This window comes from Nocardia sp. NPDC049220, from assembly GCF_040647855.1.
Taxonomy (GTDB): Bacteria; Actinomycetota; Actinomycetes; order Mycobacteriales; family Mycobacteriaceae; genus Nocardia.
The window spans coordinates 230,137-460,822 of sequence record NZ_JBEZDA010000002.1; the positions used below are offsets into that span (position 1 = coordinate 230,137).

Below are 230,686 nucleotides of genomic sequence, written 5' to 3' on the forward strand. Positions count from 1 at the left end.
GCGATGTGGTGTTCGGCGCGACGGTGTCCGGCCGCCCGGCGGAACTGTCCGGCGTGGAGTCCATGGTGGGCTTGTTCATCAACACGCTGCCGGTGCGCGTGCGGGTCGACGATCATCCGGCGGTCGGAGAGTTCCTGCAGCGGCTACAGCGTGACCAGGCCGATCTGCTCGACCACCACCATGTAGGTCTCACCGATATCCAGCGGATCGCAGGGGCCGGGGCGCAATTCGACACCTTGCTCATTTTCGAGTCGTACCCGATCGATCGGGATGCGATTGTCGCCGTCAGTTCCATCGACGGCATGTCGGTCACCGGGGTCGGTCTGCGGGACGACACCCACTACCCGCTGACGCTGCTGGTCACCGCAGAGTCGACGATCGAGCTGACATGGAAGTACCTGGACAGCCACTTCACGGCCGTCGAGGTGGAATCCATCGCCGCACGGATGCTTCGGGTGCTGGAGGCGCTGCTCGGCGATCCCGAGGCACAGGTCGTCGACATCGACATCATGCTGACCGGTGCCGAGCGGGATCGGATCCTGCTGAACTGGAATGACACCCGGCATCCGGTCGAACCCGAGCTGCTGTTGGACGGCTACCGCCGTACGGTGCGGGCGCATCCGGATCGGGTGGCCGTGGACTACGAGGGCTCCGCGCTGACCTACCGGGAGTTCGATGAGCGAGTCAACCGACTGGCTCGTCTGCTGATCTCGCGCGGTGTCGGCGCTGAGTCGCTGGTCGGGCTGGCGGTCCGGCGTTCGCTCGATTCGGTCGTCGGTATGTACGCGATCATCACCGCTGGCGGGGCGTATGTGCCCCTGGATCCAGATCATCCGGGCGAACGCATCGGGCACGTGCTGAACACCGCGCGACCGGTGTGCGTGGTTGCCGTGCGCGCGGACGCCGTGCCGGTACCGGACGGGATTCCGGTGCTGTACCTCGACACCGAGGAACTGGACGGCATCGACGGTGGTCCGATCCGAGCCGCGGAACTGCTACGGCCGGTGCGTCCGGACAACCCGGCATACGTGATCTTCACCTCGGGCTCCACCGGCCGCCCGAAGGGTGTTGTGGTTTCGCATGGCGCGATCCACAACCAGATCACCTGGATGCTCGCCGAGTATCCGGCCAGTACCGACGACGTGTACTTTCAGAAGACCGCCACCACCTTCGACGTATCGCTGTGGGGCTATTTCATGCCGCTGCGGGTGGGCGCGAAGCTCGTGGTAGCGACCCACGACGGCCACCGCGACCCGGCCTACCTCGCAGAAACCATCGCAGCACAACGCGTTACCGTCACCGACTTCGTCCCGTCGATGCTGGCGGTATTCGCGGCTCATACGGCGGCGGACGCCATCCCGACCCTGCGGCACGTATTCGCGATCGGCGAGGCGCTGCCCCCGGAGACCGTCGCCGCGCTGCGGACGATCTCTCCCGCGGCTGTGCACAATCTGTACGGTCCGACCGAGGGTGCGGTCTCCATCACATACTGGGCGGCGACCGGCGACGAGCGTTCCAGCGTGCCGATCGGAACGCCGCAGTGGAACAGCCAGGTCTACGTCCTGGATTCGCACTTGCGACCGGTGCCCGCCGGCGTTACCGGTGAGCTCTATCTGGCCGGCGACCAGTTGGCTCGCGGCTACGTCGCGCGCGCGGATCTGACCTCGGATCGGTTCGTGGCCAATCCATTCGGTACCGGGGAGCGGATGTACCGCACCGGCGATTTGGTGGTGTGGCGTGCGCGGGGAAGCTCCACTGCGACGGGATCGGCCGACGGCGCTGCGGAAAGCGGTGTCCTGGAATATCTGGGCCGGATCGACTTTCAGGTCAAGTTTCGAGGTCAACGGATCGAACTCGGTGACATCGAGTCGGCACTGTTGGCGCAGCCGTCCATCAGTCAGGCCGTCGTCCTGGTGGTGCCATCGGACCTCGGCGATCAGCTGGTGGCATACGCGGTGCCGTCACTCGGGGCGCGCATCGATCCTGCGCAGTTGCTGCCGGCGCTCGCTCGGACGCTGCCCGCGTATATGGTGCCGGCCACAGTCGTGGAGTTGGCCGCGTTCCCGCTCAACACCAGCGGCAAGCTGGATCGTAAGGCGTTGCCGCAGCCGACGTTCACCGGTAGGGAGTACCGGGCGCCCGCCACCCCGATCGAGGAAATCGTGGCCGGGGTGTTCGCCGACGTACTCGGCGTGGACCGGGTAGGCCTCGACGACGACTTCTTCGCCCTGGGCGGCAACTCACTGGTCGCCACCCAGGTCGCGGCCAGACTGAGTTCGGCGCTCGATGCGCGGGTGTCGGTGCGGACCCTGTTCGACGCACCGGTGGTCGCCGCACTGGCGGCGGGCATCGCGCCGGGTTCCGGTGACGCCGCGGATCGTCCACTGCTGACTCGGGCGGTACGGCCGGATTCGGTGCCGCTGTCGCTGGCGCAACAGCGCATGTGGGTACTCAATCAGGTCGATACGGATTCGCCGGCCTACAATCTGCCGTTCGCGATCCGGCTCGCCGGCACGCTCGACGTGATCGCGCTGCGGCAGGCGGTCGCGGATGTGCTGGAGCGGCACGAAACGCTGCGCACGCGGTTTCCGGCGCACGGCCTCGACGGGGTGCCGCGCCAGGAGATCCTGTCGGCGACCGAAGCACTGCCGGGCGGGCTGGAGGTCGATACGGTCACCGCCGACGATCGTGACCGGGTCATCGAACTCGTGTCCGCGGGGTTCGACGTCACCGAGCATCCGCCGGTGCGGATTCGGCTGTTCTCCGGCCCGACCGCGGACGAGCATCTGCTCGTTTTCATCGTGCATCACATTTCGGCGGACGGCGGTTCGCTGGCGCCGCTGGCGCGGGATCTGATGACCGCCTATCTCGCGCGAACCGCGGGCACCGCTCCGGGATGGACACCGCTGGCGGTGCAGTATGCCGATTTCGCGATCTGGCAGCGAGCGGTCATCGGTACCGATGACGACGAGAACTCCATCGCCACCGAACAATTGGCGTATTGGCGCCGACAACTGGCCGGTGTGTCCGAGGCCTCGCGGCTGCCACTGGACCACCCTCGTCCCACGGCACCGTCCATACGCGGTGCGTCGGCCAGCATCGTTGTGCCCGCGCAGGTGCATGCGGGCTTGTCCAGTATTGCGCGCGAGCACAATTCGTCGTTGTTCATGGTCGTGCACGCCGCGCTGTCAGCGCTGTTGGCTCGACTGTCCGGCAGCTCCGATATCGCGATCGGCACGCCGATCGCGGGCCGTGGCGCGGCCGCGCTGGATGATCTGGTCGGCATGTTCGTCAATACCCTGACATTGCGTACCGATGTCGATCACGCCGCCACGTTCGAGACGCTCGTCGAGCAGGTGCGCGAGACCGACCTCCTCGCCTTCGCCAATGCGGACGTTCCGTTCGAGCACGTCGTCGAGGCGGTTGTGCCCACCTCGGCCGGCGCGGGCAATCCGCTCTTCCAGGTGATGCTGTCGTTCCAGAACACCGAGCAGCCATCGCTCGAACTGCCCGGCCTGACCGTCTCGGCGTTGGATACCGGCGAGGTAGCGGCGAAGTTCGATCTGCAGGTGACTGTCGAACCACAGCACCGTGCGGACAGGACACTGGGCGAGCTGGTGGTCGTATTCACCTATGTCACCGCCCTTTTCGAGGAATCGACGGTACAGCGACTCGGTCGGCGGTTCGAGCGGATCCTCGCTGCGGTTGCCGCCGATCCGCGCGCTATCGTCGGCGCGATCGACCTGCTCGATGCCAGCGAACGTGACCGGACACTGGCCGCGCCGGTTCGGTCCGACGCGCCGGAGCCGGTCGAGCAGGTACACGTCACGACGTTGCCGCACCTGCTGGCCGCGGCGGTGGAAAGCAATCCCGATGGTGTCGCGGTGGTCTTCGCGGACGCAACCGAGCAACTGGCCGAATGGGAGTACGTCGACCTCGACGAGCGGTCGTCCCGACTGGCCCGGTTGCTGATCGACCGTGGCGTGGGCCCGGAGGATCTGGTCGCGATCGGTATCCCGCGGTCACTGGATTCGGTGCTCGCGGTGTGGGCGGTGGCCAAGACCGGCGCTGGATTCGTGCCGGTGGATCCCAACTATCCCGCCGAGCGGGTCACGCACATGATTGTGGATTCGCGTGTGGTGCTGGGACTGACGGTTACCGAGGTGTGCGCCGATCTGCCCGACGAGGTGGAGTGGCTTGCCATCGACGCCGACGATGTCGGTCGGCGGCTCGACGACTACTCGGCCGCATCGATCACCGACGCGGATCGGCGGCGGCCGCTGCGCGCCGAGCACCCGGCCTACGTCATCTACACATCCGGATCGACCGGCAAGCCCAAAGGCGTGATCGTCACGCAGGCCGGGTTGTCGAGCTTCTGTGACGAACAGCGGGAGCGCTACCGGGTGACGAGCAGTTCACGCACCTTGCATTTCGCGTCACCGTCGTTCGACGCATCGGTGCTGGAGTTGCTGCTGGCGATCGGCGGCGCCGCGACCATGGTGGTGGCCGCGCCGACCGTTTACGGCGGTGCGGAACTGGCCGCACTGTTGCGCCGGGAGCGAGTGACCCATGCCTTCATCACGCCCGCGGCGCTCGCGTCGGTCGACCCGGCGGGTCTGGACAAGCTTCGTGTCGTCGTCGCAGGTGGCGAAGCCTGCCCGCCGGATCTGGTGCAACGCTGGTCGGTTCTGATCGCAGGGCGTCGCAATCGCGAGTTCTACAACGGCTATGGTCCGACCGAGACCACGATCATGACCAATATCAGTGCGCCGCTGGTCGCGGGGGAGACCGTGACCATCGGCGGCCCGATCCGCGGTACCACCGAGTACGTGCTGGATGTGCGATTGTCTCCAGTGCCGGACCAGGCCGTCGGTGAGCTCTACATCACTGGGGCCCAGCTGGCACGGGGGTATCGAGAGCGGCCCGCGTTGACCGCCGCACGGTTCGTCGCGAACCCGTTCGACCTACGCGGAGGGCGGCTGTACCGGACCGGTGATCTGGTGCGCAGGACAGTCGCCGGCGAGTTGGAATATATGGGTCGCAACGACTTCCAGGTGAAGATTCGCGGGTTCCGCATCGAACTGGGTGAGATCGACGCCGTCCTCGCTGCTCACGATGCCGTCGACTTCGCCGTCACGATGGGGCGGGAGATCGCGAGTGGCGCGACAATTCTCGTTTCCTATGTACGCGCCGCCGACGGTGCGGTGATCGACACCGACGAGCTCATGGTGTTCGCCGGGCGCAGCCTGCCCGCACACATGGTGCCCACCACGATCATGGTGCTCGACGAGATCCCACTGACCCCGGTCGGCAAACTAGATCGCGCCGCGTTGCCTGCGCCGGTGCTGCACATGAGGGAGCACCGGGCGCCATCCGGGCCACGGGAAGAATTGGTCGCTCGCGTATTCACCGAATTGCTCGATCCGGCCGGCCCGGTCGGCGCCGACGACAACTTCTTCGAACTGGGCGGTAACTCGCTGATCGCCACTCGGCTCATGGCGCGAATCGGAGCGGCATTGGACACTCGGATCCCGGTGCGCCTGCTGTTCGAGGCGCCCACCGTGGCCGCGCTCGCGGCACGCTCGAGCGACAACGTGTCCGGTGCCGGCCGTCCGGCCTTGATCGCCGGTCCGAGACCAGAACGCATTCCACTGTCGCTCGGGCAGCAGGGAATGTGGTTCCTCAATCGGCTCGACACAGCGTCGGTGGCCTACAACGTGCCGATGGCGGTGCGGTTGAGCGGCGCGCTCGATACGGTGGCGCTGCGGGCGGCGATCGCGGATCTGGTGGCCCGCCACGAGATCCTGCGCACGGTGTATCCGCACGCGGAGGCGAGCGCGGATGACGCCAAGGCAGTTCCGGTGCAGGTGATCCTGCCGGTATCGCAGGCGACTCCGCAGGTACAGATCCGGCTCGTCGACCAGGCAGACGTGACGGACGCGGTCGTCGAACTGGCGAAGACGGCGTTCGATCTCACCCTCGAGGTGCCGATCCGGATCGCCCTGTTCGATCTCGGCGACTCCACGGCGAACCCGGATCACTTCGACGCCGGGCGCGAGTACGTGTTGGCGATGGTGGTGCACCATATTGCCGCTGACGGTTCGTCGATAGGCCCGTTGGTTCGGGATCTGATATCCGCGTATGCGGCACGCCTGGGCGGGCAGGCTCCGAATTGGACGCCGCTGGCGATGCAGTACGCCGACTACAGCGTCTGGCAGCGAAACGTGCTCGGTGCCGACGACGATCCGCATTCACTGGCGGCCGAGCAGATCGCCTACTGGCGGCAGGCGTTGGCAGGATTGCCGGACCAGCTCGACCTGCCGTCGGATCGGCCGCGTCCGCTGGTGCGTTCCTTCGCCGGTGGTCGGGTTCCAGTGCGCATCGATGCCGACATCCACAGTGCGCTGGCCGCGTTGGCGCGGGCCGAGGGCACGACGTTGTTCATGGTCGTGCACACGGCACTGGCTGTACTGCTGGCGCGGTTGTCCGGCACCCAGGACATCGCTATCGGTGGGCCGGTTGCCGGACGCGGCGAGGCGGCGCTGGACGACCTGATCGGTATGTTCATCAACACCCTGGTGTTCCGCACCCGGTACGACGCCGGCGCGACCTTCACAGAATTGCTCGCTCGCCAGCGGGAAGTCGATATCCAGGCCTTTGCCAACGCGGACGTGCCGTTCGAGCGGCTGGTCGAGGTGTTGAAGCCGACGCGGTCGACCGCGCGGCACCCGCTGTTCCAGGTGGCACTGTCGTTCCAGAATCTGGCAGCCGTCGCGCTGAAGTTGCCTGGACTGACCGTCGCCAGCCTGGACATCGGTACCGAGATATCCCAGTTCGATCTGCATTGGATGGTGGGCGACAGCTACGACGCGGCGGGCACACCGAGCGGCATCGGTGGAGTGGTCACTTACGCCACTGACATGTTCGAACACGACACGGTGCAAAAGTTCGTGGACCGATTCGTACACCTGCTCTCCGTGATTGCCGGTGATCCCGGTTCGCTGCTCGGCGACATCGATCTGACCGACGCGGTCGAACGGTCGCAGCTGCTGTCCGACGCGGTCGACACGGTTCACCCGGTGTCCGACGAATTCCTGCTGGCCGGCTACCGTCGTGCGGTCGCCGCGTCGCCAGCGGCGGTCGCGGTCGTGCATGAAGAGACGGCCTGGACATATCGTGAATTCGACGAGCGGGTCAACCGTCTGGCCCGGTACTTGATCGGGCAGGGCATCGGCCCCGAGTCCGTGGTAGCGCTGGCGATGGCGCGTTCGCCGGAGCTTGTGGCCGCGATGTACGCGGTGCTGACCGCGGGCGGCGCGTACCTACCCTTGGATCTCGACCATCCGGCGGGGCGCATCGCGTATGTGCTGGAGACGGCCGAGCCCGTGTGCGTGCTGACAGCGAAGGGCAACCCGGTTCCTGTTTCCGGGGTTCGAGTGATCGAAGTCGACTCACTGGATTTGTCGGAATATCCCGCCGATCCGGTCCACGCCGAGGAACTGCTCGCACTGCCGCATGCCGAACACCCAGCGTATGTGCTGTTCACTTCGGGGTCGACCGGCCGACCCAAGGGTGTGATGGTGTCGCACGGCGCGATAACCAACCAGATCGAATGGATGGCGGCGCAGTATTCGTTCGGGCCGGATGATGTCTACCTGCAAAAGACGGCGACTACGTTCGACGTGTCCCTGTGGGGCTTCTTCGTTCCGCTGTGGGTGGGTGCGCGACTGGTGCTCGCCGCTCCGGGCGGTCAGCGCGATCCCGGCTACATCGCCGACCTGATCGCCACCCACCGGGTGACGGTCACCGACTTCGTGCCCTCGGTGCTGCAGGTATTCCTGAGCGCCGCTCGGGCGGAGCAGTTGACTTCGTTGCGGGATGTCTTTGTCATCGGCGAGGCGTTGCCGCCCAGCACCGTCGCCGACTTCGCCGCGCTGTCGCGTGCCGGACTGCACAACCTGTACGGCCCTACCGAAGCGGCGGTGTCGGTGACCTATCGGCCCGCTTCCACCCGCGACCGCATGACGGTGCCGATCGGTGTGGCGCAATGGAATACGCGCACTTATGTTCTCGATTCACGGCTGCATCTCGTACCGGCCGGTGTCGTCGGCGAGTTGTATTTGGCCGGGAGGCAATTGGCGCGCGGCTACCTTCGGCGGCCGGACTTGACCGCCGATCGGTTCGTCACCGACCCGTATGGGCCACCCGGTGCACGGATGTATCGGACCGGTGATCTGGTGCGTCGTCGCGTCGACGGCGTGCTGGAGTACCTGGGACGGATCGACTTCCAGGCGAAGATCCGTGGTCACCGAATCGAGTTGGGTGAGATCGAGGCCGCGCTGCTGGACGACCCGTCCGTCGCCCAGGCGGTGGTCGTGGTGACGGCGTCGGATGTCGGTGACCAGTTGGCGGCCTATGTGGTGCCGACAACCGACCTGGCAGTCGATGCCCTCCGCGATTCGCTGGCGGAGGTGTTGCCGTCGTATATGGTGCCGTCGGCCATCATGGTGGTCGACGCTTTCCCAGTGAACGATAGCGGGAAGCTCAATCGCGCCGCGCTGCCGCGGCCGATCTTCCGGGCTCGCGATTTCGTCGCACCGGCAACCCCGACCGAGCGCGTCGTCGCCGAGGTGTTCGCCAACGTGCTCGCGGTTGCCCGGGCGGGTGCCGACGATGATTTCTTCGATCTCGGCGGCACGTCGCTGCTCGCGTTCACGCTGCAGCGTGCGCTGTCGGCCCGGCTCGGGATCGACGTCCAGATGGCGGCGTTGTTCACCGCTCCGACCGTGCGTGGCCTCGCCGCCCGGATCGACAATTCGGATGCGGCCGCGGCCGTGGTATCGGCCCGTGACGCCGCCACGATCGCCGCTGATGCCGTGCTAGAGCCGGAGATCGATGGTGCGGGTGCCGCGCCGGCGCACTCCGGCGCCCCGCTGGATGTACTGCTCACCGGTGCGACCGGATTCGTCGGCGCGCACTTGCTGCGAGAACTGCTGCGCAGCAGCCAGGCACGCGTATGGTGCCTGGTGCGCAGCGACAACGACGAGCAGGCGCGCACGCGAATTCGTGACACTCTGGTGAGGTATCGGATCTGGGACGAGGCCTACGACGCCCGTATCGTCGCTGTCGCCGGTGATTTGGCAGCGTTCCGCTTCGGGCTGGATGAACTCGGTTATGCACGGCTGGCCGAGCAGATCGAGGTGATCTATCACAACGGTGCTCGGGTCAACCACATCGAACCCTATGCGCGACTGCGCGCCGCCAATGTGGCGGGAACCCGCGAGGTGTTGGTGCTGGCGACCACAAATCGGATCAAGCCCGTGCATTTCGTCTCCACCGTCAATACCGTGATTCCGAACGCTCCCGCACCGGATTTCGGCGGTCCCGAGGACACCGAACTCCGCCTCGCCGAAGTGTCCGAGAACGGCTATGTGACCAGCAAGTGGGTCGCGGAGCAATTGGTCCGTCAGGCAGGCGAACGCGGTGTGCCGGTGAGCATTTACCGTCCCGGAATCGTGTGTGGTGATCCGCAGACCGGGGTGAACAGCGTCGACGACTCGTTCTGGAACATGATCCGAGCGGTCGCTGTCCTCGGACTCGCCCCCGACACCGGCGACGCGACGATGACGTTGGCGCCGGTGAACTACGTCGCCGGCGCCATCGTCGCGCTGGCTGCTCGGCCCGCGGTCGGTGCGGCATATCACCTGGTGAACACCCAGCCGGTGCTGGTCGGCGATATCTTCCAAGCCCTGCGCAGGCACGGGATCCCGGTCGCGATCGCGTCGGTCGAGGAGCTGGCGACCAGGCTGGCCGAGGAAGCCGCGACGCGCGATGCGGCCGGCGACGACTCCCTGGTGCGCGCAGCCCTGGTCAGCGGAAATTACGGTGGGGCTGCGATCACCGTCGATGACACCCATACTCGTACCGAACTGGCTGAACTCGAAATCCGCTGCCCGCGCATCGATACCGCGGTGTTGGACGCCTACGTCCGGTCCTTCATCGAGTCGGGCTTCTTCCCCGCCCCGAGCGAGGACCGCATACCGGAGGACCGCGTCGAGTGCGGGGTGAGCCAGCACGCTGAATGATCAGCAACCCCTCTGTTCGGAAGGAAAGTATGACCACACAAGCCGAGTCACGTCCCGCCGCCGCCTCGGGCACTATCGCCCTCGGTGGTGACCTCCCGGTCCATCGCTTGGGCTACGGCGCGATGCAGATCACCGGTCCTGGAGTGTGGGGTGACCCGAAGGATCCGGATGAGGCGGTGCGACTGCTACGTCGCGCCGTAGAGCTCGGTATCACTTTCATCGACACCGCGGATTCCTATGGTCCGTTCGTCAGCGAAACGCTCATCCGACAGGCACTGCACCCGTACGCCGAGGACCTGGTTATCGCGACCAAAGGCGGCCTGACCCGGCCCGGTCCCGGGGACTGGCTTCCCGTCGGTCGCCCCGAATACCTGCGCCAACAGCTCGAACTGAGCCTGCGTCATCTCGGCGTCGATCGCATCGATCTCTATCAGCTGCATCGGATCGACCCGAAGGTGCCGCTCGCCGACCAACTCGGTGAACTGGCGTTGCTGCAGGAAGAGGGCAAGATCCGCCACATCGGCGTCTCCGAAGTCAACCGTGCCCAGCTAGAGCAGGCTCGCAAGATCGTCGACATCGCCTCGGTGCAGAACCTGTACAACCTCGCCAATCGGAGTGCGGAAGACGTGCTCGACTACGCCGCGGCGAACGACATCGCGTTCATCCCGTGGTTCCCCATGGCCACTGGCGAACTCGCCCGTCCGGGTGGGCCCCTGGATACTTTCGCGCGCGACGACGCCAGCCCATCCCAGCTCGCGCTCGCCTGGCTGCTGCGTCGCTCTCCGGTCATCGTGCCCATCCCGGGTACCTCCAGCGTCGCGCATCTGGAGGAGAACACCGCCGCCGCCACCATCGAACTCACCGATGACGAATTCGATGCCCTGTCCGCGGTGAGTTCTCCCGCGCCGGAAAAGACCGGTGGCCGGCGGTTCCGACTGCCGAAACTGACCCGCGGCTGACGAAACGGCCGGTGCCTAGCCGAATTGGCAGGTTTCGGGGTGTTGCTACCGCTGCCGGTCGCGATGGGGAGGAAGTCGCCTTCGCGTCGGTGGGAGTCGACACCGACCGAACATCTCTCCAATTCGCAAGGACAACAACGGATTTCGATGCCTCCCACGCCGGGCATGGCGATAGAGTGCAGAAAATCGGAGATCGACGAGAGCGGGCGGATGCACGAATCACAGCTGGTGGGCAATGACGCCTCCTACTACTATTTCGCCCGCTCGGGTCGTCTCACCGACTGGCCGATGTGGTGGGTGTTCGACAACGAGAGCGGCACGTCGCCGGGTACGGCCGACATCGCCGAATACTTCGCCGAACGGGCCGGGCTGCTCGAACCGCTGCGCCGCCGAATTCACGACGTGCCCGGTGGGCTCGGTCATCCGTTCTGGGGTGTCGACGACAGTCCGATCGACGATCACCTCGTCATCCACCCGCCGGCGGACCTGGATTGGGCAGGGTGCCTCGACCAGATGGGGAGCATTCTGGCGCAACCGCTGGATGCTCGGGTCAGCGCCTGGCAGCTGCATGTGTTCCCCGAGGTATCCGGCGTCGCGACGCTGACCGGCACGGGCACCGTGGTGATGATGTATGTCAGTCATGCGCTGATGGCCGGTCCGGCCATGACGTCACTCTCGGAAGCCTTGTTCGCGCCTGCGCCTACGCCGGTGCGGATCGAGGGCCTCGGACCTGCCGCGAAGCGTCCGCCCCTGGGGCGCGCCGCGGTGGGAGGTGCGCTGCGTTGGCCGTTGCAGGTGCTGCGATTCAATGCGCGGGTCCGCGGCGAGAATCGGCGGCTCGCCCGCGACGGCGACGACAGTGCGCCGAGCACGTCGCCGCGCGGGCGAACCGTCTTCAACCAGCGAATCGGCCCGGGACGAGCGATACGGACAATCCCGTTGGAGTTACGTGTCGTCCGGGCACCGGGAATCACCGTGACTGCCGTCGGCCTGACGGCGGTCTCGCGCGCTATGGAGCGCTATCTCGAGAAACGGGGTGCGGCCTGCCCCGCGGATCTCGCGGCCTACATCACCATCGCGGTGCCCGAGGTGGTGGCGATGGGTGTCAATCGCGTGGGCGCCGATGTGGTGGATCTGTCCCCGAGCGAACTCGATCTCGCCGACCGCGCCCGGGCGGTCGACGCTACGCTGCGGGTACGCCGTCGCTCGGCCACGAGCCGCCGGGAACTCACCCGGCTCGAGCTTGCCGAGCTGCTGCCGAGCCGTATTTATCGGGCGAGATTCGGTGGGTTCCCGCCGGCCGACCCGGCCGCGCCGGTGCCCGCGCATACCACCTTGACCAGCATCAGATGCGAGCCGACCGCCGAATGGTCGTTGTCGGGCAAGCCGTTTCGGTTCGCGGGCATGCTGCCACCAGTTTTCCCGGACATCGTGCTGGCGCATTCGTTCGTCGGCGTGCGCGACAGTTTCACGGTATCCGTCGGGTGTGATCCGGAGGTCGTCGCGGACTTGGACGACTACTGCGAAATCTTGCGGGAATCGTTCCACGAGGTCGCCGCCGCCGTCGACACGACGACATGATGGGCTGTTCTGCTCGGGAACCCGACCGGCGTCACCGGGTGGGATTCGAACGCGGGGTTCTCCCGACGTTCCACCCCCGAGCAGCACAGTAGGGTGGAAACCATGAAGATTCTCCTCACGCTCGGTGTCGCGCTTCTGGTCCTTTTCGGAATCTCCAAACTGCGCCAGCGCGGTGACGCGGACATGTGGCATCAAGTCACCAGTCGCTGACATAGGGCCTCGGTTCGATTGGTAGAGGCGGCAGGAGGTAGAGGTTCGACCGCCCTGGGCTCTACCTTCCGCGAATCGCGGGTCTCCGACTCGATGACCATGACCGCCGGACGGCGCGGCTCACTGCCGTGGGAGCAGGGTCCCGAGCGGTCCCAAATCGATGTTGAGCTCCTCGGGGGTGAGCCCGAAGTGCTCCCGCAGTTCGTCCATCCGCTCCTCTAGCAGCATCAGGGTGGTGCCGATCCGCTCGACCTGCACGTCGCTCAAGTCGCCCTCGTCTACCCGGCGAATCGCCTGCCGTTCCATCAGTTGCCGTAGCAACTCCACCAAGGTCAGCACGAGCGTGACGAGTCCGCGCTCGACGGATTCCGGATCCGAGTCGATACGCGGTGGGATGCCGTCGAATTCAGTCATTTGCCGGTATCTCCAGTACCTCCCGTGCGGTGGACTCGAGCGGCGTAGAAGGAAGGGCGCTGACGGAGGAGATGAGGGCCCGCAGCGAGATCTGCACCATGTCGACGTCCGCGATGGAGAGTTTGATGTCGCCGGAGATGACAACCCCACCGGCCAGCACCCGATCCAGGAGATCGATGAGAGCGACGCGACGCTCGCCGTCGGCCTGCCTCACGGGACCATCCGTTCCACGCCGGCGAATGAATACGGCGGCCACGGCCCGGTGAGCTCGAGCCGGATACCAGGAAACTTTGTCCCGAGCTCCTCGACGGTCGCGCGGAAATCATCGGTGCCGTCGTCGTCCACCAGGTAGGTGCCGTTGAGCACCATCCAGTCCCGGTTGCCGCTCAGCGCCGGATCTGTCGCCGCCTGACGACGACCCGCGGCGGCCTGCCGGACCAGACGATCATGGATCTCCTCTGCGCGCGTGGCGGCGTCGCGTTCCACGGTCTCCTGCGCGGACAACTGCGCGCGGCGACGCAGCAGGTACGCCGTGCCCACCCCTTTGTCACTGCTCGCCGCTTGGGCCTCGGCCACCGCGGCGGTGAGGGTTTCCCGGTCGGCGTACCCTTTGACGCCCCATTCCGTGCGGCCGGTCACCAGGGCCAGCGCCGATTCGAAATCCGCTCGGTGCTCGGCGAGTAAGCTGTATACCCCGTTCTCGTCGAGGAATACGGTGGCCAGGCGCAGGGGAATGGTGGGCACCTGGCGCGCCAGGGTGGAGACCACAGTGTCGTGCGCCCGGGCGGTCGCCTCGAGCCACGCCAGATCTTCCAAGTTCTGGCGCAGCGCCTGTTCCCCGAAAACTTCCAACGGCACCGACCCGACAACCGCCGCCAAATCGTCCCCGACCACAGCGTGTACCGTCTCGCCCGCCACTCCGGTCAGGCTGCTGAGCACCTGCGCAACAGGTTCGGCACTGGTCACCGCGTACAGCCAGACCCCTTGGCCGTCAGTCACGATCCCGCTCTTCCACCGGTTCGTGGCGGTGTTCTACCGCGGCGCGGTGTTCTACCGCCGCGCGGCGGTCGCGTCCGCTCTCGAGTTCCGCGATCCGATCGCGCAGTTCACGGTTCTCTAGTTCGAGGTCATGATCCTGCCGTTCGAGCGTGCGGGCCTTACTGTTGAGCCAGGGATCGGTCTCCCACCAGTCGATGCCTACCGCCTTCGCCGTCTCGAGTGAGGCGATGACCAGGCGCAACTTGATCGTGAGAAGTTCGATGTCGAGCAGATTCACTTGGATGTCGCCCGCGATCACAAGGCCCTTGTCGAGGACCCGCTCGAGAATGTCACCAAGGTTCGTCGACTGGTGCCCGCCGCCGTACGGCTGCGGCGCCGCTGAACCACTCCCTACGACCGTCATCGTTGCCCACCTCTGCCGATGTCGGCGGTTCCGCGGGCGTAGCGCTTGGTTCTGCGGTAGGCCAACAGATCTCCATCCAGGTCGACCTCCACCTCGTAGAGCGCCAGCATGTCCGCGGACGAGGGGATCCGGCGGTCCTCGAGCACCTCGATCTCCACCGTCCAGCCGTCCTCGGTGGGCTCGACGGAGGTCGCTCCCTGCGCCTGCTTCGAGGTCAGTTCTACGAGTTGCTCAATTGCTGCTGCCGCAGCCTGTGCCGTAGTCAGAGCGGGTTCACCCGATTCGTGTTCGGTGTCGTCGGGGGTTGTGCCGCTCACGCCGCTCACTCCTTCCTGCCGGTTGGTTTCATGCCGCTGCGCGGCTGAATCATCCGATCGAGAACCTCCTGCTGCGCTTGTTTGCGTTCCTGCTCCGATAAGTGACCGGCTGCTGCGGCCTCGTCGATCGCCTCGAGTTCGCGCCGGATGGTCGCTGGATCATGCAGCCGCTGCTCGACCTGATCCTGGATCACTTCACCAAGCCAGATAACGCCCCGGACCGGTGCCAGCGGCAGGGTGAAGAGGGTCGAAAGCAAGCCCATGTGTCATCCCTCCGTTTTTTGCTTCGCTACGAAGTCGTAGGCCGCCATCGGGCCGAGCAGGCTCATCTCCACGCGGCCGTCCCACTCCTCCGCGAGTTGTGCCAACGTCTCTTCCAGATCCCGTTGCCGGGACAACTCAATGAGGACGGCGACATGGACTGCGTCTTCCTCATTCGTGGGCTCGCGTTTGTTGACAACAGGTTCGAGTGTTTCGAGTGCATCGATTACCTGCCGGGTGTCCTCGGCGCGCTTGGCTTCGATGGTCTGATTGATGATCTCGCCCAACTGCATACGAAGATCACGGGTGGCGTCTTCCGATTTGTCGCGAATCTTCTCGCGCAGCCTCGCCGCCTCGGAATTCTCGTCGAGGACCTCGCGCAGAATATTCTTTTCGACATACCGTCCCTTGATCACGAATTGGGCGCGCCCTTCGAGTTCCTCCAGCGCGGCGCGGAACTCGTCATGGTGGGCGTCGAGCAGCTCGTTCTCCACCTCGTCCAGGTCGGTCAGCACTGCTCCGAACCGCAGTGGCAACACCGGAGTGACCGCTGCCGCGCCGTCCACCAGCCGCGCGTGCGCGATCAGGTCATCGGGTGTACCGAGTGGCCGATCCACCGCGATCTCGCTGATCAACGCACCGACTTCGCCGTGCCGCACCACCTGGATGTCGCACGGGGGATCGCCGATACCGGAGGCGTGTTCCTCGGCTTGCACATCGGCGGGCACGATGCCGTAGACGTACACAGCATTTCGAACGCTTCCGCTTCCGGGGGCCTGCGTTGCTTGACGGGAAGACATCAATCCTCCTTGCGGCTCGAAGACCTGCCTGCGGCTTGGCGCCTGTCCTGGACGTCGGTGAGGAAGTCCGTGACTTTCTCGCCTGCGGCCTCGATAGCGCCCTTCGTCTTGTGTTTCGCCCCACCCTCGGCGATGTCGCCGACCAGGTCGGGCAGACCCTGTGGTTCGCTCTGGGAGATCTCGAGCCGGTTGACGGCCTCGGCGAAACGCAGATAGGTGTCGACGCTGGCCACCACGACCCGGGCGTCGATGGTCACCAGCTCGATACCGACCAAGGACACCCGCACGAACGCGTCGATGACCAGTCCCTTGTCGAGAATCGTGTCGATGACGTCAGCCAGACCGGAGGAATTCGGGCGGGCCATCGTCGCGTTGCCGCCGCCTGCGGGTTCGAGGGTCATGACTGTTCTCCTCTCCGGTCACTCGATCGACTTCCAGCTGTGGCGTGTCGCCTTTGCGCTGGTCGACCACCATTGGGCCCGGGTTCGTCCGGCGAGTCGGTTTCCTCCGCGTCCGGCGGTAGTTCGTCTTCGAGTTCGTCTTCGGCTTCCTCGTCGAACTCGTCTTCGGGTGCTTCTTCTTCAGGAGTTTCGTAGTCCTCCCCTTCGGCTTCAGCGTCTTCCTGTTCCTCACGGCGAGCGGTCTCGTCGTCCTTGACAACTTCTTTGTCGCGAATCTCGCCGTGCCAGCCTTCGATGTCGTCCGGATGCAGCACGCTCTCGGTCATCACGTGCCGCTGGAAATGCTTGAGTTCCAGGCGACACCGTCGGCCTGCCGCACGCCAGAGGTTGGCGGTCTTCTCGAAGAATCCCTGCGGGTGGTACTCGAGCACGACGATGATGCGGGTCAGGTCGGAGGTGAGTTCATGGAAGGTCACCGCGCCGTCGATGTAGCCTTTATTGCCCTTCGAGCGCCACACAATCCGCTCGAACGGCACCTGCTCGAGGATCGTCGACTCCCAGCTCCGCCGCGACCAGAACACCTTGCCGGTCCATTGCAACTTCTCGTCTGAGGACTGCTCTACCTGCTCGACCTTCTTCATGAACTTCGGGAACTCCGCGAACTGGGTCCACTCGTCGTAAGCGAGACGGATCGGCACACCGACGTCGATGTGCTCGACGATGTTGGTCAGCTTCAGCTTCTTGCCGCCGGAGCCCTTGCCCTTGCCGCCGCCCAGGGATTCCTTCACAGTCTGAAATTTCTCCCCGACGGTGTGCTTGACCTTGTCCATTCCGACGCCGAGGGCCGCCCTGAGTGGCGACTGGCCCTGCGCGAGTTTTTCGACTCCGGTGAGCGCCGACAGCAGATTCCCGCCGCTGCCTTCGGCGTACTCATGCAAGCGATCCGTCGTCTCGGACACCTTGCCCGAGAGCCCCGCGAGGGCACGCTCAGCCACTGTTCCGGCCAGGTTCTGCAGCGATTGCTGTAACTGTCCGGTGGGCGACGCCTCCTGGACCTTCTTCTGAGCCGTTCCGGTCGCGTCCTTGGTCCGACCCGCAGTATCGGTGGCGGTCTTCGCGATCTTGCCCGCGACGTCTCCGAGAGTTTTGGTTGCCATCGGAGTCATCTCCTCGTGCGCCGCACCGGCGCTTGGTCCGCAGTGTCGACGTCGGCGCGTAGACGGCGTCGACGGGACGATTTCCGCTCGTCGGAACCGGATGCCTTGGCCGGCGCTCGGGAGGTGGATTCACCGGCCCGCCGGCGAGCGCTGGACCCCGTCGGTCGCGCGCGGGAAGGCCGCCGAGGTGTTTCGGAGCCCTCGTCGCGGCTGCGCGCGGCTTCGGTGTCCTCGTCGTCCGGGTATTCGTCCGCCCGCTCCTCCTCGGCCGTTTCCCGCTTGTGGCCGTCGCCGGTCTCGTGGCGCTGGCGCCGTTCGGCAGGGCGCTTTTCCTCGACCGCTTCCGGGCCCTCTGCTTCCAAATCCTCCGCCGCCGAGTCCTCTGACTCCTCCGCCTCGGGCCCTAGGGCCTGTTGCTGCAAGCGGTTGCTGAACGCATCGATTCGGTTGCTCGCGGCGGTGACTGCCGCGTCTCGCGCTGCCCCCAGCAACTCTCCACGGACCGTCTCGGTGATTTTCGACAGTTCTGACGACGAGCTGATCAGCGAAACTCCTCGCTGGAGCAGCTCCTGCGGCCCGCCCGCGGACCGTCCGGACAATCCGGCACCTGCCAACGTCAACGCCAGTTTCATCTTGCGTGTTCGGCCGAGGAAATAGCCGATACCCACACCTATCGCTAGTCTTACTCCGCCTTTCATGATCACTCCCTGCTCGTCGTCGAGTGCGACTCGCTGAACCTGCAGGTCCGGTGGCCTCACGTGCTCTAAACGTGGGATAGACCACTTATGCACTCCCAAACCTCCCCGTCGGTATGTATTACCGAAGAGTTAGCTGGCTGCACGAAGAGTGGCCCGATCGCGATTGCCGGACGTGGCCGGGCAGCCCGGGCCGTGGCTATATGCCGTCGGAGATCCTGTCGCTCCGACCAATGGGTGCTCGTTCGGGCGCACCGAACCGCGACACCGGTCAAAGGGCGACTGCAGCAGCTTCCAGCTGGGCCAATGTCTCAGGGGACGGCCATTCACGGATCTCGTAGCGATGCGGTGACAGGTCGGGGACCGGCGTGAGGCCGATGAGGGTGGCGACAATGTGAAAAGGCACCTCGAAAAGTCGCTCCAGATCGCCGTCGTCGTCGGTTCGGCAGAAAGCGACATAGTCGGCCTCCGGGAGGAGATATTCGACGCCCTCACCCCAGACTGTGAGCGTGTACGGACCGTTGTCCCCGTTGCCGTACATGACCCCGCCGACGTAGGCGGGTTCGATGTCGTAGGGAGTGAACTCGTTCTCGCGCTCCACCATCTCGTTCAAGATCCTGGCCTGGGCGTCGTACTCGGTCACGGCAAGTCCGCACCGGGCGCGTTGCACCGCGGGGAGATGGCGGTATGCGGGTGAACGGTCGAGCGGGATCACCGTGCCGCCCTCGCCGACGGTGTAGCCCTGCGGTGAGATCGGGCGGACGGCGTCGGCGTATTGCTCTTCGACCACTTCGAATATCTGTTCGAGTTCGTCGCCGCCCGGCGCGACGATCAAGGTGTCGACGTCCGGCATGAACGCTACCGGCGGGCGGGCGCCGTCGCCGGAGCCGGCGAGCCAGCCGGGGACCAGGGGCCACGAGGCGAAGTAGTCGTCGCCGTTGTCGACGAAGTGCAGAATGCCGGGCTCGTAGAGGTTGGTGGAAACCGCCAGGGCTGCGAGGTTTTCGCGCGCGGCTGTGAACACATCGTCCACGGTGACACCCCACCTCTCCAGCGACCTGTGCGAGACGATCGATCGGGCATCGGGCAGATCGATCGCGACCATCTCGTCGACGAACGGGAAGGCAGGCCGCGCGATCAGTCGCACGCCGGGTTCGGAAGCGTCCAGGCCGAAGCTGTTGGGCCGCAGCACTGGTCGCAGTGCTTGCCGTGCGGAGGTCCAATCCGGCTCCGAGCCGCTCGCAGTGCGCAGGGCGCCGACGAACCGGCTGACGCGAGCCGCGCGCTCCGGCGGTGCGAGTTCGCGGGTCTCCCGAAATATGTTGTGCAGGTTGAGGACCAGATCACCGCTGCGTACCACGAACGCGTCTCGGTCGTACTCGATGTCGTTCTCGCCGAGCGCGGACAACTGCTGCGTGACGAGCGCGGCGAATGCGATAGTTTCGTCCTCGATATTCTCCACGCGGCCACCGTAACCGCGGTCGCCGACAGTCGCAGCGCGACAAGATCATCGCTCGAGCGGTCCGTGTCGGTCCAGGTGCAGATAGGTGTAGCCGGTGACGATCAAGCACACGACGGTGGCGGTGATCAGCATCGCCCAGCCGGCGACCAGCAAGCTCAGCAATCCGCCGAACAGGGCGCCGAGCGCGAAACTGGTAAAGAGCAGAAAATATCCGAGCCAGTCGGCGTAGTCGCCGCCACTGAGGTGGCGTTCGATGCCCTGGCCCAGTTTGACCAGGGTGCCGGTGACGTAACTCAGCGGCACCGACACCTCCCCGTTCCGCACGAATGACGTATTGAGCGCCCCGACTCCGAACGCGACGAACAAGATCGGCGCCAAGTCGATCCGTTCGGTGGTCGTACGAAACATCAGGATGTCGACGGCCGAAGCGAGTGCCAGGCACACGGTGGTGAGCAGGGTAGGGCCGTGCGGGTGCCCGGACCAGTAGCGCCGTCGACACCACGAGGCAACCACGACACCGGACAGGAAGGACACCAGCAGCGTGGCGGCCGCCACCGCCACGTCGGGCTCGTCGTGGAAGTGTCCGAGGATCGCCCGCTCGGTATTGCCCGTCATGAAGGTGACGAAGTAGCCAGCTGTGTGCGTGAACGCTGCCGCACCGATCAGGCCGGCGAGCGCGGCGAGCACCCAGGACAGCCTCGCATTCGCGTCGACGAGTTCCTTTCTGCGCACATCGTCCAGCTTCGGCACAGTTCAGGCTCCTTAACCGTCGGATTCGACCATTCAGTGATACAGGCTCATCCAGAGAATTCGGCTACGCACCGCCGGAGGTTGCCGCCTGCTCACCAGATCTCGTCCGGTGCTGTGCGCTCGGCCCGCGGTATGGTTTTTCGCGCGGCACCGCGGTGACGTCGAAGTGCAGGTTCCCATGGCCGGCCGGGGTGACCGATGATGCGGGGGTGGACTCTCTGCTCGACTTCCTGCTGACCGAGCCGGTGCCGACTGCCCCACTCGATGATGTCACCGCGGCGTGGACCCGACATCGAGTGGCCGCGAACCGGTTCGATGGGCCGGTCGATGTGGCGATCGCGGGTGGATTCGGCGCCGACCGGCTCGGCTTCGCCTTTCTGTCCGGATACCAGGCGGCGTTGCGGACGCTGATCCCGGAACTGTCGGCCGACGAACTGGTCGCGATGTGCGCGACCGAGGAAAGTGGCGGCCATCCCTCGGCGATCCACACTGTGCTCGCCGAGCGGGACGGCGCGTGGCTGGTGAACGACACGAAGTCGTTCGTGACGATGGGTGTCTTCGCCCAACGGCTGCTTGTGATCGCCTCCGTCGGTACGGCGCCGGACGGACGGAACCGGCTGCGCGCCACCATGGTCGACGCGCGCGAAGCGGGGGTGCGCGTGACGAACAACCCCGCACTCGCCTTCGCGCCGGAGATCCCGCACGCGTCTGTGCGGCTGACCGTCGTGCGGGCGCGGGTGCTACCCGGCGACGGATATCTGGACTACCTGAAGCCGTTTCGCACGATCGAGGACATCCACGTACTGGCGGCCACTATGGGCTGGCTGATGCGGGTGGCCCGTGTGTCGGGCTGGTCGCGGGCCGGTCGGCAGCGATTGCTCACCGTGTTGGCAGCAGTGCGTGGGTTGGACATCGATGCGCCGAATTCGCCGGGCGTGCACATCGCGCTCGGCGGGACCTTCGAATTGTTCGACGAAGTGCTGGCCGAGTTGAACCCGCTGTGGGAGTCGACCGACTTGACGACGCGACAGTGGTGGGAGCGCGACCGTCCGCTGCTCGCGACGGCGGGGCGGGTACGCGGTCAGCGATTGGTCGCTGCGTGGCGGTCGGTACTGCCGGAATCCGACCGGCCGGATAGTCCTTGACCTGGCCTGGAAATGGGGAGCGGGCCTCGGCGAAGGGGGGGAGTTAGCCGAGGCCCGCGTAGGGTCGGCCCGGGGGGGAGGGGCCGACGTGAACGATGCTACTCGATGATCCGGAATTGTGTGTGCGTGGGGACTGCCACTTTCCAAGTTTTTTCGGGTCGGTGCGCCGGGTCGACACCCGATAGCCAGAGCGACTGACCGGTGGTCGGTTTGCCATGTTTCCGACCGGTGGCCTGCTATTTGCCAAATGTGTTGTCGAGCAGCGAATTCCGTGCCACTGCCGTCGAATGAACTGCTACTGCGATCGGGGTCCACAGCACCCGACCAATTGCTGTGCATGGTGCACCACGATCGGACCTGTGGTGTTCGCGCGGGACGGCGGATCAATCCGCGCCGCGTGTCGCATACGTGGCATGTCGCGAGACGGCGAAACCTGTCGTACCCCGATGCGAACATGTGTTCGTGCCAATCGACTCGACCGAGCGTTCCACTTGTTCGGCCCGCCCCCGTTCGCGGAAAGTGGCCGCTGCTGGCACCGGTGCACCCCGAACAAATCGGATGAATTTGTCGGTGGGCGGAGCAATACTGACTCGAGCACCCGAGTATCGGCTGGTTACCCATCCAGCGAAGCGACGCCGGAGCCGTTTGGTGTCGTCCATTACCGATATCGAAACTTACGAACCCCAGGAGAGTCATGCCCGACGCAATAGTCGTCGAGGGTCTGGTCAAACGATACGGCCAGCTGATTGCCCTCGACGGACTCGACCTCGCGGTCCCGGAGGGGACTGTCACGGCACTACTCGGACCCAACGGTGCAGGTAAGACCACTGCCGTCCGGGTGCTCACCACGCTGTTGGTGCCGGACGCCGGACGCGCGACGGTCGCGGGAATCGACGTGCTGCGCGAACCCCAGGCATTGCGCTCACGAATCGGCGCGTCGGGTCAATACGCCGCAGTCGACGAATACCTCACCGGTTTCGAGAATTTGGAAATGGTGGGACGTCTGTATCACATGGGCGTGCAGCGCAGTAAAGAACGCGCACGGGAACTGCTCGAACGATTCCGACTCACCGATGCCGCGGATCGGCCGGTGAAGGGCTATTCCGGCGGTATGCGCCGCCGGCTCGACCTGGCGGGCGCGCTGGTCGCGAACCCACCGGTGCTGTTCCTCGATGAGCCGACCACCGGGCTGGATCCCCGTGCGCGCCTGGACCTCTGGGATGTGATCGAAGAGTTGGTCGCGGGCGGGACAACCCTGCTCCTCACCACGCAGTACATGGAGGAGGCCGACCGGCTCGCCGACTCCATAGCGGTGATCGATCATGGCAAGGTGATCGCCAAAGGCACCGCCGACGAACTCAAGACCCTCGTCGGTGGCGATCGTATCGAGCTGACCGTCGATCACGCCGACAATCTCGTGACCGCAGAGGCCGCGCTGAAGAGCTTGGCGGACGGCGAGATCCACCTCGAATCCGGGCTGCGCCGGATCACCGTTCCGGTCTCCAACGGATCGCAGGCGCTGGTCGAGGCGGTCGGCAAACTGGCCGAGCACAACGTCCAGATCCACGATGTCGGCTTGCGGCGCCCGTCGCTCGACGACGTCTTTCTCACCCTGACTGGACACGAGGCCGAGGCGTTGACCAATGGTGATGGCCGCGGCGCGAACGACAAACTGGAAGCAGTGAAAGGAATATCTCGATGACCACCGCGGCTCCGGTCCTGGAACGGCTCTCGCCTGGAGAACGACTGTCCATCGTGGTCAGCGATAGCCTGACCATCGCGAAACGCAATGTCATCAAGATCAAGCGGGTACCCGACGTCCTGATCTTCTCGACACTGTCGCCGATCATGTTCGTGCTGTTGTTCGCCTACATCTTCGGCGCGGCCATCGACGTGCCAGGGCTCTCCGGGGGCTACCGCGAGTTCCTCATCGCGGGCATCTTCGCGCAGACCGTGGTATTCGGCGCGACCTTCACCGGTGCGGGCCTTGCCGAGGACATGCAGAAGGGCATCATCGACCGATTCCGCTCGTTGCCGATGGCGTCATCGGCGGTACTGGTCGGTCGCACGCTCAGCGACGTGGTGATCAACGTGGTCAGCCTGACGGTGATGTCACTGACCGGTTTCGTCGTCGGCTGGCGGATTCGCGGCTCGTTCCTCGACGCTGTGTTGGCGTACGTGTTGCTGTTGCTGTTCGCCTACGCGGTGTCCTGGATCATGGCCGTGGTCGGTCTGCTGGTGCGGGCGCCCGAGGTCTTCAACAACGCCAGTTTCATGGTGGTCTTCCCGCTCACCTTCATTGCCAACACGTTCGTGCCCAGTGACAAGCTGCCCACCGTGCTGCGGGTGATCGCGGAGTGGAACCCGGTGTCCGCGCTCACCCAGGCGACCCGGGATCTGTTCGGCAACACCAGCCCGCTGGCTCCGCCCTCGGACACTTGGTCGATCCAGCATCCGGTAGCCACCTCACTGATCTGGGTGGTGGTGATCCTGGTGGTTTTCGTCCCGCTGGCTTTGCATCAGTACAAGAAGGCGGTCAGTCGCTGACCTTCTCTTTTCGGTGTCAGCGACTGTTCTCCGTGCCGGCTCCCGCCAAGGGGGTCGGCGCGGAGCCGTTTCGGGAGTATCCGATGCGGGGTGGCGCGGGGGCGGGTGCCGGCGGCTGTGGCCGCCGGGTACGCACCAACCAGGCCACGCCACCCGCCAGCGCGACGGCGGCAGCGACGATGAGCCGATTCCGCGAACGGGTAGAGACATGCAGGCGCCCCGAGGTCATTCGACCACTCTCGCACAACCCGATTGATCGCGCAGGAGGTCCAGCTCACAGCGTGGTACAGCCCAGTTCCTCGCCGTCGCCGTCGTCCGTGGCACGATGGGCGGCGTGACCTCACCGAATCAGACGTCCGTGGCTACTTTGCATACGAATCACGGCGATATCAAGATCTCGCTCTTCGGTAACCACGCACCCAAGACGGTCCGCAATTTCGTCGGGCTCGCCGATGGTTCGGCGCAGTACACCACCGCGAACGCCAGTGGCGGTCGCAGCGGTCCGTTCTACGACGGCGCGGTGTTCCACCGGGTGATGGATGGCTTCATGATTCAGGGGGGCGATCCGACCGGTACCGGTCGCGGCGGGCCAGGCTACGAGTTCGGTGACGAGTTCCACCCCGAACTGCGTTTCGACCGCGGTTACCTGCTGGCGATGGCCAATGCCGGGCCGGGCACCAACGGCTCACAATTCTTCATCACCGTCGGTCCGCAGAAGCACCTGAACCGCAAGCACACGATCTTCGGTGAAGTCGTCGACGTGGATTCGCGCAAGGTCGTCGACTCGATCGCGAGCACCAGGACCGATCGGAACGATCGTCCGCTCGAGCCCGTCGTCATCACCAAGATCACTATCGAATGAGACTATGAACCCCCAGCCACCCGCACCGACGTGCGTCCGCCACCCGAACCGTCCGACCGGTCTGGCCTGCACGCGCTGCGGGAGGCCTGCCTGTGCGGAATGTTTGCGTCCCGCCGCGGTAGGCCAACACTGCGTCGATTGCCTGCGCCAGGACCAGCGCGATGTAGTGCCGGTGCGCACTGTGGCAGGCGCACGGACGGCAGCGAAGCCGGTGCCGTATGTGACCTACGCCTTGATCGCCGTCAATGTGGCTGTCTTCGCAGTCACCGCGGCGCAGGCGAAGAGTCTGTTGGACAACCAACGCGGTTCTGCGTTGTTCCTGGATTGGGTGCTGTACGTCCCCGCTGTCGCGGAGGGCGAGTGGTGGCGGGTGCTCGGTTCCGGCTTCCTGCACTACGGTCCGATCCATCTGCTGCTCAATATGTTCGCGCTGTACGTGGTGGGGCGCGACGCCGAACTGGTGCTCGGGCGGCTGCGCTACCTCGCGGTGTATCTGGTCTCGCTGCTCGGCGGCTCGGCCGCGGTCATGGTGTTCGCGCAGAACACGGTGACAGCGGGTGCGTCCGGCGCGGTGTACGGATTGTTCGGTGCGATCACGGTCATTCTGATCAGGTTGCGGCAGAGCCCGAATCAAATGTTGATTCTCATCGGCATCAACGTGTTCATCAGCTTCTCCCTGCCAGGCATTTCGCTCTGGGGACATCTCGGCGGGCTGGCGGCCGGCACGATCGCGACGCTCGGCGTCCTGTTCCTGCCACAGTGGTTGCAGGCGAAGTCACCGGAAGCCGCCCGATTGATCGGGTGGGTGGCGGTGGCGTTCGTCGCGATTGTGGCCTTGTCGGTGGTGGGTGCGACCGCGCTGACGCTGGCTGTCTGACATCGGAATTCGTGCTTCACGTGAAACATCCGCGGCCGGAGAGGTCGCGATTCAGCGGGTCGTGTCCTCGGACAGGCGCAACGCCTCGACGAGGTCGTGGTACACGTTTTCGGGATTGGCGCCCAGATCCCAGCGGCCGAAGATCAGCAGTCGTTCGGTGCCCGCGCGCTCGACGTCGATCTCCAGCATCGGCACTTTTCGTCCGAGACGGCGGTAGCTGACTACGCGGGTGCGGATGATCTGGTCGCGGAAGTATTCGACGGGACCGGTCAACGTGCGGACCACCAGGCGGGGGTGTGCGCCCGGCTGCACTGACAGACGCGGTCGCTGTCGGAATCCGAGGCCGGCGAGGCCGAGTAGCCCGATCGCCGCCAGCCCGACGAGTAGCCGGCTGGCCGCGTCGCCGGTGAGTATCGCTGCCGCGGCCAGGATGACCCCTCCCACCGCCACGGCGACGAGGCCGGCGGCCGGGGTGGTCCAGATGTGCGGTTCGGGGTCCGGTGCTGGCGGATCCACCGGCTCAGGAGTCACATCGCTCCCCCATCACTCCTCGAGTTGTCCACAGGCTCATCCACAGGTGTGTATGAATGACACGTCTGTAATCCGCTGCGATCAGCGCCAACGCATCGTCATGATCAAGCCGACCACCATCAGACCGAATCCGATCAGGAAGTTCCACGCGTTGAGATCGTTCATCCAACCGATCTGTTCGGCGGCCAGATAGTAGACCAGCAACCAGACCAGCCCGGCGAGCATGAACCCGAGCATGATGGCGACATACCAGACCGGAGACGGCCCGGCCTTCACCTTCACCGGGATCCGGCTGGCGGGGTTGATCGTATAGTCGGCCTTCTTGCGGACCTTCGACTTGGGCATGACGTCCTCGTATTCGGCGTGCAGGTCGGTACCGGCAGGCGGATTCGGTTCGATCATCTGCCGAGCTCACTCGCCGCTGTGGACGAGGCTGCGGCGCCCTCCGGTGTGCCTCTAGGCTATCCCAACTGGTAATGGATGCGACGTCGTGCCGGGCGGGCACGTAATCTCGATCCCATGCGTGTTCTGGTCGTCGACAATTACGACAGCTTCGTCTTCAACCTTGTGCAGTACCTCGGCCAACTCGGTGTGGATGCCGTGGTCTGGCGCAACGACGACCCGCAGCTGTCCGATGTCGACGCCGTCGTGCGCGACTTCGACGGCATCCTGATCAGCCCGGGACCGGGCACCCCGGACCGGGCCGGCGCCAGCATCGCGCTGGTGCGCGCCTGTGCCGACAACAGTGTTCCACTGCTCGGCGTGTGCCTCGGCCACCAGGCGATCGGCGCGGCGTTCGGCGCCACCGTCACCAGGGCCCCCGAATTGCTGCACGGCAAGACGAGCTCGGTATTTCATATCGGTGCGGGCGTGTTGGCCGGTCTGCCCGACCCCTTCACCGCCACCCGGTACCACTCGCTCACCGTCGTCGAGGAGACGCTACCGGAGGAGATCGAGGTGCTCGGACGCACCGAGAGCGGGATCGTGATGGCCATGCGCCACCGCACCCTGCCGATCCACGGTGTGCAGTTCCATCCCGAATCGGTGCTGACCCAGGGTGGGCACCGGATGTTGGCGAACTGGCTCGACGTGTGCGGCGAGCGTCCTGCCGAGGGGCTGGTGCGGACGCTGGAGGCGGAGGTCGCCGCGCTGGTGCTGCAGTGACCCGTCCGTACGTGCTGCTGTCGGTGGCCGTGAGCGTCGACGGCTATATCGATGACGCGAGTCCCGAGCGGCTGCGACTGTCGGGCGCGGCGGACTTCGATCGAGTCGACCAGGTACGCGCGGACTCCGACGCGATTCTCGTCGGCGCGCAGACGCTGCGCAGCGATAACCCACGGCTGTTGGTGGACAGCGCGGAACGGAGAACCGCGCGGGTCTTGGCCGGCAAGCCGGAGTATCCGCTCAAGGTGACCGTCTCGGCGAGCGGTGATCTGGACTCCGACCTGAGGTTCTGGCACCACGGCGGCGGCAAACTCGTCTACACCACCGATGCGGGTGCGGCGAAGCTTGCCGGGCGGCTGGCTGGTCTGGCGGAGGTGGTAAGACTCGGCGACGATCTCGATTTCGACGTGTTACTCGACGACTTGGGCGCTCGTGGCGTCGCCCGCCTCATGGTGGAAGGCGGTACGCGCGTGCACACCGCCTTCCTGGCTGCGGGTCTGGCCGACGAACTGCATGTAGCGGTCGCTCCGATCCTGGTCGGCGACACGGCGGCGCCACGATTTCTGGCCGCCGCCGCCTACCCGGGGGCACCGCATCGCCGGATGCGGCTCGCGGATGTCACCCAGGTCGGTGACGTCGCGGTGCTGCGCTATCTGCCGAAGGCTGATACTGCCGGCCGGCGCACCGGGTGATCGGAGTGCGCGAAATCAGGAGGTTGTCGGGTGGGTGCTGAACACACGGAACGCGACGAGTGGTTCATGCGGCGGGCGATCGACCTCGCCCGCCGATGCCCGCCGAGTGCGACCGCGTTCTCGGTTGGCGCGGTCATCGTGGCCGAGGGTGTGGAGATCGCCTCCGGCTACTCCAGGGAGACCGACGAGAAGGTGCATGCGGAGGAGTCCGCTCTCGACAAACTTGCCGTGGACGACAACAGAATGTTCACGGCGACCCTCTACAGCACTCTCGAGCCTTGTTCGCAGCGCGGCACTCCGACCCGGCTGCCGTGCACCGATCGCATCGTGCGCGCGGGGATCCCTCGAGTTGTCATCGCCTGGCGGGAGCCCGCGACCTTCGTGACCGATTGTGTCGGTGTAGAGAAGCTGCGGCAGCACGGCGTCGAAGTGGTCGAACTCCGCGAACTGGCGGCGGCGGCGATGTCGATGAACCGCCACCTGGACCTGTCCTAGACCCTACGGCCGTCCGTAGACCGCGGTCACGAACTCACCGAGCTGGTTGTCGTCCAAGTGCCTGGCCAGATCGGATTCGCTGATCATGCCGACGAGGCGCTTGTTCTCGATCACCGGCATGCGCTTGATCCGGTGACTTTCCATCTCGTCGAGCACGAACTCTATATCCGCGTCGGCGTCGACCCAGCGTGGCGTCGACTCGCACATCTCGGCCACCATGGTGGTGGCCGGTGGCCGCCCCTGGGCAATGCACTTCACCACGATGTCGCGGTCGGTGACTATGCCGCACATCCGCTCGTTCTCATCCGAGATGACCAGTGATCCGACGCCGAGTTCGGCCATGACACGGGCGGCCTTCCCGACGGTCTCGTCCTTGGCGATCCACTGTGCGCCGGGTTTCATGATGTCCCTGGCGGTGGTCATGAGCTACCTCCTCGTGTTCAGCTGTGCTGATTAGGATGGAGCACGCTCATTCTTCCGCACTTCACACCGAATGGTCTGGTTTTCGCCATGCCGGACGCTGACGCGGAATCGACCAAAATTCACGGCGGGCCGAGTACCCCCACACCTAGCGCGACGGCGCCGCTCTTCTGGATCGAGCTTCCGGCGGACGGTTGTTGGCTGAGCACTCGACCCACGCTGCCCGCGTCGAACGTGCCCTGTGGGGACTGACTGATCTGGCTCGTGCTGCCCGTCCAGCCCTCCGAACGAAGTTTCTCCACCGCCTGCGAGACCGAGAGACCGATCAGCGACGGCATTTTCAGGTCGCCCGCGGACACCTGCACAACGACCGTGGAGCCTTTGTCCGCCGTGTTGCCGCCCGCGGGGCTGGACGCGACCACTTCACCTTTCGGCTTCGAGGACTGCACCTCATGGACGACGACCTTGAAGCCGTTGCCCTCGATGTTCGGCTGAGCCACGTCGATCATCTGCCCGACGACGTACGGAACGCGCACCGCCTCCGGACCGCTGCCGATCGTGACGACGACCTCCCAGTCGACGTCGGTCTTCGACCCCGGCGACGGATTCTGCTCGATCACCGTGTCCTTCTCCGCGGTGCTCGACGGTTTGCGATCGACGTTCGGGTTCAGCCGCAGCCCCTTGGCATTGAGTTCCTGTTCGGCTTGCTGCTGGGACAGGCCGGTCAGCTTCGGCACCTGAACCTGAGCGGGACCAGTGGAGACCTGCACCGTGACGGTGCTCTTCTTGTTGATCCGAGAGCCGCCGAGCGGCTGGGTGGCGATCACGTTGCCGGTCGCGACCTTGCTGTCGGCCTTCTGCTGGATCGCTACCGTGAACCCGAGCTTCTGCAACGCGTCCTGCGCCTGTTGGGAGGATCTGTTGGACAAGTCGGGAACGGCGACTTGGTCCGGTCGGCTGCCAGGGCCGATCAGCACCCAGAACAATCCCAACACCACCGCGATCGCCGCGGCGGCGCCGAGTGCGAGATAGGCGGTGCGGCGCTGGCTGGACGGATCTGCCCGCTCCTGCTCCGCGGTGTCGTCGTTGCGTTCGACGGTGCGGTAGTTGCGCGGCGGGGGCTCGTCCGAACCCATGATGGTGGTGCGGTCCTCGTCGGTCATCACCGTCGGAGCACTCGGCTTCTGGCCGCCGAGCACCCGAATCAAGTCGGCGCGCATCTCGGCCGCGGTCTGGTACCGGTTGGCCTGGTTCTTGCTCATCGCCTTGAGCACCACCGAGTCGAGTTCACGTGGCACCCCAGGGTGCACATGCGAGGGCAGCCGCGGGTCCTCCCGGACGTGCTGGTAGGCGACCGCGATCGGTGAGTCGCCGGTGAAAGGCGGCTCACCGGTAAGTATTTCGAACAGCACACAGCCGACCGAGTAGACGTCCGAACGGGCGTCCACGGTCTCGCCGCGGGCCTGCTCCGGCGAAAGATACTGTGCGGTGCCGATCACCGCGGCAGTCTGCGTCATCGGGTTGGAACTGTCGGCGATCGCGCGGGCGATGCCGAAGTCCATCACCTTCACCGCGCCTGCCCGGTTGATCATGATGTTCGCGGGCTTCATATCGCGGTGCACGATTCCGGCCTTGTGGCTGAAATCCAATGCGGCACAGACATCGGCGACGACCTCCATCGCGCGCCGCGGCGGTATCGGCCCCTTGCCGCGCACGATGTCGCGCAGCGTATCGCCGTCTACGTACTCCATCACGATGTACGGCAGCGGACCACCGTCCACCTCGGCCTCGCCGGTGTCGTACACCGCGACGATGGCCGGGTGATTGAGCGCGGCCGCATTCTGCGCCTCGCGCTTGAACCGGAGATAGAACGTGGGGTCACGCGCCAGGTCGGCGCGCAACACCTTGATCGCCACATCCCGGCTGAGCCGGAGATCTCGTGCCTTGTGTACCTCGGACATTCCGCCGAACCCGATGATCTCGCCCAGCTCGTAGCGGGAGGAGAGATTCTTCGGGGTCGTCATGGTTGTCCTTGCGAAGAAGTAGCGCGCGCGCTGCTGGTGGCCGAGGGACCTTGGGCACCGGGAAAATTAGGAAACGGTAATTCGAGGGTCGGAACGCGCGGCCGCGTAGACGTCGGCGCGGTCGTGGTCGGCTTCGTCGTGCTGGGTGCCGTAGTGGTGGTCGGCGTGGTCGTCGTCGGCTCCGGAGTTGTGGTCGTCGGCTCGGTGGTGGTCGGTTCCGGGACGGTCGTGATCACCGGCGGCAGTACCGGCTTGGGGGTGGTCGTGGTGACGATCGGCGCCGCCGGCTTGGGGCTCGTCGTGATCGTCGTGGTCGGTGACGGCGTCGTATTCGGATTGGTGTCACCGCCGAACAGCAGGAAGATCGTGACGGCGCCGAACAGTACGGCGCCTATACCGAGCCCGGCCAGCCACTTCTGTGACGCGGTGAAGCGTTTCTCGTCATCCGGGTGCCTGCCGTTGCCGCCGGTTTCCTGGCTCATCAGGGTCTGCGGAGCCGCGATGGAACCGGCATGGTTCGCCGCGCCGATCGCCCCGGCCGCGGGCGTCGAGTAACGCACCGTCGCGCCGTCGAAATCGTGCGGTGTGGAGGGGATCACGGAGGTGGGTCCGGGCGGCAGCACCCGGGTGGCTCCGGTCAGGGAGGCGCCGGGATGGCTGCCGCTGGGCGGCGGCGGGCGGCGGCCAGCGCGCACGGCCGCGATCGCGTCGGCGAACTCTCCGCCACGGGCGTAGCGGCGTCCCGGCTCCTTGGCCATGGTGATCTCGATCAACTCGCGGACGTTGCCCGGCAGATCGGCCGGCATCGGCGGTGGCGTCTCCCGGACATGCTTCATCGCGACGGTGAGCGCGCCGTCCCCGATGAACGGCCGCTGACCGGAGAGCGCCTCGTAACCGACCACCCCGAGCGAGTACACGTCGCTGGCCGCGGTGGCGTCCTCGCCGATCGCCTGTTCCGGCGCGATGTACTGGGCGGTGCCCATCACCATGCCGGTCTTGGTCACCGGAGAGGCGTCCACCGCCTTCGCGATGCCGAAGTCGGTGATCTTCACCTGGCCGGTCGGCGTTACCAGGATGTTGCCCGGCTTCACGTCGCGGTGCACAACGCCGGCGCGGTGCGCCACCTCCAACGCGCGTCCGGTCTGCTCCAGCATGTCCAGGCCCTGGGTCACCGACAACCTGCCCAGCCGGTTGAGCACCGTGTTCAGTGGCTCGCCCTGGACCAGCTCCATGACCAGGTAGGCGGTTTCGCTGCCCTGCGGATCGATGGTCTCGCCGTAGTCGTAGATACCGGCGATACCGGGGTGATTCAGCTGGGCGGTGGTCTTCGCCTCGGTGCGGAATCGATGCCGGAACGTCGGATCCGCGGAGAATTCCGACTTGAGCACCTTGACCGCGACCCGGCGGTCCAGCCTGGTGTCAAGGGCTTCCCAGACCTGGCCCATACCGCCGGTCGCGATCAGTCGTTGCAACCGGTACCGGTCGGCGATCATCGCACCGTTGTTCAGCATCGAGGTCCCCGTACCTTCACTCGCACATCCATATCGTTCAGCCCCCTCGAAGACCCGCGTCCAGGACCGCGCGACCCACCGGCGCGGCCACCGAACCACCGGTCGCGGCAAGCGCCCGATCCCCGCCGTTCTCCACGATTACCGCGATAGCGATCTTCGGGTTCTGCGCGGGGGCGAACGCGATGTACCAAGCATGCGGCGGCGTGTTGCGCGGGTTGGTTCCGTGCTCAGCGGTGCCGGTCTTGGACGCGATCTGATAGGGGGCCTGGCTACCTCCGGCGTTGCTCTCCGACGCGATCATCAGGTTGGTCAGGGTCGACGCTACCTCGGCACTGACCGCTTGGCCCACAGAGACCGGTTTGGTCTTGGACAGCTCGCTCAAATCCGGGCGTTGTAGCTGATCGACCAGGTAGGGCTCCATCCGGACGCCGCCGTTGGCAACGGTAGCCGCGATGACTGCGTTGTCCAGCGGGGTCAACGCGACATCTCGCTGTCCGATGCTGCTCTGCGCCAGCGCTGCGGGGTCGGAGATCGTGCCGACGGTGCTCTCCGCCACCGGCATCGGAATGCCGCGGTGCGGGCCGATGCCGAACGCGGCGGCCTCGTCCTTGAGGTTCGTGGCGCCCACTTTGATGCCGAGCTCGGCGAACGCGGTGTTGCACGACCGCCGGAACGCATCGAAGAGCGACGCGGTCGGGTTGGGACCGCAGGTCGATCCGTTGTAGTTCTCCAGTGTGGTGGTGGTGCCGGGCAGCGTGATGTTCGGCGCCGCGGTGAACTGGTCGTCGGGGGTCGCAGCACGGTTGGCCAGCGCGGCAGCCGTGACCACCACTTTGAATGTGGAGCCGGGCGGGTAGGTCTGTGAGATAGCGCGATTCAACATCGGATGGCGCGGATCCGAACTCAGGGTTTCCCACGCCTGGGTGCCGCTCGCGCCCTCGTGCCCGGAAAGCAGGTTCGGGTCGTAACTGGGCGTGGACACCATAGCGAGAATTTTGCCCGTGCTCGGCTCGATCGCCACCACCGAACCGGTGTAGCCCTTGCTGGTCATCTGGTCATAGGCGACCTGCTGCATCACCGGGTCGAGCGTGGTGAGCACGTTGCCGCCGCGCGGATCGCGTCCGGAGACCAAGTCGACGAGGCGGCTGCCGAACAGCTGGTTGTCGGACCCGTTCAGTACCGAGTCCTCGGCGCGCTCGAGACCTGTGCTGCCGTACTGCATCGAGTAGAAGCCGGTAGCCGGCGCGAACGCCTCGGCATCGGTCGGGTAGGTGCGCAGATACTTGTAACGGTCGTCGGTGGCCACCGAACTGGCCAGCACGGCGCCGCCGGCGGAGATCTGCCCACGCTGGCGGGAGTACTCGTCGAGCAGCACCCGCGAGTTGCGCGGGTCGTTGCGATAGTCGTCGGCCTTGATCACCTGGACGTAGGTGGCGTTCAAGAGCAGTGCGACGATCATCACCATCACCGCGACCGCGACCCGGCGTAGCGGAGTGTTCACGTCGCGGGCCCCACTTCCGGTCGTGCCGCGTCACGACGCAGCATCTCGGTCTGCGCGTCCGCGATCGGCGCGGGTTCTTTCTTGCGCACCGGCGCCGGCGCCCGTGCGGCGTCCGAGATCTTGATCAGCACCGCGAGCAATGCGTAATTTGCCAGCAGCGAGGAGCCGCCGTAGGACATGAAAGGGGTGGTGAGACCGGTCAACGGGATCAACTTCGTGACGCCGCCGACCACCACGAACAACTGGATCGCAATGGTGAACGACAGGCCGGCCGCGAGCAGTTTGCCGAAGCTGTCGCGGACCGCGAGTGCCGTGCGCAACCCACGCACCACGAACACCAGGAACACGACGAGCACCGCGGCGAGCCCGATCAGCCCGAGTTCTTCACCGATGGTGGTGACGATGAAGTCGGTCTTGGCGAAGGGCACCTGGTTGGGCCGTCCGCTGCCGAGCCCGGTCCCGGCGAGGCCGCCGGTGGCGAGACCGAACAGCGACTGCGAGATCTGGTAGCCGGTGTTGTTGTAGTCGTCGAACGGATTCAGCCAGGTTTCCACCCGGACCCGCACATGGCCGAACAGTTGGTAGGCGAAGACGAATCCGAGTGCCAGCAGCCCACCACCGATGATGAGCCAGCCGACTCGCTCCGTCGCGATGTAGAGCATCACCAGCACGGTGCTGAAGATCAGCAGCGACGTGCCGAGGTCCTTCTCGAACACCAGCACGCCGATGCAGACGATCCAGACCACCAGAATCGGGCCGAGATCGCGGGCGCGCGGAAATTCCATACCGAACACGTGCCGCCCGGCGGCGGTGAACAGATCGCGCTTGGCGACCAGTACCGATGCGAAGAAGATGATCAGCAGGATTTTCGCGAACTCACCGGGCTGCATGCTGAACCCGGGCAGGCGGATCCAGATCTTCGCGCCGTTGGTCTCCGAATACTTGTTCGGCAGGATCGCTGGAATCGCCAGTGCGACGAGACCGATCAGGCCGAGGGTGTAACTGTAGCGGGCCAACGTCCGGTAGTCGCGCAGCATGATCAGCAGGGCGATGAATCCGATCGTGCCCAGCGCGGTCCACAGGATCTGTTGGTTGGCGTCGGGGGAGGGCATCGCCCAGGAGTTGTAGGCGGCAGTCTGCTCGTCAGCGAGGTCGAGCCGGTGGATCAGCACGAGGCCGAGGCCGTTGAGCAGCGCGACGATCGGCAACAGCAGCGGATCGGCGAACGGTGCGAATCGCCGCACGGCCAGATGCGCACCGCCGAACAAGGCCATATACGCCAGACCGTACTTGGCGATCTCCCAGGTGACCGATTGCTCCTGACTGGCCTCGACCAGAAACAGCGACACCGTGGTGATCGCCGCCGCGGCGGCGAGCAGCAACAACTCCGCATTACGTCTGGTGCTCGGCGGCGGCGCCGGAGCGAATCCGCCCGGGGGACTGGGAAAGGCTCCAGCGGCCGGAGGTGCAGGGGCGGACATCAGTCCGTCACCCGGCAGTTCTCCCCCGCGATCTGGGGGTTCGGCAACGTGCTCGACGGCGAGACAGGAGCCTCCGACTTGGTCGGCGTCTTGATCTCGGTACCCCTGGTGTCATCCTGACCCGGTGCGGGCGCGGCGGTGGTCGGCGCAGGCTGCGCGGTAGTCGGTCCCGGCGCGGCGGCGGTCGGCGCGAGCGCACCAGTGGTCGGTGCGGGCGCTACCGGCTCGGGCGGCGGGATGACCCCCGGCTGCGGTACCAATGCCTTGCCCGGGCACGGTGGTAACAGTTCTCGCTGCGCGAGATAGGTCATCGAATCCTTGGCCTTGTCCAGCGAACCGGGCGGTAGCCCCTTGTCCACCTGGTCGCGGCCGGTCTGCTTGAGATCGCTGACCTGCAGCGGCTTACATGCGCCCGGCAGGTCAGCACCCTGGTCCACCAGGGTGAGTTCACCGTTTCTGGTCACGCAGCCGACCAAGTTCACGTCGTGGATCGAATAGCCGAGGATCGATCCGGGCAGTCCGCGCAGGATCACCACCGAACCGTCATCCGCACCGACGTAGTAGTTGCTGCGAATCATTTTGTAGCCGACCAGGAGTCCGGCGCAGACGGCGACGACCAACGCGACCGCCAGCAGGATCCAGCGCAGTCGGTGCGATTTCCCGTCTGCGGGGTTCTCCGGCGTGGCGGCGGCCCTGCGCGGCGCGGCGCGCGGCGGACGTAGCGCGGAGGCGCGGCCCGCCGCGGTGTTCGGTGGCGGGGTGTCCTCGTCGACGCCGGACGCGGCGCCGGCCACGATCGGATGGCTCTGGCCGTAATCCAAATCGATCACGTCGGCCACGACCACCGTGACGTTGTCCGGACCGCCGCTGCGCAACGCGAGCTCGATGAGCCGGTCGGCACACTCGTCGGTGTTGCCCTCGCGCATGGTGTTGGCGATGGTCTCGTCGCTGACCACATCGGAGAGGCCATCGGAGCACAGCAGGTAGCGGTCACCGGCGCGAGCCTCACGCATGATCAGCGTCGGCTCGATCTCGTTGCCGGTGAGGGCACGCATGATCAGCGAACGCTGCGGATGCGTGTGCGCCTGCTCGGGTGTGATCCTGCCCTCATCGACCAGCGATTGGACAAACGTGTCGTCCCGTGTGATCTGCGCGAGCTCGCCGCCGCGTAGCAGGTAGGCGCGCGAGTCACCGATATGCACGAGGCCGAGTTTTCTGCCCGCGAACAAGATTGCCGTGAGCGTGGTGCCCATGCCGTCGAGTTCGGGCTCTTCCTCGACCTGATCGGCGATCGCGGCGTTGCCCTCTCGGGTCGCCGCGTCGAGTTTGCCGAGCAGATCGTCGCCCGGTTCGTCGTCGTCGAGGTGTGCGAGCGCGGCGATCATCAGCTGGGATGCCACTTCTCCCGCGGCATGACCGCCCATGCCGTCGGCGAGTGCGAGCAGTCGCGCGCCCGCGTAGACGGAGTCTTCGTTGTTGCCTCTGACGAGACCACGGTCGCTGCGCGCTGCGTAGCGGAGAACAAGTGTCACGATCGCAGCTCGATCACTGTTTTACCGACACGGACCGGGGTGCCGAGCGGAACTCGGACGGCAGTGGTGACCTTGGCGCGATCGAGGTATGTGCCATTCGTCGAGCCGAGGTCTTCCACGTACCAGTCGTCACCACGCGGCGAGAGTCGCGCATGTCTGGTCGAGGCGTAATCATCAGTGAGCACCAGCGTGGAGTCGTCCGCACGACCGATCAGCACCGGTTGGGTGCCGAGCGATATGCGAGTGCCGGCGAGTGAACCTTGAGTCACCACAAGAAATTTGGCGCCCTTCTGGCCCCGGCTGAAGGAAGGCAGCACCACGGAACCGCGTGCGGCCCTGGGCTGAATCCGAATGCCGGATGCCGCGTAGATGTCGCTGCGTAACGTGCGCAGCACAGCCCACACGAACAACCACAACAGCAGAAGGAACCCCGCACGGGTTAGTTGCAGGATCAGTCCCTGCACGGCGCTCCACCTCCTGTTCGACCGTGTATGTCGGTGCCGTGAGTGCGGTTCGACCACCCCCACCAGCCTGCTGGTCTTGCCGGCCCCGGTTTCGGCGCCGCGCGTGTGTAGGCAGCATCATAGGGCCGTCGGTCGATTTCGATCACGATACGACCGACGAATCTTCGAGGGCAATGTCGTGACCTGCACCGCGAGCTTACGGGATCAGACGATACGGATCAGGATCTCGGAGTGCCCGGCACGGATGACGTCGCCGTCGGCGAGCTGCCAATCTTGCACGGGGGACCCGTTCACCAGGGTGCCGTTGGTCGAGCCCAGATCGGACAACATCGCGGTCTGGCCGTCCCAGCGCACCTCGATATGCCTGCGTGAAACACCGGTGTCGGGCAGCCGGAAGTGCGCGTCCTGACCGCGGCCGATGATGTTGCTGCCTTCCCGCAGCTGGTAAGTCCGGCCGCTACCGTCATCGAGCTGAAGGGTCGCGGAGTAGCCCGAACCGGCCTGCGGCGCGGGGCTGTAACCCTGGCTCGCGCCCCCCGCGTAGCCCTGTTGCGCGCCGTAACCCTGCTGCTGCGAATAGGCCTGGCCGTAGCCGCCTTGATCGTCTTGGCCGTAGCCGCCTTGATCGGCGTAGGCCTGGTCGCCATAGCCCGGGTCGGCGTAACCCGGCTGGCCGTAGCCCTGGCCTTGCTGGCCGTAACCCTGGTCGGCATACGCCTGCTCACCGTAGCCCTGGCCTTGCTGGCCGTAACCACGATCGCCGTAGCCTTGGTCGGCATACCCCTGCTGCTGGCCGTAGCCCGGGTCCGCGTAACCCTGCTGGCCGTAGCCCTGGTCGCCGTAACCTTGCTGGCCGTAACTGCGGTCCCCGTAACCCTGCTGGCCGTAGCCTTGCTCGCCGTAGCCCTGCTGGCCGTAGCCTTGGCCACCCTGCTGGTAGTCGTAACCGTTCTGGTAGTCGCCGTAGCCCTGCTGGGCGTCCGGCGCCTGGTAATCCGACCCGTACCCGCCGCCACGTCCGTAGTCGTCGCGGTACGCGCCGTTCTGCGGACCGCCGCGACCGGCAGGCGGTGGGGCGTACCCGCGGTTGCGTGGATCGGACTCCGCGGGCTCACGGCTCGGGTCGTAGCCTGAGTTCTGCGTCATGGGGCCAGCTCCTGGTTGCGGGTTTGCAGGTCGTTGTGGCGGTGATTCGGGGCCGCGAGCCACTGTGGCTCTGTGTCCGACGTCCGGATCGACGCGGCCACTTGCCCTGAACTGTCCGGTGTGCAGCGTAGGGGATGCCTCGAATACCACGCGTACTTCGCCGTAGGTCTGCCAGCCTTGCTCGCGGATGTAGTCCTCGAGATGTTTGGCGAATGCGCGGGTAGTGAGGTCGTGATCGGCATCCAGTTGCTGGTGATCCGAAGAGTTGATCGTGATCACATAACTGTTCGGCGCAAGCAGATGTCCACCGCCCAGATCCTGGACGTGATCGGCGGCTTCGCGTTGCAGCGCCGCCTCCACCTCCTGGGGTACGACATTGCCGCCGAACACTCTGGCGAATACGTCACCGACGGCGCCCTGCAGGCGACGCTCGAACCGTGAAACGATGCCCATCTCGGCCTCCTCTCGGTGAGCGTCCCTTTTCCTGACTCGTTACAACGACACGCGACTATGGCGTGTCGTTTATCGACCACGTTCATTGCATGATATCCACGATCGTCCACACCTGTAACTCTCGGCAGCAGCCCCGGGTTCCCGCGCTTGTCCAGCCCCCACGTCAGGGCTCTGAAATGGCAATTTCGTGTCGGGTGTGTGGGCGTGATACGGTCTCCCAGTCGCTCGGGCGAGTGGCGGAATGGCAGACGCGCTGGCTTCAGGTGCCAGTGTCCTTCGGGACGTGGGGGTTCAAGTCCCCCTTCGCCCACAGAGTAGTGCAGAAAGCCGCAGGTCAGCATGAATGTGCTGCCCTGCGGCTTTCCTTGTCGACATGGCTTGTCGATATGGGATCGCTGGGGTGGACGGGCCCGATTTGTCGCGGCGTGAGGAACCACCGCTTCAGTGTTGTCAGACACTTCAGTGTTGTCAGACACTTCGGCGCGTTCCAGAGATAAGGCAGCCGATGCCGCTCGCCTCCGCGACCGGGACTTCGAGCGTCGGCGTCGCGAATATCGTCGAAACCTGGGCCAACGACGTCGGTGGGTGAGTTGGACGGGGAGGTTGCCCTTTCGTACCGGTCGACCTGGCTGAGCAACCGAGGTGTTCGGCGAGGGCCTCGTGCAAGATCGCCACGTCGGAAACGGTATTCGCCGTCATGGCGCGGAAACTCTGTTGTGCTGCGCGAGTTCTTGATCTGACAACGATCCTCGGCGTTTCATGATCACCATTCACGGCTGTCGTCCCATCGCGGGCGCGCACCAGGAACCGGTCGGATGTGGCGCTGACCAACCCATGCGGTCAGGCCGACAAGATCAAATATCCTCGCGGACGACATCGGGCTAATAGGATCCGAAGTGTGGCCTTTCCAGTGTTGGGAACACTTGATAATGGGGTGCCTCGGAGCGAACGGCCGAATCCCATTGCCGCGAGTTCGCCGCCGGGTGTTGATTTATGGGTACCGCGAGATCGATGTGCATGGCATGGGTGAAGCTCGGCGATAATTTCAGCCTAGAGTTGAAAACTTTATTATTTACCCATCGTTTACATGCGAGCGTCGATTATGCTACGCCGAACGATATGGGCACTACGGCCGGCAATCGGTCGGGGGGTGGGAGGTCGTGCTGATGACGGGAGTCGAGACAGCGGCGCTGCTCGCCGCCGACGGCACACACCTCGAGTGCATGTTCATCGACCTCGAAGTAGCGGTCCCGGGCGGATCGGTCGGAGTCCTGGCAGACGACGATGGAGTTACGGTCGCGTTTCGCGCTGAACGCGGCACCGAGGCACCGCCGCCTCCGCCGATGAACTGGGCCGATTTCAGCGCTCAGCGACCCTGGCCGAACTATGGAACGGCGCTTTGATCAATGAGCCACCAAAGGGCGGCACATCGGTTGCGAGAAGCCGACTGGACTGGCAGGCTGACTGCTCAGCAGGCGACTTGGACGCACGACCTGCGGCTTGCTTGGCGGAGAGAGATATTGAATGAGCATTGATTTCGTCTTCTGGACGGGGGGAGTAGGGCGCTGTCCGCTGGGCTCGACCCGGGTAATAGCTATGACGTTGCCGCCGGCGCACCTTTCACTGAAGTGAAAGGAAAATGTCACGTGAACCTCGCCTCGGCAGATCTCCAGCAACTCGACTCGTCCGAAATGGGTGGCCGAGTCGTAGTCAGACAGGGATTGTCAGCAGGGATTAACGCGGTCGTGATCGAGGAAATTCACGTATCGAACACCGTCCACGCGGTAGAACTTCGACATACGGGTCGGCGTGCCCGGGTGCCCCGGCTACTGCCGTCGATAGTTGTGCACCGGGTGACGGAAGCGGCGACCGACGGTGCGGACAGTCCAATGGTCGCCCGTCGGAAAAAGGTGAGGTCGAGGGGTTCCGGCGTCGTCGACCATGTGTTGTGCGGAGGGATTGTGCTCGCAGTGGAGCGGAATGGTGCCTGCGACCCGCCGTCGTCGGTCGAGCACAACGTTGCGGACGGGCGGATAGTCGCGGATTTCCGTGGATCCTCGGGTCGGCTGCTCGGCATCGTGCCGACTTCTGCGAAGGGTGTGTGGCGGCGTCTGGGGGCCGAGGGGGGTCCCTTGCTCGAACGTCGTCGACAGGGTTGTCGTGCGTCATCGGGGACGGGATCAGCTGCACTCGTCGGTTCGGCTGCGGGACATCACGATTCGTCCAGGCGCAGAATAAACATGCGCCGCCTGCGCGACGATCCGTCGTTGAGTTTCACCGAGTTCGGCCGAAAGTTGTTGCGATTGTCGAATATCACAGAACTGAATCGCTCGACGGTCGACAGGCTGCCGAGACACTGCGCCCCTGTCGTATCCGAGTCGGCGACACAGAAGACACAGAACCGGCAACCGCTGGCCGACTCGTCGAGTCGCCGCCTCGCGGCCGACACCTGATCGCACGATATCGCTAGCTCACTGGGCCCGCGTCGCAACTCGCGACATCGGGCTCCTTGGACACCTCGAAATACCCTGGATGTGAAACGTGGACACAAGCACCGGCGATTCGTCCGACCGCATGATGGAGTACCTGAAAAAGGTCACCGTCGAGCTGCTCACAACTCGGGACGATCTGGCACAGTTGCGCGAACGGATCGACGAGCCGATTGCGATCGTGGGGATGAGTTGCCGCTACCCGGGTGGCGTCGAGTCACCGGATCAGTTGTGGGATCTGGTCGAGTCCGGTTCGGACGCTGTTGGCGCGTTTCCCGTGGATCGAGGCTGGGACCCGGAGGGGCTGTTCGATCCCGATCCGGACCGGTTCGGGAAGGTATACACCCAGGCCGGCGGCTTTCTGCGTGGCGCCGGTGATTTCGACGCGGGATTTTTCGGGATCGGTCCGCGGGAAGCGGCGGCGATGGATCCGCAACAGCGACTGTTGTTGGAGGCGTCGTGGGAAGCGTTGGAGGACGCGGGTATTGATCCGTCATCACTGCGCGGCAGTGACACGGGCGTCATCGCGGGGGTGATGTACGAGGACTACGAGCACACCGCCAGGGCGGCGGGACCGATCGCCGAGGGGTATGCGGGTATGGGCTCGGCGGGCAGTGTGGTGTCCGGCCGGGTGGCGTACACGCTGGGATTGGAGGGCCCGGCGGTAACGGTGGATACCGCGTGCTCATCGTCGTTGGTGGCGATTCATCTGGCCTGTCAGGCGCTGCGGCGCGGGGAGACATCACTCGTATTGGCGGGCGGTGTGACGGTGATGTCGACGCCGTTTCTATTTGTGGAATTCTCGCGACAGCGAGGTTTGTCGCGTGATGGGCGGTGTAAGTCGTTCTCCGCCGGCGCGGATGGTGTGGGGTGGGCCGAAGGTGTGGGCGTGCTCGTACTGGAGCGGCTGTCTGATGCGCGGCGGTTGGGGCACACCATTCTTGCTGTCGTGCGCGGTTCGGCGGTGAATCAGGATGGTGCGTCGAATGGACTTTCCGCGCCCAATGGTCCGTCACAGGAGCGGGTGATCGCATCGGCATTGGCGGCTGCCGGGCTTGCTCCTACCGATGTGGATGTCGTCGAGGCGCACGGGACGGGGACGCCGCTGGGTGATCCGATCGAGGCGCAGGCGTTGATCTCCGCGTACGGACAGGGCCGTGCGGAGCCATTGCGGATCGGGTCGCTGAAGTCGAACATCGGGCATTCGCAGGCCGCGGCGGGTGTGGGCGGTGTGATCAAGATGGTGCAGGCGTTGCGGCACGAATCCCTGCCCAAGACGTTGCATGTGGATGCGCCGTCGCCGCATGTGGATTGGTCGGCGGGTTCGGTGCGGTTGTTGACCGAGGCGCAGGCGTGGCCGGTAAGTGAGCGGGTGCGTCGAGCCGGGGTGTCGTCGTTCGGGATCAGCGGCACCAACGCGCACCTGATTCTCGAGGAAGCTCCGGCGGCCGCTGTCCCCTCGGTTGCGGAGACAACCGTCGGTGACGTTGTTCCCATCGCGGTGAATGCACTGCCCCTGGTGGTTTCGGCCAAGTCCGGCGAGGCGCTGCGTGCCCAGGCGAATCGATTGCGACAGTGGCTTGTCGACCATCCGGACGCGGATGTGTGGAGTGTGGCGTCAGCGCTGATCGACAGCAGGATGCTGCTGGACGCGCGCGGCGCGGTGGTGGGTCGTGATCGGGAAGAGTTGCTTGCCGGGTTGGCAGCTCTGGCGTCGGGGTCGGCGGTGCCGGGTGTGGTCGACGGTGTTGCCGGTTCAGGGAAGACAGCGTTCTTGTTCACAGGTCAGGGTGCGCAGCGTGTGGGCATGGGTGCCCAGCTGTATGCGGCGTTCCCGGTGTTCGCCGCGGCGTTGGACGAGGTGTGTGCGGAATTCGATCGTCATCTCGGTAGGTCGTTGCGGGAGGTGATGTTCGTTGATTCGGCAGGTGTGTTGGATCGGACGGAGTGGACGCAGCCTGCGCTGTTCGCGTTCGAGGTGGCGTTGTTCCGGCTCATGGAGTCGTTCGGGATCAGTCCGGATGTGGTGATCGGTCATTCGATCGGCGAGCTGGTCGCGGCGTATGTCGCGGGGGTGTGGTCGCTGTCGGATGTGTGTGTCTTGGTGGCCGCGCGTGGCCGGTTGATGGGGTCGTTGCCGGAGGGCGGCGCGATGTTGGCGGTCGCCGTATCGGAGGCCGAGGCGACGCGGGTGCTGGCCGGATATGGGGACCGTTTGTCGCTCGCGGCGGTGAACGGCCCGTTGTCGGTGGTGTTATCCGGCGACGTGGACGCCGTCGAGGAGGCACAGCAGCGGTTGTCCGGCCAGGGCGTCAAGACGACGCGCTTGCGGGTGAGTCACGCGTTCCATTCCGCGCGGATGGACCCTGTGCTGGCCGAATTTCGTGCCATCGCTCAACAGTTGACCTACCGGTCGCCCACCATGGCGGTGGTGTCGAATGTCTCCGGCGTTCTCGCAGGGGCCGAACTGACCGATTCGGGCTATTGGGTCGATCAGCTGCGCGGTGGGGTGCGGTTCTCGCCCGGCGTGGACGCGCTCGTCGCCGACGGGGTTCGCCGATTCATCGAGGTGGGCCCGGACGCGGTGTTGGCGGCCATGACGCGTCAGTGCCTGGCCGAACTCCCCGACGTCGAGCCGGATTCGATGGTGACGGCCGCTTCGCGGCGCTCGGCCGACGAGGTCGAGCAGTACATGATCATGATGGCGCAGGCACACGCTGCCGGTGTCGGCGTGGACTGGCGGCCGCTGTTCGCGGGCCGACCGCTGAGCCGGACGCCGTTGCCGACTTATGCGTTCCAGCGACAGCGGTACTGGTTGCAGCCGCTCGTCGCCGCCGGGGCTGCGGGGCCGTCGGATCATCCGATGCTGACCGGCGTCGTGTCGCTGGCGGGCAAGGACGAATGTCTGTTCACCGCACAGGTGTCGTTGCGCAGCCACCCGTGGTTGGCCGATCACGCCGTCTTCGGCTCGGTGATGTTGCCCGGGACCGGCTTCGTGGAGCTGGCGTTGAAGGCGGGTATGCGGCTGGGCGTCGAATGCGTCGAGGAACTGTTACTGGAAGCACCGCTGCTGCTCGAGTCGGACACCGTGGTCGATGTCCAGCTCGGTATCGAGCCCGCGGACGATGCGGGTCGACGCCGGTTCATGATCCACTCGCGTGCCGTTGCCGACGGGAATCCAGCGGCGGGCGAGTGGGTGGCGCACGCCAACGGCGTGCTGGCTCCGGCCACGGAGAGCATTCCCGCATGGGTCGAGTCGGGATGGCGCGGATCGGAAGCAGCTGAACAATGGCCGCCGGCCGGCGCCGAACCGCTGCCGAACGAGGGGCTCTACGACCAGTTGGCCGTGATGGGGTTCGGCTACGGTCCGGCATTCCAAGGGGTCACGTCGGTCTGGCGCGACGGCGACGATCTGCTCGCCGAGGTGTCCCTGGCGGACGAATCAGGGGCGCAGGCGGCGGCGTTCGGAATTCACCCCGCCTTGTTGGACGCTGTTTTCCACGCGGGGATCACCGAGCTCGCGCAGGATATGCCCGCGGGCCGACTGCCCTTGCCGTTCTCGTTCGGTGGGGTGCGGTTGTACCGCGCCGGAGCGTCGGCCGTCCGAGTGCGACTCGAACGTTCGGGCGTTGGACGGATACGAGTCGTCACCGTCGACGACGCCGGTGCGCCCGTGCTGAGCCTTGATTCGCTCGCCGTCCGCCCGGTAGGCGCCGAGGCACTGAACAGTGCGGCCGCGCGACATGCGTCGCTGACGGATATCGAATGGGTGACGGTGTCGTCGGGGCAGACCCTGCCGGAGTCGTCCGTCGCGGTGCTCGGCGCCGCTGACCTCGTGGGCGCCTACCGCCGCAGCCCTGGTCTCACCGCTCTGCTCGACGACGATACGATCCCGGATCTCGTCGTCTGGTCACCTGCGGGAGACGGTTCGGTCGACCAGGAGGTGACCGAGCGGACGCGCACATGGGTGCGATCGGCGCTGGAGTTGTTGCAGGCGTGGCAAACCCAGGAGCGGTTGAACGATTCACGATTGGTGGTGCTTACCCAGGGAGCCGTGGGCATGCCGGGCGAGTCGCCGGACCCGGCGGGGGCGGCGGTATGGGGGTTGGTGCGAAGTGCGCAGTTCGAGCACCCGGGTCGGTTCGTCCTACTCGACGCGGGGTTCGACGAGAACCTGACGGTCGATGTCATCGCCGCTGCGGTGGGTTCGGACGAGCCACAGGTGGCCGTGCGTGCCGACGGGCTACAGGCGCCGAGGTTGCGTCGGCAGGCGAAGTCGGCCGTGCGGGAAGGGGCCGCGTTCGGCGCTGGAGCGGTGTTGATCACCGGTGGCACCAGCGGTCTGGGGGCGGAGGTGGCACGTCACATCGTCGACACGCACGGGGTGCGGCGAGTGGTGTTGGTGTCGCGCCGAGGTGAACGTGCTGACGGTGCGGCCGAGTTGGTGAACGAGTTGACGGCATCCGGTGCGCGGGTGCGGGTGGCGGCATGCGACGTGAGCGATCGCGCGGCGGTGGCTGCCATGCTGGCGGAGTTACCCGCCGAGTTCGCCCCGAGTGCGCTGATCCATTCGGCGGGCGTGCTCGATGACGGGACTATCGAGACGTTGACCTCCGATCAGCTGGACCGAGTGTTGGCGTCGAAGGCGAACGCCGCGTGGCATCTCCACGAGTTGACCAGCGAATATAACCTCTCGGCATTTGTGCTGTTCTCGTCCATCGCGGGGGCGGTGGGAACTCCGGGCCAGGGCAATTACGCCGCGGCGAACGCGTTCCTGGACGCGCTGGCATGGCGGCGCCGGTCGGCGGGGCTGCCCGCGGTGTCGATCGCGTGGGGGTCGTGGAACCAGAGCAGCGGCATGACCAGCGGTCTGGGTAGTGCGGCGATGGCGCGGATGTCCCGACTCGGAGTGCGCCCGCTGGAGAATGTCGATGGCTGGGCGCTGTTCGATCGTGCGGTCGCCGCCGCGGCACCGGTCGTCGTCGCGACCGAGTTCGACACCGAGGCATTGGCGGTTCAAGCGCGCGCGGGTTCGCTGCCCCGGATGTTGCATTCGATTGTCACAGTGCCGGTCCGGCGGGCCAGAGACACGAGTGGGACGTTGGCGCGACGCCTGGCCGATGCGCCCGCCGACGATCGAGCGGCGATCGTGCTGGATGTCGTTCGTGAGCAGGTCGCCGGAGTTCTGGGGCACATCTCCGGCGACGCGATCGATCCCACCGCGCCGTTCACCGAGATCGGCTTCGATTCCCTTGCCGGCGTGGAGTTCCGCAACCGACTCGCGAAGGCGATCGGTGTGCCACTGCCGTCGACGCTTGTGTTCGACCACCCGACCGCGGCGGCGGTGGCCACGTTCGTGCGCTCGCGTGTCGGCGATGGGGGTGAAGCGGAACCGGGCCGCGCCGTCGCACGAGTGACGCGCCGCGGCCGTACCGACGAGCCGATCGCGATTGTGGGCATGAGCTGCCGGTATCCGGGCGGAATCACGTCGCCGACGGGTTTGTGGGACCTGGTGACATCGGGAACGGATGCGATCAGCGAGTTCCCGACCGATCGCGGCTGGGATCTGGCTCGGCTTTATGACCCCGATCCCGACCATTCCGGCACTTCTTACCTTCAGCAGGGCGGATTCCTTTCCGGGGTCGCCGATTTCGACGCGGGATTTTTCGGAATCGGTCCGCGTGAGGCGGCGGCGATGGATCCACAACAGCGGTTGCTGCTCGAGGCGTCGTGGGAGGCATTGGAGACCGCCGGCATCGATCCGACGTCATTGCGTGGCAGCGACACCGGTGTCTTCACCGGCGTTTCCTATCAGGATTACGAGCAGATCGCGAAGGCGGCGGGTCAGGTCGCCGAGGGATATGTCGGCACCGGTTCGGCGAGCAGTGTGGTGTCGGGGCGGGTGGCGTACACGTTGGGTTTGGAGGGCCCGGCGGTAACCGTGGACACGGCGTGTTCCTCGTCGTTGGTGGCGATCCATCTGGCCTGCCAGGCGCTCCGTCAAGGTGAAACCTCACTGGTGTTGGCCAGCGGAGTCCAGGTGATGTCGACGCCGTTCCTGTTCATCGAGTTCTCGCGGCAGCGCGGTTTGTCGCGGGATGGGCGGTGCAAGGCGTTCTCGGCGTCCGCGGATGGTGTGGGGTGGGCCGAGGGTGTGGGCGTTGTGGTGTTGGAGCGGTTGTCGGATGCGCGTCGGTTGGGTCATGACGTGTTGGCGGTGGTGCGTGGGTCGGCGGTGAATCAGGATGGCGCGTCGAATGGTTTGACGGCGCCGAATGGTCCGTCGCAGGAGCGGGTGATCACCGCGGCGTTGGCGGCGGCGGGGTTGGCGCCGTCGGATGTGGACGCGGTGGAGGCGCATGGAACGGGCACGCCGTTGGGTGACCCGATCGAAGCGCAGGCACTGATCGCTACCTATGGGCAGGGCCGCGCCGAACCGCTACGGATCGGGTCGCTGAAGTCCAATATCGGGCATTCGCAGGCCGCGTCGGGCATCGGCGGTGTGATCAAGATGGTGCAGGCGTTGCGGCATGAGATGCTGCCGAAGACGTTGCATGTGGATGCGCCGTCGCCGCATGTGGATTGGTCGGCGGGTTCGGTGCGGTTGCTGACCGAGGAACAGCCGTGGCCGGTGTCGGTGGACCGGATGCGTCGGGCCGGGGTGTCGTCGTTCGGGATCAGCGGTACCAACGCCCACCTCATCATCGAGGAAGCGCCGCATGGACCGGACCGCGCGGTGGAGCCGATCGCGGCGGACATTCCGCCGGTGGCATCCGGAATGGTGCCTTTGCTGATGTCGGCGAAATCCGAAACGGGACTGCGGGGACAGGCCGCTCGCCTGCGGGAATGGCTGTTGGCCCATCCGGCAGCGGAACCGGTGGATGTGGCCCACACGCTGTTGACGACGCGTGCCCGGTTGGATTGGCGTGCGGCGGTCGTGGGTGGCGAGCGCGATGCCGTGATAGCCGGCTTGGCGGATGTGGCCGAGGGCACGCCGTCGGCCGGTGTGGCCGAGGGCACGCGTGTCCGCGGGAAGATCGCTTTCCTGTTCACCGGTCAGGGGTCACAGCGCGTCGGAATGGGCGCCGGGCTGTATGCGGCATTCCCGGAATTCGCGACGGTGTTCGATCAGCTGTGTGCCGAGTTCGATCGGTTGCTTGCGCCGACGACACCGGGTGTCTCGTTGAAGGACATCGTGTTCGGTGACACAGGCGAGGATTTGCTACACCGGACCGAGTACACCCAACCCGCACTGTTCGCTTACGAAGCGGCATTGTTCCGTCTCGTCGAGTCGTTCGGGATCACTCCGGACGTGCTCATCGGCCATTCGATCGGCGAGTTGGTCGCCGCGTATGCGGCGGGACTATGGTCGGCGGCCGACGCATGCGCGCTGGTCGTGGCGCGCGGCCGGCTGATGGGCGCGTTGCCGACCACAGGCGCCATGCTCGCCGCCGCGATGCCGGAAGAACGGGCGGCCCGGGCCATCAGCGGGTTCGGTGAACGGCTGTCGATCGCCGCGGTCAACGGCCCGTCCTCGATCGTGGTTTCCGGTGCCGAGGACGCGGTCGCGGAGCTGGAAGTGTCGCTGGTCGCCGAGGGCATCAAGACGTCGCGGCTGCGGGTCAGTCACGCTTTCCACTCCGCCGCGATGGATTCCATCCTGCCGGAATTCGAGACCGTAGCCGCGGCCGTGACGTACGGCCGTGCCCTGGTGCCGGTGGTGTCGAATGTGTTCGGCGTCGTGGGCGGCGAGGCGTTCACCGACCCGATGTACTGGGTCGGTCATATACGCGACACCGTCCGTTTCGCGCACGGCGTCAAGGCCCTGACTGATCTGGGCGCCCGGCATTTCCTCGAGTTGGGCCCCGACGCCGTACTGACGGCGATGACCCGGCAGTGCCTGCCCGAGGATCTCGAGTCGAAGACAGTGGTGGCGGCTGCGGGCCGACGTGGTGCGGACGAGGTGACGCAATTCCTGACGTTGCTCGCGCACGCCTACAACGCCGGTGTCGACGTGGATTGGACGCCGCTGTTCGCGGGTCGGCGTCCGACACGAGTCGCATTGCCGACGTACGCGTTTCAGCATCAGCGGTACTGGTTGCAGCCGGCGCGTCAGGTAGCGGCCGGAAATGTGGATCATCCGGTCCTGCTGAACGCGGTGCCAGTGGCCGGCAAGGACGAGTGGCTGTTCACCGGGCGGCTGTCCGCTTCCGGGCATCCGTGGATCGCCGATCACGTGGTGTTCGGCACGCCGGTGGTGCCCGCCACGACCTACGTCGAACTGATGTCCACCATCGGTGCCCGGCTGGGTGAGCAGGTCGTGGCGGAGTTACTGCTGGAGGCCCCGCTCGCATTCGACGCTGACACGGTGGTCGATCTACAGGTCGGTGTCGAGGAACCCGATTCGCAGGGACGACGACGCTTCACGATTCACTCCAGGGCCGATCTGATCGACGATTCCGCGGCGTGGGTAAAGCACGCGGACGGAGTGCTGGCAGCAGTCGACGACACCGCGTCGTCCCCCTGGGTGGAGCCGGAGTGGCCGCCGGCCGGTGCGGAGCAGGTCGACGAGCAGGAGTTTTATCACCGGATAGCGGACCTGGGGCTCGAATACGGACCAGTGTTCCTCGGGGTGCGCGCGGTATGGCGGCGAGGTGAGGAGATGTTCGCCGAGGCGTCCCTGGATGAGGCGACAGCGGGACAGGCGAACGGTTTCGGAATTCATCCGGCCCTGCTCGACTCCTGCCTACACCCCGCACTCGACTTCGTCATGACGGACATCCCCGCGGGCAGGGTGCCGCTGCCGGTGTCGATTCGGGACGTGCGCTTGTGGCGTCGAGGTTCCGGGCCGGTTCGGTTGCGCACCACACTGTTGGGTGGCTTCGGGGCGCGCATCGACGTCGCGGACCAGAGCGGAGCACCGGTCGCGATGCTGGGTGCGGTCGTGGTGCATCCGGTCGAGCGCCGGACGGTCGAACGGTCGCGAACCGGTCGCGGATCGCTGTTGCCGTTCGGCCTGGAATGGGCTGCGCTGTCGTCTGCCACGCCGACGGACGCGGAGTCGCTGGCGGTGCTGGGATCCGCGGTGGTTCCGGGAATCGATCGGCGCTTCGTCGCCGTGAACGAGTTGGCAACGGCCGAGGATGTCGCGACGCTGGGCGTCTGGGCCGTGGACTCGGACGACGTGGACACAGTCGATGCCGACGCACGTGGTCAGGCCGATGACATCGCCGCCGTGGCCAGACGCGCGGTACGGGAGGCCCTGGGCGTGCTGCGCGCGTGGCTTGCGCAAGCGTCGCTCACGTCATCGCGATTGGTTGTGTTGACCAGCAACGGCGTCGGTTTGCCCGGCGAGTCCCCGGATCCGGTGGCCGCGGCCGTCGCGGGCTTGGTCCGCGGCGTGCAGTTGGAGCATCCGGGACGGATCGTGCTGCTCGACCACGATGGTGCGATCGATGCGGCGGCGATATCGATGGCGGTCGCCGCGAACGAGCCCCAGGTGGCGCTTCGTGGTGGCCGGGCCTGGGCGCCGCGACTGCGCCCGGAGCCCACGTCGTCCCGCGCGGACATGTCCTTCGGTGCTGGAACGGTCTTGGTGACCGGTGGCACCAGCGGGCTGGGCGCGCTGGTGGCTCGGCACCTTGTGACGGCGCACGGGGTGAACCGGCTTTTGCTGGTATCGCGGCGCGGTCGTGCCGCAGCGGGTGTCACGGAATTGGTCGCACAGTTGTCCGCGCAGGGTGCCGTGGTCGACGTGGCGGCATGTGACGTGGCGGACCGGGACGCGGTCGCGTCCCTGCTGGCCGGTATCGCGCCGGAGTTTCCGCTGTCCGGAATCGTCCACTCCGCGGGTGCGGTGGCGGACGGCACCGTCGAGACGTTGACCGTCGAGCAGGTGGATCGAGTGTTCGGCCCCAAGGTGGACGGCGCATGGCATCTGCACGAGTTGACGCGGGATTCGGATCTCGCTGCGTTCGTGGTGTTCTCGTCGGTCGCCGGCGTGGTGGGCTCGCCCGGTCAAAGCAATTACGCGGCGGCCAACGCATTCGTCGACGCTTTGATTCGGCGGCGACGGGAGTCGGGCCTGCCGGGTGTCGCGGTCGCCTGGGGACCGTGGAATGCGGGCAGTGGGATGACTGGCGACCTGGGTGAAGCCGGGCTCGAGCGGTTGCGCCGACTGGGTTTCCGTGCACTGGGCGAAGCCGAGGGCTTGGCACTATTCGATGCGGCCGCCGTATCGGATTCGGCGGTCGTGGTGGGAGCCGATTTCGACTTGGCCGGATTGGCGGGGCAGGGCGAGGCGGGATCGCTGCCGAAGGTATTGAGTTCACTGGTATCTGCCCCCGTGCGGGCAGGTGGGAATGGTGAGTTGGCGCGGCGGTTGGCCGCAGTGCCGACGCGGGAGCGTGCCACGGTGGCCTTGACGGTGGTGCGCGAGCAGGTGGCCGCGGTGCTGGGTCACGCGTCCGGTGCTGTGATCGACGTCGGAGTCCCGTTCTCGGAGTTGGGCTTCGATTCGCTGGCAGGCGTGGAATTCCGTAACCGGCTTGCCAAGGCCACCGGTGTGCCACTCCCATCGACGCTCGTCTTCGATCATCCCACCGCGCAGGCCGTGGCGACCTTCATCGTGTCCCGGATCGGCGACGCGCCCGAAACCGAACGCCCTCCGGCGAAGACCGTCCGCCGGGTGCGCGCCGACGAGCCCCTCGCGATCGTCGGAATGAGTTGCCGTTATCCCGGCGGAGTCGGATCGCCCGACGACCTGTGGGATTTGCTGGTGTCCGGTAAGGACGCGATCACCGCGTTCCCCTCGGACCGCGGCTGGGATCTCGAGAGGTTGTGCCACCCGGATCCGGACAAGCCCGGTACCACGTATGTCCGGGAAGGCGGATTCCTCACCGAAGCGGGTGCGTTCGATGCCGGATTCTTCGGTATCAGCCCCCGGGAGGCGACGGCGATGGATCCGCAGCAGAGGCTGATGCTCGAGGCCGCCTGGGAGGCTCTCGAAAACGCCGGGATCGATCCGGTGTCGCTGCGCGGCAGCGATACCGGTGTCTTCGTGGGCGCAACCCCGTCCGGCTATGTCGAGCGCGTGGTCGGTGAGCACGAGGGATTCCGGATGACCGGTAATTCCGACAGCGTGATCTCCGGGCGGGTCTCGTACGTATTCGGTCTGCAGGGGCCGGCCATGACCGTCGACACCGCGTGTTCCTCATCGCTGGTGGCGCTCCATGTCGCCGGTCAGGCGCTGCGAAGCGGTGAGACGTCGTTGGTGCTGGTCGGCGGGGTGGCGGTCTCCGGGAGCCCAGAGCTGTATGTGGACTTCGCGCGCCAGCGTGGCCTGGCCGCCGATGGACGGTGCAAGTCGTTCTCCGCCGCCGCCGACGGTGTGGGTTGGTCTGAGGGCGTGGGTGTGCTGGTTGTCGAGCGGTTGTCGGATGCGCGTCGGTTGGGTCATGACGTGTTGGCGGTGGTGCGTGGGTCGGCGGTGAATCAGGATGGCGCGTCGAATGGTTTGACGGCGCCGAATGGTCCGTCGCAGGAGCGGGTGATCACCGCGGCGTTGGCGGCGGCGGGGTTGGCGCCGTCGGATGTGGACGTGGTGGAGGCGCATGGGACGGGCACGCCGTTGGGTGACCCGATCGAGGCGCAGGCATTGCTGGCCACCTATGGGCAGGGCCGCGCGGAGCCGTTATGGATCGGCTCGGTGAAGTCCAATATCGGGCACGCGGTGGGCGCTTCGGGTGTGGGTGGTGTGATCAAGATGGTGCAGGCGTTGCGGCATGAGGTGTTGCCGAAGACGTTGCATGTGGATGCGCCGTCGCCGCATGTGGATTGGTCGGCGGGTTCGGTGCGGTTGTTGACCGAGGCGCAGGCGTGGCCCGCGGGTGAGCGGGTGCGTCGGGCCGGGGTGTCGTCCTTCGGGATCAGCGGTACCAACGCCCACATCATCATCGAGGAAGCGCCGACGCGGGCGATGGAGTCGCCGGCCGCGGTTGTCGATCCGGTCGGCGAGGAGAACGTGCTGGCCTGGCTGGTGTCCGGCAAGTCCGAGGCAGGCGTGCGAGCTCAGGCTGATCGATTGCTGGCGTGGTTGATCGATCATCCGGATGCCGATGCGCGCAGCGTCGCACACACGTTGGTCGATGCGCGTGCCCAATTGGATTGGCGTGGCGGGGTTGTCGGCCGGAGCCGGGCGGAGTTGCTGGCCGGCTTGACGAACTTGGCGTCGGGGTCGGTGCCGTCGGGTCCGCCGATGGTTGGCCGAACGGCGTTCGTGTTCACCGGTCAGGGTGCGCAGCGAGTAGGGATGGGGGCGCAGTTGTATCGGTCGTTCCCCATGTTTGCCGAGGCGTTGGACGAGGTGTGTGGCGAGTTCGATCGGTTGATCGGTGGTTCGTTGCGGGAGGTGATGTTCGCCGGCCCAGCGGAGGTGTTGGGTCGGACGGAATGGACGCAGCCCGCGCTGTTCGCCTTCGAGGTCGCGTTGTTCCGGTTGGTGGAGTCGTTCGGTGTCGGTCCGGATGTGGTGATCGGGCATTCGATCGGTGAGTTGGTCGCCGCGTACGTGGCGGGGGTGTGGTCGTTGCCGGATGCTTGTGCGTTGGTGGCGGCGCGGGGTCGGTTGATGGGTGCGTTGCCGGGAAGCGGGGCGATGCTAGCGGTCGCCGTGTCCGAGGAGCAGGCGATCGACGTCGTAGCGGGGTTCGGGGACCGGTTGTCGATCGCGGCGGTGAACGGTCCGGAGTCGGTGGTTATCTCCGGCGACATCGATGCCGTGGATGAGGTAGAGCGAGCACTGTCGGAGCAGGGCCGCAAGACAACCCGGTTGCGGGTCGGTCACGCATTCCATTCGGCCCTGATGGAGCCGATGCTCGCCGAGTTCCGTGTGGTCGCCGACACTGTGACCTATCGGGAACCGTTGCTGCCGATCGTGTCGAACGTGTCCGGTGTCGTCGGGAAGGCGTTCACCGATCCCGCGTACTGGGTTGGACAGGTGCGGGCCGCCGTCCGGTTCGCGCCCGGAATCCGGACGCTCGTCGATATGGGCGTGCGCCGGTTCCTCGAGATCGGGCCGGACGCGGTGCTTGCCGCGATGGCTCGCCAAACACTAGGCGACGACAGCGATGTCGCGGTCGGAATGCTTGTTGCCGCGGCGAGCCGTCGCGCGGTCGACGAAACGACTCAATTGGTCACGCTTCTGACGCAAGTACATGTCTCCGGTGTGGACGTCGACTGGGGTTCGTTGTTCGCTGGGAGCACGGTCCGTCGCGTTTCGTTGCCCACCTATGCGTTCCAGCACCAGCGGTACTGGCTGGCCGCGGTTGGGGGAATGGGAGATGTCCGAACGTCGGGCGTGGACGGCGTGGAGCATCCGCTGTTGGGTGCGGCGGTCTGGCTACCTGACTCCGAGGGCGTCGTGCTGACCGGGCGGTTGTCGTTGTCGACCCACCCGTGGTTGGCCGATCACGCGATCGGGGGGACGATATTGCTGCCGGGCACGGCATTCGTGGATTTGGCGCTGTCTGTCGGGGCGATGGTCGGCAGCCCACGACTGGCCGAATTGGTTGTCACCGCTGCGCTGGTCTTGCCGACGACGGGTGCCGTCGAGTTGCGGGTGATGGCAGCCGGACCCGATGACGCGGGCGCACGAGCCGTATCGGTGTATTCACGCCCGCGACGTGACGGCGATCCGGAGCAGGCGCAGTGGGTGCGCCATGCCACCGGGACCCTCGTCGCGTCGGCCACCGCACCTGCGCTCGACCGGGATTCGGTGAACTGGCCGCCTGCCGCGGCGGTGCCGGTGGAGATCGGAGATCTCTATACCGAACTGGCCGAACGTGGTTACGGCTACGGACCGCTGTTCCAGGGATTGACCGCGCTGTGGCGTCGGGACGGTGAGGTCTTCGCGGAGGTGACGTTGCCGGAGCAGGCGCAGTCGGCGGCAGACCGGTTCGGCGTGCACCCGGCGTTGTTGGATTCGGTATTGCACGCGATCGGCTTCGGCGGGCTGACCGAGCCGGCCGCGGCGGGCGCGATTCTGGTGCCCTATTCGTGGGAGAACGTGGTCCTGCACGCGGTCGGAGCCGCGTCCGTGCGGGTTCGGCTGACCGCAGCCGAACCAGAGTCGGGCGATCAGCGGATTACGTTGACACTCACCGACTCGCAGGGCTCACCGGTCGTCGAGGTCGGAGCGCTGACGCTGCGTCCGGTCCCGATCAGCGCCCTCGGGGCATCGGGACCACCGGCCTCTGGCACTGGCCTGCACCGACTGCGTTGGGTCGCGTTGCCCGCATCGGAGTCGAGGGACCTTGCCGCGCACGAGGATTGGTCGGTCACAGACCACGGCGAGGCAGTGACCGTCGGTGGCGACCGGGTGGCGGTGTTGCGACTCGCGGACGCGACAGTCGATGGGGATGTGCCGGCTGCGGTACACGGTCGACTCGCCGAGATCACAGCGCGGTTGCGCGAACTGCTGGCCGCGTATGAGCGGATCGTCGTGGTGACCAGACGTGCGGTCGCGGTGGACATCGGCGAGCCGGTGGACCTCGTCGGCGCGGCGGCGTGGGGACTGCTGCGTAGTGGTCAGAACGAGAATCCCGACCGGATCACAGTCGTCGACGTAGAGCGCTGGGACGCCTACCGCGATGGCGTCGCCGCCGTCCTCGCCAGCGCGGGCGAACCTCAGATCGCGCTGCGACACGGCGTGGCGTTCGCGCCGCGGCTGACGCGGGGCGCCGGCGACATCGTAGGGGCGAGTGATCTGTTGCACGCTCCGGCGTGGGCGTTGACCCAGCTCGGTAGGGGCACCTTGACCGGCGATAACCTCGCTCTGGTCGAGACGCCCACCCCGTCGGGGACGCTCGAGCCCGGCCAGGTACGAGTGGGACTGCGGGCGGCGGGTGTCAACTTCCGCGACGTGCTGATCGCGCTTGGCATGTATCCGGACCCCGACGCCGCCATCGGTGGTGAAGGCGCCGGCGTCGTGCTGGAGGTGGCGCCGGATGTCACCGAGTTCGTGCCCGGCGATCGGGTTTTCGGGTTTGTCGCCGAGATCGGTTCGGTGGTGGTCACCGACCGCAGGCTGTTGGTCCCGATGCCTCGAGCGTGGTCGTTCGCGCAAGCCGCGGCCGTGCCGATCGTGTTCGTCACCGCGTACTACAGCTTGGTCGACCTGGCGAACGCGCAGCCCGATGAAACACTGTTGCTGCACGCCGCCACCGGCGGCGTCGGCGTGGCGGCCGTGCAGCTGGCCAAACACCTGCGGCTGCGCCTGCTGGTGACCGCCAGCCGACCCAAATGGGATGTGCTGCGCGGCATGGGATTCGACGACGCGGTTATCGGTGACTCGCGGACGCTCGACTTCGAGCGGAAGTTCCTCGAACTCACCGACGGTCGCGGCGTCGATATCGTTCTCGATTCGCTGGCCGGTGAATTCGTGGACGCTTCGCTACGGCTGTTGCCGCGCGGTGGCCGTTTCCTAGAGATGGGATTGATCGATCGCCGTGATCCCCACGAGGTCGCCGAGCGGCACCCAGGCGTGCACTACCGAGGATTCCACCTCAGCGAGATCAGCCCCGACCGGGTGCACGAGATCCTGAGCGCCCTCGTCGCTCTGTTCGACGCAGGTGTGCTGGCACCGCCGCCGATCACCGGGTGGGATCTGCGACAGGCGCCCGAGGCATTCCGGTTCCTGGGGCAGGCTCTGCATATCGGCAAGAATGTGCTCGCTATTCCCACGCCGCCGCGACCCGACGGGACGATACTCATCACCGGCGGCACCGGCGGGTTGGGTGCGTTGATGGCTCGTCGTCTGGTCACCGAGCGGGGTGTGCGGCGGTTGCTGCTGGTCAGCAGGCGCGGCCTCGGGAGCGATGGCGCGGTTGATCTCGTGGCCGAACTGACCGGGCTCGGCGCGCACGTGGACGTGGCCGCATGTGACGTGGCCGATCGGGACGCGCTCGACCGGCTGCTATCGGACATCGCGGCAGAGCATCCGTTGACCGGCGTCGTGCATACCGCCGGCGTGCTGGCCGACGGCCTCCTGGCCGATATGACGCCGCAGCAACTCGCGACGGTGTTGCGCCCCAAGGTCGACGCCGCGTGGAATCTGCACGAGGCAACGAAGGACCTGGACCTGTCGATGTTCGTGCTGTACTCCTCGATTGCGGGGACGATCGGAAGTCCGGGCCAGGCCAACTACGCGGCGGCTAACGCGTTTCTCGATGCGCTGGCGCATCACCGGCACCGCAACGGGTTGTCCGCTCTGTCCATCGCCTGGGGGCCATGGCGCGGGACCAGTGGTATGACCAGCACGCTCACCGAAGCCGACTTCGCGCGGATGCGACGAGAAGGCCTGGTTCCGCTCGACGAGCACTATGGGATGTCGCTGCTCGACGCCGCATTGGACGTCGGCCTTCCGACGATGACCGGCGTGCGACTGGAGTCGGCTGTGCTCACCGCGCAGGCCGCCGCGGGGATGTTGCCCCGAGTGCTCAGTTCGCTGGTCACCGTCGGGGTTCGGCGGGTCGACAGTGCGGGATCGTTGGCACAGCGACTCATCGTCACGCCCGAACTCGACCGTGCGGACCTCGTCCTCACGGTTGTTCGGGAGCATGTCGCCGCCAGCCTCGGACACGAGTCCGGGGACCGGATCGATCCCGCCGCGCCGTTCACGGAGCTGGGTTTCGATTCGCTGGCGGGAGTCGAGTTCCGCAATCGGATAGCCAAGGCTACTGGGTTGGCGTTGCCGTCCACCCTCGTCTTCGACCACCCGACGACCCAGTCGCTGGCCGATTACCTCTGTTCCCGGTTGGCGGCGACCACAGACGCCGCGCCGACTGTGCGGCCCGACGAATCCGGCACCCGGGGCGGGCTCACGGATCTGGTCGTGGCCACGCACCGGCGCGGACAGGTCGGGGCCGCTATTCCGATGCTGATGGAGAGCGCCAAGCTTGCCGAGACGTTCGCCACCGATGACGAGTTGCCCGACCCGCCGGCGGCGATACCGCTGAGCCGGGGCGGGACCCGACCAGCGCTCGTCTGCGTGCCGTCGTTCATGGTGGGTACCGGCCCGCATCAGTTCGGCCGGTTGGCACGCGAGTTGGGCGGCGACCACACCATCACCGCGTTGCGACTGCCCGGTACGCGTCCTGGGGAGTTGCTGCCCGAATCATGGGATGCGCTGCTGGATGTCCTGGCCACGAGCGTGGAACGTGTTGCGGAACAGCAGCCGATCGTGCTTGTCGGCTATTCGGCGGGTGGGGCCATCGCCTATGCGTTGGCGCATCGTCTCGAAAAGAGCGGGCGTGGACTAGTGGGAGTGGTATTGCTTGACGCCTATTGCCCTGACGATGCCGAGCAGAACCGCCAAGTACTGGTGAGCGCGGTCGGCGCCGTCCTCGATCTCGGGGACGAGGCGACCGAGATCGGTGACCACGGTTTGGTCGCGATGGCGAAGTACGCGCAGATCTTCGATGAACGCCAGCCCGTGGCGATCGCTGCACCGACCTTCGATCTGCGAGCCGTGACGCCGTTGCCTGGTCTGGACCTCGCCGAGCCGGTGCCCACGTGGCTGCACACGGATAAGACGGTCGAGATCGACGCGGACCATTTTTCGATCATCGGCGCGGCGTCGTCCGTGGCGGCTCAGGAGATACGGCATTGGCTCGAAGAGTGCGCTGACGTCGAGTCCGGAGCGAATTCTCATCGCGGCGGCGAACGATGACGATTCGCGACGCCCGGGTCGACAAACCGCCGGTACTGCTGCGGTGGCGGCTGATTCGACTGCTGACATTCGTCAGCGCGACATCGCAGTGCTTGGCGTCGGATGAGGCGAGATAGAGGAAATTCGATGGTCGCATCAATAAATGAGATCGCTATTATCGGAATGTCGTGCAGGATGCCGGGCGCTTCCGATCTGGACAAGTATTGGCTGCTGCTGCGCGACGGTCGTGACGCGATCGGGTCCGCCCCCGCCGACCGGGCGGGGATCGACGAGACGGCTGGATTCCTCGATTCGGCATCGGAGTACGACGCCGATTTCTTCGGTGTGCCACCGACCGAGGCGCGGTCGATCGATCCACAGCAGCTGTTGGGACTCGAGCTGAGCTGGGAGGCGTTGGAAGACGCGGGCTATCGTGATCGAGACGGTGCGCGGGCGGGAGTCTTTCTGGGTAGCATCGGCACCGATTTCGCCGAAGTCGTGGCGGCGCAGGGTAAACCGGGTGTCGGACGGCATTCGTTGTGGGGGGTCGGTCGGGGAGTCGTTGCCAACCGGATCTCGAATCATTACGGATTCACCGGCCCGAGCATAGTCGTCGACAGTGGACAGTCGTCGTCGTTGGTCGCAGTGCATTTGGCGTGCGAATCGTTGCGCGGCGGGGAATGTGACGTGGCCCTCGCGGGCGGTCTGAATTTGATACTTTCGCCGTTGAGCGGCGAGCGTTACGAGCAGTTCGGTGCGCATTCGCCGTCAGGAAAGTGCTATACGTTCGACGAACGCGCGGATGGCACGGTTCGCGGTGAAGGTGGCGGCATCGTCGTGCTCAAACCGTTGGCGCGCGCGGTCGCCGATGGTGACCGGATCTACGCCGTGATCCGCGGGAGTGCGGTCAACAGCGGCAACGAGCGCCAAGTATTGAGTGCGCCCAGCGTAGCTGCGCAGACGAGTGTGATTCGTGCGGCGCTCGCGGCCGCGGATGTAGCACCCGCGTCGGTGCACTATGTGGAACTGCACGGTACCGGCACGCTCGCGGGTGATCCGGTGGAGGCGCAGGCTCTGGGCGAGGCCTACGGCGTCAGCCGGCGCGACGACACGCCGCTGGTTGTCGGTTCGGTCAAGACCAATATCGGACATCTGGAAGGCGCCGCGGGGATCGCGAGCCTGATCAAAACCGCGTTATGCCTGCGACATCGACAACTGGCACCGAGTCTGAACTTTCACACGCCCAATCCGCGGATCCCGCTCGAAGCGCTGGGATTGCGAGTGCAGACCGAGACGGAGCAGTGGTCTACCGCAGCGCTGCGACGGGCGGGGGTGTCGTCGTTCGGGATGGGTGGCACGAACGCGCATGTGATTCTGGAGGAAGCTCCCGCCGTAGTCGCGGGCGAAGCGAGCGCAACGTCGGACAGTTCGCGGCCGCTGGCGCTGGTGCTGTCCGGGCAGAGCCGGGAGGCATTGCGGGAGCAGGCTGTTCGGTTGCAGGACTGGTTGGCTGATCACCCGCGAGCCGGCATCGCCGACGTCGCGTATTCGCTCATCCATACCCGTACGCCGCTGGAGTGGCGAGGTGCGGTGGTCGGGCACGATGCCGAGGCGATGCGTGCCGGGCTGGCCACGCTGGTGGACCCGGCAGCGGAGGCGCTGACGGGTATGCCTTCCACGGTGCTGGGTCGGGCCCGCGCCCGCCGAGTGGTTTTCGTTTTTCCGGGGCAGGGGAGTCAATGGGTGGGGATGGGTGCGCAGTTGTTGGCGTCCGGGGGGGTGTTCGCGGAGTCGATCGCGGAATGTGAGGCGGCGTTGGCGCCGTTCGTGGACTGGTCGTTGACGGAGGTGTTGCGGGGGGAGACGGATGCGGCATCGCTGGATCGGGTCGATGTCGTGCAGCCGGTCTTGTTCGCGATGTTGGTGTCGCTGGCGCGCTTGTGGCGGGCTGGCGGGGTGGAACCGGCTGCGGTGGTGGGGCATTCGCAGGGAGAGATCGCGGCCGCGGTGGTGGCCGGCGGACTGTCGTTGGCAGACGGGGCGCGGGTGGTCGCGGTGCGTTCGCGAGCCGTCGCGGAGGTGCTGGCGGGTTCGGGAGGTATGGCGTCGGTCGGTCTGGCGGCGGACGTGGTGGCCGACCGGTTGGCGGTTTTCGGTGATCGCTTGTCGGTCGCCGCGGTGAATGGACCCGGGCAGACCGTGGTGTCGGGCGAATCCGCCGCGCTGGCCGCGTTTCTCGCCGGGTGCGCGGCCGACGGAGTATGGGCGAAACAGATTCCGGTCGACTATGCGTCGCATTCGGCGGCGGTGGAGCGGATCCGCGATCGAGTGCTGGACGACTTGGCGGCGATTCGGCCGAGACCAGGTTCGGTCCCGTTCTTTTCGACAGTGACCGCGCAGTTCGTGGACACCGTGGACTTGGATGCCGAATATTGGTATCGGGGGCTGCGGAAGCCGGTGCGGTTCGCTGAGGCGATCGAGGCGTTGATGCGGGCCGGGATGACCGCGTTCATCGAGACCAGCCCACACCCGGTGGTGTCCACGGCCATCGAAGTGACGGCGGACTCGATCGGCAAAGCCGATCAGGTGGCCGTCATCGGGACGCTGCGGCGTGGCCAGGGCGGTCTGCAACACTTCGCTGCGGCGTTGACGGGTGCCCATTGCCTCGGCGTCGACGTGACACCGGAGGTGTTGGCTGCGCCCGCCGGCCGCGTGGACCTGCCGACCTATGCGTTCCAACGGCGGCAGTGCTGGACACCGAGGGCCATCGTCGGCCGCGGTCCGCGCGATGTGCGACGCCTTGGGCTGATCCCGTCCGATCATCCGATCCTCGGTGCCGCCGTGCCGGTGGCCGGTCGAGATGAATGGCTCTTCACCGGTCGCCTCACCATGGATACTCACCCGTGGCTTGCCGACCACGCGATCTTCGGGTCGACGGCGGTCCCCGCCGCCGTCTGGCTCGATGCCGCGTTGAGTGTGGCTGCGCAACTGGGTGCCGGGTCGGTAGCGGAATTGCGGCTGTCCGCGTCCCTGCCGCTACGGGCCGCCGCCATGGACATCCAAGTGAGCGTCGCGGCATCGGACGACCACGCGCGACGCGCATTCACGATGCACGCCCGCCCTGACGGCGAAACCTCGCAGTGGCAGTCCATCGCGACAGGAATTCTCGCCGCGCACACCGACGAAGCCCCGTCCTGGTCGGATGGTGACTGGCCGCCTGCCGCGGCCGAGTCGGTGTCGGTCGGGGAACTGTACGACCGGCTGGCCGAGCGTGGCTTCGACTACGGTGTGGCGTTTCAGGGTGTCACGGCGGCCTGGCGACGTGGTCGCGACGTGTTCGCCGAAGTTTCGCTCGACGATAGCGTCGATGATCGAACCGAGGGGTTCGGCGTTCATCCGGCATTGCTGGACGCGATATTGCACACCCTTCTGGACCGGCTGGGTTCGACCGGCGGTGTGCCGGTGCCTTTGTCGTTCGGCGATATTCGACTGGACCGCGGCCGCGCGGAAGCGGCGCGGGTCCGAATCGACCAAGTGAGCGCGGACACCCATCGGGTGACAGCTGTCGCCGAAGACGGTCAGCCGATCCTGACGATCAAGCGACTGGTGGTCGAACTGGTCGAACCGGCCGAGTTCACGCCGACAGATCGGTCTGATCATGGTGGCCAGAACGGACTGCGCCGGTCACAGTCGGTCCAGCGCACTACTTCTGCGCCTCGTCGTCGTCGCGCTGTCGCGGCAGGTCCGCTGGCCTCCCGGTTGCTCGCGGCTCCCGAACACGAACGTGACGCGCTGGTGCTCGCGGTAGTGGCCGAGCAGGCCGCGGCGGTGCTTGGTCATGAATCGGCGCAGGCAATTCATCCGGATCGGCCGTTCACCGCGTTCGGGTTCGATTCGCTCAGCGGGCACCAGTTACGGAATCTGCTGGTGGCGGCGACCGGAGCGGAGTTGCCGACGACGCTGATATTCGACTATCCGACTCCGGTGGCGGCGGCACGTCTGGTGCGTTCGCGGCTGGAAGGTGTGCAACTCGAGGCTCGACGGGTGGCGCGTCGCACTCGTTCGGACGAGCCGATCGCGATCGTCGGCATCGGATGCCGTTTTCCCGGTGGCGTCGAATCGGCCGAGGATCTGTGGAACCTGGTCGCTGAGGGCAATGACGCGATTACTCCGTTTCCGTCCGACCGCGGTTGGGATCTGGCGCGGTTGTTCGATCCAGACCCGGACAAGCCGGGCACCGTCTACACCCGGGAAGGCGGATTCCTCTCCGACGCGGCGGCTTTCGACGCGGGATTTTTCGGCGTCGGCCCGCGGGAGGCGGCGGCGATGGATCCGCAGCAGCGGCTGATGTTGGAAGTCTCCTGGGAAGCGTTGGAGGACGCGGGGATCGACCCCACCGTGCTGCGCCACACCGACACGGGCGTGTATATCGGCGCCTGGGAGTCCGGCTACTCGCAGGGGGTGACCGGCTCGTACGAAGGCTTCCGTTTGACCGGAACGTCACAGAGCGTGATATCCGGCCGCGTCGCATACGTCTTCGGGCTGGAAGGGCCTGCGGTAACAGTCGACACCGCATGTTCGTCGTCGCTGGTCGCGCTGCATCTCGCCTGCCAAGCGCTGCGCCAGGGCGAGACGTCGCTGGCCCTGGCGGGTGGTGTCAGCGTGTCGGTGAACCCGAGCCTGTACGTCGACTTCGCTCGCCAGCGGGGGTTGGCGCCGGACGGACGCTCCAAGGCGTTCGCCGCTGCCGCCGATGGTGTGACGTGGTCGGAGGGGGTCGGGGTGCTGGTGGTCGAGCGGTTGTCGGATGCGCAACGCTTGGGCCACACCGTGTTGGCGGTGGTGCGTGGTAGCGCGATCAATCAGGACGGTGCCAGCAATGGTTTGACCGCACCGAACGGTCCCTCGCAGGAGCGAGTGATCATGGCCGCGCTGGCGGCTGCCGGGTTGGATCCTTCGGACGTGGACGCGGTCGAGGCACACGGCACCGGGACGACGTTGGGCGATCCGATCGAGGCGCAAGCACTGATCGCCACCTACGGGCAGGATCGCGAGCAGCCGCTGCGGATCGGGTCGGTGAAGTCGAACATCGGCCATGCGGTCACCGCAGCCGGTGTAGGTGGTGTGATCAAGATGGTTCAGGCGTTGCGGCACGAAATGCTGCCGAAGACGTTGCACGTGGATGCGCCGACACCGCATGTGGATTGGTCGTCGGGGTCGGTTCGGTTGCTGACCGAGGCCGAGCCGTGGCCAGCGGCTGACCGGGTACGCCGGGCGGGCATCTCGTCGTTCGGGATCAGCGGTACCAACGCGCACGTGATCGTCGAAGAAGCCCCGTCCAGCACAACTTTCGTGGACGACAGCGCTACCGGCGCGGACGCGCCCGTCGTGGCCACCGAGGTGGTCGCGCTGCTGATTTCAGCGAAGTCCGACGACGCGCTGCGCGCACAGGCCGATCGCTTGCGGCAGTGGCTGATCGACCGGCCCGACATCGATATGCGCAGCGCCGCGTACTCCTTGGCGCACGCCCGTGCGCACCTCGCTCATCGAGGAGCGGTCGTCGGCACCGACCGGGAGGAGTTGCTGGCCGGCCTGTCGGACCTCGTCGCCGAGTCGGGATCGTCTCGCGTTGTCGAGGGTCAGACCGTCGCTGGTAAGACGGCGTTCCTGTTCACCGGTCAAGGTGCGCAGCGGACCGGAATGGGTGCGGACCTGTATCAGGCGTTCCCGGTATTCGCGTCGGCCTTGGACGAGGTGTGTGACCAGTTCGATGCCCTGCTCGGTGGATCTTTGAAAGATCTGATGTTCGTCGATACCGACGGATCATTGGATCGGACCGAGTGGACGCAGCCGGCATTGTTCGCGTTCGAGGTCGCGTTGTTCCGCCTGCTGGAGTCGTTCGGCATGGCTCCTGATGTGGTGATCGGGCATTCGATCGGCGAATTGGCCGCAGCCTATGTGGCCGGCGTGTGGTCGTTGCCGGATGCGTGTGCGTTGGTAGCGGCGCGGGGTCGGCTGATGGGTGCGTTGCCGGCGGGCGGCGCGATGCTCGCTGTGGCGGTCGACGAACAGCGAGCGACGGATATCGCCGCCGAATTCGGTGATCGCGTATCGATCGCGGCGGTGAACGGGCCGTCCTCGACGGTGTTGTCCGGGGATGACGAGGTCATCGATCAGATCGACAACCGGCTCTCCGGTGCGGGGATCAAAACGAATCGTTTGCGGGTCAGCCATGCTTTCCATTCCGCGCGGATGGATCCGATGTTGGCCGAATTCCGTTCCGTGGCTGCCGGCATCATGTATGAGCAACCGAAACTGCCGATTGTGTCGAACGTGTCCGGAGAGCCGGCCGGGGACGCGGTGTGCGACCCGGAGTACTGGGTACAACAAGTGCGCGGCTGCGTCCGGTTCGCGCCCGGTGTGGATGTCCTCGTGAACGCGGGTGTGCGGCGGTTTGTCGAGGTGGGTCCGGATGCGGTGTTGACTGCGCTGGTTCGCGCGTGTTTGGTGCGGCATCCGGAAGTCGAGCCGCTGTCGTCGGTGGTGGCGGTATCACGGCGTTCGACTGGTGAGACGACGCAGTTGGTGACGTCCTTGGCACAGGCTCATGTGGCGGGTGTGCGGGTGGATTGGGGGCTGTTGTTCGCCGGTCGTGGGGTGCGTCGGGTTGGGTTGCCGACGTACGCGTTCCAGCACCAGCGGTATTGGCTGGCCGCCGAAGGCTCGGGCGACGTCCGGGCGTCGGGCCTGGAGGTCGCGGATCATCCACTGTTGGGTGCGGCGGTCTGGCTGCCGGACTCCGACGGGGTGGTGCTGACCGGGAGGCTGTCGTTGTCGAGCCACCCGTGGTTGGCCGACCATGTGGTCGGCGGCGCAGTCCTGGTGCCAGGGACGGCGTTCGTGGAGTTGGCATTGCATGTCGGGGCACTGGTCGGTAGTCCGCGACTGGCCGAACTGGTCGTGGCCAAGCCGTTGATCGTGCCGTCCGTGGGTGCCGTCGAGTTGCGGGTGATGGCGGCCGGACCCGATGATGCGGGTTCACGAGTCGTGTCGGTGTATTCGCGCCCGCAACACACTGGGGAACCGGATCGAGCGGAGTGGGTTCGCCATGCGACGGGAACTCTTGGCGCGCAGGTACCGTCGTCGTGGGCCGGGCTGACGGCGCTGACAGAGGACTGGCCGCCGGTCGAAGCGTCGCCGGTGCCCATCGGTGATGTCTACACGGAGTTGGCCGCGCGCGGTTACCGCTACGGACCAGTCTTCCAAGGGCTGACCGCGCTCTGGCGGCGCGGCGACGAGGTCTTCGCCGAGCTGGATCTGCCGGACCAGGCGCAGGTCTCGGCGGGCAGGTTCGGAGTGCACCCGGCATTGTTGGATGCGGCCTTGCACGCGGTCCTGCTCGGCGGATTGACCGACCCCGCCGCACCTGGCGAGATCCTGGTGCCCTATTCCTGGGAGAACGTCGACATCCACGCTGTCGGTGCCGCGTCGGCGCGGGTTCGGGTCGTGGCGGCGGAGCCCGGAACGGGAAGCCATCAGGTCATGCTGACGCTCCTCGACTCGCAGAACGCGCCGGTTGTCGAGGTCGCTACTGTGACCCTGCGTCCGGTCGCCCTCGGCACCCTCGGCGCCACCTCGCCTCCGAATAGCAAACTGCACCAACTGCGGTGGGTTCCGTTGACGGCGCCGAACCCGGGTGATCTCGTCACGGACGAGCAGTGGGTGCACACGGACGAGGACGAGACGGTCGTCGTCGACGGCACGTCGGTGGCCGTAGTGCGAGTCGCGGACGAGTCCGCGGATGAGGCCGTGCCGGGTGTGGTTCGCGGTCGGCTCGTCGGATTGGCGGCACGAGTGGGTGAACTCCTGGCGCTGCACGAGCGGATCGTCGTGGTGACCAGACTCGCGGTCGCGTTGGACTATGGCGACCCGGTGGATCTTGTGGGTGCGGCCGTGTGGGGTCTGCTGCGTAGCGGTCAGAATGAGAACCCCGGCCGGATCGTGCTCGTCGACGTGGACCGCTGGCAGGACTACCGCGCCGCTGTCGCTGCGGTGTTGGCCGTCGCGGACGAGCCTCAGGTGGCCGTGCGGCACGGTGTGGCACATGCGGCGCGTCTGAGCCCCGAAGTCGTCGACCTCGTGGGTGGGAGTGACCTGCTACGCGCTCCGGCGTGGGCGTTGACTCAGCTCGGCAAGGGCACTCTGACCGGTGACAACCTGGCCCTGATCGAGACGCCCACCGCGTTGGATGCGCTCGGGCCCGGTCAGGTTCGGGTGGGTGTGCGCGCGGCGGGCATGAACTTCCGTGACGTGCTGATCGCCTTGGGGATGTATCCGGACGTGGGCGCCACCATCGGCGCCGAGGGAGCGGGCGTGGTGCTGGAGGTGGCGCCCGATGTCACCGAGTTCGCTCCCGGTGACCGAGTCTTCGGATTCCTGTCGGATATCGCCTCGGTCGCGGTCGCGGACCGCAGGCTGCTGGCCCGGATGCCACGAGGTTGGTCGTTCGCGCAGGCCGCCGCGGTGCCGGTGGTGTATGTCACGGCGTACTACGGTCTGGTCGATTTGGCCGACGCGAAACCCGACGAGACGTTGCTGCTGCACGCGGCGACCGGTGGGGTGGGTGTGGCGGCTGTCCAGTTGGCGCGTCATCTGCGACTGCGCTTGCTGGTGACTGCGAGCCGACCCAAATGGGATGTGTTACGCGATATGGGATTCGATGATTCGGTCATCGCTGATTCGCGCACGCTGGAATTCGAGCGAAAGTTTCTGGAGGTCACCGACGGGCGCGGCGTCGACATCGTTCTCGATTCGCTGGCTGGTGAATTCGTGGATGCTTCATTGCGGTTGTTGGCCGGTGGCGGCCGCTTCCTCGAGATGGGATTGATCGATCGTCGCGACCCTGGCGAGGTCGCCGAGCAGCACCCTGGCGTGCAGTACCGGGGTTTCCATCTCAACGAGATCAGCTCCGACCGGTTGTGCGAGATTCTGCACATCCTCGTCGGCCTGTTCGATACCGGTGCGTTGGCGCTGCCCCCGGTCACCGCGTGGGATGTGCGCCACGCACCGGAGGCCTTCCGGTACCTCAGCCAGGCCCGGCACATCGGCAAGAACGTGCTCACCATGCCATCGCCATTGCGTTCGGACGGAACGGTTCTGATCACCGGTGGCACGAGTGGGCTGGGTGCGGTGGCGGCTCGACATTTCGTCGTCGAACTCGGTGCGCGGAGGTTGATATTGGCCAGCAGGCGCGGACTCGACGCCGACGGGGCCGCAGCTCTCGCGGCCGAATTGGTCGCGCTCGGTGCACATGTGGATGTTGTGGCGTGCGACGTGGCCGACCGGGAAGCGCTGGATGGGCTGCTGTCGGTTATTCCAGCACAGTATCCGTTGACCGGCGTCGTGCACGCGGCTGGCGTGTTGGCCGATGGTCTGCTCGCGGACCTGACGCCGGAGCAGTTCGAGACGGTGTTGCGGCCCAAGGTCGATGCCGCGTGGAATCTGCACGAGGCGACCAAGGATCTCGATCTGTCGATGTTCGTGCTGTATTCCTCGATCTCGGGCGTCCTCGGCTTCCCCGGACAGTCCAACTACGCGGCGGCGAATGCGTTTTTGGATGCTGTGGCCCACTACCGGCACCGTGCCGGGCTGCCCGCGACGTCGGTGGCGTGGGGTCCGTGGTCGGCGACGAGCGGCATGACCACCACCATCGCCGAAGCCGACTTCGCGCGCATGCGACGTTTGGGAATGGTTCCGCTCGAAGCGAACTATGCGATGTCGTTGCTGGACGCGGCCTTCGCCGCCGGTCACCCGACGAGTGCCGGTGTGCGACTCGATGTGGCCGCGCTTACCGCGGAGGCCGCTTCGGGGTCGCTGCACAGAGCGCTCAGCTCGTTGGTCGCGGTGGGGGCTCGCCGCGCCGGCAGCGTGGGATCGCTGGCCAACCGGCTCGCCGGCGCCCTCGAAGCCGACCGCCCGGACATAGTGCTCGCCGTCGTCCGGGATCACGTCGCTGCCAGTCTCGGGCACGAGTCCGGGGACATGATCGATCCGGCGGCGGCGTTCACGGAGTTGGGTTTCGATTCACTCACGGGTGTCGAGTTCCGTAACCGGTTGGGCAAGGCCACGGGTGTGCCGTTGCCGTCGACTTTGGTGTTCGACTATCCGACCGCGACCGCGGTGGCGAAACTGGTGCAGTCCAAAATCGAGCCGCAGGCGGCGGTTGAACCCACCAAAAAGGTGGTGCGCAGGATCAGGGCGGACGAACCTATCGCCATCGTCGGAATGAGCTGCCGGTTCCCCGGCGGTGTGACGTCGCCGGATGAACTCTGGAATCTTCTCGTCTCCGGGGTCGACGCGACCGGCGAGTTCCCGTCGGATCGCGGGTGGGATCTGGAACGGCTGTTCGACGACGATCCGGACACGCCTGGCACCGTCTATGCGCGTCGCGCCGGATTCCTCGACGACGCCGGCGAGTTCGACGCCGGCTTCTTCGGCATCGGTCCGCGGGAGGCGTCCGCGATGGATCCGCAGCAACGACTGTTGCTGGAAGCGTCCTGGGAGGCGCTGGAGAACGCGGGCATCGACCCCGTCTCGTTGCGCGGCAGCGACACCGGGGTATTCGCGGGCGCGTGCTACTCGGGCTATTTCGATCGGGTGACCGGTGATCTGGAGGGCTACCGGCTGACCGGCACCACGCACGCCGTGATCTCCGGTCGGGTGTCGTATGTCTTCGGCCTGGAGGGGCCCGCAGTCACCACCGATACCGCATGCTCGACGTCCCTGGTTACGCTGCATCAGGCTTGCCACGCGCTGCGCCAGGGCGAGACCTCGCTGGCGATGGCGAGCGGAGTGACGGTCGCCGCCAGCCCGTATCTGTCCGTCGACTTCGCGCGGCAGCGCGGTCTCGCATCGGACGGACGCTGCAAGTCTTTCTCGGCCGCGGCCGACGGTGTCGCATTCTCCGAGGGTGTCGGCGTGCTGGTGCTCGAGCGGCTCTCCGACGCCCAACGCCTGGGACACAACGTCTTGGCGCTGGTGCGTGGGTCGGCGGTGAATCAGGATGGCGCGAGCAACGGGTTGACCGCGCCGAATGGCCCGTCGCAGGAGCGGGTTATCGCGGCGGCACTGGCCAGTGCCGGGTTGGAGCCGGCGGACATCGATACGGTCGAGGCGCACGGAACCGGAACGACCTTGGGTGATCCGATCGAAGCACAGGCATTGATCAATGCCTACGGGAACGACCGGACCGAACCACTGCGGATCGGGTCGATCAAATCCAACATCGGCCATACCGTCGCCGCCGCCGGTGTCGGTGGTGTGATCAAGATGGTTCAGGCGATGCGGCATGAAATTCTGCCGAAGACACTGCATGTGGATGAACCGAGCCCGTATGTGGACTGGTCGGCGGGCACCGTCGAGCTGTTGACCGAGGCCCGACCGTGGCCACGCAACGGGCGAGTCCGTCGTGCCGGAGTGTCGTCGTTCGCCATCAGCGGTACCAACGCCCACGTCATCCTGGAGGAGGCGCCGGCCCGTCGAGTCCCGTCGTCTCCGCCCGCGGATCGCCACGACAACCCGGTCGCCGTGCCATGGATCGTATCGGCGAGTTCCGAGGCCGGTTTGCGAGCACAAGCGAGTCGACTGCGGCAGTGGGTGATCGACGAACCCGACGCGGACGTGTGGGATATCGCGCATTCCCTGGTGACCTTCCGTGCGCAACTGGATCGGCGTGGCGCGGTCGTCGGACACGACCGGGACGAGCTGCTGGCCGGTCTGGCCGAGCTGGCGGCGGGCTCGCCGAACACCGTCGAGGCGACGGTGGGTTCGGGCAAGGCGGCGTTTCTGTTCACCGGTCAAGGGGCACAACAGGCTGGGATGGGCGCGGGGCTGTACGCGGCCTTCGGCGTGTTCGCGGCGGCGTTCGACGAGGTGTGCGCACACATCGATCCGTTGCTGGCACGGTCGTTGAAGGATCTGGTGTTCGATCCGAGCAATGCGGACCTTGTCAGCCGCACGGAGTTCACGCAGCCCGCGTTGTTCGCGTTCGAGGTGGCGTTGTTCCGGCTGATCGAGTCGTTCGGTGTGGTGCCGGACATGCTGATCGGACATTCGATCGGCGAGCTGGCCGCCGCGTACGTGGCGGGTGTGTGGTCGTTGCCGGATGCGTGTGCCTTGGTGGTCGCGCGCGGACGGTCGATGGGGGCGCTGCCCGCCGGTGGAGCGATGCTGGCGGCAGGGGTGAGCGAGGATCGCGCGGCCACAGTGCTCGCCGAGTTCGACGGCCGGGTGTCGTTGGCGGCGGTGAACGGCCCGTCGTCGGTGGTGCTGTCCGGGGACGCGTCCGCGATCGCCGAGATCGAGGCCGAGCTCGCCGCGGCGGGAGTGAAGACCTCCCGGTTGCGGGTGAGTCATGCCTTCCATTCGGAGTTGATGGAACCGATGCTCGATGAGTTCCGCGGCGTGGCACAAGGATTGACCTATCACCCGCCGACCGTCCCGATCGTGTCGAATGTCTCGGGTGTCGTGGTCGGCGACGAGATGACCGATCCGGAGTATTGGGTTGCGCAGGTGCGTGGTTGTGTGCGGTTCGCGCCGGGAATCGACACCCTGGTCACCGCGGGTGTGCGTCGGTTCGTGGAGATTGGACCGGATGCCGTGCTGGCCGCGATGACGCGGCAGTGCCTCGCCGAGCACCCGGACGTCGAGGCCCGCTCGACGGTGGTCGCGACCACTCGTCGTGCGATCGACGAGCCGACTCAGTTCATCTCCGCGCTCGCGCGAGTCCACGTGGCGGGAGTGTCCATGGATTGGACGCCGTTGTTCGTGGGTCGCTCGGTGCAGCGGGTGTCGCTACCCACGTATGCCTTCCAACACCAATGGTATTGGTTGCCGCCGGTCGGCTCGCCGGACCTGTGGCAGTCGGGGCTGGACGACGCGGAACATCCGCTGCTCGCCGCGATGGTGCGACTGCCGGATTCCGCGGAGGTGGTGTTCACCGGCAGGTTGTCGCAGTCCGGACATGCCTGGCTGGCCGATCACACTATTGCCGGTGTGACCTTGTTGCCCGGTGCCGCCTTCGTGGAATTGGCGTTGCACGTGGGAACGATGGTGCAGTGCCCGCAACTGGCGGAATTGGTGATCGAGGCGCCGTTGTCGGTGCCGTCCACGGGGGCGGTCGAACTGCGTGTGGTGGCGAGCGGACCCGACGACACCAGCGCCCGGACGGTGTCGATCTACTCGCACGTACCCGGTGACGATTCCGAACAGTGGGTCCGGCACGCCGTCGCGACGGTCACCACTCGATCGGAAGCGTCCGCGGCGGGCGATCTCACCAGCTGGCCGCCGAATGGTGCCACGCCGATCGCCGTCGACGATGCCTACCCGGAGCTGGCCGTACAGGGTTACGAGTACGGACCGGCGTTCCAACGGTTGACCGCACTGTGGCAGGCCGATGGTGCGGTGTTCGCGGAGATCACGTTGCCGGAGTCCCTTCGATCGGAAGCCGCGCAATGCGGTCTGCACCCGGCCTTGCTGGACGCCGCACTGCACGCGGTGCTGCTCGGCGGGCTGCTTCCGGATACCCAGGTCGGTGCGATAGCGGTCCCGTACTCGTGGGAGAACGTGACGTTGTACGCGACCGGAGCGACCGCATTGCGGGTTCGCGCGGCGGTGACCGGCTCGGTGCCAGATGGGGATCGGATCACGGTCACCCTCGCCGACACCTCAGGTGTCGCTGTGGCCGAGGTGGGTGCGCTGACGCTGCGCCCACTGTCTGCCGATTCGCTCGGTTCGGCGCATTCCCGGCTCGACGACGTCGGCTATCACGTGGACTGGGTGGCGCTCCCCACGCCTTCGAGCGACCCGACCGTGGTCGACTCCTGGCGCGCGGCCGAGGACATCGAAACGGTCACGATCGCAGGCACGACCGCGACCGTATTGCGGATCGACGCGGCGACTTTCGTTCCCGCCGCCGATAGTCCGGATGACCGCGATCTCCCTGTGGTGGTGCGGGATTCACTGACCGCGCTGACGGCGCGGGTGCAGCGGTTGTTGCCGCGGACCGGGATGATCGTCGTGGTGACCCGGCAGGCGGTGGCAGTGCATCCTGGTGAGTCGGTCGACTCGGCCACTGCGGCGGCGTGGGGTTTGCTGCGGACAGCACAGAGCGAGCATCCGGATCGGATTCTCCTGGTCGATGTCGACGACTGGGCCGACTACCGGCATGCTGTCGCGCTGGCGTCGGGTTTCGAGGGCGAACCGCAGTTGGCGCTGCGGCGCGGCGCGGCACACGCGCCGCGGCTGACCCGCCATGATGCGGGCCTGCTCGGGTTCACGGGCTCCGATATGGCGCCGTGGACTTTGACGTTGCACGGTAAGGGCACGCTGACCGGCGACAACTTCGGGGTGAGCGGGGATCCGGGCGGGCTGAAGCCGTTGTCGTCGGGGCAGGTTCGGGTGAGTATGCGGGCGGTCGGTCTCAACTTCCGAGACGTGCTCGTCACGCTCGGTACCTACCCCGTTCCGAATGCCCGAATCGGCGGCGAGGGTTCCGGGGTTGTGCTCGAGGTCGCGCCCGATGTGACCGAATTCGCGCCGGGCGATCGAGTATTCGGCTTCGTGTCGGGTATCGGTTCGATTGCGGTGGTCGATCGCCGGCTACTCGCGCCGATTCCGCTGGGGTGGTCGTTCGCTCAGGCCGCCGCGGTGCCGGTGGTGTACGCGACCGCTTACTACAGCCTCGTGGATCTGGCCGCGGCCCAGCCCGGTGAGACATTGTTGCTGCATGCGGCCACCGGCGGAGTCGGTTTGGCGGCAGTTCAGCTTGCGCGGCATCTGGGTTTGCGGTTGTTGGTGACTGCGAGTGAGCCGAAGTGGAATGTATTGCGTGATCTCGGTTTCGACGATTCCGAGATCGGTGATTCACGGAGTCTGGATTTCGAGCGGAAGTTCGGTGCGGTCACCGGCGGTCGTGGTGTGGATATCGTGTTGGATTCGCTGGCTGGGGAATTCGTGGATGCCTCGCTGCGGCTGTTGCCCCGGGGTGGTCGGTTCGTCGAGATGGGAATGATCGATCGGCGTGATCCGGCCGAGGTGGCCACGGCGCATCCTGGGGTGGACTACCACAGCTTCATGTTGCTGGATGTGAATCCGGATCGGTTGCAGGAGATTTTGGCGGCGATGGTCGGGTTGTTCGACGCCGGCGCGGTGACCGCGTCTCCGGTCACCGCGTGGGATCTGCGGCAGGCGCCGGAGGCGTTCCGGTATCTGAGCCAGGCTCGCCACATCGGTAAGAACGTGCTCACCGTACCGACCCCGTTGCGTTCCGACGGTACGGTCCTGATCACCGGCGCCACCGGCGGCTTGGGTGCGGTGCTGGCGCGGCATCTGGTGGCCGTGCATGGTGTCCGCCGGTTGGTGTTGGCGAGTCGGCGTGGTTCGCAGGCGCCCGGCGCGGCCGACCTCGTCGACGAGTTGACCGCATTGGGTGCGCATGTGGATGTGGTCGCCTGTGATGCGGCCGATCGGAGGTCATTGGATGGGGTGTTGGCGGCGATACCGCCACAGCATCCACTGACCGGGGTTGTACATGCGGCGGGTGTTCTGGCCGACGGTGTGTTCGACACGATGACGCCGGAGCAGATCGCCACCGTCTTGCGGCCGAAGGTCGATGCGGCGTGGAATCTGCACGAGGCGACGAAGGATCTCGATCTGTCGGTGTTCGTGTTGTATTCGTCGATCGCGGGTGTGATCGGTAGCGCCGGGCAGGCGAATTACGCGGCGGCCAATGTTTTCCTCGATGCGTTGGCACACGACCGGATGGTGGCTGGTTTGCCCGCGACCTCACTGGCATGGGCGCCATGGCGTGCGAGCAGCGGCATGACGAGCGCCCTCGGCGCCGCCGACATCGCCCGATTGCGGCGGGAAGGTTTCCACGCGCTGAGTGACGACGAAGGCATGGCACTGTTCGACGCGGCAGTGACAGGCGGCAGGTCGACGTTTGTGGCTGCCCGGATCGACCGGACCGCCCTCGCCGAGGCCGGTCCCGATGAGCTGCGCGCGATCATGCGCGGCTTGGTCCGGCCGGCGCGCCGCCGCGTGAGCGAAGCGAAGAGCGAGCAGTCGACGCTCGCGGCGCGGCTGATCGGCCGCTCGGCAGTCGAGCAGGAACGCGTGCTCCTCGACGTGATCAGTGTCCAGGCAGCGGCCGTTCTCGGGTCCGAGGTCGAAGTGGCCGCTCCGGACAAGCCGTTCAGCGATATCGGGTTCGACTCGCTGGGTGTGATGGAGTTCCGCAACCGGTTGAAGTCGGCTGTCGGAGTGCAGGTGTCGGCGACCGCGATGTACGACTACCCGACACCGCTCGAGTTGGCTCGGCATCTGCACGACCAATTGGGCCTGGCCGTTCCCGCTGAGCCACCCGCCGCTGCCTCGGGGGCCGACGATCTCGCCCATCTGGAGGCGATGGTCGACCGTGTCCTCGCCGCCGCCGGCAACGACGACGTGACGGTCACCGCGCTACTCGGCATCGGTGACCGTCTTCGGTCCCATCTCGGCGACCGATGGCGGATCGACGAATACGACGACCTGGCGGCGCATTCCACCAGTGAGCTTTTTGATCTGATCGATGAGGAGTTTGGTCGACCATGAGCAACAACGAGGAACGGCTCACCCAGTATCTGCGCAAACTCACCGGCGACCTGCGCAGTGCCAATAGGCACATCCAGGAATTGGAAGAGCGTGCGCGGGAGCCGATTGCGATCGTGGGTATGGCGTGTCGGTATCCGGGTGGTGTGCGGTCGCCAGAGGATTTATGGGGGTTGGTCACCGATGGTGTGGATGCCGTGGGTGCGTATCCGTCGGATCGGGGCTGGGATCTGGAGCGGTTGTTCGATCCGGATCCGGATGTGGCGGGCACGATTTATACCCGCGAGGGTGGTTTTCTGGATTCGATCGGTGACTTCGATGCCGCGTTTTTCGGGATCGGACCGCGTGAAGCGGCGGCGATGGATCCGCAGCAGCGGTTGATGTTGGAGGCGTCGTGGGAGGCGTTGGAGGATGCCGGGATCGATCCGGTATCGCTGCGCGGCAGCGATACCGGGGTCTTCACCGGAGTCGTCCACCAGCACTACGGGCCGAAGGTCGGCTCCCCGGCCATCACCGCCGAAACCGAAGGGCACGCCTACCTCGGTGTCTCGAACGCTGTGTTGTCCGGCCGGGTGGCCTACAGTTTCGGCTTCAAAGGCCCGACGATGTCGGTGGATACGGCGTGTTCGTCGTCGTTGGTCGCTCTGCATCTGGCCTGTCAGGCGTTGCGGCAGGGTGATGTGGCGTTGGCGTTGGCGGGTGGGGTGACGGTGATGTCGGATCCGTCGTTGTTGATCGCGTTCGCGCGTCAGCGTGCGTTGTCGCCCGATGGCCGGTGTAAGGCGTTCGCGGCGGCCGCTGATGGGACCGGTTTTTCCGAGGGTCTCGGGGTGTTGGTGTTGGAGCGGTTGTCGGATGCGCGTCGGTTGGGTCATGACGTGTTGGCGGTGGTGCGTGGGTCGGCGGTGAATCAGGATGGCGCGTCGAATGGTTTGACGGCGCCGAATGGTCCGTCGCAGGAGCGGGTGATCACCGCGGCGTTGGCGGCGGCGGGGTTGGCGCCCTCGGATGTGGATGCGGTGGAGGCGCACGGAACGGGCACGATGCTCGGTGATCCGATCGAGGCGCGGGCGCTGATCGGTGTGTACGGGGAGCGGGGTGAGCGCGGCCCGCTGCGGCTGGGTTCGTTGAAGTCGAATGTGGGTCACACTTCGGCTGCGGCGGGTGTGGGTGGTGTGATCAAGATGGTGCAGGCGTTGCGGCATGAGGTGTTGCCGAAGACGTTGCATGTGGATGCGCCGTCGCCGCATGTGGATTGGTCGGCGGGTTCGGTGCGGTTGTTGACCGAGGCGCAGGCGTGGCCCGCGGGTGAGCGGGTGCGTCGGGCCGGGGTGTCGTCCTTCGGGGTGAGCGGGACCAATGCCCATGTGATTCTCGAGGAGGCGCCCGCCGACCCGGTCACCACGGCGGTCGAAGGCGACTCCGAGCGCCCCGACGCCGGCGAGGCGATGGCGGTACGGCCGAATATCGAGTCGGATGTCGTTCCATGGATCGTGTCGGCGAAATCGGAGCGGGCTCTGCGGGCGCAGGCGGATCGACTGCGGCACTGGTTGATCGGCAAGCCTGATCCGCAGGTGTGGGATGTCGCCGCCGCGCTCACGACGTCGCGGGCGCGGATGGACTGGCGCGGGGCGGTCGTGGGACGCGATCGGGAGGAACTGCTGGCCGGATTGGCGGCCCTCGCTGCGGACGAGTCGGCGCCGCGCGTTGTGCGTGGTTCGGCGAAGCCGGGGCGCACGGCATTCTTGTTCACTGGTCAGGGCGCACAGCGACCCGGCATGGGCAGGCAACTGTACGAGGTGTTCCCGGTGTTCGCGGCGGCACTGGACGAGGTGTGCGCTGCCTTCGACCCGCTGCTCGGGCGATCGCTGAAAGACCTGATGTTCGCCGACGACACCGACGACGCGGCATCGCTTCTGGCACGAACGGAGTTCACCCAGCCGGCGCTGTTCGCGTTCGAGGTGGCGGCGTACCGGCTGGTGGTGTCCCTGGGTCCGACGCCGGATGTGCTGCTGGGTCACTCCATTGGCGAACTGGTGGCGGCTTACCTCGCCGGCGTCTGGTCGCTGCCGGATGCGTGCGCGCTGGTGGCGGCCCGTGGGCGGTTGATGGGCGCACTGCCGGATGGCGGCGCGATGTTGGCGGCCGCAGTCGCCGAGGCCGAGGCAGCAGAACTGATTACGGGATACGGAACTCGGCTCTTGGTGGCCGCGGTCAACGGTCCCTCGTCGGTGGTGCTCTCCGGCGACGCGGAGGCCGTCGACGAGATCGAGCGGGTGCTCGCCGATCGGGGTCGTAAGACGAACCGGTTGCGGGTCAGCCATGCCTTCCATTCGGCACGGATGGATCCGATGTTGGCCGAATTTCGCTCGGTGGCAGCAGGTTTGAGTTATCGACTGCCAAATGTGCCGATCGTGTCCAATGTGACGGGCGAACTGGTCGAGCGTGAGCTGACCGATCCGTCGTACTGGGTACGTCAGGTCCGGCAGGCGGTGCGGTTCGCGCCAGGTGTTCAATCGCTCATCTCGTCCGGTGTACGCCGGTTCCTGGAAGTGGGCCCGGACGCCGTACTTGCTGCCATGACACGTCAATGCTTGGCCGAGGAACCGGATATCGAAACCCGGTCCGCGGTGGTCGCCGTCGCTCGGCGCGACGCGGAAGAGACGGTGCGATTCACCGAGTTCCTGACCGCGGCCGACGTCGCGGGACTCGAAGTACGATGGGAGAAGTGGTTCGCCGGCCGGCCGACGCACCGAGTCGCGTTGCCGACCTACGCATTCCAACGTGAGCGGTACTGGATGTCACCGTCCGATGGCGTCGGTGATGTCGGCCGGGCCGGTTTGATGTCGATCGATCACCCGATGCTCGGGGCCGCGATCGCGATGGCGAGCAAAGACGAGTGGCTGTTCACGGGAAGGCTCTCGACCACGTCGCAGACGTGGATCGCCGATCACACCGTGTTCGGCACGACGTTGCTGCCGGGAACGGGTTTCGTGGAACTGGCATTGGCGGTCGGCGCGCGCGTGGGTCTCGACACCCTCGACGAATTGGTCTTGGAAGCGCCGTTGTTGCTGGACGACCGGGCCGAGGTCGACGTGCAGATCAGCGTCGAAGCGCCCGAGGAAGATGGGCGGCGACGCTTCCTCGTCGCGTCCCGTCCGGTCGACGACGCCGGTGCGCCGGGGACCACTCATGCACGCGGCATCCTCGGCGCCGCTGTGACAATCGACGCGCCCGCGTTCGACGACGACCCGCCGACAGTGGACCCGACCCTCGGTGCCGCACTGTACGACCGGTTGGCGGCCCGCGGCCTCGATTACGGGCCGGCGTTCCACGGCGTGACCAGTGTGTGGCGGGACGGCGACGACGTGTTCGCCGACGTCCGGTTGCCCGCGGGGATCGGCGACGACGCCGCCGAGTTCGGCATCCATCCCGCGTTATTGGACGCTGCGCTGCATGCCGCCGTCGAGGAGTTGGGCGTCGATCTGCCCCCGGGACAGGTGCCGTTGCCGTTCTCGTTCAACGGCGTTCGTTTGTACCGTCGCGGTGCGGTGGCCGTACGGGTACGCCTGCGACGCAGTGGAGCCGACAGCGTAGTGCTCGAACTGGGCGACGAGGGCGGCTCTGTCGTGATGACCGTCGAGGCGCTGCGGGCGCGTCCGGTGAGCGGCAGCGTCTTGACCGCGAGCCGGTCGGCCGGCCGGCACGCGCTCTACGACATCCAATGGAGCGCTGTCGAATACAGCCCGCGAGCTGATGCCGAAAGCCAGCGGATCGCTGTCATCGGCTCGGCGCGCGGGTTCGACGTCGGCTACCCGGACCTGGCCGAGCTGGGCGAGGTCGCTGGGGTGGACCGTCCCGACGTGGTGGTGTGGTTCGCCGACGACGCGGCGTCCGACGAGGCAACGTCGGCGCACGCTGTGCGTCGACGGATACATGAGGTTCTCGCCGAGGTGCGCTCATGGCTGCGGCTTCCCGCGGCGGCGGATGCGCGACTGGTCGTGGTGACACGCAACGGCGTGGGTCTACCGGACGAGAATCCCGACCTGGCTGCCGCGGCCACCTGGGGTCTGCTGCGCAGCGCGCAATCGGAGAACCCAGGTCGGATCGTCCTGCTGGACGTCGACGGCGAGGTGCGTCCGGACCTGGTCGCGGCGGCCATCGAGGTAGACGAGGCACAGTTGGCGGTACGTGACGGCGTGTTGCTGGCGCCGCGACTGATCCGTCGCGACAAGTCCCCGACGGAGCCGAAGGTCACGTTCGGCTCGGGTTCGGTCTTGATCACCGGGGGAACGAGTGGATTGGGCGCCCTGGTGGCGCGGCATCTGGCCGCGACCAAAGGTGTCCGCGATCTGGTGCTGGTGTCTCGGCGCGGCGAACACGCCGCCGGTGTCGCCGATCTCGTCGCCGAACTGGCCGAACTCGGCGCCCGCACGCGGGTGCTGGCATGCGATGTGAGTGACCGTACCGCTGTGCGGACGATGCTCGATGCTCTTTCCGACGGTCCCGCACTGACCGGCGTGGTGCACGCGGCGGGGGTGTTGGCCGATGGCACCTTCGATTCGCTCACACCCGACCAGGTGGACCGGGTCCTCGCGCCGAAGGTCGACGCGGTGCTGAACCTGCACGAACTCACCGTCGAGTGCGAACTGTCCGCGTTCGTCCTGTTCTCCTCGATCGCGGGGATTCTCGGGTCGGCGGGGCAAGCCAACTACGCCGCGGCGAACTCGGTGCTCGACGCGGTGGCGCGGCGACGCGCGACCGCGGGACTGCCCGCGGTCTCGGTGGCTTGGGGGCCGTGGAGCCAAGACAGCGGAATGACGGGCGAATTGGGTGTGGCCGCGGTCGAGCGGCTTTCGCGCATGGGCTTGCGTCCGCTGGTCGAGGCCGACGGGCTCGCGTTGTTCGACCTCGCCGGTGGCGGCGACACACCGTTCGTCGCCGCGGTCGACCTCGACAGGTCGGCCTTGTCCGTCGCCGCCGGCGCCGGCGTGCTGCCCGGGCTGCTCCGGTCACTGGCGCCGTCCGCGCGCCGCGCCGATACCGGAGGCGGCGATCTTGCGCGACAGCTGGCGGCGGCGGCACCCGACAAACACGATGCGATCGTCCTGGGTTTCGTCCGGGCCCAGGTCGCCGCAGTGCTCGGTCATGCCTCGGGCGAGCAGATCGACGTCGAGAAGCCGTTCACGGAAATGGGTTTCGATTCCCTGGGCGCGGTGGAGTTTCGCAACCGACTCGCCAAGACCACCGGTCTGCGGCTGCCGTCGACACTGGCCTTCGACTACCCAACGGCGACTGCGATGGCGCGGTATGTGCGCTCGCGGATCGATGGGGAAAAGGCAGGCACCGTCCGTACGCGCCGTCGGATGCGGACTGACGAGCCGATCGCGATCGTCGGAATGGCCTGCCGGTATCCCGGCGGGGTGGATTCCGCGGACGCGCTGTGGGAGCTGGTACGGTCCGGAACCGACGCGATCACCGAGTTTCCCTCCGATCGCGGCTGGGACCTGGATCACCTGATCGATCCCGACCCCGACCATCCGGGTACCTCCTATGCCCGAGAAGGCGGATTCCTCCTGGATGCGGCCGAATTCGACGCGGGCTTCTTCGGTATCGGCCCACGCGAGGCCATCGCGATGGACCCGCAGCAACGGTTGCTGCTGGAGGTGTCGTGGGAGGCGCTCGAGCACGCGGGAATCGATCCGACGTCGTTGCGCAGCAGCGACACCGGCGTCTACACCGGCCTGATGTACCGGGACTACGAAGTGACGGCGCGACAAGCCGGGTCCGACGTCGAAGGGTATGTCGCCATCGGCTCGGCGGGCAGCGTGGTATCCGGCCGGGTGGCTTACGCGCTCGGACTGGAGGGGCCCGCGGTGACCGTGGACACGGCGTGCTCGTCGTCGCTGGTGGCGTTGCACCTGGCCTGCCAGGCGTTGCGGCAGGGTGAGAGCTCGCTGGCGCTGGTTGGTGGCGCGACGGTGATGGCGACGCCGCTGACCTTCGTGGAGTTCTCCCGGCAGCGCGGCCTGGCCCCAGACGGCAGATGCAAGCCGTTCTCCGCCGCCGCCGACGGCGTTGCCTGGTCCGAGGGTGCGGGCGTGCTGGTAGTGGAACGGCTGTCGGATGCGCGCCGGTTGGGCCACAACGTCCTCGCGGTGGTGCGCGGTAGTGCGATCAACCAGGACGGCGCGAGCAATGGCCTGACCGCACCGAACGGCCCCGCTCAGGAACGGGTGATCACGGCGGCGTTGGCCAATGCCGGACTCGAACCGGGGGAGGTCGATGCGGTGGAGGCGCACGGAACCGGAACGACTTTGGGCGATCCGATCGAGGCACAGGCACTGCTGGCCACCTACGGGCAGGATCGTGCGCAGCGGCCGCTAAAAGTCAGCGCGCTCAAATCGAATATCGGTCACACGCAGGCGGCTTCGGGTGTGGGCGGCGTGATCAAGATGGTGCAGGCGTTGCAGCACGAGACATTGCCGAAGACGTTGCATGTGGACGGGTTGTCGCCGCATGTGGACTGGTCGGCGGGGTCGGTGCAGGTGCTTACCGACGCCGAACCGTGGCCGGCGGGTGATCGGGTGCGACGCGCGGGCGTGTCGTCGTTCGGGATAAGCGGCACGAACGCGCATGTGATCCTGGAGGAAGCGCCGCCGGCGCCGCCTTCCCGTACCGAATCGGCACGGGAAGGCGACGATACGTCGGAGGGGTCCGACATCGACGTCCCCATGGTGCCCCTGGTGGTGTCGGCGAAGTCGGAGGAAGGGCTGCGCGGACAGGCGGCCCGCCTGCGGAATTGGCTGGTCGACCGTCCGGAGCTCGATGCGTGGGCGGTGGCGCGGTCGTTGCTGGATTCGCGGGCTTTGCTGGATCGGCGAGGTGTTGTTCTCGGGCGTGATCGGGAGGAGTTGCTTGCCGGCCTGGCCGCGTTGGCGTCGGGTTCGGCACTGCCCGGTGTGGTCGAGGGCATGATGAGTTCGGGTCGGACGGTGTTTTTGTTCACCGGTCAAGGTGCCCAACGCGCGGGGATGGGTGCGGGGTTGTACCGCGCCTTCCCGGTGTTCGCGGCAGCGTTGGACGAGGTGTGTGCGGAATTCGACAATCACCTCGGTGCGTCGGTGAAAGCAGTGATGTTCGCCGACTCCGGGGAGGCGCTCGACCGGACGGAGTGGACGCAGCCGGCATTGTTCGCGTTCGAGGTGGCGATGTTCCGGTTGATGGAGTCGTTCGGGCTCACACCGGATGTGGTGGCGGGCCACTCGATCGGAGAATTGGCGGCGGCGTTCGTGGCCGGAGTGTGGTCACTCGCGGACGCTTGCACGTTGGTTGCGGCGCGGGGCCGGCTGATGGGGGCGCTGCCGGAAGGCGGTGCGATGCTCGCGGTCGCTATCTCGGAGGTCGAGGCCTTGGAGCTGATCGCCGGGCACGGCGATCAGGTGTCACTCGCAGCGCTGAACGGGCCGGAGTCGGTGGTGCTCTCGGGGAACGAGGATGCCGTTCGACAGATCCAGCGGCGGCTTTCCGGTGCGGGCCGCAAGAGTACCTGGTTGCGAGTCTCACACGCGTTCCATTCGGCGTTGATGGAGCCGATGCTGGACGAGTTCCGTGCGGTGGCGGCGGGATTGACGTATCGCGAGCCATTGTTGCCGATCATGTCGAACGTCACCGGTGCGCAGGCCGGCGACGCCGTCCGTGATCCGGAGTACTGGGTGGCGCAGGTGCGTGGTTGCGTGCGGTTCGCTCCCGGTGTCGACACGCTGATCGACTCCGGTGTGCGCAGGTTCGTGGAGGTCGGTCCGGATGCCGTGCTGGCCGCGACGACGGTCGAGTGCTTGGTGGAGCGTCCGCAGCAGGAAACGAAGTCGGTGACAGTGATGGCGTCGTCGAGACGGTCGATCGACGAAGCGGCCGGATTCGTGACGTTTCTCGCGCAGGCACACGCGGTGGGCATGCCGGCGAACTTGCGGCGCTTGTTCGCCGGACGCGGTGTGCGACCGGTGCCGTTGCCCACCTATGCCTTCCAACGTCGGCGCTACTGGTTGCAACCGGCATTCGAGGTGGTCGCCGGCAGCTTCGGGCATCCGCTGCTGACGAACGTCGTGCCGCTGGCGGGTAAGGACGAGTGGTTGTTCACTGGACGGCTCTCGGTGCGGACGCAGCCCTGGACCGCCGATCACGTCGTGTTCGGGGCGGTTCTGTTGCCCGGAACGGCTTTCGCGGAGTTGGCGCTGGCCGCGGGCACGCGACTCGATGTCGAGGTCGTCGAGGAACTGTTACTGGAAGCTCCGCTCGTATTCGCCGGCAACACCGAAGTGGACCTGCAACTCAGCGTCGGCGCGGCCGACGGCGCGGGGCGGCGCACGTTCGCGATCCATTCGCGCGCTGTCGACATCGGCGCCTCGGACGCACAGCCGTGGGTGTTGCACGCGGGCGGTGTACTCAGCGCTGCCGACGGCAACGCGCCCGCCTGGGACGACGGGGCATGGCCGCCGATCGGGGCCGAGCCGGGCGATACCGCCCTCTACGAGCGACTGACGCAGTTGGGTTTCGAGTACGGGCCGGCGTTCCAGGGCGTGACCGCGGTGTGGCGACGTGGCAAGCAGATGTTCGCCGAAGTCTCCCTCGACGGAGCCGTGAATGGTTCGGCTTCCGCGTTCGGCATCCATCCCGCCCTGTTCGATGCCTGTCTGCATGTGGCGATCGACGAGCTGACCCATGATCTTCCTTCGGGCCAGGTACCGCTGCCCTTCTCGTTCACCGGGATGCGATTGTGGCGCTCCGGGGTGGGAGCGGTGCGCGTACGGCTGGTCCGCGCCGACAGCGGGGATGTCGGCATCGTCTGTGTCGACGAAACCGGTTCGGTCGTGCTCACCGTCGACGCGGTCGTCGCACGTCCAGTCGACGCCGAAGTACTGCGAGTGGCCGCGGGGTCGCGCGGCCCGTCGCCGCTCGGCCTGCGGTGGATCGACTCGGCACTGCCGGTCACCGCGTCCACCGAAGTGCTGGCGACGCTGGGTTCTGCGCGGTTAGCCGGAATCGACCGTCACTACACCGATATAGCCGATATCGTTGCGGCCGAACGAATTCCGGAGGTGATCATCTGCTCGCTCACCGACCTCGCCGACGACAGCGCGGTGCCGGCTGATCGCCGCGCCGCCCTGGTTCGGCGGTCGGTCCACACCTCCTTGACGATGCTGCGTTCGTGGCTGTCGGCCGAACGTCTGGCGGACACCAGGCTCGTGGTGCTGACCCGCCGCGCGGCGGGGCTGCCGGGCGAGTCCGTGGACCCGGGTGCCGCCGCGGTGGCAGGCCTGGCTCGCACCGCCCAATCGGAAAACCCCGGCCGGATCGTCCTGCTCGATCACGACGGCGACCTGCGGGCGGATGTCGTGCGCAGGGTGCTCGAGTCGGGGCAGGCCCAGGCCGCGGTGCGTGATTCGCGGATGCTCGTGCCGCGTCTGATCGACAGCGGCACCGTCGCCGCGGCCGAACCCACCGAGCGGGTATTCGGCGACGGCACGGTGCTGATCACGGGCGGCACAACCGGATTGGGCGCGGTGGTGGCTCGGTATCTGGTCGCCGCGCACGGCGTCGAACATCTGCTGCTGGTGTCCCGCCGCGGCGAGGCGGCGGCGGGAGTCGCCGAACTGGTCGCGGAACTGACCGGTATGGGTGCCGAAACCCGGGTCGCCGCGTGTGATGTCGGTGATCGAGCGAGTCTGGCCGCGGTGCTCGACTCGATCGGGACCGAGCATCCCCTGACCGCGGTGATCCACTCCGCGGGTGTGGTCGACGACGCCACGATCGAAAAGCTCACCCCGGAACAGGTCGACCGGGTGCTCGTACCCAAAGTGGACGGTGCGCTGAACCTGGACGACCTCACCCGCGAGCACAACCTGGCGGCCTTCGTCATGTTTTCCTCGGTGGCCGCGATTCTCGGCGCGCCCGGTCAGGGCAATTACGCGGCGGCCAACTCGTTCCTCGACGGGCTGGCCAGCACTCGCAAGGCGGCCGGCCTGCCGGCGGTTTCGGTGGCCTGGGGGCCGTGGAGCCAGGACATCGGCATGACCGGCCACCTGGACCGGACCGCGGTAGCGCGGCTGGAAAGGCTGGGCATCAAGGTGCTCGGCGCAGCAGAGGGGATTGCATTGCTGGACGCGGCGATGGTCGGCGACGAGCCGGTGGTCGCCTGCGTCGAGTTCGACAAGCCGACGCTGGCCGCTCAGGTCCGGGCCGGAAGGCTGTCGGACGTGCTCAGTGGCCTGGTGCCCGCACGGGCACGTCGGGTCAGCACAGGCTCGGGGAGTGCTGGCGGGTTGGCGCAACGACTCGCCGCGACGCCGGCGGAGGAACGAGATGCGCTGATATCGGGGTTCGTTCGCGAGCACGCCGCGGCGGTACTCGGCCATCCATCGCCCACGGCGATCGACCCGGATACCCCGTTCAGCGAGTTGGGATTTGACTCGCTCGGCGGCGTCGAGTTGCGCAATCGGCTCGCCGAGGCAGCCGGCATAAAACTGCCGTCGACGCTGGTATTCGACTATCCGACCGCCACCGCTGTGGCGAAACTACTGCGTTCCCGATTGGATGTCGCCACGGCCGGCTCAGCCGTGGACGACCAGGTTGCCTCGTTGCGCTCGTTGTTGGCGACCATGTCATCGGTCGAGGACAAGACGCGTCTGGCGGAACGGATTCGCGCGGCTCTGGCGGATGCGCTGGCGCCGCCCGAATCCGCGACTCGTGACGACCGCGTCGCCGTCGAGGCGGCGTCGAGCGCAGACGAATTGTTCGCTCTCATCGACCAGCAGATAACAACGAAGTGAGGAAATGATGACCCAGACGAAACACAACGAAGTCGCGACGATCGAGACGTCCGAAAGCGGCCTCCGGGAACTGCATATGGCGTGGGAGGATCCCATGCTCGCGGTCTTCGGCTTGATGCAGTTGTCGCGCGAGGAACTGTTGGAGCGCCTGCGGTCCGGCGATCTCCCACAGCCCCCGTTGGCGAGGCTGCTCAATATCGCGGTCGTCGACGCCGAGCCCGGCCGGATGGTCCTGAGCCTTACGCCGGACGAGCGGCACGTGAACTTCCTCGGTGTGGTCGGTGGTGGCGTTGCCGGCGCCGTTCTCGACATCGCGACGTGGGGCGCGGTCCATCTGTCCCTGGAGGACAAGTCCCTGGTCACGACGGTGAACATGAATACGAACCTGGTGCGCCGGATCACCCATGGCCAAGGCCCGTTGTACGCGATCGCCACCGCCGTCCACATCGGCCGTACCACCTGCACCGCCGAAGCCCGCCTTGTCGATGACGCCGACAAAATCTATGCGACGGCATCCGCCACCTTCGTCCGCATGAGCGTCGGCTGACGATATCGCGAGTTCGATGGGGAATCAGGGCTCGACCGACCTGCGGACCCGAGTCCTGCCCTCCTACTCGGCCGTCGGCTCAGATTGTCGCGGCGAGACGGGTGCCTTGATCGATTGCGCGTTTGGCGTCGAGTTCTTTTGCTTCGTCGGCGCCACCGATGAGATGCACACGGCCGACCAGGGTTTCGAGCTGGTCCTCGAGATCACGGACGGATTCCTGACCGGCGCAGATGATTACGTTGTCGACCTCTATCACGCGCCGGCCTTCTCGATTCTCGCCGAAACTGATGTGCAGACCGCGATCGTCGATCCGCTCATAGTTCACCCCGCCGATCTGGGTGACCCCTTTGGCATTCAGGGCGGCGCGGTGGATCCAGCCGGTCGACTTGCCCAGGGACGTTCCGAACGGTCCGGTCTTTCGTTGCAGCAGCGTCACTTCTCTGATGGCCGGGGTGGGCTTACGGGTCGTCAACTGGCCGGGGGCGTGGTCGTCGTCGGTGACACCCCATTCGGCTTGCCACTCTTCGAGATTCAGCGCTGGGCTCGCATCGACAGTGAGTAATTCACTGATGTCGAAGCCGATCCCGCCGGCGCCGATGACAGCGACGCGGTTGCCGACCGGCCGCTCCCGTCGGATCGCCTGCGGGTAGGACAGCACCATCGGGTGGTCGATTCCCGGGATATCGAGGGTGCGGGGGCGCACTCCGGTGGCCAGGACGACCTCGTCCCAATCGCCTGCGGCAAGCTGCTCAGCTGTCACGCGGGTATTCAAATGCACTGTGACACCGCTGAGTTCGAGCTTACGGCGGAAATACCGGATCGACTCGTCGAACTCCTCCTTGCCCGGGATGCGACGAGCGAGGTCGAACTGGCCGCCGATCCAGTCTTCTGCTTCGAACAGTTCGACATGATGACCGCGTTCGGCCAGCCCGGTGGCGGCCGCCAAGCCCGCTGGGCCCGCGCCGACGACAGCGACTCGTTTGGCGCTGCGGGTGGGCAGCAGTTGCAGCAGCGTTTCATGGCACGCGCGCGGATTCACCAGACAGGACACGGTTTGGCCGGTGAAGGTGTGGTCGAGGCAAGCCTGGTTGCAGGCGATGCAGGTGTTGATCTCGTCGACGCGGGCTTCGGCGGCCTTGTTCACCCACGCCGGGTCGGCCAGGAGCGGCCGCGCCAGCGCGATGAGATCGGCGTCGCCCCGCTCCAGAATCTCCTCGGCTACCTCGGGTACGTTGATTCGGTTCGCGGCGCACACCGGGATGGTCACGTGCTGCTTGAGTCTGGCGGTATATCCGACGAACGCGGCCCGTGGCACCGAGGTCGCGATGGTCGGTACCCGCGACTCGTGCCAGCCGATGTCGGTATTGATGACATCCACTCCGGCCGACTGTAATTCCTTGGCCAACGTGATGATTTCATCGAAGGTCTGTCCGTTCTCGACGAATTCGGCTGCCGATATCCGGAACATGATGAGGAAGTCGGCACCGACCGCGGCGCGGGTCTGCCGGACGATTTCGATCGCGAATCGCTGTCGGTTGGCCGTCGAACCGCCCCACTGATCGGTGCGGGTATTGGTGCGCGGCGCGAGGAATTGATTGATCAGGAAGCCCTCGCCACCCATCACCTCGATTCCGTCGTATCCGGCCAGTTTCGCCAGTTCCGCGCAACGCACGTGGTCGGCGATCGTGTTCTGGATGCCTTCTTCGGTCAATTCCCGGGGCACGAACGGGCTGAATGGGGAAGACACCGCAGAGGGCGACACACTGATGGGAACCTCTGAATCACGACCCGCATGCAGGATCTGCAACGCGATCTTGGCTCCCGCTTCGTGCACCGCGTCGGTAATGGTCTGGTGTCGGCGCGCGTCGGCCTCGGTGATCATCGCGCAGGCGAATGGCGACAGCCAGCCTTCCCGATTAGGCGAGTAGCCGCCGGTGACGATCAGACCCACTCCGCCGCGGGCCCGTTCGGCGAAGAATGCCGCGAGGCGGTCGATATGCCAGTCCCGGTCCTCTAAACCGGTGTGCATCGAACCCATCACCACACGATTGCGCAGTGTGACGCTTCCGACCCGGAGTGGCGACAGCAAGCGCGGAAAAGCTGAACCCATGAAGTGAACCTAATGACCAGTCCCCACCCGCGCAATCGGAGGAACAGCCGTTTACCTCAATTGCCGTCTGTGTCCATCCGGGCGTAGGGCGGACTACCGTGATCCTGCGCGATTTCTATCAGTTCCGACAGCGTGCGATCGCGCGGGACCACGGGCATCGGTTAACCGATCGAGAAGGGTTGGGATCTGTGTCGGTCGCTCAGAACCGGCAGGCGCCCGTGACCGGCATTTGCGAGATCGGCGACATCGTGACGCCGACGCCTTCGGTCGCGGCATGGATGACCTGGCCATCACCGGCGTAGAGGGCCGAATGCCCGCCGCCGTAGAACGACACCATATCGCCCGGCTGCAGGTCGTCGATGGCGACCGGTGTGCCGGCGGCGAGCTGGCTGTAACTGGTGCGCGGTACTTCGACGCCTGCCTGGTCGTAGGACCACTGCACGAGACCCGAGCAATCGAAGGCGTCGGGGCCGGCCGAGCCGAAGACATAATCGGAACCCAGTTTGGACCGCGCTGCTTCGACGGCGACCTCGCCGGTGGACTTATGCGGTGTCGCGGCGGGAGCGGAGGGCGCGGAACGGTCGATCTCCGGGATCCCGGTGCGGAACGGGAGTTCGATTCGCGGCAGGTGCACCGGGAATGGCAGCTCGATTCCCAGCACGGTCGTGTAGGTCTGGAGTTCGGGTCCCGGCACCGCGGCGGGCGCGAAGCGTTCGCTGCCCAGCACCGTGGTGGGTACGGCGAGTTCGGTTCCCAACGTCGCATCGGGTGCGGGGAGTGGGACCGTCAAGGGGATGCCCGAGAACGGAATCTCAGCTGCCGGCACACCTGCGATTTCCAGACGTTGCAATTCCGCGACAACGGTTTCCGGAAGGTGGACCATCGGGATGTCGGCCGCGATCGTCGCCGCAATCTCCGGAAGGTTCGCGACGTTCGGTACTTCGATTTCTGCCGGGATCGCGAGGCCGTCTGGAGCTTCGACGGTTCCCACGCCCGGGATGATCAGCGGTTCGGCGGACGCCTGTCCCGCGCCGAGCAGCGTCGCGACGATCGCTGCCGCGGTCGCGGCCCCGATCGCCAGGGCCCACAGGGCCGCTCGGCGCAGGTAGCGCCAATATCGTACGTCGTCGTCTGATGCCATAATCCGGTCCTCCGATCCTCGTATCGAGGCCGGGTGATGCCGCATTTCGTGGCTGTCACCAAGCTCTCGAATTGATTCGAAAACCAACACGGTGATCTTTTCGGTACAGCGGATCTGATTGGCATCGTCCGGCATGTGACACATCGCCACAAATACCGACACACTAATTAGGATAACGAAGCAATAACCAACGAAAGTCCTTTGTATAACGTGCCTATCGGCGGCTGTCTGATATTCGAGCGGATGCATGAAAAATGCCCCGCGACGGAAAGAATTCCATCGCAGGGCATTTGTGCGAAACCCGGTCTCAGGGCGTGATCCGCTCCTCTATCTGTTCGGCCAGAGTGCGGAGTTTCGCCGCGAATTCGCGCGCGCCGGTGGGGTTGTGGCTCGATCCCTCGACAACCCGTCGGGTCAATGCGGCGAAGCGCGACCCCACGGTGGCGAACAGGTCGGCCGCGCGTTCGTTCGGGCCATCACGCAGTTCACCGCGCAGCCAGGCCTGCAGGCGCTCGACCACATCGGCCTGATCGAAATGGTCGGGGAGCAACGCCACCGCCTCCCGGATCTTGCCCGCGGTGACCTTCGTTCCCGTGGTGTCGGCGATGGTGGTGTACACCGTGACCGCCGCATCTTCGCCGTACTCGGCCGCCACCGGCAGCAGTTCACGGACTTGACCCTCGTTGATGCCGGGCGCCACCGGATGCAGTTTCGCGGCCAGCGGCCACGCGCGAATCAGCTTGTGCGCGTAAGACCGTTGCATGTCCCACCGCTGCTCGACGTAGTCGTCGAACGTCCCGTGGCTGTTGCGATACAGCCGGCCGTCCCGCACGATCTGCAGGGCGCGGCCGGCCGCCCAGAAGGCCATGCGCAAGCTATCGATCGACGATTCGCACGCTGTCAACTGAGCCTGTTCGCGATCGCTCAGCGGGCCCTCGCCGCCGGCGGGCAGCGGCATGCTCAACACATCCAGGCGGGGAACTGGTGCCGCGGTGTCTGCGGTCGCTGGGACGCTGCGCAGCTCAGCGCCCTGGCGGCGCCATTCGGCGTCGCGCAGCGGAGACACCGGCGCGGTGTGCTCGGCACCATCGGACAGCGGGTTAGCGGCCCGCCCGATCGAACCTTTCCTGCGTTGCGGAGGCATCAGGCCGACACCTCCATGTCGATGCGATATGGGCTGACCAACTCGTCACCCACCTGCCGGTATTCCGCGAGGTCCTCGATCGGGTTCTCGGCTCCGTCCCCGACCTCGCCATCGGCAGCCTCGCGGTACCACTTCCAGGAGCTGAGGTAGGACTCGAAAACGTCGTAACCGGCATCCTCGAGAAACCTTCGCTGCGTCCGGTATTCGGTCGAAATGTTCACGCCATTCTTCATGGTCACCGGAACTTTGGTCATCAGGACCCGCACCCGGATCTCGCAGTCGCGTCCGGCCGCTGCCTCCTCGGCGGCCTTGAAGGTGCTGGGTACTCGCTTCACTTCGGACGGACTCACACTTGTCGGCAAAATGAGTTCATGGCTCTGCAGAATGGCGGCCTTGAAAATATCCGCCGACTCGCCGCCAGCGTCGACGATGATGACGTCGAAGTCGGACGCGTTGTCCGTAATGCAGTCATCGACGTGCCGGGAAGGGAAGGCAATCAATTCGAACGGCACCGCGACGTCGCCTTTCACCAGTCGCCGATGCCAGGAATACCCCGTTTGGCTGAGCGGGTCGGCGTCGATGACGAGTACCCGCACCTCGTGCACCGACGCGAAGTAGGAGGCCAAGAAGAACGCCGAGGTGGTCTTTCCGACGCCGCCCTTCAGATTCCCCAGGGTGATCACCAGGGGCGTGGGCGTGTCGAGTGGTGCAACAGATTTCGTCATGACAATCCTCCAAGGGTGAGGAGCGCAGCAACTGTGCTCGGCCAGTCTCGCACCGCGCTGGCGAACTTCCGCTCATTGCGCACACTGGTCCCGCTGCTCTGGCGTGGCGCGCGAGATGTATCCAATTGGACACATTGTGTCCGGTGGACGCAATTATCTCGTTGTGTGGGTGCGCCCATGTCAGGCGACGCGTCTGGCACTACCTGACATATGCCGCTCGTCGCTGCCGGCGGGGAGGGCATGCCCGAATGGCCGGAGGGAGTCACGCAGAACATGCGCCCACAATCGAACCCCGAGTTCCTCATCAGTAGGAGAAGGCAATGCGATCTGCGCCCCGATTGTGTCGCATTCGAGCCGGCATCATCCATGCGACAGCATATTTCGGGTACATGGCGACACCGAATATCCAGAACGCGTTGGGCCTGCTCGACCCCGCGTGCACCGAAGGCCCGTTGGGCGAGCGATGACGCCTCCTACTTCCTGTCGAAGATCGAACTGTGGAAGGGGGCGGCGCCGGGCCCCGTGGCGTAACCGCCTGTTCATCGCGACCTCGCACATCACAGCTGACGCCGCCGAGTACCTCGGCCTGCCCGGTGAGCGGACAGTCATCATGGGCGCGCGAATCGACGTCTGGGGGGGGAGCGGTCTGCCCACCGAACCGACTGAGCGCCACACTGTTCGGCTCGTGTGCCGGTCAGCGTTCGGCGCGGTGGCGCGGGAATCCGCTCGCGCGGTGGCTGATGTCAGCGCTGGTTGCGACTACTACATCGGACTGTCGTGCGTCGGTTGAATGTCCAGTCGTCTTCGTATCCTCCGCACACCAGGGGCTTGTGATCCTGGTAGCAGCGGGCCGGGGTATCTGCCATGTGGATCGCCCACAGCGCCCGTCTCGAGGTCTGCCGCCAATTCCTGGAAATCGGCACGAATCCGGCGGTCCAGGCGGTACGGGTCCGACGAGAGGCGGTATCCGAGAATTCGGCGTAGGCGAGCGAGCTCCGCGCGCACTGTCACTGCTTTTCCGTCGTTTCCGTACAGCTCTTCGGCCAAGGTCGCCGCGGTCAGTCCAGCAGGGTTGGCGAGCAGCAGCACCACCAGTTCACTGTGCCGGAGACTGAGTTCGTGGACGACCCCGTCCAACCACAGCACTGCGCGGTTACGGCCCAGCGCGCTCACGCGTGGGGCATGGTCGCCGGAACCGTTGTTCGGCAGGGCGTGCACGGAGAACGGTCCGCCTGGCGAAAGTCGTTCGACGACTACCCGACGTCCGTCAGGTAATCCGGTCTCGCCCTCGACCAGCGGTGCGGGCCACAGCGCAGGCAGCCAACCTGATGGCGCCGAATACAGCACCCGTCCCTCTTGCGAGATCAGAGCACCTTGGTGGCCGATTCGGTTGAGCACGCGGTCGAGGTAGCGGGTGAGTATCTCGGCATCGCGTTGCCTGGCGAGATCACGCAGATGCGCCTCCGCGAGGCGCGCCGCCGTCGTCACCAGCTGCAGCGCCAGTGAACTCGTGTTGCGGAGCTTGCAGGTGACATCGACCACACCGATCACAGCGCCACTGGCCGGGTCTCTGATCGGTGCCGCCGAGCAGGTGAAGTCCGCGGCGACCGACAGGTAGTGCTCGGTTCCGCGGACTTGGAAGGCTCTGCCGAGTGTCAGGGCGGTGCCGACACCATTGGTACCGGCCTCGGCTTCGTGCCAGCGTGCCCCCGGGACAAGATTTGCCCGTTCCGCCACATGTCGGGCCGCGGAATCACCCTGTACCCAGAGCAAGTGGCCGTCCGCGTCGCCACCGAACAACACGTGGCCCGGTTCGAACGCCGCGCTCTCCAGGTTCGCGAACAGTAGCGGCCACACCGAGGCCATCCGATGGTCTCTGCGCCAGGTCCGGACTTCGTCCTCGCTCAAACCGACATCGGGTAGATGTCGGTCCGGGTGCAGACCTCGACGTTGTGCACGATCCCACGAGGCGCGTACGTCCGCCCGGATCAAGTGTCTATGCTTTGTCACCAAGTGCGTCTGTTTCATGATATTCCGGTCGGCTCGGGAGGTCCCGCCGGTCGCCGCGCTAGGGCGTTCATGGCGTCGAACCAAGACTATGCACTTCGCCAGGGTTCTGACAACGTGTTCTGCTGCGCTGCAACGTTTATGCAACCCCTGCCCGGCGCCTTGGCCGCGCGACGGCAGGCAACGCATCGTGTGAGCGGAAGTCACTTCGCCCGAGCTGGAGGTCGTTGATGCCCTATCTGGAACTGCCGGATGGTGTGCCGATGTACTACGAAGATCACGGTGCCGGTCGTCCCGTCGTGCTTATTCACGGCTGGACGATGAACACCACTTTCTGGGCACAGAATGTGCCCGCCCTGTCCGAGGGAAATCGGGTGATCACTGTCGACCTCCGTGGTCACGGCGCCTCCGGGAAGACCGACGAGGGTCATACTCTCGCGCAGTACGCACGGGATATTCGTAGTCTGTTCCAGCATCTCTCGCTCGATGACGTGAGCCTGGTGGGCTGGTCGATGGGTACCGCGGTGATCCTCGCCTACATTCAACAGTTCGGGTGTGATCAGCTGCGGTCGGTGGCCTTCGTCGATCAGTCACCACGTTTCCTCGACGCGGCCGGGTGGGAGTTCCCGCTCCAGGGTGGCTACAGCCATGACGACCTCGCGATATTCGTGCAAGCGGTGAAGTACGCTCGCCCGTCGGTGGTCAAGCCGTTCATCGCCGCCTGTTTCGCCGAGACGCCACCCGACGAGGTGATCGACGCCGTGTACGCGGAGACGACGAAAATGTCGACATCGGCGGCCTGCGCCATTTGGTACGACATGGCCTTCGCGGACTACCGGCGGGTCCTGCCCGCCGTCACCGTGCCCGCACTGCTGGTCTACGGCGCGCAGAGCAAAATCTTCCCCGGTCCGCTCGACGAATGGCTTGCCGCGCAACTGCCGAGCGCGAAGGCGGTGCGGTTCGAGCACAGCGGTCACGTACCGTTCTTCGAGGAGCCGGAACGCTTCAACGAAGTTCTCGCCGAATTTCTCTGAGTTGTCCCTGAGCTGGGCCGGGCGTGCTGCCTTGCCCGGCTCGGTTATTCGAATGTTGTGGTATTCACCGTATTCCTTCGTGCTCGGTGTGTGGCGCCTCGATAATTCGGTCGAAACTGGGGTTCGTTGCTCCACGCGATCGAACGGAACGGTGAGAGGTTGATCCATCTCGGATGGCGCTGAAACGATTCCGTCGCCTCGGGCCGGGTCTGCCCGATCAGGTCGTTCGTATACCGTCCGCGGTACTGCACTGGCTTCCGCACTCCGATGACGCTGCCTTCAGTGCGGCTGGATCCGCTCATAGCGTCTCACCCACATCGACCTCCTCGCGGTTGTCGTGGTGGTCGGGCCGTAGATGGTTCGTGCTCGGCTGGGCCGACACGGCGAACTCTTGCCTAAAGCCTTGCAGTGGACCAAAACCGGGGAACGTGTGGTTGGTTCCGATGTACCCGCCTATTGTGCCCGGCTCGGGTCGAGGACGGCCTCCCGAGCTGGGCAGGACTTGACGCCGCTTCGGCAGGAGATGCGTTGGTCGGTTTTCGGGAGCCGCGGTACTCGGCGAGACATGAACGGCCGACTGACGCAGCCGCGAAGTCGAGCGATGACCTCGCTCAGACGTGACGCCGAACCGTTCGTTCGCGACTCGTGCTGCGCGACCACACGATCGATGCGCTCGGCGCCGCATCCCCGAGTGGTCGACTACGCCGAAGGCAGACATATCTTTCCCTCGGGTATATCTTTCCCGCGGGCGAGGGCAGGTCCGCTCCGTGCATTGATCCGCCTCGGTCACTACGACCTTGTGGCGTTCGCCGGGTTTGTCAGCACGCAGCGGGTCCCGCGATAGATCGTCGGCATGCACTGGTTGCAGTGCGTGCATAGCGAGGTGGCGTTGGCCTCGTCGCGTAGGCGGTGGACCAGATCCGGGTCGTGCAACAAGGCCCTGGCCATCGCGACGAATTCGAAGCCGTCGGCCATGGCGGTGTCGATGGCCGCACGGGAGGCGATCCCGCCCAATAGCACCAGCGGCAGGTCGAGTTCGGCACGGAACCGTCGTGCCTCGTCGAGCAGATAGGCGTCCCGATAGGGGTAGGAGCGCAGGAACCGCTTGCCGACCAGGCGGATGCCCCAGCGCTGTGGAAGGGGGAACGCCGCGGCGAACTCGCGCAGCGGTACGTCGCCGCGGAACAGGTACATCGGGTTGAGCAGTGAACTGCCGACGGTCAGTTCCATGGCGTCGAGGTTGCCGTCTTCGGCGAGCCATCGCGCGACCTCGAGGCTTTCGTCCAGCCCGAATCCGCCACGCACGCCATCGTCCATGTTGAACTTCGCCAGGACCGCGATCGTATCGCCGACCTCACCGCGCACGGCGTCGGCGGTCTGGCGGGCGAAGCGGGCGCGGTGGGCGAGCGAACCGCCGTACTGGTCCGAACGTTTGTTCAGCGCCGGGCTCAGGAACGAGCTGATCAGGTAGTTGTGCCCGAAATGGAGCTCGACGGCGTCGAACCCGGCCTCGACGGCCAGCCGCGCGGCGTTGGCATGCGCATCGGTGATGCGCCGGACGTCGGCATGCGTAGCCGCGTGGGTGAAGCGCATGTCGATCGGGTTGAAACGCTTTCCCGGTGCGAACGCGGGCACCCGATTGGAGGCCGCGTTCGCGACCGGGCCCGCGTGGCCGAGTTGCGCGGAGATCGCGGCCCCTTCGGCGTGCACCGCATCAGTGAGCCGTCGTAGGCCCGGGACTGCGTCGGGGCGCATCCAGATCTGGTGGCGGTCGGTACGACCCTCCGGAGCGACCGCGCAGTACGCGACCGTGGTCAGTCCGGCGCCGCCCGCGGCGACGGCGCGGTGGAACGCGATCAGCTCGTCGGTGACCAGCGCATCGGGTGTGCGTCCCTCGAACGTGGCCGCCTTGATGATCCGATTGCGGAGACGAACCGGTCCGAGCATGGCGGGCTGGAACGCGTCGGGCGGCTGGTGTGGCATAAATCCACACTAGAACCTGTATCAGTTCGGCGCGCTGGATCCGGTGCTACCGAAGTGCCTTGACTCGCAATGAGAACCTGTTCTAATTCTTTACATGCGCAGATTTGACGGCCGCCGTGTGGTGGTCACGGGAGCGGGCTCCGGCATCGGTCAGGGCATCGCCCTTCGGCTGCTCGACGAGGGGGCACAGCTGGTCGCCGCCGATATCGACGTGTCCGGGTTGGCGGCCACCGCGGAGAAGGCGGACGACGCGACCGGACGATTGCGGACGGTCGAGGTCAATGTCGCCGACCCGGCGTCGGTGACCGCGGCCGCCGCACAGGCGCAGGAATTCCTCGGCGGTATGGACGTGCTGGTGAACGCGGCGGGCATCCTGCGGCCCGCGCGCACCCACGAGATGCCGCTCGAGGTGTGGAACCAGGTGATCACGGTGAACCTCACCGGGACCTTCCTGATGACCCAGGCCGCGCTACCCGCGTTGCTGGACACCGGACACGGGGTGGTGGTCAACATCTCCTCGACCGCGGCCTTCAGTGCGGCGCCCTACCTCGCGGCCTATGCGGCATCCAAGGGTGGCGTGAACGCCTTCACGCACGCGATCGCATTGGAGTACGCGAAGCAGGGCCTGCGCGCGGTGAACATCCTTCCCGCCGGCATCACCAGCGGCATCACCACGAAGTCCATCCTCGACCAGCCGGAGGGTTTCGATCCGAAGTTGTTCTCCCGATTGACCGGCTGGCTCAACGGTGGCGCGCTCGGCAGCCCGGAGGACGTCGCCGGGGTGGTCGCCATGGTGGCCTCCGACGACGGCCGCTACATGACCGGAGCCGAGATCCGGGTCGACGGCGGCGCGCTGATGTAGGTACCCGGGCCGTGACCATGCCGATCGCCAGTCGGCCATTTGTGCGGACAACCCTGACGAGTTCGAGGCAGGTCGCGGCCGGTCAGCGCGGAACTCGACGCCGGCAGCCGTTGTCGCCTGTGACGCGGGCCGTTGGCAATCCCCGTGCCCTCACTCTCATAGAACCGACCGCCGTCGCGGCTACTCATCCCCGCCCGCCCCGCAGACGCTGCACCTAACGTCGAGAGTCGGCGCGAGTAGTCGAATGGTCGTCGACCGGTGCCGAATCGCCGCCATATGACTGCGTTGACAAGTCGGGGGAAGGGACGCTTGTCGCGGTCGTGAACCAGTGCCGCAGTGTCGATTTCGCGGGATCCGTCAGGGGAGGGGCTGCCGATGAGGCGAAGATCACACATCTGATTATGGTTGCGGTCGAGGTGCTGACGCGGCCCGTCGCCGCGGGGGGAGCATTGACCATTTTGCGACTGGTTATTCCGGAACTCGACAAGACGCAAGCATGGCAACGGTCGGCGCATCCGAGCATGTGTCTTGCTTATTACCCTGTAAACAAACCTAGGGTCTCTTTTTAGCACGCAACAATCAGCAATCAGTACCATCGGCAGATGAACTTGCAGGTGGATGGTCAAATCTGTGAACCATCGGGCGCTCTATGTAATGCTTGCAGCAAACGGAATGAGAAATGTGCGAGGTACTTCTGTGATCTCGCGAAGGGGGGCATCACGCGCCTATCAAGGAGCGTTATCCGACAGTCGAATCAGTGGCGAAGTCCGCCGCCCCGAGTTAGCTGACACCCCGCGGAACGCGGTGTTCGTTGTGGGTTGCTGGCTCGCTGCTTTATGTGCGTGACCTGCGCGGGGAGGGTTGCGTAGGGGTAACGATTGTGTACAGTTGACGGTAACGCTGGCCGCAGCTGAGCACGACTCGCTGCGGCCAGCGGAACTCAAGTGGGGGTCTTCGAAACCGATCCGTGATCCGGCGCAGCCGCCGACTATCCGGACCCGATAGCTGGTAGTTTGCCACTTGTTGGCTGTATGTCATCCGTAGTTCAGCCTATTGGCCCGTGGTAGCGCCGCCCTGCTGTTCCAGGACCGCGCGACGCCCTACCCCGAACACATAGACCAGGAACACCGCCTCGGCAGCGAACCCGATCGCGACGCGAATCGGCGCAGCAAGTGGACTCGGCGTCACGAAACCCTCGATGCAGCCACACAACAGCAACACCCCCACCAGTCCGAGCGCCACGGTCGCGGTAGCCCTGCCCTGCCTGGCGACTGCGTCCAATCGGCCGAGCCGACCCGGATCAATCAGTGTCCAACCCAGTTTCAACCCCGTGCCGCCCGCGACGAACACCGCCGTCAACTCCAGCGTGCCGTGCGGCAGGATGAATCCGAAAAACGAGCCCAGCCGACCGGCGTCGGCCATCAACCCCGCGGTGACGCCCACATTGAGGGCGTTCATGAACAGCAGAGACAGCGCGGGCAGGACCAGCACGCCGGTGAACAAGGCCATCGCCGCCACCCATGTGTTGTTCGTCCATACCTGCGCGGCGAACGCGCCCTGGGGATGCTCCGAGTAGTACGTCTCGAACGCGCCGCCGGGCCCGGTGAGGTACGCGTTGTCCGCGGGAATGCCGAGCACCGTACGCGCCGAATCGAACCGGTCCACCCAGACGGCCAAGCCGACCGACACCAGCAGAAAAACCACGGCTGTGCCGACCCACCACGGCCACGCCCGGTACAGGGCGGCAGGGAAGCGGTGCGTGCAGAAGCGGCCGATCTCCTGCCAGGTGTCCGCCCTGGTGCCGAGCACTCGGCCGCGGGCGCGGGCCAGCAGCGCGCTCAGACCGGCGATCAACTCCGGCTCGGGGCTGTGGGACTGCACCCGGGCAAGCTGCTGCGACGTGCGGCGGTACAGCATCACGAGTTCATCCGCCTCCGCGCCGGTCAGCTTGCTTCGCCTGGACAGATAGTCGAGCCGCTCCCAGGTCGCCCGGTGCGCCGAACTGTATACGTCCACGTCCATTCGGTTGCCTCCCATACCGCCGGTCGGAAGAATGCTATCGAGATGGCTGAATTCACAACCGGCGAAGCGGTGGCCCTCGAGCTGCCTATCGCGCGGATCCCGACCAGGGCCACCGCGTTTGTGATCGACGTGGTGGTGCAAGTCGTGCTCGGATTCGCCTGCGTGCTCGCCATCATGACCGTGCTGCGGCCTGCGCGGCTGGATTCGGCCTGGTTGGACGCGATGGTGCTGGTCACCATCGTCGGTGTCCTGGTCGGCTATCCGGTGACCTGTGAGACCGTATGGCGCGGACGAACTCTGGGTAAGTTGCTGCTCGGCCTACGCGTGGTGCGCGCCGATGGTGGACCGATCGACTTCCGGCACGCGCTTACCCGCGGCCTCACCGGCGCGATCGTCGACTTCTGGATGCTCGGCGGGTTCGGCGCCATCGCGGTGCTCACGTCGATCTGCTCGCCCACCGCGCGGCGAGTCGGCGACGTGCTCGCGGGCACCGTGGTCGTGCATGCGCAACGGGCGCTGCCGCCGCCCGCGCTCGCGGCTGCGCCCCCGTGGTTGACCGGCTGGAGCGCGCAACTCGACCTGTCCGGGTTGCCGGATGAGGTGGCGTTGACGGTGCGGCAGTACCTGACCCGGTTCCGTACGCTCACTCCCGCCACACAGCACCACTTGGGCACCGCTCTCGTAGCCGAGGTGTGCGGGCGGCTGGGAGTCGCGCCGCCGCCCGGCTATCCACCGCTGCACGTTCTCGGCGCGGTGATCGCCGAGCGGCAGCGTCGCGTACTGCCGTCGCCGATGTTCGTGCCGCCGATGCCGCGGACCAGACAGCCGGGCCCGGTTTCGGCTGCGATGTAGTCGGCGAACCCGCGCGGGATCAGCCACTTGTGGGGTGATCTGGGTACACGGCCCATCATCGCCCTCGGGCCGTTGTGGTGCGGCCGACCGACCGTGTAGCTACACAGCGCCGGACTGCTTCAACTCCAGGTATTCATCCGCGAGGGCCTCGGGCAGGCGCTCCGGCGGTGCGGCGATGACGGCGACCCCGCTGCGGCGCAGGGATTCCTGCACCACCGCGCGTTCAGCCAGCACGGATTCGGCGGCGGCGGCGAGGCCGAGGTCTGAGAGGGTATCGCGGCGGGCGGCGGCCGCCGCGACATCCGGGTCGGTGACCGAGACGATGAGGACCCGGTGGCGTTGCGCGAGGACAGGCAGCACCGGAAGCACGTTCTCCTCGACGGTGGCGCCGTCGAGACCGGTGAACCAGACGACCAGGCTGCGGCGTCTGGTCCGCTGGATGACGGCTCGCACCAGACCGGAACTGTCGGTATCGACGAGAGTCGGGGTGATCCCGGCCATCGCGTGCATCAGCTTCAGTTGCAGACCTTTTCCGCCGACGCCCCGCACCTCGGCCCGTGGTTGTCGATCGAAGGCGAGCAGGTCCACCGAGTCGCCCGCAGCGGCCGCGAGGGCACCGAGCAGGAGCGCCGCTTCGATACTCGCGTCGAGTCGGGTGCCCGCACCAACCCGGCCCGCGCTGACCCGCCCGGTCTCCAGCAGCAGCGCCACGTGCCGGTTGCGTTCCGGACGCCAGGTGCGAACCAGGACATCGGTGGCGCGGGCGGTGGCCCGCCAGTCGATGGCACGCACGTCGTCGCCCGCGACGTACTTGCGGAACGAGTCGAACTCGGTGCCCTGCCCGCGCCGATCGGCCAGGTTGCGGCCGTCGAGGTGGTGAAGCCGTCGGACTTTCGATCGCAACAGCCGTTCGCTGCGGAACGCCGGCAGCGCGCGCACTCGAGCGGGAACGCTGAACCTGGTTTGCCTGCCCGCCAGACCGAGCGGGCCGAGCAGGCGCACGGTGACCGGACCGGCCACCCGGTCGCCGCGGTAGGTCGGGTTGAGCGTGGTGTGAAACCGGGCCTGGGCTCCCGGCGCCAGATCCACCTGGTGCGGACGGGTTTGGGCGCGAGCGCTGTCGGGCCAGTCGTCCCACAGCGTTCCGCGCAACGTCCGGGTGCCCGTGTTCACCGCAACAAGTTCTACGCCGACGGAGCGTCCGAGCCGGACCGTGGTCAGCGACGCTCTGGACAACGCGAGGTCGGGTGCCTGGCCCGCCATACCGAGATCTATGCACAGTGCTGCGGCCAGCGCGCAGGTCAGCACGATGACGGCAAACCAGGACGGCAGGACCAGGGTGACGAGCAGTGCTGCCGCTGCCGCCGCGGCAGCGAGTCGACCGGTGACGACCACGGTCACACCGGAACCGGAACCGACAGCAGCAGCGCCGACAGCACACCCTCCGGGGTCACGCCGTCCAACTCCGCCTCCGGGCGCAGTTGCAGGCGATGGCGCAGCACCGCGACCGCCACCGCTTTCACGTCGTCCGGTGTGACGAACCCGCGGCCGTTCAGCCAGGCGAACGCACGTGATGCCGCCATGAGTGCGGTCGCCCCGCGGGTCGACGCACCGTGTAGCACGGCGGGGGAGGCGCGGGTGGCTCGGCATACGTCGACGGTGTAGGCCAGTACTTCTGGCGTGATCGTCACCCGCGTGAGGGCTGCGCGGGCTACGGCGATGTGGGCCGGGCCCGCCACAGGACGCAGCCCGGCAGCGGCCAGGTCGCGCGGATCGAAGCCCGCGGCGTGCCGCTGCAGAATGCGGAATTCGTCGTCGCGGCCAGGGAGGTGGATGTCGACCTTGAACAGGAATCGGTCCAACTGTGCCTCCGGCAGTGGATAGGTGCCCTCCTGCTCGATCGGATTCTGCGTGGCCACCACCACGAACGGATCCGGCAAGGACAGCGGCTTCCCATCCACCGAGACTTGTCGCTCCTCCATCGATTCCAGCAGCGACGACTGGGTTTTCGGTGGCGTGCGGTTGATCTCGTCGGCCAAGAGCAGGTTGGTGAACACCGGGCCGTGCCGGAAGGTGAACTCCGCGGAGTGCGTATCGTAGATCTGCGAACCGGTGACGTCGCCGGGCATCAGGTCCGGAGTGAACTGCACACGTGTGTGTTCCAGGTCCAGTGCGGTAGCGAGCGCTCGCACCAGCAGCGTCTTGGCAACACCTGGGACGCCTTCGAGCAGCACGTGCCCACGGCACAGCAGCGCGAGCATCAGGTACATGATCGCGGTGTCGTTGCCCACCACCGCCTTGCCGATCTCCGCGCGCAGAGCGTGGAACGCGGCGCCCGCCGCCTCGATCGTCGGGGTGTGGTTGGTCTCGGTGCCGGTCATCCGACCTCCTGTGTCTTGCGGGCGCTTGCGCGGCCCTTCGGTCGGGGCAATGCTGGGCGGGAGTGCCTCATCCGACCACCGATTCGATCCATTCGAGGTGCGCCGCGACCTTCCGGAGTGTCCCGGGGTCGGGAACCTGGCCGAACAGGACGGCCGCGATATGGTTCGGGTCGGCTCCGGTGTGCGCGGCGAGGACACTGACGACCTGGTCCGGCGGGGTGTCGGCGGTGACGCCGAGCGGAGTGCGGATACGGCGCAAGGTGGCTGCCCGCAACTTCGCGGCGACGTGATCGTGGTCCTTGGATCGCCGATACAGCGCCGCCTGCCCGGCGAGCAGCTCGTTCGCCGCGACCTCGACCGGGCGCGGCTCGCGCACCAGAGCGCCGCGCCGCCGCGCCCGCCACCACACCACCACCACGGCGGCGACCAGGAACTGCAACCCACCGAAGAAGACCGGCGCGGGCAGTCGCTCCCAGATCGGGTCGTCACCCGGGCCGAGGTTGGGGCGGCCGGGCGATGGGGCGTCGGGCAGATCCGAAGGCGGCTTCGGCGGCGGTGGCGGCGTCGTCGGCGCACTACAGGACTGCAGCGTGCCATAGAGCAGCAGCAGAACAATGGCTGCTGCGGCAACGCCCATCCAGAATCTGGGACTACGCAATAGCTTCGGCAGTGGTGGGAGCCGTCGTCTGATCCTTGGCCGTTTCGCCACCGCGTCGATCTCGGTGGGTTCCGGCGCCGGCGGCGGCGCGGCGGCGGAGAACCGGTCGGCGTATTCGAGCCTGCGGTATTCGTCCTCGGTGGCCCGACGTCCGCCATATACCACCTCATCGAAACTGTTCGCGGCGGGCCGCAATTCGGTGCCGACCTGAAGTGAGAGCGCGGTCGTCGCGTCATCAGCGGTTTCCCGCGCGGTCCGCGAGCGGCGTACCTCCAGTACGCCGCGCTGTTCGAGGCCGCGCAGCACCGCGCGGAAGCGTTCGCGCAGGGCGCTGTCGAAATCGCCGCGCTGCGCGGCAGATTCGGCGGCAGTCCGATGATCGGCGGCGACGCCGAGCCGAGGGGAGTCCGGTACCGGATCGCTCGTCGCCACTCTGATCGGCGCGACCTCCGCCGGTCCGCTGCCCTGCCGCACCACCGGGCGGCCCCGATCCGCTTCCGGATGCTCGCTCACCGAATCTCCTGATGCCCGCGGGATCCCCGCATCCGGTCGCTGCTCGGTGCGTGATGGTGTCTCATCGCACCTCCCGCCCGGGGATGCGAATGTCCAAACCCTCTCTGCGGCAGCGGCGATCGATGTAGCTGACGACGCGCGAGGACGCCTCGACCACCTCACCGCCCGCGCTGAGCAACAGCACGGCTCCGGTGGTCAGCACGATCACCGGCCACCGATGGGTACCTGTGATATCCGCGAGGAACCAGGGGATACCGAGTAGCGGGACCGCGAGCAGTCCGAACAGCGCACGTTGGGTTATCCATAGTCCCGCGGTCGGCCAGTCCGCGCCCTCGACGAGCAGTCTCGAACGAGCGACGGCCCCGAGGTGGGAGGTTTGCTCGACCAACAGCACCGGAACGGCGACCCAGCGGCGCGCCCGCAGCCAGCCCAGCCAGAGCAAGGCCAGCGGCAGTGTGACGATCAGCATGCCGCACACCACGATCACACCAACACCTGCCAGCGTGAACAGCAGCTGGAACATCAACAGTGCGCCGAACCTCGCACCGAACCGCCCCAGCGCGGTGCGCCAGCCGATCGACGTGCCTGTGACGGTCGCGAGCCCGATTGTCACGGTCGCCCCGCGCAGCACGAAACGCAGCAACCATGCGCAGGCAGCGGTCGACAGGATCGCTGCCCACGCGGTGCCCGCGTCCGAGCCGTCGGTCAGCACGGAGACGCCCGCTGTCACCGCGACGACCACGGCCTCGGTGGCGAGTACGCACGCGACGACCAGCCCGGCGAGGACGCGAATGTTCGCCTGGATCAACGCGAACGGCACGTCGAGCAGTTCACGGAAGGTCAGCGGTCGGATCGGCACCGTCGTTCCAGGCGACCCTGGCACCGGATCTATTCCCGCCCCGACGGCACCGGCCGGATCGGCGGCTGGTGACACAGACCGAGTCTAACCGTCAGCGCTCGCGCGGGCGGTCCACCTCAGCGGCCGGTAGGCAGCTCGCGGGACAGGGTATCCGGCGGTTCGGAGTGCGGACGGTCGAAGAGTCCTTTCCCGCGCACGCCGGTAGGCAGCCCGTAACCCGCCGCACCGGTAGGCGGGAGGCAGGAGTGCCGGCGGGCGGGCGCAGCGGGGTGGTCGGCGTCGACGACCGCCGAGGCGATGCGTTGAGCGTGAACGACTTCGGGTGCCTTCTGGCGGAGGTGGTAGCCGACCGGAGCGGCTATGGCCTGACCGTGCGAGCCCTGCTCTTCGACAGTGACCTTGTGCGTGCGGCGCAGGGTGAGGGTGATCTCCTCGGCCTCCTCGAATGCCTGCCGCGCGGTGCGCAACGGGTGCGTCGCGGTGTCGATCGCGGTGGCGACGAACGACGGGACCAGCGGTCGGAGGAAACGCGCCGCGGTGTCGGTGAACGGCACGGTGCCGATCAGCGGGAGTTCCAGGCCGCCGGTCTCGGACCCGGCAGACGTCCGCGTGCCGCTGCTGGGGACGGGAAGGTTCGGCGGCGCGATCCGCTCGTCGGGTATGGGGCTGACTTGTCGGTCATCGGCCGAGGCGGCGGGAAGTTCGGGGCGGCTCGGCGGCTCGGTGATACCGATCTCGATGCCGCCGATGGCCGCGATGATCCGGGTGCGCTGTCGTTCCCGGTCGATAGCGGCATCGGCCGCCGCGGCCAGGCGGGCGGCGGTGAGGTGCTGTTCGGCGCGCAGGGTCTCGGCCTCGGTGCGAACCTCGGCTTGTTTCACCGCGATCGCCGCATCGGCCGTGCGCTCGGCGCGGTCGTGCACAGTGCGTGCCATGTTGTGCCGGTCGAACGAGGTCTCACCTCGCCACCAGCGCAGCACCAGCGGCAGCAGGGCGAACACGACGAACGCGGCGATGGTCAAAATGCGCAGCGCGAGTGAGTCACGCACCGTGTAGTCGTTCATCGCCTGCCAGTGCGCGCCGAGCCCACGGTCGGCCTCGTCGAAGGCGGCGGTCCGTGCGGTCGCGACGGCACGCTCTTTGTCGGTAGTCCGTCGGTCGGCCGCGTCCACCCGGTTCTGGGCCGCGGCGAGTTGCTTGCGGGCGTCATCGAGTATGCCGTCGGCGGTCTGTGCGGCAGGGCCGCGTCCAGGGATGCCGGTGATCCTGGTCTGCGGGCACTCCGGGGTCGGGCGGTACTCGCAGCGGGCGATCACCAGCGCGCGGTCGATATCGGCTTGCGCTTTGCTGATCGACTGCTCCAGCGCGGTCCGGTCGGCCTTCGCCCGGTCCAGTTCGACCTGCGTCGCGATGACCTGTGCCGCCGAACCGACCGAGCGTTGGGCCTTTTCGTCCAGGATCCGATCGACGGTGGCGCCGAAGAGCACGACCGCGGCCAGTTCGCCGATCAATCCGCCCGCCAGCACCGCGATCGCGATCCGCGCGATCATCCCGAGTCGATCCGGACCTCCGCTCTGGCGTGCGGTCGCGAGCGCCCGCGCGAGGGCACCGGTCAGTGCCGCGACGGTGAGGGCCACGACGAGGGCGGGCCAGCGCGGCCAGGTTTCGGTCGACGTGAGAGCGAGGGCGGTGACCGCGCCGGAGACCGTCGCGAACAGCGCGGCGACCGCACCGGCGAGGGCATATCCAGCACGCTCATGGCGGTCGGTGATAGCGCTGGCCCGACCCCCGCCGAGCCAGGTGAACAAGCCGGTGACGGTCATCGGAATGCACATCCTCTACGTCCCGGCCGCTCCCCGGGGTCGGCGAAACTGTCACGGATCTGTTGTGACAGCGTGGCAGGCTGGGACCCGACACACCGAGCAGAGGCGGTCGGATGTGTTGAGGCTCACAGATTGCCGCATATCGCGCGTCGTGCGGTGGCCGAATGTGCCTACTCCGGCGCGATGATTCGGTTCCGCGCCGCCGATCCCAGGAGGTTTCGACATGCGCAGAGTCTTGCTGGTGATCTGCTCCGCGGTGCTGGTGCTGTGTCCGGCCATCGCGAACGCAACCCCGGACGATGAGTCGCTCGACCGGCTGATCGCGCTCGTGGTCGAGCGGCTGGACACCGGCGATGTCGTGGCCGCGGCGAAGTGGGCGGCGGCGACGGCCCGCGATACCGAGCCGACCGTTGACGATCCATCCCGCGAGGCCGAGGTCTATGACGCGATGGCCCGGCTGGGCCGGGAGCGTGGGCTGCCGGTGGACTGGGTTCGGGAGGTGTTCGCCGGACAGATCGAGGCGAACAAGACGGTGCAGCGCGGGCTGATGACGCGCTGGCGATTCGATCCCGCCGCCGTTCCGCACGCGCCCGCTGATCTGGTGTCCGTCCGGCCGAGGATCGACCGAATGAACGAGGAGATCGTCGAACAGTTGGCCGCGCAGCGGAACACTCTGACCGGGCCGCGATGCATGGAACGGCTGGCGCACAGCGTTTTCGGCGTATTCACGGCGGCCCGGAGCGATGCGTTGCACCACACCGCGCTGGTCCGAGCCGCGGTACCGCTCTGCTCGGCGTAGGTGCTCCGGCTACGCGAACCGTCTGTCTGGGCCAATTCCGCGCCCGACGTGACCAACGCCACTTCATCGTTATTTGCTGATTGTGTGCTAAATGCCACAACGGACAAAAGAGGCCGGACGGTCGGATCGCATTATCTGCCTGTCACGCCGCTGCTCGAAATATCTTGTCGGGGGCGCGCCAAGTTAGCCGTCGCCGATTGGTTTGCCGCCGCGCAGGCCGGGGAAATCTATCCCGATGCAGGTGAGGGCGGTTTCCCGGCTTTTCTGCGAGGTGCTGGGCGCTGCCGCGCGCCAGGGTTCTCGAGCTGGCATCGAGTGCCACAGGGATCGATCGCGTGGTACTCGCTGCTTTACACTGGACGACGCGCACACGTGGAGGACCCAATGAAGAAGCCCAGCTAGACCAGGTTATTAGGAAAGCCTGAATTGGTTGGGCTTCAGACCTGACTTATCGTTTGCTCTGACGCCGGACACAGAATGACCGGCTACATCTCCCGCTCGGACAGCCCCAGCCGGTGCCCAGCCTAGCGGGCAAGGCCACCTGCTGAGGTAAGGATCTTGTTAGGGATCCGTTACCGACGAGTACCCCAACGTCACAGCAGCGGGTGGAACAACTGCAGACCTGACTGCATGCCGAAGACCATCAGCGCGGCTGGCTTCGGAACGTACGGGCGCTTGTACAGAGGCGTTCGACGAAAGGCCGTTTTTCTTCGAAGGCCGACTTTCTTGAAGGCAGAGGCATGACGCAACTACCTGGCCACGGGTCTCCCGGACCCATCGGGCTCTACGACCCGGCGAACGAGCACGACGCCTGCGGCGTCGCATTCGTCGTCGACATGCACGGCCGCCGCAGCCGCGACATCGTCGACAAGGCTATTACGGCTCTGTTGAATCTGGAGCATCGTGGTGCCGCGGGCGCCGAACCCAACAGCGGTGACGGTGCGGGCATCCTCATCCAGATTCCGGACCGCTTCTTCCGCGCCATCGTGGACTTCGCATTGCCGCCGGAAGGTTCCTACGCCTCCGGTATCGCTTTCCTGCCGCCGGCTCGTCGCGAAGCCGCGCGCGCCGCCTACGGCGTGGAGAAGATCGTCAAAGAAGAGGGCCTCGAGGTCATCGGCTGGCGTGACGTGCCGATCGACGAATCGTCGCTCGGCGCCCTCGCGCGGGACGCCATGCCGAGCTTCCGACAGATCTTCATCGCCTCGCCGACGAGCGCTGCCGAGCCGTTGACGGGGATGGATCTGGAGCGTCGCGCCTATGTCGTACGCAAACGGGTCGAGCACGAACTCGGGTCGGCCGGTGCTGGTGAGGGACCGGTCGGCAAGGAGTCGGTGTACTTCCCGAGTTTGTCCGGGCAGACCTTCGTCTACAAGGGCATGTTCACCACGCCACAACTGCGCGCGTTTTATCTGGACCTGCAGGATTCCCGGGTGGAGAGCGCCCTGGGTATCGTGCACTCCCGGTTCTCCACCAATACCTTCCCGTCGTGGCCGTTGGCGCACCCGTTCCGCCGCATCGCGCACAACGGTGAGATCAACACCGTCACCGGCAACGAGAACTGGATGCGCGCCAGGGAAGCGCTGCTGAACAGCGACGTCTTCGGGATCGACTCCGCGGGCAAGAACCGGCTGGAGAAGATTTTCCCCGTCTGCACCCCGGGAGCGAGCGATACCGCCCGTTTCGACGAGGTACTGGAACTGCTGCATCTCGGTGGCCGCAGCTTGCCCCACGCCGTGCTGATGATGATTCCCGAGGCGTGGGAACGCAACGACACCATGGACCAGCAGCGGCGGGCCTTTTACGAGTACCACTCGATGCTGATGGAGCCGTGGGACGGCCCGGCATCGGTGTGCTTCACCGACGGCACCGTTGTCGGCGCGGTCCTCGACCGCAATGGTCTGCGTCCCAGTCGCATCTGGGTGACCGATGACGGTCTGGTCGTGATGGCCTCCGAAGTCGGTGTACTGGACATCGACCCGTCCAAGGTGGTCAAGAAGGCCCGGTTACAGCCGGGCCGGATGTTCCTCGTGGACACCGCGCAGGGCCGGATCGTCGGCGATGAGGAGATCAAGACGGCACTCGCCGCCGAGCAGCCGTACCAGCAATGGCTGGACGCGGGCGTCTCCAGGCTGGCCGACCTGCCCGACCGTCCGCATGTGCACATGTCGCACGACCGCGTACTGATCCGTCAGCAGATCTTCGGTTACACCACCGAGGAGCTGAACCTACTGATCTCGCCGATGGCCAAGACCGGAGGTGAGGCGCTCGGTTCGATGGGCACCGACACCCCGATCGCGGTGCTGTCCGCCCGCCCGCGCCTGTTGTTCGACTACTTCTCCCAGCTGTTCGCGCAGGTCACCAACCCGCCGTTGGACGCGATCCGGGAAGAGGTCGTGACCAGCCTGAAGCGCAACATCGGCCCGGAGGCCGATCTGCTGCACCCCGGTCCGGAATCCTGTCATCAGATCGCGCTGGAGGGTCCGATCCTGGACAACGACGAGCTGGCCAAGCTCGTGCACATCAACGACGACGGCTCGCACCCCGAGTTGCGCTCGGTCGTGATGCGCGGACTGTATCCGGTCCGAAAGGGCGGCAAGGGCCTGCGCAAGGCGCTCGAGGCGATCAACATCCAGGTGTCGGCCGCCATCGACGGCGGAGCGCGGATCATCGTGCTGTCCGACCGCGAATCCAACGAGAAGCTCGCGCCCATCCCCTCGCTGTTGCTGACCTCGTCGGTGCACCACCATCTGGTGCGTGAGCGCACCCGCACCAAGGTCGGCCTGGTCGTGGAGGCCGGTGACGCCCGCGAGGTGCACCATATGGCGACCCTGGTCGGCTTCGGAGCGGCCGCGATCAACCCGTACATGGCCTTCGAGACCATCGAGGACATGCTCGAGCGCGGCGCGCTCGAACTGCCGGGCAGCACCGGCGGGCAGCAGTGCAGTTCCGACGATCTGCGCGCCGACTACCGCAAGGCGGTCGCGAACTACAACAAGGCGGCGGGCAAGGGCGTACTGAAAGTGATGTCCAAGATGGGCATCTCGACTCTGGCCTCCTACAACGGTGCCCAGCTGTTCCAGGTGATCGGTCTGTCGCAGGACCTGGTGGACGAGTACTTCACCGGCCTGCGCTCGCATCTGGACGGCATCGATCTCGACGACATCGCTGCCGACGTCGCCGCGCGGCACGAGATCGCTTTCCTGGAGAACCGCAACGAGCGCGCGCACCGCGAGCTCGAGGTCGGCGGTGAATACCAATGGCGACGCGAGGGCGAATACCACCTGTTCAATCCGGATACGGTATTCAAACTGCAACACGCCACCCGGTCGGGCCAGTACTCGATCTTCAAGGAGTACACCAAACTGGTCGACGATCAGTCCGAGCGGCTCGCCGCGCTGCGCGGGCTCTTCAAATTCAAGAGCAAGGCGCGCACCCCGATTTCGATCGACGAAGTCGAGCCCGCCTCCGAAATCGTCAAGCGGTTCTCCACCGGCGCGATGAGTTACGGCTCCATCTCGGCCGAAGCGCACGAGACCCTCGCGATCGCGATGAACCGTCTCGGCGGACGGTCGAACTCGGGCGAGGGCGGTGAATCGCCCGCGCGCTTCGAGCCGGAGGAGAACGGCGACTGGCGGCGCAGTGCGGTCAAGCAGGTGGCCTCCGGCCGCTTCGGCGTGACCGCGCACTACCTGACCAACTGCACCGACATCCAGATCAAGATGGCGCAAGGGGCGAAGCCCGGTGAGGGCGGCCAGCTTCCCGCGCACAAGGTGTACCCGTGGGTCGCCGAGGTGCGGCACTCGACGCCGGGCGTCGGCCTGATCTCGCCACCGCCGCACCACGACATCTACTCGATCGAGGATCTGGCGCAGCTGATCCACGACCTGAAGAACGCGAACCCGCAGGCGCGGATTCATGTGAAGCTGGTCGCGGAACCGGGTGTCGGCACCGTCGCCGCGGGCGTCTCGAAGGCGCACGCCGACGTCGTGTTGATCTCGGGCCACGATGGCGGCACCGGTGCGTCGCCGCTGACCTCGCTGAAGCACGCGGGCGGTCCCTGGGAGCTCGGCTTGGCCGAGACCCAGCAGACATTGCTGCTCAACGGTCTTCGCGACCGCATCGTGGTGCAGGTCGACGGCCAGATGAAGACTGGTCGCGACGTGATGATCGCGGCGCTGCTCGGTGCCGAGGAGTACGGTTTCGCGACCGCGCCGCTGGTGGTCTCGGGCTGTATCATGATGCGTGTCTGCCACCTGGACACCTGCCCCGTCGGAGTCGCGACGCAGAACCCGGTGCTGCGGGACCGCTTCACCGGTAAGCCGGAATTCGTCGAGAACTTCTTCCTGTTCATCGCCGAAGAAGTCAGGGAATTGCTGGCGCAACTCGGCTTCCGCACGTTGGACGAGGCCATCGGCCGGGTCGACCTGCTCGACACCAACCGAGCCAAGCAACACTGGAAGGCGAGCAAACTGGACCTGTCGCCGATCCTCGACAACGTCGAGACGGCATTCATGTACCAGGATCTTCGGTGCACCAAGCCGCAGGACCACGCCCTGGACAAGGCGCTGGACCAGCAGCTGATCTCGCAGAGTCGCGACGCGCTCGACCGCGGTCGGACGGTGAAGTTCGAGACCAAGATCACGAACGTGAATCGCACCGTCGGCACCATGCTCGGCCACGAGGTGACCAAACTCTACGGCGGCGCCGGCTTGCCGGACGACACCATCGACATCACCTTCACCGGCTCGGCGGGTAACAGCTTCGGTGCCTTCGTGCCCGCGGGCATCACGTTGCGGGTGCAGGGTGACGCGAACGACTATGTCGGCAAGGGTCTGTCCGGCGGCCACCTTGTGGTGCGTCCGTCGCTGAACGCGCCCGCGGAGTTCCGCGCGGAGCAGAACATCATCGCGGGCAACGTGATCCTGTTCGGCGCTACCAGTGGAGAGGCGTTCCTCGGCGGTGTGGTCGGCGAGCGGTTCGCGGTGCGCAACTCCGGCGCCACCGCAGTCGTCGAGGGCGTCGGTGACCACGGTTGTGAGTACATGACCGGTGGTCGGGTGGTCATTCTCGGCGAGACCGGCCGCAACTTCGGCGCCGGGATGTCCGGTGGTGTCGCGTTCGTCTTCGACCCGCACAGCACCTTCGAGGCAAAACTCAATCCCGAGCAGGCCGACGCGATCGAGCAGCTGTCCGGTGACGATTTCACCTGGCTGCGCGACATCATCACCCAGCACCGGGACCAGACGGGTTCCGCTGTCGCCGATCGCATTCTCAGCGATTGGTCGCAGCAGGTGAACCACTTCGTCAAGGTCATGCCGCGCGAATACAAGAAGGTTTTGCTCGCCATCTCCGAAGCCGAGAAGAGCGGCAAGGACGTGGATGAGGCGATCATGGAGGCGGCCCGTGGCTGACGTGACACGCGTTCGAGAGCTGAGTTCGATGTTGAGAGGCGAGAGTTCGGAGGCCGCACGTGGCTGACCCCCAGGGATTTCTGAAGCACACCGCACGGGAGCTTCCCAAGCGGCGGCCGGTGCCGTTGCGTCTGATGGACTGGCGAGAGGTCTATGAGGAGAATTTCTCCCATCAGACCCTGCAGAACCAGGCGAGTCGGTGTATGGACTGCGGTATCCCGTTCTGTCACAACGGCTGTCCGCTGGGGAACCTGATTCCCGAGTGGAACGACCTGGTCTACAAGGATCGCTGGCGGGAGGGTATCGACCGTCTGCACGCGACCAACAACTTCCCGGAGTTCACCGGGCGGCTGTGCCCCGCCCCGTGTGAGGCGTCCTGTGTGCTCGGCATCAATCAGGATCCGGTCACGATCAAGCAAGTCGAGATCGAGATCATCGAGAATGCCTTCAACGAAGGGTGGGTGACTCCGGTCTACCCGACCCGCCTCACCGGCAAGAAGGTCGCCATCGTTGGTTCCGGACCGGCCGGTCTGGCCGCCGCGCAGCAGCTGACCCGCGCCGGGCACACCGTGACCGTCTTCGAGCGGGCCGACCGTATCGGTGGTCTGCTCCGCTACGGGATCCCGGAATTCAAGATGGAGAAGCGCTTCATCGATCGTCGGGTCGCGCAGATGAAGGCCGAGGGCACTATCTTCAAGACCGGTGTCAATGTCGGCATGGACATCACCGCCGAGCAGTTGCGCGAGCAATTCGACGCGATCGTGCTGGCCGGCGGCGCCACCCTGGCGCGTGATCTGCCGATCCCGGGTCGCGACCTGGACGGCATCCATCAGGCGATGGAGTTCCTGCCGTGGGCCAACCGGGTGCAGCTCGGCGATGAGGTCACCGATGCCGACGGGCTGCCACCCGTACACGCGAAAGGAAAAAAGGTCGTCATCATCGGCGGTGGCGACACCGGCGCGGACTGCCTTGGCACCTCGCACCGCCAAGGCGCCGAGAGCATCCACCAGTTCGAGATCATGCCGCGTCCGCCGCAGGAGCGCGCCGCCTCGACCCCGTGGCCGACGTACCCGCTGATATATCGGGTCTCCTCGGCGCATGAGGAGGGCGGTGAGCGGGTGTTCTCGGTGAACACCGAGCGGTTCGTCGGCAAGGACGGCAAGGTGGCCGGCCTGGAAGCACACGAGGTCACGATGGTCAACGGCCGCTTCGAGAAGGTTGAAGGCACCGACTTCACCCTCGAGGCCGATCTGGTTCTGTTGGCGATGGGCTTTGTCGGCCCGGATAAGCCGGGCCTGCTCACCGATCTCGGCGTCGGCTACGATCAGCGCGGCAATGTCCAGCGCGACAAGAACTGGGCGACCAACATCCCCGGCGTCTTCGTCGCGGGCGATATCGGTCGCGGCCAGTCCCTCATCGTCTGGGCCATCGCGGAAGGCCGCGCCGCGGCCGCGGGCGTCGACCGGTACCTGGAAGGCGAGACCGCCCTCCCGTCGCCGATCACGCCTACCATGGTCGCCCAGCGCTAGACCTCTCTTACCGGAGCGGAAACAAAGGCGCCTGTGGACAGTTTGTCCACAGGCGCCTTTGTTGGTGTAAACGAATCGCGCGCCGAACGATCTCGTTCGAACGTGATTCATGTCATGCCGCGACCGTGACGGCGTGGTCGAGGGATGGCCGGACCCCAGGGACTTCGACGAGTCGGTGTGTTCGAATGGCATCGCGGCGGTTGTGGCCTTATTGTGATCTTCGGCGTGCCACTGAGTTTTCGATGTGGTTTTGAAGTGCACGTCATACCGGTTTGGGTGGCTCTGTTCACCCGGCGTGCACTGGAAAGACATCCGTCGCGTACAGCATTGACGCGGCAACTCGGCGGGACGTTCAACGAGGGCGAAGTTTGGACTGGAGCGGTATGCAGTGGAAGAAGGTCGTCGCGGGTCTCGGTGCCTCCGCGGCAATGATGTCCGGCATGGTTTTCGGCAGCGGTTCGGTCAATGCGGCCCCCGGATGCCCGAGCCTATATGTAGTGGCGATTCCGGGCACCTGGGAGACCGGGCACGACAAGTCGCCGGGTCCCGGCATGTTGGCCGGCGTGACCAGAGGTCTGCCTTCCTCCGCGGACGTCGATTACGTGACCTACGCCGCGACCGCCTTCCCTTGGGAAGGTGAGGTTTACGGCAACTCGAAGAAAGAGGCCGTCGACAACGCGCGCGGTCTGATCGCGGACATGGCGCAGCGGTGCGGTGCGACAAAGATCGCGCTCGTCGGTTACAGCCAGGGCGCGGACGCCGCTGGCGACCTCGCGGCGGAGATCGGCACCGGCCTCAGTGTGGTGGCGCCGGACCGGATCGCCGGCGTCGGCCTGATCTCCGACCCGCGCCGTTCGCCCACCGATATCCAGATCGGTGCGGCCGCGCCCGGCGCAGGCGCGGGTGGCCCGCGCATCGGCGGGTTCGGCTGGATCAGTGATCGCACTCGCACCATCTGCGCACTCGATGACCTCTACTGCGCGACCGCGACGGACGACTTCGTCACCCGGTTCGCCGGTTTCCTCGCCCAGACATCGGAGGCCAACCCGGCCAACTTGTGGCGCTACCAGATCGAGGCAGGCAACATCATCGGCGACCTGATGGCCTTCGGTGGTGTCCCGGCACTACAGGCGCAGCTGACCGATTCGGCGAACGAGCAGCGGGCCAAGGACCTCGAGCGCTTCTACAAGTCGCAAGCGCACACGCTCTACGGCAGCTACCCGGTCGGCGGTGGCCAGACCGCCATCTCCTGGATGCACAACTGGATCGCGGGCATGGCCTGATCCACCACTGACCCAAGGCCCACCTCCGGAAGGACACTCGGAGGTGGGCCTTCGGTTTTCCAGCAAGTTGGGTGGATTAGCCGGATCCGGTCGGCGGCAACAGCGGAAACTGCGGGAACTGGGCAGGACCACCCGGGCCAGGGTGATGACCTGGGCCTCGGTGCCAGCCGCCGTCCCCCCGGTGATGCCGGTGGTGCCAGTCGAGGCCCGGCTGCCGAGCATCGATGGGCGCCGCCTGCACCTCGACCGCGGTGCCGGAGGTTACCGGGGCCTCGGCGGACGCGGTCGCCGCGAGCGCGGCCAGTGGTACAGCGACCAGCGCACCGGCCAAGGTAACCCGGGCGAGGCGCCGCGTCGGTGTCGTGTTTTTGGAGCGCAACACGAAATTCCTTTCTCTCGAACCGTGAGCACCAGGTGTGGCGGCTCACGAGTCCATCGAAGATTCCGTGACTGGGACCGCGGTGCGATGCGACTGGCAATAGGCTGGGAGCGTCCGTTCAGCGGTCTGCGCCGCCCACGATGTTGCGCGGCAACAGATCCCACACGTGGCCGTTCTCGTTGACCGTCGCCGCCGTCCGACGCCCGGTGCGGGAGAACAGGATGCGGGTGATCGAGCAGTAGTCGATGGGGAAAGTCAGCGGCCGTTCCAGTCCGAGCACGTCTTGGAGCAGCACGTTGACCACGCCGCCGTGCGCGAAGGCGACTACGGTGTCCGCGGGATCGGTGACCGCCGCGATTTCGGTGATCGTGTCCAACACCCGGGTCTTGAATGCTTCGCCGTCGATCTGCGATGGGAGGTACCCCGCTTTGATCCGGTCGTAGGCTTCCCGGAACTCGACCTTGGCGTCTTCGATCGGGATATAGGCGGGCAGGTCGCGATCGTATTCGGCGAGGTCGGCGACGATCTCGACCTCGAGCCCGAGTTTCGCGGCGGTCGGCGCCGCGGTCTCGCGCGCCCGCCGCTGCGGGCTGCTCAACACTCGGGAGATCCGATGATGACTCAGTACAGCGGGTACCCGGTCCGCCTGTTCCAGTCCTACCGGCGCCAGTTCGGGGTCAGCAGGACCCTCCGAGGTCAGCATTCGGACCGGCTGGGCATGACGAACGAGGATCAACTGCACACGCCCACTCTGCCGCACGGTCGCGATCGGTTCCATCCGGGTCGGCACGCTCCGCACATCGGTGCTGCGAGTGCGCACGTCGACGCCCTCGACGATGATCTGCTGCTCGAGGAGTCGGCGGGGTCGAGCGCACCACACTGTGGTGGACGCCGCCGCCAGACACCGCGGCGGTGAGTCGCGTCTCTCTCAGTGCGCGGGGCCGTTTCGAGTCGATCCCATGCGGCCCGGCCAAGTACCGCCTACGGCTTACTGGTTGTTGTTCTTCTTGCGGTTGGCCAGCAGATAGATGCCGCCGACGATCAGCGCGACGACGAGCAGGCAGCAGATCGCACCGAAGATCAGGCCTGCCTTGCTGCCCTTCTTCTTTCTGGCGGCCAGATCCATTGCCGAGCTCCACACGTCGGGACTGGCCCACACGCTGTGATCCAGCAAACTCGCGTTGGTCAGCAGGTCGAGGTACATCACAATCCCCTTACGGCGTATCGGCCTCCTCCCGGAGCCGAATGTCCAAGCGTAGCCGCCCGATTCAGTCGATGTGAGTTCTTCGCCCGCGGATTTCGCTCAACGTGGCTTCACCAGCGGAAACGGCAGCGTCTCACGAATACTGCGGCCGGTGATCAGCATGACGAGACGATCGACACCCATGCCGAGCCCGCCAGTGGGCGGCATCGCGTGCTCGAGCGCCTGCAGGAAATCCTCGTCCAGTTCCATCGCCTCCGGGTCCCCATTCGCCGCGAGTAGTGACTGCTCGGTGAGCCTGCGCCGCTGCTCCACCGGATTGGTGAGCTCGCTGTAGGCGGTGCCGAGTTCCACGCCCCAGGCAACCAGATCCCATCGCTCGGTGACGCCAGCGATGCTGCGATGCGCCCTGGTCAGCGGCGACACCGAGGTGGGGAAGTCGATGTAGAACGTCGGCTCCTCGGTGCAGGACTCGACCAAATGCTCGTACATCTCCAGCACCACCTGGCCCGCGTCCCAGCCATACTGGTACGGCACTTCGACTTTTTCGCACAGTTCGCGCAGCTCTTCGACGCCGGTATCTGGCGTGATATCGGCGCCGATCGCCTCGGATACCGCACCGTGCACCGTCTTGACCTGCCATTCACCGGAGATGTCCACGTGCTCGAAGGCGCCGTCCTCGGTGGGCCGCAACGCCACCATCGCACCGTTCGCGGCGAGCGCGGCATTTTGGATCAATTGACGGCACGTGTGCATCATGCGCTCGTAGTCGCTGTGCGCCTCGTATGCCTCGAGAATGGTGAACTCGGGGTTGTGACTGAAGTCGACGCCCTCGTTGCGGAAGGTCCGACCGAGCTCGAACACTTTCTCCATACCGCCGACGCACAGCCGCTTCAGGTACAGCTCGGGTGCGATCCGCAGGTAGAGGTCCAGGTCGTAGGCGTTGATATGGGTGAGGAATGGCGTCGCGTTGGCGCCACCGTGCACCTGCTGCAGGATCGGGGTCTCCACCTCCAGATATCCCCAGGAGTTCAACGAATCGCGTAGCGAACGCAACACCGCGCTGCGCTTGGCGAGCAGCTCGCGGCTCTCGGTGTTGATCGCCATGTCGACGTAGCGCTGGCGCACCCTGGCCTCGGGGTCCGACAGCCCTTTCCACTTGTCCGGCAGTGGATGTAGGCACTTGCCGAGCATCCGCCAGTCCGCCGCGAGTAGCGACAGTTCGCCGCGGCGGCTGCGCCCGATCTGGCCGCTCACCTCGATCAGGTCGCCGAGGTCGAAGAACTCGCCGAACTCGGCGCTGCGTTCGGCGCCGACCCGCTCGCGATCGATGACCAGTTGGATGTCGTCGGTCCAGTCACGCACCGCCGCGAAGATCACGCCGCCGTAGTCACGGATGCGCAGCAGTCTGCCGCAGACCCGGACCGTGGTGCCGCGCGGGGACCGCCGCGCTTCGGCGACGGTATGCGTCGGAGGATAGGCGACGGGGTAGGCGTCGACACCGGAATCAGTAAGGCGCGCAAGTTTGTCCATCCGCACACGCACCTGCTCGGGCCTACGCGGCTGCTGTTCCTCGGTCTCGATCACGGTGCAGTCGGGCGGACTACCGTCGCTGTGCAAGCCCGTCACGTTGGTGGGCACCGCGCTGTGCACACCAGTATGCGTCACGGTGTCGGTGGCCTTGCCGAATCGCGGAAGGAATCCCTCGGCCAGCGCACTGGCCAGCGCCACGCGAGGCAGTTGCCTGCGCTCCTCGAACAGGAAGAATCGCGGCACCCAGTGCGGCTGGTACTTCACGTTCGAGCGATACAGCGCCTCCAGCTGCCACCAGCGGGAGAAGAACAGCAGCACACCACGCCACAACCGCAGGACCGGTCCGGCGCCGATCCGGCCGCCCTCCTCGAACACCGACCGGAACACCGCGAAGTTCAACGACACCTTCGTGATGCCGTGCAGCTCGGAGGTCAGCGCGAGCTGCGAGATCATCAACTCCATCACGCCGTTCGGGCTCTGCGGGTCGCGCCGCATCAACTCGAGCGACGCGCCCGTGCGACCCCACGGCACCAGCGACAGCATGCCGAGCACCCGGTCCTGCGGATTGACCGCCTCGACGAGCAAGCAGTCGCCGTCCAGCGGATCGCCGAGCCGCCCAAGGGCCATCGAGAATCCGCGCTCGGTCTCGGTGTCACGCCAGGCGTCCGCGCGGGCGATGACCCGAGCGAACTCCTCGGCCGGGATGTCGCGGTGCTTGCGAATGCGGACCGTGATGCCGTGCTTGCGTAACCGATTAGCGGCTTGACGCACCGGCTTCATCTCCGCACCGGCCAGCGAGTAACTCCTGGTGTCCAGAATCGCTTCGTCGCCCAGCCGCAGCGCGGAAAGGCCAGCCCGCCGATAAGCCGTCGCGCCGAGTTCACTCGCGCCCATCACCGCAGGGGCCCAGCCGAACTGGTCGGCCATGCGCAGCCAGGCATCGATCGCCTGCGGCCATGCCTCGCGGATGCCGAGTGGGTCGCCGCTGGCCAGACAGACACCCAGTTCGACCCGGTAGGTCACCGCCGCCTTGCCGCTCGGTGCGAACACTACCGCCTTGTCGCGCCGGGTCGCGAAATAACCGAGCGAATCCTCCACATCCGAGCGTTCCAGCAGCCCGCGAATCGCCGACTCGTCGGTCCCGGTCATCGCGTTCGCCGCGCGTTGCGAGCGCAACAGGATGACGACCGCTGCCAGCAACGCGATGGCGCCGAACAGACCCAGCAGGAAATTGACGAACGGCCGTGGGTGTCCGTCGAAGTGCTCGTTGTCCACCAGCACCGCCGCGGTCACCCGGTAGACCGCCCAGCCGACCCGCTGCGGCCCCTGCGGGAGGCTTCCGGGGAACATCTCCACCAGCCCCCAGCCGAGCAGGCAACCGATCGTCAAGCCGCCGATCAGCACACCGAGCGCCGTCCAGCCCGCGCCACGGCGCACCTTGGTGTAGAACTCCCGCCACGCCGCGATCAGCACGCCGATCACCCCGAGGTGGACCACCATGGCCACCAAAGCGTTGATATCGCCGTTGTCGGCGAAGTCCAGACCGTTGGACAGCGCGAAGAGCGTGAGATAGCCGAGCAGCAACCACCAGGCGATCCGTTTGCGGCTGGCGATCGCGCCCGCCAGCAAGCTGACGACCAGCGCCCACATCAAGTTGGTGTCCGGCGCATCGAAGTAATAGACATCGATGTAGCGGCGCGGTATCTGGGTCAGGTAGCGCAGTCCAGGCGAGAGGCTCCACAGGAAGCACAGCACCGCGAACACACCGAGGCTCAATCCAGCGATGTGCGGCACCTCGGCGAGTCGCCCGTGTCCCCGATGGGGGACCGGAGGCGTAGGGCGATCCGCGGGTGGTGCGGGCTCGAGGTGTTGCTGGGCTTGCAAGGATGTCACCGAACCAGTGTGTACGTTGCGCCATCTAATTTGCCACGCCTGCCGTGCGGCGTGTTCGTGCCGGGTTTTGTCGGCGGTGCCCGCGGCGCGGCGTGTTCGTGACCGCTCCTGGGGTTCGGCTCCGTGCTCGCCGCTCGTGATCGCGTCGCAGGTGCGGCGATCACTCGAAGTCCCGGGGCGGTGATCGAGTGGGTGCGCATCGGTCGCTGTGGGTCAGGGCGGTTTTCGGCGCGGGTGGGCAGGAGAGTAAGTATTTATCCCATGCCAGAACCAGTCGATGTGCCGATCGATGATGACGTTATTCGGCTCGGCCAGTTTCTGAAGCTGGCCAACCTGATCGAATCCGGTGCGGAGGCCAAGACGGTTATCGCCTCCGGGCTGGTGCGGGTGAACGACGAAGTCGAGCTACGGCGTGGACGGCAGTTGCACGTCGGCGACATCGTCGCCATCGCCGGACACAAGGCGAGGGTGTCCAGCTGATCGCGGCGCGAACGACGGTCAGGATGCGTCAGCGTGCTGTAGTGGCCCGGGCTCAGTCCTCGGCCCGCACGACGATGCCGTCACAGTCGCTGTAGAGCATGTCGCCCGGAACGAACGTGATACCGCCGAACTCGACCGGGACATCGCGGTCACCGCTGCCGGTCTGAGTGCTTTTGCGTGGGTTGGTGCCCAGCGCTTTGATGCCGATAGCGAGCGTGCGCAGGACCGCGGCGTCGCGCACCGCCCCGTGCACGATGACGCCTGCCCAGCCGTTCTCGACACCACGCCCGGCGATGATGTCGCCGACCAGAGCGGTATGCATACCGGCACCGCCGTCGACCACCAGCACTTTGCCCTCGCCTGGTTCGCCAAGCGTTTGCTTGACCAGCAGGTTGTCCTGGAAGCAGCGGATGGTCGTGATCCGCCCCGAGAACGCCGCACGGCCGCCGAACTGGATGAACTGTGTGTCGCAGCTGCGGATCTCCGGGCCGATCTCATCGGCAAGGTCGGCAGTAGCGACGAACTTCTGCTCCACTGTGTTGATTTTGCCGTGCCTTCGGCACGGCGTGTTCGCGGCCCCCTTATGGTTCGTGTCGGAGCGACCGACACTTGTGACCGCGTCACCTACGCGTCGGCCGCTCGGCCGCGGACCGGGCCGCGAACGGCGCTCGTAAGGCTCCGCTGTGGTGGGTGCGTTGGGAGGATCGGTGTGCCGCGAACGCGTGCGTAGCGGTTGCTGGCAGTACGCGCGTGCTCGGCGATGTGCGGCGCTATCTGTGCCGGTAACGCAGTTCATACAACGCGCGGTCGTGTTCGGAGAATTTGTTATGGTCCACCATCTCCGGATTCAGACCGTGCTGGACCAGTCGGAAGCGGCGCCAGACGTAACTGAGCGCGACCGTGAACACGACCAGCGGAACGATCATCATCACGATCACGCCGATCTTCAGGGGCATCGGCCCGGGGAACAACAGCACCAGGGCGAAGAACGGGATGATCGGACCGAGAAACCGGACGAGGTATCGCTCCATGGCCCCATGTCCGACGAGGTCGTGGATGACCCACTCGTGCAGCTCCTCAGGGAGCTCGCGGCCCAGATCATAGGCGATCCGCTGCCTTATCGTGGGAGTTTTCATGCCTCCAGGCTATGCCCGTGGTCTGGATCACCGCCATGGCCGAACGCGGATCGGCGCAGTTGCCGCGTCGCTCACGCCCGCCCGTGTCTGCGCTCGTACGCGAGGCGTTCGCGCTCGCCTCGGCGGCGGGCATCGGCATCCGCCAGCGCGGGATCGAGGCCGTGTTTGATCAGTCGATGGCGCCGGTAGACGTACAGCAGAGCCACTGTGAAGTAGATCAGCGGCAGATACAGCAGCGCCATCATCGCCAAGCCCATCCAGAGTGGGCCGGGCAGTAGCAGGAACAGCATGAGAACCGGGATGATCGGTACCAGGACCCGAATCAGGTAACGCCGCGTCGCACCGGGGCCGATCAGGTCCTGACGTACCCACTCGGACATCGAGTTCGGCAGCGTGCGGCCACAGATGTAGCCGATGCGCTGGGTGAAGGAGGGTGTCGCGTTCACGCTTCCAGCATTCCGGCGTCGCCTTCGCCTGCGCAAGCACGGGGTTCGTTGGCGCGGCCGCTACTGACGCGAGGCATGGAAGTCGCTGATTTGGGTGACCAGATTGTTCGTGCTGCGCTGGACGGTGATCTTCACGAATGGCTCGATCGTCTTGCCGAGGGCTCGCCCCGCCAGACCGCCGGGCACCCGGAAGTCCACGATCGCGTCGACGGTGCATCGAGCGGGACCTTCGGCACGGAACAGGAAGGTCGATTCGACCTCGAAACCCTTGATCGACCGCACCGCGATGGCGTAGTTCGCCTCCCAGCGGACCACCTCGATCCGTGACGTCAACGAGGCGGGTCCCAACTTCATGCGTCCGTCGAAGATGGCGCCGAGTCCGACGGTCTGCTCGCCAACCGGAGTGAAAGACTGCATGCCGTACACGAACAGCGGCAGGTGGTGATAGTCGTTCACATACGCGAACGCGGACTCCGCCGAGGCCGCGCACTCCTCGACGATCTTCACTTCGGTCATGCGGAAACAGTAATCGGCGACGATGACGGTCGCGGCGATCATGCGATGACCGCCAGCGTCGCGGCCAGGCCGAAAGCCAGTGCCATGACGCCGACCTCGATGACCGCGCGGCCCAGCGAACCGTCCGCGTCCATCCGATGGCCGGCAGCCCGCGGCACCCAGGCGCGCCGCCACCACCAGCCGAGCGCGAGCAACCCGAGCAACAACACTGCCTTCGCGAGCAAGATCCTGCCGTATCCGGTGGTGAGGAACGGAGTGATCCCGCCGACCCGGATCACGCCGTTCAGCAACCCGGTCACCGCCACTGTCGCCACCAAAGGCAACGCCGCCGCCGAATACCTCGGCAGGGCGATCGCCCACTCGCCGCGGGTGCGCACAACCAGCGCCAACGCGATCAAGAGGCCGAACCAAGCCGCCGCCGCCAACGCGTGCACCGCGGCGAGTACCGAGCCGAAAACCTGCTGTGACATGTGCCCGGTGATCGGTCGAAGTGCCAGCGTGACCGCCGCGAACACCAGCACCAGGTCGGTCGATACGGCGTCGGGCCGCCGGAATGCCAGTGCCGACCCACCGGCCACCGCGCCGACGCCGACCAGGATCGCGATCCCGACCTGGCCGCCGTTGATGTCCACCAGGTAGGTGCCGAACTCCCCGGCGCCGAGCCCGGCGAGTGGGACGCCGACCACCTGGGCCGCTTCGAACACCAGTACAGCGAACTCGGCGGCCGCCCAGACCCCGGCCAGCACCGCGACCAGCCGCCACGGTGTGCGCAGCCGTGGCTGCACCCTCGGCAACGCCGCCAATCCGAGCACAGTCGCTCCGATGCCATCGGCCAATACCCGGACAACCGCCTGCGCCGGTATCGTCCCAGGTAGGTTCAACGCCCAGGCAAGTGCTACACCGAGTAGCCCGGACAGCGTGATCAGCAGCGGCGCCAGCCACGGTGTGCCGGCGGTCGCCCGCCGCGCACCGCCGCGGCCGCCGATCGTTCTGGCGTTCACCGTTTCGGGTTCCGGCTCCTGCCGCCGAACAGCGCGAACGCGAGGCCGCCGCCGAACAGCACGACGGCGCCGACAATGAACACCCACAGCGGGATCCCGCCCGAGTCGCTCTCGCCACCACCCGCGTGGGCGTTCGGCTTGGGGCCCGGTGTCCCGTTGCCTGGCTTGCTCAACGTGAAGTGCCGCTTGCCGCTGACCGGATGTCCGTCGGCGGAGGTCACCCGGTAGCCGATGGTGTATTCGCCGACCGGTCCCAGTTCGCCGACGGCGACGCTGACGGTCTTGCCGTCGACTACCGGTTCGTCCTTGGACCACAGATTGCCGTCCGGGCCGACCACGGTGAGCGCCGGGAAGCTGGGTTGCAGCTCCTCGTTGAAGGTGATGCTGACCCGCGCCGGGCCGCTGTCGACGGTCGCGTTGTCGTCCGGAACGCTCGCGGTCGGCGCCGAATGCGCGGAGGCGATACCGGTCGCGGCGATCCCGAATGCGAGCAGGAACACCCCTGCCACGAGGGCAGTGAATAGCCGTCGAATCACGAGCGCCGTCCACGGATCACGGTGCCGAGACCGAACCCCGCGCCGAGCAAGCCGAGCGCCAGTCCGATGCCGCCGAGTAGGCGGGCGGTGTTGTCGATCGCGTCCTCCGAAGCCGTCCCGTCCCCGCCGTCCACCTTGTGCGCGTCCCCGTGGTCCCCATGCGCGGCGGCGAGGGTGACCGACGGTGCCGGGTGTTCGGGCTCGTTACCGTCCGGCCCGACCGGCTGGTCCCAGCTGACGACCTTTCCGTCGGAGTAGGTCTGCTTGGCGGGGAAACTGACCGAATTCTGCTTGGGCAGTGGGCCGACCGACACCGCGAAACGTTGGAACTGTCCCGGTGCGATGCCGGGCGCCCCGGGGTCCGCGGTCCAGGTGATCGCGGTGATCTCGGCTTTGTCGTTGCGTTCGATCTTGGCCGACCAACCCGGGATCGGTTCGGTCCGCGCGGATTTCAGAGTGGGGACGGTGACGGTGAGTGCCGTGGTGTGCGCGGTGTCCGATTCGGTCGGCACCCGGAACGTGGCCACGGCGTACCCGCCCTGGGTAGCGTCGGGCACGTCCACCGTGACGTGCGCCGCGGCGGTACCACCGGCGAGCAGGACGAGACCCGCGGTGGCCGCCGCCGTACCGACGGCCCGCGAAATCGAGCTGTGCATAGGAAAGCCTTCTGTCCGAGGAAAAGTGGGTGTCGGTAGATCAGATCGACACCGGTGGCGCGCGCGGACCGATCGCGCCGTTCGCGGGACAGCGGTAGGGCGGCAGGCCACGGCAGGACCAGCGCACGGCGGTGACGACCCGCACGCGGCGCACCGGCACGAATATCGCGTGCAGCGCGCCGGAGGCGACCGTGTAGAACCGCTCGGCAAGCATGATCAGCGCCGCGCAACCGAATGTCGCGACGGTGTGTGCGACGAGCATCCATCCGGTCGGCAGTGCGATGTCCGTGGAGAACCGCGCGCCACTCGTGGTCGCGGCGTGCTGGTGCCCGAGCAGACTCGCCAGCGCGCCATGGCTCACCAGTTGACCGGCGCCGAGTAGTCCGACCAGCACGGTCGGACGACGGCCGGACGGTATCGCGCCCGCCGCCGACCCGACCGCCGTAGCGATCAGCAGCACCCGAGTCAGCTCGCTCGAGCCGGGGAAACCGCCGCCCGCGACTCCGTGCGCGGCGACGGCGAGCACACCCACGAGTACACCGACCAGCCCGCCGCGGAGGTGGCCGGTGATCGGATACGGGGGCACGGCGGTGTCGGTGGTCAGCGCACGCCGAGGTGGGCCAGGACGTCGGCCTCGATGCCGGAAAGTTCGTGGGAGATCGAGGCGTGCACGGCGCGGCGGCGCGACGCCGGCATCTGCTCGGCGGTGCGTACGGCGGCGGTCAGACTGCCGAGGCGGTCCTCGGTGGTGCTGACGAACTTCTGCGTGTCGCCCTTGTCTTTGCCGTCCCGTGTGGTGATCTCGTCCAGCGCCGCTTCGGTATTCGTGATCCTGGCCTGCAACTTGGCGCCGTGCCCAGTGAAGTCGCCGAGCTGTCCGAGGCCGATGCCGAGCTGCTGCGCGCGCCGCGTGTCGAGTCTGCCGCGAAGGAAGGTCGCGCCGCGGTAGGCGAGCGGAGCGAGCACCGGAATGAGAACGCGTGCCACGCCGAGGTACTTCTTGACCTGGCTGGCGCTGAACGGATCGCGCTCGGCTCTGGCCGCCACCTTGAGCGCGGACTTCTCTTCGGCCTGGAACGCTGCGATCTGCGCTTTGGCGACCTTGCGCTGGGTGCGCGCTTCGGCGCGGCGGGCTTTGCGGTCGTTCTTCGCGGCGAGCTTGGCCTCGATCGTGGCCTTGTGCTTGAGGGCTTTCGCCTCGGCCCTACGGCTCGGGCGCCGCTTGCGCTTCGTGAACAACCCCATCGAAGGCCCTCCGTCATGCTGGTTGCCATGGCAGTACGGCGCCGGGGAAGCCCGTCCGCCCATGTCACACGGTTTGCCGCTAACCCTATCGGGTCCGTGCCGACCGCCGCGAGGTAGTGGGGCCCGCGCCCGCCCTGGCCTCTCGATTAGTCGAGATGTCGGGGGGAGGGACCATACTGCATAGCGTGGATTCGGACATCGGTGACCGGGATGGTCGCAAGCGCAACGGTACGGCCGTCGATCGGCCGGCCGACGCACCGACCGCGTTCATCGATGCCAGAGCGTTGATCGGCTGCCGTCATCGACTGCATCTGGATGCGACGCACCCCGAGCCTCCGGCGGGACTTTCCGAGGATCCGGGCGTCCGCCAGCGCAGGGAAGCGGCGACCGCCCACCGCGCCAGGGTGCGCGACGCGCTGGTCGCGGCCGACCCGGACGCGTGGGTGGTCATCGATCCCCGGTGTCGAGCCGCCGAGCGAGCCGAGGCGACGATGCGCGCGTGCGCGGCGGGAGCGCACCACATTTGGGGCGGACTGCTGCCGCAGGAGCCGGATACCGGCAGGCGCGGCGGGTCGGAGATCCTGCTGCGCGATATCGAGCGCGGCGGATACATTCCCATCATCGTGGTGAACCACAAGGTGACCGACCCACGCCAGCCCGAACCCGCCGACTTCCACCCGACCACCTCGGACCCCTATCACTGGAATCCGCAACCGGATCCGCATCGCAAGTTGCGTCAACAACCCCGCGACGTGCAGCGCCTCGCCCACCTGCACCGAATGCTGCAGCGCCATGGCCTGGCCAGCCCCGCGCTGGTCGGCGGCGTGATCGGTTACCAATTCGACCGCATCCTGGTGCACGATCTCGGTCCGCTGCTGGCCGACTACGACCTGCGCTACGCCGACCGGATCGCGGTGGTGCGTGGCGAACTGCCGACCGTCCCGTCGAAGGTGCCCGAATGCCGGCAGTGCCCGTGGTGGACGCGCGGCCTCGAAGGACCGAGCTGCGAGGGCTGGCTGATCGAACACCGCGACGTCAGTTTGGTTGCGCCTGGTTCGCGTGCCGAGGTGCTGCGCAGACATGGTGTCGAGACGATCGATGATCTGGCGGCCTGGGTCGGCGACGACCCCGAGGACTGGCAACACGGCCCGTTCGACGAGGCCGTGGTCACCGCGCGGGCCTGGATCGCTGGCGCGCCGCTGGTGCGCCGGGTCGAGCAGGTACGGGTGCGGCGGGCGGACGTCGAGGTGGACGTCGATTTGGAGAGCTTCCAGGAATACGGCGCCTACCTGTGGGGGACGCTGCTGGACGGGGTGTATCGCCCGTTCGTGACATGGGATCCGCTCCCCACCGACGACGAGGGCCGCTCGTTCGGCGAGTTCTGGACCTGGTTGATGACGGTGCGCGCGGAGGCCGCCACAGCCGGAAAAACTTTTGCCGCCTATTGCTATTCGCGCACGGCGGAGGACAAGTGGTTGTACGAGTCGGCCCGCCGGTTCGCGGGCCGTCCCGGTGTGCCGACGGTGGACCAGGTGCGCGCTTTCGTGGACGGTCCGCAGTGGGTGGATATGTTCCAGGCCGTCTCGGACCAGTTCATCTGTCCGAATGGCAAGGGGCTGAAAAAGATCGCTCCGGTCGCCGGATTCGCTTGGCGCGATCCCGAGGCCGGCGGTGAGGCATCGATGAGTTGGTATCGGCTGGCCGTCGGCTACGACGGCACGCCCGACCTCTCCCAGCGCACCCGACTGCTGGAGTACAACGAGGACGACGTCCGCGCAACCCAGGTGCTGCGCGACTGGATGACGACAAGGGCAGATGGCGAGGTTGCTGGCCTAGCCGATTTCGGTCGTCGTACTATCGCGACGTGACAGACGTCGAACAACTAGAGTTCCAGGCCGAGACACATCAACTTCTCGAGCTGATGATTCATTCGGTCTACTCCAACAAGGACACCTTCCTGCGGGAGCTGATCTCGAACTCCTCCGACGCGCTGGACAAGCTGCGGCTGGAATCCTTCAGGGACAAGGATCTGCACGTCGACACGTCGGACCTGCACATCGAGCTGGTGGTCGACAAGGACAACCGGATCCTGACCGTACGGGACAACGGCATCGGTATGTCGCGCGCCGAGGTGATCGACCTGATCGGCACCCTCGCCAAATCCGGCACCGCCGAACTACGCAAGAAGCTCAACGAGGCCAAGTCCGAGGCCGCCGCCGGGGAGCTGATCGGCCAGTTCGGCATCGGCTTCTACTCGACATTCATGGTCGCCGACAAAGTGACGCTGACCACCCGTCACGCGGGCGAGACCACCGGCACCCGGTGGGAGTCGAACGCGGGCAGTTCGACCTACACGATCGAAGAAGTCGAGCAGGCCCCGCAGGGCACCTCCGTCGCACTCCAGCTCAAGCCGGCCGACGAGGACGACCACCTTTTCGACTACACCCAGGACTGGAAGCTACGCGAGATCGTCAAGAAGTACTCCGATTTCATCGCGTGGCCGATCCGCATGCAGGTCGAGCGGACCGTCACCGAGGGGGAGGGCGACGACGCCCAGCAGACCACGGTTGTCGAGGACCAGACCCTCAACTCCATGAAGGCGCTGTGGACCCGCCCCAAGAGCGAGGTCTCCGACGAGGAGTACAAGGAGTTCTACAAGCACGTCAGCCATGGTTGGGACGATCCGCTGGAGATCATCCCAATGAAGGCCGAGGGCACCTTCGAATACCAGGCGCTGCTGTTCGTCCCCTCGCAGGCGCCGTTCGACTTGTTCACCCGCGAGCACAAGCGCGGCGTGCAGCTCTACGTCAAGCGGGTGTTCATCATGGACAACTGCGAAGAGTTGATGCCGGAATACCTGCGCTTCGTGAAGGGTGTCGTCGACGCGCAGGACCTCTCGCTGAATGTCTCCCGCGAGATCCTGCAACAGGACCGCCAGATCCAGATGATCCGCAAGCGCTTGGTGAAGAAGGTGCTCTCGACGGTCAAGGATCTGCAGGGCGCCGAGGACCAGACGAACTACCAGACCTTCTGGCGGGAGTTCGGCCGCGTCCTCAAGGAGGGCCTGCTGTCGGACTTCGACAACCGCGACACCATCCTGCAGGTGTCCTCGTTCGCCTCGACGAACTCCCAATCGGAACTGACCACGCTCGCCCAGTACGTGGAGCGCATGCCCGAGGGCCAGGACACGATCTACTACATGACCGGCGAGTCTCGTCAGCAGATCGAGAGTTCACCGCACCTGGAGGCGTTCACCGCCAAGGACCGGGAGGTGCTGATCCTGACCGACCCGGTCGACGAGATGTGGGTCGGCTCGGTGCCCGAGTTCGACGGCAAGGCGTTCCAGTCCATCGCCAAGGGCGAGGTCGACCTGGAGACCGAGGAAGAGAAGGAAGCCTCCGAGGCACTGCGCGAGCAGCAGGACAAGGACTTCGCCGATGTGCTCACCTGGCTGGGTAAGGCGTTGGAGGAGAGCGTCAAGGAGGTCCGGCTGACCAACCGGCTCACCACCTCCCCGGCCTGTCTGGTCGGCGATGTCTTCGACTTCACGCCGATGCTGGAACGGATGTACCGTGCTTCGGGTCAGGCATTGCCGGAGTCCAAGCGGATTCTGGAGCTGAACCCAGCCCATCCGCTGGTCACCGGACTGCGTGATGCGTACTCGGCCAAGAAGGACGAAGCCGAAAAGGGCACCGCGACCGACCTGACCGAAACCGCCGAACTGCTCTACGGCACGGCGGTGCTGGCCGAAGGCGGCGAGTTGAAGGACCCGGCGCACTTCGCGCACATTCTCACCGATCGGCTCACCCGCACGCTCTGAGTCACCGCGGCCGGAGGGCATCGTCGCTGCCCTCCGGCCGCGTCATACCGGTTTCGGCACCGGGGCGCGCGGGTGCGGCATCGCTGTCTACTGGTGGCCACGGGTACTCGCCCCAGCGTCCGTGTGACGACGAGCATACGAATCGCCGGTCGTGGCGGAGGGTAGGTTGGCTGAACTCCCTTCGCGCACAGCAATATTCGCAGAACTGGGGAGTCGGTTGCGGTGCGGCGAGGTTAGATTTGGACGGTCGAAAGGATCGTCATCAATGTTCGGAAACCCGCTTGCCGTAGCCGAGCCATGGGATCTCGTCGCCGACGGATACGCCGAATTCGCGCCCGCCATCATGCAGCCGTTCTCCGCTCGCGCGCTCGAGTTCGTGTCGCTGTCAGCGCGGTCGCAGGTCGTGGATGTCGCGGCGGGGCCAGGCATGTTGACCCTGCCTGCCGCCGAGCGAGTGGCTCGGGTCGAGGCGATAGATTTCTCCGAGTCGATGATTGCGCGGCTGATGAAAACCGCGGCGGACGCCGGGCTGACCAACATCGGAGCGCAGGTCGGGGACGGCCAGGCGCTGCCATTCGGCAGCGACCGGTTCGACGCCGGGTTCTCCATGTTCGGGTTGATGTTCTTCCCGGACCGCGCGAAGGGGTTCGCCGAACTGTTTCGTGTGCTGCGGCCCGGCGGCACGGCGGTGGTATCGAGTTGGGCGCCGGTCGCGGAGTCGCCGCTGATGCGGATGATGTTCGGTGCATTCACCGCCGCCGACCCGAGCATCCAGGAGCCCCAGCCCAATGTCCTGAGTCTGGAGAACCCGGAGGTCTTCGAATCCGAGATGCGCGGCGCGGGGTTCGAAGCTGTGTCGATCCAGCGGCATTCGATAGCGCTCACTTTCAGCGATTCGGAGCACCTGTGGGAGGCCATGCTGCGCAGCAGCGCGCCGATGGAACTCATTCGGCACAATGTCGGTGCGGAGGTCTGGGCCGGGCGCACGGCGCTGATGAAGGCATTTTTGGCGGCGAACTACCGCCCGGGTCGCCCGCTGTCGACCACCGCGTACCTGGGCATCGGACACAAGCCGGAGTATTGAAGCGATAAACGCGCGTGGTCCTCGGCGGAAGAACCACGCGCGGTCCGGTATTTCCTGGCCGAATTACCGCGGCGCCATGCGCAGTGCGCCGTCCATGCGGATGGTCTCGCCATTCAGGTAGTCGTGCTCGACGATGTACTGCGACAGTTGCGCGTACTCGTCCGGACGGCCGAGCCGGGACGGGAAAGGAACGCCTGCCTCGAGGCCTTTGCGGTATTCCTCGGTGACGCCCGCGAGCATCGGGGTGTCGATGATCCCGGGAGCGATGGTATTCACCCGGATACCGAACTGGGCGAGGTCGCGCGCGGCGGGAACTGTCATGCCGTGCACACCGCCCTTGGAGGCCGAGTACGCGATTTGACCGATCTGGCCCTCGAACGCGGCGACCGAGGCGGTGTTGATGATGACGCCGCGCTGGCCGAACTCGTCGACGGCGTCAGTCTTGGCGATGGCGTCGGCGGCCAACCGCATGACGTTGAAGGTACCGAGCAGGTTGACGGTGATGACCGTGCGGAAAAGCTCCAAGTCGTGTGGGCCGTTTTTGGACAGGATGCGGCCTGCCCAACCGACACCGGCGCAGTTGACCACGATGCGCAGCGGCGTGCCGGACTCGACGACCTTCGCGACGGCAGCACTGACCTCGTCGTTGCTGGTCACATCGGCAGGAATGAGGGTGACGCCGGCGGGCACATGATCGCCTGCACGTTCGATCGACTGTGGCACATCAAGTCCGAATACGGTTGCGCCGAGTTCGGCGAAACGCTGTGCGGTAGCTGCGCCGAGGCCGGACGCTCCTCCGGTGACTATGGCGGCGGAACCCGAAATCTCCACGATGGTCCTCTCGTTCGTGACAGCCAGTTGGCCCTTCGTCAATGGCACCATAACCGGTCATCCGTGAGAGGCGCAGTACGACTCCCTCTCATTCGTCCACGCCTGCCAATAGTTTGCGAACGTGTACGTACGCCGATAACCACGTCGACGAATGCCGTGGTCGGGCGGACGCGCGGGATCGTCCGATCCGCGGGAGCGCCAGTTGTGTGGAGCCGACGGTCCCGACCCAGCAGAATTGAATTGCCCGACCTAGCCCGACCGAACACCGGAGTTACCGTATGACCGAATCGGCCACCAAAGCCCGCCAACTTCCGCGCGGTAGGCACGGCCTGCCACGAGAGCAGGTGGTCGCCTCGCAACGAGAGCGGATCCTGATAGCGACATCGCGGGCCATGGCCGAAAACGGCTATGTAGGAACGTCTGTCGCGGCGATCCTGAAATATGCCGGGGTGTCCCGGGAGACCTTCTACGAGCAATTCCGTTCCAAGGAGGACTGTTTCGCGGCGGCTTACGAACGCGCTGTGCAGCCGTTACTCGACCGCATCGCCGAAGTGACCGGAGGAGAAGACAGTTCCACCGGGCCCACAGTCGGACTCGACAAGCTGGACCAGATCTTGTGTGAATACCTCCAGCATCTTGTCGACGATCCGGCCAGCGCGCGATTGTTTCTGGTCGAGGTCTTCGCCGTCGGGTCGACGGCGATCTCGCGCCGAGTTCGGCTCCAGGAGTTGATCGTCGGCTTGCTCGTCGGGGTGCTCGACGCGCGGACCGAGCAGCAGCGCTTCGCCTGTCAGACTCTCGCTGCCGCCATCGGCGCGATAGTCACGGCTCGAATCGCGGTCGGTGATCCGGACGGTGTCCTTGCATTGCGCGAACCACTGTTGGAATTGGTCCGTAGAGGCGGCGAGCTGTATGGGTGTGCAGTGGTCGACGGCGCACTATGACGGCGCCCCTCGGGGGCGCGAAGTGGCCATAGGTAGTGGCCGCCGACTAACGGCGGGGCCGCGCGGACTCGGTGATCGTCTCCCCGAGTCGGCCTGATCGGATTCGTTGGCCGATCGCCCGACGGGCCGGTAGGGCCGCGAGGGCGGCCGCGGGGACGAGGACGGCCAGGGCTGCCACGATCGGCCCGCTCAGGGTTGGCGCCGCCGCGCTGAGTAGCGTCGCCGTACCGAAGTACAGGAACAGCAGTCCCGAACCGATGCCGATGAAGCGCTCCGGCAGGTGTTTGCCGACCAGGATTCCGACCGCGATCGCCAGCGCGTCGGCGGCGACCATCCCGATGGTGGAGCCGAGCCAGACGCCTGCCCAGTCGTAGTCGGTGGCCAGCGCGGCGGTCGCGAACATGGTCCGATCGCCCAGTTCGGCGAGCAGGAACGCGGAGAGTACCGCGAAGAATGGAACGGTGCTGGTCCGCACGGACTGTGGTTCGGGTTCGTCGTTCGCGGCGCCGACGTGCTCGCGCAGCGTCCACAGTCCGACGGCGAGAAAGGTGATCGCGGCGACCAGCGAGATCGCCCTCGTCGGTAGCGCGGCGCCGAGGAAGTATCCGACGCCGACCGAGATCAGGTGTACCGCGGTGGTGGCCGTCGCGATGCCACCCAGTACCACCCACCAGCGATAGCGCAGCGCGAAGGTCAGCGCCATCAGCTGCGATTTGTCGCCCAGCTCGGCCAGAAAGACTATGCCGATACTCAGCAATACAGTAGCGATCATGTCCGTGGCTCCCGTGTCTCCGGCCTGTCGGTCGGAGTACTAGGTATTCCTCCGGCCGACAACGAAATAGTTGTCCAGGCCGAAGGTCTCGCCCACCGGATAGGTGCCGGTTCACACAACCGGACCCGCGCCTCGAGGGGGCAACGAGTCAGTATGTCGACGGTGTGATTGGGGGCTACTCCCCTTCGCTGTCATCGACTGTACCCGGACGGCTTCGTCCTGCCAACTCGAGGTCGTCGAAATCGCAATGCGCACAATAAGTTTGGCGATCCATGTCGATATTTTCGGTAACCCTCATGCGGCCAGCAGCATAGCCAGAACCGCGGTGTCGGGATCGCTGATCGGGTCGAGGCCGACCCGACTGACCAGCGAAGTGATCGTGCCATCCGACTCCGCCTCGGCCCAGGCGGCGCGATGTTCCAGTCCCAGGTGTGGCACACCGGGAAGCAACACGCAGCCCGATGCGGCGCCCACACACTCAGGCAGTGACGGGCGGGTTTCGGAGGGAGGATGCAACATCAGCAGGGCGGGCGGCACATGCTCGGCAAACCGTCCGGGCTCGAGGGCTTCCGCGCCGAGCACCGGACCTTCGGCCAGTACCAGTCCGACCGTGCCGGGGGCGGGGTCGTCGGGTAATTCCTCCCGTACGCCGAATACCGTCGAGGTCGTCAACAGTCCGGGCAGACTGGCCACGCGCACGGCGAGCACCAGCACTTGAGCCCATTCCTTGGTGGTGTCCGGCCATCGACCGGAAATGACGAAACCCCGCAGTGATCCGTGCGAGTGGAACGGTGTGATGCCGATCGGCTCGTTCGTGCGCATTTCTGCCTCCCGTCACGGAACCGGGGGCGGCGTAGCCCGTCCTCGAACTGTTGGATTTTCGAGAATGAACCACGAATCACCTGGCACACAAGTACCAAAGAGTGCTAACGCGCGTAGTGACCAGCCCGTGAACAGACGAACTGTCACGGGCTGGTCATGGTCGCGGCGATGCCGACGCTGAATCTGAACCGAGAGTGTTTACCAGATCTCGGTGGACGCTCGGACGCGAGCCGAAGCCGGACCGCGAATACGCGCGGCGCCAGCGGCGCCGAAGTCGAACTCAGCCGAAGATGAGGCCCTTGGCCTGGGTGGTCGCCTTGGCGAAGCGATCCTGCACGTCGGCCCAGCTGACGACGTTCCAGAACGCGGTGACGTAGTCCGCCTTGACGTTCTTGTACTGCAGATAGAAGGCGTGCTCCCACATGTCGACCTGCAGCAGCGGGATGATGCCGAGCGGCACGTTGGCCTGCTGATCGTAGAGCTGGAAGGTCAGCAATTTCTGGCCGAGGGTGTCGAACCCGAGCACGGCCCAGCCGGAACCCTGCAGACCGTTGGCCGCGGCGGTGAACTGGGCGCGGAACTTGTCGAACGAACCGAACTGGTCGTCGATCGCCGCGGCCAGCTCGCCGACCGGCTTGTCGCCGCCGTTCGGCGAGAGGTTCTTCCACCAGATGGAGTGGTTGACATGGCCGCCGAGGTGGAACGCGAGGTTCTTCTCATGCAGGAAGATGGCGCTGTGATCGCCTGCCTCACGGGCGGCTTCCAGCTTCTGCAGCGCGGTGTTCGCACCGGCGACATAAGCGGCGTGGTGTTTGGAATGATGAAGCTCGTTGATCTGCCCGGAGATATGGGGCTCCAGGGCGCTGTAGTCGTAATCCAGATCCGGCAACGTGTACTCAGCCACGATGTCCCTTCCTATGTCGGGCTGGGCGTGCCCGGAGTCCCGCGCACACCCAGCCATCATTCGTACACCCGATCGGTTCCAACCTGGCCTGATGCCCACACATTCCGGTGACCCCGCACACACTCGGCGGGCTGTGCACCGTCACATCAAGAACATCGGCACCATTCGAAACCGCACGCGTAGCATCGAACCATGTCGTGGTACGACGAACTAGTGGGACGCGTCCGGCTCCCCGAACCCACGCTCATCACGCCAGAGCAGGCACTGCCCGGCCGACCCGAACTGCTCCGGGTGCCGGATACCCATTACGTCAGCGGTCACCCGATCCACCCGCCATTTCCGAACAGCATGCGGATCGCCGTCGTTGCGATGGGGTGTTTCTGGGGGGCCGAGAAGGAGTTCTGGGAACTCGACGGGGTCTACTCGACCGCGGTCGGGTACGTCGGCGGATTCACCCCGAATCCCACCTACGAAGAGGTGTGCAGCGGGCAGACGGGGCACACGGAATCCGTACTCGTCGTGTTCGATCCCGCGGTGATCGATTATCGAGGCATCCTCGAGCAGTTCTGGGAGAACCACGATCCCACCCAGGGGATGCGCCAGGGCAACGATCGGGGCACCCAGTATCGCTCGGCGATCTTCACCCTCGACGCCGAGCAGGCCGCGGCCGCCGGAGCTACCGCGCAGGCCTTCGGTAAACGCTTGGCCGAGGCCGGATACGGCGAGATCACCACGCAGATCACGCCGCTGTCCGAGTTATCCGCCTTCTATTACGCCGAGGGCTATCACCAGCAGTATCTGGCGAAGAACCCGGGCGGCTACTGCCCCGTCCACGCCACGGGCGTCAGCTATCCGGCGGGCCTGGGCGCCTAGGTATTCCGTACGGAAGCTCTGGTATCCGCTGTCACAGCGGCGGAGCGATGCCGGGGCGGGTTGCCCGCGGGTCACCGGCGTCGTGCGCTTTCCACCAGCGTGTGGCACCCGCGATGAAATCCGGCAGCGCGACCCGGGTGCCTGTCGAGTCGTGAATGATGATGTCGTCGAACCACACCCGCACATCGAGTTCGCGCGGGTCGATGCCTTCTTCCTGGGAGAACTCCAGCACATGGGCACAGATGTGATCATCGATCACGGTGTCGAAACTGAGCAGTTCACTCCACAGTGCCCAGCCGCTGTCGTCGAGATCGATGAATTCCCAGCCGTGTAAGCGCCCGCCGCCGAAGCTGCGGATGGCCTCGTCCAGGCCGTCCAGTTGCAGTGGCAACACGCGGGGTTCGAGATCGTCCCAGTGCTGCACCCGCAGCGATGCCGCGACCCGGCTCACACCGGTAAACGTCACCTGGACCCGGTAATCCTCGGATGCCGTGCCATTTTCCGGAAGCGTCAGCACCTCGAGGTCGAGTCGTAATTCGTTGGCCGTCGAATCCACCGCGAGACCGAGGCAGGCAGCCTCGGACAAGGCGATGTTGAGGCCAGCAGTGTTCATTCCGTCGAGTAGCCCCCTGCTCACGTTCATTCCTTCAGGCTACCGATCGTCGCTGCTGGAACCGGGTATTTCATATTTTCGCTCGGCGTTCCCGTTCTGCATGGAACCGAACGCGTCCCGGCGCCGTCAAAGTAGGTATCGGAGCCTTCGTCGCCGCGGGTTCCGAGGTGGGCGACGAATGGCCGCTCCGGGATTAATCAGGAGGGGAGTCCCGGATCGGTCATTCGCACGCTCGGTTCGCCGACCGGAATCGGAGGCATCTTCACGACATCGTGGATGCGCCGCACCACGGCGGGGCTAGCGGGTAGCCGATAGGTTGCCTGAAATTCGCTGGCTGTGCGTGTCGCGTTGACCGACTACAGCAGCCTGTGGATCAGGTTGTGGATAATGTGGATAACTTCCAGCGCAGGTATGCACAACCGACGCAGTTATGCACAACCAATGTCGCAAATATGCATAACCGACAATCGGAGCGGTGTGTTGCTCACGCTCCGAGAGGAGAACATACCCGACGCCGCAGGTCGCTGTCGAGGCGCTCGCCCGGCCCCGGTATCCCACGTCGGTACGGCGCCCATGGCAGGATCGAAGCTGTGACGAGCCCCCACGTTCCCTCGGTCACGGTGGAGGACGTGCCTGCCGATTTCGACGGCAGCGCGCCTGCGTCGGCCGACACCGCGCGCCCGATCCTGCTGGACGTCCGCGAGGACGACGAGTGGCAGCTCGGACACGCCCCTGGTGCGATCCATATCCCCATGGTCGACGTGCCCGCCCGGCTCGACGAGCTGGCCTACGATGCCGATCTCTACGTCATCTGCCGGCAAAGCGGTCGTTCCCTTCAGGTGGTCGAATACCTCACGCACATCGGCTACGACGCCATCCAGGTCCGCGGCGGAATGGTGGCGTGGCAGCAGGCAGGACGCCCGCTGATCGCGGATGGCGACCAGCAGGCGAAGATCTACTGACGAAAGAACGAGGTGCGCGGTGAGTACGGTGGTGCAACCTTGTGCGCGCTGCGGCGCGCGCTGGACCGTGCAGGGGGCTCCGATGCACTGGTGCCCGCGTTGCCGCGGTGTGCTGCTCTCGCCCGCGCCGATCGACGCGCCCGCCGACCGGCGCAATTACCGATGGGTGGCGCGCAGGCCAGACCATCGCGCCCGTCGAGCGCAGCCGTCGGCGCGCGCCGTGACACCGACGGAGACGCCGCGCTACCCGCGGATTCCGCGCTGGGGGCTGATCGACCGACCGCCGCATGACGCGCCCGCGCCGCGGCGCCGGCTCGACAGACTGACGGACTCGGTCACCAAGTTGCTCGTCGCGACCGCGGTCGTCTTCGCTGTCGCCGTTGTCGCCGAACTGGTGCGCTATCTGATCCTGCTGCACAATCGGACCCGTCTGATCCATCCCGCGGTGCTGTTCTGCTCCGACGCGTTCGTCATCGGCGCTGCGGTGCTGTCTGTTGTGCTCGCATTGGTGACGGCGGTGGCGGTATTCGGCTGGCTGGTCGAGGCCAGACGGCTCGCCTACACCGAGGTGGGGCAACGCGACCCGCGCTCGAAGCGAGCGCTCGCGTTCGGGTGCCTCGTTCCGGTGGTCAACCTGTTGTGGCCGGGGATCTTCCTGACCGAGGTCGTCGCGCGCCGCACCGACCCGCGCGCCGTGCGTGCGATCCGGATCTGGTGGGTGGCGTGGGTGTTCGGCGGTGGTATCGCGCTGGCCGCGCTGCTGTGGCGGACCGCGGATTCGTTGCAAGCCAAGGCTGACGGGGTGCTGTTCAGCGCGGTCACCGATGCGGTCGCCGCCACGGTCGCGGTGCTGACGCTGTGGGTGCTGCGCGCGATCGAAGGACATGACCTACTCGGCCACGGCCGGGACACGCATCGGTGGCTGATCGCCGTTGATCCCGCCGTCCCGGTGATCGAGCCGGTGCATCCCGGCGGCCGCGGTCGGACCGCCGATATCGCGCGGTCCGAGGCGATCGACGCACCCGCACACGAGGACAACAGTGCTCAGGACCGTGAGCAGGAGGAGGTTTCGGCCAAGTGAGCCAGGGCAATCGCGCGCCGTTCGTCGTCGCGCATCGAGGTGCCTCGGCGGCGCGCTCCGAGCACACGCTCGCCGCCTACGAGTTGGCGCTGGAGGAGGGCGCCGACGGCGTCGAATGCGACGTCCGGCTGACCCGCGACGGGCATCTGGTGTGCGTGCACGACCGCACGGTCGACCGGACCTCCTCCGGCGTCGGACTGGTCAGCGAGATGACCCTGGACGAGCTCCGGGGGCTCGACTTCGGCTCCGACGGCGAGCCCGCCGCGGTACTCACCCTGAGCGAGCTGATCAGCCTGGTGTTGGACTGGCGCAGCAGGCCGACCAAATTGTTCATCGAAACCAAACACCCGGTCCGTTATGGCGCGCTGGTGGAAAACAAGCTGCTCGCCGAACTACAGCGATTCGGCATTGCCACGCCTGCCTCGGCCGACCACTCCCGTGCCGTGGTCATGTCCTTCGCGGCTACCGCGGTCTGGCGGATCCGCCGTGCGGCGCCGCTGCTGCCGACCGTGCTGCTCGGCGAATCATCGCGCTATCTGGGCGGTTCCGCTGCGACGACGGTCGGCGCGACCGCCGTCGGCCCGTCGGTGAAGACCCTGCGCGAGCACCCGGACCTGGTCGACAAGGCCGCAGCGGCGGGACGCGCCACCTACTGCTGGACCGTGGACGAGCCAGACGACGTGCAACTGTGCGCCGACCTCGGCGTCAGTTGGGTCGCTACCAATCATCCCGGCCGTACCAAGTCACTACTCGATGCAGCGTGACCGGCGAATCGGCTTGCGGCACAGCGCGTCGTAGTCGTACCCGGACGATCTGCCCGGTGCCGCCGTGGCGCGCGGGAAGTAACGGGCAGCACCCTGTAGGTTGACCCCTCGTGGGTAAGAGCAAGCGCAACAGTCCTAAGCCCGGCGGAAATCGGGCGCAGCGTCTCGCCGAACGGCGTGTGGCGCTGGAGCAGGCGGCGCAGACCGTCAAGCGCCCGTTCGAGGGCCTGGCCGCGGAGTGCGATCTGGTGGCGCTGCGCGAGTTCGTTCCGTCTGCGACCGCGGAGCTGAAGCTTTCTCCCGCGATCGCGGCCGAACGTCCGGTCGTGCTCGCCACGGTGCTACCCGGCGCGGTGGCAGCCCTGGTGCGGGCCGGAGATCAGCCGAACGGCTATGTCGGCACGCAGGTGCAGTTCCAGGGCGCGGACCCGGCCGCGGACCTCGCCGCCGCGATCTTGTGGACGCAGTCCGCCGAGCCCGGTGATTCCCTCGCCTCCGTGGAGAGCATCGCGGGCGGCCCGCGGCTGGTCGACGTCATCGATTCCAGCGCCCAACTCGACCTCACGGTGCACCAGGACTTCGACTGGTGGGTGCCTGCGGGTGTCGAGCCCGATCCACAGGTCGCCGCCACCATCGAGCAGGCCAAGCAGGCGATCATGCCGTCGGCGCGGCTCGGGCTGGACGTGGACGCGATCGGCGCTGCGTGGTGGGTGGATGCGGGTGAGAAGGCGCACATTCGCTGGGTCCGCCCGGAGTCCGAGGATGACCTGATGCTGGCGTTGGCCCGTTTGCACGCCTCGAGCGGTCTGCACCTCGGCGAGGGTTCGCGGTTCGCGGGCTCGTTCCGCACGCACGGCCTGCTTGTCCCGGTGTTCGACCTGGACCGGGAGCGGCATGCCGAGGAGTGGGTGAAGCCGGCCACCGAATTCGGCGCTCGACTGGCCGAGGCGCTGGTCACCGACGCTCCGCTCACGGCCGACGAGCGGCGCTCGCGCGACGGTCTGCGGTCACGTCAGGTCACCTTGCGCTGAGTCGGAAAATTCTCGGCGATAATTCTGTGCGAATCCTGCTTTTAATCGTTATCGATCGATCAGGTTCTCGGTTCCGCGCCGAACATCGGTGGGAGGCGTCGGTCGTTCTCGCTGAACCGATGAGGAAAGTCGGAACCATGCCGCACGACATACGGTGCGCAGCATCGTGCGTGTCCAGCATGCTTTCCGCGTATAAACAGTGACAAGCCCAGTTCCTCGTGCGGAGCTGGGCTTGTCACTGTTTATCGGAAAACGTCGTCAGACGCTGCCACCCGCTGCGGAAGGTGCGCCCGAGGTGTCACTCGGCCCGCTCATTTCCCGGGCGATGAATTCTTCCAGGTCGAACAGATTGGACCCGGCGCGATCGGCGATGGTGAGCAGGGTCGTCATATTCGCGACCTCCTCTACCTGTTCCTTCAGGAACCACTGCATGAACTGCTCGCCGAGGTAGTCGCCCTCTTCTCGGGCCGTGCTCGCCAGCCGAATGATCTGTTCGGTGACCGTCTTCTCTTGGGTCAGTGCCAGTGCGATCGGTTCGCGCGCATTCTCGAAGTGGGATTTCGCGGCGTCGATACCAGAAAGGTCGACACTGATATCCCGGTCGAGGAAATACTGCACGATCATCATCGCGTGATTACGTTCTTCGACCGCCTGCGCATAGAAACGCTTGGCCAACTGGGGCAGATCCGCGTTATCGAACCACACCGCGATCGCGATGTACTGATGCTCGGCATTGAATTCGTGCCGGATCTGGTCGTGCAGCAGGCTGTGGAATTTGCTGCGGGGGGATTCCGGATGACTCGACATGGTAATGACATTAGCGCCGGTCACCCCGCATGTCATCCAAGTGCAACCTTATTGAGGCTAGTGTTGCCTAATTAATTCTTCGCGGTCCCGGCCATTTTCGGCGCTCTGGTATCGGCACGGCGCTGGGCGCGAAGCTCACGCGCGATGAACTCCTCGACATCGAACAACTCGCCCGCGGCACGGTCGAGTACGGACAGCAGCGTGGTCATCCCGGCCGTGTCCCGTACCTGTTCTTCGAGAAACCACTGGATGAATCGTTCGCCCAGATAGTCCCCGTCCGCACGGGCCGCGCGGACGAGACCACCGATCATGGTGCTGCGGGCCCGCTCGGTCTCCAGCAGGAAAGCTATTGCGGCTCGGGGACTTTCGAAGGTCGAGTGAATCTCGTCCAGCCCGCCGATCCGCACATCCAGGTCACGGTCGAGCAGGTACTGCACCATCCGCAGCGCGTGCGCGTACTGCTCCCGCGATCGCCCATAGCTGTGGCCGGCCAATTGCGGTAACCGAAGGGAGTCGAAGTACACGGCAGCGGCGAGATACTGCTGGGCGGCGGTGAACCCCTGACGGATCTGCGCGCGCAGCAAGTCGGGAAAGGACTCAGCGACCTCGGTGTCCGGCATGGCACCGACGCTACCGCGTCAGCAGATCTTCCGGCACGGCTTGGTCTTTGGCCAGCGCGTCGAAGAATCGGCTCGCCTTGTTCTTGTCCCACAGCAGCACGTTTCCGCTGTCGGTGTCGGCGAATCCGCCGACGGGTACCGAGGCGGCGACCGTGTCGCCTTTCAGCGCCCAGCCGAGCCTGCCGAGGTCCCAGATGTGGTCACCTTTGTCGACCTTCAAAGACCGGGCCGTGTCGGAGGCCAGCGGCCAGAGCGTGAACGGATTGGCCAATGTGGTGGCGCTGGTCGCCTTTTTCAGCAGAGCGGCCATAAACAGTCGCTGGTTGTCCATCCGGTCCAGGTCGGCGAGTGCGGTGGCGCGGCTGCGGACGAACCCGAGTGCCTGCGGCCCATCCAAGCGTTGGCAGCCCGCCGGCAGGTCGATACCGGCGAGCGGGTCGTCGATCGGTTTCGGGACGCACACGTCGATGCCGCCGAGCGTGTCGACCACGCTGGCGAAGCCGCCGAAGCCGATCTGCGCGTAATGATCGAGGTGCAGCCCGGTGGCGATCTCCACGGTCTGCACGAGCAGCGCGGGGCCGCCGAGCGCGAACGCGGCGTTGAGCTTGTCCTTGCCGTGGCCGGGGATGCTCACATAGGAGTCGCGCGGCATGCTGACCAGCGTGGTCTTACCTGTCTCGGGGACGTGCGCCAGCATGATCGTGTCGGTGCGTTCGGGGCCGACCTCGCCGCCGGTGGCCAGCTCCTGCTCCTGCTCGGGGCTCAGGTCGCCACGTCCGTCCGAGCCGACCAGTAGCCAATTCGTGCCCGGCGTGTTGCCGACCCGATCGGCGTAGTTCGCCAATGCCGGAATCCGGTTCAGTGCGTTGTCGAGCTGGATGACGGCGCCGACCGCGGCGAGCACCAGGACCAGCACGATCACCAGGAACCAGCGAAAGGGGTGACGTCTGCGCCGCGGTACGTGGGCCGGCCGCTCACCGCGCGGCGGCGGGCCTTCGCGATATGGCTTCGGCTGTTGCGTCGGTGCGTGCGGGGGCCCTTCCGCGTACCGGACGGGGCGCTGGCTGGGCGCGTGCGTGCGTGCGTCGTACGGGACGGGGTGCTGCCTCGGCGCGTGCGTGCGGGCCTGCCTGCGCGGCGGCGGCGGGGCTTCCGGCGGGACCTGAGAATAGGCCAGTTGTGGCGGATGCGGACCCGGTGCTCCGTCGCGGCGCAGCACCTGGGTCGGCTCGATGCGAGGAGGCCGCGGGCCACCGGGTGCGGACGCACCGTGCCGGATCGGGGGTTCGCCGGGCCTGCCCGGGGGCGGCACGCGGCGCGGCGGCGCGTTGCGCTGGGGGTCGTCGCCGTTCATCACTGAGACTCTACTTATCGGGAGATCGTCGGGTACCTGGTGCGCCGAGGCGTACGCTGTCGCACTGATCGGTTATTCGCGCGGGGAATCGAGCCGTTACCGCGCCGGGGAGAACAGTTGGGTCACGGAAGCCAGGAGACGTGGCCTCGAAGAATGGTATAGCCGATGTAGGCGACCGCGTCGATGATCGAGTGGGCGAGAACCAGCGGCCACAATCTATTCGTGCGCTGCCAGTAGCGACCGAAGACGACGCCCATCACGACGTTTCCGAGCCCGCCGCCCAGACCCTGGTACAGGTGGTAGCTGCCGCGCAGCAGGGCCGAGGTCAGCAGTGCCGAGTTCGCCGACCAGCCCAGCGCGCGTAGTCGGGTGAGCAGGAAGGCCACCACGACAACCTCCTCGGCCAGCGCGTTCGCGCAGGCCGACAAGATCAGCGTGGGTAACCGCCACCAGTAATCGCCGAGCGAGGCGGGCACGATCGTCACGCTGAAGCCCACGGCATGCACGATGAGATACAGCGCCAGTCCGGGCAGACCGATAAGGGCGGCGAGCACCACACCGGGCAGCGCGTCCGTGCGCCATCGGACGCGGTTCGCCAGTCCGATCGCGCGCGGCCCAAGGCCGCCACGCCAGAGTAGGTACAGCCCCAGTGCGGCCCACCCGGCCAGTCGAAGCACGCTGAGCAGCTGAAAGAGCATATCGATGGTGGACTGGGTAGACCGCGACGGGTTCAGCGCGACGGTGCGCCCACCGACTCCGCCCGGCGCGAGCGCACTCTCCAGCAGTGACAGCATCGCGTTCAGTCCGCTGAGTCCGAAGGTGACGAGCAGCACCACGGTGATCTCGAGTTTGATCCCGAGCCGCTCCCGATCGGTCGGCTCTGCTTCGTCCCACTCCGCACCGGACTCAACGCGCATGGGTCGAATCTATTGCCTGCGTTCCGCGCGGCGCGCGGCGCGTCACGGACTCCGCGATCCGGATGACTTCGGGTGAACCAACAGGCGCTCGTGCGCCCGATCCCCGGTGTAGCCGCCGTGATAGGACAGCGGTTCGGCGAACTAGTTCTTCGAGTACATTTCCAACGTGGTGGTCGCGACGCTGAATACCGAAGTGTCCCAATGGCGGAACACCTTCGCGTCGGGTTCGGCCGCGGTAGTGTCGAACAGCTGTGTGTGGTCTCGGACTCCTCGAACAACCGGATGGGCGAGGCCGGCGCGTTCAGGGCCGCGGTGACGCCGTGCGCGAGGGCCAAGTCGAACACGGCCCGCCCAGACTTCGGCGCGATCGGACTCGGGTAGACCTCGTCGACGAACGCCGCGGCGACCGAGTCGGCCTGGTAGTAGGCCATGCCGAACCAGCGGGCCGGTCCCGTTGGCGGCGGCAGGTCGAAGCGGAATACGCGGCGCCACAGCCTGCGGGCGCGCTGAACGCGCGGGTCGTCGACGTGTTGGGCGATAGCGGAATTCGGTGGGAATGGTGCCACCCGGCGCCGCGGCGAAGGTCGCAGGCGCTGTCGTGTCCTGGGCGGTGACTCTGCCTAAGATGAGTAAATGCTCACCTTCTGCTCGCTTTCTCGGTACTGGTGTCCATGATGGCAGAGTCGCGGGCCAACTCGCGAATTCGTCCGAAACAGCGACGCGCCAAGGAAACGCGCGACCGTATTCTCGAATCCGCTACTCAGCTTTTCGCGGACCGAGGCGTGGACGATACGTCGACCAATCGCATCGCCGCGCACGCGGGCATGAGCATCGGCTCGCTGTACCGATACTTCGCCGACAAGGACGAGATTCTCGCGGAATTGCGCAGCCGACTGCTCGCGGAATTGGAGGAACAGTTCACCGCGGCCGTACTCACCGGACTTTCGCTGGACCCGGGCGAGTCGTTCGCGGTCAGCCTGCGCGGCATCGTGCACGCACTCATCGAACACCGGGCGCTGGTGCGGGCCCTGGCCGCGCGAGCGGCACTGGACGGGTTGGGTTTCGGTGAACTGGAACGGCGGCTGCTCGTCCTGACCAGGGCATACCTGTCGCACCTGCTCGGGCCGCTGCCGGACGACGAACTCGACGTGAAGGCGTACGTGATGGTCGGTGTCGGCCTGGCGAGCAGCGTGCGGATCGGGCTCGACGCGCCTGCGAACCTGGACCGCCAGCGCCTGGTCGACGAAACCGCGGCCATGGTGGGGAACTGGCTACGGTCGGCCTCGTGAACCGGTGAATCAGATGCGGCGCAGGCCGTTGAGGAATGGGCAGCCCGCCAGGGTACGCACGGCGCGGCTGAGCGTCTCGACGCTGTCGGCAGGCGCGCTGAACGGCAGGCGGAAGTCGTGGTCGCCGTCATGCCCTTCGATCCGCAGGGTGAATCCATATCGGTCGATGGCCAGCGGATGCACAATGCCGTGCCGCAACCGGGCCGGTAGGTGTCTGGCCAGCTGGGCAAGGATGTCGGCGTGGTCGGACTGCATATGCTGCAGCCACGCGGATTCCATGGCGCAGAACGGGTCCGGCTGCGCCAGTCGCAGTTCGTCGACGCTGACCGATTCCGCGCCGGTCGAGTCGGCCACCACCGCGGAACTGATTACCAGTCGCAGCAGGGTTGCGCCGTGGCCGATGTCGAGCAGCCCGGGATGCGGGTTGTCGGTGGCCACTTCGCTGGCCAGGGCGCGCTGAGCCCGCGCGGGCACCGCGCGTACCGAGCCGCGGAGCCAGACCAGGGCGCGCACCGGTTCGCGTAGCGGCAGTGGTGCGTGATCGGTCAGTTCCAGCACCGCGGGTGCGCCGCCGTCGCCGGAGGTGCCAGCCAAGATCGCCGCGACCGAGGTGGTCGGCACGGCGATCACCGCGTCGCCGCACTGACGAACGTGGTGGACGGACGACGGCGTCGGGTCGATCCCGGACATGGCCAGTACCGCCTGCTCGGCATGGGCGCACGCGCTTCGTACCCGTTCAGCGGTGGACGGTGCGAGAGTCGGGATCGGACGCGGCATACGTACCTCCGTGGTCGGGCGGGCCCCCTGCGCTTCGGCTCGCGGTTAGGTTACCCTAAGCTAAGTGACGATGCATCGTTCCGCAAGCGCCTGATCGAGGCGCTCTTCGATGGTGGTGTGGGACGCGCGCCGGCGCGGGCGGGGTTATCGGCTTGTTACGGTGAGGACATGGCGGAGCAGACCGAGGCGGTTCGGGAACCAGTGCTGATGACGTTGTCGGCGCCCGCCCGGCGCAGCGTGATCGACGGCTTGGTTCGGGACATCGGTATGGCGGGTCCTGCGGCACCGATTCTCGACCTGGACGCGCGGGACGCCGAGATTGCGGATTTCCTCGCAGGTATCGCCCACGCCAACAGCGGCTTCGTGGCCCGGACCTCGTCCGGGGCGAGCGCGCTTGCCATCATCGCCGGTACCGCTGCCGCCCTCTGCGGCGAAGACATCCGCAGTGCTCTGAACAACCCCGACGTCGCCTTTCTCAACGCGCTGAACCCGCCTGCGGTGGAGGCCGTCCGATCGGTTCTGCTCGCCATCGAAACCGAGGCCACCACCCAAGTCGCCGCCGCGCTATCCGTGCTGACCGGCAGCTGATCGTCGCCGTCGAACGGCCTGACGGCCGCTGAACATTTCACGGGGTGCGGTCCTACCCGCGAGATCGGTGCGGTGTGCACCGAGCACGCAAGTACTGTCGTAACCGTGCCGCGTATTGCGTACTTCGGACCGTCCGGAACCTTCACCGAGATGGCCCTCGCCGAACTCGAATCCTCGGGAGCCTTCGACGGGCCCGTCGAGCGGGTCGCCGCGCCCAGCCAAGGATCGGCACTGGACCTGGTCCGCTCCGGCGACGTCGAGGCGGCCGTGGTGCCGATCGAGAGCTCGGTCGAGGGCTCGATCTCGGCGACGCTCGACTCGTTGGCGATCGGCCCGCGCTTGCAGATCATCGCCGAGACCGAGCTCGAGGTGAGCTTCACGATCCTCGCGAAACCCGGAACGACCACGCAGGACGTGCGCACGCTCGCCGCATACCCGGTAGCTGCCGCACAGGTGCGGTTGTGGGTCGCGCGGCACCTGCCGGACGCGCGGCCATACACGTCGGCGTCCAATGCCGCCGCTGCGGAAGATGTGGTCGCCGGGAAAGCCGATGCCGCTGTCTCGACTGCTCTGGCAGGGGAACGGCTCGGACTGGTAGCCCTGGCGTCCGGCGTCGCCGACCACGAGCAGGCGATCACCCGTTTCGTGCTGTGCGCCCGGCCGAGGGTGGCGCCCGCCGCCAGCGGAGCCGACCGCACCTCGATTGTGCTCGAGCTGCCGAACGAGCCGGGTTCGCTGATGCGCGCGTTCGCCGAGTTCGCCACGCGCGGTATCGATCTGACCAGAATCGAGTCCCGGCCGACTCGAACCGGCATGGGTACCTATCGTTTCTACCTCGACTGTGTCGGGCATATCGACGACACCGCGGTGGCCGAGGCGCTCAAGGCACTGCACCGCACCGCTCGAGTCCGCTTCCTCGGGTCCTGGGCGGCGACCTCGGCGACCGGTTCGCCACCACCGTCGGATGAATCGGCAGCGGAGTGGTTGGTCCAGCTGAGAAAGGGGGTGGCGGATCTATGATCGGCAGGTTGATCTTGGTCCGGCACGGGGAGACAGAAGGGAATGTCGCCAAGCTGCTGGACACGAGGGTGCCGGGCTTGCCGCTCACCGAACGCGGTGCTGCACAGGCGAAGACCTTCGGCGAAGGGCTGCTCGGCCCCCCGAAGGCATTGTTCTGCTCGGCGGCGCTGCGCGCACGGCAGACCGCGAGTTACATCGAGGCGGCAACCGGTGTTGCCGCCATGGTGCTCGACGGTCTCCACGAGGTACAGGCTGGTGACCTGGAAGGAGCGCACAGCGAGCAGGCACACCTGACCTTTCAGCGGATCTATCGCGCCTGGCATGACGGCGATCTCGCGCAGCGGGTGCCCGGCGGGGAATGCGGCCAGGACGTCCTCGACCGCTTCCTCCCGGTGATCCGGCAGTTGCGCGAGACGTACTTGATGCCCGAATCCAGCGACGGCGATGTGCTGGTGGTCAGTCATGGCGCAGCCATGCGACTTGTCGGACGCGCACTATCCGGTGTGCGGCCGCCGTTCACGACGAACAATCACCTGGACAACACCGAAACCATCGAGCTGGTCCCGATGCCGGACGGTAGCTGGGAGTGCATTCGTTGGGGCAGGTTCGCCCCGCCGTTCGGCGACGACGTCGCGCCGACCTCCGACGATCCGATGGGTTAGCGGTGTTCAGGAGAGCGTCGGGTTCCTCGGGAAATCGCTACGGTCCGGCAGCGAGGTGATCAGATCCTGCAGCGCGGTACGCAGTCGTGCCGTCGTACCGCTGCTGAGTGATGTCCACTTCACGCCATCGTCGGACCTGCTTGCGGTCGCGACGAATCGGCCGGCGCGCGTATTGAATACGGCAATGTGATTGTCGGTCACGTCTCTGGTGCCGTCGCCGTACACCACGCCGACTATCTCGGCATACGAGTGGATTTCGACCAAGGCCGCCGCCAACGTCTTCGCATCCTGCGTGGGGTTGCCGACTGTGGTCAGCCGCTCCGTGGTGGCCGCGGGATCACCGGTGTCTCCGAAGATCGTCGCGAGTTCGTCGGTCGGGGCGTTCATGCCGTACAGCTCGAGCGGTTCGGCGTACCCGAGTGCCGCAAGCACGGTACCGGGCAGATCGGTCCCGGCCTCATCGATGACGTAGGAGTCCTGCCCGCGAAGGGCGACAACCGTGAGGTCATCACCCTTCGCCAGACAGAAGCGACTCACATACCCGCCGACGACCAACCGCAGTGCGATGATCCAGTGTGGCAGGTTCAGTACGCGCAGCCGGTTGTCCAGATCGCGGTGCACCACCTCATCGATGAGCAGTTCCCGCTGCATCAGCGACTCGGCGGCCAAGCCCATCGCCGCTTTGTGGTCGGTCAGGTTGTCGTAGCGCCCCCTCGTGTTCAACACGACCGGCACCTCGATCTCCAGCGTCTCCACGAGAAACTGCATCTCGTCGAGGGACAGCACTACCGCCTCGAGCGTAGACGGGCCACGGCCCGCACCGAGTACGGTCATCTAGCCGTCCCGCTGAAGTCACCGCCGCCGATGACTCCATCGGCGGCGAACCGGCCGTCGTCGAAGTGCTCGGTCGACAGCAGATAGTCCCGGCCGTTGCGCTCGGTCTCGTCATCCTCGGCGCTGCGGGCCTGGTTCCCCAGCAGTGGGTTGCCATTCGTCGGCCGGACCGGCGCCGCGTCGGCCCGGTTGACCGCGATCGTCTCCTGCGGGTGCGCGGAGCCGCCACCGATGGTGCCGTTCGTGCCCCAGCCTTCCGGGAGTTTCAGGGAGCCGTTGCCCATGCCCACCGCGGATCCCGCGCCGGAGAACGACACCGCGCGGGTCGCGGTGGCGCCAACGGCGGTGGCCGCCCCGACACCCAGGGCCATCGGTGTGATGCCGGACATGGCAGGCGCGGTGGTGGCCGCCGCGATCGCGCTACTCGCAACATTTCCGACGGTCGAAACACCGGTGGTGGCGATTGATCCGACAGCCTGGGCGGCTTGCGTGGCCGCGCTTGCTACGCCGGGGTTGCTCAAGAACGCCTGTGTGGCAGCGATAGCGGTCTGGATCGGATCCGCCGGGACCTCCATCGCCGTTTCGGCCGCCTGGTCGGGGTTGGCCGTTCCGGCGCCGCTGGCAATCGGCGGCGGAAGCAGGAACTCGGCGGGGGTCGCGATCATGGCGCTGGTCGCGGCCTCGTAGGTCTCCATGACCAACGCGGCACGGATGTCCATGAGGGTCCTGGTCACTTCCGCGGCTTCGAAGGCGCCGGTCAACACACCCGGCGGGTTCGCCGACGCGGCCAAGGCGGCGTTGACGGCCGCGATCTCCGGCGGGCTCGGCATCGCCAACGCGGCGACGGTGTACGCGATGGCGTTTCCCGCGGCCTTCGCACCCATCGCCGCCGCTTGGACGCCCTGCTGTTCGGACCAGCCGAGGAAACCCGTGAGCTTGCTCAGGACGGCGATACCATTGATACCCTGCATGCCGACGCCGAGTTCGGCCATCACCCTGGCGACGGTGGTCGTCGCGTCGACCCAGGCGGCGGTGAGTCCGCCCCATGCGGTGGCTGCCGCCGAAATCGGAATCGCGTGCGCGCCCGCGTGGAGGGTGGCGCAATTGATCTCCGACGGTCGGGCAGCCCAGATCACACCGGTGACTCCTGCAACCATGTTCGCTATCTCCCCTGAATTAGTGCCACTGCTGGTCTCGGTCTCGGAACTACACCTGGATGGCGCTGATGCCTGCGGCGCGGACCACATCGCCTGCGACATGCTGGGCCAACTGCATGCGCAGTGTTGCCGCGGCGTGGTGGCATTCCAGAATCGCCTGCGCGACCGCGCGGTCGTGCGACATGGCCCCTTGGTTGAAATGGCCGGCGCTGACCAGCGAGACTTCTTCCGCGCCAGACGGAAGCACATGCGTCGCGGGCGCGGTGATCGCCGCGGCGGCGGCCAGCCGCTCGGCAACGAGGTCGAGTTCGGCGGCGGCGGCGAGGATGGCTTCGGGTGCGATCAGTACATGTCCAACCATGACTCGACTCCTTCTAGTGGCTATGGGGCGGAACCACGAGAATCCCCCCTACGAGTGATAGGACGCGACAGCAACGCAATCGGTTCCATCGAATCCCCAACTTTCGGCTGCCCTGCTGATTACACACCCATCGCCGCTGGTGCGCCATCCCGCTCGGCCAACACTATCCCCATCCCAACTGATGCAGACGGTCTTCGTCAATCCCGAAATAGTGTGCGATCTCGTGGATTACAGTGATGGCGACCTCGTTCACCACCTCCGACTCGGCGTCGCAGATCTCGAGAATGGCATCACGGTAGATCGTCACGGTGTCCGGAAGCGTTCCGCCGTAATGACTATCGCGTTCGGTGAGCGCAATGCCGTGGTAGAGCCCGAGCAGGTGCGGATCCTCCGGATTGCGTGGCTCGATCAGCACGACCACGTTGTCGATTGCGCGGGTCAGCTCGGGCGGAATGAGATCGAGTGCGTCGCCTACCAATTCCTCGAATCGATCGGCGGACATCGAGACGGACATCGGCGGCGAGCTATCTCGGCCTTGGCAGCGGCGCGGCGCCAGGGAGCGGCGCGGGCGTCGAGCGCCCGTCGCTCGGCGGCGGCACCGGCGCCTGGCCGTTGATCAGGATGTCGCCTCGTGCGGAACCGGTGATGGGGGCGAAGCCTTCTCGATCGGCGCCCTTGCCGATCATGCAGTCCAACTTACGGCTGCCCGCCATCCAACTGCGGGCGTCGATGTAGTCGAAGAACAGGGTCAGCGTCTTGTTGCGGATCACGTCCGGGCTGCCGAGATAATCGGTCGAGGTCCGCGCGCACTCGTCCTCGACGAATTTGTCCTGTTCCTCCTTGGGCGGCGGACCGCCGTTGAAGCGGGTGCCCAGGTCGATCGTGGAGACGATTTCCACAGCATGCGGCTGCGCGCACTCCACCGGATCGGTTGGCAGATTCTGGTTGATGCCCAGACACACGCCTGGCTCGTACACCTTGGACTGATCGTGCTCGCCGGCGCTGCCGAGCGAGGGCGGCGTGCCGACACTGGCCGCGACCTGCAATCCGCAGCGCAGCGTGCGATCACCGTGTTGCCAGCCGTCCGGGCTCGGGTACATCAGGCCGACGATGTACTTGCCGCGCGGATCGAAACGCCCGGCCAGGTATCCCTGCACGGCGGGAACACAATGTTCTTCCTTCAGTTCGGTGAGCCGCAGCGAGTCCGGAAACCGCGAGCCGGGGCCGAACTCCTTGCCCGGGTATCGGCTCATGTCGATATCGGCGGCGACCTCGAACAGGTGCTTGCTGGCACAGTTCACCTTGACCAGGTCGGATCGGTCGCTCTTGGTCCAACTCAGGCAGTCGCCCTTCGCGGCGGTGCCGAACTCCTTGTCGAGCACGGTTTGCGCGGGCGCGCCCGGATTGTGTACCTCCAAGCCCTTCGCGTCGAAACCGGTGACGAACAACGTCAGCAGGGCGGCGATCACGGCGCCGACGGCCACCGCGAGCAGACCCCAGCGCAAGGTCGGCGCGGACAGGTGCAGGTTGCCGTCTGCGAGTGCGGTTTTCGCGGCATCGATCGAGGCGTCGATCGATCGGCGAACCGCGTCGGTGCGCGACGGGGCACCACGCTTGGGCGTCGGCAGAGGCACACGTTGCGGGGACATCGCGATCCATCATGGCAGTGTCCGGGCCGCAGTGCTACGACCTGGCCTGATCCGCCCACTCCGCGCGTCGGGTCGGTGACACGGTGCCGACCGGAAGATCCCGGACAACCTGGCCGGATCGATATTCGCGGACAACCGCGTAGCGCGAAACAGCGAACTCGGCCTCTCACCCCGGTGGTCGCCGCTGTGGCGTTGTCTGCGAGCCAGGTGGCCTCGGCGAGTAGCCGATCGGTGTTGGTGTGCGGCAGCGGCCACGGCGCAGGAGTACCGACCGCGCGGCCCGGTGCGTTCCACCTCGTTCGGCAGAAGACGCTGTGCGCCACATCGATTCTGCTCCACGTGCCGTTCGGCTGGTGTCCGGGGAAGGTGGGCCGGCACGAGCACGGGGCGAGGTACGGAGGGTCGGGGACGCACTTCGGTGTCGAAGTCGAGGGCAGATAGCCGGCATGCTCGGCACAAGGTGAGGGCGGCCCGGTACCGCACTTCTTCGGCCGCGGATCACTCGCGCCGCGCCGCGCCGTCGGCCGGTATCACCGAGCCCGCTGGTGATCGACAGGTCGGCGGGTTGCCCGCATCCTGGGATATCGGCGTGAAACGGCATTACGTCGACCACTAGGCTGGTTGCTCATGATCGACCTCCGATTCCTGCGGGACAACCCCGACGCGGTCCGCGCCTCGCAGCGCGCCCGTGGCGAAGACCCCGCCCTCGTCGACGCTCTGCTGGAGGCGGACGCAGCACGACGCGCCGCGGTGGCCACCGCAGACAACCTGCGCGCCGAGCACAAGGCGATGGGCAAACTGATCGGAAAGGCGAGCAAGGAGGAGCGCTCCGCGCTGCTCGCGCAGGCGCAGGAGATGTCGATCAAGGTCAAGGAGGCCGAGATCGCACAGCACGGCGCCGACGCCGATCTGGACGCCGCGCACCACGCCATCTCGAACGTGGTGCAGGAGGGCGCGCCCGCCGGCGGCGCGGACGACTACGTCGTGCTCGACACCGTCGGAACACCATCGGAATTCGACTTCGCGCCGAAGGATCACCTGGAACTCGGCGAGTCGCTCGGCCTGATCGACATGGAGCGCGGTGCGAAGGTCTCCGGCGCGCGTTTCTATTTCCTCACCGGGTACGGCGCGCTGCTGCAACTCGGTCTGCTGCAGTTGGCGGCGCAGAAGGCCGTGGCCAACGGCTTCACCATGATGATTCCGCCGGTGCTCGTGCGCCCGGAGATCATGGCGGGCACCGGCTTCCTCGGCAGCCATTCGGCCGAGGTCTACCACCTCGAGGAGGACGACCTCTACCTCGTCGGCACCTCGGAGGTGCCGCTGGCGGGCTACCACTCGGGCGAGATCCTCGACCTCGGCGCGGGTGCCAAGCGGTATGCGGGCTGGTCGTCGTGCTTCCGCAGGGAGGCGGGCAGCTACGGCAAGGACACCCGGGGCATCATCCGCGTGCACCAGTTCGACAAGGTGGAGATGTTCGTCTTCACGACACCGGAGCAGGCCTCCGCCGAGCACCAGCGGCTGCTCGGTTGGGAGCGGGACATGCTCGCGGCCGTCGAGGTGCCTTATCGGGTGATCGACGTCGCGGCCGGTGATCTCGGCAGTTCGGCCGCGCGCAAGTTCGACTGCGAGGCATGGGTGCCCACTCAGCAGACCTACCGGGAACTCACCTCGACGTCCAACTGCACCACCTTCCAGGCGCGCCGTCTCGCTGTGCGCTACCGCGATGAGAACGGTAAAGCGCAGGTCGCCGCCACCTTGAACGGTACGTTGGCGACTACCCGCTGGATTGTGGCGATCCTGGAGAATCACCAGCAAGCCGACGGGTCGGTACGGGTGCCCGCGGCGCTGATTCCGTTCGTCGGCACCGACGTGCTCCGGCCGTCGAACTAGGCGCGCCCGAATGGTATTCAGGTGAATAGCCACTGGTTCGCCATGCCGGATTCACGGGATGTGGCAACTGCCGGGATGCGTTGTGTCTAGGCTGTTCCCCGTGCGACGAATCGGGTCTCGCGGCGATACCCGAACCCGGGTGCGAGCCGCTTCTGCGCTGGCAACCGCCATGGTCATGGCCCGGACCACCGGGGCGTTCTACGTCATGGGTGGGGTTCTCGGGCTGGTGATCACCGCGATCGCCCCGGGTGACGAGGGTAATCGGCCGCTGGTCGGCGGAGCGGCAGCGGTAGCGCTGGTGCTCGGTCTCACGCTGCTCGCGTGGGGTCCACGCCTGCCGCACTCGATTCATCACGCCTACGTCGCGACCGCGACGGTATTGGTGACGATCGCGGTGCATTCGTTCCCGAACACGGTCGGCGCGATCAGCCTCGCGGCGTTCTACGTGTTCGTTGCCTGCGACGCCGCGCTGTTCTTCGCCTGGTCGCAGGCGGCCGCGCACATCGCGTTCGCCCTGCTGCTGTGCCTCTGGGTCCTGCCGGCGCGGCCGGTGACGCCGGGGCTGCCCTGGTGGTCGGGCCTGATCCCGGCGGGTGTGACGGTCGGCGTCGGCGTCGTGGTCGGCATCCTGACCAGGATGGCGTCGGAGGCCGACATCGATGTGCTCACCGGCCTACTCAATCGGCGCGGCTTCGACCGGGCGCTCAACGGTGTGATCGAACAGGCCACGCGGACCGGCCAAGGACTCTCGCTGGTGCTGGTCGACCTGGACCGCTTCCAGAAGATCAATGACCATCTGGGTCACCGCGCGGGCGACGCGGTTCTGCAGCGGGTCGCCGACACCTGGTCGAAACTGCTCGCACCGGGCCAGCGCCTGGCCCGCTATGGCGGCGACGCATTCGCGCTACTGCTGCCGAACACCACCGAGCAGGCCGCGATCCTGCTCACCGAACAGCTGCGTGCGGCCGTGACCACCGGCTGCTCGGCGGGCGTGACGTCGTGGCAGCCCGGGGAGTCCGGATCGTTGTTGGTCAGCCGTGCGGATGTCGGCCTGTACCGGGCCAAGCAAGCCGGTCGCAACCGGACCGTGCTCGAGTCCTCCCGGCAGTTGCCGCTGGCAGTGGAGTTGCGCGAGGCGATCGACAAAGGCGCTCTGGATGTGCACTACCAGCCGATCGTCAGCCTGACCGAGGGCGGCGGCAAAGCGGTCGGTGTGGAGGCGCTGTTGCGCTGGTCGTCCAACGCGCAGCCGGACGTCACCACTGAGGGCCTGATCCGTGTCGCCGAGGAATACGACCTCATCGCCGATCTGGACGAGCTGGTGTTACGCAAGGCCTGCGCCGACGCCGCGCGGTTGCAGGAGACCTTCGCCCAGCTCGATCTGACCCTGAACGTGAACGTCAGCGGACTGGAGTTGGCGGAGGCCGATTACGCCGACCGGGTGGCGGACATCCTCGCCAGCACCGGTTGGCCCGCGGATCAGCTGGTCCTCGAGGTGACCGAGAGCGAACTGGCCGCCGAATCCCAGACCGCCATCGCGAATCTGCACACTCTGCGCGACCGGGGTGTTCGCATCGCTATCGACGACTTCGGCACCGGGTACTCCTCGCTCAGCAGACTGGCCACCCTGCCGAGCGACATTCTGAAGGTCGACCAGTCTTTCGTCGCGGCGATCCGTTCGGACTCACCCGCGCCGCCGCTGCTCGGCGTGATCGCCGCGCTGTCCAGCGCGCTGGATCTGCAGGTGATCGCGGAGGGCGTGGAGACCGAATATCAGGCCGCGGTGCTCACCGAGCTGGGATTCGCGCTCGCCCAGGGCTACCACTACAGCGACTCGCATCCGGTGTCCGACCTGATCAGCGACCTCAACGAGCACCAAGGGCGAGTCGGCCCCGGCGTCTCGGACCGAGAATTCGGTGGCGGCGACACGGTCCAGGCCAACGGCTGGGTGCCGCTGCCCTGATAATCCCTTGACGCGGCGATGTGAGGTACTCGATGCTGATCGACATGCGTTTACTGATCTACGTCTGTTGATTCGCCGCATCGCTACGTACCCGTTCGACGGGTAGCGCGGACTCTCTCAGCCTCCGCGCGTTGGCGGCACGCGCAGTGCTCTTCCGGAGCACCGGTGAATTGATTCCGCTCTACGCGCTGTATGCCTTGCTCTTCGCCGACCACGGAATGAGTAGCGGGCAGATCTCGTTGTTGTTCGCGATCTGGTCCGTGACGTCGTTCCTGCTCGAGGTGCCGTCCGGGGCATGGGCCGACACGGTCTCGCGGCGGGCGCTGCTCACGCTGAGTGGTGTGTTGCTGACCGGCGGCTTCACGCTGTGGACCGTCGTGCCGTCCTTTCCCGGTTTTGCTACCGGGTTCGTGCTGTGGGGCATCTCGGGCGCCCTCGCATCCGGCACGTTCGAAGCGCTGCTCTACGACGAACTCGCCACTCGCGGCGAATCCGCGGCGTACCCGCGCATTCTCGGCTACACCCGCGCTGGTGCGGAAATGGCCGTCGTGGTCGCCATCGTCGTCGCGACCCCGCTCTACCTCTGGGGTGGCTACCCCTTCGTCGGCTGGTCCAGTGTCGCGATGGCCGCCCTGCACTCGGCACTCGCTGTCTCACTGCCCACCGCACCGAAGGTGGTCTCCGCGGTGGACATCGATGATCTGGAACTGGAAGACGAGGAAACGGCGCGGCCCGGGGAGCGTGCGCGTCCAACCGACGCCGCGACGACCGTCCCCGCAAGCGCTGAGCCGATCGCCTCCGCCCTTCGAGGGTGCGCCGCAGTGCTTGCGGCCGTCGCGGCAGACCGCGATCCAGGCGCATCGGTGCACGACTCCGTCTCGGATTTCGGCGGGCGAGCCATGGGCGCAGGTCCCGATGAAGGCACGACCGACGTGGACGATGGCGCGGTGGTGGGTGTCTGGGCGGTGCACGGCGGACGAGTTGCGTCCCAAGCCGCGGTTGGCGGTTCGCGCGCTGGTGCTGCCAGCCGCGACGCGGTCGACGGGCGCACTGTCGACGCGGAGGTCGTCTCGAGTCGCGCTACGTCGGATGTGGACGTGGCGCAGTCGAGGCATGTCGCGCGGCCTCGGCCGTTCGCGCGATACCTCGGCATGCTCACGGTCGGTGTGCGCGAGGCGGTGCGAGTTCGGGCGGTGCGCTACGGCGTGTTGCTGGAGGGGCTGTTACTCGGCATGACGGCGTTCGACGAATACTTCGCACTGCTCGCGGACGAAGCGGGCGTCTCGACCGCGGTGGTTCCACTGCTGGTCGGCATCACCGTTCTCGGTTCGCTGATCGGCGCGGTGCTGGCGGGCCGCACCGAGGGCATCTCGGGTCGGACGATGGCGGCCGCGGTGGGCGTGGCGGGCGTTCTGTTTCTCGTCGGAGCGCTGATCGTCGGAGCCGCTTCGTACCGACCCGCCGCTGTTTACCTGCTGACCGGACTCGGCTTCACCGCGATCGGCGTCTCCTACGGCATCGTCTATAACGCCGGAGTGGTAGCGGGAGCCCGTCTCCAGGCGGCTATCGAGGGCCCGGCTCGGGCTACGGTGACTTCGGTATCCGGCCTTCTCGGCGAGATGGTGGCTCTCGTCGTCTTCGCCGTCGCCGCAGCGGTCACCCGCTGGAGTTCCATGTCCGCCCTCTTGGCTCTCTTCGGCGTCGCCATGATCGCCCTCGCCGCCTGCACTCCCCGTTGGCTGCCGCGATGACTGTGAGTGGCATGAGAGCGAACTACCTCGCGTAGCGCCGCCGTCACCCGTCCGGCATCGTCGGTGCGCGACCGGTAGCGTTCGGGGATATGACCGTGCAGGCGAGACTTGGGCTGCTGTTCGGGTGCGCGATCGGCGCCGGTGTCGCGGTGCAGGGGCGGATCAATGGCGCGCTCGGCGCCCGGCTGCACGATGGGATCGCCGCCGCCACCGTCAGTTTCAGCATCGGGCTCGTGGCGCTGCTCGTGGCCTTCGCGGTCAGTGGGCGCCTGCGCGAGGGCCTGCGCCAGGTAGGGCAGGCGATGGCCGATGGCACGCTACGGCCGTGGCAGTTTCTCGGCGGACTGTGCGGTGCTTTTTTCGTCGCCGGTCAGGGACTCACCGTTGCGGCCATCGGTGTCACCGCGTTCACCGTGGCGGCTGTCGCGGGGCAGTTGCTCAGCAGTCTGGTGGTCGACCGGCTCGGATTGGGCCCGAGCGGACGTACCGGGGTCACCGTGGGGCGTCTGGTCGGCGCGGCACTGGGCGTGCTGGCGGTACTGATCGCTGGATTCGGTGATACCCGGGCTGCAGGTGAACTTTCCGTCCCCGACACGCTGCACGGAGCTCCAACTGTGCTGCTGATCGTGCTGCCCGCGCTCGCGGGCATCGGCCTGGCCTGGCAGCAGGCGGTGAACGGCAGAATCGGCGCGGTCGGCGGGCCCTTCTCAGCGACCATCGTCAATTTCTGCGTGGGCCTCATCGCGCTGCTCGCCATCGAAGCCATCGTGGTCGCGACCTCCGGCGGTTTGGCCGAATTCCCTACCGAGCCATGGCTTTACCTGGGTGGGCTGATCGGCATCGCCTTCATCGCCCTGGCGGCCTCGACCGTCCGCTGGATCGGTGTGCTGCTACTCGGCCTCACTTCGGTCGCGGGCCAGCTGATCGCGTCCCTCGTTCTCGACATCCTGACCCCGACCAGCGCGGGCTTGACGGTCACCTCGGTCATCGGCTGTGTGCTGACCCTTGTCGCGGTCGGCATCGCCACTCGGTCGCAACCCTGAGCTCGCGGCCGGAGCGGATTGTGCCCGGGATGTCGGGTGCGTGCACCAGCCGATGCTTCCGGTCGGCGCGTCGTCATTGCCGACCGGTAGCCAGGTACTCAGGCCAGCTTGGTCGAACGCAGTTCGTGACCCTTGGATGTCTTGCACCGTCCGGATTCCAGATCCCACTGCCAGCCGTGCAGGTTGCAGGTGAGGGTATTGCCTTCGACCACACCGAATCTCGACAGGTCCGCCTTGAGATGCGGGCAGCGCCGTTGGACTTCCCAGCCGGCCAATTCGGTGGAGGCGGAATCGTCGTGCGCCTCGGCGAACCAGCCGTCGGCGTAGGCGATCCGCTCGTCGGTGAGGCATTTGAAGAAGGTGTAGAGGAATTCGTTGTATCCGCCGATGCGCCAGGCCTGGAACCGGGTGGACAGGAAGATGGTGTTCACCCAGTCCGGCTCGTTGTCGCGCAGCACGGTGCGCACCAACTCCGGCGGGATGCGGAAACCGTAGCGGTACTTGCCCTCGCCCTCGATCGGGCCGCGCACCTCCCGCTTCGGAAAATCGAGGACCACGGTTTCTTCGCCGATGACCAGGCCGACCGGGTACCCGATGCCGTCGCAGATCAGGTCGCTCTGGCCCATGATCGGCTCGAACAGCTTCTGCAGCGGTTCCAGCAGTGCGCCGTTCTCGGTGGCCCAGGACGCCTTCTCGGCCGCGAGCACCGGTGCGAGGCGCTGCGCCATCCGCTCGATGTAGTCGGCCTTGTTGTCGTAGATCTCGGCCGGATCGCTCGGATGGGTCAGCATCAGTTCGGCGCCGCGCACGTCGGCGACCGAGCCGGGGATCATCATGATCCCGCCCGTGTTGCCGTGGATCTGCATCTGCTCCAGGAACACCTTCTGGTCCGGGAAGATGTTGCCTTCGTCGCCGCGATCGTCGTTGAGGTAGCGCAACTCGTCATCCAGGAACACCGGCGGGCCGGCCGAGGGCACCACCCAGGTCGCGCCGACCTGTTCGATGTAGCTACGCGCCCGGTCCATGCCGCGCTGACGCTTCTGTTTACCGAAGTTCGACTTGGTTCGGGCCGGGATGTCGTAGACCATCGGGTACCAGATGGCACCCGAGTACTGCAGCAGGTGGATATCGATGTGACCGAACGCGTCGTGCAGCACGTCCATGTCGACTGGGCGAGCGTCGTTCATGTTGAAGCAGGTGGTCTCGCCGTCGGAGACGACGAGACCCGAATCGCCGATCGGTCCGTCGGCCGGCGCGCGCAGCGCGATGATCATGACCTCCAGCGCGCCGCCGGGGCCGGTCACCGTGTGCTTGACCGAGTCCTCGGTTTCGAAGAACGTGTGGAAGCCCAGCTTCTCCAGCTCCCGGCGCAGGTCGGGTACCGGATAGTCCGGCAGCAGCACGGTCGCGTCCTTGTTGACGTACTGGGCCAGGTGCGCCGCGTCGAAATGGTCGCGGTGTAGGTGCGAGACATAGAGGTAGTCGCAATTGCCCAGTTCGGCCCAGTCCAGCCGGGTGTTGTCGGGGAACGGGAACCACGAACCGAAGTACGCGGGATTGACCCAGGGATCGCAAAGGATCGACCCGACCGCGGTGCGGATGTGGAATCCGGCGTGTCCAACGCTGGTGATCTGCACTGGCTGCTCCTCCTGACCGTTACCAGCCAACCAGGGTAGTGGCTACGACGAAACGTCGCCGATGCAGTAGCCGTCCGGACCCGACAGCAGGGTGAAGGTACGCGACCGCGTCACACCGGAGGCGTTGGTCACCGGAACGAGTACTGCGATGTAGTTCGCACTCAACTGCTCGGAGCGGAGTTCTTGGTCGGCGAACCCGGTGGCTCCGGTGAGCGGCGTGCCCTGGCTGGTGGCCAGGGGCGCGGATACCGGCTGCCCGGTACCCGAGGGATCCCAGGTCGCCGCCGACGCCTTGCAGATCAGCGGGTGGTCGCTTTCCTGGTCGGACGGGTCGAGTGGTTCGCCGACGAACCGGGCAAGGTAGCGGCGCACGGTGTGCCTGGCGTCGGCGTCGTTGTATTCGATGTCCGCGCCCGCCGTCGCGACCCGGGGGCAGGCGTAGCCGGTGTCGACCGCCGCGCGGTGTACGACGACCGTGGTGGTCGCGCTCTTCCAGGTGATCGTGTCGCGGGTGGCGGTGCCCGGCTGGGCCAGGGCGGTGCGGATGGCCTGCGGGTCGTCGTACATGTCGGCCACGTTGCGGGGCGCGATGGTCCAGCATTTCGCCTGCAACTCGGGCAGGTTGCCGGATTCCAGGTCGGCGGCCCAGCGCCGCACGGCGTCCGCGGCGGCAGGCAGTCCGGAGACCGCGCCGACCGCTGGAGCATCGGCGGGAATCGGCGATAGGGCCGTGGTGCTCGGTGGCGTGGTGGTGGGTGCGGCAGCCGGTGTCGTCGTAGGCGCGGCCGCCGCCGGCGCGTTGTCGTCCGGGATGCCGACGACCGAGTCGCAGCCGGTCAACAGCACTGCGCTGGTCAGCGCCAAGCCGCCGAACATCGTCGCGCGTGTACGTGGTGTGATCCGAACTCCCGGCCGCGCACACCGGATCGACGCTGCTAACGGCGTCGACTGAGACCTTCCCGCATTCGGGCGGTGGCGCGCCGCCCGATCTCGATCCCGCGCTTCCCGGTCGTATCCCTGCGGATTCGGTCGGAAACGTTCCACTTCGACGGTCCCTCTTCTCTAACGCGTGCGGGCTGGCCGTTCGTGCCTGCCTTCTCGGCTTCGGCATCGCGACGGCGCTGTGCCCGGATGGGGCAGGCAGCGACTACGCTAGCGGACTTGTGGAACCCGTCTACCGGACGATCATCGGGCTGGCCCGTACCGTCTTTTTCCTCGAAGGTCTGAAGTTCACCGTCACGGGCGATGGACACATCCCGGCGCGTGGTGGCGCCGTACTGGCGGTGAACCACACCGGTTACATGGACTTCACCTACGCGGGCTTGCCGGCGCGCACACCCAAACGCTATATCCGGTTCATGGCCAAGAAAGAGGTCTTCGACGACAAGATCTCCGGTCCGATCATGCGGGCGCTCAAGCACATCCCGGTCGACCGTTCCGCCGGCGCCGACTCCTACCGGGCGGCGCTCGACAACCTGCGCCGGGGCGAACTGGTCGGCGTCTATCCCGAGGCGACCATCAGCCGCAGTTTCGAGATCAAGGAATTCAAGTCCGGCGCCGCACGCATGGCGCTCGAGGCGCAGGTGCCGATCATTCCGATCGTCATCTGGGGCGCGCAGCGGGTTTGGACCAAGGGGTTCCCGAAGCGGCTCGGCCGTACCAGCACCCCCATCTCGATCGCGGTCGGCGCGCCGATCCAGCCTTTCGAGCCCGCCGCCGAACTCACCGCCCAGCTGCGCTCAACCATGCAGGACATGCTGCTGGCGCTGCAAAAGGACTACGTACACGAGTCCGGCGCGTACTGGGTTCCGGTCCGGCTCGGTGGCAGCGCGCCTACCCTGGAGGAGGCGGACGCGATGGACGCCGCCGAAGCGGAGGCCAAGTCCACGCGCAAGAACGCGGCAGGGCGGTAACGGGAGCACTGATGACGCGGGAACCGGTTTACGACATCCTCGCCGGCTTGGCCCGCACTATCTTCTTCACGCAAGGACTGCGCCTCGACACCGAGGGCCAAACGCACATTCCACGGTCCGGCGGGGCGGTGCTGGCAGTGAACCACACGGCCTATCTGGACTTCACAGAGGTGGGGTTGACCGGGCGTAAGTCCGGCCGCAACGTTCGATTCATGATGAAGGCCGAACTCGAACACGGCGTCGTCGGCTTCCTCATGAAGCACTGCAAGGCGATCGGCGTCGACCGTGCGGCGGGCGCCGAATCGTATGCCCGCGCCGTGGCCGCGCTGCGCGACGGCGAAGTTGTCGTGGTCTATCCCGAGGCGACCATCAGCCGCAGCTTCGAGCTGAAGGAATTCAAGTCCGGCGCAGCCCGGATGGCCATCGACGCCGACGTCCCGATCATTCCGCTGATCATCTGGGGAGCGCACCGGATCTGGACCAAAGACATTCCGAAACGCCTTGGCTACCACAACTTTCCGATCAACATCCGCATCGGTGAGCCGATCGCGCCCACAGCACCCGCCGACGAGCTCACCGCTACCCTGCGTGCGCGGATGAGCAAGCTGCTCGACCGCGCCCAGCGGGATTATCCGATGCCGACCGGCGCCCGCTGGGTGCCGGCCCGTCTCGGCGGCACGGCACCCACCCTCGAAGAAGCCGCCGTTCTGGAACAGGAGGAACTGGCCAGGCGCCGAGCCGAAAACCGCTGATCGTGGCGGACCCTCAGCGGAGGGTGCGGACGTGGCGCGAGTCCGCACAGTTGTCGGGCTGCGTGGGCTTGTCAGAGGCCACGCGGAGTAGTGGCCGACGCCGTCAGGAATGTGCGCCTCGGCGCGCGGGGACCATCGGCTACTTCTCCAACACCGCGCCCGGAAAGAATTTATCCGTTACCGCCACAGTGACATGATCGGGGGCCTCCAGCCCTCTGAGTAGTTTTTGCGCGTACACGAGGCTGATTGCGCTCTCCCCGCGAGGGTTATCGAATTGGGCAGCGCGCTCCCGCTTGGCATAGCCGCTTGTGCTGACCCCCGCGCGTGCAGCCAACTCCGTCTGGGAGAGTCCCCTCGTGCCGCGTGCCTCCCGGAACCAGCTGTTGGCGTCCGGTGCGGGGCAGGATCGGGGAAATCAGGAGCCCTCAGGTAGCGCTGCACAACAGCCGCACGCACATCTTCAGGGGCGTCCAATACGTCGAACAGACGCGGCGCCATCGCGTGGGTGACCTTCCCGGTGCGTTCTATCTGACCGATATAGGGGCCCGAACCGGGCTTGCCGAGCAGAGCGGCGAGTTTGTCCTGGCTCAGTCCTCGGCCTTCACGGGCAGCTCTCAACCAGCTCCCGAACGACGTGAGCTCGCGTGAGGTCAGGTCGGGCCACTCACCTGCGGGCAACCGAGCCGGCTTGCGCGGTATGGCCTTTGGCGGTGGCGTGGGCTGCGCAGACCGAGTGTCGGTCGGTCGAGTACTGCCGCCATCGTTGCCCGCACCCCGAATTTTTTTCCGCGAAATGGCTGTCGTCGTCTGGTCTTTGGTTTGAAACATGATCCAGCTCTTGTGAGAATCCACGAGGAAGGCCCGCTCTGGTCTCGGCCAACCCTCCCACCACGTTTTCTACTCTTGGCAGGACATTATTGCGAAACCATCTACCGAGCACTTGAGAATCCCCCCAACCGCACCGCGTCGCCGGATATCGCCGCGACACGGGTTGCGTCTTCGCGGTCAATGCTTGGAATCGAGTACTCGGAGAGGGTAACCGTCAGAAACTCGGACATACCGCACTTACGCCGTATGAGCATGCCTACCATGCGACCTAGTTGCTGTCCGACCCATCGCGGTCCGCCTCGGCGGCACAGCGCCCACCCTCGCAAGCCGCCGTCTTGGAGCAGGAGGAAATGGTTAAGCGTCGAGCCAAAGGGCGAGTGGCCGACCGAACGCTCGTACCGTCCCCAGACGCGTAGGTGGGGCGTCGGCCGTGTCCGAATCGGAACCATCATGGTTCCAGGTACAGCCGTTCGTTAGGCAACCGCGGCAGGCCTTCGGCGCGACCAGGAAGTACATCCACCGCGTCGGCATAGTGGCGCTCACGATGCTCTCGAAGGAAAGTCACCGCAGCGGTGATGCAGGCGGCGAAATCGAATCGTGCACCATGCAGGAAAACCGACAGATGCACGTCGGGTTCGTCGGGATGTGGCGAACGTGTACCACCCACGCTGTGTGTCGGCTCTTTCATCGGTAGCCTCCCGCCGGACAGGACCCCTTTCCAGGATGCCCGATCACCTGCCCGAGACATCGAACGTGCCACGCCGGGTGGATGAGGGGGAGCAGCCGTCCGCCAGTTCCGGTGATTCTCGCGGACTTGTTCTGCGCCCGGTTCGGATACCGGGTAACGACCAATGACCTCGGGTTCGGCGACGCGTCGACGGTCGATCGTGCGCTCAGTTGTAGTCCATCATGGACACGGAAGATGTTCGTCGCGCCGTTCGGTGCAGCAGCCGAGCAGACGTACCTACTCGGGTAAATGGCCTTCGACAGCGGCGAGCACGAGACGGCACAGCGGGGGCGTTCAGAAGCCGGAATGCAGCGGCCGGCACGGGGTAGGCGTGGGTAACTGGCCGCGAAAGAACCTGGATGGCGGTACACCCATCAGAGTTCGGAAGTCCGCCGACAGGTGGGATTGATCGTAGTAGCCGTTATCTGTCGCGAGCTGGGCTAATGAAATCCGCGGAATCCTGACCGTCGACCGCTTGTAATAGTCCGCGGTGCCGGTGCTGTCGGCCGAGCTGCTGTCGCCGGCATGGGACAGGACTCTGCGCACCCGGTCGATCCGCGCAAAGTGTTTGGGGGAGACGCCGATTCCATTGGTGAACAGGTTGCGGAGTTGGCGTTCGCTGACCGAGAGTCGCGCGGCGAGGGCGGGTACCGGAAGGGCTGGGTCGGTCGTGATGGCAGCGACTGCGCTGCCGAGCAAACTGCGCTCGGCACGCTGGACCGCGTCATCGGTGATGCGGTGCGGCAGTACGCCTTCCAGATACGGCAGGACTTCGTCGGGCGCGACAGCGATCAGTACGGTGGCGAGGTCGGCGGCGGGGCCGGGCAGGTCTTCCAGGCGCACAACCCGATCTGTGAGCAGCGCGGCGGGCACGCCGAGCAGCGAGCGAATCGCGCCGGGCGCCAGACGCAGGCGGACGCAGCCCGCGGGCGTACTCGCGCGGGAGTAGATCGCCTTGGTCTGTGGCCCGACGACGAGCGCAGCGCGGGGACCGCGCTGCTCGTCGCGCAGCACGATGGTGGTCGAGGTTTGCGGAATGTGCGTGAACGGCTCGGACAGGTCGAACAGAGTCGGGATTCGGCCGAGTTCCGACAGCCACGGTCGCAACGACTCCGGTGCCGGCTCGGACGTCTCGACCAGGTCGGCCGGCACGACCGGCGGCCGATGCAGCAGGGAAGTCACCGCATCCACTGTAGGCAGTCCCGGCTCGGGCAGGTGTGCCGAAATTTCCTAGCGACCTGCGACAACGCGCGGCACGGTGGTCACATGATCGTAATCACCGGTGCGACAGGCACTATCGGCAGCGAAATCATCCGGCAGCTCGTGGACCGCGGCGAGCAGGTTCGAGCCGTGACCAGGAATCCGGAACGCGCCGAGGTCCCGGCCGGCGTCGAGGTGGTGCGCGGTGACTACACCGACCTCCCGTCGATCGCGGCGGCGATGTCCGGCGCGGACGCCGCTTTCATCGTTGGTGTGCTCGGCCCGGAGTACGTCGAGGTCGACCGTGCCCTGATCACGACGGCGCGGGACGCGGGAGTCGGCCGGATCGTCAAGCTGTCCGCTATCGGCACTGGTGATGCGGGGCTCGGCCGCGTCGGGACTTGGCATCTGCCGGGCGAACATGCCGTGCGCGAGAGCGGTGTCGACTGGACCATCCTGCGCCCCAGTTCCTTTGCCTCCAACACCTCGAGCTGGGCGGAAGCTATCCGTTCCGGGAACCCGGTGCCGAATATGACGGGCCCGGCCGCGCAGGGTGTCATCGACCCGCGCGACGTCGCCGGGGTAGCGGTCGAGGCTCTGGTGTCCGCCGAGCACGTGGGCCGGGTCTACACACTCACCGGTCCCGAACTACGCACCACCCATGACCTCGCCGCTACCCTGGCCGCCGTTGTCGGTCACGCGGTGGAGGTTGTCGATATTCCGGAAACCGAAGCGCGTGCGTACATGCTCGCGTCGGGGATGTCCGCCGAGTATGTGGACGGGGCGCTCGCGGGTCAGGCCTACGTTCGCGCAGGACACAACGCGATCGTCACCGACGATGTACGTCAGATCCTCGGTCGCGCCCGTACCTACGCCGAATGGGCGACCGACCACGCGAGCGCGTTCGAGGCCGACTTCGTGAATGTGAGTGACGTCACATAGAATTGCCGAATGATGAGCGCTGGGCAAAGGTGGCAGGACTGGCGGACGCCGGTGATACGCGCCTACGCGAAAAGGGGACTCGGATGCGTCGTCGGATCGTGACAGTCTTGGTAGCGCTGGTAGCGGGAGGTTCGGCGGCGGCGTTCGCCGGTGCGCCCGCCTCCGCGGTGGTGCTGAACCCGTTTCCCGGTGGGACCGAGGTCTACTTCGACCACAGCGAGTCGACCGCCATCGCGAACATGAACCTCGGCCCCGCGCTCGGTCAAGTGGCGGTGGCCTGGTCGCCCGGGGCGAAAGCGATGCTCGGGCAGGGGATCACCGAGCACGCGCAGTGGGCGACCGAGACCACGAACGGCGCGCTGTCGATCGAGGTGTACGGAATGTTCACCCAACCGTCGTTGGTCACGGTGACCACAATTCCGGGCTGATACGAGCAGGTGAGCGACCCTGGCACAAGGACTTCGGCGATAACTGAAGGGCGCCGAGTTCACCGTGGTCGTGTCGTCGAGTCCGGGGTCCGGCATGAACTGTGGGCGGGGCGGTCGGTTCGGTAGATGACGTGGCGTTTGTCGTCGGTGGGGTTGTCGGGTGTCAGGTCGCCGATGGCCACTCGATGGAATCCGGCCTTTTCGAGCATGCGCCACGATGCGACGTTGTCGGCATGGACCGGCACGATCGCGGTGTTGCTGTCCGGACAGTCGTGCCAGGTTTTGTCGAGCATCGATCGCATCATGCGGGTTCCCAGACCGTGGCCGATCAGTGTGGGCTCACCGACGAGGTAGTCCAGGCTGATCGCCGAGTTGGGAATGGTCAGAATCGGGGCGACCTCCTCAATGTATTCGGGGTAGTCGTCCCAGCGGCATCGTTGCATCAAACCGACGGGCGTCCCGTCCAGCAGGGCCAACCAATCCTGGTTGGGCTCCTCACCACGCGCCGACGGGCCGAAGTCGCGGCGAACGGCCTCGTCGGAAGTCTCGTGCGCCCACCATCGCGCTACATGTGGTTGCCCCAGCCATTGTGCGAGCACAGGGAAGTCGTGCTCGTCGAGCCGTCGCCAGCTGATCACGTCAGCAAGTATTCTCCGCACTTATATCGATCGTCCACCGCATTTCTGGCCTGCAGAGTGTCGTTCGCGCGAACGGCGCGCTCGTTTGTCGCGAATTTCGTTGTGCGCAGACGTGACCGGACTTCGCGCTACCGCGCGGTGGAGCGAAAGCGCCGCAGGCGCAGGCTGTTGCTGACTACGAAGACCGAGGAGAACGCCATCGCGGCGCCCGCGAGCATCGGGTTCAGCAGGCCCGCCATGGCCAGCGGGATCGCGGCGACGTTGTAGGCGAACGCCCAGAACAGATTGCCCTTGATGGTCGCGAGGGTGCTGCGTGACAAGCGGATCGCGTCCACCGCCGCCCGCAGATCGCCGCGGACCAGAGTCAGATCGCCCGCCTCGATCGCTACGTCGGTGCCGGTGCCCAGGGCGAGTCCCAGATCGGCTCGGGCCAGCGCTGCGGCGTCGTTCACACCGTCGCCCACCATGGCGACTACCTTGCCCTCGGCCTGCAACCGCTCGATGGTCGCCACCTTGTCCTGCGGCAGTACCTCCGCGAGCACCGTGTCGACCCCGACCTGCGCGGCGATCGCGTCGGCGGCCGCCTTGTTGTCACCGGTCAGCAGGATCGGTGTGAGGCCGAGCGCGCGCAGCTGCGAGATGGCTTCGGCGGAGGTCGGTTTCACCGCATCGGCGACTACGAGCACCCCGCGCGCTCGGCCATCCCAGCCCACCGCAACGGCGGTTTTGCCCTCGGCCTCGGCGGCACGCATCGCCTGCGCCAAGTGTTCATCCAGGTGCTGCGACCAGTCGGCCAGCAGCCGAGCCCGCCCGACCAGTACGGCATGGCCCGCGACCGTGCCCTGCACGCCGAGGCCCTCGACGTTCTCGAAATCCTCGACCGGCTTCAGCTCGCCCACCTGTTCCCTGGCGCTTTTGGCGATCGCTCGCGCGATCGGGTGCTCGGAAGAATTCTCCAGCGCACCGGCGAGTTCCATGATCTGCGCGACCTGCTCGCCCTCGGCGGCGACGACGTCGAGCAGCGTCATCTTGCCGGTGGTGACGGTGCCGGTCTTGTCCAGCACCACCGTGTCCACCCGTCGAGTGGACTCCAGCACCTCGGGACCCTTGATCAAGATGCCCAGTTGTGCGCCACGACCGGTGCCGACCATCAGCGCGGTAGGCGTGGCCAGGCCGAGCGCGCACGGGCAGGCGATGATCAGCACGGCGACCGCCGCGGTGAACGCCGCGGCTACCGAACCGCCGGTGCCGAGCCAGAAACCGAGCGTTGCGACCGCGAGCGCGATCACGATCGGCACGAAGATCCCCGAGATCTTGTCGGCCAGCCGCTGCGCCTGCGCCTTGCCGTTCTGGGCGTCCTCGACCAGCCGCGCCATCTGTGCCAGCTGGGTGTCGGATCCGATCCGGCCGGCACGCACCACGATCCGTCCGCCGACGTTCACCGTGGCGCCGACCACGGCGTCATCCGGTCCGACCTCCACCGGCACCGACTCGCCGGTGAGCATCGAGGCGTCGACCGCCGAGGAGCCCTCCACTACGACGCCGTCGGTGGCGATTTTCTCGCCGGGCCGGACCACGAATCGATCGCCGACGACCAACTGCTCCACCGGAATCCGCTGCTCGGTTTCGCGGTATCCATTGCCGTGCTCCCGGGGCCCTGCGTGGTTATGCTCGCTGCCTCCTCCGGGCCCGTCGCTCGCACGGCGCAGCACCGAGACCTCCTTGGCGCCGAGTTCCAGCAGAGCCCGCAAGGCCGCACCGGCGTGCCGCTTGGAGCGTGCCTCGAAGAAGCGGCCCGCCAGAATGAACGTGGTAACGCCGGCTGCTGCCTCCAGGTAGACGCTTCCGGCGCCATCCATCCGCGAAATGGTGAACTCGAACGGGTGCGTCATGCCTGGGATCCCGGCGGTGCCCCAGAACAGCGCGTATACCGACCAGCCGAGCGCCGCGAGGGTTCCCATCGACACCAGGGTGTCCATGGTCGAGGTGGCGTGACGCAGATTGGTCCATGCCGCGCGATGGAACGGCAGCGCGCCCCACACCACGACAGGCGCGGCGAGGACAAGCGAGAGCCATTGCCAGTTGGTGACCTGTAGTGCCGGAATCATCGCCATGGCGATCACCGGCACCGACAGCGCCAGTGTGACCAGCAGCCGGGTGCGCAGTGCGGCGGTGGGATCGTCCACGGCGGCGGTTTCCGGCGGCTGCGCCGCGACAGGCAGTGCCGCCGTGTAACCGGCCTGCTCGACGGTGCTGATCAGGTCGTGCGGCGAGATGTCGCCGACGACATCGACCCGCGCTTTCTCGGTGGCGTAGTTCACACTCGCGGTGACGCCCTCGAGTTTGTTCAACTTCTTCTCGATGCGACTGGCGCAGGATGCGCAGGTCATGCCGCCGATCACCAGTTCGACCCGCCCGGTCATGGGTGGTTGTGTCACGGTGGTCATTGCGCTCCATTCTGTGCGGCGCGGGTGGGGGCGGTGCCGGTCAGTGGCTGTGGCCGCTGGGTGCGGTTTCCGGGTGGTCATATTCGGTGTGTGCGGGTTCGAGGGCCGCGAGGCGGGCGCTCGGCGCGACGGTCAGGGTGAGTTCGGCAGTCCGGACCACGCCGTCATGTTGAAAGTCTAGGAACAGTCGATAGTCGCCCGCGCTTGGTGCCAGCACCTGGAAGGCGATGCCCGGTCCGGCCGGGGTCACCCCGTCCCCGGGGTGACCATCCGGATGGATGTGCAGGTAAGCGAGGTCCGCGGCGCGCAGCGCCACCAAGTGGCCGTAAGCGCCGAGGTAGGGCTGTAGGTCGGTGACCGGCTTGCCGTCACGCTGTAGCGAAAGGCTGACTTTCGAGCTCTGTCCTGGGATGACGTCGCCGTCCATCGTGACGGTGTAGCCGCCGACTGTCGTCGTCGACGCGGCGGCAGGCAGGGGCCGCGGATCGTAGACGCCGCCGACGCGCAGGTCGGCGCCGAGCGTCAGGTTGTCGCCGCCCTCCGGTGTGAAGTCGGCGAAGACCCGGTAGTCACCCGCACGGGTGAGATCCAGAAGTGCGTTCCAGTGCCCATCGCCCTCGAGTGTGGGGTGCACATGCTGGAATGCCGCCATGTCTCTGCGCACCACGATCAAGTGCAGGTCCTTGTCATGGCTGCGCAGGTAGTGGGTGACGGGCGCGCCGTCTCGGTTCAGGATGCGGAAGCGCACTGGGACGTTCGGTGCCGCGATTGTCTGTGGGGTGTCGAGCCGGAGGGTGTATCCGTGGTCGGTGGCCAGCATTCCTCCTGGTAGGTCAGCCGGCCCGGCATCGTCTGATGTGGAGCTGTTTCGGTGCGTGGTCGAATCGTGGCCGGGCTCGTTCGGCTCGGGGCCGATCGCCGCACCGGTCGCGACCGCGATCCCGAAGACGGCGGCGAGGCCGAGGGTGAAACCGGCGAATGTGGTGATTGTGTTCATCGAGGTGTCTCGCTCGGGGTCCGATGGACGAGTGCGTGGTCGACTCGACCGGCTTGCGAGGCTGCACCGCCATGCTTGACCGGGGTCGCGTCGAGGGCCACCAGGCCGCTGACGAGGCCGGCGCCGGAAATGTGATCGATCTCCTCGCGAACCGAGGTGGCATGGCAGCCGCGAGTCCGTGGGGTGGTCGGGGTCGTGGCGGTGCTCATGGTCGTTCGCCTTCTCCGCGGACTGCCGCCGTGCTCTTTTACCGTACCCCCCTATGGTATCTGCGTGTCAAGCGGCGCGCGCCTGGGCATGCGGAAGGCCCGGTCCGCAGTGGTTGCGAACCGGGCTTGGATGCCGCGTTTCGTGCAGGGGCAATCCCGCCGTGTTCCGCCGCCGATAATCAGCTGGTATGCATCGGGCCGCTACCTCGATCAGCCACCGCCGGCGCGAACTCGCTGGAAAAGACGGCCGCCGGATTCACACCGAGTGCAGGTTCCTGGCGGTGGGGGAGGTCTCGGTGGTCGCCGGGTCAGGGTAGGTGCCCAACAGCCGGTCGGCGGTGCCGGAGGTGGTGACCGTGAACCAGTAGTGCTCGTTCTTGTAGTGGTGGTGCCGGTGGTTGCGCCAGACCGCACGGTAGAGCGAGCGCTTCGGCTTGTAGTCGGTGTGGATCAGGTAGTGCGTCCACTCGTAAACCAGGCCGAGCAGGGTGATCGTGATCAGGAAGGTCAGGCCGAGGCCGAGGCGCGGGAAAGCGAACGCGGCCAGGGCGATCAGCACGACCACCAGCACGGACAGCGTCTTGGTCGGGATGAAGATCAGCGGGATGTTCCGCGGATCCACATGGTGCTCACGGTGTTTGCGGGCCAGTTCGCTGTCGATCGGAATCGGGCCGAGCTGCCGCGGTCGCCAGTGCAAGACGGTGACGTGCACGATCCACTCGAAGATCGGGAAGACCGCCAGCATCACGGCGGGTACGAGCAGGTCGGTCGGCTGCCAGTCTCCGACGACGATCCGGCCGATCACAGCGCCGACCAGCGTGCTGCCGATCATCCACGGCGAGGGATGCCGGAGGAACTCGCCAAATGCCTGGCCGAGGGTGAGTCCGCGGCGCAACGACCGCTCGTCCCGGCGCACCTGCGCCCGCGCGTCCGCCTCGACGGAATCCGGTGCGGATGTCTTGGGTTTCGTCATGATTCTTCCTAGGGGTGCGTGATCAGTGTCCGCCGAGGACTTCGATCAGAGCGGTGGTCGCCGGCTCGAGCAGGGCGTGAGCGGTACTGGCGGCCTGCTGCGGCCGTCCCGCCACAATGGCGGCGGCCAATTCGCGGTAGGCCTCGACGTTGCCCACTTCGGCGGACATGATCGGGGCCAGCGCCGCGAGCGCCGGTTCGTAGGCGGCGCGCAACATGTTGAACATCAGCCGGAACACGATCGAATCGGCCGCGTCCACGACGTGATCCCAGAACTCCATCGCGTGCCGCTGCTGGACAATCGGATCCTGTTCGGTGGCAAGCGCTTCGACGGAGGCGCTCAGTAGCGCGGGTATCCCGTCGGGTTCGGTGGCGTCGGCCCGTCGGGCGGCGAGTTCGGCCACCTTCGGCCCGTTGTGCAGCCGTGCCTCCAAGATGCTGCGTGCCACCCCCGGGTCCAACTCGCCGGCCTGCACGAGCAGCCTTGGCAAGACCTCGAGCCCCGCGCCGCGCCGGTAGTCCAGCACGGTTGTCGCGTCGCCCTGTCGCACCGACACCAGCCCGGCCGCCGCAAGCCGCTGGAGCGCCTCCCGCACCGCGGGCCGCGACACCCCTAACGCTTCCGCCAGCTGTCGCTCGCTCGGCAGCGCCACGCCGGGCGCCAGTTCCCCACTGAGCACGTCCGCCGCGATCTGTTCGAACACGTCCGCCGATACCGACCGTTTGACCACAGGTTGCAACGCCATAGGCCTACTGTGCTCCCCATTGGTCAGGAGGTCAAGTGGTCAGACCAATCGACTACCAGTCTTGGTTCGAGCGCACGTTGTCGATCAGCGGAGGATTCGACGACCTAGGCCCAGATTCGCCTGGTCGCTCGGACGGCGCCGCCCCCTATTTCAGTGTGGCCGGGGCGGTAGCGCCGCCTGGTACCGCTCGGGCTGGTCAGCTGCTCGGCATCGGTCGACTGTCGGTGTGGGCGTGTGTGTGTCGGCTTTTCCACCATTGCTTCCGATTGCTCGGGCCCACGATGGCGAAATCGATATGCAGTCCGGTGACGGTTGCGGCCGCGTCCCTGGTGGCGATGACTGGGAATGCGCCGACGCTGCAGCGGCAGAAGACGAGGCTCGCGTCGCCCTCGGTGAACGGCGGAGCGAGATTATCGCATGGAATGTTTTGCGGCCATGCGTCATTGAAGCGGATTGGTGCGCGCGGGGCCGCCGCGGCGTCCAGCAATCCGATGATTCCGCTCTCCACGGATACGAAATTGTCCGCCGGCTCGCCCCGCACCGATTCGCCGCCGACTGCGATCCATGGCTCGATCGTTGCCGTCGGTTCCTCGCTGAACACCACGCTGAGATACGCGTGCACTGGAGAAGGGCTGCCACTCCGGTCCGCCGAGGTGAGCCGCACCGGGTGCCGACCAAGCGGAACCGGATCGAATACCGGGATCAGACCGGAACCGAGTCGTCCGGATTGCGGGCCGACGGGTCCGGTGCCCAGGGACGCGGAATCGCAAACGACCATTCTCCCGGACGTCACAACAAGGTGACCGAGATCGCTTACCGTCAAAACCGCGCCACGTTCACGACCTGGTGCTTGCGTAGCCTCGCCGATCTGCGGCGCGTAGCCGGAACGTAAGGCATAGAAGCTGTCGGCACTAGACATAATCGCGGAGGCTACGCTGATGGCGGCAGGGCCCTAGTCCCATCCTTGGTGATATTGCCTGGTCAACCGCAGGCGTTCACCCACTCCGAGAGTCCGTCGGAGAATAGCTGGCGCTTCCAGATCGGCACCTCGTGCTTGATGTGTTCCACCAGTTCCGCGCAGGCGGCAAATGCCTCGGCGCGGTGTGCCGCGGCTGCCACGGCGACGACCGCGAGATCGCCGATCGCTAGTTCACCGACGCGGTGCACAGCGGCCATCGGTAGGCCGTGCGACCGGGCCACCTGTTCGCACACCTGGCGCAGGAACCGCTCGGCCTCGGGGTGAGCCGAGTAATGCAGCGCGGAAACCTCTCGGCCGCCATCGTGATTGCGTACCGTGCCGGTAAACACCACTGTCGCGCCGTGTTGGGGGCCGCTGACCGCGGCCTCGGCCTCGGCCGCATCCAGCGGCTCGTCACTGATTCGGGTGAGCCGGACGAAGTCGGTTGCTGTCATGATTCCCGCCTTACGGCGACACCGGTGCTACCGCTCCGGCTGCGGAACAGCCGGGCGGTGGGCACGTGGGCCGTCATCGAACAATTGAACGGTAGTTGCGGGCGCCGCCTCGATCGACGGGCGATCAGAATCCGGCCGCTCCCAATGCTTGTGCTTGCCACCATCCTTGGTGAGCAGCCGCACCGCGTCGAGTGTTGTCACCGGGTCGACCGCCTTCAGCAGATAGTTCAAGGTCATACCGGCGACAGCGACCGCGGTCAGCGCTTCCATCTCGACACCGGTGGGCCCACTGGTTTTCGCTGTCGCCTGGATCGTGATGGTGGTGTCGGTGAAACCGAACTCGATCTGGAGCGAGGACAGCGCCAGTTGATGGCACAGTGGAATCAACTCCGACGTCTTCTTCGCCCCTGCAATGCCCGCGATTCGGGCGGTGGCCAGCGCATCCGACCGCCATGCGGTCTCGGCACGCAATGCCGTCATTGCTTCGGCAGTGGTGCGTAGTTCGCCCGCGGCGACCGCGATCCGCGTGGTGTCGGCCTTGGCGCTGACATCGACCATGCGTGCGCGCCCTTCCCGGTCGACATGGGACAGTTCGCTCATGACCGGACTGTGTCAGCGAGCCGCACAGTACACACACCCACATGCTTCGCCAAGACCATATCCATCACACTCGCACAGTCTCGTGCCACGCGGACACCGCGCTCACCTCCCAAGGGTGGCAAGATGATCGGGCTCACGGGCGATGCCGTCCTTGCTGATCAGCCGGACCCGTTGCACAGCTGCCGCCGGGTCCACCGCCTTCACCATGTCGTGCAAGGTGAGCCCGGCGACGGTGACCGCAGTGAGCGCTTCCATCTCGACGCCGGTGGGCCCGTTGGCTTTCGCCGTCACCTGGATCGTGATGGCGGTGTCGGTGAAACCGAACTCGACCTGCACCGACGACAGAGCCAGCTGATGGCAGAGCGGGATCAACTCCGAAGTCCGTTTCGCCGCCATGATTCCAGCGATCCGCGCCGTCGGTAGCACGTCGGCCTTCGGCATGTCATCGGCGCGTACCAGTGCGATGACTTCCGCCGTGGTCCACAACTCGCCACCGGCGACCGCGATCCGGGTGCTGTCGCTCACGGTGACCACTTTCGCACAAGGGCGCCGCCAGCGGCTGCGGCGATGGCCACTAGTGGGAAGCCGTGCTGATCGGCAGTGCTGTGACGCAGGCCATACTTCGGACTATGCGTCTGGTCGAGGTCGGGATACCCAAGGTTCGCCACAGGGGTCCTGCACTCGACGGACGCCCCGACACTTCCGATCTGGTCGATCGCTTCGGTCGGGTTGCCCGCGATCTGCGGGTCTCGATCACCGAAAAGTGTTCCCTGCGCTGCGTATATTGCATGCCCGAAGAGGGTCTGCCGCCGATACCGCGAGAGCAACTGCTGACGGTCGAGGAGATCGTGCGACTGGTGGTCTTGGCAGTCCGCGAACTCGGCGTACGGGAAGTCCGGTTCACCGGCGGTGAGCCGTTGATGCGACACGATCTCGAACGGATCGTCGCGGGCTGTCACGAACAGGTGCCCGAAACCCCGCTGTCCATGACCACCAACGGTATCGGCCTACAGCATCGCGCTCGCGGTCTGGTCGCGGCCGGACTACAGCGGGTCAACGTTTCACTGGACACTGTCGACCGAGAGGGGTTCGCCCGGCTCACCCGGCGTGATCGCCTCGACTCGGCGCTGGCGGGTATTCGGACCGCCCGCGAGGTTGGCCTGGCGCCGATCAAGGTGAACGCGGTACTCATGCGCCACACCCTCACCAACGCGGCGGATCTACTGCAGTGGTGCCTGGGCGAGGGATGTGAGTTGCGTTTCATCGAGGAGATGCCGCTGGGCGCCGACCGGGAATGGGCGCGTTCGAACATGGTGACGGCCGCCGAACTGCTCGACGTGCTCGGTACGCGGTTCACACTGACCGAAGCGGGGCGGCGGGAGGATCCCTCGGCACCGGCCGAGGGGTGGCTGGTCGATGGCGGTCCCGCTGTGGTGGGCATCATCGCCACCGTAACCCGCAACTTTTGCGGCTCATGCGACCGGACCCGGCTCACTGCCGACGGCATGCTGCGGTCTTGTCTGTTCAGTGACCAGGAATTCGATGTGCGGCAGGTCCTGCGTTCGGGTGCCGACGATGCCGAGATCGCGAACCTCTGGCGCGGTGCAATGTGGAACAAGTGGGCGGGCCACGGCATCGATGCCGAGGGTTTCGCCCCTCCAGAACGGACGATGGGAGCAATCGGTGGTTGAAATCCGGTACTTCGCCGCGATGGCCGAAGCCGTCGGCAAGGATCGCGAAGACCTCGACTTTCCCCCCGGCGCCACCGTCGCCGACCTGCGCTCCATGCTCACATCGTTGTACGGCGCCGAGTTCGAAAAGCGGCTTGCTGTCTGCGCTTTCGTGGTGGCAGACGAGTTGACCCGAGATAGCGGCACGCCGCTGTCACCGCGCGTCGATGTGTTGCCTCCATTCGCGGGCGGGTAGCCGCGGCACGATCTCTGCTCTGGGCTGTTGTCGACCATCGAGCGCGCTCGCCATGACCGCAGGTGGCGCGCGGAGGGAAATAGTTGGGCCGCTGTGCGTTCGACGCAGTGAACCCGCCGGTGGCGCGTCAGGTGGGGTCGGAGCCGCGGATGGCCGAAAGCCAGACAGCGGCGGCGGCCGCTATCGAGGTGGCAGCGAGGAAAGCAGGAAGGCCACCGTTGTCGAGGTAGACCCACAGGAGTGCGGCGAAGGGCGCGGCCACAGTGGATTGCGCGTCGAACAGCAGGCGGCGGCGCAGGCGGGTGGCGGTGGTGGTGCGGGCGGGGGCGTCGGGGTCGGGGCGGCTGGGGTTGTCGATCACGCGGCCGGGTGGTTCGACGTCTCGGATGTCACCGGACGGGTAGAGACGATGTCCAGCGAGGTGAATCGTGCGGTCGGTGAGTTCGGCTGTGCTTTCGGTCAGGGTGGTCAACACCGGATCGAAGTAGACCGGGAGCCATCGCGGACGGCCGGTTTCGTCGACTTGCAACCACGACCGGCTGAGCAAGCGGTGTTGTTGGCGGATGCGGGTAACCCGCACGGTGCGACGGGTACCCGAACGCCAGAACGGAAGCAGTCCGTGCGCGACAGCGATCCGGTACCCGGAATAGCCGATGATGCCGAGCGCGATCGCCGCGATCGCCGCTGCCTGGTCCAGAGTGCCGAACGGCGCCCAAGCGGCACAGACCGCCAAGGCGCCGATCGTCACGGTGATCGGATAGGCCAGGGTATGGCCGGATCCGACAATCACTTCACGAAACCGATTTTCGTGTAGTCCAGCGACGCCAGCCCAGCCGCGCCGTAGTTCGCCAAGTCGGCGCGCACCGCGACATTGCCCGCGGATTGCATCAGCGGCAGCGAGTGACCCTCCTCGAATACCTTGCGATCGAGCTGGTTCGCCAGCTCCATCGCCTTCTTCGGGTCCAGTTCCGAGACGGTCTGCTCGATCAGCGCGTTTATTTCCGGCGAGCCGATCCGGCCGTAATTGCCTTGCAGATCGTTCGGATTGTACCCGTAGATCTGGTTGAGGCTGCCGAGCGGGAACGGGTCACCCACCCACGTCCACTGCGCCACATCGAAATTGCCCGGCTGGATCACATCGGTGAAGTAGCCTTTGCCCGGCTTGGTCTCGATGTTCAGCTTGACGCCGATCGCGCCGAGATTCTGTTGAATGATCTGCGCGATCTGTACCCAGGTGTCTTCCTGATACATCACGTCGCGGATCTCCAGTTTGCGGCCGTCCTTCTCGCGGACGTCTCCGTTGAGCTTCCAGCCCAGGTCGTCGAGTTCCTTGGCGGCCGCAGCCGGGTCGAATCCGAGGCTGTTGTCCTGGTAGCCGACCTGGCCCTGGATGTAGATGTGGTTGTTCAACGGTTTCGGGTTCTCGACCAGGCCGTTCTGGATAGCGGTGACGATGCCCTGCCGGTCGATCGCCTTCGAGACGGCTACGCGCAGTTTCGGATCGGCAAGCGGCGAACCGGGCGCGCCATTGAAGGTGAGGTGGTTCCAGGCGTTGCCGGGAGCCCGTCGGATGCCGATGCCTGGTGTGTCCTTCGCGGCTTTCAGATCATCGCGGGTGCCGATGCCGACCGCGTCGATCTCGTTGTTCTTCAGTGCGAGAAGCTGAGCGGAGGAATCGAGCACGCTGTAGGTGATCGTGTCGAGCTTGGGGGTCGCGCCCCACCACGTCGGGTTGCGGCCCAGCACGATTCGACCCTGCGCCCGGTCGGTGGACTGGACGAGGAACGGGCCCGCGGTCAGCGTGATGCCGTCGACGAGGCTCTTGTTGAAGGCATCGGCGGTGGCGGTGACGGACTTGGGGAACAGGAAGGTGTTGCCCGCGAACTGCCCGCGCCACTCGGCGAAGTGCTGCTTGAACGTGATGATCGCCTGTCGGTCGTCGACGCCGCGCTCGACTTTCTCCACCCGGTCGAACCCGATGTTGTTGGCGATCAGGAATGCCTTGTCGGCGCCGCTGAGCGCATGGGCCTGGGACTGGATGTCCGCCCAGGTGATGGGGGTGCCGTCGGACCACACGGCCTTGGGATTGATCGTGTAGGTGACCTGTTGCGGACTGGTATTGGTCAGCTGGACGTCGGTGAAGTAGTCGGTGTTGATCGAGAGCTGCCCCGCCGCGTCGGTGGTGAACGAGCGCGGCATCATCGGCCGCTCGATTCCGCCGATCTCGGCATCGTTCCCGTCGTTGGACAGGGTGTTCCAGTTCGCGGGAAACGCCGAGATCGCCAAACGCAGGTTGCCGCCGTCGCGCAGGTCGCCGACATCCCTGGGGTTGATGTCGTTCGTGGTGCCGAGCGACGCGGACGAGCCCGGAGGCGCGTCTTCGTCATTCGAACTACACCCGGAAGCCACCAATCCGATCGCGACCGCGGCAATCGCCAGTCGTGTCGTCAGTGAACGAATCCGCATGGTTCGCTCCTTCCCGCAGCGGTGCTGCGTGCTCACTTCAGGAAACCGATCGTGGTGTAGTCGTAGGACGCGAGCCCGGGGGACCCGTAGTTCGCGATATCGGCGCGAAGACCGACGTTCCCTTCGGACTGGGTCAGCGGCAGCGAGTGCCCTTCCTCGAAGACGGCGCGGTCCACCTGGTTGGCCAGGTCGATCGCCTTCGCCGGGTCCAGTTCCGAGATGGTGCGGTCGATCAGGGCGTTCAGCGCGGGCGAGCCGATTCGGCCGTAGTTGCCTTGCAGATCGTCGGGGTTGTAGGCGTAGATCTGGGGGAGGCTGCTCAGCGGGAACGCGTCGCCCGAGAAGATGAACTGGGCGGTATCGAAATCACCCGGCTGGATGACGTCGGTGAAGTAGCCCGCGCCCGGCTTGGTGTCGATGACCAGTCCGACGCCGATCCCGGCGAGGTTCTGCTGGATGATCTGCGCGATCTGCACCCAGGTCGGATCGTTGTACATGACGTCGCGGATGACCAACTTGCGACCGTCCTTCTCCCTGGTGTCACCGTTGAGTTTCCAGCCGAGGTCGTCGAGTTCCTTCGCCGCCGCGGCGGGGTCGTAGCCGAGGCTGTTGTCCCGATAGCCCTCCTGGCCCTGTAGGAAGACATGGCTGTTCAGCGGCCTCGGATTCTCGACCAAACCGTTCTGGGTCGCGGTGGCGATTCCTTGCCGGTCGATCGCCTTCGAGATGGCCACTCGCAGTTTCGGTTCGGCGAGAATGGAGCCGGTTGCCCCGTTGAACGTGATGTGTCGCCAGCGATTACCTGGTGCGCGGCGGATGACCAGGCCCGAGGTGTTGCGGACGGTCTTGGCCTCGTCGATCGTGGCCAGGCGCACCGCGTCGAGTTCATTGTTCTGCAGCGCGCCCACCCACGCGGTGTGATCGAGCACGCTGTAGGTGATGGTGTCGAGTTTCGGCGTCGTCCCCCACCAGTTCGGATTGCGGGCCAGCACGATGCGGCCCTGGGTACGGTCGGTGGACTGCAGGACGAACGGACCCGCGGTCGGCCCCATGTGATCGACCAGGCTGTGATTGAACGCCTCGGGATCGGCGGTTACCGATTTGGGAAACAGCGCCATGTTCCCGCTGAACTGGCCGCGCCACTCCGCGTAGTGGTCTCGAAACGTCATGACGGCTTGCCGGTCGTCGACGCCGCGCTCGACCGTCGCGACCCGGTCGAAGCCGCTGGTGATGGCAATCAGGAAGCGTTTGTCCGCACCGCTGAGCGCGGCCGCCTGGGAGCGGATGTCCGCCCAGGTGATGGGTGTGCCGTCGGACCACATGGCCTTCGGGTTGATCGTGTAGGTGACCTGTTGCGGGTTCGTGTTGGTCAGCTGGACATCAGTGAAGTAGTCGGTGTTGATCGAGAGCTGGCCGGCCGCGTCGGTGGTGAACGACCGCGGCATCAAAGGCCGCTCCATATCGGCGATCTCGCCGTCGTTCCCGTCGTTGGACAGTGTGTTCCAATTCGCCGGGAAGGTGGTTGTCGCCAGGCGCAAATTGCCGCCCTCGCGAATCCGGTCCGGGTTGGTCGGATTGATGTCACTGCTGGTGCCGAGTGCGTCGGACAGGCCTTCGACGGACTCGGTGCCGTCCGCGGCGCCACAACCCGCGACCACGAGCCCGAAGGCGACGATCGGTACCGCCAAGCGGGCGGCGCGCGGCCGGGGGCCGCCGAGGTTCGATCGGATCCGCATGGCGCTGTGCTCCTATCGGCTGACGGCGGGGACCGGGACGGCGTCGATCAGCGCACGGGTGTACGCGTCCTCGGGGTCGGCGAAGATCTGCTCCGCCGCACCGTATTCGACGATCTTGCCGCGATACATGACCGCGATGTCGTGCGCGAGATTTCGCACCACCGACAGGTCGTGCGAGACGAATAGATAGGACAAGCCGCGCTCGGTTTGCAGGTCGCGCAAGAGATTCAGCACACCGGCCTGGATCGAGACGTCCAGCGAAGACACCGGTTCGTCGAGCACGAGCAACTCCGGATCCAGTGCGAGGGCGCGGGCGATGCTGATGCGTTGCTTCTGTCCGCCGGAGAAGTCGGCGGGATAGCGGTCGGCGTGTTCCGGGCGCAGACCGACCTGTTCCAGCAATTGCGGTACCCGGCGGGCGATTTCGGCACGTGTGCGCCCGTCGATCCGCAGCGGCTCGGCGATCGCGTCGAAGATCGGCAGGCGGGGGTCCAGCGAGGCGGTGGGGTCCTGGAAGACGATCTGCATCTTTCTGCGGATCTCCCGCTTGCGCGACTTGCTCGCGGTCGCGACGTCACTGCCCATGATCTCGATGGTGCCGGACTGGGGGCGGACCAGATCGAGAATCTGGGTGAGTGCGGTGGATTTGCCAGAGCCGGACTCGCCGACCAGCGCCAGCGTGCGCCCGGCACGCACCTCGAAGCTGATGCCGTCGACCGCCCTGATCTCGCCCGTGCGACGGCGCAGCACCACGCCGGAGGTGATCGGGAAAGTCTTCACGAGATCGGAAACCCGCAGCACCACCTGCGATTCGACCTCCGCCTCGGCTTCTGGCTCGGAGATCTCGCTGCGGTAGGCCTCGAACAGCGCGTCGGTGCCGACCTCGGCGGTGCGGATGCACGCGGCGGCATGCCCGGGATCGGTCATCTCCAGCGGTGGTTCGGCGACTCGGCAATCATCGATCGCTATCGGGCAGCGCGGGGCGAACGAGCAGCCGGGCGGTAGCGCGTGCATTGCGGGTGGTGCGCCGACAATCGGAATCAGCGGCCGGCGCGCCGGACCGTCCATCCGTGGGATCGAGCCGAGCAGCCCAACTGTGTAGGGCATCCGCGGCGAACTGAACAACTCAGCGGTGGGGGCGGTTTCGACGATCTTGCCCGCGTACATCACGGCGACGCGGTCGGCCAGGGTGGCGGCGATGCCCATGTCGTGGGTGATCATGATGACGCCCGCGCCGGTGAGGTCGCGCGCCTTGCGCAACAGGTTCAGAATTTGCTTCTGGACCGTGACGTCGAGCGCGGTGGTCGGCTCATCGCAGATGATCAGCGCCGGATCGTTGGCGATCGCCATGGCGATGACCACGCGCTGACGCTGGCCACCGGAAAACTCGTGCGGAAATGCCCTGGCCCGCACCTGTGGATCGGGGATGCCGACCAGGTCGAGCAATTCCACCGCCCGTTTCGCGGCCTCGGCTTTTCGCATAGTGCCGTGTGCCAGCAGGGCTTCCGCGATCTGATCCCCCACTCGGTAGACCGGGGTGAGCGCCGAGAGCGGATCCTGGAACACCATGCTGATGGCACTGCCGCGCAGCTTGGACAATGGGCGATCGCCGAGCCCGAGCAACTCGCGGCCGCGGAATCGGAGGGAGCCGGTGACGCGGGCCTGTTCCGGCAGCAGGCCCATGACCGCCATCGCGGACACCGATTTTCCCGAACCGGACTCGCCTACGATGGCCAGCACTTCGCCGTCGGATACGGAGTAGGTGACGCCGCGGACCGCGTCGATCCGGCCCTCCTCGCTGGGGAAGGAGACTCGCAGATCGGTGATCTCCAGCAGCGGTGTCGTCGACTTCTCGCCCATGACCTTCTCGGTTTCGTCTGCGCCCGTCATGCGGTTTCCTTTCGCGCAGGTCCGCTGCCCCGCGGGGTGACGCGAGCTGCCGCCATCGGGCATTGACAAGTCATGCGTGCGCCTTCTTCTTCTTCTTCGACCGGGCCCGCTTGGCGCCGGGATCGAACGCGTCGCGCAGGCCGTCACCCACCAGGTTCGCGCACAGCACCGTGACGATCAGCAGACCACCGGCGAACAGGAACAACCAGGGGTAGGTCAGTGCCGATTTGGTGCCCGCCGCGATCAGCGAGCCGAGCGATACGTCCGGTGGTTGCACACCGAAACCGAGGAAACTCAGGCCGGTTTCGGCCATGATCGCCGAGCCGACGGAGAGCGTGGTGTCGATGATCAGGATCGAGGCGATGTTCGGGAGGATGTGGCTCAGGATCACCGTGCGGGTCGGTGCGCCCATGTACCGTGCGGCGCGGACGAATTCGCGATCACGCAGGCTCAGGGTCAGGCCGCGCACGATGCGCGCGGAGATCATCCAGCCGAAGCAGGACAGCAGGACGATCAGCAGCAGAATGGATCCGCTGCCTTTGGTGCGCGGCGCGAACAGCGCGATGACGATGAAACTCGGGACTACGAGCAGCAGGTCGACCAACCACATGATGGCGCGGTCGGTCCAGCCGCCGAGCAAGCCGGCCACCGAGCCGGCGGTCGCCGCGATGGTGGTGGAGAACAGGGCGACGCAGAGTCCGATCACCAGCGACTTCTGTAGGCCGCGCAAGGTCTGCGCGAGCACGTCCTGGCCGATCTGGGTGGTGCCGAAGGGATGTTCGAGACTCGGCGGTTTGAGTAGCGCGGTGTAATCCAACTGCTGATAGTCGTAGGGCAGCAGCGGTGGCAGCGTGAAACTCGCGACGAACAGTGCGATCAGGACCAGCGCGCCCGCGATGGCGGGTTTGTTGCGCAGGAAACGCCGCCACACCAGCTTGCGTCGCCCGGTCGCGGTGACCTCCGGCGCGCCCTGGACGATGATTTCGGCTTCGGTCATGCTGCCCCCGTGACGGGATTCGTGGGTCGTGCGTGATTACGTGGGCCAGCTCCTGCGGGCTTGTCGCTCATCCCACCCGCACCCTGGGGTCGAGGACGGCGTACACGATGTCGGAGAGCAGGCCCGAGACCAACACCACCAGGCCCGCGAAGGCGGTCACCGTCACCACGACGTAGAGATCCTGGGCGTTGATCGAGTCGACCAGCCATTCGCCGACGCCGTGCCAGCCGAAGATCTTCTCGGTGAACGTCGCGCCGGTGATCAGGCCGCCGAGGCTGTAGGCGAACAGCGTCGCCATCGGGATCAGAGCTGTCCGCAGGCCGTGCTTGTACAGCGCCTTGTTGCGGGTCAGGCCCTTGGCGCGGGCGGTGCGGATGAAATCGCTCTGCAGTACGTCGAGCATGGCGTTGCGCTGGTAGCGGCTGTAGCCGGCCATGCCGCCGAGCGCGAGGCCCGCGGTGGGCAGGATCAGGTGTTGGATGCGGTCGAGCAGTTGCGGCCAGAACCCGTCGATCGTGGTCGCCGACGTCTCGCCGGTATAGAGGAATATCTGCGAGCCGGTCAGCGAATTGATCTCCAGCGCACCGTATTTCAGCAGGGTTGCGAGCAGGAATACCGGCGTGCTCAGGACCAGTAGCGACACCACCGTGGTGAAGTAGTCGCTGAACCGGTATTGCCGGATCGCTCCCGCCGCGCCGATCAGGACGCCCAGTACCGTGCCGACCAGTGAACCGATGATCAGCAGACGCAGACTCACCGCGACCCGGCGCGGCAGTTCTCTGCTCACCGGCTGGCCGGCCAGCGTGGTGCCGAAGTCGCCGTGCGGGATGCCCTTGATCCAGGTGAGGTACCGCTGCGGAATCGGGTCGTTGAGATGCAGTTCCTCGGCCTTGGCGTCGATCACTGCCTGCGGCGGACGCGGGTTGCGCTGTTCGAGACTGTCCAGCGGACGGAACGTCAGGGACGCCAGGCTGAACGTCAGGAACGAAGCCAGCAGCAACAGCACGACATAGTTCAGCGCGCGTCGTAGCAGGAAGCCGGTCATCAGTCCTCTGGTCTTTCGGCTGGGCGGGCCAGCGTAGGTATTAGTCCCCGATCATAAGGACGTGCGTGCGTACACGCGTGGCTCGCGGTGTCCGGGCATGTCCCATCCCGATCCGGCGACGGGCCGGGCGGTAGGCAGGGGGCGTCGGGCAGGATGGAATAGGTGACGCTCTTGCACCTGCCCAAGCCGAAGATGGTGGCCACCGATGTGGATGGCACGCTCATCGACCACGACGAGCGGGTCAGCGCGCGGACCAAGGCGGCGGTGGCGGCGCTTGTCGCCGACGAGGTGCCGTTCGTGCTGGCCACGGGCCGCCCGCCGAGATGGATCGATCCGGTGGTCGACGGACTTGGATACGCACCGCTGTGCGTGTGCGGCAACGGTGCGGTGGTCTACGACAGCGCGACCGATCGGGTGCTGATCAGCACGACGCTGGACGTGGCGACACTCAGCTGGCTGGCCGACGTGGTGGAGCGGGCGCTGCCCGGCTGCGGTCTCGCGGCCGAACGGGTCGGCGAGCGCGCGCACGACGCGGTGACCCCGCAGTTCGTCAGTTCGCCGCAGTACGAGCACGCCTGGCTCAACCCGGACGACACTTCCGTCGCCCGCGAGGAGGTCATCGCCTCGCCCGCCATCAAAATGCTGGTCCGGCTACCCGGTGCGCGCAGTTCCGACATGCGGACGGTGCTGGCACCGTTGATCGGTGCGCGCGCCGACCTCACCTACTCGACCGAGCACGGGCTGATCGAACTGTCCGCACCCGGCATCAGTAAGGCATCCGGCCTTGCGGTGGTCGCCCAGCGACTCGGCGTGGAACCGGCCACTATCGTCGCGTTCGGTGACATGCCCAACGACGTCCCGATGCTCACCATGGCGGGACACGGCGTCGCGATGCGCAATGCCCACCCCGAAGCTCTCGCCGCCGCCGACGAGATCGCCGAATCGAACGCCGACGACGGTGTGGCCCGGGTGCTCGAACGCTGGTGGGTCTGAGCGTTTCACCCGAGCCGGGCAGGTTCCGCCGATAACGAAATCGGAGCCCGCGCTGGGCGGGCTCCGAAGTGGTTGGTGCGGTGCGGCTTTACGGCTACGGTGACGGGGCCTGCGCATCGGTGGCGGCGGCACCGTCATCGGTGGCCGGAGCATCCGCAGGGGCGATATCGGGCGTTGGCTGAACGTCATCCGGTGTCTGGTCGCCATCCGGGGCCGGGGCGACAGGTTCCTGGGAACGGTCGGACCAGGCCGGGTCGGCGGGTGCCTGGGCGGTGTCGGATCCGGCAGGTGCTCGGTCGTTCCCGGAAGCCTGACTGCTGTCCGGAGCCGGGCTGATCGGCGAGGCGTGGGCGCGCCGCGGTACGACGGTCGCTCGGGAACCGCCGGCCGCTGAGTCGTCGGCGGGCGCAGGGGCTGCGACCACGCCATTCCGGTAGTGGTTCATCTCCTGCCGGTAGGTGTCGTTGTAGGTCTTCCAGACCGTCGTCACGATCCCGGTGGGCTGGTTGAGAATCAGTGAGCCGTTCTGGAAGTCGGCTCGCATCCCGTCCGGGACCTGGTAGGCGTTCTTCAGCGGAAGACCGAGGACACCCGCGTCGGCGCCGAGCTGGAGGAAGCGGTCGAGGATGATGCCGAGCACCTCGACGACCTCTCCCTCCGGCACGGTGTAGACGTAGCCGTGGGAGAACTTGGCGTACTGCTGACCCTGTGCCGCGGGCAGCACGTCCGACTGCGCGGCGCCGAGTGGTCCGTCCGGGCCGCCCGTGCTCGACCAGTACCTGGCGATGATGTTGTCGTGCACCATGGTCAGGAGTTTGGCGGTGAGCGCGGCGATGGTAGCCAGGTCGGACTCGGTGCGCGGCGAGGGCTGGTAACTGTTCGGACCGGATGCGCCCGGGGCGCCCGCGGCGATGCCGCGGATCCGGTCCATCAGTGCGTAGGCGGCGTCTCCCGGGCAGGTGGTGTTGCCGACGTCACGATGCGCGAAGACGATCGGCAGTTGCACCGCTTCACCCTTGGCGTAAGGGGTGAACGAGGTGCCCTCGGAGTACATCGTGGTGTAGCCCTTGGGATCCAGTCCGGCGACCTTGGTACGCCAACCGACGAACTTGCCGATCGCGGTGAGCGACTCGTTCGTCGGCGCCTCGGACTCGTAGTTGCCCATCAGCGCGACGCCGGAGGTGTTCTCGTTGAACCCGCCCGCGTGCGCGCCCTGCACCGGACGATCCAGGCCGCCGAAGCGGCCCTCGAAGATCTGGCCGTACTTGTCGACCAGCGCGTTGTAGCCGATATCGCACCAGCCGAGTGTTTTCGCGTGATAGGTGTAGATCGCGCGGACGATACCCGCGGATTCGGACTTGCCGTAGTCGTTGCGGCCCGCGGTGTGGTGCACGGTGACGCCACCCAGATCGTCGTCGTAGGTCGGCTCGTCGCAGCGGATCGATTCATCAGCACCCCACTGATCGCGGGTGATCACACTCGGCCCACCGGGCAGCGCCGCGGCGACGTCGTTGAGCGAGGCGTCGAGGTCGCCCCGGCCCGGATCGATGAGGACGGCAGTCAGCTCGTCGGCGAACTGCTGCGCCGGGTCGTCCGAGTTCGGTACGGACTGCGCCACCGGTGCCGTGGCGCCGGTGGGTGCGTGCGGCGCGGCCTGTTTGCGAGTCACCAGTACCTGCACCGCATTCGTGCTGCCGACATAGATCGGCTCGGTGCCGTGGATGGCGCCTTTGCCGGAGTGGTCGGTGCGGTCGGTGTCGACCGGATCGGCGGCGAACCAGGGGCCCCAGGTGCCGTCAGGTTGACGTGCGCGGATCGTGGCCACGGTGTCGCTCAACTCCCGGGCGGTGAGCGCGACCATGCTGAACGGGGTGTCGCGGGAAAGCTCTTTCACCTGCGCGCCGACTTGGCTCATCAATTCGGGAGGCACGGCGCCGGGTGACAGCGCGGGGGTATCGGGCGTGGTGTCCGCCGGAAGGCGGGATGGATCGGCGATGAAGCGGACGCTGCCTGCGGCACGTCCGGGAATCGCCGCCGCGGTCGAATTCTGGCTGTTGTCCGTCCGACCCGGAGTTGGTTTTTGATCGGAAGTGTGGTCGAAATTCAGATCGGGTAATGGAATTTCTTTGGGGAGTTGAACGCTGGGCGGCAGCGGCAGTCCTGCCGGAACGGGAATGGACGCGGGAATCGGCAGCATGCGCAGATCGGAAAGGCGTAGATCGGGCAGGTCGAGTCCGGTCAGATCACGTAGCGGCAGCACGATGTCCGGCGCGGTATCGAGTACCACCTCGGCGAGTCGGGCGGGCACCGCGGCCAGGCCGGTTTCGGTGACGGCGCGGTAGTCGGTCGAATCGCTGAGCGTGGCGAGCGGGGCCGCCACCGCGAGAGTGGTGACAACGGGGAGCACGTAGGAACGTTTCGGTTTACGGTGCCGCACGAGCATCTCCATTCGAATCGAACCAGTGAGCATGAGCGAAATCCAGGGCCGCGTTCCTTGCTTCTTGATGTATCAACGATCACAATGGGCACAATTGCCGCATGTCTAAACCTCATGTTGAGGATTACCTGATTGCTCGAATGTAACTCTCGTATTGCGAACGGCCGGTCCGACATGCCGACAGGCATCGGATCGTCCGGTCCCGGAAAAGTGGGAGTGAACGGATGCGACGCACGCGTAATCGGAATGAGCAGTCCAGACGCCCGCTGCCGACGCAGTGGCGGCGGGCGCGGGTCCGACCGGCTCGCACCGTGCGACCGGTCGGACTCCTCGTCGTCGGGACCTTGTTGCTGGCAAGCGCCGTCTCGACGCTGAGCGGTGACCGAGGTGAAGCGTTCTATCGCACCGTGTCCGATTGGGGCTCGCGCACCGTGTCCGACTGGGGCTTGCGCACCGTGTCCGACTGGGGCTTGCGCACCGTGTCCGATGGGGGGCACGGACGCGGCATGAGTCAGGTCGGCGCGTTCGAGAACGCGCAGGACGGTTGGCTGGCGCAGCGAATCCTTGCGCACTACTACCCGGGGGCGGATATGGGCGCCATCGCGCCGACAGCCCTGCGAGTCCGGCTCATGGAGCGGGACGATTCGTCCTTGGACGCCTATGCCGACGCCGGTCTGCGGGTGGCGGGCCGCGCGGTCGCGCCAGGTCAGGTCGCGCATCTGACACCGCTGCCCGACGGTGGCGCGAGCGTGGTCGTGACGGCAGGCTGTGCGGGCGAGGTGCTGTGGCAGACCGCGACCGACGACCCGTGGGCCTATCCGCTCCACCCCGGCCCCCATCGACCCGCAGCGGAACATCTCACGCTGTGCGGCGGGCCGTCCTATCGCGGTGCGCTCGGTGTCGCCATCGAGGCCGGGGCGACCCGCACCATCAACCAGGTGGATGTCGAAGACTATCTGCTCGGCGTCGTCCCGGCCGAGGTGCAGGCGGACTGGGCGGACGAGGGCGGGGCAGAGGCCCTGCAGGCGCAGGCGATCGCCGCCCGCTCATATGCCCTCGCCGAGCACCGGTACCCGTACGCGCAGACCTGCGACACCACCGAGTGCCAGATGTATCCCGGCACTGCGAGCGAGGATCCACGAGCGTCGGCCGCAGTCGCCGCCACGGCGGGCGCCGTGCTGCTGCGCGACGGGCGAATTCTGCGGTCGGAATACTCCGCGGCACCCGATAGCGGTGCACCCGCGGACATCCGGACCTTCGACGTCGGCCCGGCGCCGAGCGAACTGCGCACCACCGCGCCCGAGGAGCCGAGCAAACAGCCCTCGATCGCCGAATCGGCGATCGACGCCGAATATCGGCGGATCGGCGGCGCGCGCAGCGCCGTCGGCGAGCCGATCGGTCCTCAGATGATCTTGCCGCAGAACGCGGGCATCTACCGCATGTACACCAACGGCGTCATCATTGCGACGCCGACGCTCGGCGCACGGGTCGTCGACTTCACGACGCTGCTACAGCTGGTACCGGACCCCATGGGAACCCAGCCAGCTCCCTCCGGAACTGTTGCGCCGCCTGCTGGTGTGGTGCCGGCTCCGTCGGGTGGTGTTGGGTTGGTTCCGCAGGGTTGGTCTGGTGGTGTTGGTGTGGTCCCGCCGGCTGGTTCAGCTCCGCATGCTGTTGTATCGCCCAGATAATCGGACACCGTGGGAGTGCGGTCCGCCGGCCTCCGCAGTGGCACGGCACGGCGTCGCGGCCGTGGGGTTCATCGATTGGCTGATCTTGCCATTTCCGCTGTATGACAACACGTATCCAGTGCGTTATCGCGATGGCGTCGGGTTGCAACTGACCGTATGCACACTGGCGATCGTAGGTCCGACCCGGTCTGCGCAGGGTGCTCGACACATGCGGGATATCGAAACAGTCAGCGGTCAACGGTATTTCGATACGCTCGCGACTTGCGACCCACGGCCCCGCCCAGCGCGCTCATCGTGCGGCGCTGAGCTAACCGCGGGAAGCGCCCTGCGGCCATACGATCTCGACCGCGACGTCACGGTCTCTGGCCAACTCGACGACCGTACCAGTGCCGCCTCGTTCACTGGCCCGACCATCCCACACCGCCATCAGCAGATCGGCGCGATCCAGCAACGCGGCGTTCGCGGCCTCATAGGCCTCTTCGCCTGTCTCCGCGAAGTTCATCGCTGTGATTTTTTTCCGCGCGGCTCAGCAGGTCATCGAACACGGCCAGGTGATCCGACTTGACTTTCTGTTCGCGGTAATCCGCGGTCGGCAGGATTACCTCGAGCTGTCCGCCGGCATCCAGAACGGCCCGAGCGAAAACCGAGTCGGCACCGCGCGCAGTGCAACTAACCCCGACGAGGTTGTCCATGCCCTTTAGCCGGGCTGATACCTCGTCGTAAACCAGCGACTCCGTACCCGCCGTGATGTTCATATGCCCGGGTAACAGCAACCCGCAATGCATCAACCTCTCTACGCCGTAACTATCGGGCGCAGCCTATCCCGCAGTTCAGCGACTGCGGCACACGCCGCTGACGCGCGGCCGGGCTTCCTGACGTTCAGGCCGTCACGTTGATATCTGAAACCGGACAATTAAAGGTTGACCTTGACGTTACGTCAACTTGCATGCTGAGTACACCGACGAGACAAGAAGGGAGAACACGGTCATGACCAGGGACACCGGGGAATGGTCCATGCAGGATCTGGCGAAGGCGGCCGCTACCACCAGCCGCACTCTGCGCCACTACGGGCAGCTCGGGCTACTGCCGCCCAGCCGGATCGGCGCCAACGGGTATCGCTACTACGACCAGGACTCCCTGGTGCGGCTGCAACGCATCCTGCTGTTGCGGGAACTCGGCCTCGGCCTCCCGGTCATCGCCGAAGTCCTCGCCGGCGAGCAGGACACCACCGCCGCGCTGCGCACGCACCTGGAACTGCTACGGCAGGAACAGGATCGGATCCGGCGTCGGATCGAGTCGGTGCACACCACACTGCACAAGACGGAGAGAGGTGAACAACTCGTGGCAGCAGAAGTTTTCGACGGCTTCGACCACACCGAGTACAAGGACGAGGTGATCGAACGCTGGGGCAAGGATGCCTACGAGCGCGGCGACCGCTGGTGGCGGTCGGTGTCCGACGCGGACAAGAAGGCGTTCCAGCAGACCCATCTCGACATCGCCACCGACTACGGCCGGGCACGCGCCGCCGGGCTCGCGCTCGACAGTGACGAGGTCCAGGCGATTGTCCAGCGGCATTACGAGTGGATCGGCATCGGCTGGCAGGGGCGCACGGTGGTGAAGGAAGCCTTCGTCGGGCTGGGCGAGATGTACGTCGCCGACCCGCGTTTCGCCGCCAACTATGACGTACACGGCACCGGCACCGCCGAGTTCGTGCGTGACGCGATGAAGGTCTACGCCGAGCATCGTCTCTAGGGTGCACCTACCGACGGCCGGTACGCGGCGTACGCGTACCGGCCGTCACTCGTCGTGCCCTTGCGGGATCGTCGGAGCGGCCTTCTCCTCGATCGCGTTCATCCTGGTCGTGATGAACGCGCCGGGTCATCCTGTAGCACCGCTTCGCGTGGGCCGCTGCGCCCTCCCGCCGTAGTTCGGCCGGCATACACCAGTGCCACACTCGCACCACTGATCCCCGTAGTGGGCGGCCCCCGCTGCGGCGCGATTCACCGCGAGCGTCTAGCGCCGCTCCTCTCCCGGTTGTGCTCCTCGAAGCGCTTGCATCACTTGATCTTCCGTGATCGGCGGGACCGGCAACGGGTGGGCGGCTTCCGCGCGGAGGCCGTCTAGCATCAGGGCCAGGTGGCGGCGCCAAATGTCGGGGGCAATGTGGGCGGTGGCCTCGAGGATTCTGGTGTGCGACCAGGTGATGAAGGCGATGTCCTCGAGCACCCAGTCCGAGCGCAGTGCGCCGGATTCTTGCGCGCGGGTGATGATCCTGCGCATCAGTGCGTGGCCGTACCCCTGCGCATCGGCTATGGCGCGACTGGGGGCCGCGCGGACGGCGAGCTCGCTGAGCAGGCGGTCGGCGGCCTGTAGTGCGCAGACCTGTTCGACGAGGTAGACGAACGAGTCCCAGGGGTCGTCGATCGCCAATGCCGCTTCGGCGATGCGGCTACCAGCTTCGATGCGGTCTTCGACGGCAGCGGCGATGAGATCGTCGCGGGTGGGGAAGCGGTTGTAGAGCGTGCCGATGGCAACCCCCGCGCGGGCGGCGATCTCCTTCAGCGGTGCATCCAGGCCGCGTTCCTCGAAGAGGGTGCGAGCGGCGGTCACGAGCGCATCCCGGTTGCGTCGGGCGTCGCTGCGTAACGGCTTGTCCACGGGTTGATCCTACAAATCGATCGCCGGAATTATGTTGAGTAGGGGTTCAAGTTAGTGGTACGTTCGAAGCGAACTTGAACCACTGCTCAACTTATTTGGGAGCGGACATGTCCAAAACCATCGCGATCTTCGGATTCGGCCCTGGCCTCGGCATGGGCACAGCACGGCGGTTCGGCCGTGAAGGCTTCCGGGTGGCGGTGATCGGCCGCGACCCGGACAAGGCTCGGCGGCACGCGGACGAACTGATCGCCGACGGTATCGAGGCCGCACCGTTTCCCGCGGATGTCACTGCAGCGGCGCAGATCGAGGATGTGATCGCGAGGATCGAGACGAGCTTCGGGCCGATCGACGTGGCGATGCACGGCGCTGCGGGTGAAATGGTCAACCGGATCCCGTCCACGCTGGACGTGGACATTCCGTCCCTCGGTATTCCGTTCGCACTGAAGTTGCACTCGCCGATCCTGATGACCCGTGCGCTGGCCGCTGGCATGGTCGAGCGAGGCGACGGCGCGCTGCTGTTCTCCTCGGGCGCGTCCGAACGCCACCCGCTGCCCTACCTGTCCAACTTCGGCATCGCGCTCGCCGCACAGCGTGGCTACCTCCGCCAACTCGAGGTCGAGTTGCGAGGCACCGGCGTCTACGTCGGGCTGCTCAATATCGGCGTGCTGATCGGTGGAAGCAAGGCCGAGCGGATCGTCGACGAACACCCGGAGTTGGTGCCCGCCGAGCTCGAGATCGTTCGGATGGGCAACGACGAACTAGGGGACTGCTACTGGCGTATGTACACCGAGCGGGACACGGGAGAACTCGACGTCGGTTTTGTGGACTGACACAACGCCGAGCCCCACGGTGGTCTGCGCACCCCGTCTGTGCGAGTCGCGGGACGGCAATGCAGACCTTCGGGGCACTGGCGATCGACGGCCTCGGACCCATCTGCTGTTAGCGGAGTTGCGAGTGAACAGTGGCGCTATCGCGGGCATGTACGATTTCTGGCAAACATCCGGCGAAACTCAGCCACCCCCGATGGCACACCGCGCGCCGGAGCCGCGTTGCCCGGCCCAGGTCCCGACTCCACCGGGACGCGGCGACGACTTCCGATACGCTGGGCTCCCGTGACCGTCGCATCGTCCCCGGGTAACTCCGTCAATTCCGCCTCACAGTTCGATCTGATCGTCGTCGGCTCCGGATTCTTCGGGCTGACTGTTGCCGAACGCACCGCCACTGTGCTGGGCAGACGTGTTCTAGTGATCGACCGCCGCCATCACATCGGCGGTAACGCCTATTCGGAGCCGGATCCGGAAACCGGGATCGAGATCCACAAGTACGGCGCACATCTGTTCCACACCTCGAACAAGCGGGTGTGGGATTACGTCACCCAGTTCACCGAGTTCACCGGATACCAACATCGCGTCTTCGCGATGCACAAGGGGCAGGCTTACCAGTTCCCGATGGGGCTCGGTTTGGTCTCCCAGTTCTTCGGCCGCTACTTCAGTCCGGCGGAGGCGCGCGAGCTGATCGCCGAGCAGGCATCGGAGATCGAGACCAAGGACGCGCAGAACCTCGAGGAGAAGGCCATCTCGCTGATCGGCCGCCCGCTGTACGAGGCCTTCGTGCGCGACTACACCGCCAAGCAGTGGCAGACCGACCCGAAGGAACTGCCTGCGGGCAACATCGCCCGTCTTCCGGTTCGCTACACCTTCGACAACCGCTACTTCAACGACACCTACGAGGGCCTGCCTCGCGAGGGCTACACGAAGTGGCTGGAGAACATGGCCGCTTCCGACCTGATCGAGGTGCGGTTGAACACCGACTGGTTCGAGGTGCGCGACCAGTTGCGCGCCGAGAACCCGGATGCGCCGGTCGTCTACACCGGCCCGCTGGACCGGTACTTCGACTACCGCGAGGGCGAGTTGGGCTGGCGGACCATCGATTTCGAGACCGAGGTGCTGTCGACCGGAGACTTCCAGGGCACTTCGGTGGTGAACTACAACGACGCGGACGTGCCCTACACCCGCATCATCGAGCCGCGCCATTTCCATCCCGAGCGCGACTACCCCACCGAGAAGACCGTGATCATGCGCGAGTATTCCCGCTTCGCGAAGACCGGCGACGAACCGTACTATCCGATCAACACCCCGGAGGACCGGGCCAAGTTGTTGGCCTACCGGGAACTTGCCAAGCGGGAGACCACGACGGCGAAGGTCGTTTTCGGCGGACGCCTCGGCACATACAAGTACCTGGATATGCACATGGCGATCGGCAGCGCGCTGAGCACCTTCGACAATGTGCTGCGGCCGTATCTGGAAGACGGAGCGCCGCTCGTCGACGACCAGGAGGCGTAGGTGAGTTGTCCCCGCCGAGCCTTGCTCATCGACCCGGCGCCCGCGGCGGGCTCGAAAGCGCCAGCGGAGCGTAGTCACGTGCGGGCCGGCGAGCGCCGCACATCCACTGTCGCCATCCGGGGCCGCATGTCGCGCAACAACGCAGGAGCAGAATGACCTCCCAATCCATCTTGGAAAACATGACCATCGAAACCCGCGCGAAATCTCTGCTGCAGCGCATCATCCTGCCTCGGCCGGGTGAACCGCTGGACGTGCGCACGCTCTACGTCGAGGAGTCGGCGACCAACGCTCGTCGGGCGCACGCCGCCACCCGCACATCGCTGTCGATCGGTGCGGAGTCCGAGGTCTCGTTCTGCACCTACTTCAACGCGCTGCCCGCGAGCTACTGGCGGCGCTGGAGCATCCTGCAGTCGGTGGTGCTGCGGCTGGAGCTGGCCGGTCACGGCCGGGTGGATGTCTATCGGTCCAAGGCCGACGGTTCGCGCATCCATGTGCAGGGCAAGGAGTTCGCGGTCGCGGCGGGCACCGACTCGGTGGCTGTGGAGTTCGAAACCGATCTCGGCCCGTTCGAGGACGGCGGCTGGATCTGGTTCGACATCACCACCGACACCGCGGTCACGCTGCTATCCGGCGGCTGGTACGCGCCGGTCGAGGCACCGGGCGAGGGAAGCATCGCGGTCGGCATGCCCACCTTCAACCGGCCCACCGACGCGGTGAAAACCCTCGCCGCGCTCGGCTCGGATCCGCTGGTGCTGGCGAAGATCAAAGCCGTCATCATTCCGGATCAGGGCACCAGGAAGGTGGTCGACGAGCCGGGCTTCGCGGAGTCGTCCGCGGCGCTCGGGGATCGGCTGGCCATCTACAACCAGCCCAACCTGGGTGGTTCCGGTGGCTACAGCCGGGTGATGTACGAGGCGCTGAAGACCACCGACGCCGAATACATCGTCTACATGGACGACGACATCGAGATCGAGCCCGATTCGATTCTGCGCTCGCTGGCCTTCGCCCGGTTCGCGAAGTCGCCGGTGCTGGTCGGCGGCCAGATGCTCAATCTGCAGGAGCGTTCCCACCTGCATGTCATGGGCGAGGTGGTGGACCGCGGCATCTTCATGTGGACCGCGGCGCCGAATGTCGAGTACGACCACGATTTCTCGAAATACCCGCTCAAGGACCGGGACAACTCGAAGCTGTTGCACCGGCGGATCGACGTCGATTTCAACGGCTGGTGGACCTGCGTCATCCCGCGCCGGGTCGCCGAGGAACTCGGCCAGCCGCTTCCCCTGTTTCTGAAATGGGACGACGCCGAGTACGGCTTGCGCGCCCGTGCCGCCGGGTACCCGACCGTCACTTTGCCCGGTGCCGCCGTATGGCACATGGCCTGGAGCGACAAAGACGACGCCATCGACTGGCAGGCGTACTTCCACCTGCGCAACCGCCTGGTGGTCGCCTCGCTGCACTTGCCGGGTAACGGGCGCGCCATGGTCGTCAACACGATCAAGGCGACCTTGAAGCACCTGCTCTGTTTGGAGTATTCGACGGTCGCGATTCAGAACTTGGCGATCCGCGACTTCCTGGCGGGCCCCGAGCGACTGTTCCAGCTGTTGCCGAGTGCGCTGGGCGCGGTGCACGAACTACGCAAGCAGTACCCGGACGCGGTGATCCTGCCCTCGTCCACCGAACTGCCGCTGGCCAGTCACATCGGCCTCGGCGCGGTCGGTGAGCCGGCCAACCCGCTGGCCAAGGTGGTTCGGCTGGTCAAGGGCTTGGTGCACAATGTCCGTCCCGCGGACACCGAACACCACCAGACCCCGCAGCTGAACGTGCCCACGCTGGATGCGCGCTGGTTCCTGCTCTCGCAGGTCGACGGCGTCACCGTGACCACCGCCGACGGCCGCGGCGTGGTCTATCGCAAGCGGGATCCGCGCCAAGCGCTCGGACTGTTCAAGGAGGCCATGCGTTTGCGCAAGGAGTTGGCCGCCCGCTTCCCGGAGATGCAGCAGCGCTACCGCGCCGCCCACCCGCGGCTGACCAGCACGCAGGCATGGGAGAAAGTATTCGGTATCGGCGACGACACGAAGGGCGGGCAGCAGTGAGCCTCGGAGCGAGCGCGGCCGACGACGCGACGGTGGCCCGGCCGCCGCAGAGCGCGAACGGCCACGGCGGACCGGTGTCCGCGGAACCGGCGGCGGACAGACCGGCGCCGGCCGAGGTCGCCGTCATCAACGCGGTGCAGGCCACACTCGGCAACAAGCCCGCCGTGGTCTCCGCGGCGCGCGGGATGTCGCACTTCGGCGAGCACGCGCTCGGGTGGGTCGCAATCGCCGCCGCGGGTTGGTTGGTGGACAAGCCGCGGCGCAGGCAGTGGGCCGGGGTCGCGGTCGGCGCGGTCGGGGCGCACGCGGCCTCGATCGTCATCAAGCGCATCGTCCGGCGGCCTCGCCCGAACGACCCGTCGGTGCAGGTCAACGTCAGTACGCCGAGCAAATTGAGCTTCCCGTCCTCGCACGCGACCTCGACCACGGCGGCGGCCGTGTTGCTCGGCAGATTGACCGGGCTACCCTTGCCTGCGGTGCTCGTTCCCCCGATGCTGCTTTCCCGGGTGGTTCTCGGGGTGCACTATCCCTCTGACGTGCTCGCCGGTTCCGCGCTCGGCGCCGCGTCCGCCGCCGCCCTGCTCGCCGCCGAAAAGAGACTTGGTAGTGACCGCACAAGAAAGAGCCTTGGTTGACATGAGTGAAGAGCCGACCGGCGCCGACCTGGCCGAGGCCGTCGTCAAGGGGCCGCCCAAGACGCTGGCAGGCGGTTTGTTCAAGGCTGTCCGGCCGCGGCAGTGGGTGAAGAACGTCCTGGTGCTGGCCGCGCCGCTGGCCGCGGGCACGGCCACGAACGTGGACGTACTCGCGCCGGTCGGCATCGCCTTCGTGGTGTTCTGTATGGCGGCTTCGGGGATATATCTGGTCAACGACGCGCTCGACGTGGAGGCCGACCGGGCGCATCCGACCAAGCGGTTCCGGCCGATCGCCGCGGGCATCGTCCCGGTGAATCTGGCCTACTTGCTCGCCGCGGTGCTGCTGGCCGGGTCGATCGCAGGGTCGTTGCTCGCGTCGTGGCATCTGTCGGTCGTGATGGCCGTCTACATCGGCATCCAGCTGGCCTACTGCTTCGGTCTCAAGCACCAGGCCGTGCTGGACATCTGCATCGTGTCGTCCGGATTCCTCTTGCGCGCTGTGGCCGGTGGCGCCGCCGCGAATATCGAACTCTCGCAGTGGTTCCTGCTGATCATGGCCTTCGGCTCGCTGTTCATGGCGGCGGGTAAACGCTATGCGGAACTACAGATCGCACTGGGTACCGGCGCCAAGATTCGCAAGTCGCTGGAGTACTACACGCCCACCTACCTGCGCTTCATCTGGACCCTGGCCGCGACGGCGGTCGTAGTGTTCTACGGGCTGTGGGCGTTCCAACAGGACAGCATCAAAGACACCAACTGGTTCGCGATCTCCATGGTCCCGTTCACCATCGCGATCCTGCGTTACGCGGTCGACGTCGACGGCGGCGGAGCCGGCGAACCCGAAGAGATCGCCCTGGGGGACCGTATCCTCCAGTTCCTCGCAATCGCCTGGATCGGAGCGGTAGGTGTCGCTGTCTACCTCACCTGACGACACACTGGTAGCGGAGCGAATGGAATATGCGGGGGAGCAGCGGTCCGATCAGCCCGCACGCTCCGCGTCGCGCGTCGCGCGCCTATCCAAGGCCACGTTCGTCGGTGGGATCGCGCTCACCGTTGCCCTCTTCGCGGTGGGCGGCTGGCAGCGCCGCTGGATCGCCGACGACGGCCTGATCGTGTTGCGCACCGTGCGCAATCTGCTCGCGGGCAACGGTCCGGTCTTCAACGAGGGCGAGCGTGTCGAAACCAACACCAGTACCGCATGGACCTACCTCGTCTGGTTCTTCAGTTGGCTGACCCAGGCCCGACTCGAGTACGTTGTGCTCGGCGTCGCGCTGACGGTGTCGCTGGCCGCGGTGGTGTTCGCCATGCTCGGCTCGTCCCGCCTGTGGGGCGGGACCTGGTCCGGCGTGCTGCTGCCCGCGGGGGTGCTCGTCTACATCGCGCTGCCCCCGGCCAGGGACTATGTCACCTCTGGTCTGGAGAGCGGTCTGGTGATCTGCTGGATCGGCTTGCTTTGGTGGCAGCTGATGCGGTGGAGTCAGGCCAAGTCGGTTCGGCTGCCCGGTCTGCTCGGCCTGGTCTTCCTCGCCGGGCTCGCACCACTGATCCGTCCGGAGATGACGCTGGTCGGCGCGCTCGCACTGCTGATGATCTTCCTGGCGCCCATGCCGGAGAACAGGCTGCGCCCGATCGTGTTGCGCGCGGTAATCGTCGCGGTGGCCGGTCTGGTTCCGCTGGGGTACCAGATCTGGCGGATGGGCTACTACGGCCTGCCATACCCGAACACCGCCGTCGCCAAGGACGCGGGTGGCGCGAAATGGGGCCAGGGCTTCACTTACCTGTGGAATCTGGTCGGGCCGTACTTCCTGTGGGTGCCGCTGCTGGTACTGCTCATCGCCGGTGTGGTCGCCGCACGTGCTCGCGCCGATCGGAGGCCGGCGGGAGCGGGCCACCGCGCCCCGCGGGACGAGATGCCCGCCAGGTCGGTGTACCGGATACGGGTATGGCTGCGCTCACCGGGCGCGGTGGTCACCCTCATGCTTGTCAGCGGCTTCCTGTTGACCGTGTACGCGCTGCGGGTCGGCGGCGATTTCATGCACGGCCGCATGCTCCTGCCGCAGCTGTTCCTGTTGCTGCTTCCGGTCGCGGTGATCCCGATCCGGCTGCCCGAAGGTGGCCTGCGTGCGGTGCCAGCCGGCGACTGGTCGTTCGCCGTGTTGCTGTTCGCGCTCGTCGGCACCGCGGGCTGGGCGCTGTTCGCGGCCAATACCACGGCGATCAAGACCGGCACCAAGATCACTTCGACCGGCATCGTCGACGAGCGCGTCTATTACGTGCTCAACACCGGCCATAATCACCCGATCCTGGCCGAGGACTATCTGGACTACCCGCGTATCCGCCCGATGGTCGACGACATCGCGGCCACCCCCAACGGGGGGCTGTTGCTCAATTCTCCGTCGTTCATGTTCTGGTATATCGCTCCACCACCGCAGCCCATCCCCGCGGGCGGCGCAGGCCACACGGTCTACTTCCTGAACCTCGGGATGACCAGCATGAACGTTCCGCTGAACGTCCACGTGATCGACCAGATGGGATTGGCCTATCCACTGGCCGCACACACCGACCGGCTCGTCGACGGCCGGATCGGGCACGACAAGAGTCTGTACCCGGACTGGGTCATCGTGGACACCGGCATGGTGGACAAGAAACCGTGGATGCCGTGGTATCTGGACGAGAAGTGGGTCGCGCAGGCACGCGTCGCGATGTCGTGCCCGGACACCCAAGCACTGATGATTTCCTACCGTGATCCGCTCACCTTCAATCGCTTCCGGCACAACCTGCGCAACGCGCTGCGGTTCGCTGAGTACCGGATGGATCGGGTGCCGAAATACGAGCTCCAGCGTTGCGGGTTGACCGATCCGTTCCCGCAGCCGGTCGCACCGCGCTGAGTATTCTGTTCCCATCAGCCACACTGGGCCCACCGTGCACGGTGGGCCCAGTTGTCCCACTTGGTGAGATTGGATAAAGTGGCGTGCGCCGCTTTGTCTCGTTTTGATAACGTCCTTGTATCGATGTCGCGCTAGGCTGCGTCCGTACGCCCGGCCGGGCGTCCACGGATTGTGGGGATCGGCGGGATATCGTGTGGACGGCTTCCGCTGTCGCCGTGAACGAAAGGTCGAATCTGATGCGAGGCGTTATCGGGCGTCTGAATACTCGAAGAGCAGGATCCTGGTTCAAGCGTTCGATGCTGGTGTCGCTGGCTGTTCTGCTACCGCTCGGGGTGTCGGTGGCAGGCCCTGCCGCTACCGCCTCCGCCGCGTTCAATCCGGATGGTTTCGACTTCTGGGTCGATTCCTCGATGGGACCGATCAAGTCCCGCGTCTTCCGCGCGGCCGACGGCAACACCGGACGCGTCGTGTACGCGCTGGACGGTATGCGCGCCCGCACCGACCTGAGCGGGTGGGAGATCGACACCGAGGTCGTGCGTGAGCTGACCAAGTGGAACATCAACGTCGTGATGCCGGTCGGCGGCCCGTCCAGCTTCTACGCCGACTGGAACGGTCCAAGCGACTTCTTCGGTCTGGGCAGTGCGGGCTCCTCGTCGACCGGGTCGGCGAACTCCGGCTCCGGCCTGCTGACCGGTTCGGCCGGCGGGCCGGGCAAGAGCAGCACCTACAAGTGGGAAACCTTCCTCACCGACAACCTGCGTAAGGCTCTGCGCGACCGGCTCGGGTTCAATCCGAACGGAAACGGCGTGTTCGGTCTGTCCATGGGTGGCAGCGCCGCGCTGACGTTGGCTGCCTACCATCCCGACCAGTTCCGATACGCCGGTTCGTACTCCGGTTACCTGAACATCTCGGCGCCGGGCATGCGCGAGGCGCTGCGCGTGGCCATGTTGGACGCCGGTGGCTACAACATCGACGCCATGGCGCCGCCGTGGGGCCCGCAGTGGCTGCGAATGGACCCATTCGTCTTCGCGCCGCGGCTGAAGGCCAACAACACCCGACTGTGGGTCTCCGCCGGTAGCGGTCTGCCGCGCGCGACGGACGGTGTGAGTTTCAATACACTCAGCGCGATGGGCCTGGAGGCGCTGGCGCTGGCGAATACGCGGGCGTTCCAAGTCCGCATGCTGTCGCTGGGTGCGGGCAACGTGACCTATGACTTCCCGGCTGTCGGTGTCCACAACTGGAACTACTGGGCTGATGAGGTTTATCGGATGATTCCGGACCTCTCGGCCAACATCGGATAGCCGTCCCGAGCTCCGCAAAGACCGCCCGCCGCGGATGCGCCGGGCGGTCTTTGCGTTTCCGCAGTCGTCCACGGCTTCGTCGACAACGAATCTCAAGCGAAAACCTGCTTCGGTAGTTGTGGCAGGGATCACTTTCCAGCAACATGGAGGCATTTGCTCCCGATTGATGCACGGAGAACATGCACAGAGGTCAATACGCCTATTTCTTGGCGGGTAGCGCACCTCCGTGCCCGATGAGGGCCTCGGTAAAGATCGCTAGATGTTTGCCGACCCGGCCGCCCGAGCGAAAGGTCGAGTGTGATGCGAAATGCACGCTGGAAACGCAGGCCAGGTAGGTCAGGAACACCAGGTTCGTGGCTGCGGCAATCGGTTCTCGGTATCGCAGTAGCGATGTTGCTGCCGCTGGGCAGCACGGTCCTCGGTATCGGCGCCACCGCAACGGCGGCGTTCAATCCGGCGGCCTTCGACTTCTGGGTCGATTCCGGAATGGGGCCGATCAAGTCGCGGATATTGCGCGCCGCGGACGGTAATACCAACCGTGTCGTCTATGCGTTGGATGGGCTGCGGGCCCCCGAGAACTTGAACGGCTGGGAAATCGAGACCAGCATCCCCGAGGCGCTGGCCAGCCAGAACATCAATGTGGTCATGCCGGTCGGCGGCATGTCCAGTTTCTACGCCGACTGGAACGCGCCGAGTGAATTCTTCGGCGTCCCGGCAGGTAATGGCTCGAGCACCGGCTCCGGTGGACTGAACGGTTTCGCCGGCGGGCCGGGCAAGAGCTATCGATACCAATGGGAAACGTTCCTGACCGAGAACCTGAGGTGGGCCCTACGCGACCGACTCGGGTTCAACCCGAACCGTAATGGCGTGTTCGGCTTGTCCATGGGCGGCAGCGCCGCGCTGATGATGGCCGCCTATCACCCGGATCAGTTCAGCTTCGCCGGTTCGTTCTCCGGGTATCTCAATAATTCCGCGCCGGGAATGCGTGAGGCCATCCGTGTGGCCATGCTGGACGCGGGCGGCTACAACGTCGACTCGATGGCGCCACCGTGGAGCCCACAATGGCTGCGGATGGACCCGTTCGTCTTCGCGCCCAACCTGGTCCGCAACGGCACCCGTCTGTGGATCGCCGCGGCGAGCGGTCTGCCCACGGCCAACGACCCGCCGGGGTTCAACACCCTCAACGGAATGGAGTTGGAGTCGCTGGCGCTGGCGAACACCCGGGCGTTCCAGGCCCGCATGTCGGCGCTGGGTGGCAACAACGCCGTCTACTCCTTCCCGTCCACCGGTGTCCATGCTTGGAACAACTGGTCCGAAGAGGCCCTCCACATGATTCCGGATCTGTCGGTGAATATCGGCTGACGAATTTCGCGCCGACAAGCATGCCCGGTACTACATCGCGCCGGGCGGCTTGTCGACGCACACAGGTCCCGGGATGGTCCAGTTGTCGATCGGGGTTCCGGTGGTAATCGCCGGGTCGACCCCACGCTGGTGGCCGAGGTCGGGGCGATGGAGTCATCTGTGCTGCCCTTGTGGGGTGCGCCGGCGTCCGCGAGCAACCACGCGGTGCCGTACGCGGCGCGGTCGGCGTCGTGCTCTCTTGTCCTCGTCGGTGCTGGTGCCGGAGATGGTTGTTCGCTCGATAGCGGTAGGAACTTCGGTTCGAATGAAGCCATCGGCGCCGGATATCGATCCTTATGCGTGACAGTCACGATCACGCGGTCGAAGGGTCGAGGGGATGCGAGCAGGCGGGGTGTGCGGAACTGTTGCCAGAGCGGATTGGAACCGTGCGCCGCGGTGCTGACGGCAACACCTGTCGTAGAGATGGGCTCCTGCCGAGCGCGACAACTCGAGCGGCTGGACCAGCACCGCCATGATCCCCTCGGGCGGCAGCAGTGGAATGCCGATGTGTTGCTCCGGAAGGTGGTCGATCCGACTGCAATTCGGACCGAATCCTGGCAGGTTACGTCAGTGACAAAGCAGAACCGCGGGTCCGGAGACTTTTCCGACCCACCGTCCGAACTGAGGACCACACGCTCGGCGGGAGCGCAAATCCGAATGGCGACGGAGGGGCCGGTCGGCGCCGCGCTCATTCCGACGGTCAACCCTGCCCGATTCCGCTATGTGGGTCCGTATTCCGGCTCTGCGCGCATTTCGGCGGCCGGTATGAGCGAGGCAATACGCGCCTGCCCTTGCTCGATACCCTCGGATTCGGCATCACCGTCAGGTGGGCGGCGCGCAGACTTGTGCCAGCTGGGCGACGACCCATTCTCCTTCGTTCGGTCCCGGTGGCGAACCAGGATCTGGCTGCTGAATTCCGTTGGTGGTGTGCTCGACGGACCGTGTTCGCTGATCGGCAACCAGACCGGCGGGATAGCGTCAGATCGCGTCGGCGGTACCCGTATCCATGAGCATCCGGGCATTTCCGGTCCGGCCGGATAGTCGCGGACCGAGCAAACCGGTCTTCGGCCACCTTTGGTGGGTTGGTACAGGCGCCGGGCCGCGGGATGTGCGGTCGGCGAATCGAGGGGCGCAGGACAGTTCCCGCCAGGAATGGAATATCTTGTGTTCCAACACGACATCATCGCGAGAACGCGATAGGGTCACCGCAGCATCACATATTGCGACGGGCGGATTTCGGCCACTCGGAAGCCCCGACCTTGCTTAGGCGCTTGCTTAGGCGAGAGGTGTCGAATATCGTCCAGCGAGCGTAAGTGTGACCAGATCGTTGTAGCGGCGGCGCTGGTACCGGAATGTCGGGATCCGGTTTCCTGTGACGTGTGTCTCGTTGGCAGCACGGGTGCTGTTCCACCCCGACGGGGTTGCGAGCGGCACCACAACAGCAGAAAGAGAGCAGGATTCATGCGTTTCGGCAGGGCGGCCGCGCCGACGAGGATCAAGTCGGTACGGCGAGGCGCACCTCGTGGTTGGCGTAATCGAATTCTGGCTGTCGGTGCCGCAGTATTGGCGCTACCGATCGCCGCCGGGCTGGCGACCCCGACTGTTGCCACCGCGGCGCCGTCGGTACACACGCCGGTGCTTCGGTCGCCCGCGGGCGGCTACGAGGACCTGATGGTCCCCTCGAGCATGGGCCCGATCAAGGTCCAGGTGCAGTGGGCATCGCGTGGCGGCAACGCCGCGCTGTACCTGCTCGATGGTCTGCGCGCGCGCGACGACCGCAATGCGTGGTCGTTCGAAACCAACGCGATGCAGCAGTTCGCCAATGACAACATCACCCTGGTGATGCCGGTCGGCGGCCAGGCCAGCTTCTACACCGACTGGTACGCGCCGTCGAACCTGAACGGCCAGAAGACCACCTACAAGTGGGAGACGTTCCTGTCCAAGGAACTCCCGGCCTTCCTGGAGGGCTACGGTGTCTCGCGCAACAACAACGCGGTCATCGGCCTGTCCATGGGCGGTAGTGCGGCGCTGGCCCTCGCGGCCTACCACCGCGACCAGTTCAAGTTCGCCGGCTCCTACTCGGGATACCTGAACATCTCCGCGCCGGGTATGCGCGAGGCGATCCGTATCGCGATGCTGGACGCCGGTCGGTTCAATGTCGATTCGATGGCCGCACCGTGGAGCCCGGCGTGGCTGCGGATGGACCCGTTCGTGTTCGCGCCGCAGCTGCGCGGCCTGCCGATGTACATCTCGGCGGCCAGCGGCCTGCCGGGTCAGTTCGACCAGCCGAACTCGGCGGTCGGCCTGTTCAACACCGGCAACGCGATGGCGCTGGAAGCCCTCTCGCTGGTCAACACTCGCGCGTTCCAGGTCCGCCTGAACTCGCTGGGTATCCCGGCGCGGTTCGACTTCCCGGCCGCGGGCACCCACTCCTGGAAGTACTGGGAAGGCGAACTGTTCGCCTCGCGCAACATGATCCTGGACGCCACCGGCGCCTGGTGATCTAGTTAGCGTCTCGCACTCAGGCCGCACCGATTCCGGTGCGGCCTGAGTCGTGTCCAGGGGTCGGTCGATTCCCTGCCCGTGAGTGTTTGCCAGATATGCGCGGTCTCCGTATCTTGCATTCAAGACAGCCCAGCGCGTGTCTTCCCGAAACATCGCCACCGCCGGAGTACAAAGCTCTTGTGGCAGGGATTGCGTGTGGTACCTGGGGGAGACGCCAACGTCGCGGCGCTCGTCCGGCCCGCGGACGGCTCATGCTGCTGTCGATCGCAATGGCGCTGCCGCTCGCTGCTGGTTTGCCCGCGGAATCTCCGTCCGCCGCTCAGCCCGCCGCCACAGCCCTTGCTCCGCCGATCGTGCAGAACGTCGTGTGGCTCACCGCCCGCCGGGTCGCGCTGTGGGTTGCCTCGCCGTCGATGGGCGTGCCCATCCAGGTGCAGTTGCTGCTGCCCAGGGATTGGAACACCCGCCCGGACGCCAGGTTTCCGGTGCTGTACATGCTCGACGGCTTGCGCGCCGCCAATGACGAGAGCGGGTGGACCAAGGACGCGGGCGCGGTCGATTTCTTCGCTGACAAGAACGTCACCGTCGTACTCCCGGTCGGCGGCCAGTCCAGTTTCTACTCCGACTGGTTGGAACCGAACAACGGCCATAACTACAAGTGGGAAACCTTCCTGACCAAGGAGCTTCCGCCGCTGTTGGAGAGCCAGTGGCGAGCAACAGACGTACGCGGCATGGAGGGCTTGTCGATGGGCGGCACGGCCGCCATGTTCTTAGCCGCCCGCAATCCCGGTTTCGTGAAGTACGCCGCGTCCTACTCCGGTTTCCTGACTACTTTGACACTGGGTATGCCGCAGGCCATCCAGTTCGCGATGCGCGATGCGGGCGGATTCGACTCGGCCGCCATGTGGGGGCCGCCGACCAGTCGCGAGTGGGCGGAGCATGACCCGTACGAACTGGCCGACAAACTGAACGGGATCAGCCTCTACCTGTCCAGCGGCAGCGGCGCGCCCGGTCTCTACGACCAGGCTTCCGGCATCCCGGGTGTGAGCACGAACTACGCGGGCATGGGCCTGGAAATCCTGTCCCGGCTCACCTCGCAGAACTTTGTGACCAAACTGCGTGATCTGGCTGTTCCAGCTCAGGTGAACTACCGCGCGTCCGGCACGCATTCCTGGCCGTACTGGGACTTCGAGATGCGCCAATCCTGGCCGCAGGCCGCGGGCGCGCTCGGAGTCGACTCAGGCAAGCTCGCCTGCGAGGCGGGCGGCGCGATCGGCGCTGTGCTCGCCGCGAACGGTTGGCTCGGCGAGTGTGTCACTGGCGAGTATCAGGTGTCCGGCGGAGTGGCCCAAGACTTCAAGGGGGGCCGGGTGTTCTTCTCGCCGAGCAGCGGTGCGCACGCGGTGGGCGGCGCGATCGGCGCCGGCTATCAGGCCGCGATGGGGTCGGTCGGACCGCTCGGCCTGCCCGCAGGCGGCGAGCGTCCGCTGCCGGACGGTCGCGGCACGCTGCAGGATTTCCAGAACGGTTCGCTGTACTGGACCCCGCAGACCGGCGCGCAGGTGGTGCGCGGCGCGATTCTGCAGGAGTGGGGCAGGCAAGGCTATGAGCGTTGCCCGGCGGGCTACCCGATCGCACCGGAGGTCAAGACGCCGAACAGGGACGGCGCGGTGCAAGCGTTCGAGAACGGGCCGTTCTATTACAGCGAGAAAACCGGCGTGCATCATGTCCACGGTCTGATCCTTGGCAAGTATGCCCAGATGGGCTACGAGAACAGCTGGCTAGGGTTCCCACTCGTCGAGGAGCAGCCGCTGAAGGATCTCGGCCGGTTCATCGGATTCGAGGGTGGCAACCTCTACTGGAGTCCGGTGTCGGGAGTCTGGGCGGTGCAGAACGGCCCGGTCATGGATGCTTGGCGCGAAGCCGGTTACGAGAACGGCAAACTCGGTTACCCGATCAGCGACCAGTTCCCCATCCCCGATGGCGTCCAGCAGAACTTCCAAGCCGGATTCATCACCGTGCGCGACGGCAAACCGGAAGTGCACAGCATGTGAACCAGGATCAGGTGTGATCCGGGCACGGTGCGTCGAGCACGGCCGGCGGCGTTTACCGCTCGGGGTTCAGAGCGGCCTACAGGTGCGGGGATAGGTCACGGCGGTAGTGGGCGCTGTCGCGATCGTGGGGATGCCCGCACAGCACTCCCATCGGGACGGTCGCGTTGCCGCGCGCAACGCATCGATCACATCGGTGGACGACGAGCGGCCGTGGACGTTTCACCGACTCGCCCGCTACCCCTGGTCCTATCTGGATCCGGTGGAAAAGCCTTTCCGTCGGGGCGCATTCGGCGCAGATAACCTATCGATCCAGTTTGCCGGTCGATCGCTGGCCTTTCGCTCGCGGTCGGTCGACCAGCAACCAACCCACTTACCCACTGTCGAATAGCCCGGGGTGCTCGACGAACCGAGATCCGCCGATATCGCCACAGAAGGCGGCTCTGGAATGACCGATCCCGAATCCCGACTCTCCATAAGGCGTTTGGAGTTCAGGGATCACTACGGTGCTTCGGTCCTTTCCGGCCGCACGATGACCGAAGAGGGAACCCGGCATGGGATGGGGCCGATTTGGTCGGGAGGCCGAGCGATGACCGGCCTGCCCGACGGAGCGGCACTGCATTCGATGGTGGCGACCCGCGCACGGCCGGCGTGCGGCTGATGTCGGACCCGGTGAACACGCAGCAGTCGCTGGTCGAGCTGATGCGGGCCGATTCGTCGGGCAGTTGGGTCCGAGTCTGGCTCGACGTCGGCAATGTCGAGGCGATCGCCGCGAACCCCGCCTTGGGCTCCAGCATGGGCAGCTCGGTGAACTGGGAGAACATCCAGGTCACCGACTGTTGTGCCATCGCCCTGGACCTCGCGGGACGGGTGGCGCACCGGTACAACCTATAGCCGCTCCCGCTCGGTGTGGTCGCGCTCGGTCGGTCACCGACGATTCGTCGGCGGCGGCGCAAGTCCTGCGCGCCGGCCTGGGCGCGATGACCCGCTCCACGTGTTGCAGTCGGTTCTCGGTGTGCCGCTCGGTGGCATCGACACTCTGCTGCCGAAGGCACTGGCCGAGGCGCAGCAGCAGGCGCACAGCCGACCGTTCAGCGCACAACAGCGGCGACCACCCCTTCCGGACCCGGGCCTGGGCCAGATGTGTGGCAGCCGCTGCGCCCAGCCCGAGCAGACACCGTCACTCACCGAACCGAAAAACCTCACCCCCGTTTCCGAGCGAAGCTGTTCAGGGGCGCTGCGCGCTCCGCCGTGGGTGGGGGAATGTGCTGTGTAGCGGTTGGTGCGTGGTTGCGGGTTGTGATCACTACAACAACGACGGATCGACCCCGCATATCGTCACCAACCCCTGGTCACCACTGTTCTCGTGTCAGCGAGACCGAGCATTCCCCGTTCGCGGCCCGCGAGCCCCCCAGGGGCCGTGAACACGCAGCGCTGTAGGCGCTGCCAATTAGACACAGCTAGCCTGGTGGGCGACCCGACCCGCTTCGCGAACAGATCGAGGACAAGAATTCATGCATCGGACCCGTGGAAAGGTACTTGCCGTGGCTGCGGCGATTGCCGCGACCGGCCTGCTCGCCGCGTGCGGCGACAATGATTCGACTGTTTCGAGTACGCCAACGCTTAGCCGCACCACCACCACGACGGCGACGCAGCCGGCCGCCTCGTCGACCAGTGCTGCCGCGCCGGGACAGCCTGCGCCGGGACAGCCCGCGCCGGAGCAGCAGCCGCCCACGGAAACGGTCGCTCCCGAGCGGCCTTTGCCGGTGCCGACCGAGGCCGCACCGCCGGTGGACACGTCGAAGTTCACCGACAAAGACAAGCGGTTCCTCGACGAACTGCAGAAACAGGGCATCACCCCGTCTACCCCTGACATCGCACTGAGCATCGGCGCGTACGTCTGCCAGGGCACCGCCTCCGGCGCGTCCGATCAGGATCTGATGACCTTCGTCAATGCCATGGCCGGTTCCGACCCATCCTTCGATCCGGCGAAGATGCCGGTCGAGCGGGCCGGGCAGATCTACATCTCCGCCGCCAAGGCGACGTACTGCCAGTGAATGCGCGCCGCCGTTCGATGTCCCGCCGGCCGAAGCCGGCGGGATGTTTGATCTTGATCGGCGTCGTCGTGCTGATCATCGTCGTCGTTCTGCTGCTGTGGTATCTCCTCGCGGGACGGTTGCGGCCGCCGGTGCCTGGACCGAAGCCGCCGGAGCGGCCGACCTCGCAGCCCGCGAGTTGTCCCGATGTGCAGATGATTTCGGTGCCGGGCACCTGGGAGTCGAACAGCAACGACGATCCGCACAACCCGACCGCGAACCCCATCTCGCTGATGCTCAACGTGTCCGGCCCGGTCGGGGACCAGTATTCGCCGGAACGGCTGGATGTGTACACCGTCCCGTATGTCGCGCAGTTCTCCAATCCGATCGCGATCCCGCCGGACGGTCAGCAGTCCTATAACAACAGTCGGTCCGAGGGCACCAAGCGGATGGTCGACGCGATGGCCGACCGCAATAAGGAGTGTCCGCTGACCACCTATGTGATCGCCGGGTTCTCCCAGGGCGCGGTGATCGCGGGCGACGTCGCCGCGCAGATCGGCGCGAACAACGGGCCGGTACCCGCCGACCTCGTCCTAGGGGTGACGCTGATCGCGGACGGGCGGCGCACCGGCGATGTCGGGCCCGGACAGGCGATTCAGATCGGTACGCCTCCGCCGGGGGTGGGCGCCGAAGTCGCGCTGCGGGGATTGAACGTGCCCGGCATCGTGATGACCGGTCCGCGTCAAGGGGGCTTCGGCTCGCTGGCCGGCCGCACCTATACGATCTGCGCGCCCGGCGACCTGATCTGCGACGCACCGCGGGAGGCATTGAACCCATGGAACATCGTCGGCAGTCTGACCACCTTGGCCAGTGCCGTGGGCAATCCGGTGCACAGTCTCTATAAGAACTTCGTGGTCGACGCTGACGGCACCACCGCGACACAGTGGACGGTCACCTGGGCTGACGGTCTCATCGACGCGGCACCGCGTCCGCCGCACTCGTGAGAATTCACGGCACGTGACATGCCCCGCAGACCGATGGCGTGACAAGCGCAACTCGAGTGGGTCGGCACGCTGTAAAGTGCGCTGGTGATCGCGACGCCGGGCAACGCCGCAGGCACCCCTCTGGTTGGCGTCGCGCCCGAATTTCCTCACAGCCAGGAGCATGAGTTCATGACAGAAGCCGCCGCACCGGCCACCACGGCGAGCCGTGAAGCGGATGCTGCGTTGACCGCGGATGCGGCGTCGACCGCGTTGGGCACTCCGCTGCGTCCATTCCGCTTCGCGGCCGCGGGCGAGGGAAACAAGCAGGAGGGCGGCGCCCGCAAGTTCGTCCAGACGGCGCAGCAGGCCGAGGAGTACGGCTTCGACACCTTCGTCGTGCCCGATCACCTCGGTGAGCAGATCGGACCGATCGCCGCGCTCGGCGCACTGACCCAGGCCACCGATCGGATTCGGCTGGGAACGTCGGTGCTGGCGAATGGTTTCCGCCACCCGGTAGTGCTGGCCAAGGACCTGGCCACGATCGACGTGCTGTCCAAGGGCCGACTCGAGGTCGGCCTCGGTGCGGGGTGGATCAAGGAAGAGTTCGACAACGCGGGCATTCCGTATGAGTCACCCGGCGTTCGGCTCGAGAAACTGGACGAGGCGCTGACCATCCTGGACGTGCTGCTGCGCGGCCAAGAGTGCACCTTCGACGGCAAGCACTACCAGGTGCGCGGCGTCAAGGGCACGCCGCGGCCGCGGCAAGGTCCGCGCCCGCCGATCTGTACCGGCGGTGGCGGCCCGAAGATGCTGCGGTTGGCCGCCAAGCACGCCGACATCGTCTCCGTCGTTCCGGTCACCACCAAGAACGGCAAGGGCCTGCTCTCCGGCATCACCATCGAGAAGGCCATCGAAAAGGTGAACCTGATCAAGGAGGCCGCCGGTGACCGGTTCGCCGACATCGAGCTGAACTGGGCCATCACCGCCGTCGTGATCACCGACGATCGGGAGAAGACCGCGGAGATGGCGTTGTCGGCCTTGGAGCGGGGACTTCACCCGAATCTCGAGGTGGATGTTCAGCTGTCCGTCGAGGACATCCTGAACTCGCCCTACGTGGCGATCGGTACCTTCGAGGAGATCGCGGAGCAGATCCGACGTGTGCGCCAACTCACGTCGATGTCGTACGTAGGTGTTTTTCCCACCCAGATGGACGCGTTCGCTCCGGTTATCCCCCTGCTGCGGGATGAGTGAGCCGGTCTTCTCTGTAACATAACCCTGGTTTGAGTACATCTAGCCGATAGCGGTCACCGCGCAGACCGCACAAATCTGCAGGCTGGCTCTGCGCTTGGAGCACCCGCGGGCGAAAGCGAGTCGGGGCCTCACAGGTAACAGCGGCGATGTCGCCGTCTTGCTGCGTGTGCCTCGGAGGAGAAGAAGGAATGGAAGAGACTTTCGACGACTACCTGGACGAAACCGGGAACATCCGAATTCCCGAGGATCACACCCTGGTGGATCACGTCGAGAAGCACACCCGGAACGACGCGAACACCCTCGCGTACCGCTACATCGATTACTCGCGTGAGCGTGATGGCGAGGCGCTGGAGCTGACGTGGCGTGAGTTCGGTACTCGGCTGCGCGCGGTGGCCGCTCGATTGCAGCAGGTGACCAACCCGGGTGACCGGGTTGCGATCCTCGCGCCGCAGGGCCTGGACTACGTGATCTCTTTCTTCGCCGCGATCTACGCCGGAACCATCTCGGTCCCGCTGTTCGACCCGGACGAGCCAGGCCATACCGATCGTCTGCACGCGGTGCTCGGCGACTGCGAACCTTCGGCCATCCTGACCGCCAGCTCCTCGGCGGCCGGGGTCCGGCAGTTCTTCCGCTCGCTGCCCGCCGCCGCGCGCCCGCGCATCATCGCGGTGGACGCGATCCCGGACAGCGTCGGTGAGAGTTGGGTGCGCCCGGATATCGCGATCGATGACATCGCCTATCTCCAGTACACCTCGGGCTCGACCCGGGTTCCCGCTGGTGTCGAGATCACCCATCGTGCGGTCGGGACCAACCTGCTGCAGATGGTCGAGGCGATCAACCTGGACTGGAACTCACGCGGCGTCACCTGGCTGCCGCTGTTCCATGACATGGGCCTGCTGACGGTGATCCTGCCCGCGGTGGGTGGCAAGTACATCACCATCATGTCGCCGAGCGCGTTCGTGCGCCGCCCGTACCGCTGGATCAAGGAGCTGGCCGCCGCCTCCGATGGGGCCGGAACTTTCGCCGCCGCACCGAATTTCGCGTTCGAGCACGCGGCCACGCGCGGGCTGCCGAAGAACGGCGAGTCACTCGATCTGTCCAACGTCATCGGCCTGATCAATGGCAGCGAGCCGGTGACGACCTCGTCGATGAAGAAGTTCAACGACGCGTTCGCGCCATACGGCCTGCCCAAGACCGCTATCAAACCGTGCTACGGCATGGCCGAGGCGACGTTGTTCGTCTCCGCGACCAAGGCCGAGGACGAAGCGAAGGTCACCTACGTCGACCGCAAAGAGCTCAACGCGGGTCGCATGGTGCGGGTCGAGCCGACCACGGAGAACGCGATCGCGCAGGTATCCTGCGGCTACATCGCGCTCTCGCAGTGGGCGACGATCGTCGACCCGGAGACGGTCGACTCCGACGGCGGCGGCCACGAGCTGCCCGACGGTCGGGTCGGCGAGATCTGGCTGCACGGCAACAACATGGGCATCGGCTATTGGGGTCGTCCCGACGAGACCGCGGCGACATTCCAGAACAAGGTCACCCATCGGCTGGCCGAGGGCAGCCACGCCGACGGCGCCGAGGCGGACGCGAACTGGATGCGCACCGGTGACTACGGCGTGTACTTCGAAGGCGAGCTCTACATCACCGGGCGCGTCAAGGACTTGGTCATCGTGGACGGCCGCAACCACTACCCGCAGGACCTGGAGTTCTCCGCGCAGGAGGCGAGCAAGGCGCTGCGTCCCGGCTTCGTTGCCGCGTTCTCGGTGCCGGCCAATCAACTCCCGGCCGAGGTGTTCGAGCAGGGCAGCCACTCCGGTCTGAAGTTCGACGCCGACGATGCCTCCGAGCAGCTGGTCATAGTCGGCGAGCGCGGGCCGGGCGCGGGCAAGGCCGACCCACTGCCCATCGCCGACGCGGTGCGGGCCGCCATCTCGCTGCGCCACGGCGTGACCGTTCGTGACGTCCTGCTGGTGCCCGCGGGGTCGATTCCGCGCACCTCCAGCGGCAAGATCGCCCGGCGCGCCTGCAAGGCCGCTTATCTGGAGGGAACACTGCGGGGTGGTTACACCCAGCAAGCATTCCCCGATGCACTGGAAGAGTAATTGCCAGGGCGGCCTCGGACCGACCACCGATGCTCGGCGCCGACCTTCCCACGCCGAGCGTCAATTCACGGCACGCCCGGTACGCAGACAGGTAGCTTGAGGAATTGATGGCTGACAACGAGGGCACGCCCGACCAGACAACCGAGATCGAGCCCGCCGATGCGGCCGCCGAGCAGGCGAAAGGCGGCGCGCACATCGACATGTCGGTGGCGGAGCTGCGCGAGTGGTTGCGGCGCTGGGTATCCGAGGCAACCGGACAGCCGATCGAACAGATCACCGTGGACCGGCCGATGGAGGAGTTCGGGCTCGCCTCGCGCGATGCCATCGCCCTGTCCGGTGACATCGAGGAACTGACCGGCGTGATGCTGACGGCCACCGTCGCCTACCAGCATCCGACGATCGCCTCGCTCGCCGAGCGGATCATCAACGGTGAGCCGGAGGCGCCGGAGGAATCCTCCGACGACGCCTTCTATACCGCGGGCTACCTGCCGGGCGCGGCGCACGACATCGCCATCGTCGGCATGTCGACCCGGCTACCCGGCGCGGGTACGACGCCGGAATCGACCTGGGAATTCCTGATCGGACGCGGCGACGCGATCCGTGCGCTTCCCGAAGGTCGATGGGCCGAGTTCGCCAGTGATCCGGTGGCGGCCAAGGCGATCGCCGAGGGCAACACCCTGGGCGGTTATCTCGACCAAGACGTGGTGAAGAACTTCGACGCGGAGTTCTTCGCAATGTCGCCGATCGAGGTCGAGCGGGTCGATCCGCAGCAGCGCCTGATGATGGAGTTGACCTGGGAGGCGTTGGAGCACGCCAGAATTCCGGCGAGTGAGCTGAAGGGCGAGCCGGTCGGCGTCTTCATCGGCACCTCCACCAACGACTTCATGTTGATCGCCGCGCTCGGGCTCGGCGCGGACGACCCGTCCGCGCCCGCGTCGGCCGCCGCCTACGGTCTGACCGGTAGCTCATCGGGCATCATCTCCAACCGCGTCTCCTACTTCTACGACTTCCGCGGCCCCTCGGTCGCCGTCGACACCGCGTGCTCGTCCACGCTGGTCGCGGTACATCAGGCGGTACGCGCGCTGCGCGACGGCGACGCCGATCTCGCGCTGGCGGGCGGGGTGAACATGCTGCTCGCGCCGATGGCCACACTCGGCTTCGACGCGGTTGGCGCGGTCGCGAAGGACGGCAGGATCAAGGCGTTCTCGGCCGACGCCGACGGCATGGTGCGTTCCGAGGGCGCCGGTCTGGTTGTGCTCAAGCGCCTCGCCGACGCCGAGCGCGACGGCGACCGGATCCTGGCCGTCATCAAGGGCTCCGCGGTCAACAATGACGGTCGCTCCAACGGCCTGGTCGCCCCGAACCCCGACGCGCAGGCCGACGTGCTGCGCCGGGCCTACCGGGACGCGGGCGTCGTGCCGAGCACCGTGGACTACATCGAGGCGCACGGTACCGGGACATTGCTCGGCGACCCGATCGAGGCCGACGCACTCGGCCGGGTGGTCGGCCGCGGTCGTGACGCCGACAAGCCCGCCCTGCTCGGTTCAGCGAAGACCAACTTCGGTCACTTGGAGTCCGGTGCCGGTGCCGCCAGCCTGGCCAAGGTGGTCATGGCGTTCCAGCACAATCTGGTGCCGCCGAACGTGCACTTCGCGGGCCCCAACCCGTACATCCCGTTCGACCAGGCGCATCTGAAGGTCGTCGCGGAACCGACCGAGTTCCCGCGCTACAGCGGCACTGCCACCGTCGGTATCTCCGGCTTCGGCTTCGGCGGCACCAACGCGCATGTCGTATTGCAAGAGTATGTGCCCAGCGCGGCCAAGGTCGCCGTCCCCGGGCCCACTCCGGCGGTCGCGGCGGCCGACCTCGAAGCCGAGTTGGACGACGAGACCACCGATGTGGTCGCGGAAGCCGATGCCGTCGTGGCCGAGGCAGCAGCTGAACAGGCCGCCGAAACGGCAGCGTTCGTCGCCGAATGGACTGCCGAGCGGACCGCGCCGTTGCCGGTGATCCTGCCGGTATCGGGGTATCTGCCCTCGCGTCGCCGCCGCGCCGCCGGCGAGCTGGCCGACTGGTTGGAGTCCGAGACAGGCGCCGAGACTGCACTGGCAGACGTGGCGCGTTCACTCGCCAAGCGCAGCCACTGGCGTTCGCGCGGCGTCGTGCTCGCCACGTCGCACGAGGAAGCGATCACCGGACTGCGTGCCATCGCGGCGGGCAAGCCGGGCGCGGGCGTGTTCACCGCCGATGCCCCGGCCGCCTTGGGCCCGATGTGGGTGCTCGCCGGTTTCGGCGCGCAGCACCGCAAGATGGGCAAGCAGCTCTACCTGGAGAACGCGATTTTCGCGAAGGCCGTCGACGAGGTCGATGAGCTGGTGCAAGACGAGGCCGGATACTCGGTCCGCGAAATGTTCCTGGACGACGGCCAGGACTACGACGTCGGCACCTCGCAGGTCGGCATCTTCACCATCCAAATCGGCCTCGCCGCGCTGCTGGGCGCGCACGGTGCGCAGCCGGCGGGGGTGGTCGGACATTCCATGGGTGAGGTGGCGGGCGCCTACATTGCCGGTGGTCTCCCGCTCGAGGACGCGGTCCGTGTGATCTGCGCCCGTTCCCGCCTGATGGGCGAGGGCGAGCAGATGATCAGTGACGACGACGTGCGAAATATGGCGCTGATCGAGTACAGCGCCGAGGATGTCGCGACACTGCTGCCGGACTACCCGGATGTCGAGGTCGCGGTATACGCGGCGCCGACCAACACGGTGATCGGTGGGCCGCAGGACCAGGTCGCGGCGATCGTCGCGCAGGTCGAAGCCGCTGGCAAGTTCGCGCGCGTGCTGCAGACCCGGGGCGCGGGCCATACCTCGCAGATGGATCCGCTGTTGGGTGAGCTGGCTGCCGAACTCGCGGGCATCGAGCCGACCGCGCTGAAGACCGGTCTTTACTCGACCGTGCACCAGGAGCAGTACTTCCGCCCCGGCCACGACCCGATCCACGACGAGGACTACTGGGTCAAGAACATGCGCCACAGCGTGTACTTCACCAACGCGGTGAAGCTCGCGGTGGACACCGGACACACCACGTTCCTGGAGCTGGCGCCGAATTCCGTAGCGCTGATGCAGGTGCTGGGTACCACCTTCGCGGCCGGCGTGCACGACGCGCAGCTCATCGCGACTCTCAAGCGCAAGGAGGATGAGTCCGCGGGCATCATCGCCGCGCTCGCCCAGCTCTATGTGCATGGGCACCAGGTCGATCTGCAGTCGCTGCTGGGCGCCGGCGACTACCCGGACCTGCCACGAACCACGTTCCTGCGCAAGGAGTACTGGCCGAAGGCCACGATGTCGGCGGGCGGCAACAGCCGGGTCCCCGGCGCGCATGTGGCGCTGCCCGACGGTAGACACGTCTGGGAGGTATCGGCCTCCGCCGTCGCCGATCTGTCCGCACTGGTGACTTCCGCCGCGGCGCAGGTGCTCAGCGATGTATCGCTGGGCGCCTCGATCCCGCACGGGGCGATTCCGGCTGCGGGCACGCTCACCACAACCCTGACCCCGCACCTCGGCGGCGCCTCGGTACAGGTGCATGCCAACGAGGGCGCCACTTTCCGGCTGGTGTTCGACGCGGTGGTGACCGCGAGTCAGTCCACACGCCCGGAACCTCTTGTGGCCGAGTCGGTCTCGATCGCTGCCGCGACCGAGCAGAGTGACGCCGATATCGAGGTCGTGGAGACCTTCGGTGAGCGATGGGACCCGAACGGCGCCCAGACCGTGGAGGAGCGACTCGCGCTGATCGTCGCGGAGTCCATGGGTTACGCGGTCGAGGACCTCCCGATGGAGATCCCGCTGATGGAACTCGGCCTTGATTCGCTGATGGCAATGCGCATCAAGAACCGGGTCGAGTTCGAGTTCGATATTCCGCAGCTGCAAATCCAGGCTGTCCGCGACGCGAGCCTGCACGAGGTCGGCAAGGTGCTCCGCTACGCCATCGAGCACCGTGACGAGGTGCAGGCGATGGCGGATAAGCAGGCCGCCGACAAGGCGGCCGGCGGCTCCGGCGAACTGACCGTGGATGGCGACCTCCTGACCGCTGCCCGGGCGGCGCTCGCTACCGGCGCGGACCCGGTGGCCGTGGTGTCGGGTGCGCCCGTCGGCACGCCGGACACGGCTGCCACGGTTTCGGATACTGACACCACAACGTCGGAAACAGCTGTGTCCGAAGCCGACTCGGCTGCGGCAGGAGAACAGGTCGCCAAGCCGGCCCCCGCGGTAGCGGCGGTCCCGGCCCCACCGGCCGCGGTCTTCGGCGGCGGGCAGACCGCCGACGAAGACGACGTTCCGCCGCGCGATGCCGCCGAACGCCTGACCTTTGCCACCTGGGCGGTGGTGACCGGTAAGTCGGCCGGGGGCATCTTCAACACGCTGCCGATTCTCGATGAGGACACTGCCGAGAAGATGGCGGCGCGGCTGACCGAACGGGTCAAGGCCGAGATCACCGTCGATGACGTGCTCGACTGCGAGACCATCGAGCAACTTGCCGACATTGTCCGCGAGCTGCAGGACAGTGGTGCCGACGTGGACGGTTTCGTCCGCCCGCTGCGTCCACGGCAGGACGGCTCGACTGCCGCACCGGTGTTCGTGTTCCATCCTTCGGGCGGAAACACGCTGGTCTACGAACCGTTGCTCAAGCGGTTGCCGGACAGCACGCCGATGTATGGCCTCGAGCGGGTCGATGGCTCCATGGAAGAGCGTGCCCGGCAGTATCTACCGGAACTGCGCAAGATCCAGGGTGCGGGACCGTACGTGCTCTACGGCTGGTCGCTGGGTGCGGTGCTGGCCCTTCAGGTCGCACAGCTGCTGCGTGCGGAGGGCGCGGACGTTCAGTTGGTGGGCCTGATCGACCTGGCCATCCCGACCGAGGGGGAGGACAACAGCCCCGCTGAGCGGGTGCGCCGGATCGAGCGCTACCAGGACTTCGCGAAGAGGACCTACAGTGTCGAGGGCGAGTTGGACCGCGAGCAGTTGGAGTCGCTGGCGGCAGCTTCCGACGAAGAGCAGTTCAAGATGATCAGCGATCTGATCAAGATCAGTGGCGCGAAGATCCCGGGCGGCGTGCTCGAGCACCAGCGCACCTCGTGGATCGACAGTCGCCACCTCGCCAGGACCCAGCCATCGCACTACGACGGCAACGTTGTGCTCTACCTCGCCGACCGCTACCACGACGGCATGATCGAGCTCGAGCCTCGATTCGCCGACCGAGTGCCCAACGGCGGCTGGGACGACTACCTGACGAACCTGGAGATCATCCGTGTGCCGGGCGATCACCTGCAGATCATCGACGAACCGCGGATCGGGAAGATCGGGGCCGACCTGACTGCGAAGCTCGTCGCGCTCGAGGCGAAAGGGGCCAAGTGAGCACGACTGCCGAAAAACTTGCCGACCTGCGAAAGCGACTGGAATTAGCGCAGGAACCGGCAGGTACGGCGGGGGTGGCCAAGCGGGCGAAGAAGGGAATCCCGAGCGCTCGCGACCGGATCAACATGCTGCTCGATCCGGGCACTTTCGTGGAGATCGGTGCGCTGGTACGCAAACCGGGCGATCCCGCCGCGCTGTACGGCGATGGTGTGGTCACCGGCCATGGTCTGGTCGAAGGCAGGCCGGTTGCGGTGTTCTCGCATGATCAGACCGTCTACGGTGGTTCGGTCGGCGAGATGTTCGGCCGCAAGGTGGCCGGAATGCTGGAGTACGCGGCCAAGGTCGGTTGTCCGGTGGTCGGCATCAACGACTCCGGCGGGGCCCGTGTGCAGGAGGCGGTGACCTCGCTGGCGTGGTACGCCGAACTCGGGCGGCGTCAGGAGCCACTGTCGGGCCTGGTCCCGCAGATCTCGATGATTCTCGGTAAGTGCGCTGGTGGTGCCGTATACGCCCCGATCAATACCGACGTGGTGGTGGCGACCGAAGAGGCGTACATGTTCGTCACCGGGCCCAAGGTGATCCGTGAGGTCACCGGCGAGGACGTGAGCCTGGAGGAGCTCGGTGGCGCGCGCAGTCAGGCCGAGTACGGCAACATCCATCACGTTGCCAAAGACGAGGCCGCCGCGTTCGAGTGGGTCAGGGAGTACCTCAGCTTCTTACCCACCAGCTGCCAAGAGTTGGCGCCGATCGTGAACCCCGGTATCGAACCGGAGATCACCGACAGCGACCTGGAGCTGAATTCGATCGTCCCGAACTCCGACAACGCCGGATACGACATGCACGACATCCTGTTGCGGCTATTCGACGACGGCGCGTTCCACGAAGTCGGCGCGTCCGCGGGCCGCAACATCATCACCGGGTTCGCTCGCGTCGACGGCCGAAGTGTCGGTGTGGTGGCCAACCAGCCGATGGTCTACGCGGGTGCGCTGGACGCGCGGGCGTCGGACAAGGCGGCGCACTTCGTGCGATTGTGCGACGCGTTCGAGATCCCGCTGGTGTTCGTCGTCGATACGCCCGGCTTCCTGCCCGGTGTCGAGCAGGAGAAGATCGGCGTCATCAAGCGCGGCGGCCGGTTCCTGTTCTCCTACGTCGAGGCAACGGTGCCGAAGGTGACCGTGGTGATTCGTAAGTCCTACGGCGGCGGCTATGCCGTGATGGGTTCCAAGCAACTGGGTGCCGACGTGAACCTGGCCTGGCCTACCGCGCGCATTGCGGTGATGGGCGCCGAGAGCGCGGTCAGCCTGATCGGCGGCAAGCAGATCGAGGCGGCGCCGGAGGACCAGCGTGCGGCGATTCGCCAGCAGATGATCGACTTCTACAACGCCACCATCGCGACGCCGTGGGTGGCCGCCGAGCGGGGATACGTCGACGCGGTCATCGAGCCGTCGACCACCCGCCTGGAACTACGTCGCGCGCTACAGCTGTTGCGGGGCAAGAGCGTTGCTCGTAACCCGCGCAAGCACCATCTGCTGCCGCTGTAGCGCCGGAGGGACACGAATCGGGCCGCACCCCTTGTGGGGCGCGGCCCGATTCGTGACTGGTGTGGCGAAATCAGCTGATGCTGGCGGACTCGATGACGACGTCGTCCACCGGGACGTCCTGATGCATGCCCGCCGAGGAGGTGGCGACGGCAGCGATCTTGTCGACCACTTCGGTGCCCTCGGTCACGGCGCCGAAGACGGTGTAGCCCCAGCCCGCGGGGGTGGGGGCGGAGTGGTTGAGGAAGTCGTTGTCGGAGACATTGATGAAGAACTGCGCGGTGGCCGAGTGCGGGTCGTTGGTGCGGGCCATCGCGACGGTGTACTTCGTGTTCTTCAGGCCGTTGTTCGCTTCGTTCTGGATCGGGTCCTTGGTGCCCTTCTGGCGCAGGCCGGGCTCGAAGCCGCCGCCTTGGATCATGAAGCCGGGAATGACGCGGTGGAAGATCGTGCCGTTGTAGTGGCCTGCGTTCACGTAGTCCACAAAGTTGCGCACCGAGCCGGGCGCCTTCTCCTCGTTCAGTTCGAGGACGATCGGTCCATAATTCGTCGAGAGATTCACCTTGGTCATACCCCCCACCTTTCCATCGTGGTCTCGGTCGGTCCGCAGTGCGGGGTCCTGTGTCGTCCCATGGCGTCGCGAAGTGCCTCATCCTGACTCGTCGCGCACAATTGCTGACAAGCGGCGCAGAACGTCCCGCGGCCAAGACGCTGAGGCCACGGAAATTCTCCGGTCGGCGTGCCGCCGGCACAGACGCCTGATTTCGTCAGCACATGGGTAACTCGTCGGGCGCCTCCAGAGCCCGCCCGGCACTCGACCGCCGACCCGTGACGCAACTATCGAGGCGCCGAAGACCGGCATGAAACGCGCAGAGACGCAGGAGCCAGATAGCATTGCCAACCGTGCCCGACGCCGCCACTGCTGTCTTGACAAAACCACCCGCCATTCCAGCGGTCACACCGAGCGACTTCCGCACTGCGCGAGTAATCGCGCTGGTCGCCGGGGTGCTCGGCGCGTTGTTCGCGCTGGCGACACCGTTCTTACCGGTCGCGCAGACGACCGCGGTGCTGAACTGGCCGCAGAGCGGAACGCTCGGCAATGTCGAGGCGCCGCTGATGGCGCAGGTCCCGATCGATCTGAACGCGACGATTCCGTGCGCCACGATCGCACAGCTGCCGGAGCGGGGCGGCATGCTGCTGGCCACCGCGCCGCCGCAGGGTGACCGGGCCGCGCTGGAAGCGTTGTTCGTCCGGGTCGCGGGCAACTCCGTGGACGTGGTCGACCGCAACGCGGTCGTGGTGTCGGCGGACCGGGACCAGATGGGCGCGTGCACGTCGCTGACCATCAGCTCGGATGCCGACCGGACTCGGGCGGTGTTCAACGGACTGACCAGGCAGGTCGAGCGGCCGGGCGCGGGCGGGGCCACCGAGACGGTCACGGTGGCGGTGGAAGGTCAGCTGAGCGGCGATCTGCGGCCCCAGGTGGTCGGCGTGTTCTCCGACCTCAAGGGTGCGGCGCCCGCCGGGTTGGCGCTCCACATGACCGTGGACACCCGTTTCTCCTCCAGTCCGACCGCGATCAAGCTGATCGCGATGATCGCGGCGGTGCTGTGCACGCTGGTCGCGCTGGCGGCGCTGGCCCGGCTGGACAGCGATGACGGGCGCGGGCACCGCCGGTTCCTTCCGGCGAACTGGCTGAAGCCGACCTGGGCAGACGGCGCGGTGATCGGCACCTTGGTGCTATGGCACTTCGCGGGCGCGAACACCTCCGACGACGGCTACATCCTCAGCATGGTGCGGGTCGCGCCGCACGCGGGATACATGGCCAACTACTTCCGCTGGTACGGCGTGCCGGAGGCGCCGTTCGGCTGGTACTACTACGTGATCCAGGTCTTCGCGGAGATCTCCACAGCGAGCCCGTGGGTTCGGGTGCCCGCGTTGGCCTGCGCGATCCTGTGCTGGATGGTGATCAGCCGCGAGGTCGTGCCGCGCCTCGGCCGCGGTGTGCGCAACAACAAGGTGGCGTTGTGGACCGGCGGCCTGGTGTTCCTGGCGTTCTGGCTGCCGTTCGACAACGGTCTGCGTTCGGAGCCGATTGTCGCGCTCGGCGCGCTGCTGACCTGGGTCTCGATCGAACGAGCCATCGCGACCGGCCGCCTACTGCCCGCCGCCATCGCCATCCTGGTCGCGGCCTTCACCTTGGCGGCGGCGCCGACCGGCCTCATGTGTGTGGCCGCGCTGCTCGCCGGCATCCGTCCGCTGGTACGCATCGTGGTGCGCAAGCACCGGCGGTTCGCCGCCGAAGGCGTCGGGCGATGGGGTTCGACATTGCCGCTACTCGCGCCGATCGCGGCGGCAGGTTTCCTCGTGCTGACGACGGTCTACACCGACCAGACGTTCGCCGGCATCCAGGAGGCCAACCGGGTGCGCCAGGTGACCGGGCCCAACCTGGCCTGGTACGAGGACTATCTGCGCTATTACTACCTGTTCGTGGAGACCGTCGACGGTTCGCTGTCGCGCCGTTTCGCTTTCCTGGTGATGCTGCTGTGCCTGTTCACCACCATGCTGGTGCTGCTGCGCCGCAGGCGGGTGCCCGGCATCGCGAGCGGGCCGACCTGGCGTTTGATGGGCGTGGTCTTCGGCACCATCTTCTTCATGATGTTCAACCCGACGAAGTGGACCCACCATTTCGGCGCCTACGCGGGTATCGCGGGGTCGCTGGCGGCGGTCACCGCGGTCGCGGTGTCGGCGAGTGCGCTGCGGGCGCGGAAGAACCGAGCGATCTTCCTCGCCGGGTTGCTGTTCGTGCTCGCCATCGCGTTCTCCGGTATCAACGGCTACTGGTACGTGTCCAGCTTCGGTGTGCCGTGGTTCGACAAGCGCATCTCGCTGCACGGCTACCAGTCGAACACCCTGATGCTGATCCTGTTCGGCCTGGCGCTGGCGTTGGTCGCCTGGTCCACGCTGCGCGAGGACTACATCAAGCCACAGCCGTCACCGAAGTCGCCGCGCGGTCAGCGAATTCGAAAGTTCGCGGCGATTCCGTTGACCGTCGTGGCCGCGTTGATGGTTGCGCTGGAGGTGCTGTCCCTGGTCAAGGGCGCGGTCGCGCAGTATCCGGCGTACTCGCTCGCCCGCTCGAACTTCGACGCGCTCGGCGGCAGCATCTGCGGATTGGCCAATGACGTTCTGGTGGAACCGGACCCGAACGGCGGCAGGCTGACGCCGATCATCGATCCGGCGCATCCGCTGACCGACCCGGCCGACCCGCTGGCCGGTGTCGATGCGGTCGGCTTCGACCCGAACGGTGTGCCGAACGATCTGTCCGCCGACAGCGTCGAGGTGAAGCCGGGCACCGGCAATACCTCCACCCAGTCGGTCGGCGCTGCCTTCGCCGAAGGACAGAGCGCCGGCACCGGAGGAGGCCAGGGCGCGCGCGGCGTCAACGGCAGCACCGTCGCCCTGCCGTTCGGTCTCGACCCAGCGGAGACGCCGATCCTCGGCAGTTACCAGAACGGCGTGCAGCAACCCGCGAGTGTCACCTCCAGTTGGTACCAACTGCCTGCGCGTTCGGCGGACAAGCCACTGGTGGTGATCTCGGCCGCGGGTCGCATCATGTCGTTCGACGACACCGGCTCGATGAAGTACGGTCAGTCGCTCACCGTGGATTACGGCAAGCACCTGCCCGACGGCAGCGTGCAGAAGCTGGGCACCTATCTGCCGCGTGACATCGGCCCCTTTCCGTCCTGGCGCAACCTTCGGGTGCCGCTGGACGAGATCGCGCCGGACGCCGACGCGGTACGCATCGTCGCCAACGACCCGATCCTGATCGGTGACCAGTGGCTGGCGTTCACCCCGCCGCGGATGCCGATGTTGCAGTCGCTCAACAGCCTTCTCGGTTCCCAACAGCCGATCCTGCTGGACTGGGCGGTCGGTCTGCAGTTCCCGTGCCAGCGGCCGTTCGACCACGAGAACGGCGTGGCGGAGGTGCCCGGCTACCGCATCCTGCCGGACCGCCCGCTTGCCATCAGCTCGACGAACACGTGGCAGGCCGAGGAATTCGGCGGCCCGCTCGGCTTCGCGCAGATGCTGGCGAAGTCGACCACCGTGCCGACCTACATGAAGAACGACTGGGCGCGCGACTGGGGTTCGCTGGAGCGCTACGACCAGTACGACCGCAGTGCGGTCCCGGCGAAGCTGGACACCGGCACGGTGACCAGGTCGGGTCTGTGGTCGCCAGGACAGCTGCGAGCGTTCTGACCGGTTCGGACTGACCCGCTATACGGGGCCGCCGCGCAAGCAAAAACCCTGCGCGGCGGCCCTTCTCGCTTGTTTACCGGTGCGAAACCGGGCGTTCAGACCTTCAATCGAAGACCGAGTTCGCGCCGGAGCACCTCTTGCGACGGGAGGCGGCCGAGCACACGCAGCACCGCTGGCCGCAACTCTCGCTGTTCCTCGTCGTTGAGCAGTCCGACAAGATCACGCAGATCCATATCATCGAATGCCGTCGTCATGGAAATCAGATTAAGGCCAGGAACCCGGTTCGTCTCTGATCTCCATCGCCACAGGTGGGAGCATGTTTCCATACCGTACAACCGGTTTGGGTTGCGGGTCCGGTCGTTGCGCGGGTACCGCGAGAACGTGGGTCCGCGCCTCGGTTATCCGGACGCGGCGGCGTCGACCAGAACCCTGGTCGAACTCCGGCCGAGGCTCCCCGGATTCGGGCTTCGTACACGAAGTCGACGCGAATCGCTCGTAAGATTACGAATCGCGCCGTGAAATCCTGCAATCCGACTTCAGCCGCGAGCCATATCGACGAATCGAGACAGGTGGAGTTGGTGGGCGACGGTGATCGTCGCGGTCGGGCCGTTCCGGTGTTTTCCGAGAATCAGGTCGGCCTCGCCGCCACGAGGGTCGTCGCGTTCGATGGCATCAGGGCGGTGGAGCAGGATGACCATATCCGCATCCTGTTCCAAAGAGCCCGATTCGCGTAGGTCAGAGACCATGGGACGCTTGTCGGTTCGCTGTTCGGGACCACGGTTCAGCTGGCTGATCGCGACCACCGGAACCTCGAGTTCCTTCGCGAGCAGCTTGAGGTTTCGGGAGAAATCCGAGACTTCCTGCTGACGGGACTCGACTTTCTTGCCTGAGGTCATCAGCTGGAGATAGTCCACCACAACGAGTTTTAGATCGTGCCGCTGCTTGAGCCGCCGCGCCTTGGCGCGAATCTCCATCATCGTGAGGTTCGGCGAATCGTCCACGAACAGCGGTGCCTCGCTGATCTCGCTCATCCGGCGCGCCAGCTTGGTCCAGTCGTCGTCACTCATCCGCCCGGACCGCATATCGCCGAGCTTGATTTTCGCTTCGGCGGACAGCAGACGCATCACGATCTCCGTGCGGCTCATCTCCAACGAGAAGATCACGCTGGGCAGCCCGTGCTTGATCGAGCAACTGCGCATGAAGTCCATACCGAGCGTGGAATTGTGTGTCGGGAGCATCGATGGCCCGGCCAGGTAAAGATGGTCGCTGTTGTCGACCTCGACGCATCGGACGGGAACGGTGTCGATTTTGCGAACATCCACGATGTGTCGGGACTCGGCCCGCGCGGTGCCCGGCACCGCATGATTCGGCTCGCCCGCGGCTGATCGGACGGCATGGACGATGTCACCGGTCGTGCGGATCCTCGGCTCGGCACCATCGGCACGAGTAATGGTGAGCCATTGGTGCTGTTCGTCCGCGATGATCACGGTGCCGTCGGAGAATTCGACTTCGTAACACGGTCGGTCGGTGAGGACGTCAGTGGCGGCGAGAACGCGAGTGGGGCTGCCGTGGGCGTCGAGCAGTTCGTCGCCGACTCGGACTTCGCCCATGGTGGTCCAGCCGGCCGGGGTCGGCAACGGGGTGTCGAGGGAAAGCGCTTTGCCGACACCAGGTCGCGCGGCGACGATGATCATCTGGCCGGGGTGCAGGCCGTTGGTGACTTCGTCGAGTTCGGTGAACCCGGTAGGCACGCCGAGGGAGATGCCGCCACGCGAGGCGATGGAGTCGATCTCGTCCATCGTCGGCTGGAGAAGTTCCTCGAGCGGGAGGAAGTCCTCGGTGGTGCGGCGTTCGGTGACCTCGTAGACCTCGGCTTGGGCCCGGTCGACGACTTCGGCGATGTCCTGGCCATCGGCGCCCGCGTAGCCATATTGGACGATGCGTGTGCCCGCCTCGACGAGGCGGCGCAGAATAGCCTTCTCGGCAACGATTTCGGCGTAAAAGCCGGCGTTCGCGGCGGTAGGCACGGTTTGGGTCAGGGTGACCAGGTAGGGCGCGCCGCCGATGCGTTTGAGTTCGCCGCGACGGTCCAGCCCGGCGGCGACGGTCACCGGGTCGGCGGGTTCACCGCGGCCGTAGAGATCGAGGATGGTGTCGAAGACGACCTGGTGGGCCGGGCGGTAGAAATCGCCGGGACGGATCACCTCGATGACATCGGCGATCGCGTCCTTGCTCAGGAGCATGCCGCCGAGCACGGATTGTTCGGCAGCCATGTCGTGCGGAGGCTGGCGGCCGAAGTCTTCGCCGGGAGGTTCGGGCGGGAAATCTGTGTGCCCGCGGTCATCGGTGGTTGTCACCAGACTCGACCGTCCTCTCTATCCCGACCGGGTTCTGCCCTGTGATGACTCGTCTACTTCCGGTCACCGACACGTCTGGTGCGGTCGCCGACCAGGTACCAGCTATTACCGCGGATCCACCTGTCCCCGCCCTTCGAGGTGAAGCCTGCACGGCAATGCGACGAACCTAGGCGATGGCAGCGGCCCCCACAAACCGGACTGTGCACATAGCTGTGGATAACTTGGGGACTGTTTACCCAAGGGTGTGCACCCCCCTGTGTACAACTTGGGGAAAACGTCGCTTGGCTAACCCGAACATGCAGATAGATGGATATTTCTGCTGCTCTGCATGTGTGGATGGAT

Annotated in this window: 156 protein-coding genes, 1 tRNA gene and 5 pseudogenes (1 of these 162 cut by a window edge); 71 read left to right on the forward strand and 91 right to left on the reverse strand. The window is 66.3% G+C overall.

All coding sequences use genetic code 11. The annotated features are described in order from the left end of the window. The 3 genes from AB0C34_RS08375 to AB0C34_RS08385 all read left to right on the forward strand — a co-directional run. Positions 1 to 10,085: the 3' portion of an amino acid adenylation domain-containing protein gene (locus AB0C34_RS08375; RefSeq protein ID WP_357068898.1), read on the forward strand. Its footprint begins 4,276 nt before the window's first position; the window shows 10,085 of its 14,361 coding nt (coding positions 4,277-14,361); the start codon falls outside the window, past its left edge; it ends in the stop codon at positions 10,083 to 10,085. Positions 10,086 to 10,114: 29 nt separating this feature from the next. Further along, positions 10,115 to 11,044: an aldo/keto reductase gene (locus tag AB0C34_RS08380; protein ID WP_357068900.1), complete on the forward strand. Its 930-nt coding sequence runs from the start codon at positions 10,115 to 10,117 to the stop codon at positions 11,042 to 11,044. Between the two features lie 210 nt (positions 11,045 to 11,254). Next, positions 11,255 to 12,625: a wax ester/triacylglycerol synthase domain-containing protein gene (locus tag AB0C34_RS08385; RefSeq protein ID WP_357068902.1), complete on the forward strand. Its 1,371-nt coding sequence runs from the start codon at positions 11,255 to 11,257 to the stop codon at positions 12,623 to 12,625. A gap of 330 nt (positions 12,626 to 12,955) precedes the next feature. Here the strand turns inward: AB0C34_RS08385 and AB0C34_RS08390 are convergent, their stop codons facing one another. The 12 genes from AB0C34_RS08390 to AB0C34_RS08445 all read right to left on the reverse strand — a co-directional run bounded on the left by AB0C34_RS08390 (position 12,956) and on the right by AB0C34_RS08445 (position 20,494). Continuing rightward, complete coding sequence (locus AB0C34_RS08390; protein WP_357068904.1) at positions 12,956 to 13,249, reverse strand: gas vesicle protein K; 294 nt, start codon at positions 13,247 to 13,249, stop codon at positions 12,956 to 12,958. Then, entirely contained in the window at positions 13,242 to 13,463 is a 222-nt protein-coding gene (locus AB0C34_RS08395; RefSeq protein WP_357068906.1) for a gas vesicle protein, read from the reverse strand. Before AB0C34_RS08395 ends, AB0C34_RS08390 begins: the two co-directional genes overlap by 8 nt. Then, positions 13,460 to 14,248 carry a GvpL/GvpF family gas vesicle protein gene (locus AB0C34_RS08400; protein ID WP_357068908.1) on the reverse strand — a complete coding sequence of 263 codons (789 nt, stop codon included), beginning with the start codon at positions 14,246 to 14,248 and terminating at the stop codon, positions 13,460 to 13,462. Before AB0C34_RS08400 ends, AB0C34_RS08395 begins: the two co-directional genes overlap by 4 nt. Next, positions 14,241 to 14,651: a gas vesicle protein GvpJ gene (gvpJ, locus tag AB0C34_RS08405; protein WP_357068910.1), complete on the reverse strand. Its 411-nt coding sequence runs from the start codon at positions 14,649 to 14,651 to the stop codon at positions 14,241 to 14,243. Before gvpJ (AB0C34_RS08405) ends, AB0C34_RS08400 begins: the two co-directional genes overlap by 8 nt. Further along, positions 14,648 to 14,968 (reverse strand): gas vesicle protein, encoded by a 321-nt coding sequence (locus AB0C34_RS08410; RefSeq protein WP_357068912.1) that lies wholly within the window; start codon positions 14,966 to 14,968, stop codon positions 14,648 to 14,650. The genes gvpJ (AB0C34_RS08405) and AB0C34_RS08410 overlap by 4 nt, the downstream gene beginning before the upstream one ends. A gap of 5 nt (positions 14,969 to 14,973) precedes the next feature. After that, positions 14,974 to 15,231 carry a gas vesicle protein GvpG gene (locus tag AB0C34_RS08415; protein WP_357068914.1) on the reverse strand — a complete coding sequence of 86 codons (258 nt, stop codon included), beginning with the start codon at positions 15,229 to 15,231 and terminating at the stop codon, positions 14,974 to 14,976. 3 nt (positions 15,232 to 15,234) lie between these two features. Next, positions 15,235 to 16,029 (reverse strand): GvpL/GvpF family gas vesicle protein, encoded by a 795-nt coding sequence (locus AB0C34_RS08420; RefSeq protein WP_357068916.1) that lies wholly within the window; start codon positions 16,027 to 16,029, stop codon positions 15,235 to 15,237. Then, positions 16,029 to 16,430 (reverse strand): gas vesicle protein GvpJ, encoded by a 402-nt coding sequence (gvpJ, locus tag AB0C34_RS08425; RefSeq protein WP_357068918.1) that lies wholly within the window; start codon positions 16,428 to 16,430, stop codon positions 16,029 to 16,031. Before gvpJ (AB0C34_RS08425) ends, AB0C34_RS08420 begins: the two co-directional genes overlap by 1 nt. Next, complete coding sequence (locus AB0C34_RS08430) at positions 16,427 to 17,587, reverse strand: SRPBCC family protein (protein WP_357068920.1); 1,161 nt, start codon at positions 17,585 to 17,587, stop codon at positions 16,427 to 16,429. Before AB0C34_RS08430 ends, gvpJ (AB0C34_RS08425) begins: the two co-directional genes overlap by 4 nt. Positions 17,588 to 17,592: 5 nt before the next feature. Continuing rightward, the gene (locus AB0C34_RS08435) at positions 17,593 to 18,345 is read right to left on the reverse strand and encodes a hypothetical protein (protein WP_357068921.1); all 753 of its coding nucleotides are present in this window, start codon (positions 18,343 to 18,345) and stop codon (positions 17,593 to 17,595) included. A 208-nt stretch (positions 18,346 to 18,553) separates the two neighbouring features. Beyond that, a complete protein-coding gene (locus AB0C34_RS08440; protein WP_357068923.1) occupies positions 18,554 to 19,744 on the reverse strand; it encodes a hypothetical protein in 1,191 nt (396 codons plus the stop codon). A gap of 45 nt (positions 19,745 to 19,789) precedes the next feature. Next, positions 19,790 to 20,494: a YoaK family protein gene (locus AB0C34_RS08445; protein WP_357068925.1), complete on the reverse strand. Its 705-nt coding sequence runs from the start codon at positions 20,492 to 20,494 to the stop codon at positions 19,790 to 19,792. A gap of 209 nt (positions 20,495 to 20,703) precedes the next feature. Between AB0C34_RS08445 and AB0C34_RS08450 the strand changes: the two genes are divergently transcribed. From AB0C34_RS08450 to AB0C34_RS08460, 3 genes are all read left to right on the forward strand, one after another. Beyond that, positions 20,704 to 21,639: an acyl-CoA dehydrogenase family protein gene (locus AB0C34_RS08450; RefSeq protein ID WP_357068927.1), complete on the forward strand. Its 936-nt coding sequence runs from the start codon at positions 20,704 to 20,706 to the stop codon at positions 21,637 to 21,639. Positions 21,640 to 22,333: 694 nt separating this feature from the next. After that, entirely contained in the window at positions 22,334 to 23,341 is a 1,008-nt protein-coding gene (locus AB0C34_RS08455) for an ATP-binding cassette domain-containing protein (RefSeq protein WP_357068929.1), read from the forward strand. Then, a complete protein-coding gene (locus AB0C34_RS08460) occupies positions 23,338 to 24,186 on the forward strand; it encodes an ABC transporter permease (protein ID WP_357068931.1) in 849 nt (282 codons plus the stop codon). The genes AB0C34_RS08455 and AB0C34_RS08460 overlap by 4 nt, the downstream gene beginning before the upstream one ends. 16 nt (positions 24,187 to 24,202) lie before the next feature. Here the strand turns inward: AB0C34_RS08460 and AB0C34_RS08465 are convergent, their stop codons facing one another. Beyond that, the gene (locus AB0C34_RS08465) at positions 24,203 to 24,415 is read right to left on the reverse strand and encodes a hypothetical protein (RefSeq protein ID WP_357068933.1); all 213 of its coding nucleotides are present in this window, start codon (positions 24,413 to 24,415) and stop codon (positions 24,203 to 24,205) included. 105 nt (positions 24,416 to 24,520) lie between these two features. On the opposite strand from AB0C34_RS08465, the gene AB0C34_RS08470 reads away from it, so the two are divergent. After that, positions 24,521 to 25,048 carry a peptidylprolyl isomerase gene (locus tag AB0C34_RS08470; RefSeq protein WP_357068935.1) on the forward strand — a complete coding sequence of 176 codons (528 nt, stop codon included), beginning with the start codon at positions 24,521 to 24,523 and terminating at the stop codon, positions 25,046 to 25,048. A gap of 4 nt (positions 25,049 to 25,052) precedes the next feature. Continuing rightward, complete coding sequence (locus AB0C34_RS08475; RefSeq protein WP_357068936.1) at positions 25,053 to 25,925, forward strand: rhomboid family intramembrane serine protease; 873 nt, start codon at positions 25,053 to 25,055, stop codon at positions 25,923 to 25,925. A 51-nt stretch (positions 25,926 to 25,976) separates the two neighbouring features. Here the strand turns inward: AB0C34_RS08475 and AB0C34_RS08480 are convergent, their stop codons facing one another. After that, positions 25,977 to 26,456, reverse strand: a complete 480-nt coding sequence (locus AB0C34_RS08480; RefSeq protein ID WP_357068938.1) for a PH domain-containing protein — start codon at positions 26,454 to 26,456, stop codon at positions 25,977 to 25,979. A gap of 81 nt (positions 26,457 to 26,537) precedes the next feature. After that, positions 26,538 to 26,801, reverse strand: coding sequence for a cell division protein CrgA (gene crgA, locus AB0C34_RS08485; protein ID WP_357070065.1), 264 nt, complete (start codon positions 26,799 to 26,801; stop codon positions 26,538 to 26,540). A 174-nt stretch (positions 26,802 to 26,975) separates the two neighbouring features. Between crgA and AB0C34_RS08490 the strand changes: the two genes are divergently transcribed. Genes AB0C34_RS08490 through AB0C34_RS08500 form a run of 3 tightly spaced genes read left to right on the forward strand, consistent with a single transcriptional unit; the run spans position 26,976 to position 28,807 of the window. Beyond that, the gene (locus tag AB0C34_RS08490) at positions 26,976 to 27,620 is read left to right on the forward strand and encodes an aminodeoxychorismate/anthranilate synthase component II (RefSeq protein WP_357068940.1); all 645 of its coding nucleotides are present in this window, start codon (positions 26,976 to 26,978) and stop codon (positions 27,618 to 27,620) included. After that, positions 27,617 to 28,312, forward strand: a complete 696-nt coding sequence (locus tag AB0C34_RS08495; RefSeq protein WP_357068942.1) for a dihydrofolate reductase family protein — start codon at positions 27,617 to 27,619, stop codon at positions 28,310 to 28,312. The genes AB0C34_RS08490 and AB0C34_RS08495 overlap by 4 nt, the downstream gene beginning before the upstream one ends. 30 nt (positions 28,313 to 28,342) lie before the next feature. Continuing rightward, positions 28,343 to 28,807 (forward strand): deaminase, encoded by a 465-nt coding sequence (locus AB0C34_RS08500; RefSeq protein WP_357068944.1) that lies wholly within the window; start codon positions 28,343 to 28,345, stop codon positions 28,805 to 28,807. 3 nt (positions 28,808 to 28,810) lie between these two features. Here the strand turns inward: AB0C34_RS08500 and AB0C34_RS08505 are convergent, their stop codons facing one another. The 8 genes from AB0C34_RS08505 to AB0C34_RS08540 all read right to left on the reverse strand — a co-directional run bounded on the left by AB0C34_RS08505 (position 28,811) and on the right by AB0C34_RS08540 (position 39,339). Beyond that, positions 28,811 to 29,230, reverse strand: a complete 420-nt coding sequence (locus AB0C34_RS08505) for a CBS domain-containing protein (RefSeq protein ID WP_357068946.1) — start codon at positions 29,228 to 29,230, stop codon at positions 28,811 to 28,813. Between the two features lie 119 nt (positions 29,231 to 29,349). After that, a complete protein-coding gene (gene pknB, locus AB0C34_RS08510; protein ID WP_357068948.1) occupies positions 29,350 to 31,251 on the reverse strand; it encodes a Stk1 family PASTA domain-containing Ser/Thr kinase in 1,902 nt (633 codons plus the stop codon). Then, entirely contained in the window at positions 31,248 to 32,762 is a 1,515-nt protein-coding gene (locus AB0C34_RS08515) for a protein kinase (protein WP_357068950.1), read from the reverse strand. Before AB0C34_RS08515 ends, pknB begins: the two co-directional genes overlap by 4 nt. A 37-nt stretch (positions 32,763 to 32,799) precedes the next feature. Further along, positions 32,800 to 34,263: a penicillin-binding protein 2 gene (locus AB0C34_RS08520; protein ID WP_357068952.1), complete on the reverse strand. Its 1,464-nt coding sequence runs from the start codon at positions 34,261 to 34,263 to the stop codon at positions 32,800 to 32,802. Continuing rightward, positions 34,260 to 35,744, reverse strand: coding sequence for an FtsW/RodA/SpoVE family cell cycle protein (locus AB0C34_RS08525; RefSeq protein ID WP_357068954.1), 1,485 nt, complete (start codon positions 35,742 to 35,744; stop codon positions 34,260 to 34,262). Before AB0C34_RS08525 ends, AB0C34_RS08520 begins: the two co-directional genes overlap by 4 nt. Beyond that, the gene (locus AB0C34_RS08530) at positions 35,744 to 37,276 is read right to left on the reverse strand and encodes a PP2C family serine/threonine-protein phosphatase (protein WP_357068956.1); all 1,533 of its coding nucleotides are present in this window, start codon (positions 37,274 to 37,276) and stop codon (positions 35,744 to 35,746) included. The genes AB0C34_RS08525 and AB0C34_RS08530 overlap by 1 nt, the downstream gene beginning before the upstream one ends. Next, positions 37,273 to 37,740 carry an FHA domain-containing protein gene (locus AB0C34_RS08535; protein ID WP_357068958.1) on the reverse strand — a complete coding sequence of 156 codons (468 nt, stop codon included), beginning with the start codon at positions 37,738 to 37,740 and terminating at the stop codon, positions 37,273 to 37,275. Before AB0C34_RS08535 ends, AB0C34_RS08530 begins: the two co-directional genes overlap by 4 nt. Before the next feature lie 204 nt (positions 37,741 to 37,944). Then, complete coding sequence (locus tag AB0C34_RS08540; RefSeq protein WP_357068960.1) at positions 37,945 to 39,339, reverse strand: DUF3662 and FHA domain-containing protein; 1,395 nt, start codon at positions 39,337 to 39,339, stop codon at positions 37,945 to 37,947. Between the two features lie 227 nt (positions 39,340 to 39,566). Here AB0C34_RS08540 and AB0C34_RS08545 point away from each other — a divergent pair. The 6 genes from AB0C34_RS08545 to AB0C34_RS08570 all read left to right on the forward strand — a co-directional run bounded on the left by AB0C34_RS08545 (position 39,567) and on the right by AB0C34_RS08570 (position 87,558). Next, positions 39,567 to 39,649: transfer RNA gene (locus AB0C34_RS08545), tRNA-Leu, on the forward strand. An 856-nt stretch (positions 39,650 to 40,505) separates the two neighbouring features. Further along, the gene (locus AB0C34_RS08550; protein WP_357068961.1) at positions 40,506 to 40,742 is read left to right on the forward strand and encodes a hypothetical protein; all 237 of its coding nucleotides are present in this window, start codon (positions 40,506 to 40,508) and stop codon (positions 40,740 to 40,742) included. Positions 40,743 to 41,880: 1,138 nt separating this feature from the next. Beyond that, entirely contained in the window at positions 41,881 to 59,556 is a 17,676-nt protein-coding gene (locus tag AB0C34_RS08555; protein WP_357068964.1) for an SDR family NAD(P)-dependent oxidoreductase, read from the forward strand. A gap of 126 nt (positions 59,557 to 59,682) precedes the next feature. After that, positions 59,683 to 76,185, forward strand: a complete 16,503-nt coding sequence (locus AB0C34_RS08560) for an SDR family NAD(P)-dependent oxidoreductase (RefSeq protein WP_357068966.1) — start codon at positions 59,683 to 59,685, stop codon at positions 76,183 to 76,185. Then, entirely contained in the window at positions 76,182 to 87,011 is a 10,830-nt protein-coding gene (locus AB0C34_RS08565; RefSeq protein WP_357068968.1) for a type I polyketide synthase, read from the forward strand. Before AB0C34_RS08560 ends, AB0C34_RS08565 begins: the two co-directional genes overlap by 4 nt. A 7-nt stretch (positions 87,012 to 87,018) precedes the next feature. Beyond that, positions 87,019 to 87,558 carry a PaaI family thioesterase gene (locus tag AB0C34_RS08570; protein ID WP_357068969.1) on the forward strand — a complete coding sequence of 180 codons (540 nt, stop codon included), beginning with the start codon at positions 87,019 to 87,021 and terminating at the stop codon, positions 87,556 to 87,558. A 79-nt stretch (positions 87,559 to 87,637) separates the two neighbouring features. Here the strand turns inward: AB0C34_RS08570 and AB0C34_RS08575 are convergent, their stop codons facing one another. The 4 genes from AB0C34_RS08575 to AB0C34_RS08590 all read right to left on the reverse strand — a co-directional run bounded on the left by AB0C34_RS08575 (position 87,638) and on the right by AB0C34_RS08590 (position 92,678). Further along, the gene (locus AB0C34_RS08575) at positions 87,638 to 89,668 is read right to left on the reverse strand and encodes an NADPH-dependent 2,4-dienoyl-CoA reductase (protein WP_357068971.1); all 2,031 of its coding nucleotides are present in this window, start codon (positions 89,666 to 89,668) and stop codon (positions 87,638 to 87,640) included. 199 nt (positions 89,669 to 89,867) lie between these two features. After that, positions 89,868 to 90,302 (reverse strand): C40 family peptidase, encoded by a 435-nt coding sequence (locus AB0C34_RS08580; protein WP_357070067.1) that lies wholly within the window; start codon positions 90,300 to 90,302, stop codon positions 89,868 to 89,870. An 814-nt stretch (positions 90,303 to 91,116) separates the two neighbouring features. Further along, a complete protein-coding gene (locus AB0C34_RS08585) occupies positions 91,117 to 91,953 on the reverse strand; it encodes a hypothetical protein (protein WP_357068973.1) in 837 nt (278 codons plus the stop codon). Continuing rightward, entirely contained in the window at positions 91,953 to 92,678 is a 726-nt protein-coding gene (locus AB0C34_RS08590; RefSeq protein WP_357068975.1) for a ParA family protein, read from the reverse strand. Before AB0C34_RS08590 ends, AB0C34_RS08585 begins: the two co-directional genes overlap by 1 nt. A 356-nt stretch (positions 92,679 to 93,034) precedes the next feature. On the opposite strand from AB0C34_RS08590, the pseudogene AB0C34_RS08595 reads away from it, so the two are divergent. Beyond that, positions 93,035 to 93,309, forward strand: a pseudogene (locus AB0C34_RS08595) (potassium transporter Kup); the annotation flags it as partial. A gap of 131 nt (positions 93,310 to 93,440) precedes the next feature. Here the strand turns inward: AB0C34_RS08595 and AB0C34_RS08600 are convergent. Beyond that, a complete protein-coding gene (locus AB0C34_RS08600) occupies positions 93,441 to 94,586 on the reverse strand; it encodes a GAF domain-containing protein (RefSeq protein ID WP_357068977.1) in 1,146 nt (381 codons plus the stop codon). 329 nt (positions 94,587 to 94,915) lie between these two features. Between AB0C34_RS08600 and AB0C34_RS08605 the strand changes: the two genes are divergently transcribed. Further along, positions 94,916 to 95,719 carry an alpha/beta hydrolase gene (locus AB0C34_RS08605; RefSeq protein ID WP_357068979.1) on the forward strand — a complete coding sequence of 268 codons (804 nt, stop codon included), beginning with the start codon at positions 94,916 to 94,918 and terminating at the stop codon, positions 95,717 to 95,719. A gap of 789 nt (positions 95,720 to 96,508) precedes the next feature. Here the strand turns inward: AB0C34_RS08605 and AB0C34_RS08610 are convergent. Beyond that, a complete protein-coding gene (locus AB0C34_RS08610; protein ID WP_357068981.1) occupies positions 96,509 to 97,702 on the reverse strand; it encodes an NADH:flavin oxidoreductase in 1,194 nt (397 codons plus the stop codon). 94 nt (positions 97,703 to 97,796) lie between these two features. On the opposite strand from AB0C34_RS08610, the gene AB0C34_RS08615 reads away from it, so the two are divergent. Next, positions 97,797 to 98,564 carry an SDR family NAD(P)-dependent oxidoreductase gene (locus AB0C34_RS08615; protein ID WP_357068982.1) on the forward strand — a complete coding sequence of 256 codons (768 nt, stop codon included), beginning with the start codon at positions 97,797 to 97,799 and terminating at the stop codon, positions 98,562 to 98,564. A 1,050-nt stretch (positions 98,565 to 99,614) separates the two neighbouring features. On the opposite strand, the gene AB0C34_RS08620 is transcribed toward AB0C34_RS08615, so the two are convergent. Beyond that, positions 99,615 to 100,586, reverse strand: a complete 972-nt coding sequence (locus AB0C34_RS08620) for a stage II sporulation protein M (RefSeq protein WP_357068983.1) — start codon at positions 100,584 to 100,586, stop codon at positions 99,615 to 99,617. 42 nt (positions 100,587 to 100,628) lie between these two features. Between AB0C34_RS08620 and AB0C34_RS08625 the strand changes: the two genes are divergently transcribed. Next, the gene (locus AB0C34_RS08625) at positions 100,629 to 101,438 is read left to right on the forward strand and encodes an RDD family protein (RefSeq protein WP_357068984.1); all 810 of its coding nucleotides are present in this window, start codon (positions 100,629 to 100,631) and stop codon (positions 101,436 to 101,438) included. Positions 101,439 to 101,537: 99 nt separating this feature from the next. Here the strand turns inward: AB0C34_RS08625 and AB0C34_RS08630 are convergent, their stop codons facing one another. The 5 genes from AB0C34_RS08630 to AB0C34_RS08650 all read right to left on the reverse strand — a co-directional run bounded on the left by AB0C34_RS08630 (position 101,538) and on the right by AB0C34_RS08650 (position 107,672). Beyond that, on the reverse strand, positions 101,538 to 102,839 hold the full coding sequence (locus AB0C34_RS08630) for a DUF58 domain-containing protein (RefSeq protein WP_357068986.1): 1,302 nt from the start codon (positions 102,837 to 102,839) through the stop codon (positions 101,538 to 101,540). Continuing rightward, positions 102,836 to 103,819 (reverse strand): MoxR family ATPase, encoded by a 984-nt coding sequence (locus tag AB0C34_RS08635; protein ID WP_357068988.1) that lies wholly within the window; start codon positions 103,817 to 103,819, stop codon positions 102,836 to 102,838. The genes AB0C34_RS08630 and AB0C34_RS08635 overlap by 4 nt, the downstream gene beginning before the upstream one ends. A 67-nt stretch (positions 103,820 to 103,886) precedes the next feature. Then, a complete protein-coding gene (locus AB0C34_RS08640; RefSeq protein ID WP_357068990.1) occupies positions 103,887 to 104,990 on the reverse strand; it encodes a DUF4129 domain-containing protein in 1,104 nt (367 codons plus the stop codon). Positions 104,991 to 105,051: 61 nt separating this feature from the next. Continuing rightward, positions 105,052 to 105,924: a hypothetical protein gene (locus AB0C34_RS08645; RefSeq protein ID WP_357068992.1), complete on the reverse strand. Its 873-nt coding sequence runs from the start codon at positions 105,922 to 105,924 to the stop codon at positions 105,052 to 105,054. A gap of 41 nt (positions 105,925 to 105,965) precedes the next feature. Next, complete coding sequence (locus AB0C34_RS08650; protein WP_357068994.1) at positions 105,966 to 107,672, reverse strand: DUF4407 domain-containing protein; 1,707 nt, start codon at positions 107,670 to 107,672, stop codon at positions 105,966 to 105,968. A gap of 223 nt (positions 107,673 to 107,895) precedes the next feature. Here AB0C34_RS08650 and aroQ point away from each other — a divergent pair, with 223 nt between their 5' ends. The 4 genes from aroQ (at position 107,896) to AB0C34_RS08670 (ending at position 116,697) form a co-directional block, all read left to right on the forward strand. Further along, complete coding sequence (gene aroQ, locus AB0C34_RS08655) at positions 107,896 to 108,471, forward strand: gamma subclass chorismate mutase AroQ (RefSeq protein WP_357068996.1); 576 nt, start codon at positions 107,896 to 107,898, stop codon at positions 108,469 to 108,471. Between the two features lie 740 nt (positions 108,472 to 109,211). After that, complete coding sequence (gene gltB / locus AB0C34_RS08660; protein WP_357068998.1) at positions 109,212 to 113,885, forward strand: glutamate synthase large subunit; 4,674 nt, start codon at positions 109,212 to 109,214, stop codon at positions 113,883 to 113,885. 59 nt (positions 113,886 to 113,944) lie between these two features. Beyond that, positions 113,945 to 115,414, forward strand: a complete 1,470-nt coding sequence (locus tag AB0C34_RS08665) for a glutamate synthase subunit beta (RefSeq protein ID WP_357069000.1) — start codon at positions 113,945 to 113,947, stop codon at positions 115,412 to 115,414. 383 nt (positions 115,415 to 115,797) lie between these two features. Beyond that, positions 115,798 to 116,697 carry a cutinase family protein gene (locus AB0C34_RS08670; protein ID WP_357069002.1) on the forward strand — a complete coding sequence of 300 codons (900 nt, stop codon included), beginning with the start codon at positions 115,798 to 115,800 and terminating at the stop codon, positions 116,695 to 116,697. A 76-nt stretch (positions 116,698 to 116,773) separates the two neighbouring features. Here the strand turns inward: AB0C34_RS08670 and AB0C34_RS08675 are convergent, their stop codons facing one another. The 4 genes from AB0C34_RS08675 to lysX form a co-directional block, all read right to left on the reverse strand. Continuing rightward, positions 116,774 to 117,079 carry a hypothetical protein gene (locus AB0C34_RS08675; protein WP_357069004.1) on the reverse strand — a complete coding sequence of 102 codons (306 nt, stop codon included), beginning with the start codon at positions 117,077 to 117,079 and terminating at the stop codon, positions 116,774 to 116,776. Positions 117,080 to 117,194: 115 nt separating this feature from the next. Further along, the gene (locus tag AB0C34_RS08680; RefSeq protein ID WP_357070069.1) at positions 117,195 to 117,818 is read right to left on the reverse strand and encodes a histidine phosphatase family protein; all 624 of its coding nucleotides are present in this window, start codon (positions 117,816 to 117,818) and stop codon (positions 117,195 to 117,197) included. Positions 117,819 to 118,064: 246 nt separating this feature from the next. Continuing rightward, positions 118,065 to 118,280 carry a hypothetical protein gene (locus AB0C34_RS08685; protein ID WP_357069006.1) on the reverse strand — a complete coding sequence of 72 codons (216 nt, stop codon included), beginning with the start codon at positions 118,278 to 118,280 and terminating at the stop codon, positions 118,065 to 118,067. Positions 118,281 to 118,379: 99 nt separating this feature from the next. Then, positions 118,380 to 121,703 (reverse strand): bifunctional lysylphosphatidylglycerol synthetase/lysine--tRNA ligase LysX, encoded by a 3,324-nt coding sequence (gene lysX, locus AB0C34_RS08690; protein ID WP_357069008.1) that lies wholly within the window; start codon positions 121,701 to 121,703, stop codon positions 118,380 to 118,382. Positions 121,704 to 121,964: 261 nt separating this feature from the next. Between lysX and AB0C34_RS08695 the strand changes: the two genes are divergently transcribed. Further along, on the forward strand, positions 121,965 to 122,183 hold the full coding sequence (locus tag AB0C34_RS08695) for an RNA-binding S4 domain-containing protein (protein WP_357069010.1): 219 nt from the start codon (positions 121,965 to 121,967) through the stop codon (positions 122,181 to 122,183). A gap of 52 nt (positions 122,184 to 122,235) precedes the next feature. Here the strand turns inward: AB0C34_RS08695 and rraA are convergent, their stop codons facing one another. The 9 genes from rraA to AB0C34_RS08740 form a co-directional block, all read right to left on the reverse strand. Further along, the gene (gene rraA, locus AB0C34_RS08700; protein WP_357069012.1) at positions 122,236 to 122,718 is read right to left on the reverse strand and encodes a ribonuclease E activity regulator RraA; all 483 of its coding nucleotides are present in this window, start codon (positions 122,716 to 122,718) and stop codon (positions 122,236 to 122,238) included. Positions 122,719 to 122,953: 235 nt separating this feature from the next. Continuing rightward, positions 122,954 to 123,319, reverse strand: coding sequence for a DUF5313 family protein (locus AB0C34_RS08705; RefSeq protein ID WP_357069014.1), 366 nt, complete (start codon positions 123,317 to 123,319; stop codon positions 122,954 to 122,956). Between the two features lie 71 nt (positions 123,320 to 123,390). Then, positions 123,391 to 123,765 carry a DUF5313 family protein gene (locus AB0C34_RS08710; RefSeq protein ID WP_357069016.1) on the reverse strand — a complete coding sequence of 125 codons (375 nt, stop codon included), beginning with the start codon at positions 123,763 to 123,765 and terminating at the stop codon, positions 123,391 to 123,393. Between the two features lie 60 nt (positions 123,766 to 123,825). Continuing rightward, positions 123,826 to 124,281: an SRPBCC family protein gene (locus AB0C34_RS08715; RefSeq protein WP_357069018.1), complete on the reverse strand. Its 456-nt coding sequence runs from the start codon at positions 124,279 to 124,281 to the stop codon at positions 123,826 to 123,828. A gap of 38 nt (positions 124,282 to 124,319) precedes the next feature. Continuing rightward, a complete protein-coding gene (locus tag AB0C34_RS08720; protein WP_357069019.1) occupies positions 124,320 to 125,282 on the reverse strand; it encodes a CopD family protein in 963 nt (320 codons plus the stop codon). Beyond that, the gene (locus tag AB0C34_RS08725) at positions 125,279 to 125,791 is read right to left on the reverse strand and encodes a copper resistance CopC family protein (protein ID WP_357069021.1); all 513 of its coding nucleotides are present in this window, start codon (positions 125,789 to 125,791) and stop codon (positions 125,279 to 125,281) included. The genes AB0C34_RS08720 and AB0C34_RS08725 overlap by 4 nt, the downstream gene beginning before the upstream one ends. Before the next feature lie 23 nt (positions 125,792 to 125,814). Next, positions 125,815 to 126,474 (reverse strand): YcnI family protein, encoded by a 660-nt coding sequence (locus AB0C34_RS08730; protein ID WP_357069023.1) that lies wholly within the window; start codon positions 126,472 to 126,474, stop codon positions 125,815 to 125,817. A gap of 40 nt (positions 126,475 to 126,514) precedes the next feature. Continuing rightward, complete coding sequence (locus AB0C34_RS08735) at positions 126,515 to 127,060, reverse strand: hypothetical protein (RefSeq protein ID WP_357069025.1); 546 nt, start codon at positions 127,058 to 127,060, stop codon at positions 126,515 to 126,517. Between the two features lie 14 nt (positions 127,061 to 127,074). Then, on the reverse strand, positions 127,075 to 127,719 hold the full coding sequence (locus AB0C34_RS08740) for a DUF6474 family protein (protein WP_357069027.1): 645 nt from the start codon (positions 127,717 to 127,719) through the stop codon (positions 127,075 to 127,077). A gap of 155 nt (positions 127,720 to 127,874) precedes the next feature. On the opposite strand from AB0C34_RS08740, the gene AB0C34_RS08745 reads away from it, so the two are divergent. The 3 genes from AB0C34_RS08745 to AB0C34_RS08755 all read left to right on the forward strand — a co-directional run bounded on the left by AB0C34_RS08745 (position 127,875) and on the right by AB0C34_RS08755 (position 132,623). Then, on the forward strand, positions 127,875 to 129,587 hold the full coding sequence (locus AB0C34_RS08745; protein ID WP_357069029.1) for a TM0106 family RecB-like putative nuclease: 1,713 nt from the start codon (positions 127,875 to 127,877) through the stop codon (positions 129,585 to 129,587). Next, positions 129,584 to 131,539, forward strand: a complete 1,956-nt coding sequence (gene htpG, locus AB0C34_RS08750; protein ID WP_357069031.1) for a molecular chaperone HtpG — start codon at positions 129,584 to 129,586, stop codon at positions 131,537 to 131,539. Before AB0C34_RS08745 ends, htpG begins: the two co-directional genes overlap by 4 nt. A 265-nt stretch (positions 131,540 to 131,804) precedes the next feature. After that, a complete protein-coding gene (locus tag AB0C34_RS08755) occupies positions 131,805 to 132,623 on the forward strand; it encodes a methyltransferase domain-containing protein (RefSeq protein ID WP_357069033.1) in 819 nt (272 codons plus the stop codon). A 63-nt stretch (positions 132,624 to 132,686) separates the two neighbouring features. Here the strand turns inward: AB0C34_RS08755 and AB0C34_RS08760 are convergent, their stop codons facing one another. Beyond that, complete coding sequence (locus AB0C34_RS08760; protein WP_357070071.1) at positions 132,687 to 133,454, reverse strand: SDR family NAD(P)-dependent oxidoreductase; 768 nt, start codon at positions 133,452 to 133,454, stop codon at positions 132,687 to 132,689. A gap of 278 nt (positions 133,455 to 133,732) precedes the next feature. On the opposite strand from AB0C34_RS08760, the gene AB0C34_RS08765 reads away from it, so the two are divergent. Beyond that, positions 133,733 to 134,398 (forward strand): TetR/AcrR family transcriptional regulator, encoded by a 666-nt coding sequence (locus tag AB0C34_RS08765; RefSeq protein WP_357069035.1) that lies wholly within the window; start codon positions 133,733 to 133,735, stop codon positions 134,396 to 134,398. A 46-nt stretch (positions 134,399 to 134,444) separates the two neighbouring features. Here the strand turns inward: AB0C34_RS08765 and AB0C34_RS08770 are convergent, their stop codons facing one another. From AB0C34_RS08770 to AB0C34_RS08780, 3 genes are all read right to left on the reverse strand, one after another. Further along, positions 134,445 to 135,170, reverse strand: coding sequence for a TMEM165/GDT1 family protein (locus AB0C34_RS08770; RefSeq protein WP_357069037.1), 726 nt, complete (start codon positions 135,168 to 135,170; stop codon positions 134,445 to 134,447). 294 nt (positions 135,171 to 135,464) lie between these two features. Then, positions 135,465 to 135,992, reverse strand: a complete 528-nt coding sequence (locus AB0C34_RS08775; RefSeq protein ID WP_357069039.1) for a peptidase — start codon at positions 135,990 to 135,992, stop codon at positions 135,465 to 135,467. 280 nt (positions 135,993 to 136,272) lie between these two features. After that, a complete protein-coding gene (locus AB0C34_RS08780; protein WP_357069040.1) occupies positions 136,273 to 136,896 on the reverse strand; it encodes a superoxide dismutase in 624 nt (207 codons plus the stop codon). Between the two features lie 192 nt (positions 136,897 to 137,088). Between AB0C34_RS08780 and msrA the strand changes: the two genes are divergently transcribed. Continuing rightward, on the forward strand, positions 137,089 to 137,769 hold the full coding sequence (msrA, locus tag AB0C34_RS08785; protein ID WP_357069042.1) for a peptide-methionine (S)-S-oxide reductase MsrA: 681 nt from the start codon (positions 137,089 to 137,091) through the stop codon (positions 137,767 to 137,769). A 31-nt stretch (positions 137,770 to 137,800) separates the two neighbouring features. Here the strand turns inward: msrA and AB0C34_RS08790 are convergent, their stop codons facing one another. Continuing rightward, entirely contained in the window at positions 137,801 to 138,412 is a 612-nt protein-coding gene (locus tag AB0C34_RS08790) for a hypothetical protein (RefSeq protein WP_357069044.1), read from the reverse strand. A gap of 599 nt (positions 138,413 to 139,011) precedes the next feature. On the opposite strand from AB0C34_RS08790, the gene AB0C34_RS08795 reads away from it, so the two are divergent. The 4 genes from AB0C34_RS08795 (at position 139,012) to AB0C34_RS08810 (ending at position 142,220) form a co-directional block, all read left to right on the forward strand. After that, positions 139,012 to 139,344: a rhodanese-like domain-containing protein gene (locus tag AB0C34_RS08795; protein WP_357070073.1), complete on the forward strand. Its 333-nt coding sequence runs from the start codon at positions 139,012 to 139,014 to the stop codon at positions 139,342 to 139,344. Between the two features lie 19 nt (positions 139,345 to 139,363). Further along, positions 139,364 to 140,425 carry a DUF4328 domain-containing protein gene (locus AB0C34_RS08800; RefSeq protein WP_357069046.1) on the forward strand — a complete coding sequence of 354 codons (1,062 nt, stop codon included), beginning with the start codon at positions 139,364 to 139,366 and terminating at the stop codon, positions 140,423 to 140,425. Next, positions 140,422 to 141,189, forward strand: a complete 768-nt coding sequence (locus AB0C34_RS08805; protein WP_357069048.1) for a glycerophosphodiester phosphodiesterase — start codon at positions 140,422 to 140,424, stop codon at positions 141,187 to 141,189. The genes AB0C34_RS08800 and AB0C34_RS08805 overlap by 4 nt, the downstream gene beginning before the upstream one ends. 110 nt (positions 141,190 to 141,299) lie before the next feature. Continuing rightward, on the forward strand, positions 141,300 to 142,220 hold the full coding sequence (locus tag AB0C34_RS08810) for a DUF5926 family protein (RefSeq protein ID WP_357069050.1): 921 nt from the start codon (positions 141,300 to 141,302) through the stop codon (positions 142,218 to 142,220). A gap of 258 nt (positions 142,221 to 142,478) precedes the next feature. On the opposite strand, the gene AB0C34_RS08815 is transcribed toward AB0C34_RS08810, so the two are convergent. From AB0C34_RS08815 to AB0C34_RS08830, 4 genes are all read right to left on the reverse strand, one after another. Continuing rightward, positions 142,479 to 143,027: a ferritin gene (locus tag AB0C34_RS08815; protein ID WP_357069052.1), complete on the reverse strand. Its 549-nt coding sequence runs from the start codon at positions 143,025 to 143,027 to the stop codon at positions 142,479 to 142,481. Positions 143,028 to 143,098: 71 nt separating this feature from the next. After that, a complete protein-coding gene (locus AB0C34_RS08820) occupies positions 143,099 to 143,647 on the reverse strand; it encodes a ferritin-like domain-containing protein (protein ID WP_357069054.1) in 549 nt (182 codons plus the stop codon). Between the two features lie 10 nt (positions 143,648 to 143,657). Then, entirely contained in the window at positions 143,658 to 145,001 is a 1,344-nt protein-coding gene (locus AB0C34_RS08825) for an LCP family protein (protein WP_357069056.1), read from the reverse strand. A 122-nt stretch (positions 145,002 to 145,123) separates the two neighbouring features. Further along, positions 145,124 to 145,918 (reverse strand): CPBP family intramembrane glutamic endopeptidase, encoded by a 795-nt coding sequence (locus AB0C34_RS08830; protein ID WP_357069058.1) that lies wholly within the window; start codon positions 145,916 to 145,918, stop codon positions 145,124 to 145,126. Positions 145,919 to 146,592: 674 nt separating this feature from the next. On the opposite strand from AB0C34_RS08830, the gene AB0C34_RS08835 reads away from it, so the two are divergent. Then, entirely contained in the window at positions 146,593 to 147,207 is a 615-nt protein-coding gene (locus AB0C34_RS08835) for a helix-turn-helix domain-containing protein (protein ID WP_357069060.1), read from the forward strand. A gap of 9 nt (positions 147,208 to 147,216) precedes the next feature. Here AB0C34_RS08835 and AB0C34_RS08840 read toward each other — a convergent pair whose 3' ends face one another. Next, positions 147,217 to 147,984, reverse strand: coding sequence for a DUF2470 domain-containing protein (locus tag AB0C34_RS08840; protein ID WP_357069062.1), 768 nt, complete (start codon positions 147,982 to 147,984; stop codon positions 147,217 to 147,219). A 168-nt stretch (positions 147,985 to 148,152) separates the two neighbouring features. Here AB0C34_RS08840 and AB0C34_RS08845 point away from each other — a divergent pair, with 168 nt between their 5' ends. The 3 genes from AB0C34_RS08845 (at position 148,153) to AB0C34_RS08855 (ending at position 150,254) form a co-directional block, all read left to right on the forward strand. Continuing rightward, positions 148,153 to 148,572 carry a hypothetical protein gene (locus AB0C34_RS08845; protein ID WP_357069064.1) on the forward strand — a complete coding sequence of 140 codons (420 nt, stop codon included), beginning with the start codon at positions 148,153 to 148,155 and terminating at the stop codon, positions 148,570 to 148,572. 105 nt (positions 148,573 to 148,677) lie between these two features. After that, positions 148,678 to 149,592: a prephenate dehydratase gene (pheA, locus tag AB0C34_RS08850; RefSeq protein ID WP_357069066.1), complete on the forward strand. Its 915-nt coding sequence runs from the start codon at positions 148,678 to 148,680 to the stop codon at positions 149,590 to 149,592. Continuing rightward, a complete protein-coding gene (locus AB0C34_RS08855; protein ID WP_357069068.1) occupies positions 149,589 to 150,254 on the forward strand; it encodes a histidine phosphatase family protein in 666 nt (221 codons plus the stop codon). The genes pheA and AB0C34_RS08855 overlap by 4 nt, the downstream gene beginning before the upstream one ends. Positions 150,255 to 150,260: 6 nt before the next feature. Here the strand turns inward: AB0C34_RS08855 and AB0C34_RS08860 are convergent, their stop codons facing one another. From AB0C34_RS08860 to AB0C34_RS08880, 5 genes are all read right to left on the reverse strand, one after another. Then, positions 150,261 to 151,088, reverse strand: coding sequence for an ESX secretion-associated protein EspG (locus tag AB0C34_RS08860; RefSeq protein WP_357069070.1), 828 nt, complete (start codon positions 151,086 to 151,088; stop codon positions 150,261 to 150,263). Next, positions 151,085 to 152,245 (reverse strand): PPE family protein, encoded by a 1,161-nt coding sequence (locus AB0C34_RS08865; RefSeq protein WP_357069072.1) that lies wholly within the window; start codon positions 152,243 to 152,245, stop codon positions 151,085 to 151,087. The genes AB0C34_RS08860 and AB0C34_RS08865 overlap by 4 nt, the downstream gene beginning before the upstream one ends. Positions 152,246 to 152,294: 49 nt before the next feature. Beyond that, a complete protein-coding gene (locus AB0C34_RS08870; protein WP_357069074.1) occupies positions 152,295 to 152,606 on the reverse strand; it encodes a PE domain-containing protein in 312 nt (103 codons plus the stop codon). A 163-nt stretch (positions 152,607 to 152,769) separates the two neighbouring features. Beyond that, entirely contained in the window at positions 152,770 to 153,120 is a 351-nt protein-coding gene (locus AB0C34_RS08875) for a metallopeptidase family protein (RefSeq protein WP_357069076.1), read from the reverse strand. A gap of 10 nt (positions 153,121 to 153,130) precedes the next feature. Further along, positions 153,131 to 154,255: a septum formation family protein gene (locus tag AB0C34_RS08880; RefSeq protein ID WP_357069078.1), complete on the reverse strand. Its 1,125-nt coding sequence runs from the start codon at positions 154,253 to 154,255 to the stop codon at positions 153,131 to 153,133. Between the two features lie 627 nt (positions 154,256 to 154,882). On the opposite strand from AB0C34_RS08880, the gene serS reads away from it, so the two are divergent. From serS to AB0C34_RS08900, 4 genes are all read left to right on the forward strand, one after another. Further along, positions 154,883 to 156,145, forward strand: a complete 1,263-nt coding sequence (gene serS / locus AB0C34_RS08885; protein WP_357069080.1) for a serine--tRNA ligase — start codon at positions 154,883 to 154,885, stop codon at positions 156,143 to 156,145. Between the two features lie 139 nt (positions 156,146 to 156,284). Next, on the forward strand, positions 156,285 to 158,108 hold the full coding sequence (locus AB0C34_RS08890; RefSeq protein WP_357069082.1) for a bifunctional diguanylate cyclase/phosphodiesterase: 1,824 nt from the start codon (positions 156,285 to 156,287) through the stop codon (positions 158,106 to 158,108). A 131-nt stretch (positions 158,109 to 158,239) separates the two neighbouring features. After that, positions 158,240 to 159,859 (forward strand): MFS transporter, encoded by a 1,620-nt coding sequence (locus AB0C34_RS08895; protein WP_357069084.1) that lies wholly within the window; start codon positions 158,240 to 158,242, stop codon positions 159,857 to 159,859. A gap of 89 nt (positions 159,860 to 159,948) precedes the next feature. After that, positions 159,949 to 160,902, forward strand: coding sequence for a DMT family transporter (locus AB0C34_RS08900; RefSeq protein WP_357069085.1), 954 nt, complete (start codon positions 159,949 to 159,951; stop codon positions 160,900 to 160,902). A gap of 98 nt (positions 160,903 to 161,000) precedes the next feature. Here the strand turns inward: AB0C34_RS08900 and AB0C34_RS08905 are convergent, their stop codons facing one another. Together AB0C34_RS08905 and AB0C34_RS08910 are read right to left on the reverse strand one after the other, a co-directional pair. Continuing rightward, positions 161,001 to 162,539, reverse strand: a complete 1,539-nt coding sequence (locus AB0C34_RS08905; RefSeq protein WP_357069087.1) for a Rieske 2Fe-2S domain-containing protein — start codon at positions 162,537 to 162,539, stop codon at positions 161,001 to 161,003. A gap of 42 nt (positions 162,540 to 162,581) precedes the next feature. Further along, positions 162,582 to 163,415 carry a hypothetical protein gene (locus tag AB0C34_RS08910; RefSeq protein WP_357069089.1) on the reverse strand — a complete coding sequence of 278 codons (834 nt, stop codon included), beginning with the start codon at positions 163,413 to 163,415 and terminating at the stop codon, positions 162,582 to 162,584. A gap of 287 nt (positions 163,416 to 163,702) precedes the next feature. Between AB0C34_RS08910 and AB0C34_RS08915 the strand changes: the two genes are divergently transcribed. Continuing rightward, positions 163,703 to 164,452, forward strand: coding sequence for a lysophospholipid acyltransferase family protein (locus AB0C34_RS08915; RefSeq protein ID WP_357069091.1), 750 nt, complete (start codon positions 163,703 to 163,705; stop codon positions 164,450 to 164,452). An 11-nt stretch (positions 164,453 to 164,463) separates the two neighbouring features. Continuing rightward, the gene (locus tag AB0C34_RS08920) at positions 164,464 to 165,204 is read left to right on the forward strand and encodes a lysophospholipid acyltransferase family protein (protein WP_357069093.1); all 741 of its coding nucleotides are present in this window, start codon (positions 164,464 to 164,466) and stop codon (positions 165,202 to 165,204) included. Between the two features lie 139 nt (positions 165,205 to 165,343). On the opposite strand, the pseudogene AB0C34_RS08925 reads toward AB0C34_RS08920, so the two are convergent. From AB0C34_RS08925 to AB0C34_RS08940, 4 genes and pseudogenes are all read right to left on the reverse strand, one after another. After that, positions 165,344 to 165,565, reverse strand: a pseudogene (locus tag AB0C34_RS08925) (helix-turn-helix transcriptional regulator); the annotation flags it as partial. A 95-nt stretch (positions 165,566 to 165,660) separates the two neighbouring features. Beyond that, positions 165,661 to 166,032 (reverse strand): annotated as a pseudogene (locus tag AB0C34_RS08930) (hypothetical protein); the annotation flags it as partial. Positions 166,033 to 166,480: 448 nt separating this feature from the next. Next, positions 166,481 to 166,720: a hypothetical protein gene (locus AB0C34_RS08935; protein ID WP_357069095.1), complete on the reverse strand. Its 240-nt coding sequence runs from the start codon at positions 166,718 to 166,720 to the stop codon at positions 166,481 to 166,483. Between the two features lie 333 nt (positions 166,721 to 167,053). Beyond that, positions 167,054 to 167,941 (reverse strand): helix-turn-helix domain-containing protein, encoded by an 888-nt coding sequence (locus AB0C34_RS08940; RefSeq protein ID WP_357069096.1) that lies wholly within the window; start codon positions 167,939 to 167,941, stop codon positions 167,054 to 167,056. A gap of 84 nt (positions 167,942 to 168,025) precedes the next feature. Here AB0C34_RS08940 and AB0C34_RS08945 point away from each other — a divergent pair, with 84 nt between their 5' ends. Then, positions 168,026 to 168,901, forward strand: coding sequence for an NAD(P)H-binding protein (locus AB0C34_RS08945; protein ID WP_357069098.1), 876 nt, complete (start codon positions 168,026 to 168,028; stop codon positions 168,899 to 168,901). 83 nt (positions 168,902 to 168,984) lie between these two features. Next, positions 168,985 to 169,329 (forward strand): hypothetical protein, encoded by a 345-nt coding sequence (locus tag AB0C34_RS08950; RefSeq protein ID WP_357069100.1) that lies wholly within the window; start codon positions 168,985 to 168,987, stop codon positions 169,327 to 169,329. Between the two features lie 59 nt (positions 169,330 to 169,388). Here AB0C34_RS08950 and AB0C34_RS08955 read toward each other — a convergent pair whose 3' ends face one another. The 10 genes and pseudogenes from AB0C34_RS08955 to moaC (AB0C34_RS09000) all read right to left on the reverse strand — a co-directional run. Beyond that, positions 169,389 to 169,967 carry a GNAT family N-acetyltransferase gene (locus AB0C34_RS08955; protein WP_357069102.1) on the reverse strand — a complete coding sequence of 193 codons (579 nt, stop codon included), beginning with the start codon at positions 169,965 to 169,967 and terminating at the stop codon, positions 169,389 to 169,391. A gap of 128 nt (positions 169,968 to 170,095) precedes the next feature. Beyond that, positions 170,096 to 172,414, reverse strand: a complete 2,319-nt coding sequence (locus AB0C34_RS08960; protein WP_357069104.1) for a heavy metal translocating P-type ATPase — start codon at positions 172,412 to 172,414, stop codon at positions 170,096 to 170,098. Between the two features lie 40 nt (positions 172,415 to 172,454). Continuing rightward, on the reverse strand, positions 172,455 to 173,411 hold the full coding sequence (locus tag AB0C34_RS08965) for a hypothetical protein (RefSeq protein ID WP_357069106.1): 957 nt from the start codon (positions 173,409 to 173,411) through the stop codon (positions 172,455 to 172,457). Beyond that, complete coding sequence (locus AB0C34_RS08970) at positions 173,408 to 173,620, reverse strand: hypothetical protein (protein ID WP_357069108.1); 213 nt, start codon at positions 173,618 to 173,620, stop codon at positions 173,408 to 173,410. Before AB0C34_RS08970 ends, AB0C34_RS08965 begins: the two co-directional genes overlap by 4 nt. 256 nt (positions 173,621 to 173,876) lie before the next feature. Next, complete coding sequence (locus tag AB0C34_RS08975) at positions 173,877 to 174,452, reverse strand: sterol desaturase family protein (protein WP_357070075.1); 576 nt, start codon at positions 174,450 to 174,452, stop codon at positions 173,877 to 173,879. 163 nt (positions 174,453 to 174,615) lie between these two features. Beyond that, a complete protein-coding gene (locus tag AB0C34_RS08980; protein WP_357069110.1) occupies positions 174,616 to 175,338 on the reverse strand; it encodes a GntR family transcriptional regulator in 723 nt (240 codons plus the stop codon). Between the two features lie 196 nt (positions 175,339 to 175,534). Continuing rightward, positions 175,535 to 176,257: a hypothetical protein gene (locus AB0C34_RS08985; protein WP_357069112.1), complete on the reverse strand. Its 723-nt coding sequence runs from the start codon at positions 176,255 to 176,257 to the stop codon at positions 175,535 to 175,537. 62 nt (positions 176,258 to 176,319) lie between these two features. Next, positions 176,320 to 176,751: a molybdenum cofactor biosynthesis protein MoaE gene (locus AB0C34_RS08990; protein ID WP_357069114.1), complete on the reverse strand. Its 432-nt coding sequence runs from the start codon at positions 176,749 to 176,751 to the stop codon at positions 176,320 to 176,322. 123 nt (positions 176,752 to 176,874) lie between these two features. Continuing rightward, positions 176,875 to 177,351, reverse strand: a pseudogene (gene moaC, locus AB0C34_RS08995) (cyclic pyranopterin monophosphate synthase MoaC); the annotation flags it as partial. A gap of 144 nt (positions 177,352 to 177,495) precedes the next feature. Beyond that, positions 177,496 to 177,885, reverse strand: a pseudogene (moaC, locus tag AB0C34_RS09000) (cyclic pyranopterin monophosphate synthase MoaC); the annotation flags it as partial. Positions 177,886 to 177,980: 95 nt separating this feature from the next. On the opposite strand from moaC (AB0C34_RS09000), the gene moaA reads away from it, so the two are divergent. Further along, positions 177,981 to 179,042, forward strand: coding sequence for a GTP 3',8-cyclase MoaA (moaA, locus tag AB0C34_RS09005; RefSeq protein ID WP_357069115.1), 1,062 nt, complete (start codon positions 177,981 to 177,983; stop codon positions 179,040 to 179,042). Then, positions 179,035 to 179,277, forward strand: coding sequence for a MoaD/ThiS family protein (locus AB0C34_RS09010; RefSeq protein ID WP_357069117.1), 243 nt, complete (start codon positions 179,035 to 179,037; stop codon positions 179,275 to 179,277). The genes moaA and AB0C34_RS09010 overlap by 8 nt, the downstream gene beginning before the upstream one ends. 127 nt (positions 179,278 to 179,404) lie before the next feature. On the opposite strand, the gene AB0C34_RS09015 is transcribed toward AB0C34_RS09010, so the two are convergent. From AB0C34_RS09015 to AB0C34_RS09040, 6 genes are all read right to left on the reverse strand, one after another. Next, a complete protein-coding gene (locus tag AB0C34_RS09015; RefSeq protein ID WP_357069119.1) occupies positions 179,405 to 180,067 on the reverse strand; it encodes a hypothetical protein in 663 nt (220 codons plus the stop codon). Further along, positions 180,064 to 181,743, reverse strand: coding sequence for an ABC transporter family substrate-binding protein (locus tag AB0C34_RS09020; protein WP_357069121.1), 1,680 nt, complete (start codon positions 181,741 to 181,743; stop codon positions 180,064 to 180,066). Before AB0C34_RS09020 ends, AB0C34_RS09015 begins: the two co-directional genes overlap by 4 nt. Before the next feature lie 32 nt (positions 181,744 to 181,775). After that, a complete protein-coding gene (locus AB0C34_RS09025) occupies positions 181,776 to 183,479 on the reverse strand; it encodes an ABC transporter family substrate-binding protein (protein WP_357069123.1) in 1,704 nt (567 codons plus the stop codon). A 12-nt stretch (positions 183,480 to 183,491) separates the two neighbouring features. After that, on the reverse strand, positions 183,492 to 185,339 hold the full coding sequence (locus tag AB0C34_RS09030) for an ABC transporter ATP-binding protein (RefSeq protein ID WP_357070077.1): 1,848 nt from the start codon (positions 185,337 to 185,339) through the stop codon (positions 183,492 to 183,494). Positions 185,340 to 185,439: 100 nt separating this feature from the next. Continuing rightward, positions 185,440 to 186,366 (reverse strand): ABC transporter permease, encoded by a 927-nt coding sequence (locus AB0C34_RS09035; RefSeq protein WP_357069125.1) that lies wholly within the window; start codon positions 186,364 to 186,366, stop codon positions 185,440 to 185,442. A 67-nt stretch (positions 186,367 to 186,433) separates the two neighbouring features. Continuing rightward, positions 186,434 to 187,411 (reverse strand): ABC transporter permease, encoded by a 978-nt coding sequence (locus AB0C34_RS09040; RefSeq protein ID WP_357069127.1) that lies wholly within the window; start codon positions 187,409 to 187,411, stop codon positions 186,434 to 186,436. 171 nt (positions 187,412 to 187,582) lie between these two features. Here AB0C34_RS09040 and AB0C34_RS09045 point away from each other — a divergent pair, with 171 nt between their 5' ends. After that, entirely contained in the window at positions 187,583 to 188,404 is an 822-nt protein-coding gene (locus AB0C34_RS09045) for an HAD family hydrolase (RefSeq protein WP_357070079.1), read from the forward strand. A gap of 94 nt (positions 188,405 to 188,498) precedes the next feature. Here AB0C34_RS09045 and AB0C34_RS09050 read toward each other — a convergent pair whose 3' ends face one another. Further along, positions 188,499 to 190,874 (reverse strand): N-acetylmuramoyl-L-alanine amidase, encoded by a 2,376-nt coding sequence (locus AB0C34_RS09050; protein WP_357069129.1) that lies wholly within the window; start codon positions 190,872 to 190,874, stop codon positions 188,499 to 188,501. 191 nt (positions 190,875 to 191,065) lie between these two features. Between AB0C34_RS09050 and AB0C34_RS09055 the strand changes: the two genes are divergently transcribed. Continuing rightward, a complete protein-coding gene (locus tag AB0C34_RS09055) occupies positions 191,066 to 192,532 on the forward strand; it encodes a SpoIID/LytB domain-containing protein (RefSeq protein WP_357069132.1) in 1,467 nt (488 codons plus the stop codon). Positions 192,533 to 192,839: 307 nt separating this feature from the next. Here the strand turns inward: AB0C34_RS09055 and AB0C34_RS09060 are convergent, their stop codons facing one another. Next, complete coding sequence (locus tag AB0C34_RS09060; protein ID WP_357069134.1) at positions 192,840 to 193,034, reverse strand: hypothetical protein; 195 nt, start codon at positions 193,032 to 193,034, stop codon at positions 192,840 to 192,842. Positions 193,035 to 193,038: 4 nt separating this feature from the next. Here AB0C34_RS09060 and AB0C34_RS09065 point away from each other — a divergent pair, with 4 nt between their 5' ends. Continuing rightward, complete coding sequence (locus AB0C34_RS09065) at positions 193,039 to 193,233, forward strand: hypothetical protein (RefSeq protein ID WP_357069136.1); 195 nt, start codon at positions 193,039 to 193,041, stop codon at positions 193,231 to 193,233. Positions 193,234 to 193,519: 286 nt separating this feature from the next. Next, positions 193,520 to 194,284 (forward strand): MerR family transcriptional regulator, encoded by a 765-nt coding sequence (locus tag AB0C34_RS09070; protein WP_357069138.1) that lies wholly within the window; start codon positions 193,520 to 193,522, stop codon positions 194,282 to 194,284. Positions 194,285 to 194,545: 261 nt separating this feature from the next. Here the strand turns inward: AB0C34_RS09070 and AB0C34_RS09075 are convergent, their stop codons facing one another. After that, on the reverse strand, positions 194,546 to 195,190 hold the full coding sequence (locus tag AB0C34_RS09075; protein ID WP_357069140.1) for a helix-turn-helix domain-containing protein: 645 nt from the start codon (positions 195,188 to 195,190) through the stop codon (positions 194,546 to 194,548). 107 nt (positions 195,191 to 195,297) lie between these two features. On the opposite strand from AB0C34_RS09075, the gene AB0C34_RS09080 reads away from it, so the two are divergent. From AB0C34_RS09080 to AB0C34_RS09160, 17 genes are all read left to right on the forward strand, one after another. After that, on the forward strand, positions 195,298 to 196,020 hold the full coding sequence (locus AB0C34_RS09080) for an SDR family oxidoreductase (RefSeq protein ID WP_357069142.1): 723 nt from the start codon (positions 195,298 to 195,300) through the stop codon (positions 196,018 to 196,020). A 282-nt stretch (positions 196,021 to 196,302) separates the two neighbouring features. Then, positions 196,303 to 197,532, forward strand: coding sequence for a UDP-galactopyranose mutase (gene glf / locus AB0C34_RS09085; RefSeq protein ID WP_357069144.1), 1,230 nt, complete (start codon positions 196,303 to 196,305; stop codon positions 197,530 to 197,532). A 152-nt stretch (positions 197,533 to 197,684) separates the two neighbouring features. Then, positions 197,685 to 199,625 carry a glycosyltransferase gene (locus AB0C34_RS09090; RefSeq protein WP_357069146.1) on the forward strand — a complete coding sequence of 647 codons (1,941 nt, stop codon included), beginning with the start codon at positions 197,685 to 197,687 and terminating at the stop codon, positions 199,623 to 199,625. A 74-nt stretch (positions 199,626 to 199,699) separates the two neighbouring features. Then, complete coding sequence (locus AB0C34_RS09095; protein WP_357070081.1) at positions 199,700 to 200,260, forward strand: phosphatase PAP2 family protein; 561 nt, start codon at positions 199,700 to 199,702, stop codon at positions 200,258 to 200,260. A 1-nt stretch (position 200,261) separates the two neighbouring features. Next, positions 200,262 to 201,188 (forward strand): decaprenyl-phosphate phosphoribosyltransferase, encoded by a 927-nt coding sequence (locus AB0C34_RS09100; protein WP_357069148.1) that lies wholly within the window; start codon positions 200,262 to 200,264, stop codon positions 201,186 to 201,188. A gap of 22 nt (positions 201,189 to 201,210) precedes the next feature. Then, positions 201,211 to 203,148 (forward strand): flagellar motor control protein ZomB, encoded by a 1,938-nt coding sequence (gene zomB, locus AB0C34_RS09105; protein ID WP_357070083.1) that lies wholly within the window; start codon positions 201,211 to 201,213, stop codon positions 203,146 to 203,148. A gap of 236 nt (positions 203,149 to 203,384) precedes the next feature. Further along, entirely contained in the window at positions 203,385 to 204,449 is a 1,065-nt protein-coding gene (locus AB0C34_RS09110; RefSeq protein WP_357069150.1) for an alpha/beta hydrolase family protein, read from the forward strand. 300 nt (positions 204,450 to 204,749) lie between these two features. After that, positions 204,750 to 205,811, forward strand: coding sequence for an alpha/beta hydrolase family protein (locus AB0C34_RS09115; protein WP_357069152.1), 1,062 nt, complete (start codon positions 204,750 to 204,752; stop codon positions 205,809 to 205,811). Positions 205,812 to 207,311: 1,500 nt separating this feature from the next. Beyond that, the gene (locus AB0C34_RS09120; RefSeq protein WP_357069154.1) at positions 207,312 to 208,352 is read left to right on the forward strand and encodes an alpha/beta hydrolase family protein; all 1,041 of its coding nucleotides are present in this window, start codon (positions 207,312 to 207,314) and stop codon (positions 208,350 to 208,352) included. 254 nt (positions 208,353 to 208,606) lie between these two features. Continuing rightward, positions 208,607 to 210,409 carry an alpha/beta hydrolase-fold protein gene (locus AB0C34_RS09125; protein ID WP_357069156.1) on the forward strand — a complete coding sequence of 601 codons (1,803 nt, stop codon included), beginning with the start codon at positions 208,607 to 208,609 and terminating at the stop codon, positions 210,407 to 210,409. A gap of 657 nt (positions 210,410 to 211,066) precedes the next feature. Then, on the forward strand, positions 211,067 to 211,300 hold the full coding sequence (locus AB0C34_RS09130; RefSeq protein ID WP_357069158.1) for a hypothetical protein: 234 nt from the start codon (positions 211,067 to 211,069) through the stop codon (positions 211,298 to 211,300). Positions 211,301 to 211,950: 650 nt separating this feature from the next. Further along, complete coding sequence (locus tag AB0C34_RS09135; RefSeq protein WP_357069160.1) at positions 211,951 to 212,463, forward strand: DUF732 domain-containing protein; 513 nt, start codon at positions 211,951 to 211,953, stop codon at positions 212,461 to 212,463. A gap of 17 nt (positions 212,464 to 212,480) precedes the next feature. Continuing rightward, positions 212,481 to 213,446, forward strand: a complete 966-nt coding sequence (locus tag AB0C34_RS09140; protein WP_357069162.1) for a cutinase family protein — start codon at positions 212,481 to 212,483, stop codon at positions 213,444 to 213,446. A 222-nt stretch (positions 213,447 to 213,668) separates the two neighbouring features. After that, positions 213,669 to 214,676 (forward strand): LLM class F420-dependent oxidoreductase, encoded by a 1,008-nt coding sequence (locus tag AB0C34_RS09145; RefSeq protein WP_357070085.1) that lies wholly within the window; start codon positions 213,669 to 213,671, stop codon positions 214,674 to 214,676. A gap of 188 nt (positions 214,677 to 214,864) precedes the next feature. Continuing rightward, positions 214,865 to 216,781: a long-chain-fatty-acid--AMP ligase FadD32 gene (gene fadD32 / locus AB0C34_RS09150; protein WP_357069164.1), complete on the forward strand. Its 1,917-nt coding sequence runs from the start codon at positions 214,865 to 214,867 to the stop codon at positions 216,779 to 216,781. 107 nt (positions 216,782 to 216,888) lie between these two features. Next, positions 216,889 to 222,189: a polyketide synthase Pks13 gene (gene pks13, locus AB0C34_RS09155; RefSeq protein WP_357069166.1), complete on the forward strand. Its 5,301-nt coding sequence runs from the start codon at positions 216,889 to 216,891 to the stop codon at positions 222,187 to 222,189. After that, entirely contained in the window at positions 222,186 to 223,730 is a 1,545-nt protein-coding gene (locus tag AB0C34_RS09160; RefSeq protein ID WP_357069168.1) for an acyl-CoA carboxylase subunit beta, read from the forward strand. Before pks13 ends, AB0C34_RS09160 begins: the two co-directional genes overlap by 4 nt. A 70-nt stretch (positions 223,731 to 223,800) precedes the next feature. Here AB0C34_RS09160 and AB0C34_RS09165 read toward each other — a convergent pair whose 3' ends face one another. Then, positions 223,801 to 224,298 carry a peptidylprolyl isomerase gene (locus AB0C34_RS09165; protein ID WP_357069170.1) on the reverse strand — a complete coding sequence of 166 codons (498 nt, stop codon included), beginning with the start codon at positions 224,296 to 224,298 and terminating at the stop codon, positions 223,801 to 223,803. Between the two features lie 356 nt (positions 224,299 to 224,654). Between AB0C34_RS09165 and AB0C34_RS09170 the strand changes: the two genes are divergently transcribed. After that, a complete protein-coding gene (locus AB0C34_RS09170; protein ID WP_357070087.1) occupies positions 224,655 to 227,987 on the forward strand; it encodes an arabinosyltransferase domain-containing protein in 3,333 nt (1,110 codons plus the stop codon). 95 nt (positions 227,988 to 228,082) lie between these two features. Here AB0C34_RS09170 and AB0C34_RS09175 read toward each other — a convergent pair whose 3' ends face one another. Together AB0C34_RS09175 and dnaB are read right to left on the reverse strand one after the other, a co-directional pair. After that, the gene (locus tag AB0C34_RS09175; protein ID WP_357069172.1) at positions 228,083 to 228,241 is read right to left on the reverse strand and encodes a hypothetical protein; all 159 of its coding nucleotides are present in this window, start codon (positions 228,239 to 228,241) and stop codon (positions 228,083 to 228,085) included. A gap of 282 nt (positions 228,242 to 228,523) precedes the next feature. Next, entirely contained in the window at positions 228,524 to 230,344 is a 1,821-nt protein-coding gene (gene dnaB, locus AB0C34_RS09180; RefSeq protein WP_357069174.1) for a replicative DNA helicase, read from the reverse strand. Positions 230,345 to 230,686 lie beyond the last annotated feature (342 nt).

Bases quoted from the DNA above. Each gene is read 5' to 3' on its own strand.
- AB0C34_RS08770 (WP_357069037.1), bottom strand. From the start codon at position 135,170: ATGATCGCTACTGTATTGCTGAGTATCGGCATAGTCTTTCTGGCCGAG.
- AB0C34_RS08420 (WP_357068916.1), bottom strand. From the start codon at position 16,029: ATGTCTTCCCGTCAAGCAACGCAGGCCCCCGGAAGCGGAAGCGTTCGA.
- AB0C34_RS09125 (WP_357069156.1), top strand. From the start codon at position 208,607: ATGCTGCTGTCGATCGCAATGGCGCTGCCGCTCGCTGCTGGTTTGCCC.
- AB0C34_RS09115 (WP_357069152.1), top strand. From the start codon at position 204,750: ATGCGAAATGCACGCTGGAAACGCAGGCCAGGTAGGTCAGGAACACCA.
- AB0C34_RS09050 (WP_357069129.1), bottom strand. From the start codon at position 190,874: ATGCTCACTGGTTCGATTCGAATGGAGATGCTCGTGCGGCACCGTAAA.
- AB0C34_RS08505 (WP_357068946.1), bottom strand. From the start codon at position 29,230: ATGACCACCGCCAGGGACATCATGAAACCCGGCGCACAGTGGATCGCC.
- AB0C34_RS09165 (WP_357069170.1), bottom strand. From the start codon at position 224,298: ATGACCAAGGTGAATCTCTCGACGAATTATGGACCGATCGTCCTCGAA.
- crgA (WP_357070065.1), bottom strand. From the start codon at position 26,801: ATGCCCAAGTCGAAGGTCCGCAAGAAGGCCGACTATACGATCAACCCC.
- AB0C34_RS08790 (WP_357069044.1), bottom strand. From the start codon at position 138,412: ATGAACGTGAGCAGGGGGCTACTCGACGGAATGAACACTGCTGGCCTC.
- AB0C34_RS08865 (WP_357069072.1), bottom strand. From the start codon at position 152,245: ATGGTTGCAGGAGTCACCGGTGTGATCTGGGCTGCCCGACCGTCGGAG.
- AB0C34_RS08650 (WP_357068994.1), bottom strand. From the start codon at position 107,672: ATGACCGTCACCGGCTTGTTCACCTGGCTCGGCGGGGGTCGGGCCAGC.
- AB0C34_RS08855 (WP_357069068.1), top strand. From the start codon at position 149,589: ATGATCGGCAGGTTGATCTTGGTCCGGCACGGGGAGACAGAAGGGAAT.
- AB0C34_RS08980 (WP_357069110.1), bottom strand. From the start codon at position 175,338: ATGGCGTTGCAACCTGTGGTCAAACGGTCGGTATCGGCGGACGTGTTC.
- AB0C34_RS08730 (WP_357069023.1), bottom strand. From the start codon at position 126,474: ATGCACAGCTCGATTTCGCGGGCCGTCGGTACGGCGGCGGCCACCGCG.
- AB0C34_RS08910 (WP_357069089.1), bottom strand. From the start codon at position 163,415: ATGTTCGGCGGCTTGGCGCTGACCAGCGCAGTGCTGTTGACCGGCTGC.
- AB0C34_RS09110 (WP_357069150.1), top strand. From the start codon at position 203,385: ATGCGAGGCGTTATCGGGCGTCTGAATACTCGAAGAGCAGGATCCTGG.
- AB0C34_RS08815 (WP_357069052.1), bottom strand. From the start codon at position 143,027: ATGTCGAGTCATCCGGAATCCCCCCGCAGCAAATTCCACAGCCTGCTG.
- AB0C34_RS08870 (WP_357069074.1), bottom strand. From the start codon at position 152,606: ATGGTTGGACATGTACTGATCGCACCCGAAGCCATCCTCGCCGCCGCC.
- AB0C34_RS09080 (WP_357069142.1), top strand. From the start codon at position 195,298: ATGTCCAAAACCATCGCGATCTTCGGATTCGGCCCTGGCCTCGGCATG.
- AB0C34_RS08585 (WP_357068973.1), bottom strand. From the start codon at position 91,953: ATGCCTCCGCAACGCAGGAAAGGTTCGATCGGGCGGGCCGCTAACCCG.
- serS (WP_357069080.1), top strand. From the start codon at position 154,883: ATGATCGACCTCCGATTCCTGCGGGACAACCCCGACGCGGTCCGCGCC.
- AB0C34_RS08985 (WP_357069112.1), bottom strand. From the start codon at position 176,257: ATGTCTAGTGCCGACAGCTTCTATGCCTTACGTTCCGGCTACGCGCCG.
- AB0C34_RS08825 (WP_357069056.1), bottom strand. From the start codon at position 145,001: ATGAACGGCGACGACCCCCAGCGCAACGCGCCGCCGCGCCGCGTGCCG.
- AB0C34_RS08900 (WP_357069085.1), top strand. From the start codon at position 159,949: ATGACCGTGCAGGCGAGACTTGGGCTGCTGTTCGGGTGCGCGATCGGC.
- AB0C34_RS08635 (WP_357068988.1), bottom strand. From the start codon at position 103,819: ATGACCGGCACCGAGACCAACCACACCCCGACGATCGAGGCGGCGGGC.
- AB0C34_RS08990 (WP_357069114.1), bottom strand. From the start codon at position 176,751: ATGACAGCAACCGACTTCGTCCGGCTCACCCGAATCAGTGACGAGCCG.
- AB0C34_RS09140 (WP_357069162.1), top strand. From the start codon at position 212,481: ATGTCCCGCCGGCCGAAGCCGGCGGGATGTTTGATCTTGATCGGCGTC.
- AB0C34_RS08610 (WP_357068981.1), bottom strand. From the start codon at position 97,702: ATGCCACACCAGCCGCCCGACGCGTTCCAGCCCGCCATGCTCGGACCG.
- AB0C34_RS08975 (WP_357070075.1), bottom strand. From the start codon at position 174,452: ATGATCGGCAGCACGCTGGTCGGCGCTGTGATCGGCCGGATCGTCGTC.
- pknB (WP_357068948.1), bottom strand. From the start codon at position 31,251: ATGACGACCCCGAAGAATCTCTCCTCCCGCTACGAGCTGGGCGAGATC.
- AB0C34_RS08490 (WP_357068940.1), top strand. From the start codon at position 26,976: ATGCGTGTTCTGGTCGTCGACAATTACGACAGCTTCGTCTTCAACCTT.
- AB0C34_RS09090 (WP_357069146.1), top strand. From the start codon at position 197,685: ATGACCTCCCAATCCATCTTGGAAAACATGACCATCGAAACCCGCGCG.
- AB0C34_RS09100 (WP_357069148.1), top strand. From the start codon at position 200,262: ATGAGTGAAGAGCCGACCGGCGCCGACCTGGCCGAGGCCGTCGTCAAG.
- AB0C34_RS08415 (WP_357068914.1), bottom strand. From the start codon at position 15,231: ATGGGCTTGCTTTCGACCCTCTTCACCCTGCCGCTGGCACCGGTCCGG.
- AB0C34_RS08705 (WP_357069014.1), bottom strand. From the start codon at position 123,319: ATGAAAACTCCCACGATAAGGCAGCGGATCGCCTATGATCTGGGCCGC.
- AB0C34_RS08670 (WP_357069002.1), top strand. From the start codon at position 115,798: ATGCAGTGGAAGAAGGTCGTCGCGGGTCTCGGTGCCTCCGCGGCAATG.
- AB0C34_RS08965 (WP_357069106.1), bottom strand. From the start codon at position 173,411: ATGAACACAATCACCACATTCGCCGGTTTCACCCTCGGCCTCGCCGCC.
- AB0C34_RS08875 (WP_357069076.1), bottom strand. From the start codon at position 153,120: ATGTCCGTCTCGATGTCCGCCGATCGATTCGAGGAATTGGTAGGCGAC.
- AB0C34_RS08550 (WP_357068961.1), top strand. From the start codon at position 40,506: ATGACGGGAGTCGAGACAGCGGCGCTGCTCGCCGCCGACGGCACACAC.
- AB0C34_RS08465 (WP_357068933.1), bottom strand. From the start codon at position 24,415: ATGACCTCGGGGCGCCTGCATGTCTCTACCCGTTCGCGGAATCGGCTC.
- AB0C34_RS08625 (WP_357068984.1), top strand. From the start codon at position 100,629: ATGGCTGAATTCACAACCGGCGAAGCGGTGGCCCTCGAGCTGCCTATC.
- AB0C34_RS08960 (WP_357069104.1), bottom strand. From the start codon at position 172,414: ATGACCACCGTGACACAACCACCCATGACCGGGCGGGTCGAACTGGTG.
- AB0C34_RS08945 (WP_357069098.1), top strand. From the start codon at position 168,026: ATGATCGTAATCACCGGTGCGACAGGCACTATCGGCAGCGAAATCATC.
- AB0C34_RS09120 (WP_357069154.1), top strand. From the start codon at position 207,312: ATGCGTTTCGGCAGGGCGGCCGCGCCGACGAGGATCAAGTCGGTACGG.
- AB0C34_RS08935 (WP_357069095.1), bottom strand. From the start codon at position 166,720: ATGAAAGAGCCGACACACAGCGTGGGTGGTACACGTTCGCCACATCCC.
- msrA (WP_357069042.1), top strand. From the start codon at position 137,089: ATGTCGTGGTACGACGAACTAGTGGGACGCGTCCGGCTCCCCGAACCC.
- AB0C34_RS08775 (WP_357069039.1), bottom strand. From the start codon at position 135,992: ATGCGCACGAACGAGCCGATCGGCATCACACCGTTCCACTCGCACGGA.
- AB0C34_RS08835 (WP_357069060.1), top strand. From the start codon at position 146,593: ATGGCAGAGTCGCGGGCCAACTCGCGAATTCGTCCGAAACAGCGACGC.
- AB0C34_RS08740 (WP_357069027.1), bottom strand. From the start codon at position 127,719: ATGGGGTTGTTCACGAAGCGCAAGCGGCGCCCGAGCCGTAGGGCCGAG.
- AB0C34_RS08695 (WP_357069010.1), top strand. From the start codon at position 121,965: ATGCCAGAACCAGTCGATGTGCCGATCGATGATGACGTTATTCGGCTC.
- AB0C34_RS08430 (WP_357068920.1), bottom strand. From the start codon at position 17,587: ATGGCAACCAAAACTCTCGGAGACGTCGCGGGCAAGATCGCGAAGACC.
- AB0C34_RS08765 (WP_357069035.1), top strand. From the start codon at position 133,733: ATGACCGAATCGGCCACCAAAGCCCGCCAACTTCCGCGCGGTAGGCAC.
- AB0C34_RS08715 (WP_357069018.1), bottom strand. From the start codon at position 124,281: ATGACCGAAGTGAAGATCGTCGAGGAGTGCGCGGCCTCGGCGGAGTCC.
- gvpJ (WP_357068918.1), bottom strand. From the start codon at position 16,430: ATGACCCTCGAACCCGCAGGCGGCGGCAACGCGACGATGGCCCGCCCG.
- AB0C34_RS08950 (WP_357069100.1), top strand. From the start codon at position 168,985: ATGCGTCGTCGGATCGTGACAGTCTTGGTAGCGCTGGTAGCGGGAGGT.
- AB0C34_RS09175 (WP_357069172.1), bottom strand. From the start codon at position 228,241: ATGACGACGGCATTCGATGATATGGATCTGCGTGATCTTGTCGGACTG.
- AB0C34_RS08860 (WP_357069070.1), bottom strand. From the start codon at position 151,088: ATGACCGTACTCGGTGCGGGCCGTGGCCCGTCTACGCTCGAGGCGGTA.
- AB0C34_RS09025 (WP_357069123.1), bottom strand. From the start codon at position 183,479: ATGCGGATCCGATCGAACCTCGGCGGCCCCCGGCCGCGCGCCGCCCGC.
- AB0C34_RS08685 (WP_357069006.1), bottom strand. From the start codon at position 118,280: ATGTACCTCGACCTGCTGACCAACGCGAGTTTGCTGGATCACAGCGTG.
- AB0C34_RS08590 (WP_357068975.1), bottom strand. From the start codon at position 92,678: ATGACGAAATCTGTTGCACCACTCGACACGCCCACGCCCCTGGTGATC.
- AB0C34_RS08560 (WP_357068966.1), top strand. From the start codon at position 59,683: ATGGTCGCATCAATAAATGAGATCGCTATTATCGGAATGTCGTGCAGG.
- AB0C34_RS08475 (WP_357068936.1), top strand. From the start codon at position 25,053: ATGAACCCCCAGCCACCCGCACCGACGTGCGTCCGCCACCCGAACCGT.
- AB0C34_RS09030 (WP_357070077.1), bottom strand. From the start codon at position 185,339: ATGGGCGAGAAGTCGACGACACCGCTGCTGGAGATCACCGATCTGCGA.
- AB0C34_RS08605 (WP_357068979.1), top strand. From the start codon at position 94,916: ATGCCCTATCTGGAACTGCCGGATGGTGTGCCGATGTACTACGAAGAT.
- gvpJ (WP_357068910.1), bottom strand. From the start codon at position 14,651: ATGACGGTCGTAGGGAGTGGTTCAGCGGCGCCGCAGCCGTACGGCGGC.
- pks13 (WP_357069166.1), top strand. From the start codon at position 216,889: ATGGCTGACAACGAGGGCACGCCCGACCAGACAACCGAGATCGAGCCC.
- AB0C34_RS09130 (WP_357069158.1), top strand. From the start codon at position 211,067: ATGTCGGACCCGGTGAACACGCAGCAGTCGCTGGTCGAGCTGATGCGG.
- AB0C34_RS08570 (WP_357068969.1), top strand. From the start codon at position 87,019: ATGACCCAGACGAAACACAACGAAGTCGCGACGATCGAGACGTCCGAA.
- AB0C34_RS08455 (WP_357068929.1), top strand. From the start codon at position 22,334: ATGCCCGACGCAATAGTCGTCGAGGGTCTGGTCAAACGATACGGCCAG.
- AB0C34_RS08755 (WP_357069033.1), top strand. From the start codon at position 131,805: ATGTTCGGAAACCCGCTTGCCGTAGCCGAGCCATGGGATCTCGTCGCC.
- zomB (WP_357070083.1), top strand. From the start codon at position 201,211: ATGGAATATGCGGGGGAGCAGCGGTCCGATCAGCCCGCACGCTCCGCG.
- AB0C34_RS08970 (WP_357069108.1), bottom strand. From the start codon at position 173,620: ATGAGCACCGCCACGACCCCGACCACCCCACGGACTCGCGGCTGCCAT.
- AB0C34_RS08615 (WP_357068982.1), top strand. From the start codon at position 97,797: ATGCGCAGATTTGACGGCCGCCGTGTGGTGGTCACGGGAGCGGGCTCC.
- fadD32 (WP_357069164.1), top strand. From the start codon at position 214,865: ATGGAAGAGACTTTCGACGACTACCTGGACGAAACCGGGAACATCCGA.
- AB0C34_RS09040 (WP_357069127.1), bottom strand. From the start codon at position 187,411: ATGACCGGCTTCCTGCTACGACGCGCGCTGAACTATGTCGTGCTGTTG.
- AB0C34_RS09060 (WP_357069134.1), bottom strand. From the start codon at position 193,034: ATGAACTTCGCGGAGACAGGCGAAGAGGCCTATGAGGCCGCGAACGCC.
- AB0C34_RS09070 (WP_357069138.1), top strand. From the start codon at position 193,520: ATGACCAGGGACACCGGGGAATGGTCCATGCAGGATCTGGCGAAGGCG.
- gltB (WP_357068998.1), top strand. From the start codon at position 109,212: ATGACGCAACTACCTGGCCACGGGTCTCCCGGACCCATCGGGCTCTAC.
- AB0C34_RS08820 (WP_357069054.1), bottom strand. From the start codon at position 143,647: ATGCCGGACACCGAGGTCGCTGAGTCCTTTCCCGACTTGCTGCGCGCG.
- AB0C34_RS08845 (WP_357069064.1), top strand. From the start codon at position 148,153: ATGGCGGAGCAGACCGAGGCGGTTCGGGAACCAGTGCTGATGACGTTG.
- AB0C34_RS08565 (WP_357068968.1), top strand. From the start codon at position 76,182: ATGAGCAACAACGAGGAACGGCTCACCCAGTATCTGCGCAAACTCACC.
- AB0C34_RS09035 (WP_357069125.1), bottom strand. From the start codon at position 186,366: ATGACCGAAGCCGAAATCATCGTCCAGGGCGCGCCGGAGGTCACCGCG.
- AB0C34_RS08540 (WP_357068960.1), bottom strand. From the start codon at position 39,339: ATGGGCATCGTTTCACGGTTCGAGCGTCGCCTGCAGGGCGCCGTCGGT.
- AB0C34_RS08880 (WP_357069078.1), bottom strand. From the start codon at position 154,255: ATGTCCCCGCAACGTGTGCCTCTGCCGACGCCCAAGCGTGGTGCCCCG.
- AB0C34_RS08840 (WP_357069062.1), bottom strand. From the start codon at position 147,984: ATGCCGCGTCCGATCCCGACTCTCGCACCGTCCACCGCTGAACGGGTA.
- AB0C34_RS08380 (WP_357068900.1), top strand. From the start codon at position 10,115: ATGACCACACAAGCCGAGTCACGTCCCGCCGCCGCCTCGGGCACTATC.
- AB0C34_RS08745 (WP_357069029.1), top strand. From the start codon at position 127,875: ATGTCGGGGGGAGGGACCATACTGCATAGCGTGGATTCGGACATCGGT.
- AB0C34_RS08515 (WP_357068950.1), bottom strand. From the start codon at position 32,762: ATGCTGAACAACGGTGCGATGATCGCCGACCGGTACCGGTTGCAACGA.
- AB0C34_RS08390 (WP_357068904.1), bottom strand. From the start codon at position 13,249: ATGACTGAATTCGACGGCATCCCACCGCGTATCGACTCGGATCCGGAA.
- AB0C34_RS09020 (WP_357069121.1), bottom strand. From the start codon at position 181,743: ATGCGGATTCGTTCACTGACGACACGACTGGCGATTGCCGCGGTCGCG.
- AB0C34_RS09055 (WP_357069132.1), top strand. From the start codon at position 191,066: ATGCGACGCACGCGTAATCGGAATGAGCAGTCCAGACGCCCGCTGCCG.
- AB0C34_RS08620 (WP_357068983.1), bottom strand. From the start codon at position 100,586: ATGGACGTGGACGTATACAGTTCGGCGCACCGGGCGACCTGGGAGCGG.
- moaA (WP_357069115.1), top strand. From the start codon at position 177,981: ATGCGTCTGGTCGAGGTCGGGATACCCAAGGTTCGCCACAGGGGTCCT.
- AB0C34_RS08460 (WP_357068931.1), top strand. From the start codon at position 23,338: ATGACCACCGCGGCTCCGGTCCTGGAACGGCTCTCGCCTGGAGAACGA.
- AB0C34_RS08525 (WP_357068954.1), bottom strand. From the start codon at position 35,744: ATGTCCGCCCCTGCACCTCCGGCCGCTGGAGCCTTTCCCAGTCCCCCG.
- AB0C34_RS08830 (WP_357069058.1), bottom strand. From the start codon at position 145,918: ATGCGCGTTGAGTCCGGTGCGGAGTGGGACGAAGCAGAGCCGACCGAT.
- AB0C34_RS08920 (WP_357069093.1), top strand. From the start codon at position 164,464: ATGACGCGGGAACCGGTTTACGACATCCTCGCCGGCTTGGCCCGCACT.
- AB0C34_RS08385 (WP_357068902.1), top strand. From the start codon at position 11,255: ATGCACGAATCACAGCTGGTGGGCAATGACGCCTCCTACTACTATTTC.
- AB0C34_RS08575 (WP_357068971.1), bottom strand. From the start codon at position 89,668: ATGGGTTCAGCTTTTCCGCGCTTGCTGTCGCCACTCCGGGTCGGAAGC.
- aroQ (WP_357068996.1), top strand. From the start codon at position 107,896: ATGCGCAGAGTCTTGCTGGTGATCTGCTCCGCGGTGCTGGTGCTGTGT.